Source organism: Pseudomonas sp. Pso3 (assembly GCF_055393275.1).
Map to the genome: position 1 here is coordinate 3,393,204 of NZ_AP043687.1, position 227,410 is coordinate 3,620,613.

Below are 227,410 nucleotides of genomic sequence, written 5' to 3' on the forward strand. Positions count from 1 at the left end.
AACCTCCTGGGCAGCCCCTGGTCTTCGCTGGCCTTGCATCTGCATCCTTCCCTGGCCAGCCGCCGGATCCAGCGTTGCCTGGAACGCCTGGCCGACGCCTTCGTCCCCTTGCCCGCGCCTACCGACAGCCTTTGGTGGGATGAAGGCCATCCGCTGCACCTGCTGCTCGGCCTGCCCCGCGCCGCCCTGTCCGGACCGACCCAGGAGATCAAGGGCCACGCCCATGCCCTGCTCAGTCGGCTGGTGGTCGCCGATACGCTGCAGGCCGCCGCCCTCGACCTGCGTGCCATCGATGGCCTCTGCCAGCGCCTCGGCGACAGCACGCTCGATACGGCGGTACAGCTGGAGGAACTGGCCGCCCTGCCCGCGGCGCGCGAACAGGTGCGGATCATCGGCTATCGGGATTTCCAGGCGGCGCTCTATCGCACCTTGCCGAATCTGTCTGCGGAACAGCCCCTGCGTCTGCGCCAGGCCAGCTGGCGGGGTACCCGACTGTTCCTGGAAAACGATACGGCCACCACCCTCGCCTTCGCCAGCATCATCGCCTACGCCCGCATCCGCGGGATCGCCGTAGAGGTGCCGGCGCAGATCCAGTGCCTGCGCCTGGATCCGGCGGCCATCGACCGCCTGCAGGAGGCTTTCGCAGTCTATGCCCTGCCCAATGCGGTCTGGAACCACCCCGACTTCATCCAGGTGCTGCTGGGCCTGAAGCTCGACTATGCGCGCCTGCCACTGCCCGCCCCGGGCCAGGATCTGGAGTGGTTGCTGCTGCCCAGCGAGGTGGCGAGCACCCGGGTCCTCAGCGAGATTCTCGAACGCCTGGGCGCTGCCGAGGTGATCGGCTACCTGCAGGCGCTCTAGAAACCGCTCAGGGGGCGGCTACCGCCGGCGCATGTCGCTGCCCCGCCGCCAGAAAGACCTCGAAGGCCAGCCGCTGGCCGGCCAGCATCGCCGGATGCAGGCGCGCATCGCTGCCCGCCTCGTCCAGACGCTGCAGAAAGCCTGGCCAGGCGCCCTTGGGCGGCACGTGGCCCAGATAGGCCCGGGCGTCGCGCACCGCCTCGTCGGGACTCTCGCCGGCATGGCGATCCAGCATTCGCGACCCCAGCCGAGACCCTTCGAGGACATAGGCCACCCCCCAGCACTCGCCTTCGTCGAGCAGGCGCTCGAGGACGACGGGTTCGGGCTGCTCGGCGGCCAGGCGCTGCAGATCCTCTGCCAGCACCCCGGTGCGGCGGCGCTCCGCCCAGTCGGGCAGCAGGCGCTGGATGCCGGAGCGCTCCAGCAGGTCTTCCAGACCGATCAGAGCCTGGGCATGGGCCTGCAGAAAGGCGGTGTAATGCAGCCGGGTCTGCAGCGCATAGCGGCCAAAGGTCGCATCGACCTGCTCGTGCAGGGCACCGCCCTCGGCGCGCAACATTTCACGGATGGAGGACACGCAAATACCTCAAGTTGGCGCCGGCCTTCAGAGCGGCGAAGGCTGGGGCTTCTCGCCGCGCAGGGCGGCCTGCAGCCGGGCTGCCAGGTCGGCCTCGCGAAAGGGCTTGGGAACGATGAAGGATTGTTCGGGATCGAGTTCGCCCAGTTCGGCATAGCCGGTGATGAAGACCACCGGCAACTGCGGCAGCCGCTTGCGCACCTGGCGGGCCAGCTCGGCACCGTTCATGCCGGGCATGGCGAAATCCGCCAGCAGCAGATCGATCTGCGGATCGCGCTCCAGCGCACTCAGGGCGGCGAAGCCATTGCTGGCCTCCACCACCTGATAGCCGAGATCGGCCAGCAGCGCGGCGGTCACGTTGCGTACCGCGTGGTCGTCGTCGACCAGCAGGATGCGGCGCTCGGCGGCCTGCTCGTCGCGACCCAGGGCCGGTAGCCCGATCGGATCCTGGGCATCCTCCGCCTCGGTACGCGGCAGATAGACCAGCACCGTGGTGCCCCTGCCCATCTGCGTCTCGATGCGGACCCCGCCACCGGACTGCTTGGCGAAGCCGAACACCTGGGCCAGGCCCAGACCGGAGCCCTTGCCCACCTCCTTGGTGGTGAAGAAGGGTTCGAAGGCCTTGGCCAGCACCTCTTCGCTCATCCCGGTACCGGAATCCTGCACCGCCAACAGCACGTATTCGCCCGGTTCGGGTTCCTCGGGACGCTGCGGCGGCTCGCTGATGGTCTGGTTGGAGGTGCTCAGGCGCAGGGTGCCGCCGACCGCCATGGCATCCCGGGCATTGATCGCCAGGTTGAGGATGATGAGTTCGATCTGGGTCGGATCGACCAGGGCGTGCCAGCAATCGGCGCGCAGGTGGGTCTCGATCCAGACACTGCCGCCCATGGTACTGCGCAGCAGCTCAAGCATGCCCTCGACGGTTTCGTTGAGCTTGACCGGCTTGGGCGCCAGCCGCTGGCGACGGGAAAAGGCCAGCAGCTGGGCGGTGAGCTTGGCGCCCCGCTCGCCCGCTTCGCGGATGTTCTGCACCCGTCCCTGGGTCTTGTCGCTGGCCGCCAGGCGCGTCAGGTCGCGCTCGAGGAAGCTGGCGCTGCTGAGCACCACGGTGAGCAGGTTGTTGAAGTCATGGGCCACGCCCGCCGTGAGCTGACCCACGGCTTCCAGTCGCTGCATCTGCTGCAGGGTCGCCTCGACCCGCTCGCGCTCGTCGATCTGCTCGCGCAGCTGGCGGTTCGCTGCCGCCAGCTCTTCCATCGCCAGGACTTCCGAGGAGATGTCGCGCCCGGAGCAATAGGTCATGCCGGCATCCGGTACCGCCGTCCAGGAAATCCAGCGATAGCTGCCGTCACGATGGCGGATGCGGTTGACGAAGCGCTGGCTGGTCGCGCCGGTGGCCAGCTGCTTGAGTTCGTTGTCGGTGATGAAGCGCTCGTCGGGATGTACCAGCGCCAGCAGCGAGGAATCGAGCAGCTCCACTCGGGACCAGCCCAGATTTTCTTCCCAGGCCGGGTTGAGCGCCACCAGGGTGCCATCGGGCTTGCACACCAGCAGCAGATCGCGGGTGAGGTCCCAGGTCCGATCGCGCTCCCGGGTACGTTCTTCGACGCGCTCGCCGAGACTGACGTTGAGCCGCTCAAGCTTTTCCGCGGCATCGCGCTGCTGGGTGATGTCGAGCATCACGCCCAGAAAGCGGGTGCAGACGCCGGCGTCGAAGAAGGGCTGGCCGCGGGTCTCGACCCAGCGCTGGGCGCCGTTGTCCAGGCGAATGCGGTATTCGCTGCGATAGTCGTCGTCGCGCTCATCGGCGCTCGCCTGGCGGACCGTATGCAGAAAGCGCTCGAGGCCATCGCTGCCGCACAGCCGTTCGAAGACCTCGAGATCGACCACCGCATCGGCCGGCAGCCCGAACATGGCCTTGCAGCGCTCATCCCAGACCAGGGTACGACTGGCCGGCAAATACTCCCACATGCCCAGGCGGGAGGCGTCCATCGCCAGGCGGGACCTGACCTCCAGGCTGTGCAGGGCTTCTTCGGCGCGGCGCCGCTCGCGGCGCTCGTGCACCACCAGCAGCGCCCGCTCGACGGCCTTGGCCAGGAGCTCCATGCTCTGCTTGAGCACATAGTCGTTGGCACCCAGGCGCATCATCTCCACGGCGTGCACCTCACCGAAGATGCCCGAGACGAAGATGAAAGGCGTTTCCGGCGCCAGCGCCCGCGCCACGCGCAGGGCCTCGGCACCGGAGAAGCCCGGCAGGATGATGTCGGAAAGGATGATGTCGTAGGTCTGCTGGCTCAGGGCCAGGGTGAGACCGGTACGCTCGTAGACGATCTTGGATTGCAGCTCGAAGCCGTGCCTTTCCAGCTCGATCAGGATCAGCTCGGCGTCGAGCTTGCTGTCCTCTACCAGGAGGATCTTGATCTGTTTCGAGAGGGGCATAAACGGACGTCGGCCTTGGATCTGTTCGCTCAGGGGAGCCGGGTCGCGCATATCTGCCGGTCGCGGATGACTGGATACGGATGCACTTATCTTCACTCGCTAACGGCCAATGCGCCTGGCGACACGGCGCGATCCTGGCGGCGGCTCGTTGAGTACGGCCCAGAACACGCCGAGGTCACTGATCGCGGCAACGAAATCACGGAATTCGACCGGCTTGACCACGTAGGCGTTCACGCCCAGTTCGTAGGCCTTTTCCAGATCGGGCTCCTCCCGCGACGACGTCAGCATGACCACGGGGATGCTGCACAGCTCCGGGGTACCACGCACCAGGTCTAGCACCTCGAGGCCATCGACCTTGGGCAGCTTGAGATCCAGCAGCATCACGGCGGGATTGCCCGGCTCGCGATCGGCATAGGGCTCGCGGCGCAACAGGTAATCGACCGCTTCGGCGCCGTCACGCAGGACCACGACATCGTTGGCCAACTGGCTGCGCTCCAGAGCCACCAGGGTAAGCTCCAGATCGTGCGGATTGTCTTCGACCAGCACAATGGGTTTGAGCATGAATAGAACTACCTTTTGTGTACCGGCGACGGTCGTTGTTTGGGAAGGGCGAAATAGAAGGTCGCGCCCTCGCCGATGGCACCCTCGGCCCAGACGCGACCGTCATGGCGCTCGATGATGCGTCTGACACTGGCCAGACCGATGCCGACCCCTTCGAACTCATCGGCATGGTGCAGGCGCTGGAAGACGCCGAACAGCTTGCCCACATAATCCATGTTGAAACCGACGCCGTTGTCTCGGACAAAGATGATGTCCTCGGAATCGCTCGGCAAGGTGCCGATCTCGATCACCGCCGGCTCTTCGTAGCGACTGTATTTGATGGCATTGGCCAGCAGATTGCGCAAGGCGAGATGGACGAAGGCGGCATCGGCGATGACGACAGGCAGGGGGCCGATGTGCCACTCCACCTGCCGCTCGGCATAGTCCGGCGCCATCTCTTCGCGGATGGCTTCCACCAGGGCGGTGAGATTGACGTCGGAATAGCGGATCGCGGCCCGCCCCATCTGCGAGAAGCTCAGCAGGTTGTCCACCAGGCTGCCGGCGAAGCGCGCCGACGAACCGATGTTCTCCAGGAAACGCCGCCCCCGGTCCGACAGCTTGCCACCTTCGATATCGCCCAGCAGCTCGGCATAGCCGGCGATGTGGCGCAGCGGCGCCCGCAGGTCGTGGGACACGCTGTAGGAAAAGGCCGCCAGTTCCTTGTTGCTGCGCTGCAGCTCCTCGGCCAGCTCGGCCATCTCCTCGGCCTTGCGCAGGACGATCCCGCGCACCGCGTTGCGCAATTCGATGGCGCTTTCCAGCTCCAGCGGCGACCAGGGTAGCGACAGCCCCCGTACCGTCTCCTGCCAGAGCACGAAGCTCTGTCGGGGCGACAGACGCCCGTCGCTGCCTTCCTGCTTGGTCGGCCGGCCGGCCCAGTTGACCACCTGCACCAGCTCGCTGCGGAACCAGATCAGGTAGTGTGAATGCAATTCGGAAATGGGGACGGCGAGCACCCCGGCCGCATGCTGGGCCAGTTGGGGGAGCTCGGCGATGTCCTTGGCCAGGTTGTCGGTGACGAAGTGGTCCTTGACGTTGACCGACAGCCACTCGACCAGGCTGTCCACCACCTCGCGCGGCGGTACCTGGCCGATCAGCTCGGTCCCGTCGGAGGAGATGATGGCGGCGCCCTGCGCCCGGGCGAAATCCAGGAAGACCTGCGGCAGCTCCAATAGTCCCTGGCAGACGCTGTCGCGGTCGGCCATGGTCGAGAGCATCTGCACCATGGATTGGCGCAGCGCCAGCCGGCGATCGGATTCCGCATGGGTCTCGGCGGCATCGATCTGCAGCGACAGCACCCGGCCGAACAGCTCGCAGGCGGTACGCGTCTGGAAGGACACCCGCTGGGGTTGACGGTCGTGGCAGAGCACCAGGCCCCAGAGGCGATCACCGACCACGATGGAGATGGACATGGACGCTAGGGTGCCCATGTTCCTCATGTACTGCAGGTGCACCGGCGACACGCTGCGCAGCTGCGCGAAGCTGAGATCCAGCGGCTGCCCGGTCAGCGGATTGGTCTGCGGCTGCAACGGCGAGGGCTGGTAGTAGGCGTTGCCGATCACCCGGATGCGGTTGGCCAGGTACAGGCGACGCGCCTGGGCGGGAATGTCCGAAGCGGGAAATCTCAGGCCCAGATAGCTGGGTACCCCGGGATCGCACTCCTCGGCCAGCACCTGCCCATGACCGTCCTCGTCGAAGCGATAGATCATGGTGTGGTCGAAACCGGAAATACGCTTGGCTTCGCGCACCGCGAGCTTGGCGATGGCGTCGACGGTTTCGGCCTGATGCAGCTGTTCGATGAACACCCGCACCATCGGATAGAGGGTATTGAGACCGAGACGGCTGTCCACTGGCGCCTCAAATTCGACGATCAGCACCCCGCCGAAGCGGTGCATGAACAGCGCGAAGGTCTGCTGCCGCGGTCCCAGGGTCACATCGCCCTGATAGATGGGGTTCTGCTCTTCCTGGGTCAGGGCATGAAGCATGGCCGGCAGATCCCGTTCCGGCAGCAATTCGCCGAGGGTGCGACCCAACACCTCCTCCACGGCGACCCCAAGGTACTCGCGGACGTTGGCACTGGCCTGGACGATGCGCAGATCCGGCTCTTCCACGGCGAACAGGAAGCCATGTTCCTGGATACTGCCGGGAATATGGATCGGCTCGTTGGCGCAATCGGCCAGAGCGTCGGGCTGCGTCTTGGAGGGTGACTCGAGCGCCAAACCGGGAACCTCATGTGATCGGAAAGAAGCGCAGGGAAAGCGGTGCGCCGAAACGGAAACAAAGGTCATTCAGACTATCAGACCCTGGGCAGGAGGCGAAGCGAAACGGCGCGCAGCCTGAACAGCGACATGCGCGGCGACACTCTCTCGCCGCGGGTTGGAATCTTCTCCGTCGGCCTTCGGTCGGAGCTGGTTTAGCCCCAGGATTCTGCCCATGTCCTTGCGCCGCGCCCTCCCCCTGGCCGCCCTGCTGCTGAGTCCGCTCAGTCAGGCCGAGCCCCTCTACGGCGAACGTCTCGAAGGCTTCGACTACGACTATCCGGTCAAGACCTTCAGCTTCGACTCCCAGCGCCAACCGTTGGAAATGGCCTATCTCGACGTCGCGCCGAGCGGAAAACCGAACGGCCGGACCCTGGTGCTGTTGCACGGCAAGAACTTCTGCGCCGGCACCTGGGCGCAGAGCATCCAGGTGCTGAGCGCTGCCGGCTATCGGATCGTGGCCCCGGACCAGATCGGTTTCTGCAAATCCAGCAAGCCAGCCCACTATCAGTACAGCTTCCAGCAACTGGCCGCCAATACCCGGGCGCTGCTCGACCACCTGGGCATCGCCCGGGCGACCCTGATCGGCCATTCGACCGGCGGCATGCTCGCGACCCGCTACGCCCTGCTCTATCCCGAGGCCACCGAACAGCTGGTGCTGGTCAACCCCATTGGCCTCGAGGACTGGAAGGCCCTGGGCGTACCCTATCGCAGCGTCGACCAGTGGTACGCCCGGGAACTGAAGACCTCCGCCGACGGCATCCGCGACTACGAGCGCAGCACCTACTACGCCGGCCAGTGGTCCCCGGCCTACGAACGCTGGGTGACGATGCTCGCCGGTCTCAACAATGGCCCCGGCAAGGAAAGGGTCGCCTGGAACTCGGCCCTGATCTACGACATGATCTACAGCCAACCGGTGGTCTACGAATTCGCCCGACTGCGCATGCCCACCCTGCTCATGATCGGCCAGCGAGATACCACCGCCATCGGCAAGGACGCCGCGCCGGCCGCCATCAAGGCGCAGCTGGGTCATTATCCCGAACTGGGCAAGGCGGCAGCGCGGCGCATCCCCCGGGCGACCCTGGTGGAATTCGAGGACCTGGGCCACGCGCCCCAGATGCAGGCACCGGAGCGCTTTCACCAGGCCCTGCTGCAGGGGCTGAGCGCCCTCAAGGCATCCTCGACGCAGCCCCAGCCCTGATCGAATCCGAACGATGAAAAAAAGCGGCGTACCCGAGGGTACGCCGCCTTTTTTCATGCCCTGAGAGACGACGCTGCCCACGAACGCCATTCGTGGGCAGCGCCTGCCTCAGGCGCTGCTGCTGGCCAGATCCGCCAGTTCACGACTGGCGACGCTGTACATCGCATAGTCCTGACCGCTGGCATTGCGCAGATCCACCAGCAGACCCCGCCAGCGCTCCACGGCTGCGCGATGGCGCTCCAGCCACAGCGCGAGCCGCGCTTCCGGATCGCTCGGCGCCTCGCTCAGGTTGAGCATGGCGATGGTGATGGTGCGCTGCTGCACATCCACCTCGTCGCGGAAGGCCTCGCGCGCCAGGGCCTGCCAGGCATTGGCCACCGGCAGCTGGTTGAGCTGTTGCTGGTACCAGGCCAGGTCCAGCACATCACCCGCGGCGAACCAGGTAGCCGCCACTTCCAGCGGATCCTGGGCGGTGACCTCCGCCGCCTGGATCACCGGCAGCAGGGTGTAGATGTGGTTGGTCCCGGCGACGACCCGCGCCAGCAGCTCGGGTACGCCCGCCTCGGTATAGGCGCGGAAGCGCTCTTCCCAGTCCTGACGCGGCTCGCCCTGCAGCAGTTCGTCCAGACGCACCCCCAGGGCGGCGATGCGCGGCCCGAAGAAGGCCGCCACGGCGCCGGCATCCAGGCCGCTGCGATGGCTGCGCAGGAACCAGCGGGTCGCCCGCCGGCCCAGTCGCATCAACTCGCTCATCAGGCGCAGCTGCAACTCCGCCGGCACCTGATGATCCAGGGCCTCCACCTGACGCCACCAGTGCGGCAGGTGCAGGACGTCGCGCATCACCACATAGGCGCGGGCGACATCGGCTGCGCTCATGCCGGTGGATTCGCACAGGCGCTGCACGAAGGTGATGCCCATGTGGTTGATCAGGTCGTTGGCGATCTGGTTGGCGACGATCTCGCGCTTCAGGCGATGGCGCGCCATCGCCTCGGGGAACTGCTCGGTCAGGCGCTGCGGGAAGGCGCCCTGCATGTCCCGGGCGAGGTATTCGTCGTCCGGCACCGAAGAGGCCAGCAGTTGCTCCTTGAGGTCGATCTTGCTGTAGGAGATCAGCACCGACAGCTCGGCCCGGGTCAGTCCCTGTTCCTTGGCCGCGCGCTCGGCGAGCACCTCGTCGCTGGGCAGGAACTCCAGGGTGCGATCCAGCTTGCCACGCCCTTCGAGGTCGACGATCAGCCGCTGGTATTCGGCCAGGTGCGTCCGCGCCCGGTATTCCGCCAGCGACAGGGCACCGGTCTGCATGTAGTTGTTGGCGACCACCAGTTCGCCGACCTCGTCGGTCATCTCGCCCATCAGCGTGTTGCGCTGCTTGACGGTCATGTCGCCGGCGGAGACCACGTCGCCCAAGAGGATCTTGATGTTGACCTCGTGGTCGGAGCAGTCCACGCCGCCCGCGTTGTCGATGAAGTCGGTGTTGCAGGCACCGCCGTGCAGGCCGAACTCCACCCGCGCCAGCTGGCTCATGCCCAGGTTGCCACCCTCGCCAATGACCTTGGCGCGCAGGTCGCAGCCGTCCACGCGCAGCGCGTCGTTGGCCTTGTCGCCGATGTCCGCATGGCTTTCGAAGCTGGCCTTGACGTAGGTGCCGATGCCGCCGTTCCAGATCAGATCCACCGGTGCCTTGAGCAGGGCGTTGATCAGCTCGTTGGGCGTCAGGTGATCGGCCTGCAGATCGAAGCGCGCCTTCATCTCGGGACTGATGGCGATGCGCTTGGCACTGCGCGGGAAGATGCCACCACCCTGGGAGATCAGGCTGGCGTCATAGTCGGTCCAGCTCGACCGCGGCAGGTTGAACAGCCGTTCGCGCTCGACATAGCTGCGCTCGGCGTCCGGATTGGGATCGATGAAGATGTGCAGGTGGTTGAAGGCTGCCACCAGCTCCAGGCTGCGCGAACGCAGCAGGCCGTTGCCGAAGACGTCGCCGGCCATGTCGCCGATGCCCACCACGGTGACCGGATCGGTCTGGACGTCGATGCCGCGCTCACGGAAGTGGCGCTGCACGCTGACCCAGGCGCCCCGCGAGGTGATGCCCATCTTCTTGTGGTCGTAACCCGCCGAACCACCGGAGGCGAAGGCGTCGTCGAGCCAGAAGCCATAGTCCTGAGCGATGCCGTTGGCGATGTCGGAGAAGGTCGCGGTGCCCTTGTCGGCGGCCACCACCAGATAGGGGTCGTCGCCGTCGTAGCGCACCACGGCAGCCGGCGGGACCACTTCACCGTCTTTCAGGTTGTCGGTGATGTCCAGCAGACCGCTGATGAAGATGCGGTAGCAGGCGATGGCCTCGGCCTGGATGTCGTCGCGGGAGCCGCCGGTGGGCAGACGCCGTGGCACGAAGCCACCCTTGGCGCCCACGGGGACGATCACCGAGTTCTTGACCTGCTGCGCCTTGACCAGGCCCAGCACCTCGGTGCGGTAGTCTTCCTCGCGATCCGACCAGCGCAGGCCGCCGCGGGCGACGTTGCCGAATCTCAGGTGCACCCCTTCCACGCGCGGGCTGTAGACGAAGATCTCGTAGCGCGGCACCGGGCGCGGCAGCTCGGGAATGGCCTTGGGATCGAGCTTGAAGCTGAAATAGGCCTTGGGCTTGCCAGCGGCGTCGGTCTGGAAGACGTTGGTTCTCAGGGTCGCCTTGATCAGGTCCAGGTAGCGCCGCAGGATGCGGTCCTCGTTGAGCACCGCGACATCGTCGAGGGCACTGAGGATGGCCTGCTCCAGGCGCTGCTGCTTGTCGTCCAGGTCTTCGCTGGTCATACGCCGCGCCAGGTAGAACTTCATGCGGAACAGCCGCACCAGTTCCCGGGCGATGTCGACGTGGGCGTTGAGGGTGGCGGCGATGTAGCCGATGTCGAAGCCGATGCGGATCTGCTTGAGGTAGCGCGCATAGGCGCGCAGCACCGCGACGTCCCGCCAGGGCAGCCCGGCGGTCAGCACCAGGCGGTTGAAGCTGTCGTTTTCCGCCTGCCCGTCCACCACCTGGACAAAGGCGTCCTGGAAGGTGTCATTGAGTTGCTGCAGATCCAGCTCCAGGCCGGCCACGGTGGTGAAGGCGAAGTCATGGATCCAGTAGCGGCGGCCATTGCGATGGCGCAGCTCGTAGGGAAATTCGCCGAGCACGCGCAGCCCGAGGTTTTCCAGGATCGGCAGGACGTCCGACAGCGCCAGGGGCGTATCGGCGTGATAGAGCTTGCAGTGCAGGATGTTGTCGCCGGTCTGGGTCAGCGGCTGGTAGAAGCCCATGGCCAGGCGGCGCTCGTCGCTGAGCGCCAGCAGGTGGCGCATGTCTACCACGGCCAGGTGCGGCGCGAAGCGCTCGCGATAGCCGGCCGGGAAGCCCAGCGGATAGTCGGCGAGGATGGAGGTGCCCTGGGCTTCGCCGAAGCTGTCCACCATCAGGCTGGCGAAGTCGTCCTTCCAGCTGCGGCAGGCCTGCACCATTTCCTGTTCCAGGCGCGCCGGATCGACATCCTGCGGCTGCAGGGGATCGACGCGCAGGATGAACTGCACCCGCGCCAGCACGGATTCGGAGAAGAAGGTCCAGAATTCGCAGTCGGTGCCATGCAGGCGATCCATGAGGATCTGCTGCATGCGCTGGCGCACCTCGGTGGAATAGATGTCGCGCGGCACATAGGCCAGGCAATAGAAGAACTGGCCATAGGGATCGCGGCGCAGGAAGACGCGCACCTTGCTGCGCTCCTGGATCTGCACGATGGCCATGGCGGTGCTGAACAGGTCGTCCACCGGAGTCTGGAACAGATCGTCCCGCGGCAACCCTTCGAGGACCTGGGCCAGTTCCTTGCCCAGGTGGGCGCTGCTGTCGAAATCGGCGCGGCGACGCACCTCGTCGACCTTGCGGCGGATATAGGGAATCTCGCGCACGCTGTCGTTGTAGACGCTGGAGGTGTAGAGACCCATGAAGCGGTGCTCGCGCACCACCCGGCCACTGGCGTCCACTTCGCGCAGGGAAACGAAATCGGGATAGGCCGGGCGATGCACCCGGCTCGGGTCGGCCGCCTTGGCGAAGGACAGCAGCACCGGTTCGCGCAGATAGCGCAGCGGCTCACCGGACAGGGTGATCTCGGCGGTCTCGGGGCGACCGCGCAGGCGCCGCGACAGGCCGAGCAGGGAGTCGGGCACATAGCGTTGCACCGCGGTCTCGCCGTCGCCCTCGACGGTGAATTCCTCGTAGCCGAGGAAGGTGAATCTGTCGTCGCGCAGCCAGTCGAGGAAGGCCTTGACCTCGGACAGTTCGCCCTCCTCCACGCCGGCCGGACGCCGATCCAGCCAGCTCAGCAGGTCGGCAACCTTGGTCTTCATGGCGGCATAGTCGCCGACGGTCAGGCGCACTTCACCGAGGATCTCCTGCAGCGCCGCCTCCAGGGTGCGCAACTCGCTGGTTGCGGCACAGCGGTCGATCTCGAGGAACATCAGGGCTTCGCGGGTCACCCCTTCGCCCTGCTGGCCCTTGGGCAGCAGCTCGAGCAGACGACCCTGGGCATCCCGGCGCACGCTGAGGACGCTGTTCTGCAGGGTATGGACACTGTAGCCCTGGCGATTGAGCTCCATGCGCACCGAGTCGACCAGGAACGGCGAATCGGCGTGCAGCACCTCCACCACGGTGTGGCTCGATTGCCAGCCGTGTCGTTCGTAGTCCGGATTGAAGACCTGGACCCGCGGCTCGGACGGATCGAAGACATCCAGCAGACGCCAGGCCGACAGTACGCAGCCGACCAGATCGGAGAGCCGACGCTGAGTGAGTTCTTCCAGCGGGACGATGCCGAAGAACTGGGCGGTGAAGCGCTCCAGCTGTTCGAGGGTATTCCCTTCGACATGGGCCGCGAGGGCATTCTTGAGTTGTTGTTGGAAATCCGCTTGGCTGGCAGCGGTGAAAAACGCCATAACCGTACTCCGTCCTGAAGGTGCTGTGGGCTTCGCTCCGCAGAGGACAGGCCTCTCCCGGAGCGAGTTCCACAGGGGACGAGGCCGGACTGCACCAAAAAAGTGCAAAGATGCAGTGCGGCTAGAGTAGCCAACAAAGACAGCTATGCACGTACGTCAGGGCGACAACAAGATTCAGCTGCGGAACGGATCTCAATAGTGCGGTGGCGGCGCCTCGTCCGGCAGACCACCGCCACCCGAACTCTGCAGCTCGGCCTGGCGCTCGGCCAGGACGCGAATCTGGGCCGCGCAGCGATCCAGCGCCCGCTGCTGCTCGACGATGATGTCGTTGAGGGTCTGAATGGTGTCGTCCTGGAAGGCCTGGCGCATTTCCAGGTCGGCGATACGGTCTTCAAGGGTCATGCCTGTGTCTCCTCTTCGAGCAGCACCCGCCAGCGTTCCGCAGCGGCATGGCCGGCTTCCGCGGTATGGGGCTCGCGTGGCGAGTGCCCCCATACCGGGCCGGGCCAGGCCGGATCGCCCTCCTGCCGCAACAGGACGTGCAGGTGCAATTGCCTGACGACGTTGCCCAGAGCACCGATGTTCAATTTTAGATCCGGCTGCGCGTGGCGCAACACCTGGGCAACAAGTGTCACCTCTCGCCACAGTTGTGCCTGATCCTGGGGTGACAGGTCGAGGATCTCGGTAACACTTTCGCGCCGGGGTACCAGCACCAGCCAGTCATAGCGCCTGTCGTTCAGCAGCAATACCTGACACAGCGTCAAGGACGCCACTTCCAGGGTATCGCCGGCCAGCCGTGGGTCTATTTGGAACATCTCATCTCCTGCCAACACCTGTCGGCACTAAAAGTGTGCACAGCTTTGTGCAAGTGAAACCTTTGGTGTCACAAAGGTGCAACCAACCCTTCCGAAACTGCCCATTGCCCGGGGAGCGGAGCAGCGATAGACAGGCGGGCTCAGGGATTGAGCGTTTGTGCACGCTTTTTGCTATCACGATCCGGGTACGACGATCGGACGGGAACTCTTAAAGAGCTTTCTTAAGAGTCACGGTTAATCCGCTCATCACACGCAAAATTTTGATGAAGCCTATCGCCCCTCCGAGAGAGGTGCTATATGTGCCGCCATTAGAACAAACAGCCACGGCTGACACGATGGCTGACTTTCAACCCAAAGGAGCATTTCTGATGCAAGCGATGAAGTGGAGCATTCTCGCCCTGGCCGTAGCCGCAGGGACCACTCAACTGGCTTTCGCCGACCAGCAGTCCGAGTCCAAGGGCTTTGTCGAAGACAGCAAGCTGACCCTGCTGAACCGTAACTACTACTTCAACCGGGATCTCAAGAACGGCGCCAACGATCGTAAAGATTGGAGCCATGGCTTCCTGATGAACTACGCATCGGGCTTCACTCAGGGCACCGTGGGTGTCGGTGTGGACGCCTTCGGCTACCTGGGCCTGAAACTGGACGGCGGCCGCGGCCACGTCGGTTCCGGCAACCTGCAGATCGACAGCGACGGTCGCAACAAGGACGAGTACTCCACTGCTGGCGCCGCCGTCAAACTGCGCGTCTCCAATACCGTCCTGAAGTACGGCAACGTGCAGCCCACCTCCCCGGTCTTCGCCGTGGGTGGCAGCCGTCTGTTCCCGCAGACCGCTACCGGCTTCATGCTGACCAGCGAAGAAATCGCGAACCTGTTCCTGGAAGCCGGCCACATCACCGCTGCACGTGACCGCACCAACACCTACCACGACGGCAACATGGGTTCTGCCTACACCGGCATCACCTCCAGCTCCGCCGATTACCTGGGTGGCAAGTACAAGATCAACGATCAGCTGAATGCGTCGCTGTACTACGGCCGCATGGAAGATCTGTGGAATCAGTACTACGCCAACGTCAACTTCGTGCAGCCGTTGGCAGCCAACCAGGCGCTGACCTTCGACTTCAACTACTACTACACCAAGGACGCTGGCAGCGCCAAGCTGGGTGACTTCACCAACAACGCCTACTCGCTGGCCGCCGCTTACAGCATCGATGCCCACACCTTCACCCTGGCCTACCAGGGCGTGAGCAGCGACTCGCCGTTCGACTACGTCGGCGTCGGTGGCAAAGGTGCTACCACCGGCAACGGTGGCGACAGTATCTTCCTGGCCAACTCCATCCAGTACTCCGACTTCAACGCCTCCGGCGAGAAGTCCTGGCAGGCGCGCTACGACCTGAACATGGCGACCCTGGGCGTACCCGGCCTGAGCTTCATGGCCCGCTACATCTACGGTCACGACATCGACGCGCCCAAGGGCAGCACCGCCTACGCCGGCCTGTATCAGGATGGCGACAAAGAGCGCGAGACCAACGTCGAAGCCAAGTACGTCCTGCAGAGCGGCCCGGCCAAGGACCTGTCCTTCCGCGTCCGTCAAGCCTGGCACCGTGGCGACGCCAGCACCGGCGGCACCGTCAACGAGTTCCGCCTGATCACCGAGTACCCGCTGAACATCCTCTAATAGAGGCCAGCGTCACTCGCACGATCCAGCAGCCCGGCATTCGCCGGGCTGTTCTTTTCCGGCCTCCGGTCGGCGCCACCCGCGTCCCTGTACGCCCTGCCCCACCCCGCCGTACAATGCCGGTCCCGTCTCGATGCCGACAGACCGCCTAGCCATGCGTACCAGCCAGTTCCTGCTGTCCACCCTCAAAGAAACCCCTTCCGATGCCGTGGTGATCAGCCACCAGCTGTTGCTGCGTGCCGGCATGATCCGCAAGCTGGCCTCGGGTCTCTATACCTGGCTGCCGCTGGGCCTGCGCGTGCTGCGCAAGGTGGAAGCCGTGGTGCGTGAGGAAATGAACGCCACCGGCGCCCTGGAGGTGCTGATGCCGGCGATCCAGCCCGCCGAGCTGTGGCAGGAATCCGGTCGCTGGGAACAGTACGGCCCCGAGCTGCTGCGCCTGAAGGACCGTCATCAGCGCGATTTTTGCGTGGGCCCGACCCACGAGGAAGTCATCACCGACCTGATGCGCAACGAGTTGAACAGCTACAAGCAGATGCCGATCAACCTGTACCAGATCCAGACCAAGTTCCGCGACGAGATTCGCCCGCGTTTCGGCCTGATGCGCGGCCGCGAGTTCGTGATGAAGGACGCCTATTCCTTCCACCTGAACCAGGCGTCGCTGCAGGAAACCTACGACGCCATGTACCAGGCGTACTGCAACGTCTTCAGCCGCCTGGGTCTGAATTTCCGTCCGGTGCAGGCCGACAACGGCTCCATCGGCGGCAGCGGTTCCCACGAATTCCATGTGCTGGCCGGCTCCGGTGAAGACGACATCGCCTTCAGCGACAGCTCCGACTACGCCGCCAACATCGAGAAGGCCGAGGCCCTGCCGCGGGAGACCGCGCGGGGTGCCGCCACCGAGGAATTGCGTCTGGTCGACACCCCCGACACCAAGACCATCGCCGATCTGGTGGAGAAATTCGGTCTGGCCATCGAAAAGACCGTGAAGACCCTGGTCGTGCGTGGCGCCGAGGAAGGCACCCTGGTCGCCCTGGTGGTGCGTGGCGATCACGAACTCAACGAGATCAAGGCGGCCAACCTGCCGGAAGTCGCCAGCCCCCTGGTGTTCGCCACCGAGCCGGAGATCCGCGCGGCCATCGGCGCCAGCCCCGGTTCCCTGGGCCCGATGAATCTGTCGATTCCCTGCATCGTCGATCGCTCGGTCGCCCTGATGAGCGATTTCGGCATCGGCGCCAACCAGGAAGACAAGCACTACTTCGGCGTGAACTGGGAGCGTGATCTGCCGCTACCCCAGGTCGCCGATCTGCGCAACGTGGTGGCCGGCGATCCGAGCCCCGATGGCCAGGGCACCCTGGTGATCAAGCGCGGCATCGAAGTGGGCCATATCTTCCAGCTGGGCACCAAGTACAGCGAGGCGATGAAGCTGTCGGTACTGGGCGAGGAAGGCAAACCCACCACCCTGACCATGGGCTGCTACGGCATCGGGGTGTCCCGCGTGGTCGCCGCCGCCATCGAGCAGAACCATGACGAGCGCGGTATCCGCTGGCCGGCTGCCCTGGCGCCCTTCCAGATCGCCCTGGTGCCGATGAAGTACGAGAACGCCGCGGTGAAGGAAGCGACCGATCGCCTCTACGGCGAGCTGAAGGCCGCCGGCTTCGATGTGCTGCTGGACGACCGTGACAAGAAGACCAGCCCTGGCGTGAAGTTCGCCGACATGGAGCTGATCGGCATTCCCCATCGCCTGGTGGTGGGTGAGCGCGGTCTCAACGAAGGCCTGGTCGAATACAAGGGCCGTACCGACAGCGACAGCCAGAACGTCGCCCTGGCCGAGATCGTCGGCTTCCTCAAGGCCCGCTGAGGGCTACCGCTCCAGGTCAGGCGTCCGTGCGCCTGACCTGGAAATCGGTCAGGCCTGCGCAGGCCACCTCTTCCAGCTCCACCCCGGTCACCTCGGCCGCTGCCGGCCCCTGCCAGAGCCAGAGTTCCAGCTGGGCAAGGGCTTCGATCGAACCTTCCAGGTGGCATTCCACCCGGCCATCCGCCAGATTCCGCACCCAGCCGGTGACGCCCAGTCGCTGCGCCTCCTGCCGCGTGCTCTCGCGATAGTAGACGCCCTGGACGCGGCCACTGATCAGGCCATGACGTGCCGATTTTGCCATCATCGTTGGGCTCCTCGTTCTTCCAGCGCCGGCGCAACCTTGAGCCACTGGGCCACGCTCCCGGCGAGCAGTTCATGACGCTGTGCCTGCAGCCGCGCGAAGGCCTCCTGCAACTGCGGATACCAGTCACCGGGAAAGCGCTCGGCAGGCGGCCAGCAATCCGGCGCCGGCGGTGCCCAGGGCGCCCGATCCAGCAGATCCAGCAGCGCATAGCCATGCAGGTCGCGGCAGAGCACCCAGTGGCCGCTGTCGTTCTGGCACACCAGGCGTTCCTGCTGCAGGAACGCCAGCACCGCATGCCATTCATGCTCCGGCAGCTTCCAGCCCGCCTGGTGCAGCCGCCCCAGGTGCAGACTGGAACCGCTCTGCTGCCGTTCCAGGAAAGCGCGCAGCACGGCGAGCAGGATGAAGAAGGCCGGCAGCGGCGCGCGGCGCCAGTGATGGGTGGTGGACAGGCTGCAGACCACCTCCGCGCCGAGCAGCACGATCAGCCAGCAGACGTAGATCCACACCAGGAACAGCGGCACCGTGGCAAAGGCGCCATAGATCAGCTGGTAGCCGGGGAAATAGAAGACATAGAGGCCGAACAGACTCTTGGCCGCCTCGAACAGCACCCCGGTCAGGGCTCCGCCGATCAGCGCGTGGCGCAGCGGTACCCGGGTGTTGGGCACGGCGGCGTACATCAGGGTGAAGGCGGCGATGCTGAACAGCAGCGGCGTGACCTTGAGCAGCGCCTGGGCGCCCGACATGCCGTAGGAACCGAACACCAGGGCCACCGAGGCCAGGTAGGTGCTCATGGCGAAGCCGGCGCCCAGCAGCAGTGGCCCCAGGCTGAGCACCGCCCAGTAGAGCAGGAAGCTGGAGACCCCGCGCCGCGGAATGCGTACCCGCCAGATGTCGTTGAAGGTCTTTTCCACCGTCACCAGCATGAAGAAGGAGGTCACCGCCAAGAGCGCCACGCCCAGCCAGGTCAGGTGCCGCGCCTGCTCGATGAAGTTGCGCAGGTACTCTTCCAGGGTCGCCCCGGTGGAGGGCACGAAATTGCGGAAGATGAAGGCCTGGATCTGCACTTCCGTGCCCTGGAAGGCAGGTATCGCCGAGAGCATGGCGAAGGTGACGGTCATCACCGGGACCACCGCGAACAGGGTGGTATAGGTGAGGGCCGCGGCATTGTTGGGGGCGCGGTCTTCGATGAAGCGGTCGGCGAGGTAGCGAACGAAGGACAGCAGTTCACGCAAGCGGGCCGGCATTGGCGGTTCCTCGAAAGGCACGGTCAAGGGCTGGCGCGGCAGTCCTCGCCAACCCGCTACAATGGGCATCTTACCTTCTATGGATCAGCCCATGAGTGAAATCGTCCTCTATCACAATCCGCGCTGCTCGAAATCGCGGGCGGCCCTGGAGCTGCTGCAAAGCCGCGAGCTAGCCGTGTCCGTGGTGCCCTACCTGGAAACGCCGCCGGATGCCGCCACCCTGCGCGCGCTGCTCGCCAAGCTGGGCCTGAAGGCGCGCCAGTTGCTGCGCACCGGCGAGGACGCCTATCGCGAATTGAACCTCGCCGATCCGGCGCTGGACGACGATGCCCTGATCGCGGCCATGGCCGCCCATCCCAAGCTGATCGAAAGACCCATCGCCGTGCGCGGCGAACGCGCCGTCGTCGGTCGTCCCCCCGAGCGTGTCCTGGAGATCCTGCAATGACCCCCGAAGCCTATGTCCTGGTGCTCTACTACAGCCGCCATGGCGCCACCGCCGAGATGGCCCGCCAGGTCGCCCGCGGGGTGGAGATGGGCGGCGTGGCCGCGCGCCTGCGTACCGTGCCGGCGGTCTCCGCCGAGTGCGCCGCCGTCGCCCCGGCGGTACCCGAGCAGGGCGCGGTCTACGCCACCCTCGACGACCTGCGCGATTGCGCGGCCCTCGCCCTGGGCAGTCCGACGCGCTACGGCAACATGGCCGCCGCCATGAAGTACTTTCTCGACGGCACCAACAGCCTCTGGCTGACCGGCGCCCTGGTGGACAAGCCCGCCGGCGTCTTCACCTCCACCGCCAGTCTGCACGGCGGCCAGGAGAGCACCCTGCTGTCCATGGCCCTGCCGCTGCTGCACCACGGCATGCTCATCACCGGCCTGCCCTACAGCGAGAGCGCCCTGCTGGAAACCAAGGGGGGCGGTACGCCCTATGGGCCGAGTCATTTCGCCGGGGCGGATGGCAAGCGCGCGCTGGACGAGCAGGAGACGGCGCTGTGCCGGGCCCTGGGCAAGCGCCTGGCGACCCTGGCGGGTCGCCTGCAGCAATAGCGGGAGCCGGCGCGGCTACCAGCCCATGATTTCCTTGACGAAGGGAATGGTGAGCTTGCGTCGCGCCTGCAGCGACGCCTGATCCAGGCGTTCGAGCATGTCGAACAGGGCGTCCATGCTGCGGGTGTTGCGCGAGAGGATGAAGCGACCGACCTCGTCGGTCAGGTGCAGCCCGCGGCGAGAGGCCCGCAGTTGCAGGGCGCGCAGCTTGTCTTCGTCGGAAAGCGGGCGCAACTGGAAGACCAGCGCCAGGGTCAGGCGCGATTTGAGATCGGCCAGCTGCACCGGCAATTGCCGCGGCGAGGCGGTGCTGGAGATCAGCAGTCGCTTGCCGGCATCGCGCAGGCGATTGAACAGATGGAAGAGCGCCTCTTCCCAGCGCCGCTGCCCGGCCAGGGCGTCGAGATCGTCGAGGCAGACCAGCTCGCACTGTTCGAGGTTGTCGAACAGCTCGACGCCGTAGTCGGCCAGTTCGCCCATGGGCAGGTAGATGGCGCGCTCGCCCAGTTCTTCCAGGCGGTGACAGGCGGCCTGCATCAGGTGGCTGCGACCGGCACCCGCGCCGCCCCAGAGATAGATCAGGCTTTCCGTCCAGCCGGCGTCGGCATCGCAGAGACGCTCGACATAGCCGAGCGCCGCGGCATTGGCGCCAGGGTAGTAGTTGACGAAGGTGGCGTCGTCACGCAGACGAATGCCCAGGGGCAGCTGTAAAGGCATCATGCCGGCTCGAACGGCTCTTGGCAGTTTCGCGAGGGCGCCAAGTCTAACCAAATCCCGGGCCCCTCGCAGCAGCCGCTTCAGTCTTAGGTGTCAGCCCTCATGGCCAGCGGAAATACAGAGTGGTTCGCGCCGGTTGCGCGGCTGGCGCCGGCTGGGCCGCGGGCGGGGTAGGAGCAGCCGTGGCATCGACGGGTGCAGCCGGGGTCGCCGGTGCCGGAGCGGCCGGCGCCGTAGCGGGCTGCAGACCGGCAAGACCGAGTTGCGCCTGCAACTGGTCCGGATTGGCGGTGAGGTCGTAGGTCAGCTGGGTGCCGTCGACCTTGACCAGCCGGCTCGACAGGGGCTCCAGTACCTTCTGCAGCTGGGCATAGCGTTCGAAGTTGGAATTGTCGGCCACCAGGGTCAGCGGCTGGGTCGTGCCCGGGCGGGAGACGAATTTCTTCGACAGGCGCGCGGCGACATCCTGCAGCACCGCAGCGGCCAGGGCATCCTGATCGGCGGCCTGGCTGCTGCCCTGTTCGGCGGCACCGTTGTTCCACAGGCGCCACTGGGCCTGCCAGCCATTGCCTTGGGGTTTGGCGTGGACGGCCAGCAGGGCATTGGCGCCGTAGCGCTCGGAGGCCTGGCGCAGGGCGGTCGGATCGCTGGCGTCGATGTTGGCGGCGGTGCCGGCGAGTTGTTCGTTGAGGTCGGCCAGCGGCAGACGGATCGGCAGACCGGCGCGCTGGGCGCCGCGCTGGACCCCGGTGCTCGCGGGCTGGCCGTCACCGACCAGGGTCGCCCCGCTGTCGGCGTCGTTGAGCCACCAGATCATCACCACCGGACGATTGGCGCCCCATACCGAGAGACCCGCCTGACCCAGGGCCCGCTCGGTGGCGGCCGGATCGAAGTTGACCACCAGCACCTCCGGCGGACCGGCGTCGTAGCCGTACTGGCTGATCAGGGATTCGGGCGCCGCCAGGGCGCTGGCCAGCGCCGGGGTCTGGCCGGCCTGGGGGTTGCCGGTCAGGCGCCCGGCCAGGACCTGCAGGGCGCGCTTGAGGGCGGCATTGCGCTCGTCCGGCTGTTGCGAGGTCACCGGCTCGCGGACCTGGTAGAGGTTGTCCACCACCTCGGCGCGGGCGAGCGGACTCAGGACCAGCAGCGAAGCGAGCAACGGAAGGACGAGACGGCGCATGGCGATTCCATAGAAGGGGCAAGGGGCATACCTTAAAAGCCGCCTGACCCGCGAGCAAGGGCACTGGGTCGCGGGCCGCGCAGAAGGTTGCGGCAGAGACTGCCCGCCCGGCGAACGGGCAGGCGATCTGGCTCAGACCACGGCAGGCTGGCCGGGTGCCATCGCCGCCCGGACCAGAGGCCGCGGCGGGCCGCGTGCTTTGGCACGGCTTCTGGTAAAATCGCCCGCCTCATTGCCGGCTGGCGCCAGCCGGCTCGTTTCGCCATTAGCCAAAGGCCAGGATTCATGAGCAAACAACCCCAGCTGAGCTACAAGGACGCCGGTGTAGACATCGACGCCGGTGAGGCTCTGGTAGAACGCATCAAGGGCGTCGCCAAGCGCACCGCCCGCCCGGAAGTCATGGGCGGCCTGGGGGGCTTCGGTGCCCTGTGCGAGATCCCGGCAGGCTATCGCCAGCCGGTACTGGTCTCCGGCACCGACGGTGTCGGTACCAAGCTGCGCCTGGCCATGAACCTGGCCAAGCACGACAGCATCGGCATCGACCTGGTCGCCATGTGCGTCAACGACCTGGTGGTCTGCGGCGCCGAGCCGCTGTTCTTCCTCGACTACTACGCCACCGGCAAGCTCAACGTCGACGTCGCCGCCCAGGTGGTGACCGGCATCGGCACCGGCTGCGAACAGGCCGGCTGCTCCCTGGTGGGCGGCGAGACCGCCGAGATGCCCGGCATGTACGAAGGCGAAGACTACGACCTGGCCGGCTTCTGCGTCGGCGTGGTGGAGAAGTCCCAGATCATCGACGGTTCCAAAGTGGCTACCGGCGACGCCCTGATCGCCCTGCCCTCCTCCGGTCCGCACTCCAACGGCTATTCGCTGATCCGCAAGATCATCGAGGTGGCCGGTGCCGACATCGAGAACATCCAGCTCGACGGCCAGCCGCTGACCGAGCTGCTGATGGCGCCCACCCGCATCTACGTCAAGCCGCTGCTCAAGCTGATCAAGGACACCGGCGCGGTCAAGGCCATGGCCCACATCACCGGCGGCGGTCTGCTGGACAACATCCCGCGCGTGCTGCCCGAAGGCGCCCAGGCGGTGCTCGACGTGGCCAGCTGGCAGCGTCCGGCGGTGTTCGACTGGCTGCAGCAGCAGGGCAACGTCGACGAGACCGAGATGCACCGCGTGCTGAACTGCGGCGTGGGCATGGTCATCTGCGTGGCCCAGGAGCAGGTCGAAGCCGCCCTGCAGGTGCTGCGTGCCGAGGGTGAGCAACCCTGGGTCATCGGCCGCATCGAACAGGCCGCCGCAGGCGCCGACCAGGTCGTGCTGAACAATCTGAAACAGCACGGATGAGTCCTGCCGACTGCGCCGTGGTGGTGCTCATCTCCGGCCACGGCAGCAACCTGCAAGCCCTGATCGACGCCGCGACGCCGCCCGTGCGGATCGCGGCGGTGATCGCCAACCGCGCCGAGGCCTATGGTCTGGAGCGGGCCCGGCAGGCCGGGATCGCCACCCAGGTGATCGATCACCGCGAGCATGCCGATCGCGAAGGCTTCGATGCGGCCCTGGCGGCCGCCATCGACGCCCAGGGCGCCGATCTGGTGGTGCTGGCCGGCTTCATGCGCATCCTCACGCCGGGCTTCGTGCGGCGCTACCAGGGTCGCCTGCTCAATATCCATCCTTCGCTGCTGCCCCTCTACAAGGGCTTGCACACCCACCAGCGCGCCCTCGATGCCGGCGATGCCTGGCACGGGTGCAGCGTGCACTTCGTCACCGAAGAGCTGGATGGCGGTCCGGTCGTGCTGCAGTCGCGGGTGCCGGTACGTTCCGAAGATACGGCGGAGAGCCTGGCGACACGGGTACACGCCGCCGAGCACCTCCTTTATCCTGTGGCCGTGCGGTTGTTCGCCGAAGGCCGTCTGCGGCTGGGTACCCTGGGTGCCGAGCTCGACGGCGAGGCGCTGCCGCCTACCGGGGCCGAGTTGCCGTCGCTGACGGCCGTGGCCTCCCCTTCCTGATCCAAGGAGAAACTGATGCGACGTCTGTTGTTCCTATTGGCCACCCTCTGCAGCGCCTCGGCCTTCGCCTTCGACCTGCAGCCGTTCACGGCCAGCTACACCGCCGACTGGAAGCAGATGCCGGTCAGCGGCTCGGCCGAGCGCTCGTTGCAGAAGGAAGCCGATGGCCGCTGGGAGCTGAAGTTCGAAGCCTCCATGCTGGTCGCCGGCCTCAACGAATCCAGCACCTTCCGCCGCGAAGGCGAGGCCTTTCTGCCGGATACCTACCAGTACAAGCGCAGCGGCCTGGGCAAGAGCCGCGAAAGCGAGCTGACCTTCGACTGGGCCGGCAAGAAGGTCACCGGCAAGGACAAGGATGATCCGGTCAGCCTGACCCTGGATCGCGGTCTGCTGGACAAGTCCACCTACCAGCTCAAGCTGCAGCAGGACGTGGCCGACGGCAAGAAGAGCATGAGCTACCAGATCGTCGACGGCGACAGCATCGACACCTATGACTTCCGCGTCATCGGACCGGAGCGCATCCGCACCCCGCTGGGTCTGCTCGACACCATCAAGGTCGAGCGCGTGCGCGACCCCACCAAGAGCAGCCGCAAGACCGAGCTGTGGTTCGCCAAGGACTGGGACTATCTGCTGGTGCGTCTCTACCAGCAGGAGAGCGACGGCAAGGAATACCAGACCAGCCTCAAGGAAGGCACGGTCAATGGGCGCACGGTGAAGGGCGCCAACTGATCTGGTCTGCAGGCAAAAAAACGCCCTCTTCGGAGGGCGTTTTCTTTTTATGCGCCCACGCAGGTGTGATGGCTGCCCCTGGTGACAGGCGAGTGGGTATCCAGCAGCCTTCTTCAGGCAGTGTGCCTCTTCTCCTATCGCGGCCATGGGCCGCTCCTACAAAATCCATAAAGGTGTAGGAGCGGCCCATGGCCGCGATACCAACGCCGCGAGACGACAACCGCAAGCGCGACAGATTGTCGCAGAAGTTGTAACGACTTGTTGCCGAGATATGCCTTGGTCCGGAAGCGAAACGCTCTAGTATGGGTTTTCAAGCCCTGCCGTAGCGCGGGCTCGACCAAGGAGATTCAGCATGACCATTACCGTAACCGAACGTGACGAAGACCATATGTCCCGCGAAGCCCGTGGCCTGGGCATGCATCTGTGGGACGTGAAGCAGGAAGGGGAACTGGTCGGCGTCTACCAGAGCGAAGCCGCTGCCCTGGAATACAAGGAGCAGATCGAACACGAAGGCGCGTCGCACGCCGAGTGAGTCGAAGGATCTTTTTACCGACTGCCTGAAAAAGGCCCGCCTCTTGGAGGCGGGCCTTTTTCGTTTCAGGGAGTAGCGACGGGTTGGGGTAGGTTGGGTTGAGCGGAGTGAAGTCCAACGTCACTGGGGGCAATGGTGTGCCTGGCATCCCTCACCCCAGCCCTCTCCCAGGGGGAGAGGGGGTGGTTCAGCGCGGGGAGCTTTATCGTCGGAGCCCAACATGGCCCCAACCTCGTCCTAGTGCACCAACTCGTCGGCGAATACCTTGTCCAGGGTGATGGGCAGATCGCGGACCCGCTTGCCGGTGGCGTGGAAGATGGCGTTGGCGATGGCCGCGGCCACGCCGACGATACCGATCTCGCCGATGCCCTTGGCGCCGAGCGGATTGACGATCTCGTCCTTCTCCTCGACGAAGATCACCTCCAGCTGCTGGATGTCGGCCTGCACCGGGAAGTGGTACTCGGCGAGACTGTGATTCATCCAGCGACCTTCGGAGGTATCCATCATCCCCTCTTCCTGCAGGCCCATGCCGATGCCCCAGACGATGCCGCCGGACACCTGGTTCTCGCCGGTCTTGAGGTTGAGAATGCGACCCGCGGCCACGGCGGTGACCACGCGACTGACCTGGACGCTGCCGAAGTCTTCGTCGACCTTGACCTCGACGAACACCGCCGAGTGGGTACCGGTGGCGTAGTCGTCGCGCCCCTCCGCCGGTTCGGCGCTGGCCAGGGTTTCCATGGACGGCGAACCCGAGGCCTTGAGGATGGCGGTGAAGTCGACGCGCTGGGCCGGGTCGGTCTTGAGGCTGATGCCGCCATCGGCGAACACCACCTGGTCCAGTTCGGCCTTGGCCAGCGGCGAGTCGTCTATCTCCTTGGCCGTATCCAGCAGTTGCTGGCGCAGCTGGTCGCAGGCCAGTTTCACCGCGGTGCCCACCGAGGAGACGGTGAAGGAACCACCTTCCAGCGGCGCTTTGGGCAGGGTGGAATCGCCCAGCTTGAAGGTGACCTTGTCCAGCGGCAGGCCGAGGTTTTCGGCGGCGATCTGGGTCATCACCGTGTAGGTGCCGGTGCCGATGTCGGAGGTGGCACTGGCCACCACCAGGCTGCCGTCGATGTTCATCACCGCCTTGGCGGTGGCGGGTTGCTGCATGGCTTCCCAGACCCCGGTGGCCATGCCCCAGCCCACCAGCTGGTTGCCGTCGCGCATGGAGCGTGGCGCCATGCTGCGTCGCTCCCAGCCAAACCGCTCGGCGGCCTGGCGATAGCACGCCAGCAGTTCCTTGCTGGAATAGGGCTTGCCCTTGGCCGGATCGGTGTCGGTGAAATTGCGGATGCGCAATTCCAGCGGATCGATGTCGGCAGCATAGGCCAGTTCGTCCAAGGCGCTTTCCAGCGCATAGACACCCAGCACCGCGCCCGGGGCGCGCATGTCCAACGGTGTGTAGACGTCCAGCGCGGCCAGTTGATAGGCCAGCTTGACGTTGGGGCAGGCATAGAGCGACGCCGACCAGACCAGCACCATTTCGGTGAAGTCCTCGAAGCGCGAGGTGATGCCCAGGGCGCTGTGATCGATGGCCTGCAGCTTGCCGTCGCTGTCGCAGGCCAGCTTGAGCTGCTGGTAGGTCTCGGGGCGATAGCCGAAGGTGAACATCTGCTGGCGCGTCAGGGTCACCCGCACCGAGCGCTTGAGCTGCAGCGCGGCCATGGTCGCCAGCACCAGCTGGTACTGGGGACGCAGACCGGAGCCGAAGGCTCCGCCGACGAAGGGCGAGATGACCTTCACGTCGCCCTCGCCCAGGCCGAAGATGTTGCTGACGAACTGGGCGCTGTTCTGCACGCCCTGGGTCTTGTCATGCACCGTCAGCTTGCCGTCCTTGTGGTAGACGACGGTGGAGGCATGCATCTCCATGGGGTTGTGGAATTCCGCCGCGGAATGGTATTCGGCCTCGATCCGCACGGGCGCCGCGGCCCAGGCCGCCGGGGCGTCGCCGCGGTTGTCCGGCAATTCCATGGGCGCTTCGTGGGCCTGGCTGCGGGCCTGGGCCAGGTCGGTGGCGTGGTCTTCCTCGCTGTACTGGGCACGGATCAGCGAGGCGGCGTGGCGCGCGGCCTCGAAGGTCTCGGCCACCACCAGAGCGATGGGCTGGCCGCTGTAGAGGATGCGATCGTTGTACAGCGGCCGGAAGGGCTTGCCGTCGGCCGCGTCCATGTCGGTGTAGCTTTCATCATAGCTGGCCATCTTGGGTCGGTTGAGATGGCTGAGCACCTCGAGCACACCCGGCTGGGCCAGGGCCTCACTGACGTCCAGGCCGAGCAGGCGACCCTTGGTGATGGTGGCGTTGACCACGAAGCCGAAAGCCAGATCAGGAACGCTGAATTCGCCAGCATAGAGCGCCTGACCGGTGACCTTGAGCGGACCGTCGACGCGGGGAACGGCTTTTTGCAGATGGACGACGGTCATTGCAGGGTACCTCCGGCGGCTTCGGTAAGGGCACGCACGATGGCGCGCCGGGCCAGTTCGATCTTGAAGCTGTTGTGGGCGAAGCCCTGGGCGCCCTGCAGCAGGCGATCGGCCAAGTGGCCAAAGGCCGCCTTGTCCGCCACCTGACCGACCAGTGCCTGCTCGGCTTCTGGCAGACGCCAGGGTTTGTGGGCCACGCCGCCCAGGGCGACGCGGACCTGCTTGATGCGCTCGCCGTCCAGTTCCAGCGCGGCTGCCACCGAGACCAGGGCGAAGGCATAGGAGGCGCGGTCGCGGATCTTCAGGTAGGCGCTGTTGGCCGCCAGGCTGTCGGCCGGCAGGGTCACGGCGGTGATGAGTTCATCGGCGGCGAGGTTGGTATCGCGCTCGGGGGTGTCGCCGGGCAGGCGATGGAAGTCGGCGAAGTCGATGACGCGCTCGCCGTTCGGATCGCTCACCTCGACCCGGGCTTCCAGCGCGGCCAGGGCCACGCACATGTCCGAGGGATGGGTGGCGATGCACTGCTCGCTGTGGCCGAGGATGGCGTGGATGCGATTCTGCCCTTCGCGCGCGCCGCAGCCGGAGCCGGGCTCACGCTTGTTGCAGGGCGTGCCCACGTCGTAGAAGTAGTAGCAGCGGGTACGCTGCAGCAGGTTGCCGCCGGTGGAGGCCATGTTGCGCAGTTGCGGCGAGGCGCCGGCGAGGATGGCCTTGGCCAGCAGCGGATAGCGCCGCTGTACCTCGGGGTGATAGGCGACCTCGGCGTTCTTGACCAGGGCACCGATGCGCAGACCGCCTTCGGCGGTGGTCTCGACCTCGCGCAGGGGTAGGCCGTTGACGTCAATCAGCTGCTCGGGGCGCTCGACGTTTTCCTTCATCAGATCCAGCAGGTTGGTGCCACCGGCGATGAAATGGGTCTGGGGGCCATGCTGGCGGATGGCGTCGGGCACGGCGTTGGGCTTGGCATAACCGAAGCGGTTCATTCGCGGCCCTCCCCTTGCTGGCAATCCGGACGCGCCCGCTCGATGGCGGCGCGGATGTTGCGATAGGCGCCGCAGCGGCAGAGGTTGCCGCTCATCTGCTCGGCCACCTCGGCCTCGCTGTGGGCATGGCCCTCCTTGAGCATGCCGATCGCCGAGCAGATCTGCCCCGGAGTGCAATAGCCGCACTGGAAGGCGTCTTCGGCGACGAAGGCGGCCTGCATGGGGTGCAACTGGTCGCCCTGGGCCAGGCCCTCGATGGTGGTGACCTCGGCGCCGTCCTGCATGACCGCCAGGGCCAGGCAGCTGTTGATGCGGGTGCCGTTGACCAGCACGGTGCAGGCGCCGCACTGCCCGTGATCGCAGCCCTTCTTGGTACCGGTCAGATCGAGGTGGTCACGCAAGAGATCAAGCAGCGTGGTCCAGGGCTCCACGGCCAGCTGCAGCTGCTTGCCGTTGAGGGTCAGGGCGATGGTATGGGACTCGGGTTCGGCCAGGGACTGGAGCTGGCGCGCGGGGGTGGCGTTCATGGCGGACCTCACGGTTAAAGCCGCGGGGTGCAGATTGCCCCCGTGGTCGGAATCAGGCGGTGACAGCGAAAGGCCACCTCAGGTAAGGGACTGCGCCCGACCGGAAGCGGTTCAGCACCCCTGCCCAGCGGTATTCAACGTCACGTTGAAGGTTGTTCAGCGAAGCGTTGGAAAGCCCGTTCCAGAGGGCTTCGCCCCGGTCAGGACACATCTGGTATGGCGCTTCGCTACGCCAGCGGCCCAGTGGCCTGAACCCCATAGGTTCTGGGGCAGTCATCAGAACTCCCGTGATGTGCCCCCAACGATGAGAATCCGACCATGGCTTCCGACTCCGATGCACGCTGGCGCCTGTCCCGGCGTCAGTTCCTCGGCACCTCCGCGGTGCTGGTAGCGACCAGCGCCATACCCGGCTATGGCTTCGCCCAGGCCAGCGGTGGCGCGCCCCTGACGCCCCAGGCCATCGCCGCCCGCCTGCCGCAACTGCTGCCGCTGACACTGCAGATCAATGGCGAGGCGCGCCGGCTCCGGGTCGACAGCCGCACCACCCTGCTCGATGCGCTGCGCGAGAACCTGCACCTCACCGGCACCAAGAAAGGCTGCGACCATGGCCAGTGCGGCGCCTGCACGGTGCTGGTGAACGGCCAGCGCATCAACAGCTGCCTGAGCCTGGCGGCCATGCACGAAGGCGACACCATCACCACCATCGAGGGCCTGGGCAACGCCGAGCGCCTGCATCCCATGCAGGCGGCCTTCCTGGCCGAGGACGGTTTCCAGTGCGGCTATTGCACCCCGGGGCAGATCTGCTCGGCGGTGGCCCTGCTGGACGAGGTCAAGGCCGGCATGCCCAGTCACGTCTCGAAGCGCCTCGACGGACCGATGCGGCTGAGCGAGGAAGAGATCCGCGAGCGCATGAGCGGCAATCTCTGCCGCTGCAGTGCCTATCCCAACATCGTCGCGGCCATCCAGATGGCGGGGGGCCAGGCATGAGAGTCTTCGACTATCAGCGCGTGCAGACCGAAGCCGATGCCAGCCGCCAGGGTGCGCGGGCCGGCAGTCGCTTCATCGCCGGCGGTACCAATCTACTGGACCTGATGAAGCTGGAGATCGAGACCCCCAGCCAGGTGCTGGACATCAATCGCCTGCAGCTGGACCAGATCAGCGCCACCGCGGACGGCGGCCTGCGCATCGGTACCCTGGTGCGCAACTCCACCCTGGCCGCCGACGCCCGGGTGCGCGAGCGCTACCCGGTGCTCTCCCGCGCGCTGCTGGCCGGTGCCTCGGCGCAGTTGCGCAACAAGGCCACCACCGGCGGCAATCTCCTGCAGCGCACCCGCTGCTCCTACTTCTACAACACCGCCATGCCCTGCAACAAACGCCAGCCCGGCAGCGGTTGCGCGGCCCTGGGCGGCTTCAATCGCATGAACGCGGTGATCGGCGCCAGCGATCAGTGCATCGCCGTGCACCCCTCCGACATGGCGGTGGCCATGCGGGTGCTGGACGCCACGGTAGAGACCCGCGACGCCAATGGCCGCACCCGGCGCATCCCCCTCGCCGACTTCCATCGCCTGCCCGGGGACACCCCGCAGATCGAGACGGTGCTGCAACCCGGCGAACTCATCACCGCGGTGACCCTGCCGCCGCCACCGCCCGGCATCCAGGTCTATCGCAAGGTGCGCGACCGTGCCTCCTATGCCTTCGCCCTGGTGTCCATGGCCGCCATCGTCGAGCTGGACGGCCCGCGCATCCGCAGCGGTCGGGCGGCCTTCGGCGGCCTGGCGCACAAGCCCTGGCGGGTGGCGGCGGCCGACCAAGCCTTTGCCGGCCAGGCCGTGGACAGTGACCTGGCTGCCGTGGGCGATGCCCTGCTCGCCGGTGCCCGTGGCTATGGCCACAACGACTTCAAGCTCGAGCTGACCCGCCGCATCCTGCGCGCCGGCGTGGCCGACGCTCGCCAACAGGCCTGAGGACAGCAGCATGGAAATGAATGAACCCGCCGGCCGCAACCTGATCGACGAGAATCGCGGCGGCCTGATCGGCAAGCCCATCGACCGCGTCGACGGCCTGCTCAAGGTCACCGGCCAGGCGCCCTACAGCTTCGAATTCCGCAACGATCGCGTCGCCTACGGCTTCATCGTCGGCGCCACCATCGCCAAGGGCCGCATCAGCCGGCTGGATACCTCGGCCGCGGAGGGCGCGCCGGGCGTGCTCAGCGTGCTGACCTATCGCAACGCGCCGCGCCAGGCCGCCCGCGAGCCGGACAACAGCAGTCGCTTCACCCGGCCCAAGCCCTACCTCGACAGCGACCAGGTGCGTTATTTCGGCGAGCCGGTGGCCTTCGTGGTGGCCGAGACCTTCGAGGAGGCGCGCCTGGCGGCGGCTCTGGTAGAGATCGACTACGCGGCCGAACCGGGCGTCTTCGACCTCGCCGCCAACCTCGGCCAGGCGGTCAAGCCGCCGGATGCCGATCAGCCCACCGATACCGCCTCGGGCGATGTCGACGCCGCCTTTGCCCGGGCGCCGATCAAGCTCGACGAGCGCTATACCACGCCATACCACATCCATGCGCAGATGGAGCCCCACGCCAGCCTCGCCCAGTGGGACGGCGACCGGGTGACCATCTATTGCTCCACCCAGTTCGTCGAGCAGGCGCAGAGTTGCGTGGCCAATACCCTGCAGCTGCCCAAGGAAAACGTGCGCATCGTGGCGCGCTATATCGGTGGTGGCTTCGGTGGCAAGTTGCCGATCTATGCCGACGCCCTGATCGGCGCCATGGCCGCTCGCGCCATCGGCCGGCCGGTCAAGGTCACCCTTACCCGCCAGCAGATGTTCCAGATCACCGAACATCGCTCGGCCACCATCCAGCGCATCCGCCTGGGCGCCGACCGCGAGGGCCGTATCCAGGCGATGGCCCATGAAGGCTGGTCCCATTCCGCCCGCGGCCTCACCTACTACGAACCCACCGGCCTGTCTTCGCGCACCCTCTATGCTGGCGACGACCGCCTGGTGGCGCACCGCATGGTCGAGCTGGATCTGCCCGAGTCCGGCTCCTGCCGGGCGCCCGGCGAAGCCGTGGGCATGCTCGCCAGCGAAAGCGCCATGGACGAGCTGGCGGTCATGCTCGGTCTCGATCCCATCGAGCTGCGCATCCGCAACGAGCCCAGCCAGGATCCGGAAAAGCACATCCCCTTCTCTTCCCGCAAACTGGTGGAGTGCATGCAGGACGGCGCCCGCCGCTTTGGCTGGAGCCAGCGCAAGGCCACGCCCGGCCAGGTGCGCGAGGGCGACTGGCTGATCGGCATGGGCATGGCGGCAGCCAGTCGCGCCAACATGCTCAGGCCGTCCCAGGCCGGGGTGCGTCTGGAAGCCGATGGCTCGGCCACGGTCAAGACCTCCATGACCGACATCGGCACCGGGACCTACACCATCCTGGCGCAGATCGCCGGCGAGTCGCTCGGCTTGCCGGTGGAGCGGGTCAAGGTGCTGCTGGGCGACAGCGACGACCCGGCCGGAGCCGGGTCGGGTGGCTCCTTTGGCGCCGCCAGTTCCGGTTCCTCGGTCTATGTCGCCTGCGAGAATCTACGGCTGAAGGCGGCAGAGGCGGCGGGGCTGGATCCGGCCAGTGCCCGCTTCGTCGGCGGCCGGCTGATCGCCGACAACGGCAGTCGCGACCTCGCCGAACTGGCGCACCAGCACGATCTCCAGGCCATCGGCGAGATCAAGCCGGGCCAGACGCTCAAGGACTATTCCCAGCAGGGCTACGGCGCCTTCTTCGCCGAGGTGGGGGTGCACGCCCTCACCGGCGAGATCCGCCTGCGGCGCATGCTCGGGGTGTTCGCCGCGGGCCGCATCCTCAACGAGAAGACCGCCCATTCGCAGATGCTTGGCGGGATGATCTGGGGGGTGGGCAGCGCCTTGCACGAAGACGGGGTGATCGACGTTCGCCACGGGCACTTCGTGAACCATGACCTGGCCGACTACCACTACCCCTGCCACCTGGACATTCCCGCCATCGAAGCCCATTTCCTGCCGGAAGTGGACGACAAGGCCAATCCGCTGAAGATCAAGGGCGTCGGCGAACTGGGGATCTGCGGCGCCGGGGCCGCGCTCACCAACGCCGTCTACAACGCCTGCGGGGTGCGCATCCGCGATTATCCGCTGACGGTGGACAAGGTGCTGGCCGGGCTGAAGACGGCCTGACGGCGGGCGGCGCGGTTCAGCGCGCCGCCTTGCCCCCGGCCCGTGTCGCCAGCAGCACCCCACCGATGGCGATCACCATGGCCACCCAGGCCAGCGGCGGCAGGGTCTCGCCCAGCAGTAGCCAGGCGCTCAGGGCGGCGCCCGGCGGCACGCAAAAGAACAGCGCACTGACCCGCGCCGCCTCGCCGGCACGGATCATCCACACCAGCAGGCTGATGGCCAGCAGCGAGTTGGCCAGCACCAGATAGGCCAGGGCGCCGATGAAGGCCGGTGCCCAGTGCACCGGATTGTGCTCGAACAGCAGCGCCACCGGCGCGCAGCAGACCAGGCCGACGCTGTACTGCACCAGGTTGTTGGTGACCGGATGCTGGGCCACGCCCAGGCGCTTTTCGTAGAGCACGGCGCTGGTCATGCCCAGCAGCGCGCCGACCGCCAGGAAGATGCCCGGGACGGACTCCACGGCCACGCTGGCGCGGGCCAGGATCACCCCGATGGCGCCGAGCAGGCCCAGGGCCAGCCCCAGCCACTGCAGCGGCGTCACCCGCTCGCCCACCAGCAGGGGTGCGCCCAGGGCCACCAGGATCGGCTGCAGCGAGGCCACCATGGCCACCACGTTGGCCGAGGCGCCCAGCACCAGGGCGCCATAGCTCATGCCGAAATAGACGCCCTGGATCAGAAAGCCCACCACGGCGAGATTCGCCCATTCCCGCCGGGTGCGCGGCAGCGGCGGACGCAGGACCAGGAAAGCCACCAGCAGCACGCTGAAGGCCAGCGCATAACGCATCGCCAGCAGGGTGAAGGGCGGCGCATAGGCCAGGCCCACCTTGGACACGGCGAAGCCGGCGGACCACAGGGCCAGGAACACCAGGGGAATGAGGCGCAGCAACCAGGGATTCAGCAAGGTGGACGACATCGAATGCTCAGGGCCAGGCGAGTCAGCGGAACGCGACTCGCGAGCGGGAAGGATAGCTGACGATCAGCAGCCCGCTGAGCACCAGGGCCGCGCCGGCGAGAAATCCCGGTCCCGGGGTCTCGCCCAGCAGCCAGACGCCCATCAGCACACCGAACAGCGGCGTCAGCAGGGTCAGCACGCCCAGGGGCGCCGCGCGATAGCGACTGAGCAGCACGAACCAGCCCAGCAGGCTGATGCCGGCGACGATGAACACCTGAAAGGCCAGGCTCGACCAGGCCAGGGAATCCAGCCCGGCCAGATCCAGCCGCTTGCCGAGCGGCAGGGCCAGCGCCAGCAGCACCACCCCGGTCACCCCGAGTTGATAGAACAGGGTGCGCAGCGGCGGCGCCTCGGCCAGGGCACTGCGGCGGATCAGCACCGTGGTGGCGCCCCAGGCCGCGCCGCCGGCCAGGCCGATCAGATCGCCCTGCCAACTGGTGCCGCCGCTCGGCTTGCCGATCAGGAAGGCGCAGACCACCCCGCTGGCCGCCAGCAGCATGCCCAGCCACTGCCGCGCCGACAGCCGCTCCCCGGGCACCAGCCAGTGCAGACCGCAGGCGGCGAACAGCGGCGCCGTGTAGATGAACACCACCATGTGCGCGGCGCTGGTGTATTTCAGGCCCACCGCCATGCAGAGAAATTCCAGGGCGAACAGCGACCCGGCGAGCAGCCCGGGAAGCAGCGTCTGGTCGCGACCCAGGCAGCGGACGCCGCGCCAGCGCGCCAGGCCATAGAGCAGCCCGGCCGCCAGCAGCGAGCGCCAGCCGATCTGCAGCAGCGGATCCACCTGCTCGGCGATGGCCTTGATCGCCGTCTGCTGCAGGCCCCAGACCAGGCAGAGCACCAGCATGACCAGCACGGCGGGGAGATCCAGCTCCTTGCGCATGAGCGTCGCTCCAGAAAAAAGTGAGCCTGCATGGTGAAGGTGGCTGAACAGGTCGGACAAACGATGTTTAATGGGCGTCAGGCTCAGGAAAACTAAGGCTTGTCTGAGAAGTCGCCGAGCGAAGGTCAGGCAAGGCAAAAATCGGTGAGGAAGCGGAGTTTACGAGTGGTAAATGAGCATTCCGAGCCGGTTTTTAACGCAGCATGACCGAGCGCAGGCACTTTTCAGACAAGCCGAGGCTGCCGTGACCACCGCCCTCCCCCTCAACGCCCTGCGCGCCTTTGCCGCCGCCGCGCGACACCAGCACTTCGCCAAGGCCGCGGACGAGCTGCACGTCACCGCGGGCGCCATCAGCCGGCAGATCCGCCTGCTCGAGGAAGAGCTGGGGCAGCCGCTGTTCGAGCGCCTGGCCCAGGGCGTGCGCCTCACCGTCCAGGGGCGCGCCCTGGCGTCGGAGATCGCGCCGCACCTCGACGGCCTGACCCGCGCTGTCGCCCGGGCGCGGGTCAAGAGCAGCGTTCTGACCGTCAGTGCGCCGCCCACCTTTGGCCAGGAATGGCTGCTGCCGCGCCTGGAAGACTTCCAGCGCCAGCATCCGGATATCGAGGTCTTTCTCGATGCCTCCTCCGCCATCGTACCGCTGGGTACCGAGGGCGGTGCCCAGGCGGCGATCCGCTATGGCCGGGGCGACTGGCAGGACGGCGAGACGCGCCTGCTGCTGCGCGAATGGATCTTTCCGGTGTGCAGCCCGACGCTGATCCCGACGCCACTGACAGAACCCGCCGCCTTGCTGGCCTATCCGCTGCTGCATGCCGAATGGCCCGGCGGCTGGCGTTCGGGCCGGCCCAGCAGCCGTTTCAACGCCTGGCAGGACTGGTTCGCCAGCCAGCAGGTACCCCTGGGCGAAAGTCTGCGCGGTCCGCGCTATTCGCTGAGTGGCATGGCCCTGCAACAGGCCGCGGCCGGCAAGGGCGTGGCCCTCGGCGGCTGCGTGCTGGCCCAGCGCCTGCTGGCCAGCGGCGCCCTGGTCCGCCCGCTGCCGGACCGGTTCAACCAGCTGTCGACCCAGGCCTACTTCCTGGTCTTGCCCAAGGGCCCGGTGGACGCGCCGGTACAGCGCTGGATCGACTGGCTGCTGGTGCAGATCCGCCAATTCCGCGAGACCCAGGGCGAGCCGCAGGAGACCGGCGGCGCCTGGTGAGAGCCGCGCTTTTACGGCAGTCTAGGCGGTCCGCCCCTGCAATAGTCAGCCTGCATGAACACCTGTCGCCTGTCCGCCCTGCTCGCCCTGCTGCTCTCGACCGCCGCCCTGGCCGCCGAGCAGCCCCCGGCCGACTGCGATCGCCAGGGCAGCGAGGCGCAGCTGGCGGCCTGCGCCGCCGGGGATCTGGCCCTGGCCGAAGCCCGGCTGGCCGACGTCTACGGCCGCCGCCTGGCCGCGCTCTCCGCTGCGCAACGACCCGCCTTCGAACACCAGCAGCAGCTCTGGCAAAGCGACCGCGCCCCCCGCTGCGCTGACGCGACGCGCGGATTCCAGGGCGCCATGCAGCAGCTGCAGTATCTGAGTTGTCTGAAGTCGGTGACCCTGCTGCGGCTGGACGATCTGCAACGGCAACTCCCGCGGCGCGACTGACGCTTCGTCGCTACCGCTGCTGTCCGGCGCCGGAACTCACTATCATGGCGCCCCGCTGTTGGAGTTCGAGATGTACGAGCGTTACCTGCCCCTGCTGGTCCCGGCCGGACTGCTGCTTCTGGGGGCTTTGTGGTGGTGGCAGCGCCGGCGCCAGGCCGCCTTTCCCTATCGCCAGGTCGAAGCCCTCTTCACCCCCGCCGAACAGACCTTTCTCGCGGTGCTCGACGAAGCCGTGGGCGACGACTACCGGGTGTTCGGCAAGGTGCGCATCGCCGATGTGGTCCAGACCCTGCCGCTGCGCGATCGCCGCCGCTATCTGATCGCGCAGAATCGCATCAACTGCAAGCACTTCGACTTCGCCATCTGCCGCCGCGACGACCTCGCCGTGCACGCCGTGGTCGAACTCAACGACAGGTCGCACCTGCAGCGCCATCGCCAGCAGCGCGACCGCTTCGTTCGCGCAGTGTGCGAGGCCGCCCAGTTGCGCTTGGTGGAGATCCCTGCGGCGGCGCGCTATTCCGCCACCGCCGTACGCGACGCCGTGTTCGGCGGGCGCCGTCCGCGCCAGCGAACCGCAGCGCCCAGCCAGCCCCTGGCGCCGGAATGCCCGGAATGCCAGGCGCCCATGGTCCGCCGCCGCGCGCGCAGCGGTCGCCACCAGGGCCGGGAATTCTGGGCCTGCTCGAACTATCCGGATTGCCGCGGCCTGCTCGACATCGACGACTGACCAAGGGGCCCTTGCCATGCGCTATCCCACCACCCCGGACGGACGCTACTTCGTGGTCAGGGGCCGACTCTGGCGCTGCACCGACCCCAGCCTGCCCGCCGACCGCCGCGACCTGCTGACCCATGAACTGATGGATGCCCGCCGTCAGGTGGGCGTGGCCAAGCGTCAGGGTGACGAAGCCGCCCTGCGCAGCGCACGCGCCGCGGTGGACGCCGCCAAGCACGCCCTGGGCGAGCGCGGACCGGTCTGGTGGACCGATGGCGCGCCCGACTACAACCGGCGGATGGCCAGGAACACCCCCTATGCCGACTGGTACCGGCAGCTGGATGCCAAGGCTTCCTGACCCGCGCAGCGCGGCGTAAGGTGAACGGCCGACTCCTCTTGCGAGCACCGCTCTTGCGTATCCGTCCCGCCTTCGTCACCGATCTCGCCGCCGTCTGCCGGCTGGCCGAGCAACTCGCCGAGCAGCATCACCGGCAGGCCCCGGCGACCTTCGCCGAACCCTCCGGCGGCTGGCGCGACCAGGACTACTGGGCCGCCCAGCTGGAGCCGGAAGACGGGGTGCTGTTCGTCGCCGAGGCCGGTGACGAACTGGTCGGCTTCGTTACCGCGCGCCTGTCCGACACCCGCTCGATTTCCTTTCTGCAGCCGCTGATCCTCTGCCGGATCGGCACCCTGGTGGTGTCGGCCTGCCACCGACGGCTGGGCGTGGGTGCCCGGCTGCTGGACGCGGTGGAAGCCTGGGCGCGGGACAACGACGTCGACGAATTGCGCCTGGAGGTCATGGAATTCAACGAGGACGCCCAGGCCTTCTATGCCCGCCAGGATTTCCGGGGGCAGTCGCGGATATTGGCCAAGGCGTTGCGGTAAGACCTGCTGCACCGCGATCGCGGTTATGACGGTCCGCGGAGCTGATGGATGCCAAAAGATGGATTATTCGTTGTCGGAGCAAAACCTTATCGCGGCCATGGGCCGCTCCTACAGAAGCGTCAAGCCCGGTAGGAGCGGCCCATGGCCGCGATAAGCAAAGTCATACCGTTCTGGCTGCATCGACGGACCGCCGTGGTCACGATCGACCCAAGCCAAAGCCCTACACACTCTCCCGACTCACCAACTCGAATCCCAGGTCCACGCAGGTCGGTTGGCGGCGGCCGTCCAGCAGCCCCAGCAGGAGGGTCGCGGCCTGGCGCCCTACCGCGGCGCGGGGGGTCTGGATGGAGGTCAGCCGGGGGACCGTGTGCGCCGAGCCGGGCAGGTCGTTGAAGCCCAGCACCGAGATCCGTTCGGGGATGGCGATGCCCAGCCGCTGCGCCTCGAACAGCGCGCCCTGGGCCAGGTCGTCGTTGCAGAAGAACAGGCCGTCGACATCCGGGCGGCGGGCCAGCAGTTCGCGAAACTGTCGGGCGCCTAGCCCCACGGACGACGGCTGCGGATCCAGTACATCCAGACTCGGGTCATAGCAGCCCGCCTCGCGCAGCACCTCGCGAAAGCCCTCCCCTCGGGCCAGTGCCCGCGGGTCGAGCTGGGCGGCCACATAGCCCAGGCGCTTGCGTCCGGCCGCCAGCAGATGCCGCGCCGCGGCGGCCCCGGCGGCGCGCTGGGAAAAGCCGACGCTGGGCACTGCCCCCGCCGGGTCCAGCTCCATCATGTGCACCCGCGGCACCCCGCTGGCCGCCAGCAGCTGGCGCGCGGCGTCGGTGCGGTCGAAGCCGGTCAGCAGCACTCCCCGGGGCTGATAGGCCAGGTAGTTGCGGATCAGCTTTTCCTCTTCCTCGGGATCGTAGTGGTAGTTGCCGATCAGCACCTCCAGGCCACGGGGACGCAGGACCTCGTGGATGGCCTCGAGGGGCTCGATGAACAGGTGGTTGGACAGCGAGGGCACCAGCACCACCACCGAATGCCCCTGGGCCGAGGCCAGGGCACGAGCGGCCGGATTGGTGACATAGCCAAGGCGCGCGGCGGCCTCCTGCACGCGGGTGACCAGCTCCGGTGCCACGCTGGCGACACCGCGCAGGGCACGCGAGGCCGTGATGGGGGAAACACCGGCCTGCAGCGCCACCTCGGTGAGGGTGGGCCGACCGGAACTACGAGAACCCGTTCGATTCATTGTTATGGTTTCAGGCTTGTCAGAGACGGAGAACGCGCCTAAGGTAGCGCTGTCTCAGCAGACACTACAAGCCTGACGTGGCCTTCCGCACCGCGTCGGCATTCGGCCTAACAAGATCGACAAGAACTGGAAGCCGCTGCCTTTTTCGCTTTTCGGGGTAGCGCTGTCTCCAGACCGGAGGTGACGATGAACACTCCTATTCCCGCGCTGGTGGTCATGGGCGTCGCAGGCTGCGGCAAGAGCAGCGTCGGCGCGGCCATCGCCGAGCAGGACGGTGGCCGCCTGATCGAAGGCGACGCCTTCCACCCCGCCGCCAACATCGCCAAGATGAGCGCCGGTATCCCCCTCGACGACGGGGATCGCGCCGGCTGGCTGACCCGCCTCGGTGATGAACTGGCCGCTGCCGTGGCCGCAGGCGAACGCCCGGTACTCACCTGTTCCGCACTCAAGCGCCGCTATCGCGACCAGCTGCGCCAGGCCGTGCCCGGTCTCGGCTTCGTCTTTCTCGAACTGACCCGCGAGACCGCCGCCCAGCGCGTGGCCAATCGCCCGGGGCACTTCATGCCCGCCAGCCTGATCGACAGCCAGTTCGCCACCCTCGAAGCACCCCACGGTGAACCGGCTACGCTGGTAGTGGATGCACGCGACAGCCTGCTCGCCATCGGCACCCAGGTGTCGGCCTGGTGGAACACCTCGATTCGCCTGGCCCAGCCGGCCTGACGAGACAGCGCTACCCAATCCAACCACCCGCAACGCCCACAACAACAATAGGAGAGGCGCCATGTTCGGCATGGACCACAACAGCTTCCTTCTGCTTGACGCCGCGGTCACCATCGTCGGCCTGGTGCTCCTGATCACCAAGTTCAAGGTCCATCCCTTCATCGCCCTGACCATCGCCTCAGGCTTTCTCGGCCTGACCTCCGGCATGCCGGTGGAAAAGGTCATGAAATCCTTCCAGGACGGCTTCGGCGGCGTGCTCGGCTTCGTCGGCATCCTGCTGGGCCTCGGCACCATGCTCGGCAAGCTGATGGCCGATTCCGGCGGCGCCGACCAGATCGCCCAGACGCTGATCCGCGCCTTCGGCATCAAGCGCGTGCACTGGGCGATGATGTTCGCCGCCTTCCTGGTGGGCATCCCGCTGTTCTTCGAGATCGGCTTCGTGCTGCTGGCGCCCCTGGTGTTCATCGTCGCCCGCCGTACCGGCTTGTCGCTGGTCAAGCTGGGCATCCCGCTGCTGGCCGGCCTGTCCGCCGTGCACGGCCTGGTGCCGCCGCACCCGGGTCCGCTGCTGGCGGTCGGGGTGTTCGGTGCCGACATCGGCAAGACCATCTTCTACGGCCTGATCGTCGGCCTGCCCACCGCCATGATCGCCGGTCCCATCTTCGGCGCCTGGATCTCCAAGCGCATCCCCGGCTCGGCCAATCCCGAGCTGGTCGCCCAGATCGCCCAGGAGACCGACAACCGCAACCTGCCGGGCTTCGGCATCACCGTCTTCACCGTGCTGCTGCCGGTGATCCTGATGTTGCTCAAGGCCTTCGCCGATATCTTCTTTGCCGCCGACAACCATTTCCGCATCTGGATGGACTTCATCGGCCACCCCATCACCGCCCTGCTCGCCGCCCTGCTGCTGAGCTTCTACAGCTTCGGCACCGCCTGCGGTTTCTCCCGCGAGAAGATCGTCAAGCTGCTCGACCAGAGCCTGGCGCCGGTGGCGGCCATCGTGCTGATCGTCGGCGCCGGCGGTGGCTTCAAGCAGATGCTGGTGGCCAGCGGCGTGGGTGAGGTGATCGGCAACCTGGCGGTGCAGACGCAGATCTCGCCGATCCTGCTGACCTGGCTGGTGGCAGCGGTGATCCGCGTGGCCACCGGTTCCGCCACCGTGGCGACCATCACCGGCGCCGGCATCGTCGCCCCCGTGGTGGCGCTGATCCCCGGGGTGAACAAGGAGTTGCTGGTGCTGGCCGCCGGCGCCGGTTCGGTGATCCTCTCCCACGTCAACGACGCCGGCTTCTGGCTGGTGAAGCAGTACTTCAACATGACCGTGGCCGAGACCTTCAAGACCTGGTCGATGATGGAAACCATCCTCTCGGTGGTGGCCCTGGCCTTCATCATGCTGCTGTCGCTGTTCGTCTGATCCGCTAGACCGGGACGGCCCCTGGCCGTCCCGCCTCCACCACGAAGCTCGCCCGGGTGCCGCGCCTGGCATCCGGGCGCGTTCGATCACTGATGGTGCGCAGATCCACCTGCAGCCGCTCCCGCGTCAGCTCCAGGACCAGATAGCCACGCTCCCGGCTGTCGAAGAAACGCACCTGGGGATTCTCCGGCAACAGCGCCTGGAAGCGTCGGTAATCCGGTCCGTCCGAGGTGATGGAAGTGCCGACGAACTCGCTCGCCACCACCGGGCTCCGCTCGTCCTCCGGATCGCGGTGCAGATCCGTCACCCAGAAGGAATGGATGTCCCCGCCCAGGGTCACCGGATTGGCGAGGCGACTCGCGGCCATGGCCGCCAGCAGGCGCTCGCGGGTGGCCGGATAGCCGTCCCAGCCATCGGTCCAGCGCGCCGGATCGCCATCCGGCAGGCGCTGCCGCAGGGGTGCCAGCAGCAGGTCCTGGGCAATGAGGTTCCACTGCGTACCGTTATGACGAAAGCCGTCCAGCAGCCAATCCTCCTGCGCCCGCCCCAACATGCTGCGCGTGGTATCACGCAGGCCCGGGCAATCCGGATGGACCAACTGGCCACCGCGGGTCCTGGCCGTCGCGCAGGCCGGTTCGCTGCGGTATTGCCGGCCATCGAGCAGGTGGATCTCCGCCAGATCGCCAAAGCGCCACCGGTCATAGAGGCGCAGCGCGCTGCCCTGGGTGCGCCAGGCGCGCAGCGGGGCGTGTTCGCGAAAGGCCTGGTAGGCCGCCCGCCGTCGCGCGGCGAAGGCGGCCAGACTGACCTGGGGATCCGCCGACCAGGGACCGGAATAGTCGTTCTGCACCTCGTGGTCGTCCCAGGTCAGCAGGCTGGTGACATTGGCATGCAGGTACTGCAGATCGGGATCGGTGCGGTACAGGGCATGGCGCCGCCGATAGCTGGCCAGGTCGCGGGCTTCCGGCAGGCCGTGGCGGCGGATCGCTGGCAGCAGCAGCGGCACATTGGACTCATAGATGTAGTCGCCGAGGAACAGCGCCAGATCCGGCTGCTCGTCGGCCATGTGCCGATAGGCACTGAAGAAGCCCTTCTCATAGTGGGAGCAGGAGGCGGCCACCAGCTTGAGTCGCTGCGGCGCGCTGGCCGGCGGCGGCAGCGTGAGGGCGCGACCGATGCGACTCTGATGCCCCAGGGCGGTGAAGCGGTACCAATAGGGTCGCCCCGGCAGCAGACCTACCAGGGTGATGGACACGCTGAAGGCCGCCCGGGGCTGCGCCTGGACCGTACTGCTCTGCACCACCTGGCGCAGCCCCGGATCCAGGGCGACTTCCCATTGCACCTCGACCGGGGCATGCAGACCGCCCAGGCCATCCTCGGCCAGGGGATCCGGCGCCAGGCGGGTCCAGATGACGAAGCCATCGGCAGCGGGATCGCCACTGGCGACGCCCAGGGTGAAGGGATCCGGTTGCGGTTCACGCGCGCTGCACCCGGCGAACCAGGGCGCGCTCAGACCCAGACCGAGCAGACCCAGCGCTTGACGTCGAGAGGGGTTCATCCAGGCCTCCACGAAAAGAGGCCAGGGTGACTCAGGCAAATGACAGCGCTATGTCGCCCGGCTCAGGCCAGCGGCAATTCTTCCAGGATCATCACCTGGGGCGCCTCGGTGAGCAGGCCGTCGAGATCGCTCAGCAGCTGCTTGAAGTGCGCGGTCTCCTCGTGCTCGGCCAGGGCCTCGCGGCTGGCCCAGCGCTCGATGAAGACATAGCGACCCTCGTGGCTCGGATCGCGGTGCGGAGTATAGAAATGGCAGGCGGCCTCGGCGCGGGAAGGGGCGACGATGGCGCGTAGGGCGTTCTCGACGGCTGCGGCCTGGCCGGGCTTGGCCTGCAGGATGGCGACGACGCGAATTTCACTGGTCATGCAAAAAACTCCGAAAAGGGTGCCTCAGCATGCCGCCTGGACACCCCGAATACCACCGGGTTCGAGAATCGGCCCCGGCCATGGTGGATCACTGCTTGGCTTTGACGATCTTGTCGATCACCGCATTGCTGCGCTTGATCAGCACATAGTCGGAGCCGATCTTGACCCATTGGCTGTCTTCGCCCGGCTGCTCCAGGCCGTGCTTCTTGAAGTCCTTGATCACGTACTCGTCGCGGATGTACTTGCGCGGCGCCCGGCCACCCTCTTCGAGTTCAAAGGTAGGATGATCAGGGTCATGAGTGACGGCATCATCGCTCTGATTGGCATCCTTCTTGTTGACCTTGTTCTGGTACTGCGAGCTGGTGGGCTCCGAAGCCGCCTTGTCGGCAGCGGGCTTGACCGGGGTCATGGCCTCGGGCGCGGCCTGGGCCTGCAGGGCGCCGGTCAGGACGACGGTACCCAGGGCCAGAGAGAGCAGCGATTGCTTGATCATGGGGGTGTTTCTCCTCTGCATTCGAGGTTTTGACCCCGGGGTCAGCGGAAAAGCTCCACGAATACCTACGGCTACGCCTTTGACCTTACTGGCATTCGTCCCGGTCTGCCTTTACCAGGGTCAGCACCGGGGGCAACTGGCGTGAGCGCTGGGTGGAAAAGGCGTCCAGCGAGCAACTCAGACGATAGGACTGCTGGCTGAGGAGTGAGGCCTCCTGACGCAGGGTCAGGAAGTTGAGGAAATAGCGCTGATGCTGGCGCTTGGCCTGGCTACCCCGTTCGAGCAGCCGCCGGGCTTCCGCCATGGCCATGATGTGGCTATCGATCACGTCCTTCATGCAACGGCTTCCTCATGGCGATGACGATTAGCGAACCTGTCTCCTCTGGACTTTAGCAGCCTGTTCGAGAGACGGTGGCAAATCCTTTGACTTTTTATCGGCAAGCCAGGGCTGGCGCGCCTTGCAGCACCTCAGGCAGAGTAGCCCACCCCTTGGCCTGAGGCGCTGACCCATGGAACGCTGGAAGATTCTCGCCGGCCTGGTGAGCTTTACCTTTTTCATGGAAAACCTCGACGCCACCGTGATCGCCACGGCCCTGCCGCAGATGGCGGCGTCTTTCGGCCGTGATCCGGTGGACCTCAACCTGGGCATCAGCGCCTATCTGCTGGCCATTGCCGTAGGCATCCCGGTCAGCGGCTGGATCGCCGAGCGCTTCGGTCCACGACCGGTCTTTACCCTGGCTATTAGCGTCTTCACCCTGGCCTCGCTGCTGTGCGGGATGGCCCTCTCCCTCGAGCAATTCATCGCCGCGCGCATCCTCCAGGGGCTCGGCGGCGCGCTGATGGTCCCGGTCGGGCGGCTGGTGGTGCTGCAGGTCACCGAAAAGCACGAACTGGTGCGCGCCATCGCCCTCATCACCTGGCCGGGCCTGGTGGCCCCCGTGCTGGGCCCGCCCCTGGGCGGCCTGATCACCACCTATGCCGACTGGCGCTGGATCTTCTATCTCAATCTGCCGCTGGGATCGATCGCCCTGCTGCTGGCCTGGCGTCTGGTGCCCGCCGACCTGCCGACCCAGCGCCATCCGCTGGACTGGCGCGGCTTCCTGCTGCTGGGCGGGGCCTGCGTCGCCTTCATGTGGGGCGTCGAACGGCTCGGCCAGAACCACGGCAGCCTGGGCAGCAACCTGGCCTGGATGGGGATAGGGCTGATCCTCGGCACCAAGGCGGTGCGTCACATGACGAAGATCGAACGTCCGCTGATCGATTTTGGCACACTGCGGATTCCCACCTACCGCGCCGCCATCCTCGGTGGCGGCCTGTTCCGCGTCACCATCGCCACCGCACCCTTTCTGCTCCCCCTGATGTTCCAGCTGGCCTTTGGCCTGGACGCCTTCCAGGCCGGCCTGCTGCTCCTCGCGCTGTTCGCTGGCAACCTGGCGGCCAAGCCCTTCACCACCGCCGCCATGCGCCGCTTCGGCCTGCGCGCCATCCTGACCATGAACGGCGTGCTCAGCGCGCTCAGCCTGCTGGCATGTGGCCTGCTCACCCCGGACTGGCCGCTGCCGCTGATCGTGCTGCTGCTGTTCGCCAGCGGCGTGTCCCGCTCGCTGCAATTCACCGCCAGCAATGCCCTGGCCTTCGCCGACATCCCGAAACCCCAGCTGAGCCATGCGTCCACTCTGTTCAGCACCAATTTTCAGCTGGCCATGGGCTTGGGCGTGGCCATCGCCGCCCTGCTGCTGCGCGCCTCGATGGAGTGGAACGGTCACCTCGATCCGCAGTTGTCGGACTTCCGGCTAGCCTTTTGCATAGTGGCCGTGCTCGGCATCCTGAGCACCCTGGATGCCTTCCGCCTGGCCCGCAACGCAGGCGATTCGGTCAGCGGCCACACCGCAAAAAGCTGACCGACCGGACAGTGCTCGACCCGATGCCGATTTGGGGGTAAGTCTTAGTGCCTTACCCGTGTTAACCGACCTGTTATGATGCGCGCCGTTTTTTCCGATCAGACCGGCGCGCACGAGGCATCCCATGCTGGAAAGACTCTTCCAACTCAAGGCCCACAACACCTCTGTCCGCACCGAACTGCTGGCTGGGGTGACCACCTTCCTGGCCATGGCCTACATCCTGTTCGTCAACCCGAGCATCCTCGGCGCGACCGGCATGGACAAGGGCGCGATCTTCGTCGCCACCTGCCTGGCCGCGGCCATCGGCTCGGCGCTCATGGGACTCATCGCCAACTACCCCATCGCCCTCGCCCCCGGCATGGGCCTCAACGCCTTCTTCACCTACACCGTGGTCCTGCACCTGGGCCATACCTGGCAGGTGGCCCTGGGCGCGGTGTTCCTCTCGGCGCTGATGTTCTTCCTGCTGTCGATCTTTCGCATCCGCGAATGGATCATCAACAGCATCCCGCTCCCGCTGCGCTCGGGTATCGCCGCCGGCATCGGCCTGTTCCTGGCGCTGATCGCCCTGCAGACCGCCGGCATCGTGGTGGGTAATCCGGCGACCCTGGTGGGCCTGGGCGACCTGTCCAAACCCGGTCCGCTGCTGGCCATCCTCGGCTTCTTCCTGATCGTCGTGCTCGAGGCGCGCAAGGTCACCGGCGCGGTGCTGATCGGCATCCTGGTGGTCACCGTGATCGCCATCGCCCTGGGCGTCAGCGCCTTCGGCGGCCTGGTCTCCATGCCGCCGTCGCTGGCACCGACCTTCCTGCAGCTGGACATCCGGGGGGCCCTGGACGTCGGCCTGATCAGCGTCATCTTCGCCTTCCTGTTCGTCGACCTGTTCGACAACTCCGGCACCCTGATCGGCGTGGCCAAGCGCGCCGGCCTGATGGGCAAGGACGGCCATCTGCCGAAGATGGGCCGCGCCCTGATCGCCGACAGCTCCGCCGCCATGTTCGGCTCGCTGCTGGGCACCTCCACCACCACCAGCTACATCGAATCGGCCGCGGGCGTTTCCGCGGGGGGTCGTACCGGCCTCACCGCCGTGGTGGTCGCGGTGCTGTTCCTGTTGGCGCTGTTCTTCGCTCCCCTGGCCGGTAGCGTGCCGGCCTTCGCCACCGCCCCGGCGCTGTTCTTCATCGCCGTGCTGATGACCTCGGGCCTGGCCGAGATCGAGTGGGACGACCTGACCACCGCCGCCCCGGTGCTGGTCACCGCCCTGGCCATGCCGCTGACCTATTCCATCGCCAACGGCATCGCCTTCGGCTTCATCACCTGGACGGTCATCAAGCTGCTGTCCGGCCGTACCCGCGAGCTGAATTCGGCGCTGATCGTGCTGTCGATCCTGTTCGTCATCAAGCTGGGCTGGTTCAACGCCTGACCCTCCACCCTCGGGGCCCTGGTCCCGAGGGTTTTCCCCGCCTTATCGTCTCTCCGGATCTACCATGTCCCAGCCTTCCTTCGCCCCCGCCGACTACCAGACCCAACTCGATGCCAAGGCCGGTCGCCTACGCGACCTGCTGGCGCCCTTCCAGGCGCCCGAGCCGGAGGTCTTCGCCTCGCCGCTGCAGCACTACCGGTTGCGCGCCGAATTCCGCCTGTGGCGGGAGAACGAAGAGCGCCACTACGCCATGTTCGCCCCGGGCGACAAGCACACCCCGATCCTCATCGAGGACTTCCCCATCGCCAGCCAGCGCATCAACGACCTGATGCCCCGGCTCAAGGCCGGCTGGCAGGCGGACGTGGCGCTGTCGTTCAAGCTGTTCCAGGTGGAATTCCTCACCACCCTGAGCGGCGATGCGCTGATCACCCTGGCCTACCACCGCCCGCTGGACGCCGCCTGGCAGGCCGCCGCCGAGCGCTTGGCCGCCGACCTCGGTGTCAGTCTGATCGGTCGCTCCCGCGGTCAGCGCCTGGTGATCGGGCGTGACCATGTGCTCGAAGAACTGGAGGTGGCCGGGAAGACCTATAGCTATCTGCAACCCGAGGGCGGCTTCACCCAGCCCAATGGCACCGTCAACCAGAAGATGCTGACCTGGGCCCATACCGCCCTGGGCGAGCGCGAGGACGATCTGCTGGAGCTCTATTGCGGCAACGGTAACTTCACCCTGCCGCTGGCCAGCCGGGTCCGCAAGGTACTGGCCACCGAGGTGAGCAAGACCTCGGTCAACGCCGCCCTGCACAACCTGGCCAGCAATGGCGTGGACAACGTCAGCCTGGTGCGCCTCTCCGCCGAGGAACTGACTCAGGCGCTCAACGAGGTCCGCCCCTTCCGCCGCCTGGCGGGCGTGGATCTCAAGAGCTACGACTTCGGCACCGTGTTCGTCGATCCGCCGCGCGCCGGCATGGATCCGGACACCTGCGAACTGACCCGCCGCTTCGAGCGCATCCTCTACATCTCCTGCAACCCGGAGACCCTGGCCGAGAACATCGCCCAGCTGCAGGACACCCACCGCATCACCCGCTGCGCCCTGTTCGACCAGTTTCCCTGGACGCACCACATGGAGAGTGGGGTGTTGCTGGAGCGGCGTTGAGCATCGAGCCAGCCCGCGTGGAAAAGGCTACGCCGTTTTCCACCCTACGCCGGGGCTGAGCGCCTCTCTCCCTTGTGAAGAGGGTTGGGGTGAGGGAAGCCAACAAGCCAAGCCACCCTTGTTGAGCTTCGCTGCGCTCAACCCAACCTACACGAGCCCGAGGTGGCGCCCCCTCTCCCTCCGGGAGAGGGCTGGGGTGAGGGAGGCCCTACTCGTGAAACTCCGCCACCGTCTCGCGTCGGCCATAGAGGAAGGCGTCGGCCACATGGCGTAGCGGCGCCACGTCCACGTCGGAGCGGTTCTGCGCCACCAGCTCGGCGAAGCGCGCATAGAGACCGGCGTATTCCCTGTCCGGGCCCTGGTGGCTCAGTTGGCCGTCCAGGTACAGCTCGCTGCCGCCCTTGCTCAGGGTCAGGCGACCCGCATCGGTGTCGACGTGGATGTCCCAGGTCTGGGGCCCGGTCTGCAGGAAGTCGAAGTCGGCGGCGATGGGCACCCCGGCGCTGTCGACGAAGGCCAGTTGCGCCGCCACCGGGGTCTGGCAGTTGCCGGGCACCTGCAGCGTCGCCTCCTTGAGAAAGAACGGCCGCGGCAGGATGGCGGTGACAATGGACAGGGCATTGATGCCCGGATCGAAGACGCCCATGCCGCCCGGTTCCCAGATCCAGGCCTGCCCCGGATGCCAGACGCGCACGTCTTCCTTCCACTCGATCCGCACCGCCTGGATGCGCTTGCCTTCCAGCCACGCGCGCGCCGGCTGCACGCCCTGGGCATGGCGGGAATGCCAGGTGGCGAACAGCGAAAGACCGGCCGCCTCGGCCTGGCGCGCCAGGGCGTCCACCTCGCTCAGGGTCGCCCCCGGCGGTTTCTCCAGCATCACGTGCTTGCCCGCCGCCAGGGCCTCGCGGGCCTGTTCGTAGCGCACCGCCGCGGGCGCGCAAAGCGACACGGCGTCGATCGCCGGACCGTCTTCGAGCAGGGCGCTCAGGCTGGGATAGTGGGCGACGCCGTCGAGCTGGGCATTGCGGCTGGCCACGGCGACCAGCTCGTAGTCGGGATTGGCGGCGAGCGCCGGCAGGTGCTGGTCACGGGCGATCTTGCCCAAACCGACGATGGCTATTCTTATCATGATCGTCCTCGGTAGACGGTAGGAAACCGCCGCCTAGGATCGGGCAATCATCACACCAAAGCAACAGCTTCACGGTCGGTCTGCAGGCTCTCGCGCAACTCCAGCCAGCTGCGCAGATTGGCCCCCTCGCGGCCCTTGCGCCACATCAGCCAGGTGGTGGCCCGGGCGAAGCGCGCCTGGATCGGATGCCGCTGCACCCGCTCGCGGCCGGGCAGGCTGTCGAGCATGGATTCCGGCATCAGCGCCACCCCGCCGGTGATCACGCAGGCCAGCATGCTGTGGTAGGACTCGATCTCCATCACCGGTCCGCTGGGCACCCCGGCGGCGGCGTACCAGGTGTCCAGGTAGCGACGATAGGAGCAGCCGGCGCGAAAACCGAACACTGGGCGCCCCGCCACGTCGGCGGGCGAACGCACCGGACCGAGTTCCAGCCCGGTGATCAGCACTAGGCGCTCCTCGAACCAGGGCTGGCCTTCCAGCGCCGCGTCGGGCGCCGGGCCGTCCACCAGGGCGGCGTCCAGGCGACCGGCCAGCAGGCCCTCGACCAGTTCGCCACTGGGGCCGCTGTGCACCTGCAGATTCACCTTGGGATACCGCTGGTGATAACGCGCCAGCAGCCCCGGCAGGTGGATGGCCGCGGTACTGAACATGGAGCCCAGCACGAAGGTACCGGCCGGCTCACCGCCCTGCACCGCGCTGCGCGCCTCGTCGGCCAGGGCGAACAGGCGATGGGCGTAGTCCAGCAGCCGATGGCCGGCGGCGGTCAGGTGCAGCCGCTGGCGTTCGCGCAGGAACAGCTCTACCCCCAGTTTGTCTTCCAGCTGGCGCAGGCGCGTGGAGAGATTGGATGGCACCCGGTTGAGCCGCTCGGCGGCCTTCACCAGGGAACCTTCCTCGGCCACCGCCTGGAAAATGCGTAGCTCTGCGAATTCCATGGATCACCACCTTTCTCTTTAGCTGAACATCTATTTCTCTATTATTCGTTTTTATTGATTAACTTCAAGGCCTAGGCTGTACCCATCCGCTCGCTACTGGAGTCTTGCGATGACCGCCACCACCCGCCTGCTGGCCTGCCTGCTCGCCCTGGCCACCGCCATGGGCATCGGCCGCTTCGCCCTCACCCCCGCCCTGCCCCACCTGATCGCCGAGGGCCAGATCGACCTCACCGGCGCCAGCCTGCTTGCCGCGGCCAACTACCTGGGCTATCTGCTGGGCGCCCTGGATGCGCTCTTCGCCCGCCGCACCCATGCGCGTCTGGTCGGCGGCCTCTGGCTCTGCGCCGGCCTGACCCTGGCGTCGCTGCTGGCCGATGGCTTGGCCGCCCAGGCGCTGCTGCGCTTCGGTACCGGCCTGGCCAGCGCCTGGGTACTGGTGATGGTGACCGGCCTCAGCCAGCCCCTGGCCGCCGAAGCCGGCCGGCCGCGCCTGGGCGCCCTGGTCTTTACCGGTCCCGGGGTGGGCATCCTCATCAGCGGGTTGATGGCCCTGGTCAGCAATCGCCTGGGCGGTGGCTCCAATCAGCTGTGGCTGAGCTACGGCCTGCTCGCCAGCGTGGCGACCCTGGCGCTGCTGCCCCTGCTGCCACGGCGCGGTCCGGCCACCCCGCTACCCACCGCCGCAGCGCCGGCCAAGCGTTCCCCGGCCTTCAACCGCCTGATCCTGGCCTATGGCCTGGTGGGCGTCGGCTACATCCTGCCGGCGACCTTTCTTTCGCAGATGGCCGCCAGCCGCTTCCACGGCCAGTGGCAGGCCGACCTCTTCTGGCCCGGCTACGGCCTGGCCGCGGCCCTGGGCGTGGTGCTGGTCAGCCTGAGACGCCCGGGCACCGACACCCGGCGCTGGCTGATCGCGACCCTTTGGCTACAGGCCGCGGGCGTACTGCTCTGCCTCCTGCCGGGCAGCCTGGCGCTGTTCCTCGGCGTGCTGCTCTGCGGCGGTCCCTTCCTCGCCTGCATGCAGTTGGTGATGCAATACGGTCGCGAGCTGGCACCGGCCACGCCGCAACGCAACGCCGGGGTGCTCACCGCCAGCTTCGCCAGCGGCCAGTTGCTCGGTCCGCTGCTCGGCGCGGCGAGCAGCCATTTCGCCGGCGACCTGCAACCAGCCCTGGTGATCGCCGCGCTGGGCCTGCTGTTCGCCGGTCTGCAACTGCGCCGCGCCCGGGCGTCGCTACAGCGCTGCATCGCCTGAATCGTTTCCGCTGCGGCCATTCGTCACAGAAGTAAAACTGGGTGGTTCCTTGTTTTGAAATGTTTCGCCGTTCCTGAGTACAGTGATCGCCGCGCCTCATAGAGGAGGCGCCTCAGGCGCTCGCCATCCACCCTACAAGGAATACAACACTCATGATGAAGGCCTCCGATCTGGTCGTTCGCTGCTTGGAGAACGAGGGTGTGGAATACATCTTCGGCATTCCCGGCGAAGAGAACCTGGACCTGCTGGAATCCCTGCGTCGCTCCTCGCAGATCAAGCTGATCCTGACTCGCCACGAGCAGTCCGCCGGCTTCATGGCCGCCACCTACGGCCGCTTCACCGGCAAGACCGGTGTCTGCCTTTCCACCCTCGGTCCAGGTGCCACCAACCTGGTCACCGCCGGCGCCTACGCCTACCTGGGCGGCATGCCGATGCTGATGCTGACCGGCCAGAAGCCGATCAAGAAATCCAAGCAGGGGCGTTTCCAGATTCTCGACGTGTGCCGCATGATGGCGCCGCTCACCAAGTACACCCATCAGTTCGCCTCCGCCGACAACATCCCGTCGCGCATCCGCGAGGCCTTCCGCCTCGCCGAGGAAGAAAAGCCCGGCTCCGTGCACCTGGAATTGCCGGAAGACATCGCCGACGAGCACACCGAGAGCCTGCCGGTCCCGCCGAGCCTGAGCCGTCGTCCGGTCGCCGAAGCCAAGGCCATCGCCGCCGCCGTCTCCAAGCTGGAAAACGCCCGCAGCCCGGTGCTGGTGCTGGGCGCCGGCACCAACCGCAAGATGACCGCGCGCGTCCTGCGTCAGCTGATCGAGAAGACCGGCATCCCCTTCGTCACCACCCAGCTCGGCAAGGGCGTGGTCGACGAGCGCCATCCGCGCTTCCTGGGCAACGCCGCCCTCTCCGCCGGTGACTTCGTGCACCGCGCGCTGGAGTCCGCCGACCTCATCGTCAACATCGGCCACGATGTGATCGAGAAGCCGCCGTTCTTCATGACCCGCGGCGGTACCGAGGTCATCCACATCAACTTCCGCTCCGCCGAAGTCGATCCGGTGTACTTCCCCCAGGTCGAGGTGGTCGGCGACATCGCCAACGCCATCTGGGAGATCAAGGAGCGCATCGAGGTCCAGCCCACCTGGGACTTCGACCGCCTCCTGACCATCCGCGAAGCCAACGAGGCCCATGTCGCCGAAGGCGCCACCGACGACCGCTTCCCGGTCTATCCCCAGCGCCTGGTGGCCGATCTGCGCCACGTGCTGCCGTCCGACGGCATCGTCGCCCTGGACAACGGCATCTACAAGATCTGGTTCGCCCGCAACTACAAGGCCTACATGCCCAACACGGTGCTGCTGGACAACGCCCTGGCCACCATGGGCGCCGGTCTGCCGTCGGCCATGGCCGCGCGCCTGGTGCACCCCAACACCCCCATCGTGGCGGTGTGCGGTGACGGCGGCTTCATGATGAATAGCCAGGAGCTGGAAACGGCGGTGCGCCTGAAGATGAACCTGGTGGTCATCATCCTGCGCGACGACGGCTACGGCATGATCCGCTGGAAGCAGGCGCAGATGGGCTTCGAGGACTTCGGCCTGGACTACGGCAACCCGGACTTCGTCCGCTACGCCGAAAGCTACGGCGCCCACGGCCATCGCGTGGAAAGCGCGGCGGCCTTCGCGCCGCTGGTGCAGCACTGCCTGGACACCCCCGGCGTCCACGTCATCGACTGCCCGGTGGACTACTCCGAGAACGACCGCATCCTGCACCAGGACATCAAGGAGCGCAGCGCGGCGGTCTGATCGCTTAGCCCCGGCGATCCCTACGACGCCCCGGCCTCCAGGTCGGGGCGTTTTTCATGGCGCCCGAAGCAGCCAGTTAGTCCTCTCCGCCATCCAAGCTGGCGCCATATCGTCAAACTAATAGGCAGAAAAAGCCTGAAAAAACAAACAAATACGATGTGGGACCACACAAGACCCTGCCGGCTATCCGGGTAATCACACAGCCTATCGTCCGGACTCGAATATCGCGGCGATTCGCGTTCTATTAAGCAACCCTTAAGCACCGCGGTGGATGAGTTCTCGCCGTCCTTGAGCCGTCCTGACGAGCGCCCTGCCCTCGCCGAGGTCGCGGATCGGGACCCGACGGCAGATGGCTCGGTACCCGCAAAGAGTCCTTGGGGTCAATCCGTGGTTACCCGCACAAGCTGCCAAGCGCCCCCTTCGCGCCGCCGGCTTCTGCCGGCCGGCTGACGAATCCACAGAGGCTGCCGTAACCGCGAAGCACGAGGCGCGAGGTCCCCGGACCCGCACCTTCCAACGCTCCGCTATCCAGGTAGTCCACATGCAGCAAGTTGGCTGGAATCCACTAAGCAATATAAGCGTCAGGGCCAAGCTGGGCCTTGGCTTCGCCCTGCTCATCGGCATGATCCTGCTGGTGGCCTACACCGGCTGGTCGGCCACCGATACCCTGCGCGATCGCAGCGAGCGCATGAACGATATCGCCGGCTACAGCACCCTGGCCCGCGATATGCGCATCGAGCGACTGGTGTATTTCACCAAGGCCGATGACGCCCAGGCGGCCAAGTGGCTCGCCGCCCTGGACAAGACAGAAGGCCAGTTGCAGGCCATCGTCCCGCACTTCAACTCCCCGGCGAACAAGGCCCTGCTCGACGAGGCCGGGGCCGCGCTCAAACGCTATCGCGACTTCTACAACCAGACGATCACCGCCACCCGCGAGCGGGAATCCATCCGCAAGATCGCCAGCAATGCGGCAGAGGCGGCCAATGCCCAGCTGCTGGCACTGGCCGAAGAGGCGAATGGCGAGACCGGCCGCCAGGCCGATCGCCAGCAGCTGGCGGCGCTGTTCATCGGTGTACAGCGGATGAGGGTCGATTTCCGCGGCTACGCCAGCTTACCCGGGAAGGACACTGAGCAGACGGCGCGCACCTCCGTCAATGCCACCCTCACCCAGGCCAAGGCGCTCGGCACCACGGCGTTGCCGACTGAGACCGTGCAAAAGCTGGTCGGTGAAATCACCGCCTACGGGCAGCGTCTCGACCAGCTGGTGGCGGCGCAGGCGCAGGTGGACCAGGCGCAGGGTGGCATCACCACCACCATCACCACCCTGCTCGGCATCGCCGACAAGCTCACCGCCATCCAGCAGGAATTCCGCGCGGCCGACGTGGCCGGCGCCCGTCAGCTGCTGTTGATCTGGCTGGCCGTCGCCATCGCCCTGGGCCTGACCTGTGCCTGGCTGATCACCCGCTCCATCGTCAAGCCCTTGCAGGACACCGTGACCCTGGCCAAGCAGGTTGCCAACGGTGACTTCACTCACCAGCAGCAGGTCACTCGCAAGGATGAACTGGGCGCCCTGCAGACCAGCATGCAAGGCATGACCGGCAACCTGCGGCGCCTGATCGGCGAGGTGCGCGACGGGGTGGTTCAGGTGGCCAGTGCCGCCGAGCAGCTGTCGGCGGTCACCGAGCAGACCAGTGCTGGCGTGCAATCGCAAAAGGTCGAGACCGACCAGATCGCCACCGCCATGCAGGAAATGACCGCCACCACCCACGAGGTGGCGCGCAACGCCGGGAATGCTGCCAAGTCCGCACTGGAAGCGAGTCGGCAGGCCCAGCAAGGGGAGCAGTCGGTGAGCAAGGCGGTCGACCAGATCGAGGTGCTGGCCCGGGAAATGGAATCGACCAAGGCCGCCATGGCCACCCTGCGCGGCCATGCCGATAGCATCGGCGGCGTGCTCGACGTGATCAAGGCGGTTTCCGAACAGACCAATCTGCTGGCGCTCAATGCCGCCATCGAAGCCGCTCGGGCCGGCGAGGCGGGCCGCGGCTTCGCCGTGGTCGCCGACGAGGTCCGCGGCCTGGCCCAGCGCACCCGCTCCTCGACGGACGAGATCGCCCAGCTCATCACCGGCCTGCACCAGAGCACCGACCGCATGGCGACGGTGCTCGACCACAACGTGCAGCTGACCGACAGCAGCGTCGGCCTGTCGCGCGAGGCGGGCGAGATGCTCAAGCGCATCACCCAGTCGGTCAAGGACATCGAATCGATGAACGAACAGATCGCCTGCGCCGCCGAGCAGCAGAGTTCGGCCGGCGAGGAGATCAGCCGCAATGTCACCAACGTCCGCGACATCTCCGACCAGACCGCGGCCGCCAGCGAGGAGACGGCTTCCTCGAGCATGGAGCTGGCCCGCATCGGCGTGCGCCTGCAGGAGATGACGGCGCGCTTCAAGGTGTAGGTCTGGCGCCGGGGGCTTCCCTCACCCCGACCCTCTCCCCCAGGGAGAGGGGGCGCCCCCGGTGTGGCCCACGCAGGGTGGAAAACGGCGCAGCCTCTTCCACACGGACGAGCCCGCTGCGATAGCGGCTTCGCTGCAAACCAGCCTGCAGATCCCTCTCCCCCAGGGAGAGGGGGTGTACCCGATATGGCCCGACGTAGGGTGGAAAACGGCGCAGCCTTTTCCACGCGAAAGAGCCCGCTGCGATAGCGGCTTCGCTGCAAACCAGCCTGCAGATCCCTCACCGCGTCCCTCTCCCATGGGGAGAGGAGGCGCACCCGGTGTGGCCCGCGTAGGGTGGAAAACGGCGCAGCCTTTTCCACGCGAAAGAGCCCGCTGCGATAGCGGCTTCGCTGCAAACCAGCCTGCAGATCCCTCACCGCGTCCCTCTCCCATGGGGAGAGGAGGCGCACCCGGTGTGGCCCGCGTAGGGTGGAAAACGGCGCAGCCTTTTCCACGCGAAAGAGCCCGCTGCGATAGCGGCTTCGCTGCAAACCAGCCTGCAGATCCCTTACCGCGCCCCCAGGGAGAGGGAGCGCACCCGCTATGCCCCAGCGCAGGGTGGAAAACGGCGCAGCCTTATCCACCCTCGGGTAGCAACTCCCCTACTCCAGGCTGGCCTCTTCCAGCAACCACCGCTCGAAAAGCGCCAGCGTCGGATCGACGGCCTCCGCGGGACGGGTCACCAGCACATAGCGCTCGCGCAGTTCGGGCATGACCGGCCAGGGCGCCTGGAGGCGGCCGGTGGCCAGGTCTTCCTCGATGTAGCGCTGGGGCACCAGAGCCATGCCGAAACCGGCCTTGGCGGCCTCGATCAGCAGCGAATAGCGATCATAGGTAGGGCCGGTCACCTGGGCACCTAAGGGCAGTCCGGTGAGCGCGGCATAACGACGCCAGCTGTGCGGACTCTCCCGCTTGTGCAACAACGGCAGACTGGCCGGCGGATGATCGGCCAGCCGCGGATGACAGACCGCGACCAGTTGCGCCTCGAACAGCCGTTGCACCCTCAGGCTCTGCCAGGCCGGATGCTCGTAGTTGATCGCGGCATGCAGGCCGCTGTCCTCCAGGGCGAAGGGCTGCGTCCGCTCGCGCAGGTTGACCTGGATCTCCGGATGGCGCTCGTGGAAACGCGCCAGGAGGGGGATCAGCCAGCGACCGGCCAGGGTCGGGATGACGCCGATCTCCAGCGTCGTGGCGCCGCGGGCCTGGGCGATCAGCTGCTGGGTATGGCGCTCGATGTCGGCGAGCGCCGTGCGTATATGGGCGGCATAGCCGGCACCGGCGGCGGAGAGCTCGACGCGATTGCCGATCCGATTGAACAGCCGGACACCCACCGCAGCCTCCAGCTTGGCGATCTGCCGGCTGATGGCGCCCTCACTCAGCGCCAGCTCCTGCGCGGCCCTGGCAAAGCTGAGATGGCGGGCAGCCGCTTCCAGGGCCACCAGCGCCGTGGTGCTGGGCAGGCGTCTAGTCATCGGCGGTCATCCTTGGCGGCGGGGCGGCACAGGATGACGCCTGGGCAAGCTGCCTTGCAAAAAAATCCGTAACGCTCGCCGGCCCGCGCCTCCTAGCATGAGCGGACCGCAAGACCAAGGAAGCGCGAGCCATGATGACGAGGACGTCCACCTTGAACAGGGTCGACCGGGTTCTGCTGGGCATGGGTCTGGTGATTCCTGTCTGGCTGACGATTGGTGTAGGACTGACCGCCCTGGCCTATCCCGGCTATAGCCATGTCGACCACGCCCTGAGTCGGTTGGGCGCCATCGATGCGCCTACCCAGGGCTTTTCCGCCTGGATCAACAACCTGCCGCTCGGCGTGCTCTTCGTGCTGGTGGCCCTGGGCCTGGCCCGGCGCTTTCGCGGTTCGCGCCTGGCCCGCCTGAGTGCGGCCCTGATCCTGCTGCATGGCCTGGCGAGCTTCGCCACCGGCGTCTTTCCCTGCGATCAGGGCTGCGCCCCGGTGCAGCCCTCGCGCTCGCAAACGCTGCACAACCTGGCGGGCCTGGTGATGTTCCTGTCGCTGACCCTGGCCAGCGCACTCTGGGGCTGGCTTGGCAGGCGCCTGCTGGCCTCGCCGGGCTTTGCCTGCTTGTCGATCCTCTGTACCGCGCTGGCGCTGGTCACCGCGGCCCTGATGGCGGGAGCGGTCACCGACGGCCAGGGCTTCGGCCTCTACCAGCGCCTCAACTACGCCACGGGCGTCTGCTGGCTCGCGGTCCTGGCCTGGCTGGCCCGGCACGAACGCGGGTAACCGGCGGCAAGCGGCACGGCGGACGCCTCAGGCCTGTACGGTCAGGGCGACCAGCCGCGCCACCAGCGGTCTGACCAGCAGCACGCAGACGAACGCCGCAGGCATCGCCACCTGGTAGGCGTTCATCACATTCCTGAAGTAATGGGCATCGAACCCGAACTCGGCCAGGGTGATCACCAGGCACATCAGCAAGGCCATGATGGTCGACATATAGAGGGCGAACACATAGGGCGTCACGCCCTTGGGCAGGCGTCGTCTGGCGGGAAGCGCTGGAGTCTGGGAATTCATCGGCTAGTCTCTGGTGGATGGGCGAGGCCAAGCTAACAAGCAGCGGAACCGGCCGGTAGCCGCCTCGTCGTTGGTTCACCTTCAACAGAAATCAACGAATACAGCGACAGGGATCTCGTGGACATCCTGGGTTTGATCAGTACCTACATCAAGGTCGTGGAAGCCGGCAGCATCGCCGGGGCTGCCCGTGGCCTGGGCCTGAGTGCGGCCGCGGTAAGCCAGAGCCTGGCCCGGCTGGAGGCGCATCTGGGTGTGCGCCTGCTGTCGCGGACCACGCGCCGCCTGGCCATGACGGAAAGCGGGGCCCGCTATTTCGACCAGGTCCGACATATCCCGCAGGAGGTCGAGAGTGCCGCCCAGTCGGCGACCCTGGCCAGCGAACCCCAGGGAGCGCTGCGAGTGGCGACCACCGCCGCCTTCGGCCGGCATCTGCTGGCGCCGCTGCTGCCGGCGTTCAAGCGCCGCTATCCGGGCATCGACATCGAACTGATCGGCTCCGACCGGCGCCTGGATCATCGCCTGGAACAGATAGACGTCAGCCTGAGGATCAAGGCGCAGCTCAGCGACCGCCTGGTCGCCCGACGCATCACGTCCCGGGCCTTTCTGTTCTGCGCGGCGCCCGCCTATCTGGCACACGCGGGCACACCGCGCACTCCGGAAGACCTGCAGCAGCACGCCTGCCTGCTGTTTCGCTATCCCACCGACGGGCGCTATCTACCCTGGCGATTCGAACGCGAAGGCAAGGTCTTCGAGGCAGCCACGCGTCCCGGTTTCGTCTGCGACGACATCGACATGCTGGCGCAGATCGCGGTGAACGGCGGCGGCATCGCGCGCCTGGCGGACTTCGTCGCCCTGCCGCTGATCGAGCGCGGGCAGCTGGTACCGCTGTTCGGCGCGGCTAGCCAGGGCGCCACGTCGGCCCAGTCGGAAGCCATGGATATCTATGCCTGCGTCGCCGAACGTTCGGCACTGACCGGCAAGGTGCGCGCCTTCATCGACTTTCTCGAAGAGGCATTGCAGACCCGCGACGGGACGGTGCCCGCTCACTGAACAGGCCTGCGTCGGCAGCGCTGCGGTCAGTGCCCCCCGCCGTCGGTGATGAAGTAGGTAGCCCGGTCCAGGCCGCGTGGCAACTGCTCAGGGGTTCGGTTGATCAGGCCGATGTCCTTGGCGGCATCGTAGCCCAGGCGCCGTCTGTTGCTCTCGGAGGACAGCAGGGTGGTGAGCTCCTCCGGGGCCAGCTTGAGGCAGCCCTTGTAGATCTCGCGGAATTTGAGGTTCTCACGCTCGACATCTTCGAACGCCTGCTTGGCCTGGTCAGGCTTCATGTACCCATTCACGGCGATGGACGTCGCGGCCGGATGCAGGAGAAAGGTGGACAACGGCGCGGCATAGCGATCCTCGGTCGCGCAGTAGATCAGCGTGGCGGAAGAGTCCGTCGCGGCGGCATTGATGGTGTTTAGATGCAGCGGATAGTGACGGATGAATTCGTAGGCCACATAGCCCGCCTCCATGTCGCCACCATGGCTGTTGAGATAGAGATTGACGTTCTTGACGGCGGGGTATTTGAAAGCGATGTCGCTGAGGGCGGCCAGCAGGGAGCTGACCGCTCGATCGCTGATGCCGCTGTTGAAGTACACCGAGGCGGTGTCGACAGGGCCGCACCGCCCTCCCCGCGGATGACGGTCATGTCGGCCGCAGCCTCCGTCAGCCAGCTCGCGACCAGCAGCGCCAGGACGACCCTGGACAGCCGTGGCGCACGCGTCGAACGTCTCATCCCTGCTCGCTCCCTTCTCGGCATCAGGCCTGAAAAGGTAGATAGCGCGGCTTAAGGTCGGCTTAACCCATCGGGGTGCGCAGGTTCGCGCTGGCCTCAGTCCTTTTTCAGCAGCCCGGCCAGTCCGGCGAAGGGATTGTGGGTGGCCTGGGCCACCTTGGGCGAGCTCAGGGAGCTGTCGCTGAAGTACTGCTGATCGGTGTAGCGACTGTGCTCGTTGTCGTGGCAGTACAGGCACAGCAATTCCCAGTTGGAGCCATCCTGGGGATTGTTGTCGTGGTTGTGGTCACGGTGGTGCACGGTCAGCTCGCTCAGGCGCTTGCCGGAGAATTCGCGGGCACAGCGACCGCAGACGTGGGGATACATCTTCAGCGCCTTGTCGCGGTAACCGCGTTCGCGCTCGCGCTGGGTCTCGGCGAGGATTCGATCCAGCTTCGAGGTATCGGTGGCCATGCTGCGTCCTGAGGGGTCGTGTCGGGAGGCTCAGTATAGCCCGCGCCTGGCCCCGCGGGTGATCAGGCACGAGTCCACTCAGGGCTTCGGCTGGGCGCCTCCCTCCTCCCCCTCGAATTCGGCGAAGTACTGCTCCGCCATGGCCCGCAACGAGCGGCCGATGTTGGCGTACTCGTATTCGTTGAGGTTGGCGAGAGAGACCCGGGCAGCCGGTTGCTGGGTGCCGAAGCCCTTGCCGGGGAGGAGCACGATGCCGGTCTCCCTGGCGATGCGGAACAGCAGGTCGCCACTGCTGAATTTGGCCTTCACCCAGGTGGCGAAGGCGTCGCCATGGAGCTTGCGAGCCAGGTCTTCCAGATCCAGCAGGGTGTAATAGTCGACGGCGTTGGGATCGTTCTCCGGGGCGACGCCCAGTTCGCGATAGAGGGCGGCTTCACGGCGCCGCACCAGCTTTTTCAGCTCGGTCTTGTAGCCGTCGCTTTCGTCCATCAGGGCGAACAGCGCGAACAGCACCATCTGCACCTGCTGCGGCGTGGAGAGCCCGGCCGTGTGGTTGAGCGCCACGGTGCGGCTGTCGGCGACGAGCCGATCGAGGAATTTGAGGCCGCGCACGTCCGGCAGCAGGCTGCCGTAGCGGCGGTCCAGGGAGGCCTTGGTCGCCTCGGGCAGTTCGGCCAGGGCCTGGTCGAAGATGCTGTCCTTGTGCGCGCCTATCACCCCCAGGCGCCAGCCGGTGGCACCGAAGTACTTGGAGAAGGAATACACCAGCAGGGTGTTGCGCGGGCAGGTGGCGAACAGCGAACGGAAGTCGTCGGCGAAGGTGCCGTAGACATCGTCGGTGAGGATGAAGAGGTCCGGACGCGCCTCGGCGACGAGGCGGGCGACGGTGGCCAGGCTGCGGTCGTCCATCTTCACCGAGGCCGGATTGCTGGGGTTGATGCAGAAGAAGATCTTGATCGTCGGATCGCGTAGCTTGTCGAGCTCGCTGTCCGGATACTGCCAGTTCGCCTGGGGATCGGCGTGGATGTGCACCTGCTCCAGCCCGAATTCTTCCAGCTCCGGGATCTCGATGTAGGGGGTGAAGGCCGGCATGCCGATGGCCACCTTGTCGCCCCACTTGACCAGGCCGTTCTGCTGCAGCGAATGGAAGATGTAGGTCATGGCGGCCGTGCCGCCCTCCACGGCGAAGAGATCGACCGAGCCGGCGGGCATGTAGCCGCCGATCATCTCCTTGACGATGTAGTGGCTGACCACCTGCTCGGAGATCTTGAGCATGCGCGGCGGCACCGGATAGTTGGCGCCGAGGATGCCCTCCACCATCTCGTGGAGAAAGGCCGAGGCCGACAGGCCCAGCTGGTCGCGCACATAGCTCAGGCTCTTGGCCAGGAACAGCACGCCGGGCTGGTCGCGGTGTTCGGCGGTATAGCGCTCGAAGCGCGCCTCGATGCCATCGATCTGCGGCAGGCCGCCGACCCCGTGAGGCATGTAGGAATAGGACAGTTCCGCCTCGCTGGTGGCGAACAGGCCGAGGCGAAAGAAGGCCCGCCGCGGCAGGGTGGCCAGGAAGTTGGGATTGCCGCGACCGGCGTTGAGCATCAGGCGGTTCTCGCTGCCCGAGGCGAGCTTGATCAGTTCGTCCTTGAGTTCGAACGGACTCAGTTTGGCGTACTGGGCGTAATCGTCTTGAACTTCGCTCATGACTTGTTTCCTTCGATTAGGCGAAGGCCACGACCAGTGGCCCGAGCAGGGTGAGAAACACGTTGGCCAGGGCGTAGGTGACCGCGAAGGGCACCGTGGGGATCGAGTTGCCGGCCTTGTCCAGCACCTCGCCGAAGGCGGGGTTGGCGCTGCGCGCTCCGGCGACGGCCCCGGCGAACAGCGCCAGGTTGCGGTAGCGCAGCACATAGCGACCGACCAGGATGGTGATGACGATGGGCACCACGCAGACCACCACCCCGATGAGGAAGATGGAGAGGCCCTGGGTGGCGATGGTCTCCACCGCCTGGCGCCCGGACTGTAGTCCCACCACCGCCACGAAGCCGGCCAGGCCAAGGTCGCGCAACAGGGTCGAGGCCGGCAACGGCAGGTTGCCGCGGGCCAGGTGGCGACTGCGATACCAGCCAAAGACCAGGCCGGCGATCAGCGCCCCGCCGCCGCTGCCCAGGGTCAGGGGGATGGCGCCCAGGCGGATCACGACCAGGCCGATGAGCAGCCCGACGGCCAGACCGAAGCCATGGAAGACGAAGTCGGTCTTGTCGCTGGGGACGATGATGGAGCCGACCTGCTGGGCGACTCTCTGGATGTCGTCCGGGGTGCCATAGAGGGTGACCAGGTCGCCTGCCTCGATGACGGTATCGGGCTCCAGCGCCAGGGGCCGCCCGGCGCGTTTCACGCCAACCACGTAGACGCCGTGGCGCAGGGCCTGGCTGGCGGCCTGGCGGATCTCGGCCACGCGGCGACCGACGAAGGTCGGGTTGTCGAGGCTGACGTCGCGCTGCACCACCACCACGTCCATGTCGGGCGAGGACTGCAACTCGGCGCCCAGGCGCCCGGCGATGGCCACCACCCCGGCGCGCCGCCCCACCACCAGCACCACGTCGCCGGCTTCCAGCACCGTCGTCGGGGTCACCCCGACCAGGGCGCCGCCGCGCTTGATGCGCTCGATGGTGAGGGCCGCCTGGGGATCGCCCTGGTCGCTGACCTCCAGTTGTGCCACGGTCTGGCCGGCTGCCTGGTCGATGCGATAGAGCCGTCCCACCAGCGACGGGATGGCGGGCAATTCCCCCGGGCCATAGACCTTGGCCCCGGCCAGCAACTCGGCCTCGGCCTGGGTCGCATCGTCGCGGATGCTGCGCCGCATGAACCAGGGCAGCACATTGACGCAGAGGATGATGGCGCCAAAGGAGCCGAAGATGTAGGTCACCGCATAGCCCACGGCGACGTTGCCCTGCAGTGCCTGGATCTGCTCCAGCGGCAAGTCGAGCTTGGCGATGGCGGCGCTGGCGGTGCCGATGATGGCGGACTGGGTCATGGAGCCGGCGGCGATCCCCGCGGCGATGCCCTTGTCGAGGCCGAACAGCCGGGCGCAGGCGATGACGGTCAGCAGGCCGCTGAGCGCCATCACCGCGGCCAGGACGATCTCGCGCAACGATTGCCGACCCAGGGAGCGAAAGAACTGCGGTCCGCTCTCGAAGCCTACGGCGTAGATGAACAGCGCGAAGAGCACCGACTTGATGCCGTTGTCGATGCTGATGCCGATCTGGCTGATGACCACCGCCACCAGCAGCGAGCCGGCAACCCCACCCAGCTGGAACTTGCCGAACGGGATGCTGCCGACCCAGTAACCGATGGCCAGGGACAGGAACAGGGCCAGTTCTGGTGCCTGATTCAAGATCTGCCGCAGGTATTCCATGGGAGCCGCCTTCGACCAGGGATTCGAGAGCGGAACGAAGTGAAGGGGGGCCGGGCTGGCCTTCGAACGGCCCGGCGAGCCACGGCTCCACCTGCTACGCCGCCTTGCCCTGCAGGAAACTCCTGACAGCGAGGGCGCCCCGCTGACTATAGTCTTGTCATATGAAGACCTATGTCTGCGGGACCCAAAGAACCTAAGCACAGCATTCTAGAGCTGTCAAAAGCGCAGCCACCGCGAATCGGCGCCGCGAAGACAGACTTCGCGGGCGTGAAATCCGCTCCTCATGGCGGGGCTCGGCAGGCCACCGGCAGCCCGCCGACACTGGCCTGGCAGGAAGGTCGAGCGCGCCAGCGCCTGGCGTTCTCCGGATGGAACTCACCTGGCACCTGTGCCCGCCACTCATCGGGTACTTCGGCGCGGTTGGTCCGGGTTTCGGCTGATCCTTTCGCCCTCGCCCTCGGCCGCTGCCCTTGGCCGCGTCACCGGCTAGAGCTTCATGCCCACCGCGAGCCGGTTGAAGGCGTTCATCAGCGCCACGGCAAAGGTCAGGTCGGCGATTTCCGCGTCGCTGAACTGCGCCTTGAGCGGTTCGTAAGCCACATCGGGCGCGCCCTTCTCGGCGACGGCGGTCAGGGTCTCGGCCCATTCCAGGGCCGCGCGCTCGCGGGCGTCGAACAGCTCGCTGATGCGCCAGCCGGCCAGGCGATCCAGCTTGGCCTGGCTGACGCCCTGCCCACGCAGGGTCTCGGCGTGCTTGCCCAGGCAGAAGGCGCAGCCGTTGATCTGGGAGATGCGCAGGTAGATCAGCTCCACCAGCTTTAGGCCGAGGGCGCTCTGCGCCAGGGCCTGGCCTGTGGCGATCAGACCCTGATAGGCGGCGGGCGAGAGGGTGGAAAACGGCAGTCGTAGTTGGCTCATGGCTTACTCCAGGGTCGTGGTCACAGGGTGGGCGAGATGGCGGAAGGGCACCTCGCGGGAAAGTTGTTCACGGGCGCTAGCCAGGGTGTCGGCCACCTCAGCCGGGTCGCCGACCAGGCCCTCCAGATAGCTGAAGTGCAGGTCGAACAGCCCGAGCGTGCCCAGCGCATGGCGCACGTAGGAGGTCAGGAAATCCGGCTGCCGTGCGCGTGGCCCGCGGTGATGACCGCCCGAACTGACCAGCAGATAGACCGGCCGGTCGGTCAGCAGGCCGCGCTTGCCATCGGCGGTGGACTCGAAGGTACGGCCGATGCGCAGCACGAAGTCCAGCCACAGCTTGAGCGCCGCCGGCAGGGTGAAGTTGTGCAACGGCGTATTGATCAGCAGCAGGTCACTGGCCTCCAGCTCGCCGATGAGGGTTTCGGACAGGGCGAATACCGGCGCCTCCGGGGGCGTCCGCCGGGTCAGGGCCTCGGCATAGTCGGCGCTCAGCGGTGGCAGCGGCGCGGTAGCCAGATCCCGCTCCAGTACCTGCAGGCGGGGATAGCCCTGGCGCAGGGCAGCCAGGAGTTCGCCGGCCAGCCGATGTCCTTGGGAGGCGGCCGGGCGCGGACTGGCGTTGAGGTAGAGGGCGGTCTTCATGCCGGCACCTCTCCGCTCAGGCGCTCGGCGAAATGCAGGCCACGGGCGAGCAGGCCCTGACGGAAATAGAAGCGCTGGGCCAGGGGCATATGCAGCCCGGTATCCAGGATCAGATGGGAGCAGCCGCGCTCCAGGGCCTCGCTACGGACCGCTGCCAGCAGGCGGGCCCCCAGGCCATCGCGCTGGCGAGCCGGCGCCACCACCAGATCGTCCACATAGAGGAAACGACCGTAGAGCAGATTTTCCAGTTCGCGGTAACCGGCCAGGCCGACCACCTCGCCCTCCTCCAGGGCGGCCAGCAGCCGATAACCCTGAGCCGCCTGGCGCTGAAGTTGCGCCTGGTAGCGCTCGGCGTCGGCGAGATGGGGGCGCAGAACCTGCATCAGCGGCAGACTGGCCTGGCACAGGGGATGATCGGGCAGCAGTGGCTGGAAGGTCAGGGCCATGGTGAGGGTCTCCAGGAAAGATGCCGCCACTCTAGGCCGCCAATGGCCTAGGCTATAGAGCCAAGAAAGCTACAAACGACCAGGCCATGACCCTGAACGGCGCCCTCGACAGCCGCCTTGCCCTGCCGCTCTATCGCCAGCTCTACCAGCGCTTTCGCCAGGCGCTGGACGAGGGCCAGCTGCGGCCCGGTGACCGGGTCCCGGCGGTGCGCGCCCTGGCGGCGGAGTTGAACGTGGCCCGGGGCACGGTGGAAATGGCCTACCAGCAGCTGATCGCCGAAGGCTTTCTACTGCCGCGCGGTCCGGCCGGGACCATCGTCTCGCCGCAGTGGAGTCGCCCGACCGCTCCACCAGCGGCCGTACCCTCCTCGCCGACGGCCTCGGCAACCCATGCCGGCGGCGCGCCGTTGCCGCTGCAGCTGGGTCTGCCGGCGCTGGACGCCTTCCCGCGCAAGCTCTGGACGCGCCTGGCCGCGCGGCAACTGCGCAGCCAGGGACTGGAGGGTCTGGTCTATCCCGATGCCCGGGGTCACGCCGGCTTGCGCGCCGCCCTCGCCACCTACCTCGGCCTGTCCCGCGGGATCGCCTGTCGTCCGGAGCAGGTGTTCGTCTGCGCGGGCTATCGCGCCTGCCTGGATCTGATCGTGCAGACGCTGCTGGCGCCGGGTGCTGCCTGCTGGTTCGAGGAGCCCGGCTATTTCATCGCCCGCCGGGCATTGCAGGACGCCGGCCTGGAACTGGTGCCGGTTCCCGTGGACGCAGCGGGACTGGATGTCGCCGCCGGCCTCGCCCGGGCACCGACCGCCCGTTGCGCCCTGGTCACCCCCAGTCACCAGAGCCCGCTGGGCGTGTCTCTCGCCCTGCCCCGGCGGCTGGCACTGCTGGACTGGGCGGGGCGGCAGAACGCCTGGATCATCGAGGACGACTACGACAGCGAATACCGCTATCAGGGCAAGCCGCTGCCCGCGCTCAAGAGTCTGGATGATGGGGGACGGGTGCTCTACACCGGTACCTTCAGCAAGGTGCTGTTTCCCGGCCTGCGCCTCGCCTACCTGGTGGTGCCGCCCGCCCAGGTCGCCGCCTTCAGTCGCAGCGCCGATCGGTTGCACAACCACGCTCCCCTGCTGCTGCAGGGCACGGTGGCGAGCTTTCTCGAAGAAGGGCATTTCGCCCGCCATCTCAATCGCATGCGCACCCTCTACCGACAGCGCCGCCTGTGGCTGGCCGAGGCGCTGACGAGCGCGCTGGGCGACGCGATGCGGATCGACCTGCAGGCCGGCGGCCTGCACCTGCTGGCACGCCTGACCCAGGGCGACGATCGCCGCTGGGCGGAGGCCGCCCAGGCCGACGGCCTGGCGGTCCAGGCCCTGTCTCGCTGGTATCTGGAGACGCCCAGTGCCCAAGGCCTGCTGCTGGGCTTCACCAATGTCGCCAGCGCGGCGGAAGCCGTAGCCCTGGCCCGGCGGCTGGCTCAGCTGGCGCCCTGACCGCTCGCTGTTCGTCTCGACCCTTCGCCCGTCCCGTCATCAGGGGCTGCCCCGAAGCGCAAAAATGTTTATTGCATCACATAAAACTTTTTCAGGTGCGACCGTTCAAAGACCAGGCTCGGAGGCTCTAGCCTGCCACTCTTGATTGGAAACAAAGCCTTTTTTGGCACCCACTCCGCAGGGAGCGGCGCGAGCGGAGTCACCCGCGATACCTGCACTACCAGGAGCCACGCTTCCCTGCCGTCCACGCAAGACACGGATCAGTCGCGTTTCCCTCCGCTCGTTCGCTGTACTCCCAAAACGTTGCCCTCTGGGCGTGAGTCGACAACCTGGCGCGTGAGGCCTTCCCATGCTGCAACAGCTGACCATCGCGAACAAACTCAGACTCGGCTTCGGTGCCATTCTGGTCATCATCCTGGCGCTGATCCTGGCGGCCCGGCAGGGCTTCAACCAGGTCAATCTGGCGGTTCAGCAGAACATTCATTCCTACCATGTCCTGCAGGATTCGGACGCGGCCCTGCTGGCGCTGGTCAACATGGAAACCGGCATGCGCGGTTTCGCCCTGACCGGCAAGGAAGAGTTTCTCGAACCCCTGAACAGGGGTGAGCAGCGCTTCGCCGAGCAGTTGCAGGAGCTGACTCAGCTCACTCGCGACAACCCCGCCCAGCAGGCCGATCTGGCCCAGCTGGGCCAGGCCAAGCAGCAGTGGAATAGCGAGTCCGTCCAGCAGATCCTGGCGTTGCGCCGGCAGGTCAATGCCGGTACCCAGCCGCTGGATGCCCTGACCGCCCGCATCGCCACCGCCCAGGACAAGGGCAGGATGGATGGCATGCGCGAGTTGCTGGCGCAGATCAAGACCCGTGAGAACGCCTTGCTGGACGGCCGGACCCAGTCGATGGCCGACGCCAAGCAGCAGGCTATGGCGATCCTCATCAGTGGTGGCATCCTCGCCGCCCTGCTGGCGCTGGGCATCGCCTGGTCGCTGACCCGTACCATCGTTGGGCGGCTCAACCAGACCGTCGCCATCGCCCGCACCATCGCCGCCGGCCAGCTGGATTCGCCGATTCCCACTGGCGGACGCGACGAACTGGGCCAGCTGCTGACCGCCTTCGGCCAGATGCAGGACAAGCTGCGCGGCATGATCCAGGGGATCAAGCAGGGCACCGACCAGTTGGTGGCCGCCTCCCACAGCATCTCGGCCAATTCCCAGCAGCTGTCCGCCGCTGCCCAGGAACAGTCCAGCGCCGCCTCCAGCATGGCGGCTACCGTGGAAGAGCTGACCGTGAGCATCAACCACGTTTCCGACAACGCCGGGGAAGCCCACGACCTCTCCAGCCAGTCGGGCCGACTGGCCCAGGACGGTGGCCAGACCATCCAGGCCTCGGTGGACAGCATGAGATCCATCGCCGGCACGGTGCAGTCCTCGGCCGCCCGCATCGGCGAATTGGGCGAGCATTCCGAGCGGGTCTCCTCCATCGTCAGCGTGATCAAGGGCATCGCCGACCAGACCAACCTGCTGGCGTTGAATGCCGCCATCGAGGCGGCGCGGGCCGGCGAACAGGGACGCGGTTTCGCCGTGGTGGCCGACGAGGTGCGCCAGCTGGCGCAACGCACCACCAATTCCACCCAGGAGATCGCCGCCATGATCGAGAAGATCCAGGCGGCGACCCAGGCCGCCATGAGCGACATGGAAGTGGGCGTGCGCCAGGTCAACGGTGGGGTCGACCTGGCCAACCAGGCGGGTGAGGCGGTGGTCAGTATCAACACCGCCTCGGACAAGGTGGTGCGGGTGGTCAACCAGATCTCCCTGGCCCTGCGCGAGCAGACCGCCGCCAGCCACGACGTGGCCCGTACCGTGGAGCGCCTGGCGCAGATGGCCCAGCAGAACAGCGAAGCCATCGGCGAGACGGTGCAGACCGCAGTGTCCCTCGACGCCCTGGCCAACGACCTGAATCGCCAGATCGGGCAGTTCCGCTGCTAGCGCCAGAGGCGGGGCGTTCGCGCGAGAACCTTGAGCAGCCTCCCCCGGCGTCTGGCCGGGAGAGGCCCACCGAAACACCCTGCAACATTTGCCAGGCGCAACGGTCACAAAGGCGTCTCCCTCAAGGCCTGCGCCCTGCATGAAAACCCCACGTCCCGTCGATCGTCTGCCCCGCCTCAACCAGCTGCGCAATCTGAAAATGGCTCGCTCCGCCCACGCCTACGTCCGCGGCAGCACGGTGCAGTTCTACGAGTGGCTGCACAGCCAGCCCGGCCGCAACCTGCCCAATGGGCCGGCGGTATGGATCTGTGGCGACTGCCATGCCGGCAACCTGGGCCCCACCGGCGATCTGCACGGCTCCACCGACGTCAACATCCGCGACCTGGATCAGACCGTGGTCGGCAATCCGGCCCATGACCTGGTGCGCCTGGCGCTGTCGCTGGCCACGGCGGCGCGCGGCTCCGACCTGCCGGGGGTGACCACGGCGCGGATGCTCGAAGAGATGATGCGCGGCTACGAGGTGGCCTTCGAAGACGATCTCGAACGCGAGGTCCCGCGCCCCGCTCAGGTCAAGGCCGGAATGCGCAGCGCGGTGCAGCGTACCTGGAAGCACCTGGCCAAGGAGCGCATGGAAAACACCCGCCCCAAGCTGCCGCTGGGCAAGCACTTCTGGCAGCTGAGCAAGGACGAGCGCAAGGCCATCGCCGAGCTGTGCGAGACGCCGGGCATCCATGCCCTGGTGACCTCGCTCAAGGGCCGCAGCCACGACAGCCGCGTCGAACTGCTCGACAGCGCCTACTGGGTCAAGGGCTGCAGCTCCCTGGGGCTGCGCCGCTACGCCGTGCTGCTGGGCGTGGACGACGGCGATGACCAGGACTACTGCCTGATCGACGTCAAGCAGGCGGTGGCCGCCGCCGCTCCGCGCGTGGCCCATGCCACCATGCCCCGCGACAACGGCAAGCGCGTGGTGGAAGGCGCCCGCCAGCTCTCCCCGGCCCTGGGCAATCGCATGCTGGCGGTGCGCATGCTGGATCACTCCTTCTTCATCCGCGAATTGCTGCCCCAGGATCTCAAGCTGGAGCTGGACGAACTCAGCGCCCGCGAAGCCATGAGCGCCGCTGCCTATCTGGCCCGCGTGGTCGGCCGCGCCCACGCCCGGCAGATGGACCTGGCCACCCGCGTCGAGTGGATGAGCGACCTGCAACGCAACCGCACCCGCACCCTGGATGCCCCCTCCTGGCTATGGAGCAGCGTGGTGCAACTGGTAGGCGCCCACGAAATGGGTTACCTCGCCCACTGCCGCGCCTATGCGCTGGAGCATGCGCAGGACTGATCCCGACGGCGCAGCACGCGCGGGGCACTGGTAAGGTTTGCTCAGGGTCCCATCCCCTATAGTCCAAACGAGTGCCCCTTCTGCCATGCCCTCCTCCCCCCGTCCCGGTTTCGTCTCCGTCCGCGGTGCCCGCGAGCACAATCTGAAGAACGTCGACGTGGACATCCCTCGCGATGCCCTGGTGGTCTTTACCGGGGTATCCGGCTCGGGCAAGTCGTCGCTGGCCTTCGGTACCCTCTACGCCGAGGCCCAGCGCCGCTACTTCGAATCCGTGGCGCCCTATGCGCGGCGACTGATCGACCAGGTCGGGGTACCGCAGGTGGAAGCCATCGAGGGTCTGCCGCCGGCGGTGGCCCTGCAGCAGCAGCGCGGCCAGCCCAGCAGTCGCTCGTCCATGGGCAGCGTGACCGGGCTGTCCAGTCTGGTGCGGATGCTCTACTCCCGCGCCGGGCGCTATCCCGCCGACCAGCCGATGCTCTATGCCGAGGACTTCTCGCCCAACACGCCCCAGGGCGCCTGCCCGGAGTGCCACGGCCTGGGCCGGGTCTACGAGGTGACCGAGGCCTCCATGGTGCCGGACCCCGCGCTGACCATCCGCCAGCGCGCCATCGCCGCCTGGCCCACCGCCTGGGGCGGGCAGAATCTGCGAGACATCCTGGTCACCCTGGGCTATGACGTCGACATCCCCTGGCGCGACCTGCCGCAACAGCAGCGCGACTGGATCCTCTTCACCGAGGAGCAACCCACCGTCCCGGTCTATGCCGGCCTCACCCCCGAGCAGACCCGCGCCGCGCTCAAGCGCAAGGCCGAGCCCAGCTACCAGGGCACCTACACCGGGGCGCGGCGCCATGTGCTGCACACCTTCGCCAATTCCCAGAGCGCCAAGATGAAGCAGCGCGCGGCGCGCTTCATGATCGGCCAGACCTGCCCGCTGTGCCATGGCAAGCGGCTGACCCGGGCGGCGCTCTCGGTGACCTTTGCCGGCCTGGACATCGGCGAGCTGTCGCGGCTGCCGCTGGACGACCTCACCGTACTGCTGCGCCGGGTCGCGGCCGGCGATTTCGACGAGGCCAAGGATGCCCGCGTGCTGGACACCAAGACCGGCCAGCAGGATCGCGCCCGGCGCAAGGCCGCCGGTGGCAGCGACCACGCCGGCGCGCCGGACGTGCGCCGCACCCCCGATCTGTCCCCGGAGAAACGCCTGGCCGCCCAGCGCATGGCCAGCGAATTGCTGGAGCGCTTGCAGACCCTCACCCGCCTGGGCCTCGGCTACCTGGCGCTGGAGCGCAGCACCACCACCCTCTCCTCCGGCGAATTGCAGCGCCTGCGCCTGGCCACCCAGCTGGTGTCCCAGCTGTTCGGCGTGGTCTATGTGCTGGACGAACCCTCCGCCGGTCTGCATCCGGCCGATGGCGAATCCCTCTTGGAAGCCCTCGACGGCCTCAAGGCCCAAGGCAATTCGCTGTTCGTGGTGGAGCACGACCTGGCCACCATGAAGCGCGCCGACTGGCTGGTGGATGTCGGTCCCGCGGCCGGCGAAGGCGGTGGCCGGGTGCTCTACAGCGGTCCGCCCGCCGGCCTGGCCGACATCGAGGAGTCGGTGACGGCGCGCTATCTATTCGCCGCGCCGCAGCGCGAGACCCGGCCGCCCCGCGAACCCCAGGGCTGGCTGCGGCTGGCCGGGGTCACCCGCAACAATCTGCAGAGCCTGGACGCTGCCTTTCCGCTGGGCTGCCTGACCGCGGTGACCGGTGTCTCCGGTTCGGGCAAATCCAGCCTGGTCAGCCAGGCGCTGCTGGAACTGGTGGGCGCCGAGCTGGGCCAGCGCGCCGCCGAGGACAGTGACGAGGCAACGGAGCTGGAGGCCGATGCCCTGCCCGCCACCACCGGCCAGGTGGTCGACGGCCTCGGCGGCATTCGTCGCCTGGTGCCGGTGGACCAGAAACCCATCGGCCGAACCCCACGCTCCAACCTCGCCACCTATACCGGGCTGTTCGACGGAGTGCGCAAGCTGTTCGCCGCCACCCCAGAGGCCCAGGAAAGAGGCTTCGACGCCGGGCGCTTCTCCTTCAATGTCGCCAAGGGCCGCTGCCCGACCTGCGAAGGCGAAGGCTTCGTCAGCGTCGAGCTGCTGTTCATGCCCAGCGTCTATGCCGCCTGCCCCACCTGCCAGGGCGCGCGCTACAACCCCGAAACACTGGAGGTGCGCTGGCAGGGCAAGACCATCGCCGAGGTGCTCGGCCTGACGGTGGACGAGGCCCTGGCCTTCTTCGCCGAGGAAGTCCCGGTGGCGCGGGCGCTGCGGGTGCTGGCCGATATCGGCCTGGGCTACCTGCGCCTGGGCCAGCCGGCCACCGAACTCTCCGGCGGCGAGGCCCAGCGCATCAAGCTGGCCACCGAGCTGCAGCGCACCAGCCGTGGCACCACCCTCTATGTGCTGGACGAACCCACCACCGGCCTGCACCCGGCCGACGTGGAGCGCCTGATGCGCCAGCTGCACGGCCTGGTCGACGAAGGCAATACAGTGGTGCTGGTGGAGCACAATCTGCAGGTGGTGGCCGGCAGCGACTGGCTGATCGACATCGGCCCCGGCGCCGGCACGGCCGGCGGCCGCATCGTCGCCTGCGGCACGCCCCGCGCGGTGGCGGACGATCCCGCCAGCCCCACGGCGCCCTATCTGCGCCCCCTGTTCGACTAGCTGGCCAGCGGTGCCAGGCTGCGGCGGCAGGCCGCCAGCACCAGCAGGGAAGCCACCGCCGCCAGGGCACCGAACTGGAAGGTGGCGGCGGAGCCGAGGAAGTGCCAGAGCGCGCCGGCGATGCTGCTGGCCAGCAACAGGGCGATGCCGCTGACCAGGTTGAACAGGCCGAAGGCGGTGCCGCGCAATTCGGCCGGGGCGGTGCGGGCGACCATGGCGGCGAGCAGCCCCTGGGTCATGCCCATGTGCAGGCCCCAGAGCACGATGCCCAGCGCCAGACCGCTCCAGCCGCTGCTGAAGGCCAGCGCCAGGTCAGCCAGGATCAGCAGCACCAGGCCCCAGGCCAGCAGCGCGCGGTGACTGACCCGGTCGGATAGCGCCCCAAGCGGATAGGCCGACAGCGAGAACACCAGGTGCATGCCCACCATCACCAGCGGCACCAGCGCCAGGGGTACGCCCACCTGCTCGGCCTTGAGCACCAGGAAGGCTTCGCTGAAACGCGCCAGGGTGAAGACGCCGCCGAGCAGCGCCACCTGCCAGAAGGCCGCCGACAGCTTGCGCAGCTGGCTGCGGGTCAGCGGATTGGTGCGCGCCTGGACGATGGCCGCCTTGGGTTCGTCCAGGCCGAAAACCAGCAGGGCCACGGCGATGAAGGCCGGGATCACCGCCACCCAGAACACCGCGCGGAAATCGTTGGCCCAGAGCAGCATCAGCCCCACCGCCAGCAGCGGGCCGAGAAAGGCGCCGAAGGTGTCCAGCGACTGGCGCAGGCCATAGGCGGCGCCACGGATCTCCGGCGGCGTCACATCGGCCACCAGGGCGTCGCGCGGCGCGCCGCGGATGCCCTTGCCGATGCGATCCATGAAGCGCGCGCCGAATACCAGGCCGGCCCCGCTGGCCAGGGCGAACAGTGGCTTGCTCAGGGCGCCCAGGCCATAGCCCAGCACCGCCAGGCCCTTGCGCTTGCCCAGGTAGTCGCTGAGTACGCCGGAAAAGATCTTGGTGATGAGCGCGGTCGCCTCGGCCACCCCTTCGAGAATGCCGATATAGAGCACGCTCAGGCCCAGGCCGGTGGCCAGGAACAGCGGCAGCAGGCTGTGGATCATCTCCGAAGAGATGTCCATGAACATGCTCACTCCACCCAGAATCCAGACCCCTCGGGGTATCCGTCGCCAGCTCGCCGTCATCGTCACGCCCCTGTCCCCCTCGATCCCGTCCATCCCTGCCTGGCGGCAGGCAAACCGGTCGAAACTAGCATGACGATTGCCTGAGTCTCTACGGAAGAGACATCCCCCGTTACACTGGGCGCCGCTCCTTTCCTCGAGGCCACCCCATGAAAACCCTGCTGGTCATCGGCATCGGCGCCGGCGACCCCGACTACCTCACCCTCCAGGCCATCGCCGCCCTCAATCGCGCCAGTACCTTCTTCCTGTTCGACAAGGGCACGGAAAAGGACAGCCTGATCCACCTGCGCGAAACCATCTGCGCCCGCCACATCCGTCAGGCGGACTATCGCTTCGTCACCGCGCCCATCCCCGAGCGTCGCCGCGAAGGCGACTACCGCCAGGCGGTGGACGACCTCAACGCCGCCAAGCAGGCGCTGATGGTGGAGATGATCGAGCAGGAACTGGCGGACGATGAATGCGGCGCCTTTCTGGTCTGGGGCGATCCGGCGCTGTACGACAGCACCCTGCGCATCCTGGCGGCGATCAAGCGCGAAGGCCGGCTGGACTTCGACTACGAGGTGATCCCCGGCATCTCCAGCGTCCAGGCCCTGGCCGCGCGCCACCGGGTGCCGCTCAATCGCATCGGCCAGGCCCTGGAGATCACCCCTGGTCGGCGCCTGGAGCGCTTCCCCGCGCACCTGGACAGCCTGGTGGTGATGCTCGATTCCCACGAAGCCTATCGCCGCCTGGACGAACCCGGCCTGTATATCTACTGGGGTGCCTATGTGGGTACGGCGGACGAGCTCCTCATCGCCGGTCCGCTGCAGGAGGTGGCCGAGGAGATCCACCGGGTGCGCAGCGCCGCGCGTGAAGAGCACGGCTGGATCATGGACACCTATCTGCTCTGTCGGGGGCCGGCGGACGCCTGAGAGTTGTCCAGGCGTCGATCCAGGTGAAGGGTCTGCCAGGGCAAGGCCGTCTCCCGCGCGACGACCTGAAAGCCCTGGTCGAGCCAGAAGGCTTCGGCCCCGGGCAGAAAGGGATGGGTGTGCAGGTAGAGGCGCTCGACCGCGTCGCGCCGCGCCTGGGCCAGCAGCGCCCCGAACAACCGCCGCGCCAGGCCCTGGCGCCGCTGCCGGGGCACCACGAACAGTCGTACCACTTCGACCACCCTTTCACCGGGATAGGCCAGCTGGGGAAAGCGTCGGTCGTAGGGTCGATAGGCGATGCTGCCGATCGGCTCTCCGGCGGCGTCTCGGGCAAGCAGCAGGCAGCCACGATCCGCACCATAGTGGTCGGCGAAGCGCTGTAGATCCTGGGGTACGGCGTTCGCCTCGACCCGGCTACCGAACAACTCGCGATAGCTCGCCAGCAGAAAGCCCAGCGTCTCGTCATCCGCCACGGTGAGCCGTTCGAGGGTGATGGGTGGCGCTTCGCTCATGGTCCTGTTCGTCTCTCCAGCAGCGGCAGGGGCGCGACATTTCGGCGCAGGTTCGCGCCGGCCGGGCTGTGCGTGGCCCGCGACGATGATACAGTCCCCCGCCATGATAACCTTCCGTTCCCCGCGCGCTTCGCTCGCCTGGATGCTGCTCGCCTGCATCCTGCTGAACGGACTCGTCTGCGCCCTGGGCCATGGCCAGATACTGGCGCGACTTACCTTGCCGGTCTCGCCGCCGCTGGCCCAGGGGCACGAGCATCACCACGGCCTGCACGCCCAGACCGCCCAGGACGACATGGCCGGCATGCATGCGGGCCTGCCGGGCGGCAGCGTGACCACCCTTTCCCCCACGGGTGACTGCGTCTTCGCCGCCACCCTGTTCCTCGCCACGCTGGCCGCCGTCGTGCTGCAGTGGCTGCTGCGTCCCGGCGATCCTCATCGTCCTCGCTATCAGAGCGCCCTGCCGCCGCCACCGCGCGCACGGCGTTCCACGCTGCATCCCCAGGCGCCCTGACACCCCGGCGACGAAAGACGGCTGTCCTACTCTCTCGTAATCCTGCGCGTGGTCTCCCTTGCTGGCCGCGCGTCGCTTCGTGGTGAACGCTATGACTTCGCACCCCTCCGCTCCGGCCACCAAGACGCCGGGGCCGCTGCTGCAGCTGTTGGCGCGGCTGCATTTCCTCATCGGCCTGTTCGTCGGTCCCTTCCTGCTGGTGGCCGCCGCCAGCGGCCTGATCTATGCCCTCACGCCGCAACTCGAGGCCCACCTCTATGCCGAGGCGCTGCACACCCCCAGCCGCGGCAAGCCCCTGCCGCTGGCCGAGCAGATCCATATCGCCCAGGCCGCGGTAGGCCCCACCCTGACCCTGGGCGCGGTGCGCCCCGCGCCGGCCGAGGGCGACACCACCCGGGTGATGTTCAACGATCCGGCGCAGGGCGAGTCCACCCACCGGGCGCTGTTCATCGATCCGGTCACCGGCGCCATCCGCGGCGATCTGGCGGTCTATGGCACCAGCGGCATCCTGCCGCTGCGCACCACCATCGACCAGTTCCACCGCAGCCTGCTGCTCGGGGAGCCCGGTCGCCTCTACAGCGAACTGGCCGCCTCCTGGCTGTGGGTCGCGGCCCTCGGCGGTCTGACCCTGTGGCTGGTGCGCCGCCGCCAGCGCCGCCCGGCCCGCGGCCTGCGCGGCCTGCATGCCAGCACCGGGGTCTGGCTGCTGGGTGGCCTGCTGTTCCTCTCCGCCACCGGTCTGACCTGGTCGCGCTTCGCCGGCGACAACATCGGCGTGCTGCGCGCCCACTACGGCTGGTCCACGCCGGGCGTGAAGACCGCCCTAGGCACCGCACCCGCGCCGGCCATGGCCCATGACGAGCACGCCGATCACCATGGCGCCATGCACATGGCCAAGGCACCGGCTCTGGATCCGGCCACCTTCGACGGGGTGCTGGCCAGCGCCCGCGCCGCCGGCATCGACGCCGGCAAGCTGGAGATCCGTCCGGGGCGCAGCGCCGACAAGGCCTGGACGGTGAGCGAGATCGACCGCCGCTGGCCGACCCAGGTGGACGCCGTCGCCGTCGACCCGACCAGCTTCAAGGTGGTCGATCAGGTGCGTTTCGCCCAGTACTCGCTGCCGGCCAAGCTGACCCGCTGGGGCATCGATGCCCACATGGGCGTGCTGTTCGGCCTGGCCAACCAGCTGGTGCTGGCGGTCGTCGCCCTGGGCCTGCTGGTGATGACCGTCTGGGGCTATCTGCTCTGGTGGCGCCGCCGGCCCAGCCGCGATCCGGCACAACCCGGCCTGATCACCCTCTGGCGCCAGCTGCCGCCCCTGCCGCGTCTGCTGGTCCCGGCGACGGCCCTGCTGCTCGGCCTGTGCCTGCCGGTGCTGGGCGGCAGCCTGCTGCTGTTCCTGGTGGTGGACGCCCTGCTGGGCCTGCGCGGCCCGGCGCTGCGCACGGAGGCCGGTTCGGCCTGAGGTGGGGATGGGTGGTTGTTGGGCTTCGCCCTGACCCAGCCGTAGCGTGGAAAACCGCGCAGCGTTTTCCACCTGTGCCCGCCCCGAACGCGTGGACAAGGCTTCGCCGTTGTCCACCCTACCCGCACGTAGCCTCCCGCCCACACCAACCACCCCCCTCTCCCGCCGGGAGAGGGCTGGGGTGAGGGCCCGCCCCAAATCGCAGCCGTAGCGTGGAAAACCGCGCAGCGTTTTCCACCTGTGTCCACTCCGAACGCGTCGACAAGGCTGCGCCGTTGTCCACCCTACCCGCACGCCGCCTCCCGCCCACACCAAACCACCCCCTCTCCCTCCGGAAGAGGGCTGGGGTGAGGGCCCGCCCTACACCCATCGTCACGCCAGGAACCGCCTCCCAGACCATCCATCGGCACACCCTAGCCAACGCTGGCGCACCCCAGCGAGACGCTTATAGTTATCGCAATCCCCATCCTTCGAGGATCTGCCATGCCCCGTCTGTTGCACGTGATAGGTTCGCCCCGCCAGGATCGCTCCGCTTCGCTGGAAGTCGCCACTGCCTTCATCCAGGCCTGGCAGGGCAAACACCCCGATGCCGAGGTCGATACCCTCGACGTCTGGCAGTGCGACCTGCCGGAATTCGACGGTCCCATTCTCGACGCCAAGTACGCCGGCATCGAGGGCGAGTCCCTCAGCAACGAGCAGGAGCATGCCTGGAAGGTGGCCAAGGCACTGGCACAGCGCTTCAAGGCCGCCGATGTACTGGTATTCGGCGTGCCCTGCTGGAATTTCGGCATCCCCTACAAGCTCAAGCAGCTGTTCGACGTGGTCAGCCAGAAGGACCTGCTGTTCACCTTCGACGACCGCGGCCTCAACGGCCTGCTCGGCGGTCGCCAGGCGCTGGTGATCGCGGCCCGCGGTGCGGCCCTAGATCGCCAAGAGCACCAGGAGTCCTATCTGCGCACCTGGTGCGAGATGGTCGGCATCGACCGGATGCACACCGTGGTGGTCGAAAAGACCCTGTTCGGGCCGGAAGTCGACCAGGCGTCGCGCGACCAGGCCAAACAGGACGCCGTGGCCCTGGTGAGCAAGCTCTAATCCCTGACTGCAGGGGCCACCCTCACCCCAACCCTCTCCCCAAGGGAGAGGGGGCAGAGCGGCGCGGGCGAACAGTCGCGTAGGTTGGGTTGAACGCCGCGAAGCCCAACAGCGATGCCGCTCCTCTCACCCCCACCCCTCTCCCCAAGGGAGAGGGGGCAGAGCGACGCGGGCGAACAGTCGCGTAGGTTGGGTTGAGCGCCGCGAAGCCCTACCCCCCTCCCCGCGCCAGGTCCCTCAGCGATGCCGGGTGGTCGAGCTCAGCTTGTACCTGTCGCCCGGATGCAGCAACCGCACATAGCTGACCAGGTGCTCGTCCGACCAGGTGCGGCGGATCATCGACAGGCAGGCCGCGCCCTCGGCGATGTCCAGCCAGCGTGCGGTCTGGGCGTTGGCCAGCACCGCCTCGACGATATGTTCCACATCGCTGATCGGACAGCTGGCCACCAGCACCTCGTTGGGCGTCTGGCGGCTGAAGTCGCTTTCCAGGTAATGCGGCACCCAGCGCGGATTGACGTAGCGATCCTCCAGCTGGATGGGCAGGCCGTTCTCGCGGTGCACCAGGATGCTGTGAAACACCTGGCTGCCGATCCGCAGGCCCAGCCGCAGGGCCACTTCATCGTCGGCGGCAATGGCCTCGCTGCGCAGCACCTCGTTTGAATAGACATGCCCGCGGGCGCGCACCTCGGCGGCGATGTTCATCACCTCGTGCAGCGAGGACTCGGCCTTGCGCTCGATGACGAAGGTCCCGAGTCCTGCCTGGCGCGTCAGGTAGCCCTGCTGCACCAGGCGGGTGATGGCCTTGTTGGCGGTCATGCGGCTGACCGCGAAATCCCGCGCCAGCTGCTCCTCGGTGGGGATCTGGTGATGCACCGGGTAGGCGCCACCCTGGATGCGTTCGAGCAGAAAGTCCTCGATCACCTTGTAGCGCGGGGGTGTCGTGCTGCTCACGCGAACTCCAGGTCGGAAAATGGACAGCCGATGATAACGCGCGGTCCGGCCTTCTGGCTGCCGGACCGCGTCCGCCTCAGAGACTGGGCAGCAGCCGCGGCGTGACCAGCCCGTTCAGGCAACCGCTGGCCAGTAGCGCGCTGGCCGCCTCGATGTCCGGGGCGAAGAAGCGGTCTTCCTGGTAGTAGGGCACCCTCTCGCGCAAGAGGCTGCGCGCCCTTTCCAGGCGTTCCGAACTCTTCAGGCCATGCCGGAAGTCCAGGCCCTGGCAGGCGCCCAGCCACTCGATGGCGAGGATGCCGCGCACGTTCTCGGCCATGGCCCACAGCCGCTTGCCGGCATTCGGCGCCATGGACACATGGTCCTCCTGGTTGGCCGAGGTGGGCAGGCTGTCGACACTGGCTGGATGCGCCAGCGCCTTGTTGTCGCTGGCCAGGGCCGCGGCGGTGACCTGGGCGATCATGAAGCCGGAATTGACCCCGCCGTTCTCCACCAGGAAGGGCGGCAGCTGGGACATGTGCCGATCCATCATCAGCGAGATGCGCCGCTCCGACAGGGCGCCGATCTCGGCCAGGGCCAGGGCCAGGTTGTCGGCGGCCATGGCCACCGGCTCGGCGTGGAAGTTGCCGCCGGAGATGACGTCGCCCTCTTCCGCGAACACCAATGGGTTATCGGACACGGCGTTGGCTTCCACCTCCAGCACCTCGGCGGCCTGACGCAACTGGGTCAGGCAGGCGCCCATCACCTGGGGCTGGCAGCGCAGCGAATAGGGATCCTGGACCTTGTCGCAATTGGCGTGGGAGCGGGACACCTCGCTGCTGTCAGTGAGCAGCTCGCGATAGGCCGCGGCCACGTCGATCTGGCCACGCTGGCCCCGCGCGGCATGGATACGCGCATCGAAGGGCGCCCGAGAACCGAGCATGGCCTCGACGCTCAGGCCGCCGCAGACCGTGGCCGCGGCGAACAGGTCTTCGCCTTCGAACAGCCCGCGCAGGGCATAGGCGGTGGACACCTGGGTACCATTGAGCAGCGCCAGGCCCTCCTTGGCGGCCAGGGTCATGGGTTCGAGACCCGCCATCGCCAGCGCCTCGCGGGCCGGCAGCCACTGGCCCTGGTAGCGCGCCTTGCTCTCGCCGATCAGCACCAGCGACATGTGCGCCAGCGGCGCCAGGTCACCCGAGGCCCCCACAGAGCCCTTGAGCGGGATGTGCGGATAGACCTCGGCATTGATCAGGGCGATCAGCGCCTCGATGACCTGGCGGCGAATGGCGGAGAAACCGCGGGCCAGGCTGTTGACCTTGAGCAGCATGATCAGCCGCACCAGGTCATCATCCAGCGCCTCGCCCACGCCGGCGGCGTGGGACAGCACCAGGGAGCGCTGCAGCTTTTCCAGATCCGCCGGCGCGATCCGCGTCGAGGCCAGCAGGCCGAAGCCGGTGTTGATGCCATAGGCGGTCCGGCCTTCGGCCAGGATGCTTTCCACGCAGGCCACGCTGGCGTCGATGGCGGCATAAGCGGCGGGATCCAGCTCCATGCGTAGCGGCTGCAGATAGGCCTGGCGCAGCTGGGCCAGATCGAGGGTGCCGGGTTTCAGGATAAGGGTGTGCATCGATCAGACTCCTTTGCCGATCATGGGCAGATTCAGGCCCTGCTCGCGGGCGCAGTCGATGGCGATGTCATAGCCGGCGTCGGCGTGGCGCATCACCCCGGTGGCCGGGTCGTTGTGCAGCACCCGGGCGATACGGGCGGCGGCGGCGTCGGTGCCGTCGCAGACGATGACCATCCCGGAATGCTGGGAGAAGCCCATCCCTACCCCGCCGCCGTGGTGCAGCGAGACCCAGGTGGCGCCGCTGGCGGTGTTGAGCAGGGCGTTCAGCAGCGGCCAGTCGGAGACGGCATCGGAGCCGTCCCGCATGGCCTCGGTCTCGCGGTTGGGGCTGGATACCGAGCCGCTGTCCAGGTGATCACGCCCGATGACGATGGGCGCCTTGAGTTCGCCGCTGCGCACCATCTCGTTGAAGGCCAGGCCCAGCTTGGCGCGCAGGCCCAGGCCGACCCAGCAGATGCGCGCCGGCAAGCCCTGGAAGGCGATGCGCTCGCGGGCCATGTCCAGCCAGCGGTGCAGGTGGGCGTCATCGGGGATCAGTTCCTTGACCTTGGCGTCGGTGCGATGGATGTCCTCGGCATCGCCCGACAATGCGGCCCAGCGGAACGGACCGATGCCGCGGCAGAACAGCGGACGGATATAGGCCGGCACGAAGCCCGGGAAGGCGAAGGCATCGGCGACGCCGGCTTCCTGGGCCATCTGGCGGATGTTGTTACCGTAGTCGAAGGTGGGGACGCCCATCTTCTGGAAGTCGAGCATGGCCTGGACGTGCACGGCCATCGACTGTTTGGCCGCGGCGACCACGGCAGCTGGATCGGTCTGGGCGCGATCACGATACTGCTCCCAGCCCCAACCGGCCGGCAGGTAGCCATTGAGCGGATCGTGGGCGCTAGTCTGGTCGGTGACCATATCCGGGCGCACGCCGCGGCGGACCAGTTCCGGCAGGATCTCGGCGGCGTTGCCCAGCAGGGCGACGGACACCGCGGCACCGGCGGCGGTGTGCCGGGCGATGCGTGCCAGGGCGTCGTCCAGGTCGCTGGCCTGTTCGTCCACATAGCGGGTCTTGAGGCGGAAATCGATACGGCTCTGCTGGCACTCGATGTTCAGCGAACAGGCGCCGGCCAGGGTCGCGGCCAAGGGCTGGGCGCCGCCCATGCCACCGAGACCGGCGGTCAGCACCCAGCGGCCGCGCAGGTCACCCTGGTAGTGCTGGCGCCCGGCCTCGACGAAGGTCTCGTAGGTGCCCTGCACGATGCCCTGGCTGCCGATGTAGATCCAGCTGCCGGCGGTCATCTGGCCGTACATGGCCAGGCCCTTGGCATCCAGTTCGTTGAAGTGCTCCCAGCTGGCCCAGTGCGGCACCAGGTTGGAGTTGGCGATCAGCACCCGCGGGGCATCGGCGTGAGTCTTGAACACCCCGACCGGCTTGCCCGATTGCACCAGCAGGGTTTCGTCGTCACCCAGCGCCTTGAGGCTCTCGACGATCCTGTCGTAACACTCCCAGTTGCGCGCCGCGCGGCCGATGCCGCCGTAGACCACCAGCTCCTGGGGGTTTTCCGCGACCGCGGGATCGAGATTGTTCATCAGCATGCGCAGCGGCGCCTCGGTCAGCCAGCTCTTGGCATTGAGCTGGGTGCCGCGGGGGGCGCGAATCTCACCTTCACGAAAACGGGTCATGGGGTCTTCCTCTCTTGTTGTTCGCGGCAGGCCCTAGAGGTCCAGTGCCAGGGTATGGATCAGCCGCGCCGCGACCCGGGCGGTGCGGCCGTCCTGGTCGAGCGCGGGATTGAGTTCGGCCACGTCGGCCAGGCGCAACTTGCCGCTGGCCTTGAGCCGGCGGATCATGGGTTCCAGCAGGGCGAGGCTGACGCCATGGGCGGCAGGCGCGCTGACCCCGGGCGCCTCGCCCGCGGGCAGCACATCCAGGTCGAAGGTGAGATAGAGGGCATCGCAGCCGGCGGCGAAGGCGTCCAGCTCGGCGCCGATGCGCTCCAGGCTGCCCTCGCGAATCTCATGGTCTTCGCGGATCAGCACATCCAGCTCGGCGGCACGCCTGAGCAGGGTGCGGGTATTGGCCGCCAGACTCAGGCCCAGGCAGGCATAGTGGAAGGGCCAGCCGTGGGTGGCGCAGTGCGCGGCGATCTGGGCGAAGGGCGTACCTGAGGTGGGTCCCCGAGTCGGATCGCGCAGGTCCAGGTGGGCATCGAAATTGACGATGCCGATGCGCGGCTTGGGCAGCGTCTTGGCCAGGTGCAGCGCCAGGCCCGACCAGCTGGCCCAGGCCACCTCGTGACCGCCGCCCAGCACCAGCGGCAGATGACCGCCGTCCAGCAGACCGCGCACGGCCCCGGCCAGGCGCGTCTGAGCGCCTTCCAGATCACCGTCGGCGCAGCGGATATCACCGGCATCATAGGCTGGACCCTGACGCTGCCAGGCGACATTGGCCAGGGCCCGCCGCAGGGCGACGGGACCCTCGGCAGCGCCGGTGCGCCCCTGATTGCGCCGCACCCCCTCGTCGCAGGCGAAACCCAGCAGCGCCATACCCGGCGCGCTGTCCACGGCCAGCGGCTGGATGCACTGGTGCCAGCGCAAGGCGTCGGCTTCCGGATCGGTACGACCGGTCCAGCATTCCAGGGTCTGGCGATCAGCGAACATGCTGCACCTCCCCGGCGAAGACGCGCTGCCGCAGGCGCCCCGGACGCACCTCATAGGCCAGCTCGGCCGGCTGACCGACGTCCCACAGGCAGAGATCCGCCGGGGCGCCCACCTGGATGCGGCCCAGTTCCGGGCGACCCAGGGCCTGGGCGGCATGGGCGGTCATGCCGGCCAGGGCCTCGCGGGGGGTCAGGCGAAACAGGGTGCAGCCCAGGTGCGCGATCAGGGTCGGCAGATAGAGTGGCGAGGTGCCGGGGTTGGCGTCACTGGCCAGGGCCATGGGCACCCCGTGCCGCCGCAGCAGTTCGACGGGCGGATGCCGGGTTTCGCCCAGCATCAGGAAGGCGCCGGGCAAGAGCACGGCGACCGTACCGGCGGCGGCCAGGGCACGCACTCCGGCTTCGTCGAGATACTCCACATGATCCGCCGACAGCGCGCCCAGCCGCGCGGCCAGAGCGCTGCCACCTAGGTTGGACAGCTGCTCGGCATGGGCCTTGATCGGCAGACCGTGCTCGCGCGCCGCCAGGAATACCCGCTCACACTGAGCCGGCGAAAAGGCGATGCCCTCGCAGAAGACGTCCACCGCATCGGCCAGGCCCTCGGCCACCGCGGCCGGGATCATCTCCCGACAGACCAGATCGACGTAGCCCTCGGCATCGCCCTGGAATTCCGGCGGTACGGCATGGGCGCCCAGCAGCGTGGTGATCACCCGTACCGGCAGCGCCTCGCCCAGACGCCGAGCGACCCGCAATAGCTTGAGTTCGTCGGCCACGGTCAGGCCATAGCCGGACTTGATCTCCACGGTGGTGACGCCCTCGTCGATCAGCGCCTGCAAGCGCGGTCGGGCAACGGCGAAGAGTTCTGCCTCGCTGGCCGCCCGCGTCGCGCGCACCGTGCCGAGGATGCCACCACCGGCCCGGGCGATCTCGGCATAGCTCGTCCCTTCCAGCCGCTGCTCGAATTCCCCGGCACGATGGCCGGCATGGACCAGGTGGGTATGGCAATCCACCAGCCCGGGCGTCAGCACCCCGCCTTTCCCGGCCAGTTCGGCCCCCTCGCCCTGCGCGGCCAGGAAGTCGGCTTCCGGCCAGAGTCCGACAATGCGGCCAGCCTCCACCCGCACGGCCATGGGCGTGGGCCAGGTCTGGAGGCCATCGAACAGGGTGACATGGCGCCAGAGCAGCGCTTGGGTAGCGACGGACATGGTAACCTCTCCGGTTAATGTATATACATTTAATCCAGAGTCGATCCCTGGTCAAGCACATGGAGTTGCTCCCTACCTGTGGTGCACGCAGAATGCTGATGGCGATGCTACGGAAGCTCAGCACCAGAGAAAGGCGATACTCATTTTGTATAGACAATAATAAATAGCGGAGACGCAAGAGTGGTCGCCCGTTGCCACGACCCAGCGAAGGCCGGCCTAACTAGGGCTCTATCTTGAAAATAACCACGGTCAGCGTCGCCTCTACTTCTACAAGCAGGTGCGACAGCTGATGGCGATCTTGCCCGGACTGATAGAGCTGCCTGCTCGAACACCCCCTCTCCCCGCGGGACAGGGTTGGGGTGAGGGCGAACTTAGCCACACAGTCCCAGTGGAAAAGGCTGCGCCGTTTTCCACGCTACAGCACTGCAGGTAGGCGTTTCGGAGACAGAGCTGAACGCCTGCTCGAACACCCCCTCTCCCCGCGGGAGAGGGCTGGGGTGAGGCAACCCTCGCCACGCAGTCCCGGTGGAAAAGGCTGCGCCGTTTTCCACGCTACTGCACTGTAGGTAGGCGTTTCGGAGACAGAGCTGAACGCCTGCTCGACCCCCCCCTCTTCCTGCGGGAGAGGGGGGGGTGAGGGTGCACCTTGCCACGCAGTCCCGGTGGAAAAGGCTGCGCCGTTTTCCACGCTACCGCGCTGGAGACAGGTGTTTCATAGCTGGAATGCTTGCCAAGCCAAGCCAAGCCAAGCCAAGCACGCTACAGCGGCGTCACCGTCACCTCGACCACCGGATCGTGGTCGCCGCCGCCGAGGATCACCCCGCGTAGCGGCGAGACGTCGGTGAAGTCGCGCCCCCAGGCCAGGGTGATGTGCTCCAGGTCCGGCAGGACATCGTTGGTGGGATCGAAGTCGACCCAGCCCAGCAGCGGGCAATGCACGCTGACCCAGGCGTGGGAGGCGTCGGCACCGATCAGCCGCGGCTTGCCCGGCGGCGGCCGGGTCAGCAGATAGCCACTGACATAGCGCGCCACCAGCCCCAGGGCGCGCAGGCAGGCCAGCATCAGGTGGGCGAAGTCCTGGCAGACGCCATGGCGATGCTCCAGCACCTCGCGCAGCGGCGTCGCCACCTGGGTGGCGGTGGCGTCGAAGCGGAATTCGCGGTGGACTTTTTCCATCAGCGCCCGGCAGCCCAGCAGCAGGGGGCGGCCCGGTGGGAAGCAGTCCTCGGCAAAACGGGCGAAGATGCCGTCCAGGGGCACCGCCGGGGATTCGAAACGGAAGTGATGGACGTCCAGCGGCACCCGGTCCGCGGGATAGCGCAGGCCATCGCGCACCTGTTCCCAGGGGGGCGAATCCGCCAGCCCGAGACCGGCGCGGGAGTCCACTTCCACCTCCAGCTCGGTGCCGACATAGAGTTCGTCGTGGGGCCGCTCGAAGGACAGCCGGGTCAGCGGATTGCCGAAGGCGTCCCAGGCGTCTTGGCGCTGGGTCGGCTGCGGCAGGATCACCAGTTGCCGGGACAGGCAGCGCTGCCAGGCGCAGTCGCGTGGCAACAGGTGCAGCAGCTGCTGCGACAGCGACACCGGCGCCTCGTAGCGATAGTGGGTGTCGTGCTGGATGCGATAGCGAACCTGATTCATCACATGGACACCGTGCGCTGGCTGACGGCGTCGACATGGGCGAAGCAGCGATAGATGACCCGTTCGGACAGCTGGCTGCTGGCCTCGGCGATCTGTCGCAGCAGGCGCGCCAGGCCCTGCTGCACCTCGACCCGGCCGGCGTCGCCGAACAGGGTGCTCTCCAGGGTGCCGAGGTCGAAGCGGCGCAGGCGGTCGTAGGTATCGTGCAATGCCGGATCGCGGGGCAGGCCGTAATAGCGCTCCAGGTGCTCCACGGCGTTGATCAGTGCATGCAGCTGGAAGCGGATCGAATAGGGGTTGTGCTCGTGCAGCATCAGCAGGTCCAGCACCGGGATCAGCTGGGGCGCCGCCTGATAGCGCGAGCGATAGGTGATGATGCTGTTGCCCAGCTCCAGCAGCCATTCCAGGCCCGCCGCATCCCAGGTGGCGCCGCCTTCGAGGAAGTGCGCCAGGCTGCCGGCGAGGAATTGCACCCGTTCGATGCGCCGGCCGATCATCAGAAAGCGCCAGCTCTCGTCGTGGGTCATGTCGTCGAAGGTGAAGCCGGCCACCGCCGCCAGCGCCATCACCAGGCGGTTGAGACTCTGCAGCGCCTCGCCCGGCTCGCTGCCGACCTGGCCCAGGCCATGGGCCTCGCGCTCCACCTCGCGGATGGCGCGCCAGTTCTCCGGCGACAGCCGGCCGCGGACCTGGGCCGCGGCCCAGTGCAGCCGTTGCAGATTGGCGCCCAGGCCGCTTGGAAAGTCGCCCGGCCCCAGGGCGGCGTGCAGCTGCTCCGCCAGCCGGCCGCCCGCGGGCAGCAATTCCAGGGCCGTGGCCAGATCGATGGCCGACTGCACCGCCGGCCCGCCGTCGTCGGCGTCCAGGTAGCGACTCAGGACGATCCGCAGCAGGCGCGCGGCATCCTCGCAGCGCTCGCTGTAGCGACCGTACCAGAACAGATTCTCGGCCGTGCGCGAGGGCAGGAAGGGGTCCTTGCGCACCAGGTCGCGCACCCCCAGCACCCGCGCCCCGGGTACCTCGGCGGCGCCGCGACTGCCGCCCAGCACCCAGGTGTCCTTGCTCGACCCGCCGCGCTGCATGGACACCACCGCGGCGCCTTCATGAGCGACCCGGGTCAGCCCACCGGGCATCACCCAGTAGCCGTCTTCGCTGGCCACCGCATAGACGCGCATGCCGATGGCCCGCGACTGCAGACTGCTGCCCTGCCAGACCGGCGCCTGGGACAGCTGGATGCGTTCCTGGGCCACATAGGCGTGGGGCGTGGCCAGGATGCGCGCGCGCAGTTCGGCCAGCCCCGCGGCATCCAGGGCCTTGCCGAACACCGGCTCGAAGCCCTGGGCCGGATAGGCCGGCTTGATCACCAGCTCCGCCAGCCTCGCCAGGGCCGCTTCGCGCACCGGCGTCTCGCCGCACCACCAGGTGGCGACGGAAGGCAATGCCAGGGTCTCGCCCAGCAGGGCCTGGCAGACACCGGGCAGAAAGCCCAGCAGACCGGGCGACTCCAGCAAGCCGCTGCCCAGGGCATTGGCCATGATGACGTTGCCCTGGCGCACCGCTTCCAGCAGTCCGGGTACGCCCAGCGCCGAGTCGGTGCGCAATTCCAGCGGATCGCAGAAGTCGTCGTCCAGCCGGCGGAACACCGCATGGACGCGCCTCAGCCCGCTCAGGGTCTTGAGATAGAGGCAGGCGTCGCGCACCGTGAGGTCCTGGCCTTCCACCAGCGGGAAGCCCAGTTGCCGCGCCTGGTAGAGGTGCTCGAAGTAGGTCTCGTTGTAGCGCCCCGGCGTCAGCAGCACCGCCAGCGGCGCCTCCTCGCCGGTGTCCAGGCCGGTGCTCAGGGTGCGCTGCAGCGCCTGGAAGTAGCCATTGAGCGGCTGGACCTGCAGATCGCGGTGCAACTCGGGAAAGGCCCGCGCCACGATGTGGCGATTCTCCAGGGCATAGCCGGCGCCGGACGGCGCCTGGGTGCGATCGGCCAGCACCCACCAGCGGCCATCGGGCGCCCGCGCCAGATCCACCGCATAGACGTGCAGCCAGGTATCGCCCGGCGGACGCAACCCCTGGCAAGCCCAGAGAAAGTTGTTGTGCCCGAACACCAGCTCCGGCGGCAGCAGCCGCTCGTGCAACAGGCGCTGTTCGCCATAGAGATCGCCCAGTACCCGATTCAGCAGGCGGGCCCGCTGCGCCACGCCGGCGGCCAGGGGCGCCCACTCCTCCGCCGAGATCAGCTGGGGCAAGAGGTCCAGGGCCCAGGGCCGGTCGCTGCCCTTGGGATCGGCGTAGACATTGTAGGTCACGCCGTTTTCCTGGATCTGCCGCGCGATCAGGGCCTGGCGCTGGTCGAGCTGGGCGGGTCGCAGCCCGGCCAGGTGCCCGTAGAAACGGCGCCAGGGCGGCCGCACGCCGCCCCGCGGACTCCAGAGTTCGTGGTAGCTGCCGGTCATGTCGCTGGCATTGCGGGAAGCGTTCGGGGGCATGGTCAAGGGACGGCTGACAGGGTACGGAAGCGGATTCGGACGGCGCGCAGCGGCGGGGGCGCCGCAACGCCCGCGCCCGTTTCGATGGTCACTAGGGTAGTGGTGTGGCTCGGGATGCGCCACCGCAAACGCGGGCCACCACGGCCAGCGGAGCGTCAGCGGTTGCCGGGACCGATCCCAGAGCCTTCGCCGGTCGTCCCAGGCGACGAACAACCCGGAACTCCAGGGTCTGGCCGCTCTACTAATTCGCTAGCAAGACGCCGGCGCTCCGCCGGCGTCCGACGCGGCCGCTCTCGCCAGGTATCAGCCCCCATGCGCAATTTTCTCGGAAGCTACAGTTCCAATCGTCAGCAACGCAACGCCCTGCGCGCCCTGCCCGTCCAGCGCAAGGTCGCCAACTGCACCTGCGGCCAGGCCATCTTCTTTCCCAACAGCGAATGCCTGGCCTGTGGCAACGCCCTGGGCTACGCCCCGGACCAGGGCACGCCGACGGCGCTGCTGCCGGGCGAAGGCGGTCTCTGGCAGTTGCCCGAGGCCGGCAGCGGCCTCTATCGCCGTTGCGCCAACCTGGACACGCCCGCTGCCTGCAACTGGCTGGTGCCGGCCGATTCCGGCAATGAATTCTGCGTGGCCTGCCAGCTCAACCACACCATTCCGGATCTGTCCTTCGAGGGCAACGGCGAGCGCTGGCGCAAGCTGGAGCTGGCCAAGCGGCAACTGGTCGCCCAGTTGCTGGGGCTGGGGCTGCAGGTGATCCCCCAGACCGTGGATGCCGAGCACGGACTCGCCTTCGACTTCCTCGCCCCCGACGCCACCGGCACCCCCACCACCGGGCATGCCAATGGCCTCATCACCCTGAACATCCTCGAGGCAGACGACGCCCACCGGGAAAAGGTCCGTGCCGACATGCACGAGCCCTATCGCACCCTGCTCGGCCATTTCCGCCACGAGGTCGGGCATTACTACTTCGATCGTCTGGTCGCCGGGACCGACTGGGAAGAGCCCTTCCGCTCCCTCTTCGGCGACGAGCGCGCCGACTATGGCGAAGCCCTGCAGCGCCACTATGAACAGGCCGCACCGGCCGGCTGGGAAAGCCAGTACGTCAGCGCCTACGCCACCATGCACCCCTGGGAGGACTGGGCGGAGACATGGGCGCACTACCTGCACATGATGGATACCCTGGCCACCGCCGCCAGCCTGGGCATGAACGCCGGCAGCCTGCAGCTGGACTTCCAGCCCTTTACCCGCGAGGCGCTATACGAGGCGGAAGACCGCAGCGACGACGAATTCCTCGGCTTCGCCAATGCCTGGATCGAACTGGCGGCCATGCTCAACGAATTGTCCCGCAGCATGGGCCAGCCGGACTTCTATCCCTTCGCCCTGCCCGCCCCGGTGATCGCCAAGCTGCACTTCATCCACAAGGTCATCCATTCGGCCCAGCCCAGCCTGGTGGAAAGGGGCCTCGCCGCGGACGACACGGCAGCCGGCGCCACTTTGGGCGCGACCCTGTGATCCTCGTCCTGCTCAGCCGAGCAGGACGATGCCCCAGACCACGGCGATGATGATCATGGCCACGAACTGCGCGGCACTGCCAAGGTCCTTGGCGTTCTTCGACAGTTCGTGCCAGTCCAGGGAAATCCGATCCACCACCGCCTCGATGGCGGCGTTGAACAATTCGACCACCAGCGACAGCAGGCAGACCGCCACCAGCAGCGCCCGCTCGCCGCGACTCACATCCAGCCAGAAGGCCAGGGGCACCAGCACCACGTTGAGCAGCACCAGCGAACGAAAGGCCGCTTCCTGGCGAAAGGCCGTGCGCAGGCCGGCCAGGGAATAGCCGGTGGCGTTGATGACCCGGCGCAGACCGGTCTTGCCTTTGTAGGGAGAGATCACGAAAAAAGCTCCATCCAGCAGGGGCGAACCGCCGCCGCGCGTGGACGGCAGGTGCGGAAAAGTGGAAAGCGGGCAGTCACGCCCACGCCGGGCGCCGCTGCCAGCGGACATCAGCCGGACGTGCTCTCCAGCTGCTGCAGCAGCAGGGCCGCCTGGGTGCGGGTGCGGACGCCGAGTTTACGAAAGATGGCCGTGGCATGGGCCTTGACCGTGGCTTCGGAGACATTCAACTCGAAGGCGATCTGCTTGTTGAGCAGCCCCTCGCAGAGCATGGTGAGCACCCGGAATTGCTGCGGCGTGAGACTGGCGAGGCCGGCACTGGCGGCCTTGGCCTCCTCGCTCAGGGCCGCGGCGCCTTCCACCTGCGGTGGCCACCAGGTATCGCCATCCAGCACCTGACTGACCGCCTGTTGCAGGGTGCTCAGATCGCTGGACTTGGGAATGAAGCCACTGGCGCCGAATTCCCGGGCGCGCTGCACCACCGCCGGTTCTTCCTGGGCCGAGATCATCACCACCGGCACCTGGGGATACTGGCCGCGCAAGAGGACCAGTCCGGAAAAGCCATAGGCGCCGGGCATGTTGAGATCGAGCAGGACCAGATCCCAGTCGGTGCGCTCGGCCAGGCAGGCCTGGAGTTCGGCGATGTCGGCCACTTCGGTGAGCCGCGCCTGGGCACCCAGCCCCAGGGTCAGGGCCTGCTGCAGCGCGCTGCGAAACAGCGGATGATCGTCGGCGATCAGGATCTGGTAGGCAGCCGCCATGGTGTAGCTTTCCTTGTTGTCGTGAGCGCCCCCATCGACCAGGAAGCTGGCGCACGGGCTGCACGCAAGCATGCCGAACGGCGCGGACGGGAGCAAGGCCGGGTGGCTCGCCGACGGTAGGCAAGGCCCTGCGGTTTGCGGCACAGTTGCCGTTTTGCCCAAGAGATGCCCCATGCCCAGCGCCGCCCTGCGTGCCGATCTGCTCATGCTGCTCACCGCCCTTATCTGGGGCAGCGCCTTCGTCGCCCAGACCGGCGGTATGGAGCACATCGGTCCCTTTCTCTACACCGGCCTGAGATTCGCCCTGGGCGCCCTGACCCTGGTCCCGCTGCTACTGTTCCTGCGCCGCCGCGGCCGTCAGCAGCGCCTGACCCGCGACACCCTCAAGGGCGGCCTGCTGATGGGCCTGGTGCTGACCCTGGGCATCAATCTGCAGCAGGTCGGCCTGCTGTTCACCAGCGTGACCAACTCCGGCTTCATCACCGGTCTCTATGTCATCGTGGTGCCGCTGCTGGGGCTGCTGCTCGGCCAGCGCAGCCATCTGGGCACCTGGATCGGCGCCAGCCTGGCGGTGGTGGGCATGGGCCTGCTGAGCATCGGTGACAACTTCCAGGTGGCCTCGGGCGATCTGCTGCAACTGGCCGGCGCCCTGGCCTGGGGCGTTCATGTGCTGCTGGTGGGTCACTATTCCAGTCGCCACGACGCCACGGTGCTGTCGATTCTGCAATTCGGCGTCTGCGCCGTGCTCAGCCTCGCGCTGGCGCTGGCGTTCGAGCCGATCCAGTCGACGCGGATCGTCCTGGCCCTGCCCGAGCTGCTCTATGGCGGGGTGATCGCCGCCGGCATCGGCTACACCTTGCAGGTCTTCGCCCAACGCGGCGCCATCGCCTCCCATGCGGCGGTGATCTTTTCCCTGGAGGCGGTGTTCGCCGCCTTCTTTGGTGCCTGGCTGCTGGGCGAGGCCCTCAGCGGTCGTGGCTACCTGGGTTGCGTCCTGATGTTCGCCGGCATGCTCGCCGCCCAGCTCTGGCCGCGCCAGGCGCCGGTCGAGGTCAAGCCGGTCAACTAGCGCGCAGGGTCTTCAGTTGCTGGCTGGCCGGGCTGTCCGCCGCCAGCGGCAGGTGATGCTTGGCATCCAGGTAGCGCTCGCTGAAGACATCCAGATAGGCCTCCAGCAGGCGTCCGGCCGGTGCCTCACCGGCCAGTTCCAGGCACAGGGCGGCGACCTCGGCGGTGCACAGGTGCTCGCCGCGGGTGGAGCGCCGCAACCGGTAGCGCGACAGCGCATTGGGCTGAAAGCTCAGCACCGGCAGGTGGTCCAGATAGGGACTCTTGCGAAACATCTTGCGCGCCTCGGTCCAGGTGGCATCCAGCAGCACGAACAGCGGGCGCTGACCGGGGGCCAGCGGCAGGCTCTCGACCACCCGCTCGGGCGCGGCGTATTCGCCGGGAAACACCAGCAGCGGTTGCCACTCGGGCTGCGCGAGCAAATCCGGCAGCGCCGGATCCACCGCCGTGCGACTCCAGCCGAAGGCGTGGGTGTCGGCCACCACGTCGGCGATCAGCCAGCCGGTGTTGCTCGGCTTGAGCGGCTCGACGTCGTGCATCAGCAGGCACATGCCGGCCTGGGTCTGGCGCAGGGGACGCAGGTCGCAGAGGCAGTGGCTGGGCGCCAGGCGGCAATTCGGGCAGCGCGCCATGCGCGAGCCACGAGCGATGAAGGGCTTGATGCTGCGCGCCAGGCGCTCCTGGCGCAAACGGGCCACGGCATGCAGAGGGGTGTCGCTGATCGGGGTCATGCCGGGCTCGCGGGCAAAAGCGCAGTTTACCAGAGCGATCGGGATGCCCGCGGCGGCCAGGCAGGTTACCCTGCGCAGACGCCTTGCGAACCCCCGCCCGCGACCACGGTCGAAACGGGCTCCTCTACGCTGGAGAACACGATGCCTCGTTTTGCTTTACTCGCCCTGACCCTCGCCCTGCCCTTCACCGTCCAGGCGGCCGAGTCGCTCAAGGACCACGAGCTCAACCAGATGCTGCGCAAGGTGGCCACCGAAAGCAGCCAGGGCACGCCCCGCGCCATCAACGAGGACATCCTCGACCGCGGCTACACCGTGCAGGGCAAGCAGCTGATCAACAACCTCAGCGTCCGCCCGGCCCATGCCGCCCGCATGCGCGAGAATCCGGCCACGGTGCGGGTGCAGCTCGCCGAGAGCGTCTGCCAGAACAACGGCTATCGCCAGTTGCTGGCCCGCGGCGCCACCCTGGTCTATGACTTCACCGAATACCAGACCAACAAGCCGGTCATGGTCGAGCGCTTCCAGGCCGCCGACTGCGGCCTGGGCAAGTAAGCGGAGACCGCGGCCATGACCGAGGACAGCGACGACAGCTACCTGGCCCGCCATGTGGAGCCCAGCGCCGCGGACCTCGGTCAGCGCATCGACGAATTGCTGGCGCACGCCCTGCCGGGCGGCAGCCCCAATCTCGGCCTCTACCGCGAGATGCTGGTGACGGTGGTGCGCATGGCGCAGACCAATCCGGCGCGCTGGGACGCCAAGATCATGCTGCAGACGCTCAAGGAGCTGGAGCAGGCCTTCCGCACCCTGGAGCGCTTTCGCCGGCGGCGCAAGGTCACGGTGTTCGGCTCGGCGCGGACCCGCATCGATCACGGCCTCTATACCCTCGCCCGCGAGCTGGGCAGCGCCCTGGCCCGCCGCGACATGATGGTCATCACCGGCGGTGGCGCCGGCATCATGGGCGCCGCCCACGAGGGCGCGGGGCCCGAAGCCAGTCTCGGCTTCAACATCACCCTGCCCTTCGAACAGCGCGCCAATCCGACCATCGAAGGCACGGATCACCTGCTGTCCTTTCATTTCTTCTATGTGCGCAAGCTGTTCTTTTTGAAGGAGGCGGACGCCCTGGTACTCTGCCCCGGCGGCTTCGGCACCCTGGACGAGACCTTCGAGGTGCTCACCCTGATCCAGACCGGCAAGAGCCCCCTGGTGCCGCTGGTCCTGCTGGACACCCCCGACGGCCATTTCTGGGACGACACCCTGGCCTATCTGCAGCGCAATCTGCTGGAAGAAGGCTACATCCTCCCCGCCGATCTCAAGCTGGTGCGCCTGGTGCGTTCGCCGGAAGCCGCGGCGGCCGAGATCGAGCACTTCTACGGCAACTACCACTCCACCCGCCGGCGTGACGGCCTGCTGCATATCCGCCTCAAGCACGCCGTGACCCCCGCCTGCCTGGAGCAGCTGGCCACGGATTTCGCCGACCTCTGCCGCACCCCGGGCTTCACCCAGCTGGCCCCGGGCGAAGGCGAGGCCGACGAAGCGGAATTCGCCCACCTGACGCGCCTCACCTTCGACTTCCACGGCCGTCACTATGGCCGCCTGCGCGAACTGGTGGACGAACTCAATCGACCGGAGCATTGGGCAGCCACCTAGGTTGGGTTGAGCGCAGCGAAGCCCAACGCTCTCCAACACCAGAATCGATGTTGGTCTGCACTCTGCTCAGGGCAAACCTGCGCGACCGAGGTTGATTGCTGACATCGCGGCCATGGGCCGCTCCTACAGACGCTGAGTTGAGGGTAGGAGCGGCCCATGGCCGCGATAGCGCTGAGCTCGATTCGTTTCCAGGTAACAGCACGGGAAAACGACGCCTCCTTTTCCCCCTCGGGCATCACCGCGACGCGCGCCCTCACCCCAACCCTCTCCCTCAGGGAGAGGGGGTTAGCCGTTTTCCGCAATCAGTCGCTCACCGCGGGCGGAGTGGACCTGTAGGCGGCACTGAGCGCAGCAAAGCCCAACACCGCAAGCCAAGCCCCATTACCGCCGGCTCAGCACCCGGTTGATCCCGTCCATGGCATAACCTCGGTAGGCCAGGAAGCGGCCCTGCTTGGCGCGCTCCTTGGCGTCGGCCGGCGGTGTACCGAATTTCCGGCGCCACACCTCTTCCAGCTGCGCCTGCCAGTCCACATCCGCTTCGCGCAGGGCCGTTTCCACCTGCTCTCTTTTCAGGCCACGCTGGCCCAGTTCTTCGCGGATCCGCATGGGGCCGTAACCGGAACGGGCACGGCTGGCGATATAGCTCTCCAGATAGCGGCTTTCGTCGAGCAGGCCATCCTCGGCCAGGCGATCCAGCACCGGACCGAGCAGGCTTTCCTCGGCCCCGCGCCGCCGCAGCTTGCGCGACAGCTCTTCACGGCCATGCTCGCGACGCGCCAGGAGGTCCATAGCGGCGAAACGGATGGCAGCGGTGGTATCCAGTGGATTGCCCAAGGGTGATCCTCCTTATGCGAAAACCCCCGCACGGGGCGGGGGTCGTCTAGAGCACTGGCCGGCGATCAGAAATCGACGTCAGCGTCTTCTTCAGCGGCCACTTCGGCCTTCTGATTGGTCGGCTGGCTCAGCAGCTTCTCGCGGATCGCCTTGTCCACGGCGCCCTTGATCTCGGGATTGTCTTCCAGGAACTTGGCCGCGTTGCCCTTGCCCTGGCCGATCTTGCTGCCCTGGTAGCTGTACCAGGCGCCCGACTTCTCGATCAGACCCAGTTGCACGCCCAGATCGATGATCTCGCCGTTCAGGTAGATACCCTTGCCGTAGAGGATCTGGAACTCGGCCTGACGGAACGGCGGTGCCACCTTGTTCTTGACCACCTTGACGCGGGTTTCGCTACCGATCACCTCGTCGCCTTCCTTCACCGCGCCGATGCGGCGGATGTCGAGACGGACCGAGGAGTAGAACTTCAGGGCGTTACCGCCGGTGGTGGTCTCGGGGTTGCCGAACATCACACCGATCTTCATGCGGATCTGGTTGATGAAGATGACCAGACAGTTGGCGTTCTTGATGTTGCCGGTGATCTTGCGCAGCGCCTGGGACATCAGACGCGCCTGCAGACCCACGTGCATGTCACCCATCTCGCCTTCGATCTCGGCCTTGGGCACCAGGGCGGCCACGGAGTCGACGATGATGACGTCGACCGCGTTGGAGCGCACCAGCATGTCGGTGATTTCCAGGGCCTGTTCGCCGGTATCCGGCTGGGACACCAACAGGTCGTCGACGTTGACGCCCAGCTTGCCGGCATAGTCCGGGTCCAGCGCGTGCTCGGCGTCGACGAAGGCGCAGGTGGCGCCCTGCTTCTGGGCCTGGGCGATGACCGACAGGGTCAGGGTGGTCTTGCCCGAGGACTCGGGACCGTAGATTTCGACGATACGGCCCTTGGGCAGACCGCCGATGCCGAGGGCGATGTCGAGACCCAGGGAGCCGGTGGAAATCGCCGGAATGGCCTGGCGATCGTGATCGCCCATGCGCATAACGGTGCCCTTGCCGAATTGCTTTTCAATCTGTCCCAAGGCCGCGGCCAGGGCACGCTTTTTGTTGTCGTCCATTAGATTCCTCTCGGAGAAAGAAGGGCCAGACGGCCGTGGATACCTGTATAAGTGAACAGTATTAAACCATAGTCGCCCCTTGGTTGCTACACCTGAGGGCCTTTTTCCTCGGTCAGAAACGCCAATAAAACCTCCAGCGCGCGGACCTGGGTCTGCTGGCGGACGGCGGCGCGATCGCCGGCAAAGACCTGCCGTTCAGTGCGCAATTTCTCGCCGTCGCGCCAGGCCAGCCAGACGGTGCCGACCGGCTTGCCCGGCACCGCGCCACCCGGCCCGGCGATCCCGCTCACCGCCACGGCGAAGCGCGCCCCGGCGCGCTGTTGCGCACCCAGCGCCATGGCCGTCACCACCTCTTCGCTGACCGCTCCGACCTGCTCGAACAGGGCCTCGGGCACGTCCAGCTGCAGGGTCTTCTGGCGGTTGGAATAGGTGACGAAGCCGGCCTCGAACCAGGCGGAGCTGCCGGCGATGCGGGTAATGGCTTCAGCGATACCGCCACCGGTGCAGGATTCGGCGGTGGTGACCTGGGCGCCGGCCGCCTGCAGGGCTTCACCGAGGCGTTGGGCCAGGCTGTCGAGGAGGTCCATCGAGAGCTTCCTGTGCAAAGAGACTTAGAAGGTGACCGCGGCAAGCGAGTGGCTGCGGCGACCACTGGTCGGCCTGCACCTTAGACCGGCTTGCCGCCGCGCGTGAGAAAAGATTTACTGAAACCGGTTTCAGGCACCTACAAAATCCTAACAGCGGTATGCCATGAACGATGTCTATCTCCCTGGTCCGCGCGCCACCCGTGCGACCATCGCCGAAGTGGCCGCCGCCGCCGGCGTATCCAAGGCCAGCGTGTCCCGCTACATCAGCGGTGATCGCCGCCTGCTGTCCGACTCCCTTGCCGCGCGCATCGAGCAGGCCGTGGTCGCCCTCGATTTCCAGCCCAACCAGATGGCCCGCGGCCTCAAGCGCGGTCGCAGTCGCCTGATCGGCATGCTGGTGGCCGACCTGCTCAACCCCTACTCCACCGCGGTCATGCATGGCGTCGAAACCGCCTGCCGCCAGCAGGGCTATTCGCTGCTGATCTGCAATACGGATCAGGACGCCCGCCAGGAGCGCCAGCAACTGGCCGCGCTGCAGTCCTACAGCATCGAAGGCCTGATCGTGAACACCTTCGGCCAGCACGCCGCCGACCTGCGCCAGCTGGGCAGCCGCCTGCCGCTGGTGCTGCTGGATCGCGAACTGCCCGGCGTCGAGGCCGATCTGGTCGGACTCGACAACCACCAGGCCATCGCCACCGGGGTCGCCCACCTGCAACGCCAGGGCTATCGCGACCTGCTGCTGGTCAGCGAACCCCTGGACGGCACCAGCTCGCGCCGCCAGCGCCTGACGGCCTTCGACACGGCACTGGCCGAACACCCCGACTGCCGTGGTACCCATTGCGCCCAGGCTGACGATGCCCTGGCGCTGCAGACCGCCCTCGCCACCTTCCTCGCCGCTCCCAGTCCCGGTCCCAAGGCGCTGCTCACCGCCAACGGTGTGGCGACCCTGGCCACCACCCTGGCGCTGCAAGCCCTGGGCGAGCCCCTGTTCGAGCGCTTCGGTCTGTTGGCCCTGGATGATCTGGATTGGTTTCCCCTGGTGGGCGGCGGTATCAGCGCCCTGGCCCAACCGACCCATGCCCTGGGCGTGGCCGCCTTCGAGCGCCTGCAGCGGCGTATCGACGGCGATCGCAGCGCTCCGGTGCAGCAGACCTTCGGCGCGGAGTTGCGTATCCGCCAGTCGACTCGCGCCAGAACCTAGGGGCACCTTTCGTCTTTTTGCCCGTCTTTCTTTGAAACCGGTTTCAGGAGAACAACAATGCCACCGGAGATCGCCATCACCACCTCGGCCTTTGGCGCCGACGGGGTCCGAGCCCAGGGTCAGGCCGCCTGGCTCGATCTGATCGCCGCCGCGGGAGCCTCCCATGTGGAGATCCGCGCCGAACTCTTTACCGAGGCCCCCGACTTCGCGGCCCTGGGCGCCGCCATCCGGGCCGCCGGCCTGGGCTGCGTCTATTCCGTCCCCCTGGAGCTCTGGCCCGAGACCGACGCCGCGCTCTCGCCACGCCTCCCCGCCGCCCTCGCCGAGGCCCGCCTGCTGGGCGCCGACACGCTCAAGGTATCCCTCGGGCACTATCGCGCCGCAGCCGAGCTGGCGGCGCTCACCCCCCTGCTGACCGACGCCGGCCCTCAACTGCTGGTGGAAAACGACCAGACCGCCCAGGGTGGCCGGATCGAACCGCTGCGCGCCTTCATCCAGGCGGCGCGGGCAGCGCAGCTGCCGGTGGGACTGACCTTCGATGTCGGCAACTGGCGCTGGCAGGACGAAGACCCGCTGCAGGCCGCCCGCCTGCTCGGCCCGGACGTCCGTTACCTGCATTGCAAGGCGGTGCGCCGGCGTGCCGGTGGCCTGCATGCGGTGCCGCCGGAAGCCGCGGACCTGCTGGCTTGGCAGGGGCTGATCACGCACTTCCCCAGCGGCCTGCGGCGGGCCATCGAATTTCCCCTGATGGGTGCGGATCTGCTGGCCGAGACCCGTCGCCAGGTGGCGGCGTTGCGCACCCTGGATGCCCAGGTTCAGGAGGCGCGCCGGCATGGCTGACATCGACATCCTCGCCTTTGGCGAAACCATGACCATGTTCGTCGCCGAGACGCCGGGCGAGCTGGCCACGGTCGGCCAGTTCGGCAAGCGCATCGCCGGCGCCGACAACAACGTGGCCATCGGCCTGAGCCGCCTGGGCTTCAAGGTCACCTGGCTGTCGCGGGTCGGCGATGACTCCTTTGGCCGCTTCGTGCGCGCCAGCCTCGAAGCCGAGGGGCTGGACTGCCGCCGCCTCAGGATCGATCCCCGGCACCCCACCGGCTTTCAGCTCAAGTCTCGCGCCACCGATGGCAGCGATCCGGTGGTCGAGTACTTCCGCCGCGGCTCGGCGGCCAGCCACCTCAACATCGAGGAAGACTTCGACCCCAGCCTGCTCCAGGCGCGTCACCTGCATGCCACCGGTATCCCGCCAGCGCTGTCGCCCAGCGCCCGCGCCTTCAGCCGGCACCTGCTGCAGGCCATGCGCGACGCCGGCCGCAGCATCTCCTTCGATCCCAATCTGCGGCCGTCGCTGTGGGACAGCGAAGACCAGATGCGCCGTGAACTCAACGACCTCGCCGCCCTGGCCGACTGGGTGCTGCCCGGCCTGGCCGAGGGCCGCCTGCTGACCGGCTACGACACCCCGGCGGACATCGCCGCCTTCTACCTCGACCGTGGCGCCAAGGCCGTGGCCATCAAGCTCGGCCCCGAGGGCGGCTACTGGCGCACGCCCGACGCCGAGGGCGAGGTCCCCGGTGTGCCCGTGGCCGAAGTGGTCGACACCGTCGGCGCCGGCGATGGCTTCGCCACCGGCTTCGTAAGCGCCCTGCTCGACGGTCTCGACGTCGCTACCGCCGTCGCCCGTGGCAACTGGATCGGCGCCCGCGCCGTGCAGGTGGTCGGCGACATGGAAGGACTGCCCTACCGTCACGAACTACCCTGATCTACACCCCTACAAGAACAATCAAGCAGGTGACCCCATGAACGCCTCTTCTCTCGCTCCACGCCGCTGGTGGTATCTGATGCCGGTGGTCTTCATCACCTACAGCCTGGCCTATCTCGATCGAGCCAACTATGGCTTCGCGGCCGCCTCGGGCATGGCCGACGACCTGGGCATCACTCCGGCGATGTCGTCGCTGCTCGGCGCACTGTTCTTTCTCGGCTACTTCTTCTTCCAGGTGCCTGGCGCCATCTACGCCGAGAAGCGCAGCGTCAAGCGGCTGATCTTCTGGAGCCTGATCGGCTGGGGCGGCCTGGCGACCCTGACCGGCATGGTGCCCAACGTCACCCTGCTGATCGCCATCCGCTTCCTGCTCGGTGTGGTGGAAGCCGCGGTGATGCCGGCGATGCTGGTCTATCTCTGCCACTGGTTCACCAAGCGCGAGCGCTCCCGGGCCAACACCTTTCTGATCCTCGGCAATCCGGTGACCATCCTCTGGATGTCGGTGGTCTCGGGTTATCTGATCCATGCCCTGGATTGGCGCTGGATGTTCATCATCGAAGGCCTGCCGGCGGTGATATGGGCCTTTATCTGGTGGCGGATCGCCGACGAGCGCCCCAAGGATGCCAAGTGGCTCGATCAGGCCGAGAAGGCCCGCCTGGAAGAAGCCCTGAAGGCCGAGCAGCAGGGCATGAAGCCGGTCAAGAACTACGCCGAAGCCTTCCGCTCGCCCAAGGTCATCCTGCTGTCCCTGCAGTATTTCTGCTGGAGCATCGGCGTCTATGGCTTCGTCATCTGGCTGCCCTCGATCCTGCGCAAGGGTGCCCAACTGGACATCGTCCAGGCCGGCTGGCTGTCTTCGCTGCCCTACCTCGCCGCCGTGCTGGCCATGGTCGGCGTGTCCTGGGCGTCGGATCGCCTGCAGAATCGCAAGCTGTTCGTCTGGCCGCCGCTACTGATCGCCGCCCTGGCCTTCCTCGGCTCCTTCGCCCTCGGCACCCAGCACTTCTGGTGGTCCTATGCCCTGCTGGTGGTGGCCGGTGCCTGCATGTACGCCCCCTATGGCCCCTTCTTCGCCATCGTCCCGGAAATTTTGCCCGGCAACGTCGCTGGTGGCGCCATGGCGCTGATCAATAGCATGGGTGCCCTGGGCTCCTTTGCCGGCTCCTACCTGGTGGGCTATCTCAATGGCGTGACCGGCGGTCCCGGGGCGTCCTTCGGCTTCATGGGCGGCGCCCTACTGGTGGCCGTGGTCCTGACCCTGCTGCTGCGCCAGGAGCCGGTCGCCCGCGCCGCGGCGCTCAAGCCCGCCGCCAGTCACTAGAGGAAACGCTGTCCATGAAAAAGAAGGTGATCCACTACAAGGCCCTGTCCCCGGCGCTCACCGCGCGCCTGGAAGAGGCCTTCGACCTGGAATACGTCGACGTCAAGGCGCCGGGCGGCGAAGCCCGGCTGCGCGAGCGTCTGCCCGAGGCCCAGGGCCTGCTCGGCTCCAGCTTCAAGCTGACGCCCGAGTTGCTGGACCTGGCGCCCCGGCTGGAAGCCATCGCCAGCGTCTCGGTCGGCTTCGACAGCTATGACCTGCCCTATCTGCAGCGGCGCGGCATCCTGCTCTGCAACACCCCGGATGTCCTGACCGAAAGCGTGGCCGACGCCGCCTTCGCCCTGCTGCTCGCCACCGCGCGGCGCATCGTCGAGCTGGCCGACTGGGTGCGCGCCGGCCAGTGGCAAGCCAGTCTGGGCGAGGCGCACTTCGGTTGCGACGTCCATGGCAAGACCCTGGGGCTGGTGGGCATGGGCCGCATCGGCCAGGCCATCGCCCGCCGTGCCCACCTGGGTTTCGGCATGCAGGTCAACTACACCGCCCACGCCGCCAAGCCCGAGGTGGACGAGCGCTTCGGCGCGCGCTTCCTGCCGCTGCCCGAGTTGCTAGCGAGCTGCGACTTCCTCTGCGTCACCGTGCCCCTGAGCGAGGAGACCCATCACCTGCTGGGCGCCGCCGAGCTCGCGCGGCTACCGGCCCACGCCATCCTGATCAACGTCTCGCGCGGACAGGTGATCGACGAGGCCGCGTTGATCACGGCCTTGCAGGAAGGCCGCCTGCGCGGCGCCGGCCTGGATGTCTTCGATCAGGAACCCGTGGCAGCGGACTCGCCCCTGCTGCAACTGCCCAACGTGGTGCCTACGCCGCACCTGGGCTCGGCGACCCGGGAGACGCGTGAAGCCATGGCCCGCTGCGCGGTGGACAATCTGCTGGCCGCCCTGGGCGGTCAACGACCGGCGAATCTGGTGAATCCCGAGGTCTGGCAGCGGCGCGAGTGAGCCTTGGCCGTCATTTGTGGTCAGACAAGTATCATCCCCACGGAGAATCCCCCATGACCGCCTTCGACGATCCCCAAGCCTTCGTCAACCGCGTGCGCGAGCAGGCCGCCGATGCCGAGCGCAGCGGCGACATCCCGCGCCTGCTGCAGCTGGTCAACGAACTGGCCACCGCCTTCGAGCGTCAAGCCCGCAGCACGGCGGCGGACAATGCCGAGGTGGCACGTGCCGTCGAGGAATTCGAGCGGCACGAGGGCACCTGATCGGCCTGCCGCTCGTGCAGCCTTTCGCTACCGTGACGGACCCGCGTCCCGAGGTCTAGCGCCAGTGCCCATCGCCCCTTACATCCTGCTCGGCCGGCTGCTCAAGCTGGCCCCGCGGGACGCCCCTGCCCCCTTGCGCTATCTGGGCGCGGCCCTGCTCATCGCCGTCGCGGCCGGCATTCGCCTGAGCCTGGGGATCGACAGCCTGCCCTATCTGCTGTTCATTCCCTTCATCATGGCCGGGGCCTTCTGGTTCGGCCTCGGTCCCGGGATCTTCGCCACCCTGCTGTCGGTACTGCTGGCCGAGACCCTCTTCGTCAAGGCCCCGGCCTATTTCGCGTTGTTCTCCGAACGCTGGGTGTCCCATGCGCTGTTCGTGCTGGTCAACGTCATCATGGCCATGGTCTGCGCGGCCCAGCGCCGCAGCCTGGAGTCCCTCCATCGCTTCGCCGGCAATCTCGGCGAAGAAGTGGCCCTGCGCACCCGGCAGCGGGACCTGATCTGGCAGGCCAGCCCCGACCTGCTCTGCACGGCCACCCTCGAAGGCCAGCTGCTGGACCTCAATCCGGCCTGGACCAGCACCCTGGGCTGGAGCGCAGAGCAACTGCGCCACGAACCCTTCATGGCCTTCGTCCACGTCGAGGATCGCGCCCGCACCGAGGCGGCGCTGGAACGCCTGACGCTTGGCGAACCCGTGTTCGGCTTCGAGAATCGCTATCGGCATCGCGAAGGCGGCTATCGCTGGCTGTCGTGGAATTCGGTCTTGCAGGATGGCCTCATCTATTCCGCGGTACGCGAGGTGACGGCCATCCGCGAGCAGCAGGAAGCCCTGCGCCAGACCGAGGAACAGTTGCGCCAGAGTCAGAAGATGGAGGCCGTGGGCCAGCTGACCGGCGGCATCGCCCATGACTTCAACAACCTGCTGACCGGCGTGATCGGCAGTCTCGACATGCTCAGCCTGAGACTCGCCCAGGGCCGCTACACCGATCTCGAACGCTATGCCACGGGCGCCAAGGGCGCCGCCGAACGCGCCGCGGCCCTGACTCACCGCCTGCTCGCCTTTTCCCGCCGCCAGGCGCTGGACCCCACCGCCACCCAGACCAACGCCCTGGTGCTGGGCATGGAAGAACTGATCCGCCGCTCGGTCGGTCCCCAGGTCGAGATCCACATCGAACTGGCCGAGGCGTTGAATCCCACCCTGTGCGATCCCCACCAGCTGGAGAACGCCCTGCTCAACCTGTGCATCAACGCCCGGGATGCCATGCCCGAGGGTGGGACGCTGCGCATCGTCACCGCCAATCGCCGGCTCAACGACGCCCAGGCTGCCGCCCTGGAATTGCCGCCTGGCGACTATGTGACCCTGGCGGTGCTCGACACCGGTACCGGCATGCCACCCGAGGTCCTGGCACGCGCCTTCGATCCCTTCTTCACCACCAAGCCGGTGGGCATGGGCACCGGCCTCGGTCTGTCGATGATCTATGGCTTCGCCAAACAGTCCGGCGGCGTCGCCCATATCGTCTCGGCACCCGAGCGGGGCACCACCGTCACCCTCTATCTGCCGCGCCTGGTGGACGCCCCGCCGCCGTCGATCGAGACGCTGCGCACCTCACCATTGCGCTATCCCACTGGCATGACGGTACTGGTGGTGGACGACGAACCCCTGGTGCGGACGCTGGTGGACGAGGCCCTGCGCGAACACCGTATCCGCACCCTGGAGGCGACCGATGCCGCCACCGCCCTGCAGGTGCTGGAATCGGATACGCCGCTGGACCTGCTGATCGCCGATGTCGGCCTGCCAGGCGGGCTGAGCGGCTGCCAGCTCGCCGCCCTGGCCCGTGAACGCCGCCCCGGCCTGATGACCCTGCTGATTACCGGCTATGCCGAGGCGGACCTGCCCGGTCAGCCCCTGCCGGTCCCCGGCGTCGAGGTGCTGGCCAAGCCCTTTACCCTGGAAAGGCTCATGACCCAGATCGATCTGCTGCTGGCTGCCCGCGAACAACGGCCGCAGGCCTGATGCCGCTGCCCTGAGCCGAGCGGGGCCGACAAACGCCGCCAGTTGATGGACAATACGCGGCTATCCACAGGCAACCGGATCGAAACACCCGCATGAGCGACCTCTCCGCGCACACGCCCATGATGCAGCAGTACCTCAAGATCAAGCATCAGCATCCCGAACAGCTGCTGTTCTATCGCATGGGCGATTTCTACGAGCTGTTCTATGACGACGCCCGGCGTGCCGCCAAGTTGCTCGACATCACCCTGACCGCCCGTGGCGCCTCGGCCGGCAAGTCCATCCCCATGGCCGGCATTCCCTTCCATTCCGCCGAAGGCTACCTGGCCAAGCTGGTCAAGCTCGGCGAATCCGTGGTGATCTGCGAGCAGATCGGCGACCCGGCCACCAGCAAGGGCCCGGTGGAACGCCAGGTGGTGCGCATCATTACCCCGGGTACGGTCAGCGACGAGGCGCTGCTCGACGAGCGCCGCGACAACCTGCTGACCGCCGTGCTGGGCGACGAACGCCTGTTCGGCCTGGCCGTGCTGGACATCGCCAGTGGTCGCTTCACCGTCCAGGAACTGGCCGGCTGGGAAACCCTGCTGGCGGAGCTGGACCGTCTCAATCCCGCCGAGCTGCTGATCCCCGACGACTGGCCCGCCGGCCTGCCCGCCGAGAAGCGCCGCGGCGTACGTCGCCGGGCGCCCTGGGATTTCGACTGCGATTCGGCGCTCAAGAGCCTCTGCCAGCAATTCGGCACCGGTGACCTCAAGGGCTTCGGTTGCGACAAGCTGGGCCTGGCCCTCGGCGCCGCCGGCTGCCTGCTGGCCTATGCCAAGGAAACCCAGCGCACCGCCCTGCCACACCTGCGCAGCCTCCGCCACGAGCGCCTGGACGACACGGTCATCCTCGACGGCGCCAGCCGCCGCAACCTGGAACTGGACGTCAACCTGGCCGGCGGTCGCGACAACACCCTGCAATCGGTGGTGGACCGCTGCCAGACCGCCATGGGCAGTCGCCTGCTGACCCGCTGGCTGAATCGTCCGCTGCGCAATCGCGCCATCATCGAAGCCCGCCAGGACGCCATCACCTGCCTGCTGGAAGGCTATCGCTTCGAGTCGCTGCAACCGCAGCTCAAGGATATCGGCGACCTGGAGCGCATCCTCGCCCGCATCGGTCTGCGCAACGCCCGCCCGCGGGATCTCGCCCGCCTGCGCGATGCCCTGGCCGCGTTGCCAATGCTGCAGGAGGGGCTGACGCAGATGATCGCCCCGCACCTGCTCGACCTGGCCCGGAGCATCCAGACCTATCCGGAGCTGGCCGCTACCCTGGCCCGCGCCATCATCGACAATCCGCCCGCGGTGATCCGCGATGGCGGCGTCATCAAGCGCGGCTACGACAGCGAGCTGGACGAGTTGCAGACCCTGAGCGAGAACGCCGGCCAGTTCCTCATGGACCTGGAGGCCCGGGAAAAGGCCCGCACCGGCCTGCAGGGCCTCAAGGTCGGCTACAACCGCGTCCACGGCTACTTCATCGAGATCCCCAGCCGCCAGGCCGAATCGGCCCCGGCCGACTACATCCGCCGCCAGACCCTCAAGGGCGCCGAGCGCTTCATCACCCCGGAGCTTAAGGCCTTCGAAGACAAGGCGCTGTCGGCCCAGAGTCGCGCTCTGGCGCGGGAAAAGGCGCTCTACGAAGCCCTGCTCGACGAGCTCATCGGCCACCTGGCGCCGTTGCAGGACAGCGCCGCCGCCCTGGCCGAACTGGACGTCCTGGCCAACTTCGCCGAGCGCGCTCTCAACCTGGACCTGAACAAGCCGCGCTTCGTCGAGGAGCCCTGCCTGAAGATCGGCCAGGGGCGCCACCCGGTGGTGGAACAGGTGCTGGAAACGCCCTTCGTCGCCAACGACGTCACCCTGGACAACGACACCCGCATGCTGGTGATCACCGGTCCGAACATGGGCGGCAAGTCCACCTACATGCGCCAGACCGCGCTGATCGTGCTCCTGGCCCATGTCGGCAGCTTCGTCCCGGCGGCCAGTTGCGAGCTGTCGCTGGTGGATCGCATCTTTACCCGCATCGGTTCCAGCGACGACCTGGCCGGCGGCCGTTCCACCTTCATGGTGGAGATGAGCGAGACCGCCAACATCCTGCACAACGCCAGCGAACACAGCCTGGTGCTGATGGACGAGGTCGGTCGCGGCACCAGCACCTTCGACGGCCTGTCGCTGGCCTGGGCCGCCGCCGAGCAGCTGGCGCGACTGCGCGCCTGGACGCTGTTCGCCACCCACTACTTCGAGCTGACCGTGCTGCCGGACGGCCAGCCGAGCGTGGCCAACGTCCACCTCAACGCCACCGAGCACAATGACCGCATCGTCTTCCTGCACCATGTGCTGCCCGGCCCGGCCAGCCAGAGCTACGGCCTGGCCGTGGCGCAGCTGGCCGGAGTACCGGAAGACGTCATCCTGCGCGCGCGCGAGCATCTCGCCCGCCTGGAAGCGGCCAGTTTCAACGGTGAGGTGGGAACGCCGCTGCCGGTGAGAGCGCCAGCCAAGGATCGTCCGCTACAGGCCGATCTGTTCGCCAGCGCCGCCCATCCTCTCATCGAGGAACTGGAACGCCTGCAGCCGGACGACATCACACCCAGACGGGCCCTGGAGCTTATCTACGAATGGAAAAAGCGTATCTGAGTTAACGGATACGAGGGTTCCGGCAATGCTGCTAGAATCCGCCGCCTTAGCCTGAGGAGAACGAGCAGATGACCTTCGTCGTCACTGACAACTGCATCAAATGCAAATATACCGACTGCGTGGAAGTCTGCCCGGTGGACTGCTTCTACGAAGGCCCCAACTTCCTGGTGATCCACCCGGACGAGTGCATCGACTGCGCCCTGTGCGAACCCGAATGCCCGGCCCAGGCGATCTTCTCGGAAGACGAGGTGCCGGCCGGCCAGGAAGCCTTCATCGAACTCAACAGTGAACTGGCCAACATCTGGCCGAACATCACCGAGAAGAAGGACGCCCTGCCTGACGCCGCCGAGTGGGATGGTAAGCCCAACAAGCTCCCCCAGCTCGAACGCTAGGCCTTGCCTGGAATCTCCAGGCAATAAAAAAGGGGGCGGATCGCTCCGCCCCCTTCGTCCCTGTCCCTGCAATCCTGCCACCGTCCTGGTGAACCTCGTCCTGAGGTGTTCCTGATCCGCATCCTGCCGATCCGTGTCGTCCCAGACACAGCGCCGATAGTACGCTTCTCCCGCAGGCTGGCAATCTGCCATAGTGCGCCTTTCGATCTCGCCTCGCGCTTCGACCGGAAACAGAAAAACGTTATGTAGCAGGCACTTGGCGTCTTCTCGCGCTGATCAAGCGATGCTTTCTGGCAGCTCCAAGCGATACAGGCTTACGCAGGCTGTAAGCCCTGACTTACAAGAACACGCAGAAAAAAGCCCGGAAAAATCCGGGCTCCGTTTGGCTGACATTCAGCTAGGCGCGATCAGAACAGCGAATCACTGGACAGGCCGTTGCGTTCGAAGATTTCCCGCAACCGCTTGAGCGCCTCGACCTGGATCTGCCGGACCCGCTCGCGGGTAAGGCCTATCTCCTGCCCTACCTCTTCCAGGGTGCAGGCTTCGTGACCGCGCAGCCCGAAGCGCCGGATCACCACTTCGCGCTGCTTTTCCGGCAACTCCAGCAGCCACTGGTCGATGCTCTGGTTGAGATCCGAATCCTGCAGCAGTTCGCAGGGATCGGTGGGACGGTCATCGGTCAGGGTATCGAGCAGGGTCTTGTCGGAGTCGGGGCCGAGGACCATGTCCACCGAGCTGATCCGCTCGTTAAGGCCCATCACCCGCTTCACGTCTGCCACCGGCTTTTCCAGCAGAGCGGCAATTTCCTCGGGAGAAGGCTCGTGATCGAGCTTCTGGGTCAGCTCCCGCGCGGCGCGCAGGTGCAGATTGAGCTCCTTGACCACATGGATCGGCAGGCGAATGGTGCGGGTCTGATTCATGATCGCCCGCTCGATGGTCTGCCGGATCCACCAGGTGGCATAGGTGGAAAATCTGAAGCCCCGCTCGGGATCGAATTTCTCCACCGCGCGGATCAGGCCCAAGTTGCCCTCTTCGATCAGATCGAGCAGCGACAGGCCACGGTTGATGTAGCGCCGGGCGATCTTGACCACCAGACGCAGGTTGCTTTCGATCATTCGCTTGCGACCGGCGGGATCGCCGCGCTGCGCGAGACGGGCGAAATGCACCTCTTCTGCCGGTGACAGCAGTGGCGAGAAGCCGATTTCGTTGAGATAAAGCTGAGTGGCGTCGAGTGCACGGCCATAGTCGGCCAGCTTGGCACCGCGCAGGACCTGGTTGCCGCGCCCGGACAGGGCCTTGGTCATGGCGGTATCGGCGGATTCCTCACCGAAGGGATTGGAATCGAGAAGCAGGACATCGTCGCCGAGATCGTACTCGGTTTCTTGTTTGTTCTGGATCATCTTGAGTAACCCTTGCTCGTCTGTGCTTCGAGCCAGGGCGTATCGATACGTTGCCGATGCGCCATGACTCGCCCCCAAAGAGCTGCGGGATCGAGTCGGCGCCTAGCGAATCAGCGATTGGGCAAAAACTGCAAGGGATCCACCGGCTTGCCCTGACGGCGAATCTCGAAATGGAGCTTGACGCGGTCGGTCCCGGTCGAACCCATCTCGGCAATCGTCTGCCCTATCTTGACACGCTCACCTTCCCGAACCAGCAACCTACGATTGTGACCGTAGGCACTGACGTAGGTTTCGCTGTGTTTGACGATAACCAGTTCACCATAACCCCGTAGACCATTTCCCGCATAGACCACGGTGCCATCGGCGGCGGCCATCACGGGCTGACCTTCCTGGCCGGCGATGTCTATTCCCTTGTTTAGGCTGCTGCTGGCCGAGAAGCGACTGATCAACGTACCTTTCGTCGGCCAGGCCCAACCGGCGGCGGATTGGGGGACGTCACGGGTCGGCGTCTGGGCCGGTGTCACCGGCGTCGGCGGCGGTGCGGCGGGCAGATTCGGGGTCACCACCGGGGTGGCGGCGGTGGGATTGGAGGTCACGGGCGGCGGAATGGGTACCGGGGTCGCCACCGGATTGCCGGGTGCCGGCGCGGAAGCGACAGGGGTGGCCGAGCCCGTGGCCGGCCGGCGAATGATGCGACTGGAACCCGTGGCGCTGCCGCCATTGCCGAAGCGGATCACCTGGCCGACATGGATGACATAGGGCGCGGCGAGGCCGTTCTGGGCCGCCAGGGCGCGCCATTCCCAGCCGTTGCGCGAGGCGATGGAAAACAGGGTGTCTCCGCGCTTGACGCGATACTGGCCGGAGGTGACCTGGGGCACGCTGCTGCGGCCATCGCCGCGGTCGACCACCGGCGCTCGCGAGCCGTTGCTCGAACAACCCGTCAGCAGCAGGGCCACGAGCAACGTCGCCAGCCAGCCTGAACGCCCTCGTCCTGGAAATCCTTGCGCTCGGGCCTTCACCCGTTCCTCCCGCAGAGTCTGATCATCTACCGTCCGGCCATCCTGCCGGCCTCAAGCGGCCGCTGCCGTCAGGCAGCCTTGGAGCGCGGTACCGGGGTAACGTTCCCTGTCTCTCACTGCGCCAGAGGTCCGTTGAGCAGGGGCACGAAACGGACGGCGTTGAGTTCGTGGCGGACGAAGCCTTCGGCCTCGCGCACGATCAGCAGGAGCTTCTGCTCCTCGTCGACGCCTACCGGGATCACCAGGCGACCGCCAGGGGCCAGCTGGTCGAGCAGCGCCTGGGGCACTTCCCGCGCGGCGGCGGTGACGATGATGCCGTTGTAGGGTGCCAGTGCCGGCCAGCCTTCCCAGCCATCGCCCCAGCGGAACACCACGTTGCGCAGGTTGAGTTCGAGCAGACGCTCCTTGGCCCGATCCTGCAGCGACTGGATACGCTCCACGGAAAACACCCGCTCCACGGTCTGCGCCAGGATGGCGGTCTGGTAGCCGGAGCCGGTGCCGATCTCCATGACCTTGTCCAGCGGCCCGCCGGCGAGCAGCAGCTCGGTCATGCGCGCCACCATGAACGGCTGGGAGATGGTCTGGTTGTGGCCGATGGGCAACGCCGTGTCTTCGTAGGCGCGATGGGCCAGGGCCTCGTCGACGAACAGGTGGCGCGGCGTACGGCGGATCACCTCCAGCACCTGGGCGTTGGACAGCCCCTCTTCGTAGAGGCGCTGGATGAGCCGCTCCCGGGTGCGCTGGGAGGTCATGCCGATGCCGTGTCTTTGCATATGCTCTTGCCCCTGAGTCATGCCAGCAGCTCCGTCAGCGCCGACAGGCCGGCGAAGCCCTCGCGGAAGGTGCGATCGAACTGCAGCGGCGTCACCGAGACATAGCCTTCCAGCACGGCGTGGAAGTCGGTACCCGGTCCGCCATCCACCGCATCGCCGGAAACCGAGATCCAGTAACCGGCCTTGCCGCGCGGATTGATCTCGCGCACCGGCGGCTTGGCCTGGGCCCGGTGCCCCAGGCGGGTCAGCTGCAGGCCCTTGATCTGCTCGAGCGGCAGATCCGGGATGTTGACGTTGAGCACGGTGCGCGGCGGCAGATCGAAGCGTTCGTGCAGGGCCACGATGCGGGCGGCGATCTCGGCCGCCACCGCCATGTTGTCGGCACTGCGCGACACCAGCGAGAAGGCCAGCGCCGGCCGATCGAGGAACCGTCCTTCCATGGCCGCGGCCACGGTGCCGGAATAGAGGACGTCGTCGCCCAGGTTGGCACCCAGGTTGATGCCGGCCACCACCATGTCCGGCGTCTCTTCCAGCAGGCCATTGAGGCCGAGGTGAACGCAATCGGTGGGCGTGCCGTTGACGCCCAGGTAGCCATTGGGCAGGCGCTGCGGATGCAGGGGGCGGTCCAGCGTCAGGGCACTGCTCACACCGCTCATGTCATAGAGCGGCGCGACTACCTGGCACTCGTAGTCCGCACGGGCGGAGAGCGCGGCATGCAGCGCGGCGATACCGGGGGCCAGCACCCCATCGTCGTTGGCGATCAGAAGTCGCATGGATGTTCCGTCTGCCCTGCCTCGCCAAGCGTTACCAGCTCGCGAACCACTGCGGTGGCGAAACAGCCGGCCGGCAGGACGAATTCGAGTTGCAGAATGTCAGGAGCGGGATAATGCCACGTCAGGCCGCCGATGGGGAGGCGCAGGATGCGCCGTTCATGCGAGAGGCCGGCACCGGCCAGCCAGGCGGGCAGCTCTCCGGCGGCCTCTGCGACCTGCCGCTCCAGGTCTGCGGCCGGCCCCTGCACCGGCGACTCGCCGGCGCCCCACAGGGGGCCGGTGGGGTGCAGATCGAGCGCCGCCAGGCGCGGATCGGTCAGATCGGCGGCGGTGGCCGGAAAGTGGCTGCGGCTGTCGGTGAAGGCCAGCAGATCGCCCTCCTGCGCCCGCTTCCAGGAGCCGTCGGCGATGCGCCCGGCCAGCACCTGATTGAACAGCCAGCTGCGCGCGGCGGACAGGGTGCGCGAGCGCCGATTGCGTTGCTCGGGCAGGCGCTGCTCGCGGGCGCACTGCTGAGCGTCCGCCAGGTTGCCGCCCTGATAGCCGAAGCGCTGCGGACCGAAATAGTTGGGCACGCCGCCGGCGGCGATGGCCTGCAGCCGCGCCTCCAGCGCCACTGGATCGGCCTGGAGCCCGGTCAGCCGCAGGCGGAAGCCGTTGGCGGCATGGGCGCCGCGCTGCAGCTTGCGGCGGTGGCGACCCTGCTGGAGGATTACCAGCGTCTCGTCGCAGGCGGCCGACAGATCCGGATCGGCCTTGCCGGGCAGGTGCAGGCTGAACCACTGGCGGGTCAGGGCCTGGCGATCCTTGAGACCGGCATAGCTGATCGCCCGCTGCGGCACCCCGGCGGCGCGCGCCAGGCGGCGTACCGCTTCCTCGGTGTTGAGGCCGCGCTTCTCGACCCACAGCCAGAGGTGCTCGCCATCACCGCTGAGCGGGATGTCCAGCACCTCGTCCACCTGAAAGTCCTCGGCGCTGGCCTTGAGGATCGCCTGGCCGCAGGGCTCGCCATGGGCGCGCGGCCCGAGCAGCTGGTCTTCGGTCATAGCGGCAGCAGCAGGGCCACGGCGTGTACGGCGATGCCCTCTTCGCGCCCGACGAAACCCAGGCGTTCGGTGGTGGTGGCCTTGACGTTGACCTGACCCAGCTCGACCTGCAGATCCTCGGCAATGGCCTGGCGCATGGCTTCGATGTGCGGCGCCATCTTGGGCGCCTGGGCGGCGATGGTGCCGTCGACGTTACCGACCTGCCAGCCCTGCTCGCGGACCAGGCCAACCACATGACGCAGCAGCACCCGACTGTCGGCGCCCTTGAAGCGCGGATCGGTGTCGGGGAAATGCTTGCCGATGTCGCCCAGGGCGGCCGCGCCCAGCAGGGCATCGGCCAGGGCATGCAGCAGCACATCGCCGTCGGAGTGGGCGACCAGGCCACGGTGATGGGGAATACGAATGCCGCCGAGGGTGATGAAGTCGCCCTCGCCAAAGGCGTGAACGTCGAAACCGTGACCTATGCGCATGAAAAGAGACGCCCTTGAGACTGACAGGGCGTCGATTCTACCGGCTGGGGACAGCTCCCGTCGCCCTCAGGGGGCCGTGAGCGCCGCCGCGTGATGCCGCAGATGGTCGTCGATGAAGCTGGCGACGAAGAAATAGCTGTGGTCATACCCCGGTTGCAGACGCAGTTCCAGCGGATGGCCCACGGCTTCCGCCGCGCGCTGCAGCGCCTGGGGCTTGAGCTGTTCGGCGAGGAAGCTGTCCTGCTCGCCCTGGTCGACCAGCAGCGGCAGGCGCTCCTCGGCCTTGGCCAGCAGCGCACAGGCGTCCCACTCGGCCCAGGTGCTGCGGTCCTCGCCCAGGTAGTTGGAGAACGCCTTGTGCCCCCAGGGACAATCCAGCGGATTGACGATGGGCGAGAAGGCCGACACCGAGCGATAACGACCGGGATGCCGCAAGGCGCAGATTAGGGCGCCATGGCCGCCCATGGAATGACCGCTGACGCCGCGGCGATCCGAGACCGGGAAGTTGGCCTCGATCAGCGCCGGCAATTCTTCCACCACATAGTCGTGCATGCGGTAGTGCCGGGCCCAGGGCTGCTGGGTGGCATTGACGTAGAACCCCGCCCCCAGGCCGAAATCCCAGGCCTTCTCGGGATCGTCCGGTACGCCTTCGCCGCGCGGACTGGTGTCCGGCGCCACCAGCACCAGGCCCAGCTCGGCGGCCAGGCGCTGGGCACCGGCCTTCTGCATGAAGTTCTCGTCGGTGCAGGTCAGCCCCGACAGCCAGTAGAGCACCGGCAGGTCGCTGCGCGCCTCCGCCTGGGGCGGCAGGTAGACGGCAAAGGTCATGTCGCAGTCGAGACTGCGGGCGCGATGGCGATAGCGCTTGTGCCAGCCGCCGAAACTCTTGTTGCTGGAGAGCAGTTCGAGACTCATGGTCATCTCCCGGACAGGGGGCGCCCCTGGGCGCCCGCCTGGCGATCAGTAGTGGACGACGGTGCGGATGCTCTTGCCTTCGTGCATCAGCTCGAAGGCCTCGTTGATCTGCTCCAGGCCCATGGTGTGGGTGATGAAGGTGTCCAGCGGGATCTCGCCGCTCTGCGCCTTGCGCACATAGCCGGGCAGTTCGCTGCGGCCCTTGACGCCGCCGAAGGCGCTGCCGCGCCAGACACGCCCGGTCACCAACTGGAACGGCCGGGTACTGATTTCCTGGCCGGCCCCGGCCACGCCGATGATCACCGACTCACCCCAACCCTTGTGGCAGCACTCCAGCGCTGCACGCATCAGGTTGACGTTGCCGACGCACTCGAAGCTGTAGTCGACGCCGCCATCGGTCAGCTCGACGATGACCTCCTGGATCGGCTTCTGGTGATCCTTGGGATTGATGAAGTCGGTGGCACCCAGTTCACGGGCGATGTCGAACTTGGACGGATTGATGTCGATGGCGATGATGCGGCTGGCCTTGGCCATCTTGGCGCCGATGATGGCGGCCAGGCCGATGCCGCCCAGGCCGAAGACGGCGACGGTGGCGCCCTCTTCCACCTTGGCGGTGTTGAGCACGGCGCCGATGCCGGTGGTCACGCCACAACCCAGCAGGCAGACCTTTTCCAGGGGCGCTTCCTGGGGGATCTTCGCCACCGAGACCTCCGGCAGCACCGTGTACTCGGAAAAGGTGGAGCAACCCATGTAGTGGTAGATCGGCTCGCCGTTGTAGGAGAAACGGGTGGTGCCGTCGGGCATCAGGCCCTTGCCCTGGGTGGCGCGTACCGAGCTGCACAGGTTGGTCTTGCCGGATTTGCAGAATTTGCACTGACCGCATTCGGCGGTGTACAGCGGGATGACGTGATCGCCCACTGCGACCGAGGTCACGCCCTCGCCCACCGCCTCGACGATGCCACCGCCCTCGTGACCGAGGATGCAGGGAAAGACCCCTTCGGAATCCTGACCCGAGAGGGTGTAGGCATCGGTGTGGCAGACACCGGTGGCGACGATGCGGATGAGCACCTCACCGGCCTTGGGCGGCTCGACGTCCACTTCGACGATCTTGAGGGGCTCGTTGGGCGCGAAGGCTACGGCGGCGCGGGACTTGATCATGGTCGACTCCAGAGGGGCGAAAAAACGAGAGGACCAGTTTAGACGCCAGAATTCCTGGAACAATCGGGCATACTGGAATTCATTTTTGCCACAGGGAAACAATCATGGGCTGGGAGGGCATCGACGAATTCGTCGCCGTGGCGAGCACCCTGCACTTCGGCCAGGCCGCCGATCGGCTCGGCACCTCGACCTCTCACGTGAGCCGGCAGGTGGCCCGACTGGAAGAACGGCTGCAGGCGCGCCTGCTCTATCGCAGCACCCGCAGCGTCGCGCTCACCGAAGCCGGCCACACCTTTCTGCAGCACTGCCGCCGGCTGCAGGAGGCACGCGACGAAGCCCTGCGCGAGGTCAGCGATCTCTCCAGCCAGCCCAAAGGGCTGATCCGCATGACCTGCGCCGTGACCTATGGCGAGCGCTTCGTCGTGCCCCTGGTCAACGACTTCCTCGCCCGCCATCCCGAGGTGAGTCTGGAACTGGACCTGACCAATCGCACCGTCGATCTCTTGCACGAAGGCTACGACCTGGCCATCCGCCTGGGCCGCCTGGCCGATTCCCGCCTGGTAGCGACCCGCCTGGCGCCGCGAGAGCTCTATCTGTGTGCTGCGCCCAGCTACCTGGAACGCTTCGGCGCACCCCATACCCTGTCGGAGCTCGGGCGCCATCGCTGCCTGGTGGGCACCAGCGATATCTGGAGCTTTCGCGAAAACGATCGCGAGGTGCTGCACCGGGTCCAGGGTTCCTGGCGCTGCAACAGCGGCCAGGCGGTACTGGACGCCGCCTTGCGTGGCTTCGGTCTGTGCCAGTTGCCGGACTACTACGTGCTGCCGCATCTGGCCCGTGGCGAGCTGCGCGCCCTGCTGGACAATCGCCAGCCGCCCAACAGCGCGGTCTGGGCCCTCTACCCGCAGCGGCGCTTTCTCTCGCCGAAGATCCGCCTGCTGGTGGAACACCTCAAACAGGGCCTGAGCACCCCGCGCCCAGGCGCTCGCCACCCATCCGGAAGCTGAGCGCAGCGGAGGAACCGGGTCTTTCGAGCGGCCTTCGAAAGGGTGTCGGTCGTCCTGACCCCGCCCTGCCGGTGGCGTCACGGCGACTCCTGCAGCCGGAGGTCCCATGAACGACACCCTCGATCATCACGCACTCGCCACCTGGATGAAGGAGGCGACCCCACCATGCCTGTCTCTCTACATGCCCACCGAGCGCGCCTTTCCGCAGCGTGAGCAGAATGTCATCCGCTTCAAGAATCTGTTGCGGCAGCTGGAAGCGGATCTCGTCGAGCGCTTTCCCGAAGCCGATCACGTCGCGCTGCTGGCGCCGCTGCAGACCCTGGTGGACAACACCGATTTCTGGCACTACCCGCGCGGCGGCCTGGCCATCCTGCGCGACCGCGCTCAGCTTCGGGTGCTCAAGGTACTGGACCCCCTGGAAGAGACCGCCCGGGTCAATCACCACTTCCAGTTGCAGCCGCTGCTGCGCCTGGCCCAGGCGCGGGATCGCTATCAGGTGCTGTGCCTGACCCGCAATCAGGCGCACCTGTTCGAAGGCAACCGCGACAACCTGGTGGAGGTGGAGCTGGGCGAAGGGGTGCCGCGCACCCTGGAAGACGCCCTTGGCACCGAGCTGACCGAAGGCAACCAGCGCGGCCTACCCCAGGGCTTCAGCCGGGCCGGCGAGCGTGGCGACTCCATGCAGCACAACGCCGGCGGCATCAGCAAGCATGACGAGCAGGACGCCGACCGCGAGCGCTACTTCCTGGCCCTGGACCGCGCCCTGACCCGGGTGCACAGCAACACCGCTCGCCTACCCCTGGTGCTGGCCGCGCTGCCGGAGCACCAGGCCGCCTTTCGCCGCCTGAGCCAGAACCCCCATCTCTTGCCCGAAGGCATCGCCGGTGATCCCGGTCCCCTGGACAACGACGCCCTGCGTGCCAGGGCCTGGGCGGTGATGGCGCCCCGCATGGAACAGCGACTCGACGACCTGCTGGATACCTACGCCCAGCGTCATGGCCAGGGGCTGGCCTCGGATCGCCTGGAAGACATCGGCGGCGCCCTGCTGGACGCCCGGGTCGACACCCTGCTGGTGGAAGCCGATCGCCATATCCCGGGCTATCTGGACCTGGAGCGGCGCCTGCTGGTCCCGGCCAAGCCGGAGGGCGCCAATGCCGACGACCTGCTGGACGAACTCAGCTTCCAGGCCCTGCAGCAAGGTGGCGAGGTGCTGGTCCTGCCGCGCGAGCGGATGCCGGGCGGCACCGGCGTGGCGGCCATCTATCGCTACTAGCCGCTGCGCTGGACCGGATTGGCGCTTGAACTAGACTTCAGCGCCAATCCGCCCCTGCCAAGGTTGTCACCATGTCTGCCCTAGCCGCCTTTCGCGAGCGCTATCTGCTGCGCTTCTGGGCGCCCCTGCCCACGCTGATCGCCCTCGGCGTCGCCTCGGCCTACTACTTCGCCCTGACCGGAATCTTCTGGGCCGTGACTGGCGAATTCACCCGCTGGGGCGGCCATGTGCTGGCCTGGTTCGGCGTCCCGGTAAGGGACTGGAGCTATTTCCGGCTGATCGGCCTGCAGGGCACGCCCCTGGATCGCATCGATGGCGTCATGATCATCGGCATGCTGCTGGGCGCCCTGGCCTGCGCCCTCTGGGCCGGCAACGTCGGCCTGCGCTGGCCCACCAGTCGCCGCCGGCTGCTCCAGGGCCTGGTCGGCGGCATCATCGCGGGCTTCGGTGCCCGCCTGGCCATGGGTTGCAACCTGGCGGCCTTCTTTACCGGCATCCCCATGTTCTCGCTGCATGCCTGGGCCTTCATGCTGGCCACGGTGGCCGGCGCCTGGCTTGGCGTGAAGCTGACCCTGCTGCCCTGGCTGCGCATTCCGCTGAAGGTCACCGCCCACGCCGCCACCCTGCCCGATGCCGGGCAACTGGCCCGGCGCGCGCGTCGCCAGGCCCGGCTGGGTCTCGCCGTGCTGGTGGTGGCGCTGCTCTTCGCCGCCTGGCGTTTCGAGGTCTCCCTGGTACTGGGTCTGGCCACCCTCTTCGGCCTGGTCTTCGGTGGCCTGATCGAGCGGGCGCAGATCTGCTTTACCAGCGCCGCCCGCGACCTCTGGACCACCGGCCGCACCCAGGCGGCGACCGGCATCCTGCTGGGCATGGCGGTGGCCTGCCTCGGCACCTTTGGCGCCATCCAGCTGGGCATGGCGCCCAAGATCTTCTGGATGGGCCCCAACGCCGTGATCGGTGGCCTGCTGTTTGGCGTCGGCATCGTCCTCGCCGGTGGCTGCGAGACCGGCTGGATGTACCGCGCGGTGGAAGGCCAGCTGCATTTCTGGGTGGTGGGCCTGGGCAACGTCATCGGCGGGACCCTGGTGGCGGTCTACTGGGACCGCCTGGGCAGCGCCCTCGCCCTGCCCTATCCCAGGATAAATCTGCTGCAGCAGGCAGGCCCCGGCAGCGGCCTGCTGCTGACCTTTGCCGGCCTGGCCCTCTGCCTGCTGCTGGTGCAACTCAACGCCCGCCGTTTCACTCGCTCCCGGAAGCCTGTCCATGACGCTCGCCAAGACGCCGACGCTGTCGCTTGATCTGCGGGGCGAACACTGCCCCTACAACGCCATCGCCACCCTGGAGACCTTGCAGACCCTGCAGCCTGGCGATCTCCTGGAGGTGATCACCGATTGCGCCCAGTCGATCCACGGCATTCCGGAAGATACCCGGCGCCAGGGCTACGATTGCCAGGCGGTGGAACAGCATGGCGCGCTGTTCCGCTTTCTCATTGAGGTGCCGCTGCGGGCCTGAGGGCTAGGCCTCGGCGAAGACACTTTGCAGTCGCTGCAGGTCTTCGGGGGTGGTGACCTTGATGTTGTCCGCCCGGCCTTCGACCAGGCGCGGCGCATGCCCCGCCCACTCCATGGCCGAGGCCTCGTCGGTGATGGCGGCGCCCGCGGCCAGACCGGCGCTCAGGGCGTCGCGCAGGGCGCCGAGGCGGAACATCTGCGGCGTATAGGCCAGCCAGACCTGGCTGCGGTCGACTGTCTCGCTCACCCGGCAATCGCGGCCGACGCGCTTGAGGGTATCCCGCGCCGGCACGCCCAGAAGACCACCCACCGGGTCCTGGGCCAGTTCGGCCAGTAGCCGATCCAGATCGGCGCGGCAGAGATTGGGCCGGGCAGCATCGTGCACCAGCACCCAGTCGCCATCGCTGGCGCCCTGCTCGCTCAGCAGCAGCAGGCCACCCAGCACCGAGTCGGCGCGCTCACGCCCACCCGGGGCGCGCAGGATGCGGGCGTCGCGGGCACAGGCCAGCGTCGGCCACCAGGGATCTTCCGCCGCCAGGCTCACCGCCAGCCCGCGCAGGCGCGGATGGTCGAGAAAACAGTCGAGGGTGCGCTCCAGCAGGCTGCGGCCGCACAGGTCGAGGTATTGCTTGGGTCGGTCGGCACGCATCCGCGCACCCACACCCGCGGCGGGAATGACCGCCCAGAAGGAAGGCAGAAGGGACATTATTTGGATTGCAGGAAAAGGGTTTCGCCTTGTTTGACCATGCCGAGTTCGTGGCGGGCACGCTCCTCGACGGTCTCCATGCCTTTCTTGAGCTCGACGACCTCGGCTTCGAGGATCTCGTTGCGCTCCAGCAGGCGCTTGTTCTCACCATTCTGGTCGGCGATCTGCTGCTTGAGTTCGCGCACCTGGGCGAAGCTGCCATCACCGACCCACAGGCGATACTGAAGACCGCCAAGCAGCAGGAGCAGGAAGGGGAACAGCCAGTAGGGACTTCGCATGGGAGATAACGGATTCGCGGACGGCGGATGCCGCAAAGGCGGCGGCAGAGACGAAAACAGGATAGAAGCCCGGCTCTACGCTTGTAAACTGGGCATCTATCCTGTGGTCCGTCGGACGTGGCGGAAGGCGACGACCTCTGTCATCGCCTCCCCGGTCGCGCAACCCTTAGCTGCGGAACTCGGCACGACCGCGGTAAGGCGCCTTGGCACCCAGCTGCTCTTCGATGCGCAGCAGCTGGTTGTACTTGGAGACGCGATCGGAACGGCACAGCGAACCGGTCTTGATCTGACCGGCGGCGGTGCCCACGGCCAGGTCGGCGATGGTGGAGTCTTCGGTCTCGCCGCTGCGGTGGGAGATCACCGCGGTGTAGCCGGCGGCCTTGGCCATCTGGATGGCTTCCAGGGTCTCGGTCAGGGAGCCGATCTGGTTGAACTTGATCAGGATCGAGTTACCGATGCCCTTCTCGATGCCTTCCTTGAGGATCTTGGTGTTGGTGACGAACAGGTCGTCGCCCACCAGCTGCACCTTGCTGCCGATCTTGTCGGTCAGGGCCTTCCAGCCAGCCCAGTCGGACTCGTCCATGCCGTCTTCGATGGAGATGATCGGGAACTGCTCGGTCAGCCCGGCCAGGTAGTCGGCGAAACCGTTGGCGTCGAAGGCCTTGCCCTCGCCGGACAGGTCGTACTGGCCGTCCTTGTAGAACTCGCTGGAGGCGCAGTCCAGGGCCAGGGTCACGTCGGTGCCCAGCTCGTAACCGGCATTCTTAACCGCTTCGGCGATGGCGGCCAGGGCGTCGGCGTTGGAGGCCAGGTTGGGCGCGAAGCCGCCTTCGTCACCCACGGAGGTGCTCAGGCCACGAGCCTTGAGCACGGCTTTGAGGTGATGGAAGATCTCGGCACCCACGCGCAGGGCATCGGCAAAGCTCTTGGCGCCAACCGGCTGGACCATGAATTCCTGGATGTCGACGTTGTTGTCGGCATGCTCGCCGCCGTTGATGATGTTCATCATCGGCACCGGCATGGAGTACTGACCGGGGGTGCCGTTCAGGTTGGCGATGTGGGCGTAGAGCGGCAGGTCCTGGTCTTCGGCAGCGGCCTTGGCGGCCGCCAGGGACACGGCCAGGATGGCGTTGGCGCCCAGCTTGGCCTTGTTGTCGGTACCGTCCAGCTCGATCATGGCGCGGTCCAGGGCCTTCTGGTCGCTCGGATCCTTGCCCAGCAACAGGTCACGGATCGGGCCGTTGATGTTGCCCACGGCCTTCAGGACGCCCTTGCCCAGGTAACGGCTCTTGTCGCCGTCGCGCAGCTCCAGTGCCTCGCGCGAACCGGTGGACGCGCCGGACGGCGCGGTGGCGCGACCGACGATACCATTGTCCAGGATCACGTCCGCTTCAACGGTGGGGTTGCCGCGGGAATCCAGGACCTCACGTCCCTTGATGTCGACGATGTTAGCCATTTTTGTATCGATCTCCATGTTACCGGTCATTGACGGATCAGCCTTCGGCTGCGCCTGGGCCTTTTGGTTCAGCCGCCGCTTAGGCAGTTTCGATCGGCGTGAACGACTTCACCAGCTCGTCCAGCGCCTTGAGCTGGGCCAGGAAGGGCTCCAGCTTGTCCAGGCGCAGGGCACAGGGGCCGTCGCACTTGGCATGTTCGGGATCCGGATGGGCTTCGAGGAACAGACCGGCCAGGCCCTGGCTCATGCCGGCCTTGGCCAGGTCGGTGACCTGGGCGCGGCGGCCGCCGGCGGAATCGGCACGCCCGCCCGGCATCTGCAGGGCATGGGTGACATCGAAGAACACCGGGTAGCCGAAGCTCTTCATGATGCCGAAGCCGAGCATGTCGACCACCAGGTTGTTGTAGCCGAAGGAGGAGCCCCGCTCGCAGAGGATCAGCTGGTCGTTGCCGGCTTCTTCGCACTTGGCGAGGATGTGCTTCATCTCCTGGGGCGCGAGGAATTGCGCCTTCTTGATGTTGATCACGGCGTCGGTCTTGGCCATGGCCACCACCAGATCGGTCTGCCGCGAGAGGAAGGCCGGCAGCTGGATGATGTCGCACACCGCCGCCACTGGCGCCGCTTGGTAGGGCTCGTGGACGTCGGTGATCACCGGCATGCCGAAGGTGGCCTTGAGCTCTTCGAAGATGCGCAGGCCGGCTTCCATGCCCGGACCGCGATAGCTGGTCACGGAGGAGCGGTTGGCCTTGTCGAAGCTGGCCTTGAAGACGTAGGGGATGCCCAGCTTCTCGGTCACCTTGACGTATTGCTCGCACACCTGCATGGCCAGGTCGCGGGATTCCAGCACGTTCATGCCGCCGAACAGCACGAAGGGCTTGTCGTTGGCGATCTCGATGTTGCCGACGCGGACGATCTTCTGAGCGGTCATGATCAATCCTTCTTGGCGTAACGCAGGGCGGCGTTGACGAAGCCGCTGAACAGCGGATGGCCGTCACGCGGGGTGGAGGTGAACTCCGGGTGGAACTGGCAGGCGACGAACCAGGGATGATCCGGGGCTTCCACCACTTCGACCAGGGCGCCGTCGCCCGAGCGACCGGAGATCTTCAGGCCGGCGGCCTCGATCTGCGGTAGGAGGTTGTTGTTGACCTCGTAGCGGTGACGGTGGCGCTCGACGATGACGTCCTGGCCATAGCAGTCGTGCACCTGGGTACCGCCGATCAGCTGGCACTCCTGGGCGCCCAGGCGCATGGTGCCGCCCAGGTCGGAGCCTTCGGTACGGATCTCGGTCGCGCCGGTGGAATCCTGCCATTCGGTGATCAGGCCGACTACCGGGTGGCCACTGGCCTTGTCGAATTCGGTGGAGTTGGCGTCTTTCCAGCCCAGCACGTTACGGGCGAATTCGATGACCGCCACCTGCATGCCCAGGCAGATGCCCAGGTAGGGGATCTTGTTCTCGCGGGCGTACTGCACGGTGGCGATCTTGCCTTCCACGCCGCGCAGGCCGAAGCCGCCCGGCACCAGGATGGCGTCCACGCCCTTGAGCAGATGGGTGCCCTGCTGCTCGATGTGCTCGGAGTCGATATAGCGCAGGTTGACCTTGGTGCGGCTCTGGATACCAGCGTGGGTCATGGCCTCGATCAGCGACTTGTAGGCGTCGAGCAGCTCCATGTACTTGCCGACCATGGCGATGGTGACTTCCTGCTCGGGGTTGAGCTTGGCGTCCACCACGCGATCCCACTCGGACAGATCGGCCGGCTTGCACTCCAGGCCGAAGCGCTCGACGACGAATTCGTCCAGGCCCTGGGCGTGCAGCACGGAGGGAATGCGGTAGATGGTGTCGACGTCTTCCAGGGAGATGACCGCGCGCTCTTCGACGTTGGTGAAGAGGGCGATCTTGCGGCGGGAAGAGCTGTCGACGGTGTGGTCGGAACGGCAGATCAGCACATCGGGCTGCAGGCCGATGGAGCGCAGTTCCTTGACCGAATGCTGGGTCGGCTTGGTCTTGGTCTCGCCGGCGGTGGCGATGTAGGGCACCAGGGTCAGGTGCATCAGCATGGCACGGCGCGCGCCGATCTCCACCCGCAGCTGGCGGATGGCTTCGAGGAAGGGCTGCGACTCGATGTCACCGACGGTGCCGCCGATCTCCACCAGGGCCACGTCGGCATCGCCGGCGCCCTTGATGATGCGTCGCTTGATCTCGTCGGTGATGTGCGGGATCACCTGCACGGTGGCGCCCAGGTAGTCGCCACGACGCTCCTTGCGCAGGACGTCCATGTAGATGCGACCGGTGGTGAAGTTGTTGTTCTGGGTCACGGTGGTGCGGATGAAGCGCTCGTAGTGACCCAGGTCCAGATCGGTCTCGGCGCCGTCATGGGTGACGAACACCTCGCCGTGCTGGAAGGGGCTCATGGTGCCGGGATCCACGTTGATGTAGGGATCCAGCTTGAGCATGGTGACCTTCAGCCCTCTCGCTTCCAGAATGGCGCCCAGGGAGGCCGAGGCGATGCCTTTCCCCAAAGAAGAAACAACACCGCCCGTGACGAAAATAAAGCGCGTCATGAAAATTCCTAGAATCTGCGTTGAGGCGGAGAGCCGCCGATGAAAGCGAGAGCGGTCGGCCTGGCGCCGGACCAATGCACACCGTCCACTCGGGGCGAGCGGAAAATGCGATATAAGACGGGAGCGTAGTCTAGCCTAAAGGTCATCCCAGCTCAAACCCGCCCATGCCGTCTGCGGGCTGCCACTCAAGCCGCCCTCCCCCCGGCAGGCCATCCAGACTGGGCAGGTTGGCCACCGCCAGCAGTTCGTCGCCGCCCCAGAGCAGCGGCAATTGGCCGCGCAGGAACGGCGGCACCCCCTGTTCGTTGAGCAGACGCTTGAGATCGCGGCTGCCGCGACCCGGTACGACCAGCCGCTCGCCACCCTGGCGATAGCCGATTCTCCAGCCGGATGCGACGACCGGTACGCTGAATCGCAGGCGACCATTCCCCTGGAGTTCCAGGGTGGCTTCCTGCCCGTTGACGACCTGGGGCGACGGCGCGACCTGCCAGGCCGCGGGCACCCACCAGATCCGCCCTGCCCCCCGGCGCAGACTGCCACCTTCGAGAGGCCAGACGGGATCGCCGGCCTCGCCCGCCTCGCGCAATGCCTGCCAACCGGCCCAGTGGGCGCTGTCGGGCTGGCGGGTGAAGCTGTCCAGCCAGACCCGCAGGGCATTGCGCTGGCGTGCCTCGCTCAGGGACTGCAAGGGCGCCAGGGCCAGACTGGGCAAGGGGATCCAGGGGAAAGGCTGTTCGGCCCGCCGGGCCTGCTGCAGATCCAGGCTGGCCAGTTCGCCGAGCAATTCGTCGGCTTCGGCCAGATGCCGGGCACTGCGCGCCATGACCTGATCGACGCCCGGCCAGCGGTCGCGTAGCCGCGGCAGCACCTGGTGCCTCAGGTAATTGCGATCCAGCCGGGTATCGGCATTGCTGGGATCCTCGATCCAGTCCAGCCCCTCGGCTTCGGCATAGGCCAGCAGCGCGCGCCGCGGCTCGTCCAGCAGCGGTCGCCAGAGCCGACCGGCGGCCAAGGAACGGGTCTCGGGCATGCCGGCCAGGCCCTTGACCCCCGCGCCGCGCACCAGCCGCTGCAGCAGGGTCTCCAGCTGATCGTCGCGATGCTGGCCCAGCACCAGGCAGCCCTCCCTGGGCAGCACCCGGGCGAAGGCGGCATAGCGCGCCTCGCGGGCAGCCCGTTCGAGACTGGCGGCGCCATCGATGTGGACGTGCAGGATATCGAGAGGAATGGCCAGCGCTTGGCAGACCCGGGTGCAGTGCGAGACCCAGGCATCCGCCGCGGCTTGCAGACCATGGTGCACATGCACCGCCTGCAGATCGGCGAACAGGCCGCGCTCGCGCAGTCGCGCGAAGAGGTGCAGGAGAACGGTGGAATCGAGTCCGCCGGAAAAGCCCACCCGCCAGTGACGGGTGGGCGGCTGCCGCTCCAGGCGGGCGCGCAGCCGATCCAGCAGACTCATAGGGGCGGGATCAGGCGATGCCGTAGCTCATCAGGCGCTCGTAGCGACGTTCCAGCAGCGCCGGCATGTCGTAGCCCTTGAGTTCGTCCAGCTGTTCCAGCAGCGCGGTGCGCAGGCTGTTGGCCATGGCCTGGGGATCGCGGTGCGCACCACCCAGGGGCTCGTCGATCACCTGGTCGACGATGTTCAGGCTCTTCAGTCGCTCGGCGGTGATGCCCATGGCCTCGGCGGCATCGGGCGCCTTCTCGGCGGTCTTCCAGAGAATGGAGGCGCAACCTTCCGGCGAGATCACCGAGTAGGTGGAGTGCTGCAGCATGTTGAGCTGGTCGCAGACGCCGATGGCCAGGGCGCCACCGGAACCACCCTCGCCGATCACGGTGGCGATGATGGGGGTTTTCAGGCGCGCCATGACGCGCAGGTTCCAGGCGATGGCCTCGCTCTGGCCACGCTCTTCGGCGTCGATGCCCGGGTAGGCGCCGGGGGTATCGATGAAGGTCAGGATCGGCATCTTGAAGCGCTCGGCCATTTCCATCAGGCGGCAGGCCTTGCGATAGCCTTCCGGACGCGGCATGCCGAAGTTGCGACGGACCTTCTCGCGGACTTCACGACCCTTCTGGTGGCCGATGACCATCACCGGACGGCCGTCCAGGCGGGCGATGCCACCGACGATGGCCGGATCGTCGGCGAAGTGGCGGTCGCCGTGCAGCTCTTCGAAATCGCTGAACAGGTAGTTGATGTAGTCGAGGGTGTAGGGACGCAGCGGATGACGCGCCAGACGAGCCACCTGCCAGCTGGACAGGTCGCTGAAGATGCTCTTGGTGAGCGCCTGGCTCTTCTCCTGCAACCGGGCGATCTCGTCACTGATGTTCAGCGCATTGTCGTTACCGACCAGTCGAAGTTCTTCGATCTTGGCCTGGAGATCGGCGATGGGCTGTTCGAAATCGAGATAGTTCGGGTTCATGGGCATCCGTTAGTGCAATCTAGAGCCAAGGGCCGGGGCGCCTACCTTAAGGGATCGGACGGGACAGGTCGAGACTCCTGCCACGTCACCGGCACCCGCCGCTGGCGAGGGTTGGGACGAAGCGCACGCGGCGCTCGGACTTAACGATAGTTCAGAAAGACGTTCTCCCTGCCGAACTGGTCACGCAGGGTTTGAATCAGGCCGTCGGCCGGGTCGATCCGGTAGTTCTCGCCGAACTGCAGCAGCGCCCGCGCGGTGGGGCCCTGGTAGTCGATGGTGACCGGACAGGCGCCGCGATGACGACCGCACAACTCGCCCAGCCAGCGCAGCCGGTCGCCGGCCAGCGCCTCGCTGCGCACCGCGATCCTGAGGCTTTCCGCCAGGGCGGTCCGGGCCTCTTCCAGACCCAGCACGCGCTTGGCGCGCAGGCGCAGGCCACCGGAGAAATCGTCCTGGCTGACCTCGCCCTCGACGATCACCAGGGCGTCGGTCTGCAAGAGCGCCTGGGCGGCGTTGAAGGCTTCGGCGAACAGCGAGGCTTCGATGCGCCCGGACCTGTCGTCCAGGGTGACGAAGCCCATCTTGTCGCCGCGCTTGTTCTTCATCACCCGCAGATTGACGATCAGCCCGGCGACGGTCTGGGTCTCGCGCGACGGCTTGAGGTCGACGATGCGCTGGCGCGCCAGCCGGCGCACCTCGCCTTCGTATTCCTCGATGGGGTGACCGGTCAGGTACAGCCCCAGGGTTTCCTTTTCCCCGCGCAGGCGCTCCTTGAGATTGAGCTCGCGGGCGCGCCGGTGGTTGGCATAGACGTCGGCCTCGGGCTCGGCGAAGACGCCACCGAAGAGATCGACATGGCCGCTGTTGTGGCTGCGGGCGGTCTGTTCGGCCGAGGCGATGGCCTCCTCCATGGCGGCCAGCAGCACGGCGCGATTCTGGTCGATGGTCGCCTGATAGGCCTTGAGCTCGTCATGGTAGTGCGGACCCAGGCGATCCAGGGCACCGGAGCGGATCAGGGCTTCCAGGGTGCGCTTGTTGATGCGCTTGAGGTCCACCCGCGCGCAGAAGTCGAAGAGGTCCTTGAAGGGGCCTTCGGCCCGCGCCTCGACGATGGCCTCCACCGGGCCCTCACCGACACCCTTGATCGCCCCCAGGCCGTAGACGATGCGCCCGCCTTCGTTGACGGTGAACTTGAACTCGGAGATGTTCACGTCCGGCGTGTCGATGCGCAGCTTCATGTGGCGGCATTCCTCGATGAGGATCACCACCTTGTCGGTGTTGTGCATGTCCGCCGACAGCACCGCGGCCATGAAGGGCGCCGGATAGTGGGTCTTCAGCCAGGCGGTCTGGTAGGACACCAGGCCATAGGCCGCCGAGTGCGACTTGTTGAAGCCGTAGCCGGCGAATTTTTCCACCAGGTCGAAGATGTTGCCGGCCAGGTCCGCATCGATGCCGTTGTTGGCGCAGCCTTCGATGAAGCCGCCGCGCTGCTTGGCCATCTCCTCGGGCTTCTTCTTGCCCATGGCGCGGCGCAGCATGTCCGCCTGGCCCAGGGTGTAGCCGCCCATGACCTGGGCGATCTGCATCACCTGTTCCTGGTAGAGGATGATGCCGTAGGTGGGCGCCAGCACCGGCTGCAGGCCTTCGTACTGGTAGTCCGGATGCGGATAGGCCAGCTCGGCGCGGCCGTGCTTGCGGTTGATGAAGTCGTCCACCATGCCCGACTGCAACGGACCCGGGCGGAACAGCGCCACCAGGGCGATGAGGTCTTCCAGGCAGTCAGGCTTGAGCTTCTTGATCAGCTCCTTCATGCCGCGGGATTCCAGCTGGAAGACGGCGGTGGTCTCGGCCTTCTGCAGCAGGGCATAGGTCGGCTTGTCGTCCAGCGGGATGAAGTCGATGTTGAGCGGCTCGCGCCCCTCTTCCACTTCCGTGCGGTTGATGGTCTCCAGCGCCCACTTGATGATGGTCAGGGTGCGCAGACCGAGGAAGTCGAACTTGACCAGACCGGCCTGCTCGACGTCGTCCTTGTCGAACTGGGTCACCAGGCCGTTGCCGTCTTCGTCGCAGGCGATGGGCGAGAAATCGGTCAGCTTGGTCGGCGCGATCACCACGCCCCCGGCGTGCTTGCCGGTGCCGCGGGTGATGCCTTCCAATTTCAAGGCCATGTCCCAGATTTCCTTGGCGTCCTCGTCGGTCGCCAGGAAGTCGCGCAGCGGCTCCTCCTGCTCGAAAGCCTTCTGCAGGGTCATGCCCACTTCGAAGGGGATCATCTTCGACAGGCGGTCGGCCAGGCCATAGGACTTGCCCTGCACCCGCGCCACGTCGCGCACCACCGCCTTGGCGGCCATGGTGCCGAAGGTGATGATCTGGCTCACCGCCTCGCGGCCGTACAGGTCGGCCACGTATTCGATCACCCGGTCGCGACCGTCCATGCAGAAGTCGACGTCGAAGTCGGGCATGGAGATCCGCTCGGGGTTGAGGAAGCGCTCGAACAGCAGGTCATAGGCCAGCGGATCGAGGTCGGTGATCTTGAGTACGTAGGCGACCAGGGAGCCGGCACCCGAGCCCCGGCCGGGGCCGACCGGCACGCCGTTGTTCTTCGCCCACTTGATGAAGTCCATCACGATGAGGAAGTAGCCGGGGAAGCCCATCTGGATGATGATGTCGAGCTCGAAGTTGAGTCGGTCGACGTACTCCTGGCGCTTTTCCTCGTAGTTCGGCGTGGTCTCGCGCGGCCAGAGCACGGCCAGGCGCTCTTCCAGGCCCTCGAAGGACACGTGGCGCAGGTAGTCGTTGATGGTCATCCCGTTGGGGATCGGGAAGTTGGGCAGGAAGTACTTGCCCAGCTGGATCTCGATGTTGCAGCGCTTGGCGATCTCGACGGTGTTTTCCAGCGCCTCCGGCAGGTCGCTGAACAGCTCGGCCATCTCGGCCGCCGACTTCAGGTACTGCTGGTCGCTGTACTTGCGCTCGCGCCGGGGATCGTCCAGCGGCCGGCCCTCGCCAATGCAGACGCGGGTCTCGTGGGCCTCGAAGTCCTCGGCCTTGAGAAAGCGCACATCGTTGGTCGCCACCAGGGCGCCCCCGCAGCGATCGGCCAGGGCCACGGCGGCATGCAGGTGCTCTTCGTCACCGACTCGCTCGGTGCGCTGCACCTCCAGATAGAAGCGATCCTGGAAGACCTGCTGCCATTCCTCGAACAGCTGATCGGCCAGCGCCAGGTCACCTTCGAGCAGTGCCAGGCCGATCTCACCCTCCTTGGAACCGGACAGGGCGATCAGGCCTTCGCTGGCGTCCTTTACCCAGTCGCGCTGGATGACGATCTGACCGTCCTGCTGGCCTTCCTGGAATCCACGGGACAGCAACTCGGTGAGGTTGCGATAGCCCTTGGCGTTCATGACCAGCAGGGTCATGCGGCTCAGGGGCGCGTCGCCTTCGCGGCCGGCCAGCCAGATGTCGGCGCCGGCGATGGGCTTGATCCCGGCGCCCATGGCCGCCTTGTAGAACTTGACCAGCGAACAGAGGTTGCCCTGGTCGGTCACCGCCACGGCCGGCATCCCGGCGGCTTCGGCAGCCTTGACCAGCCCCTTCACCCGCACGATCCCGTCGACCAGGGAGTATTCCGTGTGGAGACGCAGGTGGACGAAGGATGCGGACATGGCAGAGACCCCTTGATGCATGAGGCGCGAGATTGTACTGGATTGTCGACCCGGGGTCAGAACGCCGCGACGGCCGTCAGTAGGTGGCGATGATCTGGGTGGAGGCCTGGGTCTCGAGGGCGTGCCAGGCATCGCGCACCGGCGCGAAGGAGCGCCGGTGAATGGGCGTGGGCCCCAGGCGCCGGAGCGCGTCGAGATGTACGGCGGTGGGATAGCCCTTGTGCCCGGCCAGGCCATAGCCCGGATAGAGGGCATCCAGCACCTGCATCTCGCGATCGCGGGTCACCTTGGCCAGGATGGACGCCGCAGCGATCGCCGGGACCTGGCTGTCTCCCTTCACCACCGGCGCACTGGGCACCGCCAGCTTGGGACAGCGATTGCCATCGATCAGGGCCAGCCGCGGCTGCACCTGGAGCCCTTCCACCGCGCGCTGCATGGCCAGCATGGTGGCGTGCAGGATGTTCAGCCGGTCGATCTCGGCGACCTCGGCGCGGGCCACGCACCAGGCCAGGGCCTTTTCCTGGATCTCGTCGAACAGGGCTTCGCGGCGCGCCAGCGACAGCTTCTTAGAATCGTTCAGGCCGAGGATGGGCTTGCCCGGATCGAGGATCACTGCGGCGGTGACCACGGCGCCGCACAGCGGACCGCGACCGACTTCGTCGACGCCGGCGACCAGCGCCTCGACCAGATTGAAATCCAGGCCCAGCTGCATCAGCCACGCTGCCGCAGGAGATCCAGCACGGCAGCCGCCGCCTGGACCGAGGCATCGCGCCTCAGGCTGTGATGAATGGCGGCGAAGCTGTCGGTCTGCTGCTGCGGCTGCTCCAGCAGCGGCAGGAGTTCGGCCACCAGCCGCTCCGGCGTCGCTTCGTGCTGGATCAGCTCGGGCACCAGCTTGCGCCCGGCCAGGAGGTTGGGCAGCGAGATGTAGGGACTCTTCACCAGCTGCTTGAGGATCAGATAGGTCAGGGGCGCCACCCGATAGGCCACCACCATGGGTCTCTTGAACAGCAGCGTCTCCAGGGTCGCGGTGCCCGAGGCGATCAGCACGCCATCACAGGCGGCCAGCACCTCATGGGATCGCCCATCGGTCAGCAGCAGCGGCAGCGGCGGCCGACCTTCCAGCAACTGCTCCACCTGCGCCCGCCGCGCCGCATTGGCACAGGGCAGAACGAAGCGCACACCAGGACGTACGGCCAGCAACTGGGCGGCAGCGTCGAGGAACAGCGCACCGAGACGCCCTACTTCACCGCCGCGACTGCCCGGCAACAGGGCGACGACCTGCCCCTCTTCCGGCAAGCCCAGGGCCTGCCGGGCGGCCAGGCGGTCGCTGTCCAGAGGGATGGTATCGGCCAGTGGATGGCCGACGAAGCGCACCGGCACCTGCTGTTCTTCGTAGAAACGCGCCTCGAAGGGAAACAGGGTCAGCATCAGGTCGCAGCCGTCGCGGATCTTCAGCACCCGCTTCTGTCGCCAGGCCCAGACCGAGGGACTGACATAGTGCACGGCCGGAATGCCGGCGCGATGCAGCTGGGCTTCGATCTCGAGGACGAAATCCGGGGCGTCGATGCCGATGAAGACATCGGGACGGGCGTCGAGCAACTGACTGATCAGCGCCTTGCGCCGACCCAGGAGTTCCCGCAGGCGGCCGAGCACCTCGACCAGCCCCATGACCGCCAGGCGTTCCATGGGAAATTCGGACACCAGCCCTTCGGCTTCCATCCGCGGACCGCCCACGCCCATGAAGGAGATATTCGGATGCTGAGCACGCAGCGCCTGCATCAGACCGGCGCCGAGCAGATCACCCGACGCCTCCCCTGCCACCAGCGCCACACGCAAAGGGCGCTGGGCGAACTCAGCGGGTGATGCCACGCGTCGCACTCAGGATGGAATCGCGGAACACCGCCACTTCGGGAAACTGCTGAGCCACCGGTTCCAGCTCGCGCAGGGCGTCATCGACAGTCAGACCCTGGCGGTAGACCACCTTGTAGGCGCGGCGCAATTCCTTGATGGCTTCGGCCGAGAAACCCCGGCGGCGCATGCCTTCGAAGTTCATGCTGCGGGCTTCGGCCGGATTGCCGAACACCGTCACGTAGGCCGGTACGTCCTTGCCGATGGCCGTGCCCATGCCGGAAAAGCTGTGGGCGCCGATGCGGCAGAACTGATGCACCAGGGTATAGCCGGACAGGATCGCCCAGTCGTCGACATGCACGTGCCCGGCGAGGGCCGTGTTGTTGACCAGGATGCAATGATTGCCGATCACGCTGTCATGGCCGATGTGCACATAGGCCATCAGCAGGTTGTGATCGCCAAGGGTCGTCTCTTCCCGATCCTGCACGGTACCGCGATGGATGGTGACCCCTTCGCGGATGGTGTTGTGATCGCCGATCCGCAGCCGGGTCGGTTCGCCCTGATACTTGAGGTCGGGCGTATCCTCGCCGATCGACGAGAACTGGAAGATACGGTTGTGACGCCCGATCACGGTCGGACCCTTGAGGATGACGTGAGGCCCGATGACGGTCCCCTCGCCAATCTCGACATCCGGTCCGATGATCGACCAGGGGCCGACCTGGACATCGGCGGCGAGCCGTGCCTGGGGGTCGACGATAGCCCTGGGGTCAATCAACGTCATAGCTTGCGTTCCGCACAGATGATTTCAGCCGAGCAGACCGGCTTGTCGTCTACACTGGCGTGGCATTCGAATTTCCAGATGCCGCGCTTGGTGCTGATGAAGCGAGCGTCGAGCATCAGCTGATCGCCCGGCGTTACCGGCTGGCGAAACCGCAGCTTATCCGATCCGACGAAGTAGTACAGGGTGCCATCGGCCGGCGAGGAATTCATCATCTTGAAACCGAGCACGCCGGCAGCCTGGGCCATGGCTTCGACGATCAGCACGCCTGGCATGATCGGATGCTGGGGGAAGTGGCCGGTGAAGAAGGGCTCGTTGATGCTGACGTTCTTGTAGGCACGAATGCGCTTGGCTTCGATATCCAGCTCCAGCACGCGATCCACCAATAGAAAGGGATAGCGATGCGGGAGATATTCACGGATCTCGTTGATGTCCATCATGGTCGGGGAAGGCCTGTTCAGAAAGGGGAAACATCCGATGCAGAATCAAGCATCAGAAGCAGCGTCATCCCGCGAGGTCACGGTAGCAACGATTTTTTCCAGATGTTGCAGACGGCGGGCCATGTCGTCGAGGTGACGAATCCGCGCGGCGCTCTTCTTCCATTCGCCGGCCGGCTGCATGGCCGTACCGGATGAATAGGCGCCGGGCTCGGTAATCGAGCGGGTCACCATGGTCATACCGGTGACGAACACGTGGTCGCACACCTCGATATGACCGACCATGCCCACGCCGCCGGCGATGGTGCAGTGTTTGCCGATCTTGGTGCTGCCAGAGATGCCGACGCAGGCGGCCATGGCGGTGTGCTCACCGACCTGGACGTTGTGCGCGATCATGATCTGGTTGTCGAGTTTGACGCCATTGCTGATGACCGTGTTGGCCAGGGCGCCCCGGTCGATGGTGGTGTTGGCACCGATCTCGACGTCGTCGCCGATCAGTACGCCACCCAGCTGGGCGATCTTCTGCCACTGGCCACGTTCGTTGGCGAAGCCGAAGCCCTCGGCGCCGATCACGGCACCCGATTGCACCACGGCACGCTCGCCAATGGTCACGTCGTGATAGAGCGTGACCCGCGGCGCCAGCCAGCTGTCGGCACCGATGACGCTGCGCGCACCCACCACGCAGTGGGCGCCCAGACTGACACCGGCGCCGATGCGCGCCTGGGCCTCGATCACCACATAGGGACCGATGGCCGCCGTCGGATCGACCTGGGCATCCGCTGCGACCAGCGCGGTGGGATGGATACCGGCTGCGCTGCGCGGCTTGCGATCGAACAGATGGGAAAGGCGCGCATAGGCCAGATAGGGATTCGCCAGGATCAGGGCGTCGCCAGCGTAGCCGTCGGCGTCCTTTTCCGTCAGCAGCACGGCCCCGGCCTGGGTGTCGGCCAGGTAGCGGCGGTACTGCGGATTGGCGAGAAAACTCAACTGCTCAGGACCGGCTTCGGGCAGGGTAGCCAGACCGGTCACCAGGCGCTCGGACGAACCGCGTAACTCCACGGTCAACTGGCGGCTTTCCAGCCACTGCGCCAGTTCGCCCAGCGTAAAGGTGCTATGGCTCATCAACGACCCGCGTTCATGCGCTCGATGACCTGGCGCGTGATGTCGTACTGCGGCTTCACGTCCACCACGGCGCCACGCTCCAGCACCAGATCGTAATCACCCTTCTTCAGCACCTCTTCCACGGCCTTGTCCAGGCGCGGCTTGAGCAGCTTGAGCATGTCGCGATCCGAGGCCGCCTTGGCGTCGTTGAGTTCCTTGGACTGGAACTGGAAGTCACGGGCCTTCTGGCGGAAGTCGTTCTCCAGGCGGGTGCGCTCGGCCTGGGCCATCTTGTCACCGCCCTTGTTGAGCTTGTCCTGGATGTCCTTGGCGGAGCTTTCCAGACCCTTGAGCTTGTTCAGCTGGGGACCGAACTTCTTCTCGGAATCCACCGCGTACTTCTTGGCAGCGTCGGATTCCAGCAGAGCCATCTGGTAGTTCAGGACAGCGATCTTGGTATCGGCGAACACCGGAGCGGCGACGAGAACGGCAGCGAACAGAGCGTAACGGGTGTACTTGTGCACAGTTGACTCCTGCGTAAAGCGCAAAGGTGTAGCCTGGGTCAGAACGTCTGACCCAGCGAGAACTGGAAGACCTGCGGATCGGAGTTACTCGGCTTCTTGACCGGCACGCCCAGGCTGAAGCTCAGCGGACCGAGGGCGGTGACCCAGGTCACGCCAACGCCGACGGAACTGGCCATGTTGGAGAAGCTGACGTCGCCACAGTTTTCTGTCGACTTCAGGTAGCACTTGGTGCTGAACACATTACCCACGTCCCAGAACAGCACGGTCCGCAGGGATTTCTGGTCTTTCACGAAGGGCAGCGGGAAGAGGTACTCCACGCCGCCTGTGATGAGCACGTTGCCGCCAAAGGCCTCGGACTTGTCACGATCGCGATAGCCCTGGCCTTGGGCGCCATACTTGGTACCAAGAGCAGGATCATCATTGATGTATCGCGGAGGCGTTGTACGTGGACCCAGGCTGCTGTCTTCGAAACCCCGTACCGAGTTGAAGCCACCGGCGTAGTAGTTCTCGTAGAACGGCAGGCCGTCGGTGCTGCCATAGCCGTCGCCGTAACCCAGCTCGGTATGGAAGCGCAGCGCGGTAGTATCGGTCAGCGGGGTGAACAGCTGGCCGCGATAGTCGAGCTTGTAGAAGCTCAGGTCGCTGCCCGGGATGGTGATCTGGCCGGTCAGGCTCTGGGAGGCACCACGGGTCGGCAGGACGCCGCGGTTGAGCGTCGAGCTCGACCACCCGATGCTGGCCTTGAAGTTGGTGAAGTTGTCCCCTTCGCGCTGGACGAAATCATAGATCTCGTCGGCACTGTAGGTACCCGGATTGATCTCGTCGTTCTGCACGCTCAGACCATAGGTCAGGCGCGAGGTCTCGCTGATCGGATAGCCGAGGGTGACACCGGTACCCAGGCTGTTGATCGAGTAGTAGGAGACATCACTGTCGTACAGTTTGCTGTAGTCGGTGCTGCGATAGAAGATGTTGTAGCCCAGGCTCACGCCATCCGGCGTGAAGTAGGGATCGGTGAAGCTGAAGTTGTAGCGGCTCTGGTACTGGGAACGGGTCAGACCGATGCTGACTTGGTTGCCGGTACCCAGGAAGTTGTTCTGGCTGATGGAGCCGCCCAGGATCAGACCCGCGCTCTGGGCGAAGCCGATGCTGGCGGTGATGGAGCCCGACGGCTGCTCTTCGACGTTGTAGTTGACGTCGACCATGTCGTCGGTGCCAGGTACCTGTGGCGTCTCGACCTTGACTTCCTTGAAGTAGCCCAGGCGCTCGAGGCGGGTCTTGGACTGGTCGATGAGATAGGTGGAAGCCCAACCGCCTTCCATCTGGCGCATCTCACGACGCAGCACCTCGTCCTCGGTCTTGGTGTTGCCGCGGAAGTTGATGCGATTGACGTAGGCACGCTTGCCCGGATCGACCACATAGGTGAGGGACACACTGTGGTCGTCGTCATGGGGCTCGGGCAGGCCGTTGACGTTGGCGAAGGTATAGCCTTCGTTGCCCAGCCGGCGGGTAATCAGGTCCGAGGTGCTGGTCATGACCTTGCGCGAGAAGACCTGACCCGGCTGGACCAGCATCAGTTTGCGCAGCTCTTCCTCCGGCACCTTGAGGTCGCCGGACAGCTTGACTTCACGAACGGTGTACTTCTGCCCTTCGTTGACATTGACCGTGATGTAGACGTGCTTCTTGTCGGGCGTGATGGACACCTGGGTCGAGGTGATGTCCATGTTGATGTAGCCGCGGTCCAGGTAGTAGGAGCGCAGGCGCTCGAGGTCACCCGCCAACTTTTCCCGGGAGTACTTGTCATCGTTGCGGAAGAACGACAGCCAGTTGCTCGGCTTGAGCTCGAACAGCGAGGTCAGGTCATCCTCGGGGAAGACCGTGTTGCCCACCACGTTGACGTGGGAGATGGTCGCCACCTCGCCTTCGTTGATGGTGATCTTCAGCTGCACTCGGTTACGGGGCTGCGGCACCACCTCGGCGTCGATGCTGGCGGAGTAGCGACCCTGGGCGACGTACTGGCGCAGCAGTTCGTTGCGCACGCCTTCCAGCGTCGCGCGCTGGAAGATCTCGCCTTCGGCGAGACCGGCCTGCTTGAGACCCTTCATCAGGTCGTCGCTGGAGATCGCCTTGTTGCCTTCCAGGGTGATGCTGGAAATGGAGGGACGCTCGACCAGGTTCACGACCAGGACGTTGCCGTCACGACCCAGCTGGATGTCCTGGAAGAATCCGGTACGGAAGAGCGAGCGGGAGGCTTCGGCCAACTTATTGTCGTCGACGGATTCGCCGACGTTGAGCGGCAGGGCACCGAAGACGCTGCCGGACGATACTCGTTGCAGTCCGTTGACGCGGATATCGGAGATGGTGAAGGACTCGGCGTGTACCTCGCCGATCATCAGCGCGGCTATTACCGCAGGTAGCAGCAGGCGTTTCATGAGTCCCTTTTATTCCAACTGGCAAATAAAGAATCTGCCGCACGGGGCGGCAGATTCGGCAATCAGCAGAGTGTCAGAGGCGACCGAGGTCATTGACCAAGGCCAGCAGCATCACACCCACGACGAGGCTAATACCGATCTGCATGCCCCATGTCTGTACACGCTCGGACAAGGGCCGCCCGCGAATCCACTCGACGAAGTAGAAGACCAGATGACCGCCGTCGAGCACAGGGATAGGCAACAGATTCAGAACCCCCAGGCTTATGCTCAGGTACGCCAGAAAATTGAGGAAATCCCCCAGGCCTGACTGAGCTGAAGCGCCCGCCACTTTAGCAATGGTTATCGGCCCGCTCAAGTTTTTTACCGACAGCTCTCCCAAGAGCATCTTCTTCAGGGAAACCAGTGTCAGCACGCTCATCTGCCAGGTTCGGCTGATACCTTCGCCCACGGCCGCCACGGGTCCGTAGCTAATTTCGCGAACCATTTCCGCTGGCCACTTGACCGGCGCCACACCCGCACCGAGGTAACCGGTCTCGGCGCTATCGACGCGCCGCGCGCCCAGGCGCAGGGACAGCTCGCGTCGCTGACCCTCCCGCTCATAGCTCACCTTGACCTGCTGATCCGGGTGCGCCCGCACCCAGTCCACGGCCTGCTGCCAGTCACCGATGGGCGTATCGTTCAGGGCGATGAGGCGATCACCCGCCTGGAGGCCGGCGGCTTTCGCCGGACCGGCCGGATCCAGCTCGGCGAAGATGGCCGGAATCTGCGGCCGCCAGGGCTTGAGACCCAGCGCCTGGATCGGGTCCGGATCTTCCGCGCCGCGCAGCCAGCCGTCGAGCTGGATGACCGCGTTCTGCTCGGCAGTGGTGCCCGGGACCCGGTAGCTCAGGCGTAGCGGACCGCTTTCACCCAGGCGATCGACCAGGCGCAGATTGACCGCTGACCAGCTGTCTACCGCCGCGTCATCGACCGCGGTCAGTTCGGCGCCCGCCGGGATACCCGCGGTGGCAGCCAGGGTATCAGGCGTGACCGATCCCACCACCGGACGCGGCTGCTGGGAGCCGAGCATGGCCAGCACCCAGAAGAACAGGATGGCGAGCAGGAAGTTGGCGATCGGACCGGCGGCGACGATGGCGATGCGCTGGCGTACCGTCTTGCGATTGAAGGCGGCATGCTGTTCTTCAGGCGCCACCGGCGCTTCGCGCTCGTCCAGCATCTTCACGTAGCCGCCCAGCGGGATCGCCGCCACCACGAATTCGGTGCCCTGGCGATCGTGCCAGCGCAGCAGCGGTTTGCCGAAGCCCACGGAGAAGCGCAGGACCTTGACGCCGCAACGGCGCGCCGTCCAGAAATGGCCATACTCGTGGATGGTCACCAGCACGCCCAGGGCGATCAGGGTTCCCAGTATCGTATAAAGGATGGACATTGGCTGCCTCCGCTACCTCAGTGTGCAGATTCTGCGGACTCGCAGGCCAGGTGTCGAGGCGCGGGATCAGCGTCTCGACAGCCACTCCCGAGCCAGCTGCCGAGCGGTGCTGTCGGCCGCGAAGACCGTGGCGAGATCGCTGGCCGGACAGGGCTCGACAGCCTTGAGCACCGCTTCGATCAGCTGCGGGATCTCGGTAAAGCCTAGTCGCCCCTCGAGAAAGGCCTCGACGGCGACCTCGTTGGCCGCGTTTAGCGTGGCCGGCATGCAACCGCCCGCCTGGGCCGCCTCCCGCGCCAGCCGCAGGCAGGGAAAGCGATCTTCGTCGGGCCGTTCGAAGTCGAGCCGGCCGATCTCGAACAGGTCCAGCGCCGCGACGCCGGAGTCGATGCGCTCGGGCCAGGCCAGGGCGTGGGCGATAGGGGTGCGCATGTCGGGATTGCCCAGCTGGGCCAGCACCGAGCCATCCACGTAGTCCACCAGCGAATGAATCACGCTCTGGGGATGGATGACCACCTCGACCTGCTCCGGCGTCGCCTCGAACAGCCAGCAGGCTTCGATCAGCTCCAGCCCCTTGTTCATCAGGGTCGCGGAGTCCACCGAAATCTTGCGCCCCATGGACCACTTGGGATGGGCACAGGCCTGATCCGGCGTCACCCCGGTCAGTTGTTCGGCCGGCGTCTCGCGGAACGGGCCGCCCGAAGCGGTGAGCAGGATGCGTCTTACGCCCTTGCGGGCCAGGCCGGGCGTCGCCGGATCGGCCAGGCACTGGAAGATGGCATTGTGCTCACTGTCGATGGGCAGCAGGGTCGCGCCACTGGCCTGCACGGCCTCGATGAAGAGCGCGCCGCTCATGACCAGGGCTTCCTTGTTGGCCAGCAGTACGCGCTTACCGGCCTTGACCGCCGCCAGGGTGGGCTTCAGACCCGCCGCGCCGACGATGGCCGCCATGACGGTATCCACCCGGGGATGGGCCGCGATGGCCTCCAGGCCACCCTCCCCCACCAGGATCTCGGGGCGGGCTTCAGCCCCTTGCAGCAAAGCGGCCAACTGATCGGCGGACGCCTGATCCGGCACGGCTGCATAGACCGGCTGGAAACGCCGGCAGAGGTCTGCCAGCTCGCTCAGTCGACGATGCCCGCTGAGGGCGAAGATGCGATAGCGATCGGGATACCGGGCCACGACATCCAGGGTGCTGGCGCCGATGGAGCCCGTCGCACCCAGGACACAAAGCTGCTGGAGACTCACTGGACACCCCAGCCGGCCCACCAGAGCAGCAGGGCGAACAGCGGTACGGCGGCCGTGAGGCTGTCGATGCGATCCAGCACGCCACCGTGCCCCGGCAGCAACTGGCTGCTGTCCTTGAGCCCGGCCTGACGCTTGAACATGCTTTCGGTGAGATCACCCACCACCGAGATCAGCACCACGCAGGCGGCGCCGATGAGTGCCTGCAGGAGGTCGCCCAGGCCCCAGCCACGGACCAGACCAAGCACCAGAGTAGCCACCAGCGCGGCGGCCAGGCCGCCATAGAGACCTTCCCAGCTCTTGCCCGGACTCACGGCCGGCGCCAGCTTGCGCTTGCCGAAGGCCCGTCCGGAAAAATAGGCGAAGATGTCGGCCAGCCACACCAGCATCATCACTTCGAGAATCAGCAGATTGCCACCCGGTGCCGCCTTGAGCAGCATCAGCCCCTGCCAGGCCGGAACCAGCACCACCAGACCGATCAGCAGGCGCCGCCAGGAGGCCTGCCAGGCGCGAGCGCTGTCGGGATAGGTGAGCACCAGCACCGTCGCATAGAGCCACCAGGCCAGACTGATGAACAGCAGGCCATGGGCACCGGCGGGGAGCCACCAGCAGAGCAGCAGCGCCAGCGCGACCACGGCGGCATAGGCGCAACGCAGCGACTGGGCTTCCAGACCCGCCAGCCGCGCCCATTCCCAGGCGCCCAGGACCACGACCGCACCGATGAACAGGGCGAAAGCCGCCCCTTCCAGCCAGAAAAATCCGGCCAGGGCGATGGGCAGGAGCACCATCGCCGTGATAACTCGCTGCTTCAGCATTAGGCGCGTAGCTCCGCTTCCACCTGTTCGCAGGTCCGGCCAAACCGCCGCTGGCGGGTGGCAAAGTCCGCCAGGGCAGCGTGCATGGCCTCGTGCTTGAAGTCCGGCCAGAACAGGTCGGAGAAATACAGTTCGGCATAGGCGATCTGCCAGAGCAGGAAGTTGCTGACCCGACGCTCACCACCGGTACGGATGCACAGGTCGGGCAAAGGCAGGTCGGCGGTCGCCAGACAGCCTTGCAGCAACTCGGGCGTGATCTCACCCGGCTGCAGCGAACCCTGCTGGACCCGCGCCGCCAGTTGCTGGGCGGCCTGGGTGATATCCCACTGCCCCCCGTAGTTGGCAGCGATCTGCAGCACGAACCGGGTGTGATGGGCAGTGAGCGCCTCGACTTCCGCCATGGCCGCCTGCAGCTCCGGATGGAACAGCGAGCGATCGCCGATGATGCGCAGCCGGATGCCATTCTGGTGCAGCTTCTTCGCCTCCCGCCGCAGGGCGGACAGGAAGAGCTCCATCAGGGCGCCGACCTCGTCGGCCGGACGCCGCCAGTTCTCGCTGGAAAAGGCGAACAGCGTCAGCACCTCGACGCCCGCATCGCCGCACACCTCGATGACCGCGCGCACGGCGTCCACTCCGGCCTTGTGACCGGCGACGCCCGGCAGCAACCGACGGCGCGCCCAGCGATTGTTCCCATCCATGATGATCGCCACGTGACGCGGCACCACCTTGCCTGGCTTGCTCATGCCCATGTTACGTCCCAACCGTTGTCAAACAGCCATCAAGTCGGCTTCCTTGGCCTCCAGAGCCTTGTCCACCTCGGCGACGAATTTATCAGTCAGCTTCTGGACTTCATCCTGAGCGCGACGATCCTCGTCTTCACTGATTTCCTTTTCCTTGAGCAGATCCTTGAGCTGAGCCAGGGCATCGCGACGGATGTTGCGCACGGAAACCCGCGCCTGCTCGGCCTCGGCACGCGCCTGCTTGGTGAAGCCCTTGCGGGTCTCTTCGGTCAGCGCCGGCATCGGTACGCGAATGGTGGTACCGGCGGTGGCCGGATTGAGGCCCAGGTCGGAGGTCATGATGGCCTTCTCGACCGCCTGGATCATGCTCTTGTCGAACACGCTCAGGGCCAGGGTCCGCGAATCCTCGACGGTGACGTTGGCCACCTGACGCAGCGGGGTGTCGCTGCCGTAGTAGGACACCATGACGCTATCCAGGATGCTCGGATGAGCGCGTCCGGTACGGATCTTGGCAAAGGCGTGGCCCAGGGCTTCCAGGGTCTTGGTCATGCGCGTCTGCGCATCCTTCTTGATCTCGTTGATCATGCTGCTCCCTCCTCGATCAGGGTGCCCTCACCACCGCCCACCACGATATTGAGCAGGGCGCCGGGCTTGTTCATGTTGAAAACCCGCAGGGGCATGCTGTGGTCACGGCAGAGACAGATGGCCGTGAGATCCATGACACCCAGCTTGCGGTCGAGCACCTCGTCGTAGGTCAGGCGCTCGAATTTTTCGGCATTGGGATCCTTGAAGGGATCGGCCGTGTATACACCATCCACCTTGGTGGCCTTGAGCACCAGGTCGGCCTCGACCTCGATCGCGCGCAGGCAGGCGGCGGAATCGGTGGTGAAGAAGGGGTTGCCGGTACCGGCGGAGAAGATGACGACTTCGCCATCCTTCAGCTGACGCAGGGCCTTGCGCCGATCGTACTGATCGGTCACGCCGACCATGGAGATGGCGGACATCACCGTGGCGGGAATGTTGGAACGCTCCAGGGCGTCGCGCATGGCCAGGGCGTTCATCACCGTGGCCAGCATGCCCATGTGGTCACCGGTCACCCGATCCATACCGGCAGCGGACAAGGCCGCGCCGCGGAACAGGTTGCCACCGCCGATCACCAGACCGACCTGGACACCGATACCCACCAGCTGGCCGATCTCCAGCGACATGCGATCCAGCACCTTCGGATCGATCCCGAAGTCTTCACTTCCCATCAGGGCTTCGCCACTGAGCTTCAGCAGAATACGCTTGTAACGGGGTTGGCGACCACTCATCTGCTGTGCCATTCACTCTCTCCTGTGGCGATGAACATGTGCGGGGGATTTTGATCCAGCGATAGGAAAGCGCAACCGCAGTTGCGTTCACTCCAATCGGCAAAAAACTCCTTGGAAGAGCAGAAATCAGACCTGCCTTCCAATTTGACAAAGAGGCCGCGCGCTCGAAGCGGGCGGCCTCCTGGTCAACGGCAGATGCCGGGCTTACTGCTTGCTGGCAGCCAGCTGGGCAGCCACTTCGGCAGCGAAGTCGACTTCGGCCTTCTCGATGCCTTCGCCCACTTCGTAACGCACGAAGGAGACGATTTCGGCGCCGGCTTTCTTGGCCAGTTCACCGACCTTGACTTCCGGATCCTTGATGAAGGGCTGCTCAACCAGGCTGGCTTCGGCCAGGAACTTGTTGATACGACCCTTGACCATGTTCTCCACGATGTTTTCCGGCTTGCCGGCGATCTTGTCGGCGTTCAGCGCCAGGAAGATTTCCTTTTCCTTGGCGACAGCTTCTTCGGAAACCTGGGAGGGATTCAGGAACTGGGGATTGCTCGCCGCGACGTGCATGGCGATTTCCTTGGCCAGCTCGGCGGTGCCACCCTGCAGGGTAACGACCACACCGATGCGGTGACCGTGGAGGTAGGCGCCAACGACATCGCCTTCGACACGGGTCAGACGACGGATGTTGACGTTCTCGCCGCACTTGGCGACCAGGGCCTCACGGGCGGCTTCCTGAGCGGCGATCAGCGGAGCGGCATCGCTCATCTTCTCGGCGAAGGCCTTGTCCAGGCTGGCGGCGACGAAGCCCTTGAAGTCGTCCTGCAGAGCCAGGAAATCGGTCTGGGAGTTTACTTCGATGATGACGGCAGCCTTGTGGTCGTCAGCGACCTTGACCGCGATGGAGCCTTCGGCAGCCACGTTACCGGCTTTCTTGGCGGCCTTGATGGCGCCAGCGGCACGCATGTCGTCGATGGCTTTCTCGATGTCGCCACCGGCAGCGGCCAGGGCCTTCTTGCAATCCATCATGCCTTGGCCGGTGCGCTCGCGCAGTTCTTTGACCAGGGCTGCAGTGATTTCTGCCATGTTTGAAATCCTCTTGAATCGGTTTCGAGGTCACTCCGCACGGAGACGGAGCCAATGAAACGCCAGTAGGCAAAAAGGGGGCTAGGCCCCCTTCTCGCACGTCGAACCGCTCGACCCTAGGGCCGACCTGCTCAGCCCTCGACGGCTTCGGCAGCGGTTTCTTCGACGAATTGCTCGTTGGCACCGCCGTTGTTGCCGCCACGGATCACGGCATCAGCAACGCTGCTCAGGTACAGCTGAACGGCGCGGAAGGCGTCGTCGTTGCCGGGGATGACGTAGTCAACGCCTTCCGGGCTGCTGTTGGTATCGACTACGCCGATGACCGGGATACCCAGCTTGTTGGCTTCGGTGATGGCGATGCGCTCGTGGTCGACGTCGACGACGAACAGGGCATCCGGCAGACCGCCCATGTCCTTGATACCACCCAGGCTGCGCTCGAGCTTCTCGAGGTCACGGGTGCGCATCAGGGCTTCTTTCTTGGTCAGCTTGTCGAAAGTACCGTCCTGGGACTGGACTTCCAGATCGCGCAGACGCTTGATCGAGGCACGGATGGTCTTGTAGTTGGTGAGCATGCCGCCCAACCAGCGATGGTCGACGAAGGGCTGACCGCAACGAGCGGCTTCTTCGCGAACGATCTTGCCGGCGGAACGCTTGGTGCCGACGAACAGGATCTTGTTCTTGCCGGAAGCCAGGCGCTCAACGAAGGTCAGGGCCTCGTTGAACATCGGCAGGGTCTTTTCGAGGTTGATGATGTGGATCTTGTTGCGCGCGCCGAAGATGTACTTGCCCATCTTCGGGTTCCAGTAACGGGTTTGGTGGCCGAAATGCACGCCGGCTTTCAGCATGTCACGCATGGAGACTTGAGACATTTAGATGTTCCTCGTAGTCGGGTTGGGCCTCCACGCATCCCAATGACCAACTTCCCATCGGGAAGCACCCAGGTCATCGTGTCGATGCGTGTGTGGGGTTAGGAGCGCTAAAGGGCGGAGCCCCGAAAAAGCGCGCGACTTTATATCACGCCTTGCCGGATACCACCAGCGGCGATTGCCGGACACCGGAGATCCGGGGCCGCGCCGGTGACCACAGTGCGGGCGCCGGCTCTGATAGAATAGCGGATCGAAAGCTGACACCCGGCGTGATACCTAGAGATTTCCGATGACCGTCATCCTCAAGACCCCTGAAGACATCGCCAAGATGCGCATCGCCGGCCAACTGGCCGCCGAGGTGCTCGAAATGCTGGACGAGCACGTGCGTCCCGGCATCACCACCGAAGAACTGGATCGACTGGCCCACGACTATATCGTCAACGTGCAGCAGGCCATCCCCGCCCCGCTGAACTACAAGGGCTATCCCAAATCCATCTGCACCTCGCTCAACCACGTGGTCTGCCACGGCATTCCCAATGACAAGCCGCTCAAGAGCGGCGACATCATGAACGTGGACATCACCGTGATCAAAGACGGCTACCACGGCGACACCAGCAAGATGTACCTGGTGGGCGACGTGCCCGAGTGGGCCGAGCGCCTCTGCCAGATCACCCAGGAATGCCTCTACAAGGGCATCGACCTGGTCCGCCCCGGGGCGCGCCTGGGCGATATCGGCGAGGTCATCCAGAAGCACGCCGAGAAGAACGGCTTCTCGGTGGTTCGCGAATACTGCGGCCACGGCATCGGCAAGGGCTTCCACGAAGAGCCGCAGGTGGTGCACTACGGTCGCGCCGGCACCGGCCTCGAGCTGCAGGCCGGGATGATCTTCACCATCGAGCCGATGATCAACCAGGGCCGCTACGAGACCCGCCTGCTGGGCGATGGCTGGACCGCCATCACCAAGGACCGCAAGCTGTCCGCGCAGTGGGAGCACACGGTGCTGGTCACCGAACAGGGTCACGAGATCCTGACCCTCAGAAAGGACGAAACCTTTCCCCGCGTTTCTGCGTGAGTGAGCGCCCATGCCCCAGGTCGATTCGGAGTTGTTCGACGCCGGCCAGTTCCAGGCTGAGCTTTCGCTGAAAGCCAGCCCCATCGCGGCCTTCAAGAAATTCATCCGGGCCGCGAACGCCACCCTCGATGCCCGCTTCCTGGCCGGGCGCAGCGTGCGCCGGCTGGTCGAGGATCGCGCCTGGTTCATCGACCAGATGCTGATCGCGGCCTGGAGTCGCTTCAGTTGGCCGGACGATGGCATCGCCCTGCTCGCGGTGGGCGGCTATGGCCGTGGCGAACTGCATCCGCACTCGGACATCGACCTGCTCATCCTGCTCGCCGAAGAAGAGCAGGAGCGCTTCCGCGATTCCATCGAAGGCTTCCTGACCCTGCTGTGGGACGTGGGCCTGGCCGTGGGGCAGAGCGTCAGATCCCTGCGCGAGTGCACTACCGAGGCGCTGGCCGATCTGACGGTGATCACCAACCTGATGGAAAGCCGTACCCTCGCCGGCCCCGAGCACCTGCGCCAGGCGATGCTGGCGGCCACCAGTGTCGAGCACCTCTGGCCGGGACGGGCCTTCTACCTGGCCAAGCGTGCCGAGCAGAGCGCCCGACACGCCAAGTACAACGACACCGAGTACAACCTGGAACCCAACGTCAAGGGTTCCCCGGGCGGCCTGCGCGACATCCAGACGCTGCTGTGGATCGCCCGGCGGCAATTCGGCACCCTCAATCTGCAGGCCCTGGTGGGCCAGGGCTTTCTCACCGAGAGCGAGTGCAGCCTGCTGATCTCCGCCCAGGAATACCTGTGGAAGGTCCGCTATGCCCTGCACATGCTGGCCGGTCGCCCGGAGGATCGCCTGCTGTTCGACCATCAGCGGCGCATCGCCAACCTGCTCGGCTACGAGGACAACGACGCCAAGCTGGCGGTCGAGCGCTTCATGCAGAAGTACTACCGGGTGGTGATGGACGTCTCCCAGCTCAGCGACGTGGTGATGCAGCACTTCGAGGAAGTGAATCTGCGCGACGAGCAGCTGCCCGCCGCGGTGACGCCGCTCAACAACAGATTCCAGATCCGCAACGGCTATCTGGAGGTGGTGCATCCGCAGGTGTTCCTGCGCACCCCCTTCGCCCTGATGGAGCTGTTCGTCCTGCTGGCGCAGAATCCGGCGATCAAGGGGCCCAGCGCCGGCACCATCCGCCTGTTGCGCGACAGCCGCCACCTGATCGACGACGCCTTCCGCCAGGACATTCGCAACACCAGCCTGTTCATCGAACTGCTCAAGAGCGAATCCGGCATCCATCGCAATCTGCGGCGGATGAATCGCTACGGACTGCTGGGGCTCTACCTGCCCGAATTCGGCCAGATCGTCGGCCAGATGCAGCATGACCTCTTCCACATCTATACGGTGGACGCCCACACCCTCAATCTCATCAAGCACCTGCGCAAAATGAGCTACGACGTCCTGGCGGAAAAGTATCCGCTGGCGACGCGGGTGATCCACAAGCTGCCCAAGCCGGAGCTGATCTACATCGCCGGTCTCTACCACGACATCGCCAAGGGCCGTGGCGGCGATCACTCGGAACTGGGGGCGGAAGACGTGGAAGCCTTCGGTCGCCGTCACCAGCTGCCGGAGTGGGACACCCGCCTGGTCAGCTGGCTGGTGCGCAACCACCTGGTGATGTCCACCACCGCCCAGCGCAAGGACCTCTCCGATCCCCAGGTGATCCACGACTTCGCCCTGACGGTGGGCGACCACACCCATCTCGACTACCTGTACGTCCTCACCGTGGCCGACATCACCGCGACCAATCCGTCGCTGTGGAATTCCTGGCGCGCCACCCTGCTGCGGCAGCTGTACACCGAGACCAAGCGCGCCCTGCGTCGTGGCCTGGAGAATCCGGTCAATCGCGAAGAGCAGATCCGCAGCACCCAGCAATCGGCCCTCGATACCCTGATGCGTCGCGGCATCGATGCCGATGACGCCGAGCAGCTGTGGTCGCAGCTGGGTGACACCTACTTCCTGCGGCATACCGCGCTGGATGTCGCCTGGCACACCGAGGCCATCCTCGGCCACGGCGATACCGCCGAGCCCCTGGTGCTGATCCGCGAGACCACCCAGCGTGACTCCGAAGGCGGCACCCAGATCTTCATCTATGCCGCGGACCAGCACGACTTCTTCGCGGTGACCGTGGCGGTGATGGACCAGCTCAACCTGAACATTCAGGACGCGCGCATCATCACCTCCACCAGCCAGTTCACCCTGGACACCTACATCGTGCTGGATACCGACGGAGGCTCCATCGGCAACAACCCCGCGCGCATCGCCCAGATCCGCGGCGGCCTGATCGAGGCGCTCAAGCATCCCGAGGAATACCCGAGCATCATCAACCGGCGCGTGACCCGCCAGCTCAAGCATTTCGCCTTCTCGCCCCAGGTGAACATCTATACCGACACCATGCGCTCGGCGAGCCTGATCGAGCTGACGGCGCCGGATCGCCCCGGTCTGCTGGCACGGGTGGGCCGCATCTTCCTCGACTTCGACCTGTCCGTGCTCAACGCCAAGATCGCCACCCTCGGCGAGCGCGTGGAAGACGTCTTCTACGTCACCGACGCCGATGGCCGTCCGTTGGCGGATCCCGGTCTGTGCAGCGCCCTGCAGCAAGCCCTGATCAAGCAGCTGGGCGAGCCGGACAGCCAGACGCCACTCAGCCGCATCAGCATCTAGCTCCCTGATCTAACGCCTCGAACGAAGGACCACCCGACGATGAATCCCACCCTCGACCTGCTGCAGCCCTACCCGTTCGAGAAGCTGCGCGCCCTCCTCGCTGGCGTGACCCCGCCGGCGGCGCTCAAGCCGATTCCGCTGTCGATCGGCGAGCCCAAGCATCCGTCCCCCGCCTTCGTCGCCGAGGCGCTGACGGCGAATCTGGATCAGCTGGCGGTCTATCCGACCACCCTTGGCATCGCCGAGCTGCGCGAGGCCATCGCCAGCTGGGCTGGCCAGCGCTTTGGCGTACCGGCCGGCTGGCTGGATCCGGCGCGTCATGTGCTGCCGGTGACCGGCACCCGGGAGGCGCTGTTTTCCTTTACCCAGGCGGTGGTGGATCGCAGCCAGGCCGGCCTGGTGCTGAGCCCCAACCCCTTCTACCAGATCTACGAAGGCGCGGCCCTGCTGGCCGGCGCCGAGCCGCACTACCTGCCATGCCTGGCGGACAAGGGTTTCAATCCCGATTTCGACAGCGTGCCGGACGAGGTCTGGCAGCGCTGCCAGCTGCTGTTCCTCTGTTCGCCCGGCAATCCCACCGGCGCCCTGCTGCCGGTGGCCACGCTGAAAAGGCTCATCGCCCTGGCCGATCGCCACGACTTCGTGATCGCCGCCGACGAGTGCTATAGCGAACTCTATTTCGACGAAGCCAGTCCGCCGCCCGGGCTGCTGACCGCCTGCGCCGAACTGGGGCGCAGCGACTTCGCCCGTTGCGTGGTCTTCCACAGCCTGTCCAAGCGCTCCAACCTGCCGGGCATGAGATCCGGCTTCGTCGCCGGCGATGCCGCCATCCTCAAGCGCTTCCTGCTCTATCGCACCTACCACGGTTGCGCCATGCCGGTGCAGGTGCAGAAGGCCAGCGCCGTGGCCTGGCGCGATGAAGCCCATGTCCGCGAGAACCGCGAACTCTATCGGCAGAAGTTCGCCGCCGTGCTGGACATCCTGCAGGGCAGCCTGGAGGTGTCACTGCCGGACGGTGGTTTCTATCTCTGGGCCAGGACGCCGGGCGATGACGAAGCCTTCGCCCGCGATCTGTTCGCCCGCGAACACGTGACCGTGGTGCCGGGTTCCTACCTGTCGCGGGAAGTCGCGGGCGTCAATCCGGGTGCCGGACGGATCCGCATGGCCCTGGTCGCCCCTCTGGCCGAATGCGTGGAAGCGGCGGAGCGCATCCGCCGCTTCTGCCAGGGCTAGCGGTTGCCCTGATCGCGCATCAGCGCGGTCTCCTGGATGTCCAGTTCCCGGAGGAATTCGGTGACCACCAGGTCATCGATCACGCCGGCGATACGCAGCCGATAGAGTTCACGGCGCTGGGCACGGATGGCGAGCAGGCGCAGCTCGCCATCCAGGGTGTCCCGCAGACGCGCCAGGGAACGGGCATCCTCGCTGTCATCGGCGGAACTCAGCTCGTCACGGAATTCGGCGATGATGCCGGCCTTGATCTCCGCCTGCAGCGCCGCCCGCGCCGGCTCGTCGGCATCGCTGGACTCCACGTCTTCCAGCGCCGTGATGGCGGCGCGGGCGGCGTTGATCCGCACCTCGCAGCGTTCCCGCTCCAGCAGGTCGTTGGATTGCTCCGGCAGCCGCGCCAGCAGCAGCGGAATACCGATGCTCGCCACCACCAGTGACAGCAGGATCACCCCGGCGGCGATGAACACCAGGACGTCACGCAGGGGAAAGGGCGTGCCATCCGAAAGTAGCAGCGGCAGCGACAGCACACCGGCCAGGGTCACGGCGCCACGCACCCCGCTGAGGGAGGCGATGGCGGCGATCAGGCGCGGATCGCCCGCGATGGTCATGGGTCCGCTGCCAGGCTGGGTCAGGTGCCAATAGCCGAGGATGACCCCGAAGCGGATGGCCATGATTACCAGATAGGCACCCAGCACATAGAGCGTCAGCCAGCCCGCGGCCGGCCAGAGCGCCTGGGAAGCCGGCAGGGCCGCCGCCAGGATGTCCGGCAGTTGCAGCCCCAGGATCAGGAACACCAGGCCGTTGAATGCGAATTCCACCAGTCCCCAGACGCTGTGGTTGAGCAACCGGGTGGCGGTCTGCCGGGGCAGCATGTCGACCCGGCTCTGCATCATCCCGGCGGCCACGGCGGACAGGATGCCGGAAACGCCCAGTCGCTCCGCCAGCACATAGGCAGCGAAGGGCAGCAACAGCATGAAGACCACATGGGGCGCGGCGTCGCTCCAGCCGCGCTTCACCACCATCCAGGCGCGCGCCCGCCCGACCAGCCAGCTCAGCACGCCACCGACCAGCACGCCGCCCACCGCGACGATGACGAATTCCAGACTGGCCTGGCTCAGCGAAAAGGCGCCGGTCAGGGCCGCCGCCACGGCGAACTTGAAGGTCACCAGACCCGAGGCGTCGTTGAGCAGGGCCTCGCCCTGGATCACGTGCAGCAGGGCGCTGGGCAGCCGGCCACGGACGATGCTGGACACCGCCACGGCGTCGGTGGGCGACAGCACCGCCGCCAGGGCGAAGGCCACCGCCCAGGGCAGGTGCAGCATCCAGTGCAGGAACCAGCCGGCACCCAGCACCGTGAGGAACACCAGGCCGAAGGCCAAGACGAAGATCGGTCGGCGCAGCCGCCAGAATTCGCGCTTGGGCATGCGCCAGCCATCGGAGAACAGCAGCGCCGGGATGAACAGCAGCAGGAAGAGTTCCGGGTCCAGGGCCACGTGTAGCCCCAGGGTGGGCCAGGCGAGCAAGGCGCCGACCACCACCTGGATCAGCGGCAGCGGGATGGGAATCAGATGGGCGCTGAGTCGGGTGGCACCCACCATCAGCAAGAGGATCAGAGCGGTATAGAGAATCTGCACGGTGGTCTCGTGGTCAGGGCACCGGTCGCGGTGCCAGATACAGGAGATGCATCCCGCGGGAGTGGGGACACGTCGACCTCGAGTTGTTGGGACTGATGTCCCCGAATTTGGTTTTACCCAAACTTTACCCGAGGCGATCTAGGCGACTGGCCACCGTTGCGGTCTGATAGACATACCCGGTTTCATTTCCCCGGGTCGCAGGAGAAAGATCATGCTACGTCGCATCACTCAAGTCGTGGTGCTTGCCGGTTGCCTCGCCATCGCCGGTCAGGCGTCCGCCCACGGTCGTGGCCCCGGTCCGGCCTTTCTCGGTGCCGTAGTGGGCGCCGTGGTCGGCGGAGCCATCGTCTCCCATTCCTACGCCCGCGAGCCGGTCTATGTCGAAGGCCCCCCGCCGCCTCCGCCGCCGCGCGTGGTCTACTACGAGCCGGCACCGGTCTACGAATATCGCGTGGTGGAACCCCGCCCGGTGTACTACGGCCCGCCGCCCGGCGCCTACTACTACGGCCCACCACCGCGCTGGTAAGGCCCATGAAAAAACCCGCCTCTCGGCGGGTTTTTTCATGGCTGGACGCCCTAGACCACCTGGCGCCGACGCAGGACGTCGAGGATCTGCTGGACCCCCTCCTCCACCGACAGCTGCTCGGTGTCGATCACCAGATCGGCATCTTCCGGTGCATCGTAGGCGAAGGAGATACCCGGGATGTTGTCGCCACCGGCGGCATAGAGACCCTGGGGATCACGCTCGGCGCAGGCCTTGGGCGACGCCTTGACGTGCACGGTCAGCAGACGCTCGGCACCGATCAGCGCCTGGGCCTGGGCACGGCCCTCGGCATCCGGCGCGACAAAGGCCGCCAGGGCGATCAGACCCGCTTCGTTGAACTGGCGGGCCACCTGGGCGGCACGCAACCAGTTCTCGCGACGCCCGGCGCGATCCTGTGGCAGACCCTTGTTCAGGTCGTGGCGCAGATTCTGACCGTCCAGCACGAAGACCGCACGACCGGCATCGAACAGGCGACGCTCCAGGGCATAGGCCAGGGTGGTCTTGCCGGCGCCGGAAAGGCCGGTGAAGAGCACGGTGCTGGGCTGCTGACCGAAGCGCGCGGCCCGCTCGCTGGTGCCGACGTGCAGCTGGTGCGCGCCCTGGCCATGACCGCCCCTGCCCACCGGGTCGGCGATGATCATGCCGGCACCGACGGTGCCATTGGTCAGGCGATCGATGACGATGAAGGCGCCGGTGGTGCGGTTGACGCCATAGCCATCCAGGGCGATGGACGCATCGAGAGCCACCTTGACCCGGGCGATCTCGTTGAGCTTGAGCTCGCTGGCGGCGCCACGTTCCAGGGTATTGACGTCAACCGTGTGCACGATGCTCGGCAGCGAGCCGGGCACGTAGCTGGTGGCGCGCTTGATGTCGTACTTCTTGCCGGGCCGCATGGGTTCTTCGGCCATCCACACCAGCATGGCCTCGAAGCTGTCGGTGACCTGGGGACGGTTGTCGGCATGCACCAGGACGTCGCCCCGGGAGATGTCGATCTCGTCTTCCATGGTCAGGGTCACCGCCTGGCCAGGTCCGGCCTGCTCCAGCTCGCCTTCGTAGGTGACGATGGACTTGATGCGGCTGCCCTTGCCCGACGGCAGGACCACCACGGCATCGCCCTTGGTGACCACGCCCGAAGCCAGGGTTCCGGCGAAGCCGCGGAAGTTGAGGTTGGGCCGGTTGACGTACTGCACCGGGAAGCGCAGATCGTCGAGATTGCGATCCGCGGCGATCTCCACGGTCTCGAGGATTTCCATCAGCGGCTTGCCGCTGTACCAGGGCGTCTGCTCGCTGCGATTCACCACGTTGTCGCCCTTGAGCGCCGACATGGGGACGAAGTGGATGTCCTTGGCGTTGAGGTCGATACGCTGGGCGAAGGCCAGGTAGTCGTCCTTGATGCGCTCGAACACCGCCTCGTCGAAGCCCAGCAGGTCCATCTTGTTGATGGCGACCACGATGTGCTTGATGCCCAGCAGCGAGGCGATGTAGCTGTGCCGGCGGGTCTGGGTCTGGATGCCGTGACGGGCATCGACCAAGATGATCGCCAGGTCGCAGGTGGAGGCCCCGGTGGCCATGTTGCGGGTGTACTGCTCATGGCCGGGGGTATCGGCGATGATGAACTTGCGCTTGGCGGTGGAGAAGTAGCGGTAGGCCACGTCGATGGTGATGCCCTGCTCGCGCTCGGCCTGCAGGCCGTCCACCAGCAGCGCCAGATCGACCTCTTCGCCGGTGGTGCCGACCTTCTTGGAATCGCGGGTGATGGCTTCCAGGTGATCCTCGTAGATCATCTTGGAATCGTGCAGCAGGCGCCCGATCAGGGTGCTCTTGCCGTCGTCGACGTTGCCGCAGGTGAGGAAGCGCAGCAGTTCCTTGCGTTCGTGCTGTGCGAGGTAGGCCAGGATGTCCTGGCCGATCAGATCGGATTGGTGCGACATCTTAGAAATACCCCTGACGTTTCTTCTCTTCCATGGATCCGGCGCCATCGTGGTCGATGACCCGGCCCTGGCGTTCGGAGGTGCGGGTGAGCAGCATCTCCTGGATGATGTCCGTCAGCGTGGTCGCCTGGGACTCCACCGCGCCGGTCAGGGGGTAGCAGCCAAGGGTACGGAAGCGCACCTGGCGCTTGTGGATGCGGGCCTTCTCCTCGGGCGAGAGGTGCTCGAGGATGCGGTCGTCGTCGATCATGAGCAGGGTGCCGTTCTTCTCGATCACCTCGCGCTCGGCGGCGAAGTACAGCGGCACGATCGGGATGCCTTCGAGGTAGATGTACTGCCAGATGTCCAGCTCGGTCCAATTCGACAGCGGGAAGACGCGGATCGACTCGCCCTTGTTGGTCTTGCCGTTGTAGATGTTCCACAGCTCGGGACGCTGGTTCTTGGGATCCCAGCGGTGCTTGCTGTCCCGGAAGGAGTAGACGCGCTCCTTGGCGCGGGACTTCTCCTCGTCGCGGCGGGCACCGCCGAAGGCGGCGTCGAAGCCGTACTTGTCCAGCGCCTGCTTGAGGCCCTGGGTCTTCATGATGTCGGTGTGCTTGGCACTGCCATGGGTGAAGGGGTTGATGCCCTGGGCGACCCCTTCCGGATTCTTGTGCACCAGCAGATCGAGGCCCATGTCGGCGACCATGCGATCGCGGAATTCGTACATGGCCTGGAATTTCCAGCCGGTGTCCACGTGGAGTACCGGGAACGGCAGCTTGCCGGGAAAGAAGGCCTTGCGGGCCAGGTGCAGCATCACGGCCGAATCCTTGCCGATGGAATACAGCATGACCGGATTGTCGAACTCGGCGGCCACTTCACGGATGATGTGGATGCTTTCCGCCTCAAGCTGTTTGAGGTGCGTCTGTTTGTCGAGCATGGCTACTCACGATTGCAGAAAGGTGGCCTAGGAGATGTCCGTTGCGGCATCCAGTCGACTGGACACACCGGACAGAGCGGGCCGTGGACGAACCTCAACCTTACCATAGGCAACGGTTATGGCCCGCCAGGCTATTTAGAACCAGAAGTTCTATGCTTATGACGCTCAGGCGGGATTGTCGCAGTCGATGAAGAGGTGCTGGATCCCCAACTGCGCGGCCAGATGGTCGCCCAGCGCCTGCACTCCGTAGCGCTCGGTGGCATGGTGGCCGGCGGCGAAGAAACTCACGCCGTTCTCGCGAGCGCTGTGCACCGTCTGCTCGGACACCTCTCCGGTCAGGTAGGCATCCACTCCGGCGGCGATGGCCTGGTCGATATAGCCCTGGGCGCCACCGGTGCACCAGGCCAGGCGTCGGATCGAGCGCCCGCCGTCGACCACCAGCGGCTCGCGCTGCAGCACGTCCGCCACCTGCCGACCGAAGTCCGCGGCGGATTGCGCCTGCGGCAACTCCCCCTGCCAGATCAGCCCCTTGGCATCGCCTGGCAGCGGCCGGATATCCTGCAGCCCCAGGCGGCGTCCCAGCTGGACGTTGTTGCCCACCTCGGGATGGACATCCAGGGGCAGGTGGTAGGCCAGCAGGCTGATGTCATGGCTCAGCAGCGTCTTGATCCGCCGGTGCTTCATGCCGATGAGGCGGGCATCCTCGTTCTTCCAGAAATAGCCATGGTGCACCAGGATGGCATCGGCACCGGCGGCGACGGCGGCGTCCAGCAGCTGCTGGGAAGCCGTGACGCCACTGACCAGCAGGCGCACCTGCTCACGGCCCTGGACCTGCAGGCCGTTGGGGCAATAATCCTGGATCCGGGCCGATTCCAGGTAGCGGTCGGCGGTCTCTACCAGTTGCTCAAGGGACAGGGTCACGTGCGGCTTACCTCCTCGTTGGCGGCGCCAGCGTGTCTTCGGCTGGCGCCGCTCCTTATAATGGCCGCCAGCTTATCCGGCGCACCCCGGGTGGACAAATTCAAGGATGTGATCGATGTACAAGGCTTTGCGTTATCTCGGCTGGCCCGTGCTGTGCGGTCTGCTCGTTGCAGCCCTGATCATGCAGCGCTATCCCCAGTGGCTCGGCCTGCCCGCCCAGCCGCCGCTGTTCGAGGCCGCTCAGGCGCCCACCAATTCGCGCCAGGAGGGACCGGTCTCCTATGCCGACGCGGCCAGTCGCGCCGCGCCCGCGGTGGTGTCGTTGCGCTCGACCAAGGCCGCCAAGCCGGGCAAGGCCGGGGATACGGCCAGCGACCGCAAGGGCGCGACCAAGCCGGTGGAAGAACTCAGCCTGGGTTCCGCCGTGCTGATGAGCCATGACGGCTATCTGCTGACCAACAACCACGTGACCCTGGACGCCGAATCCATCGTGGTGGCCCTCGCCGACGGGCGCCAGACCCTGGCCAAGCTCATCGGCAACGATCCGGCCACGGACCTCGCCGTGCTCAAGATCGACCTGCCCAACCTGCCGGCCATCTCAGTGGGCGATTCAACCGCCATCCGCATCGGCGATGTGGTGCTGGCCATCGGCAACCCGTTCGGCGTCGGCCAGACGGTGACCATGGGCATCATCAGCGCCACCGGTCGCAACCAGCTGGGTCTCAATACCTACGAGGACTTCATCCAGACCGATGCGGCGATCAACCTGGGCAATTCCGGCGGGGCGCTGGTGGATGCCAGCGGCAATCTGATCGGCATCAACACCGCCATCCTCTCCGGCGGCTCCCAGGGCATCGGCTTCGCCATCCCGATCAAGCTGGCCATGGAGGTCATGCGCTCGATCATCCAGCACGGCCAGGTCATCCGTGGCTGGCTGGGTGTGGCGGTGGAGGTGATCACCCCGGAGCTGGTCAAGACCTATGGCCTCAAGGTCGATCAGGGCATCGTGGTGACCGACATCGATCCCGATGGACCGGCGCACAAGGGCGGTCTGCGCACGGGCGACGTGCTGGTCAAGCTGGCTGGCCAGCCGATCAGGGACGGCCGGCTGGCGATGAACCAGATCGCCCGCAAGCAGCCTGGCGACAGCATTCCCATCGAGGTGCTGCGCCAGGACAAGACCGTGCAGGTCAAGGTGACCGTCGGGATGCGCCCCCTGATGGAGAAGGCGCGCTAGCCGCGAACGAGGCTCAGAGGGTGTCGAGGGCCGTGATCAGCGCCTGATTCTGCGCAGGCGTGCCGATGGTGATGCGCAGGAAGTCGGCGATGCGTTCGGGGCGGCTGAAGTGGCGCACGATGACGCCGTGCTCACGCAAGCCCGCGGCCAGCGCCGCCCCACTCTTCTGCACATGACGGGCGAAGATGAAGTTGGCGGCCGAAGGCAGGACCTCGAAGCCGCGCTCCAGCAACTGGCCCACCAGCGCTTCGCGACTCTCGATCACTTGCCGGCAGGTCTCGTCGAAATAGGCGCGATCCTCGAAGGCCGCGGTCGCGCCGGCCAGGGCCAGGCGATCCAGCGGATAGGAGTTGAAGCTGTTCTTGATCCGCTCCAGGGCTTCCATCAGCGGCGCCTGTCCCAGGGCCAGCCCTACCCGCAGACCGGCCAGCGAACGGGACTTGGACAGCGTCTGGGTCACCACCAGGTTGGGATGGCGCTCGATCAGGGCGACCGCCGACTCCGCCCCGAAGTCGACATAGGCCTCGTCCACTACCACCACCGAGGTCGGATTGCCGGCGACGATACGCTCGATGGCGTCCAGCGCCAGGGCGCTGCCGGTCGGCGCATTGGGGTTGGGGAAGATGATCCCGCCATTGGGGCGCAGATAGTCTTCGGGGACGATCTGGAAATCCTCGTCCAGCGCCGGCGTCTCGAAGGCGATGTCGTAGAGGCCGCAATAGACCGGATAGAAGCTGTAGCTGATGTCCGGAAACAGGATCGGGCGGCCATGGCCGAACAGGCCCAGGAAGATGTGCGCCAGCACCTCGTCCGAGCCGTTGCCGACAAACACCTGGTCACTCTGGAGGCCGTAGTAGCGGGCGACGGCGTCCTTGACCGCCTGACCGTTGGGGTCGGGATAGAGGCGCAGGTCGTCGGTGGCCGCGGCGCGAATGGCGTCCAGCGCCCGCGGTGACGGACCGTAGGGATTCTCGTTGGTATTGAGCTTGACCAGGTTGGTCAGCTTGGGCTGCTCACCCGGCACATAGGGCACCAGGTTCTTGACGAAGGGACTCCAGAGTTCGCTCATGCCTGCTCCTCCTGAATACGGTATTCGGCGCTGCGGGCGTGGGCGGTCAGGGACTCGCCACGCGCCAGCACCGAGGCGACCCGGCCCAGCGCGGAAGCGCCCGTGGCCGAGCAGTGGATGATCGAGGAACGCTTCTGGAAGTCGTACACGCCCAGCGGCGAGGAGAAGCGCGCGGTGCCCGAGGTCGGCAGCACATGGTTGGGACCGGCGCAGTAGTCGCCCAGGGCCTCGGCGGTGTAGCGCCCCATGAAGATGGCGCCGGCGTGGCGGATGCTGGGCAGCCACTGCTCGGGTTCGGCGACCGACAATTCCAGGTGTTCGGGGGCGATGCGGTTGGCCACCTCGATGGCCTGGGCCATGTCGGTGACCTGGATCAGGGCGCCGCGGCCTTCCAGGGAGGCGCGGATGATCTCGGCGCGCTCCATCTCCGGCAGCAGACGGGCGATGCTTTCCGCCACGGCGTCGAGGAAGGCGGCGTCGGGACTGACCAGGATCGCCTGGGCGTCTTCGTCGTGCTCGGCCTGGGAGAACAGGTCCATGGCGATCCAGTCGGGATCGGTCTGGCCGTCGCAGACCACCAGGATCTCCGACGGGCCGGCGATCATGTCGATGCCGACCTTGCCGAACACGTGGCGCTTGGCGGTGGCGACATAGATGTTGCCGGGGCCGACAATCTTGTCCACCGGCGGTACGCTTTCGGTGCCATAGGCCAGGGCGGCCACGGCCTGGGCGCCGCCGATGGTGAAGACGCGATCGACACCGGCCAGGGCTGCGGCGGCCAGCACCAGTTCGTTGACCTCGCCGCGGGGCGTGGGCACCACCATGACCACCTCTTTTACGCCGGCCACCTTGGCGGGGATGGCGTTCATCAGCACCGAGGAGGGATAGGAGGCCTTGCCCCCCGGCACATAGAGCCCGGCACGATCCAGCGGGGTGACCTGCTGGCCGAGCACGGTGCCGTCAGCCTCCTGGTACTGCCAGGAATCCTGGCGCTGCTTTTCGTGATAACGACGGACTCGCTCGGCAGCGGCTTCCAGCGCGGTGCGCTGCTCCGGCGTGATGCGGGTCAGGGCTTCTTCCAGACGCGCCCGCGGCAGGATGAGATCGCTCATGGCGGTCGCCTCAACGGCATCGAAGCGCCGGGTGTATTCCAGCAGCGCGGCGTCGCCCTGGTGGCGCACGTCGGCGATGATCGCCAGGACCCGCTGGTTGATGTCGGCATCCGACACCCCTTCCCAGCTCAGCAGATGATCCAGATGCTCGGCGAAATCCGGAGCGGCGGCGGCGAGTCGGCGGATGGCGAGCGGAGCGGTCATGGCGGATCCTCTTCAGGAGAGCGAAAGGGGCGCCCGAGAGTAACAGCCGGTTCCGTGTGGGCGCCCGACAATTTGGCTATGGCACGGATAGGCGAAGCTGGAGGGATGGAAGCAGTCTGAGCCGGCATTCGGCATGCCGGCCAGGACTCAGGCGCCGCGCGCCTCGACGGCGTGTCTCAGGGTCTCGATGAGGGCCTGAATGCGGCCATGCTGCATCTTCATCGAGGCCTTGTTGACGATCAAGCGCGAGCTGATATGGGCGATCAGCTCCTGGGGTTCGAGTCCGTTGGCCTTGAGGGTATTGCCGGTGTCGACCACGTCGATGATCTTGTCGGCCAGGCCTACGAGCGGTGCCAGCTCCATGGAGCCGTACAGCTTGATGATGTCGACCTGACGACCCTGCTCGGCATAGTAGCGCTTGGCGACATTGACGAACTTGGTCGCCACCCGCAGCCGGCCACGCGGCGCCGGAGCGCCCACGGCGCCCGCGGTCATCAGCTTGCAGCGGGCGATGCGCAGGTCCAGCGGCTCATAGAGACCGTCGCCGCCGTATTCCATCAGCACGTCCTTGCCGGCCACGCCCAGGTCCGCGGCGCCATGTTCCACATAGGTGGGCACATCGGTAGCGCGGACGATGAGCAGCCGTACATCGTCCTGGGTAGTCGGGATGATGAGCTTGCGGCTCTTGTCCGGATTCTCGGTCGGGGCGATCCCCGCCGCCGCCAGCAGCGGCAGGGTGTCGTCGAGGATACGGCCCTTGGACAGGGCGATGGTCAGCATCGGAGGTCCTTACTTGGGCGTGCGACGGATCTTGGCGCCGAGCAGCTGGAATTTCTCCTCGATGCATTCGTAGCCGCGGTCGATGTGGTAGATGCGATCGATCAGGGTATCGCCTTCGGCCACCAGGGCGGCGATGACCAGGCTCGCCGAGGCGCGCAGGTCGGTCGCCATGACCGGGGCGGCCTTGAGGCTGGGCACGCCGGTGACGATGGCGGCATTGCCTTCGATGGCGATGTTGGCGCCCATGCGCACCATCTCGTGAACGTGCATGAAGCGGTTCTCGAAGATGGTCTCGACCACGGTACCGGTGCCTTCGGCGACGGCGTTCATGGAGATGAACTGGGCCTGCATGTCGGTGGGGAACGCCGGGTAGGGCGCCGTGCGGATGTTGACCGCGCGGGGGCGATTGCCCTTCATGTCCAGCTCGATCCAGTTGCTACCGGTGGCGATGTGGGCACCGGCCTCTTCCAGCTTGGCCAGCACGGCCTCGAGGATGGTCGGATCGGTGTCCTTGAGCTTGACGCGGCCGCGGGTAGCGGCGGCAGCGACCAGGTAGCTGCCGGTCTCGATGCGGTCCGGCAGCACCGAATAGGTGGCGCCACCCAGGCGCTCGACGCCTTCCACGGTGATGGTGTCGGTACCGGCGCCCTGGATGTTGGCACCCATGGCGATCAGACAGTTGGCCAGGTCGACGACCTCGGGCTCGCGGGCGGCGTTCTGGATGACGCTGCGACCCTTGGCCAGGGTGGCGGCCATCAGCACGTTCTCGGTACCGGTCACGCTGACGGTGTCGAAATAGTAGTGGGCGCCGCGCAGGCCGCCGGCCGGCGCCTTGGCCTTGATGTAGCCGCCTTCGACGGTGATCTTGGCGCCCATGGCTTCCAGGCCGCGCAGGTGCAGATCGACCGGCCGCGAACCGATGGCGCAACCGCCGGGCAGGGCGACTTCCGCTTCGCCGAAGCGGGCGACCATCGGGCCCAGCACCAGGATCGAGGCGCGCATGGTCTTGACCAGCTCATAGGGCGCGACCAGGGTCTTGATGCTGGAGGCATCGACCTCGACATTGAGCTTTTCACCGATCACCGGCTGGACGCCCATGCGGCCGAACAGCTCGATCATGGTGGTGATGTCGTGCAGGTGCGGCAGGTTGGCGATGGTCACCGGGGTGTCGGCGAGCAGGGTCGCGGCCAGGATCGGCAGGGCGGAGTTCTTGGCCCCGGAAATGCGAATTTCACCGTTCAGGCTGTTGCCGCCGGTAATGATCAGTTTGTCCATAGCGAGTTCTCGGCGCTGCGAATCAGGCGCGTTCGGCCCAGGCAGCACGGGTGAAGAATTTCATGGTGACAGCATGAATGCTGCCATCGGCGATCTGCGGCTGGAGATGGGAGTAGACCTGCTGCTGACGCTTGACCGGGCTGAGTGCCTGGAGCTCGTCGCTGATCAGGTAGAGCTGGAAGTTGCAGCCCTCGCCTTCCACTTCGACCTGGGTATCGGCCAGTTTTGCCTCCAGGAGGCTTTTGACTTCTTGGGCCTGCATGGCGGCACCTCGGCAATCTAGTACAGCCGGCGATCATACAAAAAAACCGGCTGTACGGCGACTGCGATGACCGCTACCCGTGCGCGTCTTCCGCCAGGGGCAGCAGGGCGAGGGCATCCGAGACGTCGGCGATCTGCCGCAATTCGGAAGGCAGGCTGGCGATGGTCAGCGGTCGCCCCGCGGCCTGGGCATCGCGCAGCCAGGCCAGCAACAGCGCGAGGCCGGCGCTGTTGGAGCGTTCGACACCGGCGCAATCGAGCACCAGCGGACCACTGCCCTGGCCGATCAGCGCCCTGCCCTGCTCGCGCAGGGTGGGCACATTGGCGTGATCGAGCACGCCCGACAGTTGCAGTCGGGCGCCTTCGCCGATGATGGCGGCGCGACTCACGAACCGACCTTGGCCTTCTGGGCCTCGGGAGAATCCTTGGCCTTGGCCACGGTGCCCGCCCAGTTGTTGATGGTCTTGTCCAGGTCGTTGCCGTTTTCCTGCATCGCCTGGGCGAACTGGTCACGGAACAGCTTGCCGAGGTTCAGGCCATTGATGATGACGTTGCGCACCTTCCACTCGTTGCCCTGCTTGACCATGCTGTACTGCACCGGGTACACGGCGCCGTTGTTGCCCTTGACCTCCATGCCCACACTGGTGCGGTCGGGACCGTCGGACGGCCCTTCGGGCAGCACCCGGATGCCCTGGTTGTTGTACTCCAGCAGCGCATTGCCATAGAACTGCATCAGGCTGCGCTTGAAGTTTTCCTGGAAGCGCGCCATCTGCTCGGGCGAGGCGCTGCGGCTGTAGCGCACGGTCATGATGCTGCGCGAGATGCCTTCGGCATCCACCACCGGGCCGAGGATGTTGTTGAGCGACTCGTAGAAGGCTTCCGGGCTGCTGCGATACTTGTCGCGGTTGGCCTCGAGGTCGCTGAGCAGGGTGGTGGTGGTCTGCTGGATCACGTCGTGGGCCGAGGGCGCCGCCTGGGACACCAGGGGCAGCAGGGCCAGGATCGCGATCACTCCGTGACGAAGTAGCTTGAGCATGGAAAAGCCTCTCATCATTTATTGGCGGAAGAGTCTTTATTGACCGAATTGAGCAGGAATTTGCCGATCAGGTCTTCGAGAACCAGCGAGGATTGTGTATCTCGAATGGTCGAGCCTTCCTTGAGCACCTGCTCGTCACCGCCCACGCTGATGCCGATGTACTTCTCGCCGAGCAGGCCGGCGGTCAGGATCGAGGCGATGGAGTCGGTCGGCAGGTTGTCCACCTGCTTGTCGATCTGCATGGTGACCCGGCCGCGGTAGCTGTTGCGATCGAGATCTATGGCGGTGACCTTGCCGATGGTCACGCCCGACATGGTCACCCGCGATCTCACGGTGAGACCGGCGATGTTGTCGAAATAGGCGTAGACCTTGTAGGTATCATGATGGTCGCTCATCGTCAGACCGCTTACCCGCAGCGCCAGCAGCAGCAGTGCGAGCACGCCGGCCAGCAGGAAGAGTCCGACACCGATTTCCTGGGTGCGGGTTTGCATCAGAGATCTCCAAACATCAGGGCGGTAAGAATGAAGTCGAGGCCGAGCACGGCGAGCGACGCATAGACGACGGTACGGGTGGTGGCGCGGCCGATGCCTTCGGAAGTGGGCTCGCAGTCATACCCCTGGAAGACGGCGACCCAGGTCACCACGAAGGCGAACACCAGGCTCTTGATCACGCCGTTGAGCACGTCGCTGAGCATCACGCTGTTCTGCATGGTGGCCCAGAAGGAACCGTCATAGACGCCGAGCCAGTCGATGGCGACCATGGCCGCGCCCCAGATGCCCACCACGTTGAACATGGCGGCCAGCAGCGGCATGGAAATGAAGCCGGCCCAGAAACGCGGCGCGACGATGTACTTGAGCGGGTCCACGCCGATCATTTCCAGACTGGACAGCTGCTCGGTGGATTTCATGTTGCCGATCTCGGCGGTCAGGGCGGAGCCTGCCCGGCCGGCGAACAGCAGGGCCGTCACCACCGGGCCGAGTTCGCGCAGCAAGGTGAGGGCGACCATCTGCCCCACCGCCTGCTCGGAGCCGTACTTGACCAGGATGTTGTAGCCCTGCAGGGCGATCACCATGCCGATGAAGAAGCCCGACACCACGATGATCGGCAGCGACATCACCCCTACCGAATAGAGTTGCTTGCCCAGCAGCTGCAGACCGCTGCCCACGCCACCGCGACCGAACACCGCCAGCAGCAGGACGATGACCGAGCGGCCGATGGCCGCCACGACATCCAGCCCGGCGCGGCCCAGTCGACGAATCCGCTCCACGGCGGAGACCTTACGCATCAGTGTTTCCCCAGCAAGGCATCGCGCAGATCCGGCGCGGCGAAGTGGAAGGGTACCGGGCCATCGGGGATGCCCTGCATGAACTGGCGAACCCGCGGATCCGGCGATTCGCGCAATTCCTTCGGCGTGCCCTGCCCCAGCACCTTGGTATCGCCCACCACATAGAGGTAGTCGGCGATGCTGGCGGTCTCGGCCAGGTCGTGGGAAACCACAATGCTGGTCAGTCCCAGCGCCTGATTGAGCAGGCGGATGAGGCGCACCAGCACGCCCATGGCGATGGGGTCCTGGCCGACGAAGGGCTCGTCGTACATGAGGATCTGCGGATCCAGGGCGATGGCCCGCGCCAGGGCGACCCGGCGCTTCATGCCACCCGACAGTTCGTCCGGCATCAGTTCGATGGCACCGCGCAGTCCCACCGCCTGCAGCTTGAGCAGGACGATATCGCGGATCATCTCCTCGGGCAGCTTGGTATGCACGCGCAAGGGAAAGGCCACGTTCTCGAAGACATCGAGATCGGTGAACAGCGCGCCGCTCTGGAACAGCACGCCCATCTGCCGGCGCATCTCGAACAGCTCGCCGCGGGACAGCTGCGGCAGGTTGGCGCCATTGACCCAGATCTCGCCACTGCTCGGTCGCAACTGGGCGGCGATGAGGCGCAACAGGGTGGTCTTGCCACTGCCGGACGGTCCCATGATCCCGGTGACCTTGCCCCGCGGGATGCGGATATCGACCCGGTCGTAGATCAGACGCGTGCCGCGCTTGAAGGAAACGCCCTTCAGCTCCACGGCGTACGGGCTATCGACGGTCATCAGGACTCCTAAGGTTCAACTCTGTGCAGGGAGACGCCGCTCCGCCGCTTCAGGGCACGCGACACTCGCGTTCGGCGGCCCCGGCAAAAGGGCGGCACTATAGCATTCGTTGCCGATGAGACTCCTGAGCCACGGGCGGCGTTGCTGAGTGTCGCGGCTTTGCGCATATAATTTCCGATTGTCCCGTCACCTGCCTTCTGACCCATGTCCGACTCAATAGATTTCATCGCCTCCGCCAAGCGCACCATAGATGTAGAGCGAGCGGCAGTGGCCGCCCTGGGCGAACGCATCGACGACAGCTTCGCCGCTGCCTGTCGCCGGCTGCTGGCCTGCCGCGGGCGCATCGTGGTCCTGGGCATGGGCAAATCCGGGCATGTCGGCAACAAGATCGCCGCGACCCTGGCCAGCACCGGCAGCCCGGCCTTCTTCGTGCACCCGGCGGAAGCCAGCCATGGCGACATGGGCATGATCACCCGCGATGACGTCATCATCGCCATCTCCCAATCGGGCACCTCCAGCGAGATCCTGACCCTGCTGCCGCTGATCAAGCGCCTGGGCGTCCCGCTGATCAGCTTTGCCGGCAATCCCGCCTCGCCCCTGGCCAAGGCCGCGGACGTCAATCTGGACACCAGCGTCGCCACCGAGGCCTGCCCGCTCAATCTGGCACCCACCTCCTCCACCACCGTCGCCCTGGTACTGGGCGATGCCCTGGCCATCGCGCTGCTCGAGGCGCGCGGCTTCACCGCCGAGGATTTCGCCTTTTCCCACCCGGGTGGCGCCCTCGGCCGGCGCCTGCTGCTCAAGGTGGAGAACGTCATGCATGCCGGCGCCGACCTGCCGCAGGTCGGCGAGGACACCCTGGTCTCCGACGCCCTGCTGGAGATGTCGCGCAAGGGCCTGGGCATGACCAGCGTGCTGGCCGCCGATGGCCGTCTCGCCGGCATCTTCACCGACGGCGACCTGCGTCGCGCCCTGGATCGCGGCATCGACGTGCGCACCACGGCGATCGCAACCGTGATGACCCGCGGCGGTCGAACCGCCAGGGCGCAGATGCTCGCCGCCGAGGCGCTGAAGATCATGGAGGAGCACAAGATCAACGCCCTGGTGGTGATCGATGACGAGCGCCGCCCGATCGGCGCCCTCAACATGGGTGACCTGCTACGCGCCGGGGTGCTGTAGGCCGGGTTATACTGCTCGACTAAATGCGCCGACATCTCGTGTTCAACCCGCCGCCCCCTGGTGCGGCCCACCACAGGTACCCTCATGTTTCGCAGCTTGCGCCGCCCCGTGCTGTTGGTCCTGATCGCCGCCGCGCTCATCGCGATCGGCTACTGGAACATCCTGCCGCAGCGCTTCGTCGATGCCCCGGCCTCGTCGACCCCGCAAGATAGCGCCATCGACGGTTATGCCCTCAATACCCGGACGATTCAGTATCGCCTGGACGGCAAGATCCAGTACGAACTCAAGGCCGAGCGCAGCGAACACGTCAAGGCGACCGACGTCACCCTGGTGACCCGCCCCGACATGCTGGCCTTTCGCGGTACCGACTATCCCTGGCACATTCGCAGTGCCCGCGCCGAGGTCGCCCCCGGTGGCAGTCAGGCGGAGCTGATCGATGACGTGCGCGTCGAGCGTACCGATGAGAAAGGCCGCCCGGTGGTGTTGACCACCACCCGCATGACCGTCTTTCCTGACAAACAATATGCGCAAACCGAGCAAGCCGTTAGAATCGAGGCCGCCAATGGGGTGACCACGGCCAATGGCATGAAAGCGTATCTAGAAGACGGCAGAATGCTCCTGCTGTCCAACGTAAGAGGCCAGCATGAGGTTCGTTAAAACCCTCCCCTTCCTGTTCACCCTCGGCGCCACCTTTGGCAGTGCCGCGGCTTGGGCCCTGCCGACCGATCGCACCCAGCCGATCCGCGTGCAGGCCGATAGCGCCGAGCTCGATGACAAGCAGGGCGTGGCCGTGTACCGCGGAGACGTGGTCATCACCCAGGGCAGCATGAAGATCACCGGCAACACGGTGACCCTGACCCAGGACAACCAGGGCAACATCAAGGTCGCCACCGCAGTGGGCAAACCGGCCTACTACGAGCAGAAGCCCTCGGCGGACAAGGACATCGTCAAGGCCTATGGTCTGACGATCCAGTATTTCGCCCAGGAAAATCGCATCATCCTGATCGATCAGGCCAAGGTGGTCCAACAGGGCAACACCTTCGAAGGCGAGAAGATCGTCTACGACACCCAGCGCCAGATCGTCAACGCCGGGCGCGCCAACGGCAGCAAGGTCACCACGCCGCGGCCGCGGATCGACATGGTCATCCAGCCCAAGGATCAGCAGCAGTCGGGGCAGGGACAATGACGGTTACGCTCAAAGCCCAGCATCTGGCCAAGAGCTACAAGGGTCGTCAGGTCGTTCGCGACGTCAGCGTCAGCATCGACAGCGGGCAGATCGTCGGCCTGCTCGGTCCGAACGGCGCCGGCAAGACCACCTGCTTCTACATGATCGTCGGCCTGGTCAAGGCCGATCAGGGTCGCGTGCTGATCGACGACCAGGACGTCACCGCCCTGCCCATGCATGGCCGTGCCCGTGCCGGGATCGGCTACCTGCCCCAGGAAGCCTCGATCTTTCGCAAGCTGACCGTGGCCGACAACATCCTCGGCATCCTGGAAACCCGCAAGGACCTGGACAAGGCCGGCCGCCTACGCGAACTGGAGAGCCTGCTGCAGGAATTCCACATCACCCACATCCGCGACAACCGCGGCATGAGCCTGTCGGGTGGCGAGCGGCGCCGTGTCGAGATCGCCCGCGCCCTGGCCACCGCGCCCAAGTTCATCCTGCTGGACGAACCCTTCGCCGGCGTGGACCCCATCTCCGTGGGCGACATCAAGCAGATCATTCGTCACCTCAAGGCCAAGGGCATCGGTGTCCTCATCACCGACCACAATGTCCGGGAAACCCTGACCATCTGCGAGACGGCCTATATCGTCAACGATGGCCAGCTCATCGCCGAGGGTACCGCCGAGGAAGTCCTCGCCAACGAGCTGGTGAAGGAAGTCTATCTGGGCCACGAATTCCGCCTCTAGGCAAACCCGGGGAAACAAGGCATATAATTTGCTAACGCTCGCAGGGTTCGCGAGGTTCGGTGGCGCTGTTCGCGTCGGTAGACAAGGTGTATTTCCGCAGCCATGAAACCATCGCTAGTCCTCAAGATGGGCCAGCAGCTGACGATGACGCCGCAGCTGCAACAAGCCATACGTCTGCTCCAGCTCTCGACGCTCGACCTGCAGCAGGAGATCCAGGAAGCCCTGGAATCCAATCCGATGCTGGAACGCCAGGAAGAAGGTGAAGACTTCGACCAGAGCGACGCCTCGGGCGAAGGCGACGAGCTGGCGAATCCCGGCGGTACCGAAATCAACTTCAAGGAAACCTCGGTCGCCACCAACGAGATGGCCGACGAGTCCGAGTGGAGCGAACGCATCCCCAGCGACAGTGAGCTGCCGGTGGATACCGCCTGGGAAGACATCTACCAGACCAGCGCCAGCAGCCTGCCCAGCAACGACGACGACGAGTGGGACTTCACCACCCGCACCTCGGCCGGCGAAAGCCTGCAGACCCACCTGCTCTGGCAGCTCAACCTGGCGCCCATGTCGGATCTCGACCGCCTGATCGCCCTGGCGATCATCGACGGCATCGACACCGATGGCTATCTGCAGGAAAGCCTGGAAGACATCCATGCCTCTCTCGATCCCGAACTGGAAGTCGATCTCGACGAAGTCGAGGTGGTGCTTCGACGCGTCCAGCAATTCGAGCCGGCCGGCGTCGCCGCGCGCAATCTGCGCGAGTGCCTGCTGATCCAGCTGGCCCAGCTGCCGGCCAGCCTCCCCCTGCTCGGCGAGGCCAAGCGCCTGGTGGGCGACTACCTGGATCTGCTCGGCAGTCGCGACTATGCGCAGTTGATGCGCCGCATGAAGATCAAGGAAGACGAACTCAAGCCCGTCATCGAACTGATCCAGACCCTGCACCCGCGCCCCGGCTCGCAGATCGAGTCCGGCGAGGCCGAATACGTGGTGCCGGACGTCATCGTGCGCAAGCACAACGAGCGCTGGCTGGTGGAGCTCAACCAGGAAGCCGTGCCGCGCCTACGGGTCAATCCCCAGTACGCCGGCTTCGTCAAGCGCGCCGATAGCAGCGCCGACAACACCTACATGCGCAACCAGCTGCAGGAAGCGCGCTGGTTCATCAAGAGCCTGCAGAGTCGCAACGAGACCCTGATGAAGGTGGCGACCCAGATCGTCGAGCACCAGCGGGGCTTTCTCGAATACGGTGAAGAGGCCATGAAGCCGCTGGTCCTGCACGACATCGCCGAGGCGGTGGGCATGCACGAGTCGACCATCTCCCGGGTGACCACCCAGAAGTTCATGCACACCCCGCGTGGCATCTACGAACTCAAGTACTTCTTCTCCAGCCACGTCAGCACCGCCGAGGGGGGCGAATGTTCCTCCACTGCGATCCGCGCGATCATCAAGAAATTGGTGGCGGCGGAAAACGCGAAAAAGCCGTTGAGTGACAGCAAGATCGCTGGTTTACTGGAATCGCAAGGTATACAAGTCGCTCGTCGCACGGTGGCTAAGTATCGGGAATCCCTGGGTATCGCTCCGTCCAGCGAACGCAAGCGTCTCATCTGACGCGTCCTGATGTGACCGTGCCTCGATCGACCCTTGTCATGTCGGCGAGCAGCTTCGCCGATCGTAGCCCGGCAATAAGGAGAAGCGGTATGCAAGTCAACATCAGTGGCCATCAGCTTGAAGTGACAGAAGCCCTGCGTGACTACATCGGCGAGAAACTCGCCCGCCTCGAACGGCACTTCGACCGTATTACCAACGTCCAGGTGATCCTGGAAGTGGACAAGCTCAAGCAGAAAGCCGAAGCCACCCTGCACGTCGCCGGCGCCGCCGTGGTCGCCAATGCCGAGCACGACGACATGTATGCCGCCATCGATCTCCTGGCCGACAAGCTCGACCGCCAACTGATTAAACACAAGGAAAAATCGATCGAACGCCAGCAGGGCGTCGGCGTCCGCTGAGGTTTCGATCGCCGCTTTATGATCAGACTCGAAAATATCCTGACCCCCGGCCGCACCCAGACGGGTGCGCCGGGCGGCAGCAAAGCCGCTGTACTGGAACGCATCGCCGAGCTGGCCGCGCAGGAACTGCCCGGCCACGATGCCGCACACATCCACGAATGCCTGATGGCGCGCGAGCGTCTGGGCTCCACCGGTTTCGGCAATGGCATCGCCATTCCCCACTGCCGCCTGGCGGGTCTGCAGCAACCGCTGTGCGTGCTCTTCCACCTGCAGCAACCAGTGGACTTCGATTCCCTCGACGGCGCGCCGGTAGACCTGGTGTTCGTCCTGCTGGTCCCGGAAGCCGCCACCGAACAGCACCTCACCCTGCTGCGCCAGATCGCCGGCATCCTGGATCGCGCCGACATCCGCGAGCGGCTGCGCAAGGCCAAGGATAGCCAGGCGCTCTATCAGATCGTCGTCGAGGCCCAGAGCGGACACTGACATGCACCTCATCATCGTGAGCGGACGTTCCGGGTCGGGCAAGAGTACGGCGCTCAACGTGCTTGAGGACAATGGCTTCTATTGCATCGACAACCTGCCGGCCAGTCTGCTGCCCGATCTGGCCCAGCATGCCCTGACCGACATGGAGCGGCCCCAGCCCAAGGTCGCCCTGTCCATCGATGCCCGCAATCTGCCCAGCCAGTTGCAACGCTTTCCCGAATTGCTCGAACAGGTGCGCAGCCGCAACATCCGCTGCGACATCCTCTATCTGGACGCCGATGACCAGACGCTGCTCAAGCGCTTTTCCGAGACGCGTCGCCGGCATCCGCTGTCCAACCAGGAAAGATCCCTGGCCGAGGCCATTCACGACGAGCAGGTGCTGCTGTCGCCCATCGCCGACCTCTCCGACCTGAAGATCGACACCACTCACCTGAATCTCTATCAGCTGCGCGACATCCTCAAGTTGCGCCTGCTGAACGCCCCAGAGCCCGGCACCGCCTATCTGGTGGAATCCTTCGGCTTCAAGCGGGGCCTGCCGGTGGACGCGGACATGGTGTTCGACGTGCGCTTTCTGCCCAATCCCTACTGGAAACCGGACCTGCGCGACTTTTCCGGACTGGATGCCCCGGTGCGGGACTATCTCGAGCAACAGCCCGAGGTAGAGACCCTGTACAATGACATCCGCGATTACCTGGTGAAGTGGTTGCCGCGTTTTGCCGCCAACAACAGGTCCTATGTGACCGTGGCCATTGGTTGTACCGGTGGTCATCACCGCTCGGTCTATCTGGCCGATCGCCTGGGTCGCGAACTCAAGAACCTGCTCAAGAACGTCCAGATCCGTCACCGCGATCTCTGACGCCCGTTTTGTTTCGACAAGGACAGACTCAATGCCTGCCCAACAGATCACCATCATCAACAAGCTGGGCCTGCACGCCCGTGCGGCGGCCAAGTTCGTCGGCGTGGCCGGCCGCTATCCCGCCAGCGTCCGCGTCGGCCGCAGTGGCGAATCGCCGGTCGATGGCAAGAGCATCATGGCGGTCATGATGCTGGCCGCCGGCAAGGGCACGGTCCTGCAGCTGGAAACCGAGGGTGAGCAGAGCGACGAGGCTATGCGCGCCCTGGTCGAGCTGATCAACAACTACTTCGACGAAGGCGAGTGACAGGCCCCTGCGCCAGTCGCAGCTCCGATAAAAAAAGCCGCCCGAGGGCGGCTTTTTCATTGGGCGTCGACTCAGGCGTTCAGCGCCGCTTCGTAGCGACGGGACACTTCCGGCCAGTTGATGACGTTGAAGAAGGCACCGATGTACTCGGGACGACGGTTCTGGTAGCGCAGGTAGTAGGCGTGCTCCCAGACGTCCAGGCCGAGGATCGGGGTGTTGCCGGTCATCAGCGGGCTGTCCTGGTTGCCGGTGCTCTCGACCACCAGCTTCTTCTCGGGGGTGACGCTCAGCCAGGCCCAGCCGCTGCCGAAGCGGGTCAGGGCAGCCTTGGTGAAGGCTTCCTTGAAGGCATCGAAGCCGCCCAGCTGGGACTCGATGGCTTCGGCCAGGGCGCCTTCGGGCTTGCCGCCGGCATTGGGGGCCATCACGGTCCAGAACAGGCTGTGGTTGGCATGGCCGCCACCGTTGTTCTGCACGGCGCCGCGCTTGTCCTGGGGCAGCTTGTCCAGCTGGCGAACCACGTCTTCGGCGGACAGGTTGGCGAACTCGGTGCCTTCCAGCGCCGCGTTCAGGTTGTTGATGTAGGTCTGGTGGTGCTTGGTATGGTGGATTTCCATGGTCTGGGCATCGACGTGCGGTTCCAGCGCGTCGTAGGCGTAGGGCAGCTGAGGCAGAGTATGCGGCATGCGGATTGTCTCCATGGTGGCTTTGGTATGGACCCACCGCCCTTGGGCGATGGGGTGTACGGCTGGTGCGCCACGGCGCACCGTCTGAAGCCTTGGCCGTCCGGTCAGCGGATTCGACCGCACGGCTATGTCCTAGTGCATTGCTAGGATACTAACGAGTAACGGGGTGGGCTGTCTCCCGTTCGACAGGATTTTCCTCATCGCGACGGCTTCCACCGCCCTTCTAGCTGCCCGCCAGGGTCATGCCATCGATCAGGACCGAACCGGTGCGCAGACTGCCGCGGCGTTCCACGTCGCTGCCCACCGCCAGGATCTGGCGGAACATGTCGCCCAGCCGCCCGGCGATGGTGACCTCCTGGACCGGAAACTGGATCTCGCCATTCTCGATCCAGAAGCCGCCGGCGCCCCGGGAATAGTCACCGGTGACCAGGTTGGTGCCCTGCCCCATCATTTCCGTGACCAAAAAGCCCGTGCCCATCTGCCGGATCAGCTCGGCCTGGTCGGCCGTGCCATGGCTGACGTGCAGGTTGTGCACGCCGCCGGCATTGGCAGTGCTTTGCAGGCCCAGCTTGCGCGCGGAATAGCTGCCGAGCACATAGGACACCAGTTGGCCGTTTTCGACGAAGGGCTTGGCGTAGGTGGCCAGGCCTTCGCCGTCGAAGGCGGCGCTGCCCAGGGCGCGTGGCAGGTGCGGCCGCTCGTCCAGGGTCAGCCAGTCGGGAAACACCTGCTGGCCCAGGGCGCCTTCGAGGAAGGACGACTTGCGATAGAGGTTGCCGCCGGAAATGGCGGCGAGAAAGGTACCGAACAGGCCGGCGGCCATTTCCGGCGAAAACAGCACCGGGACCTTGGCGGTGGGCACCGGCCTGGCCCCCAGGCGACTCACGGCGCGCTCGGCGGCGCGGCGACCGATCTCCTCGGCGCTCATCAGCTCGTGACCGATCCGATTGACGTCGTAGTAGTAGTCGCGCTGCATGGCCTCGCCGCTGCCGGCGATCATCACGCAGCTCAGGCTGTGCCGGGTGCTGGCATAGCCGCCGACGAAGCCGTGGCTGTTGCCGTACACCCGGCAGCTCTGATGGGTGTTGAGGGTGGTGCCGTCGGCATTGCCGATGCGGCTGTCGGCGGCGTAGGCCGCGGCTTCGCAGGCCAGCGCCTGCTCGATGGCCTGCTCGGGGGTGATGTCCCAGGGATGATAGAGGTCGAGATCGGGCAGTTCGCCACGCGCCATCAGCTCGGCGTCGGCCAGACCCGCGCAGGGATCCTCGGAGGTGTGCTTGGCGATGGCCAGGGCCGCGGCCACGGTTTCGCGGATCGCCTCGGGACCGGTGGCAGAGGTACTGGCCGAGCCCTTGCGCTGCCCGGCATAGAGGGTGATGCCGAAGCCCTGGTCGCGATTGAATTCGACGGTTTCCACCTCGCCCTTGCGGACCGAGGTGGACAGGCCCTGGTCGACCGAGACGGCCACTTCACCGGCACTGGCGCCCTGGCGCCGGGCCTCGGCCAGGATGGCCTCGACCTGTTCGCGCAATTCGGGGAGCGCAGCGGGACCCACGGCGGCGTTGCGATTCATGACGTTCTCCTTACGGACGGCGCCGGCCAGGCCGGACAACCGTGCGGCAACTCGTTATGATGGCGCCCATTCTTAGCTGGACCCCATAGTTCATGGTTGATTCTTACGACGACGACGCGCCGCTGGGCGAAAAGAGCAAGACACAGGTCAAGCGCGAGCTGCATGCGCTGCAGGATCTGGGCGAACGCCTGGCCGGGCTGCCGGCCGAGCAGCTGGACCGCCTGCCGCTGACCGATCCGCTGCGCAAGGCCCTGGCCGAGGCGCCCAAGCACAAGACGCACATCGCGCGCAAAAGGCATGTCCAGTACCTGGGCAAGCTGATGCGCGACCAGGACCTGGAAGCCATTCTGGTGCTGGTCGACCAGATGGACACCTCGACACGGCAGTACAACGAGCGCTTTCACGCCCTGGAGCGCTGGCGCGACCGGCTGATCGCCGAAGGCGACCAGGCGTTGGAGGCCTTCGTGGCGCTTTACCCGGAGACCGACCGCCAGCACCTGCGCGGCCTGGTGCGGCATGCCCAGCACGAAGCGGCGCACAACAAGCCGCCGGCGGCGGCGCGCAAGGTCTTCAAGTACATCCGCACCCTCGACGAAACCCGGCGCGGTCTGCGCTAGGTTTCCGTCCGCGATGGCCACGGCCGGTGCCCGCATCAGGCGCCAGTGCCGCCCACGGTGATGGCATCGATCTTCAGCGTCGGCTGCCCCACACCCACCGGCAGTGACTGGCCGTCCTTGCCACAGGTCCCTACCCCCGCATCCAGCGCCAGGTCGTTGCCGACCATGGACACCCGGTTCATGACCTCGGGGCCGTTGCCGATCAGGGTGGCGCCCTTCACCGGGCGACCGAGCTTGCCGTTCTCGATGAGGTAGGCCTCGTTGGTGGTGAAGACGAACTTGCCGCTGGTGATGTCCACCTGACCGCCGCCCAGGCTGGCGCAATAGATGCCCTTCTCCACCGAGGCGATGATCTCGGCCGGATCGCTCTGGCCGGCCAGCATGTAGGTGTTGGTCATGCGCGGCATCGGCAGATGGGCATAGGATTCGCGCCGGCCATTGCCAGTGGGCGCCACGCCCATCAGCCGGGCGTTGAGCTTGTCCTGCATGTAGCCCTTGAGGATGCCGTTCTCGATCAGCACGTTGTAGCCGCTGGGCGTGCCCTCGTCGTCGATGGACAAGGAGCCGCGGCGATCCGGCAGGGTGCCGTCGTCGACGATGGTGCATAGCGAGGACGCCACCTGGCGGCCGAGCTGGCCGCTGTAGTTGGAGCTGCCCTTGCGGTTGAAGTCGCCTTCCAGGCCATGGCCGACCGCCTCGTGCAGCAGCACGCCGGACCAGCCGGCGCCCAGCACCACCGGCAGGGTGCCGGCCGGGGCCGCGGTGGCTTCGAGATTGACCAGCGCCTGGCGCACCGCTTCGCGGGCGTAGCCCAGGGCACGGTCATCACGCTGGAAATAGCGATAGTCGCAGCGACCGCCGCCGCCGCTGTTGCCGCGCTCGCGGCGGCCGTTCTGCTCGACGATGACGCTGACGCCCAGGCGCACCAGTGGGCGCACATCGGCTGCCAGGGTGCCGTCGACCGCGGCCACCAGGGTGCGCTCCCAGACCCCGGCCAGGCTGATGGTGACCTGCTGGATACGCGGATCCAGGGCGCGGGTCGCCTCGTCCAGCTGCTTCAGGAAGGCGACCTTGGTGGCGCGATCCAGCACGTCCAGCGGATTGTCCTGGCCATAGAGGCGCTGCGCCGGCTCCACCGCGCGAAACGCCTGGACCTGACCCTCGGCGCCGCTGCGGGAAATGGACCGCGCGGCCTGGGCCGCCAGATCCAGGGCCTCGCCGGTGATGGCGTTGCTGTAGGCGAAGCCGGTCTTCTCGCCGGACAGCGCCCGCACGCCAACGCCCTGGTCGAGGTGGAAGCCGCCTTCCTTGACGATGCCGTCTTCCAGCAGCCAGGATTCGGAGACGATGCTCTGGAAATACAGGTCGGCGGCGTCGATGCCGGGACCGGCCAGCCGCTGCAGCACGGGTTGCAGATCGTCCACCGCGAGTCCGCCGGGACCCAGCAGGGCCGAGCCGACGCTATTCAGGTAATCACTCATGGAAACTCCAGACGACGCCACAATGGACGTCGGAACGATGAAAGGGTCGCGACCTGGCCTCTAGCCTACTCGCGGAAGTCTCGGTGCCCTGATGCAAAAGACCAATGGCGGTCATTGCCGTTCGGCCAGGCGCGCCGGCAGGAAGCGGCGGTGCCGGGTCACCGGCATCCGCTGACGCAACGCCGCCTGGCGCTCGGCATCGCGCTCGATGAGCAGCACCGCCTCGCCGCTGGCCTGGACGGCGAGCACCTCGCCCCAGGGATCCACCGCCATGGCGTGCCCCCAGGTGCTGCGGCCATTGGCATGGACCCCGCCCTGGGCGGCGCCCAGCAGATAACTCTGGGTCTCCACCGCCCGGGCGCGCAGCAGCAGCTCCCAGTGGGCCTGGCCGGTGGGCACGGTAAAGGCCGAGGGCGTGCTGATCAGCTCCGCCCCGGCAGCGCGCAGGGCGCCGTAGAGTTCGGGAAAGCGCAGGTCGTAGCAGACGCTCAGGCCCAGCCGGCCGACCGGGGTGTCCACCACCGTGAGGGTCTCGCCGGCGGCATAGTGGTCGGATTCGCGATAGCTGCCCTGGCTGTCGCTGACGTCGGCATCGAAGAGGTGCAGCTTGTCGTAGCGGGCGACACGGCGGCCCTGGTCGTCATACAGCAGCGAACAGGCGCAGGGCTTGCCCTCGGTGGCGCCGTCGGGCAGCAGCGGCAGGGTCCCGGCGAGCAGCCAGAGCCCCAGCTCGCGCGCCCGGCTGGACAGCCAGGGCAGGATCTCGCCCTGACCGAGCGCCTCGGCCCGCGCCAGCTCGGCGGGCGCCGGATGGCCGATGGCGACGAAGTTTTCCGGCAGCACCGCCAGGCGCGCGCCCGCCCCGGCAGCGCGTTCGAGCAGGCGCTCGGCGGCGCGCAGATTGGCCGTCACCACGGGGCCGCTGACCATCTGCAGGATGGCTATGGACATGCAGGCACTCCAGAAGGGAGCGTCCATCCTAAGCAGCGGGGCGGTCGCAGGGCAATGCTCAATCGCGCTTGCCCGTGGTCATGGTCGGATTCTGCCAGGGGCCTTCGATGTGATAGTTGATGCTGGCCATGCGGGTGATGCGATCACCGATCAGCCGATCGACGATAAACAGCGCGCCCCCGATGGCCGGGGCCCCGGCGATCAGCGCGGCCAGCGGCAGGGAGTTGCTGACCGGCAGTCCGACCTTGAGGTTGGCATCGACCCGGTTGCTGGCCATGTCCAGCAGGCCCTGCAGACTCATCTCGGCACCCGGCCCGCTGAGGCTGATGGGCTTGCGGGTGCGGAAGGCGCCCTGCTGGGCATCGAGCACGCCGGTGATGCTGTCGTAGCTCAGGCCCTTGCCGAACAGATCGGAGAAATCCAGTCGCAGGCGGCGGCGGATGGATTCGAAGTTGAGCAGGCCGAAGATGCGCAGCGCCGAGGCCGTGCCCTCCACCTGGCGCAGCTGGCCGTCGTTGAAGCGGGCATCGAGGCTGCCATTGAGGCGGGCCAGGGCGACATAGGCCGGCGAGCCGGGCCAGTCGACCCGGGCATCCAGGCGGAAATCGCGACTGGTGACGCTGGAGGCGAAATTCCAGCCCAGCAGGATATCGGCGATGTTGCCGCCCGCGAGACGCCCCTGGTAGTAGCTGTGGGTCGCCCCCGGCGCCCCTTCCCAGCGCAGGGCGCCCTGCACCTTGAGGCCGCGCAGGTCGAGATCCAGGGCGTTGAAATTGGCGCCTGACGGCGAGGGCCTGAGCTGCAGGCGCTGGGCGCCGACCAGCCTGCCGCCCAGCTCCAGACGGTCGATGGCCAGATTCAGCGCCGGCAGGGCGCGCGGATCGACGTCGGCCAGGGGATCGGGACGCGGCGCAGCGCTTTCCACCGAGGGATCCGCCGGCGTCTGGGGAATGCGCAGGTGCTGCAGGTTGATGTCGATCGGCTGGCCGGTCTGGCGCGGAATGCGTACCTGGCCGGCGATGGTCTGACTGGCCAGGCCGAGTTGCCAGGCATTGCCCTGGGGTTCATAGGTGAGGCGCAGGTTGTCGATCTGCTGACCGAACGCCAGGAAGCGCCCGAAGCCGAGATCGCCCCGCCCGAGGCTGGAGATGTCCAGGGTGTTGCCACCGCCCTGCCCTGCGCCAGCACTGCCACCGCCACTGGCCTTGCCATAGCGCTGATAGACGTCCTGCCAGGCCGCTAGGTCGAATTCCGCCAGTTGGCCGCGCAGGTCGTAGCCGGCGGCCGTGGGCAGATTGGCGGTGCCGCCGCCCAGCACGATCTCGCCGCGGCCCTTGGCGATGGCCTTGGGGTCGAGCATCAGCACGGCGTCGGCGAGGCCCTTGTAGGTCGCCTCCACCCGCCGCTCGCCGTCGTTGAGCGCCAGGCTGAAGAAGCCTTCGCGCGGCTCGTCGGCCTTCTTGCCGAAGGGTGCCGGCAGGTCGACGGTCACTCCGCGCAGATCCGAGGTGACCGCCAGTTCGCTGTGCTCGGCCAGGGTCAGACCGAGGCGATAGCCGAGCAGGCCGCGCGCCGGGATGGGTCGGCCTTCGCTGCCCAGCCAGCGTGCCAGCTGGTCGACGTCGACGCGGCCATCCACCACCAGCCGCGTGCGGGGATCGTCGGGTTTGCCTTCGGCCAGCGCCTGGCCGCGGATGGGCTGGTCGAAGACCCGCGCCTGGATGTCGGGGGCGCTGAGGCCGCTGCGGGTGTCGTAGCGAAAACTGCCGCGCAGGTCGGTGAGGGTCAGCTGGGGATCGGCCAGATCCAGACGCGCCTTGTCCGGTGTCAGCTCGACCACCACCACCGGTGGCTGTCCCTTGGCCAGGGGGATGTCCAGATTCAGGCTGCTGTTGGCGAGCGCACCCTCGCCCTTCCAGCCGGCGAACACCTTGGCGGTCGGCAACGGCGTTTCCTGGAGGATCTTCAAGCCATCGCGCACGCTGCTGTCGAGTCGCGCGCCGAGCCGCAGGTGCGGCGCGCTGCCATCGTGCAGCAGCGGGATGCGCGCCTCGACGTCCCGGACCCGGGTGTCGAGGACGCGTCCTTCGGGAACCTGCACCTTGACCCCGTCGCTTTCGATGAAGACATCGCCGCGGGCCTCGCGCAGGGCAGGCCAGCCGGGCTGATAGGCCAGTTGGGCGTCGTGCACCCGGAAGAACAGGCTCATGGTGCGCGAATGCGCCGGCGAGCCGTGGCGCAGCGAGCCCTGGTACTGGTAGATCCCCTCGTCGATGCGACCACCGACGATGGCAGTGGTCAGCCACTGGGCCAGCTCCGGACTGAAATCCGTGGCCGGCAGCTTGGTCGGCAGGTACTTGCGGGTGTAGCTGGCGTCGCCATCCTTGAGGCCGACGCGCAGGTCCATGTAGCTGTCCACCTCCGGATGCAGGCCAAGCTGGATATGCATGTCGCCACTGGCGGCGCCTTCCGGCCCGGTGACCTGCATCAGGGCACTGCCCAGGGTGAAGCGCTGGTCGTCGAGACTCCAGGTCAGCCGTGCCCTGGCGGTGCGATAGCGCCAGGGTTCGGGAAAGAGATCGCTCAGGTGCAGCATGAAATCGGTAGTGTCCAGGCGCAGCTCGCCGCCGCCCAGGCTGCCGCTCAGGCTGCCGGTAACGCCCTCGGCGGCCGGCGCGCCGTGGTAGGCGGCGAAGCCCACCCGCTCCAGGTTGGCCGCATAGGAAAGGCGCTCGCGCAACGGCTTCTGCGGATAGAAGTCGGCGTTGAGGTTGCGCAGCTGGCCATGGGGCGCCAGGGCCTGGAGCGCCTGGGCGACCGGCGCCGGCAGGGGCGCCAGATCCCGCGCCAGCCGGGCAGCCTGCCTGAGATCCAGCTGGTCGCCGCGCACCTGCAGGTGCTGGGCGGCGCTGTCATAGCCCAGGCCATAGCGCGCCTCCAGCGGCTTGCCATCGAGCTGGGCCTTGAGCGCCAGGGACGCCTGGTACTGGCTGGTGTCGCCGGCCTGCTGGTCGGCGTCCAGGGTCAGGGCCTGCAGGCGCACCGGAAGATGATCGGCATAGGCGAGCGTCAGGTCATCCGCCTTCAGCCGCAGGTGGGAACGCTGCAGCCGCCCTTCGCCCCAGGCGAACCACAGCTCGCCTTCCGCCTGGGCACGCCGCAGTTGCCACTGCCGGGTCAGGGCCGCCGGCACCCAGCGGGACCAGTCGCTGGCGGGCAGGCTGAGATAGCCTTCGAGGGTGCTGGCGCGCCAGTCCTCGGGACGGGGCGTGGCGGTGAAGTGCGCCGCGACCGTGCCGCCATCGGGCAGCCGGAATCGGGTCGCCAGTTCCAGGGCGCCACTGAGCTGCCGGGACAGACTGGCCTCGGCGTACCTCAGGGTCACCGGCGAACCCTGCTGGGGAATCAGGCTGAGCTGGCTGTCCAGCAGACTGGCATGGCCCAGACGCGCCAGGCCATCGAGCAGCGGACCCGGATCGAAGGGCTTGGCCTCCGGTGCCCGGGGCGGCAGGCCGCGCAGTTGCCAGTGTCCCTGAGGGTCTTCCTGCAACACCAGATGGACGCCATCGACCTGCACGGACTTGAGTCGCAGCTGGCGGTGCCAGAGGCTGCCGAAGACATCCGGCACCACCTGGAGATGATCCAGCTGCACCGTGCCTTCGCCGCGACCCAGGGACAGGTCGCGCAGGATCAGCACCGGATTCCAGCGGGCCCAGCGCCCTTCGAGCCGGCCCAGGCGCACCGGTTCGCCGAGCGCCGCCGCGGCGCGCGCCTCGACCTCGTTGCGGTATTCGCCGACCCAGGGCATGAGCAGCCGACCCAGGCCCAGGTAGAGCGTCACCAGAACGAGCGCCAGCAGCGCCAGACCCAGCGCGCCGCGTTTGAGCAAGGCCATCAAGACGCGGACCTAGAGCAGCACGACATCGTACTGCTCCTGGGAATACATGGTCTCCACCTGGAATTTGACGGTGCGGCCGATGAAGGCTTCGAGGTCGGCGACGTTGCCCGACTCCTCGTCCAGCAGTCGATCCACCACTTTCTGGTTGGCCAGCACCAGATAGGAATTGGCCTGGTAGGCCCGCGCCTCGCGCAGGATCTCGCGGAAGATCTCGTAGCAGATGGTTTCCGCGGTGCGCAGGATGCCGCGGCCCTGGCAGTTGGCGCAGGGCTCGCAGAGGACCTGGGACAGGCTCTCGCGGGTGCGCTTGCGGGTCATCTGCAGCAGGCCCAGTTCGGTGATGCCGATGATGTTGGTCTTGGCATGGTCGCGTTCGAGCTGCTTTTCCAGGGTGCGGATCACCTGGCGCTGGTGCTCTTCGTCTTCCATGTCGATGAAATCGATGATGATGATGCCGCCGAGATTGCGCAGCCGCAGTTGACGGGCGATGGCGGTGGCCGCCTCCAGATTGGTCTTGAAGATGGTCTCTTCCAGATTGCGATGGCCGACGAAGGCGCCGGTGTTGACGTCGATGGTGGTCATCGCCTCAGTGGGATCGATCACCAGATAGCCCCCGGACTTGAGCAGCACCTTGCGCTCCAGGGCCTTCTGGATCTCGTCTTCCACGCCATAGAGGTCGAAGATCGGCCGCTCCCCTGGATAGTGCTCCAGCCGCGCCGCCACCTCGGGCATCAGCTCTTCGACGAACTGGCCGATGCGCTGGAAATTCTCGCGACTGTCGACGCGGATCTTTTCCGTGCGCGGCCCGACCAGATCGCGCAGGGCGCGCAGGGCCAGGGTCAGGTCTTCGTAGATGGGTACCGGCGTGGGCCCCTGGAGGTTGCCGGAGATCTGCTGCCAGAGCCGCCGCAGGTAGCGGATGTCGGCGAGGATGTCTTCTTCGCGCGCCGCCTCGGCAGCGGTGCGCAGGATGAAGCCGCCCTCGTGCTCGATGCCCTCGCTCTCCACGCAGCGCGCCATGATCGCCTTGAGCCGCTCGCGCTCGGCTTCGTCCTCGATCTTCAGCGAGATGCCGACGTGGGAGGTGCGCGGCATATAGACCAGGTAGCGCGAGGGGATCGACAGATGGGTGGTGAGGCGGGCGCCCTTGGTGCCTATGGGGTCCTTGGTGACCTGGACCACCAGCGTCTGGCCTTCGCGCACCAGGGCGTTGATGCTTTCCACCGCCGCGCCTTCGCGCTGAGAGATCTCGGCGGCATGGATGAAGGCCGCGCGGGCCAGGCCGATGTCGACGAAGGCCGCCTGCATGCCCGGCAGCACCCGCACCACCCGCCCGCGATAGATGTTGCCGACGATGCCGCGCCTGAGGGTGCGCTCGACGTGCACCTCCTGCAGCACACCGTTTTCCACGACGGCGACACGGGACTCCATGGGAGTGATGTTGATGAGGATCTCTTCGCTCATGGAGGACTCTTGGACGACGTGGAAGGGCGGAAGGGAGGCCGAGGCGCCGGGCGCCTCAGGACTGGGCGGTCGGCCGTCCGACAGACCGCCAACAAGGGATGGCGAAAGCGCTCAGCAGTTCCGCGGTCTCGCACAGCGGCAGCCCTACGACGGCGCTGTAGCTGCCGTGCAGGCTGCGCACAAAGACTGCGCCGGCGCCCTGGATGGCGTAGCTGCCGGCCTTGTCGGCCGGCTCGCCGGTGTCCCAGTAGCGCTCGGCCTCGCCGGGCGCCAGGGGGCGGAATTCCACCTCGGCGGACACCACGCGACTCAGGCAGCGCTCGCCATCGGCAACGGCGACGCCGGTCACCACCCGATGCCGGCGCCCGCTGAGCGCCGCGAGCATGGCCAGGGCGTCGGCGCGATCCCGGGGCTTGCCGAGCAGCCGGTCATCGAGCACCACGCAGGTGTCGGCGCCGAGCACGCAGCCACTGGAGGCACCGGCCAGCACCTGCCAGCCCATCGCCGCCTTGGCCCGCGCCAGGCGCTCGACATAGGCGTCTGCGGCTTCCCCCGGGTGCGGGGTTTCGTCCACGGTTGCGGCGACCTTGTGGAAGCCCACGCCGATCTGTTCGAGCAGTTCGGCGCGGCGGGGCGAAGCGGAGGCAAGGTAGAGCTGGGGCATCGACAACAACCAGACGACAGGGGATGACGGGAGAATGCCAGCCTGTCGCAGGTGAAACCAGCTTAGTTGACGCCGAATCTGAGGCGCAGCCCGCGGAGCAGCAGATAGATCCACGGCCAGAGCAGCGCGCTGACCAGCGAGGGCGTGAGAAACACCAGGGTCGGCGGCCGGCTGCCGGCCAGGGCGTTGAGCCACAGCGCCAGCAGCTGGGCGATGCCATAGACCACCAGCAGCACGAAGCTCTGCTGCCAGATCGGAAAGGCCCGCAGCCGCTGCGCCAGGGAACGCACGAGAAAGACCACCAGGCTCAGCACCAGGGCGGTCTGGCCGAGCAGACTGCCGTAGAGCACGTCTTCGGCGATGCCCATCACCCAGGCGGTGAGCAGGCCGACGCGGTGCGGCAGGGTCAGGGTCCAGAAGGTCAGCAGCATGGCCAGCCACAGCGGCCGGCCGATCTCCATGAACTCGGGCATGGGCACCACGGACAGCAGCAACCCGACCAACAGGGTGAGCCAGATCACCCACCCGTTGTGGCCGATGCGCAGCGCCATCAACGATCACCCTCGTCGGGCAGTTCCGGCGCGGGTTGCTGGAGCCGGCGCTGCGACTGGCTAGCGCCTGGTGCCGGCTGAGCGGGCGTGGCAGTCGCGCCCTGGGCCGCCGGCTTGGCCGGCGTCGCCGGATGCGCCGCACTGCCGTTGGCGGGCGGCTTGGTCGGCGTGGCGGGATGAGCCGAACTGCCGCCCTGCCCCGCCGGTGGCTTGGTCGGGGTCGCGCTGCGACTGCCGCTGCTGGCCGCAGGCGCCGGGGTGGCGTTGGCGGCCGCCGGTTGAGCGGCCGAGGCGCCGGCCGGCGGCGGATTCGCCGGGGCAGCAGGGCGCTGGGCCGCGTGGCGATCGGCGGCTTCCTGGGCCTCGGCGGCGTCATTGGCGCGCTGTTCGGGCGTGCGGGTGTCGCTGAACACCAACAGCATGTAGCGACTGCGATTGAGCTTGGCGGTGGGAATGGCGCGCACCACGGCGAAGGGTTGCCCCGAGTCGTGGATCACCTTGGACACGGTCGCCACCGGGTAGCCGGCCGGGAAGCGCTGCCCCAGGCCGGAACTCACCAGCAGGTCGCCTTCCTTGATGTCGGCAGTGTCGGCCACATAGCGCAATTCCAGGCGCTCGGGATTGCCGGTGCCCACGGCGATGGCGCGCAGGCCGTTGCGATTGACCTGCACCGGAATGCTGTGGGTCACGTCGGTGAGCAGCAGCACCCGCGCCGAATAGGGCATCACCTCCACCACCTGCCCCATCAGGCCGCTGGCGTCGAGCACCGGCTGGCCGACGAAGACGCCGTCCTTCGCGCCCTTGTCGATGATGATGCGATGGGTATAGGGATTGGGGTCGACGCCGATCAGCTCGCCGACCAGCACCTTGTCGTCCACCAGGGCGGCGGAATTGAGCAGCTCGCGCAGGCGCACGTTCTGTTCGGTGAGGGCGGCGAGTTTCTGCAGACGGCGCTGCAGCAGCAGCTGCTCGGCCTTGAGTCGCTCGTTTTCCGCCATCAGCTCGGTGCGGCTGGAAAACTGATCGCTGACGCCTTCCCAGGCGCGCAGGGGAAAGCCCGCCACCTCATAGAGGGGCGAGAGGACCAGCGCCAGTTCGCTGCGTACCGGTTTCAGGTAGTCGAAGCGCGCGTCGGTGACCATGACACCCACCGAAAGGGCGGCCAGGATCAGCAGACGAATGCCCAGCGCCGGGCTTTTGCTGAAAATCGGCTTGATGGTGAGTTCCTCGCAGAACGCGCCCGGCGCTCCGGCCGCTAGGGGCAGCCGGAGCGGGGCCTGTAGCCTGGAACTGCCTTATTCGGTGGACAGCAGGTCCATGGCGTGGCGATCCATCATGTCCAGCGCCTTGCCGCCGCCACGGGCCACGCAGGTCAGCGGGTCTTCGGCGACGATCACCGGCAGCCCGGTTTCCAGCGACAGCAGCTTGTCCAGATCGCGCAGCAGGGCGCCACCACCGGTCAGCACCAGGCCGCGCTCGGCGATGTCGGAGGCCAGCTCCGGCGGCGACTGCTCCAGGCAGCTCTTGACCGCCTGGACGATGGTCGCCAGGGATTCCTGCATGGCTTCGAGCACCTCGTTGGAATTGAGGGTGAAGCTGCGCGGTACGCCTTCGGCCAGATTGCGGCCACGGACGTCGATCTCGCGGACCTCGCCGCCCGGGTAGGCGGTGCCGATTTCCTGCTTGATGCGCTCGGCGGTGGATTCGCCGATCAGGCTGCCGTAGTTGCGGCGCACATAGGTGACGATGGCTTCGTCGAAGCGATCGCCGCCGACGCGGACGGATTCGGCATAGACCACGCCATTCAGCGAGATCAGGGCGATCTCGGTGGTGCCGCCACCGATGTCGACGACCATGGAGCCATGGGCTTCCTCGACCGGCAGACCGGCGCCGATGGCCGCGGCCATCGGCTCCTCGATCAGGAACACCTCACGGGCACCCGCGCCCAGCGCGGATTCGCGAATGGCGCGACGCTCGACCTGGGTCGACTTGCAGGGCACGCAGATCAGCACCCGCGGACTGGGCTGCAGGAAGCTGTTCTCGTGCACCTTGTTGATGAAGTATTGCAACATCTTTTCACAGACGCTGAAGTCGGCGATGACGCCGTCCTTCATCGGGCGAATGGCGGAGATGTTGCCCGGCGTCCGGCCGAGCATGCGCTTGGCGTCGGTACCGACGGCGACGACGCTCTTCTGGTTGCCGTGGGTACGGATGGCGACGACCGACGGCTCGTTGAGCACGATGCCACGCTCGCGGACATAAATAAGGGTGTTGGCGGTTCCCAGGTCGATCGACAGATCGCTGGAGAACATGCCACGCAATTTCTTGAACATGAGGTGACCCTAGGCGGTGACAAGCAGGCACGCGACAGGACAAACGTGCGGGTAAAAAAGTGCGGCAGACTCTATCAATCGCAGGGATTTAGGGCAAGGCGCCGATATGCTAGATTGAGAGCTTTTCCGGGCCGTTAAGCCCCTGTTCAACGCGGCGCCCGACCCGCCCAGCCCGTCTCCAGCATACGCGGCCACCGACCGGGTCACGCCGCCTTCCTGCTTGGAGAAGCCGATGGCGCTCGAACGCACCGACGTCGAAAAGATCGCTCACCTGGCCCGCCTGGGTCTCGATGAAGCGGATCTCGCCGCTACCACCGCCACCCTCAACGACATCCTCGGCCTCGTCGACCAGATGCAGGCCGTGGACACCACGGGTATCGATCCCCTCGCCCACCCGCTGGAAGCCACCCAGCGTCTGCGCCCCGACCAGGCCACCGAAGGCGACCGGCGCGAGGCCTACCAGGCCATCGCCCCGGCCGTGGAAGCCGGCCTGTACCTGGTCCCCAAGGTGATCGAGTGAGACACGACATGCATCAGCTGACCCTGACCGAAATCGCCGCCGCCCTGGCCGCGAAGGATTTTTCCGCCGAGGAACTGACCCGCGGCCTGCTGCAGCGGATCGAGCAGCTCGACCCCCAGCTCAACAGCTTCATCACCGTGACCGCCGACGCGGCCCTGGCCCAGGCGCGGGCCGCCGACGCCCGACGCGCCGCTGGCGAAAATGGCGCCCTGCTCGGTGCGCCCCTCGCCCACAAGGATCTGTTCTGCACCCAGGGGGTGCTCACCAGCTGCGGTTCGAAGATCCTCACCGGTTTCAAGGCACCCTATGACGCCACCGTGGTGGAGCGCCTGGCCGCGGCCGGTACCGTCTCCCTGGGCAAGCTGAACATGGACGAATTCGCCATGGGTTCGGCCAACGAGTCCAGCCACTACGGCCCGGTGAAGAATCCCTGGGACCTCACCCGGGTCCCGGGCGGCTCCTCCGGCGGTTCCGCCGCGGCCGTGGCCGCGCGCCTGCTGCCGGCCGCCACCGGCACCGACACCGGCGGCTCAATCCGCCAGCCGGCGGCCCTGACCAACCTCACCGGCATCAAGCCCACCTACGGCCGCGTCTCGCGCTGGGGCATGATCGCCTACGCTTCCAGCCTCGACCAGGGCGGTCCCCTGGCGCGCACCGCCGAAGACTGCGCCCTGCTGCTGCAGGCCATGGCCGGTTTCGACCCCAAGGACTCCACCAGCGTCGACCAGCCGGTGGACGACTACCAGGCTGCCCTGCAGCAGCCGCTGAGCGGCCTGCGCATCGGCCTGCCGCGGGAATACTTCGGCGCCGGCCTGGACGCCCGCATCGGTGACAAGGTACTGGCCGTGGTCGAGGAGCTGAAGAAGCTCGGCGCCACCGTCAAGGACATCTCGCTGCCCACCCTGCAGCACGCGATTCCGGCCTATTACGTCATCGCCCCGGCCGAAGCCAGCTCCAACCTGTCGCGCTTCGACGGCGTGCGCTTCGGCTATCGCTGCGAGAATCCGGTCAACCTGGAAGATCTCTACAAGAGATCCCGTGGCGAAGGCTTCGGTGCGGAAGTGAAGCGCCGCATCATGGTCGGCACCTATGCCCTGTCGGCCGGCTACTACGACGCCTACTACCTCAAGGCCCAGCGCATCCGCCGGCTGATCAAGAACGACTTCGTCGCGGCCTTCGCCGAGGTCGACGTCATTCTCGGCCCGACCACGCCGAACCTGGCCTGGAAACTCGGCGAGAAGAGCAACGATCCGGTCTCCGCCTATCTCGAAGACCTCTACACCATCGCCGCCAACCTCGCCGGCATCCCCGGCCTGTCGATGCCGGCCGGCTTCGTCGATGGCCTGCCGGTGGGCGTGCAGCTGCTCGGCAACTATTTCCAGGAAGGCCGGCTACTCAACGTCGCCCACCAGTACCAGCAGGTCAGCGACTGGCATCGCCAGGCGCCGAGCGGCTTCTGAGGAAGGATAGAGACATGCAATGGGAAACCGTGATCGGGCTTGAGATTCACGCTCAGCTCAGCACCCAATCGAAGATTTTCTCCGGCAGCGCCACCAGTTTCGGCGCCGAGCCCAATGCCCACGCCAGCCTGGTCGACCTGGGCATGCCCGGCACCCTGCCGGTGCTCAACGCCGAAGCGGTGCGCATGGCCTGCAAGTTCGGTCTGGCCATCGACGCCGAGATTGCCGAACGCAACGTCTTCGCGCGCAAGAACTACTTCTACCCGGACCTGCCCAAAGGCTACCAGACCAGCCAGATGGATCATCCCATCGTCGGCAAGGGCCACCTGGACATCACCCTGGAAGACGGCACCGTCAAGCGCATCGGCATCACCCGCGCGCACCTGGAAGAAGACGCCGGCAAGAGCCTGCACGAAGACTTCCATGGCATGAGCGGCATCGACCTGAACCGCGCCGGCACGCCGCTGCTGGAGATCGTCTCCGAGCCGGACATCCGCAGCGCCAAGGAAGCCGTGGCCTATGTGAAGGCCATCCATGCCCTGGTGCGCTACCTGGGCATCTGCGACGGCAACATGGCCGAGGGTTCGCTGCGTTGCGACTGCAACGTCTCGGTGCGCCCCAAGGGCCAGGAAGCCTTCGGCACCCGCGCCGAGATCAAGAACGTCAACTCCTTCCGCTTCATCGAGAAGGCCATCAACCACGAGGTCCAGCGCCAGATCGAATTGATCGAGGACGGCGGCACCGTGGTGCAGGAAACCCGCCTGTACGATCCCAACAAGGACGAGACCCGCTCCATGCGGAGCAAGGAAGAAGCCAACGACTACCGTTACTTCCCCTGCCCCGACCTCTTGCCGGTAGTGATCGAGCCGGCCTTCCTGGCCGAGGTGCGCAGCCAGCTGCCCGAGCTGCCGACCGAGAAGCGCGATCGCTTCCAGAGCGAGTACGGGCTGTCGGTCTATGACGCCAGCGTGCTGTCCGCCAGCCGCGAACTGGCCGACTACTTCGAGGAAGTCCAGCGGGTGAGCGGCGACGCCAAGCTGGCCGCCAACTGGGTTATGGGCGAATTGTCGAGCCTGCTCAACAAGCAGGACCTGGACATCGCCCAGGCGCCGGTGAGCGCGGCCCAACTGGGCGGCCTGATTCTGCGCATCAAGGACGACACCATCTCCGGCAAGATCGCCAAGATGGTGTTCGAGGCGCTGGCCGCCGGCGAAGGCGCGAGCGCCGACGCCATCATCGAAGCCAAGGGCCTCAAGCAGGTTACCGACAGCGGCGCCATCGAGGCCATGCTGGACGAGGTCCTGGCGGCCAACGCCGCCCAGGTCGAGCAGTACCGCGCCAGCGACGAAGCCAAGCGCGGCAAGATGTTCGGCTTCTTCGTCGGCCAGGCCATGAAGGCCTCCAAGGGCAAGGCCAACCCCGGCCAGGTCAACCAGCTGCTCAAGCAGAAACTGGAAGGCTGACGGCGGTCGCACGGGGTAACGGAGCGGGGCTGACAGTCCCGCTCCGACCCCTTAAGCTGCTGCCGGTCGTTTTGCCAGGAGGCATCGAGATGCATCGGATCCACCGTGCCGGACTGCTGTCGCTGGTCCTGCTGTTCGCCGGTTGCGCCAGTCAGGAAAGCTTCCCGCCCACGCTGTCCTCCAGTGCTGCCCATGACTATCAGGACACCGGCATGGCGTCCTTCTACTCCAAGTGGCACGCCGGGCGCCGCACCGCCAGCGGCGAGAAATACGATCCCGGGGCCCTGACCGCGGCCCATCGCACCCTGCCCTTCGGCACCCGGGTCCAGGTCACCAACCTGGCCAACGGTCGCAGCGTGGTGGTGCGCATCAACGATCGGGGGCCGACGGTCCGCCGCCGGCTGATCGACCTGTCGCGCAGTGCGGCCGATCGTCTCGACATGGTGGCCGACGGGACCTCCCGGGTCAGCATCCGCAGCCTCGACTGATACGGGCGCTAGCCCTGACAGGCCGGGGCAAAGGCCCACAGCAGCCGTGGCGGCGCCGCGGCGAGCTGTCGGGCGATGGAGGCATAGCGCGGATCGAGCAGACTGGCCGACCAGTACAGGTTTCTGGCGTTCTGCGGATCCCAGCGCCCCGCATAGCCGGGCAGACCGGCCTCGGCGCGTTGCACATCGAAATGTACTGTCGTCTTGCGGAATTCCTCATGACTGCGCTGGCCTTGCGCATAGGGCAGCAGCCAGTCGAGCGCCCTGGCCAGGGTCTGACCGTCTCGACCCGGCAAGTGCAACCAGTCCTCGCCGCGCCCCCGGGCCACCGCCGCCGCCAGCACCAGGGGTTCGAGGTCGTAGACGACATAGTGCAGGGCATCGCGCTCGCCGAAGTCCAGCACCTCGCCATCGGGCTTGAGATTGACCGACAGCTGCGCCACGAAGGCCGCCCGCGCCCGGGCGAACAGCGCCGGGTCATCCAAGGCACCCGCCGCCAGGGTCGCCAGCTTGATCCTGTGACTCTGCCAGTTGTTGCTCCAGACGCCACGGGCATCCCCACGATGCGCCTCCATCTGCTGCAGATAGCCCTCGGCCAGGGTCTCGATGAACGCGCGGGTGCGCTGGGCCGTGGCCAGAGGCAGGTCCGCCGCGGTCAGCCAATAAGCGAGGATGAGACCGCCCAGGTTGGTTTCGTCGATGGGCTGGAAGCTGGGCCGATATCCTGGCAGCCAGGCATCGAGATAGCGGGCCAGACGTGCCAGGGCCGCGGCATCGCGACTGTCCCGCCAGGCCAGCGCCAGATCGAGCATGTAGCCGAAGTCGCGCACCGCCGCGGCGGATTGATCGTGGATGCCGGTGTGCGGCAGGGTCCCCGCGGTATGGATCACCGGCAGCGCCTGGGGCTCCGGCGCCGGAGGCCGGCTGACCGCCAGTGCCAGCGCCGCGGCCGAGGGTGGCGTCGCGGCCAGGCAGGTCGAATGCCCGGGTGCTGCGGCCAGGGCGAGATACAGCAAGGCAGCGCTCATGGCGGGAATCCCTGGCTATCGGTAGCACGACTGGGCTGGTATCCCCCCAGCCTGGCATCCGCGCCTTAGCAACGCCTTAAGTCAGCCGCCCAGGGTAGCCCTCTGACGCTGGCGTCCTGCCAGCCGCCAGGAAAACCAGCCAAAAAAAAGCCCGCGACCAAGCGACTGGCCGCGGGTTGTGCAACGGGGGGAGAGGCGCCGGAGCCCCTCTCGAAAAGCGGATCTTACTGGGGACCGAGCTTGTCCATCAGGGCGGCGAGCTTTTCGTACTCGTCCTGCTTGAGATCCGTCAGCGGGGTGCGCACGGGGCCGGCGTCGTAGCCGGCGATGCGGGCGCCCGCCTTGACGATGCTGACGGCGTAGCCGGCGCAACGGTTGCGGATTTCCAGGTACGGCAGGAAGAAGTCGTCGATCAGCTTGCCGACCGCCTGGTGATCGTCACGGGCGATGGCTTCGTAGAACTGCACGGCGGTCTTGGGGATGAAGTTGAACACGGCCGAGGAATAGACCGGCACGCCCAGCGCCTTGTAGGCGGCGGCATAGACTTCCGCGGTGGGCAGGCCACCCAGGTAGCTGAAGCGATCGCCCAGGCGGCGGCGAATGGCGACCATGAGTTCGATGTCACCCAGGCCATCCTTGTAGCCGATCAGGTTCGGGCAGCGCTCGGCCAGTTGCTCCAGGTGATGGGGCTGCAGGCGGCAGACGTTGCGGTTGTAGACCACCACGCCGATCTTGACCGACTTGCAGACGGCTTCGACATGGGCGGCCACGCCGTCCTGGCTGGCTTCGGTCAGGTAGTGCGGCAGCAGCAGCAGACCCTTGGCGCCCAGCCGCTCGGCCTCTTGGGCATAGGCGATGGCCTGGCGGGTGGAGCCACCGACACCGGCGAGAATCGGCACACTGCCCTGGCAGGTGTCCACCGCGGTCTTGATGATGCCGCTGTATTCACTGGCTTCCAGCGAGAAGAATTCACCGGTGCCGCCAGCGGCGAACAGTGCGGTCGCACCGTAGGGGGCCAGCCACTCCAGGCGCTTGGCATAGGTGTCGGGGCGGAAGTCGCCGTTGGCATCGAAGTCGGTCAGCGGAAAGGACAGCAGACCGGAAGAGAGGACGTGTTTGAGTTCTTGTGGAGTCATCTTGAGTGCCTCGGCATAGGTTGGACTGGGGTGCGGCAGGTCCGCTACCCGTTGTAAGTCATCGTACAACCTCCTTTGTGGAAGGGGCAAGCCCCAACCAGAAAAATGCCTATCGCGGCGTCAAAGCCCTGCTTCAGACCTCTTCCGCCTGGCGTTCCATTTCTTCATGGGCGCGTCTGAGCCGCTCGCGACTGTTGCTCAGGTGCAGGCGCATGGCCGAGCGAGCCGCCTCGAGGTTGCCGTCTTCGATGGCCTGGACGATGGCTTCGTGCTCGGCATCCAGCCGTTTCTGATAGAGCTGCTGGTCGTCATGGGCGAGATAGGCGGAATTGAGCCGGGTGCGCGGAATCAGCACCGTGCCCAGGTAGCTCATGATGTCGCTGAAATAGCGATTGCCGGTGGAACTGGCGATCAGCAGGTGCAATTCCAGATCCGCGCTCACCGCGCGATCGGGCTGCTCGACGCCGGTGCGCATGGCTTCCAGCAGCGCCCACATGGCCTGCAGTTGCTCGGCCGAGCGGCGCTGGGCGGCCAGGCCGGCGGCCTCGACTTCCAGGCTGATGCGCAATTCGAGCATCGCCAGGACGTCCTTGAGGGTGGTGATGGTGGCCGGATCGATCGGCAATGGCGACTCGGGGCGCCGCTCCAGCACGAAGGTGCCGATGCCGTGGCGCGTTTCCACGTAACCCCCGGCCTGCAGCCGGGAAATGGCCTCGCGCACCACGGTGCGACTCACGCCCTGGGCCTGCATGATGGCCGACTCGGTGGGGAGCTTGTCGCCAGGCTGGAATTGGCCGTCGCCGATCTGCTGAATAAGCACTCCGACGACCTCTTCTGCCAGGCTGCGGGGTCTTTTTCGGGGGCGGGATACGGTAGCTGCTGACATGGATTCTCGTACCGATTGAAGGGACTCTGGAATCATAGCACCCCCCTTCCCGAAAACGCCCGATTTAGACCGCTTAGTCCATATCAGCGACCCTCGCCAACCGCTCTAGGACGCAGTTCTTGGCCCTCCAGCAGCAGGTGGCGGCGATGGTAGGCGCGCAGGCTCGGACGATGGCCGACACTGACCAGGGTGAGACCCGGATTTTCCGCCAGCAGACGCTCATAGAGCGCACGCTCGTCCGCTTCGCTGAGCGCCGAGCTGGCTTCGTCGAGAAACAGCCAGTCGGGGGCGTAGAGCAGCGCCCGCGCCAGGGCTACCCGCTGCTGCTCGCCGGGCGACAGGGTGCGTTCCCAGTGGCGGGCTTCATCCAGGTGCTCGCGCAGGTGATAGAGACGGCACTGCTGCAGCACCTCGGCCAGCCGCTCGTCGGAATAGGCATCCGCCGGCTGCGGATAGGCCAGGGCTTCGCGCAGGGTGCCGATGGGCAGATAGGGTTGTTGCGGCAGGAACAGCTGACGCCCCGGCGGGACGCCGATCCCGCCCTGCCCTTGCCGCCAGAGTCCGGCCAGGGCCCGCAGCAGGGTGCTCTTGCCACTGCCCGAGGCGCCTTCGATCAGCAGGTGTTCGCCACGGGCGATACGCAGATCGGTGGGATGCAGCAGCAACCGGCCGGCGGCACCCAGGGAAAGACCTTCCAGGACCAGGTCGCTGCTACTGGCATGGGGCACCAGGATGTCAGTCTCCTGGCTGAATTCGGCCATGGTCTCGCGAAAGGTCAGCAGACGATCGGAAACGGCGCGCCAGCCGGCCAGGCTGACGTAGGCGTCGACGAACCAGCTGAGACTTTCCTGGACATTGCCGAAGGCCGAGTTGATCTGCATCAGATCGCCCAGCTGGATCTTGCCGGAGAAATAGCGCGGCGCCGCCAGGACGAAGCCGGCGATGATGGCGATCTGGCTGTAGCCAGCGGTGAAGAAGGTCAGCCGCTTGGTGTAGTTCATCACCAGGTGGTAGTTGCCCCAGACATAGCCGAAGCGATCCAGCAGACGGCGGTGCTCGTTGGCCTCACCGCGGAACAGCGCCACGCTCTCGGCCTTCTCGCGGACGCGGATCAGGCCGAAGCGCAGGTCGGCTTCATAGCGTTGCTGCTGGTTGTAGAGACCGATCAGCCGACGGCCGATCAGATGGGTCAGCCAGGTGCCGACGGTGGCGTAGATCAGGGCCGCCCAGAACATGTAGGCCGGGATGGTGATGCCGAACAGGGTGATGTCGCCGGAGATGCCGAACAGGATGACGCTGAAGGACACCAGGCTGACCACGGTGCGGATGAACCCCAGCCCGAGGCTCAGGGTGGTTTCGGCGAAGTCGCGGATGTCTTCGGTGAGGCGCTGGTCGGGGTTGTCGGCGCCGCCTTCGCGTTCCAGCTGGTAGTAGTTGCGGTCGGACAGCCAGAGGCCGAAGTGCTTTTCGGTCAGCCAGCGCCGCCAGTTGATGGTCAGCGCCTGAGTGAGGTAAAGCCGGTACACGGCCAGCAGGATGGCGGTGGCGGCCAGCCCGCAGAAGTACAGCATCAGCCGGATGAAGGCGGCCAGATCGCGATTCTGCAGGGCGTCGTAGAAGTAGCGATACCAGGTATTCAGGGCCACCGACAGGCCGACCCCGGCCAGCGACAGGGCGATGACCACGGACAGCAGGAGCCAGGCCTTGCCTTTCTCTTCACTGCGCCAGTAGGGGGTGATCAAAGCCCAGACGCGGGCCAGGAAATGCCCACGGGAAGCCCCGTAGACGGAGGGCACGGGTACGGCGGATTCGGACATGCTCGGACTCTCAAGGACTGCTCAACGAGACGCCTGCACAGCCTATGCCGGAAAGCCTGAACGAATTCTGACTGAAACAATGTAACAGTTTGTCGCCCACGGCGATCGTGGGCGATGCCAGCCTCAGCGACGCACCGGACGCTTCTGCAGCTTGCGCTGCAGGGTACGGCGGTGCATGCCCAGCGCCCGCGCGGTCGCCGAGATGTTGCCTTCGTGCTCGGACAGTACCCGCTGGATGTGCTCCCACTGCAGGCGATCCACCGACATGGGATTGTCCGGCACCAGGGTGTCGAGATCGGCGTGCTGGGCGAGCAGGCCGGCCAGGACGTCATCGGCATCCGCCGGCTTGCACAGGTAGTTGGTGGCGCCGCGCTTGATGGCCTCCACCGCGGTGGCGATGCTGGAATAGCCGGTGAGGATCACCACGCGCATCTCCGGGTGCAGCTCCAGCAGCTGGGGCAGCAGCACCAGCCCCGAGTCCCCTTCCATCTTGAGGTCGAGCACGGCGTAGTCCGGCAGGTCTTCCTTGGCCAGTTGCAGGCCTTCCTCGGCGCTGTCGGCGATGGACACGCGCAAGCCGCGGCGATCCATGGCGCGGGCCATCACCCGGGTAAAGGTGGGATCGTCGTCGACCAGCAGGATGTGGGGCTGGTCGTCGAAACCGCTGTTGAGGTCGTCAGTCATAGAATTCTCCAGGCATTCACGCCAGGGCGTAGTGCCGCGGCAGGCGCAATTCGGTCAGGGTGCCGCCTTCTTCGTGATTGTAGAGCTTCACCGTGCCGCCGGCGCGGGTGACGCTGGCCTGGCTGAGAAACAGGCCCAGCCCGAAGCCCTTGCCCTTGGTGGTGAAGAAGGGCTTGCCGAGCTGTTCGGCGATGGCCAGGGGTACGCCGGCACCGTGATCGCGGATCGACAGGCACAGCTCGCGCGCATCCCAGTGCAGACGGATGGCCAGGTTTTCCGGGCAGGCATCGGCGGCATTGTTGAGTAGATTCAGCAGTGCCTGGGTAAGTTCGACCGGCGGGGTCAGGCGCGGTGGCGTGCCCAGACTGACCACCTCGAAGCTGTAGGTGGCTTCCGGTCGCATCAGGTGCCAGCGATCCATGGTCGCCTCCAGCCACTCCACGGCGGTCTGCTCCTGCACCGTCTGGCGGCGGTCCGCTTCGGCCGCACGCACCAGTTGCTGCAGGGTCTGCTTGCACTGGCCGACCTGGGCCTGCAACAGCGCCAGGTCCTCGCTCAGGGTCGGCTGACCGGCGTACTCCTGCTGCAGCTCCTTGAGCAACACGCTCATGGTGGACAGCGGCGTGCTCAGCTCGTGGGCCGCGCCGGCGGCCTGGGTGGCCACGGCCAGCAGCTGCTGATCGCGCATGGCCTGTTCGCGGCGCTGGGCCTGCAGGCTCTCCTGCTCGCGCAGGGCGGTGGCCATGCGCGCGACGAACAGGGTGATGACCGCGGCGGAAAGGGCGAAGCTCAGCCACATGCCGTAGCTGAGCACCGCGCCGTCGTTGGCCACCAGCAGGTGCAACGGCTCGTAGGACAGCAGCATCAGCGAGAAGACCGCCAGGGTCAGGGCCGCCAGGACCAGGGTATAGAGCCAGGGCAGCGTGGCCGCGGCGATGGTCAGGGGCACCAGGTAATAGGAGGCGAAGGGGTTGGTCGGACCGCCGGCGAAATACAGCAGGGCACTGTGGATGGCCAGGTCGCAGCCCAGGTGGGCGGCGTATTCCTGCTCGGTGACCGGCCAGGGGCGGGTCAGCCGCAGGGCGGCGAACAGGCAGAGTACGGCCGAGACGCCCAGGGTGATGGCCAGGGCCGTCCAGGGCAGCTGGACGATGCCCGACAGCCGGGCGATGCCCACCGAGCCGGCCTGCGCGGCCAGCACCAGCACGCGGATGATGACCAGGCGCCCGAGATTCTGGCGATTGGCGGACAACCATTGAACAGGCAAGGAGAACATGCGAGGTTCCAGGCGCAAGAAACGATCGAGACGACAGCCCCGCGGGGCTGCCGGTCAGAGCAGACTTGGCATTATAGCGATGGGTATCCGCCCGCAGCCGCCGACGCGGCAAAGCGACGCACCATCCGCCAGGTCCGCGGTCACACCGCTTTCGGACTGCCAATCAGGAGAACACCATGACCTTTCCCCTACGCCCGCTCGTGCTGGGCGCCGCGCTGTTCAGCACCCTGCTCGCCACCGGCGTCCAGGCCGATGAGCCACGCTACAACCAGATCAGCCTGAGGGCCGAGGTCAGCCGCGAGGTCCCGCGCGACCGCATGCAGGTCATGCTCTACACCGAAAGCCAGGGCCAGGATCCGGCGGCCCTGGCCAGCGACACCACCAAGACCCTCAACGCCGCCCTGGAGCAGGCGCGCAAGGTCAAGGGGGTGGACGTTTCCCTGGGCAATCGCAACACCTATCCGGTCTATGAAGACCAGGGCCGCGCCATCAACGCCTGGCGCGAGCGCGGTGAACTGCGCCTGGAAAGCGCCGACTTCGCCGCCCTGTCCAAGCTGACCGGCGAACTGCTGGGCAGCCTGAAGATGGGCAACCTGCAATTCACCATCGCCGATGGCACCCGCAAGCAGCAGGAGGATGCCCTGTTCAAGGACGCCGTGGCCGCCTTCAAGGCGCGCGCCCAGCTGGCCACCGAAGCCCTGGGTGGCTCGGGCTATCGCATCGTCAGCCTGGACCTGGGTACCAGCGGCGTACCCCAGCCGCTGCCGATGCTGCGCATGTCGGCGATGAAGGCCGCCAGCGATGCCGTGACCCCGGATGTCGCCCCCGGCACCACCACCGTCGAAGTGACCGCGGGCGGTACCATCGAAGTACAGATGCCCTGATCTAGTGCAGAAAAGTAACAACGCTGTTCCGGTGCGCACTTTTGGTGCGCACCGGGTTCCTGCCGCGACACCTTGTCTTACATCTTTGCGACATCTGTTTTGTGTTTGGGTCGCCTGGGGTCAATAGCTCGCCTGAGCTATGGACATGGGCACAGGCTGTGCATGTGGGCTCATCTGTCCACAAGACATCGGCATTCTGTTTCGCAACGCCACATCGTGTTGCGCCGTCCCCGACATGAGGTCTCCATGCACAAGAACGTACTCGCTGCCCTCTTCGCTTCCGGTCTGCTGGCCGGCGCACCCCTGGCCCAGGCGACCAACCTGGTGTTCTGCTCCGAAGGCAGCCCGGCCGGCTTCGATCCGGCGCAATACACCACCGGCACCGACTTCGATGCGTCGGCGGAAACCATCTTCAACAAGCTGACCCAGTTCGAGCGCGGCGGTACCCAGGTCAAGCCGGGACTGGCAGAAAGCTGGGACATCAGCGAAGACGGCAAGGTCTACACCTTCCACCTGCGCAAGGGCGTGAAATTCCACACCACGGACTACTTCAAGCCGACTCGCGAATTCAATGCCGATGACGTCCTGTTCACCTTCCAGCGCATGCTGGACAAGAACAATCCGTTCCGTAAGGCCTACCCCACCGAATTCCCCTACTTCACAGACATGGGCCTCGACCAGAACATCGCCAAGGTGGAAAAGGTCGACGACTACACGGTGCGCATGACCCTCAACGAAGTGGACGCCGCCTTCCTGCAGAATCTGGCGATGCCCTTCCCGTCGATCCAGTCGGCCGAATACGCCGACAAGCTGCTCAAGGCCGGCAAGGCGGCCGAGATCAACCAGAAGCCGATCGGCACCGGTCCCTTCGTCTTCAGCCGCTACCAGAAGGATGCTGTGATCCGTTACAAGGCCAACCCGGACTACTGGGACAAGGTCGATGGACCCAAGGTGGACAACCTGATCTTCTCCATCAACACCGATCCTTCGGTGCGGATGCAGAAGCTCAAGGCCGGCGAGTGCCAGATCACCGTCTATCCGCGTCCGGCCGACCTCGACGGGCTGAAGAAGGACCCGAATCTCAAGCTGCCGTCGCAGCCGGGCTTCAACCTGGGCTACATCTCCTACAACGTCGAGCACGGCGAGCTGGCCAAGCTCAAGGTACGCCAGGCGATGGACATGGCGGTCAACAAGGAAGCCATCATCAACGCCGTCTACCAGGGCGCCGGCCAGGTAGCCGTCAACAGCATGCCGCCGACCCAGTGGTCCTATGACAAGTCCATCAAGGACGCGCCCTACGATCCGGAAAAGGCCAAGGCCCTGCTCAAGGAAGCCGGCTTCAAGGAAGGCACCGAGCTCACCCTCTGGGCCATGCCGGTGCAGCGTCCCTACAACCCCAATGCGCGCCTGATGGCGGAGATGCTGCAGCAGGACTGGGCCAAGATCGGCGTCAAGACCAAGATCGTCAGCTACGAATGGGGCGAGTACATCAAGCGTTCCAAGAGTGGCGAGCAGGACATCATGCTGATCGGCTGGAGCGGCGACAACGGCGACCCGGACAACTGGCTGGCGACCCTCTTCGGCTGCAAGGCCATCGGTGGCAACAACTTCTCCCGCTGGTGCTACCAGCCGTTCGAGGACCTGGTGGTCAAGGCCAAGCGCGTGACCGACCAGGGCGAGCGCACCAAGCTCTACGAACAGGCCCAGCAGGTGCTCAAGCAGCAGGTACCCATGACGCCCATCGCGCACTCCACGGTCTACATGCCGATGCGCAAGGAAGTCCAGGACTACAAGATCAGCCCCTTCGGGTTGAACGAGTTCTACGGCGTCAGCGTCAGCAAGTGAAGCCTCTTGGCCAGGGTCGGGAGCTAGACTCCCGACCCTGGCCGTTCATTTGACTGATGGAGTGAGACCCATGCGCCTTCCCTACGCCTACTCGTTGCTGGCGGCGAGCCTGCTCGCCTGTGCTCCGCTCGCCCAGGCGGCGAGCAACCTCGTCTATTGCTCGGAAGCCAGCCCGGCCGGTTTCGATCCGGCGCAATACACCTCGGGCACCGAATTCGATGCCTCGGCCGAAACGGTCTTCAACCGCCTGGTGCAGTTCCAGCGTGGCGGCACCACCCTCGAGCCGGGCCTGGCGACCCAATGGGACGTGAGCGCGGATGGCAAGACCTATACCTTCCACCTGCGCCAGGGCGTGAAATTCCATACCACCGACTACTTCAAGCCCACGCGCGACTTCACTGCCGACGACGTGGTCTTCACCTTCCAGCGCATGCTCGACAAGGAGCAGCCGTTCCGTAAGGCCTATCCCACGGAATTCCCCTACTTCACCGACATGGGGCTGGACCAGAACATCGCCAAGGTGGCCAAGGTCGACGACCACACCGTGGTCTTCACCCTGAACAAGGTCGACGCCGCCTTTGCCGCCGACCTGGCCATGAGCTTCGCCTCCATCCAGTCGGCGGAGTACGCCACGCAGTTGCTCAAGGCGGGCAAGCCCGAGCTGCTCAACCAGCAGCCCATCGGCACCGGCCCCTTCGTCTTCAGCCGCTACCAGAAGGATGCGGTGATCCGCTTCAAGGGCAATCCGGACTACTGGAAGCCCGAGGACGTCAAGCTCGACAACCTGATCTTCGCCATCACCCCCGATGCCGCCACCCGCCTGCAGAAGCTCAAGGCCAACGAATGCCAGGTGAGCGGCTATGCGCGTCCGGCGGACCTGGTGGAGATGAAGCAGGATCCGCAGCTCAAGGTGCTGCAGCAGCCGGGCTTCAACGTCGGCTTCCTCGCCTACAACGTCCAGCATCCACCGCTGGACAAGCCCGAGGTGCGGCGTGCCCTGGACATGGCCATCAACAAGCAGGCCATCGTCGACACCGTGTTCCAGGGCGCCGGCCAGGTCGCGCAGAACGTGATCCCGCCGAATCAGTGGTCCTACGACAAGAACATCAAGGGCGCGCCCTACGATCCGGAAAAGGCCAAGGCTCTGCTCAAACAGGCGGGGATCAAGGACGGTACCGAGATCGCGCTCTGGGCCATGACGGTGCAGCGCGCCTCCAACCCCAACGCCCGCCAGTCGGCGCAGATGATCCAGCAGGATTGGGCCAAGGTCGGCATCAAGGCCAAGATCGTCAGCTACGAATGGGGTGAGTACATCAAGAGAGCCAAGGCCGGCGAACACGATGTGCTGACCTATGGCTGGACCGGCGACAACGGCGATCCCGACAACTGGCTGGGCGTGCTCTATGGCTGCAGCGCCATCGGCGGCAGCAACTATGCGCGCTGGTGCGACAAGAGCTACGACGCCCTCATCCAGAAGGCCAAGACCAGCAACGATCGCGCCGAACGCACCCGTCTCTACGAGCAGGCGCAACAGATCATTCGCCAGCAGATGCCGGTGAGCCCCATGGCCCACTCGGTGGTGTCCCAGCCCATGCGCAAAGAAGTGCAGGGCTTCAAGATCAACCCCTTCGGCGTCACCGGTTTCTATGGCGTAAGCCTCGACCGCTGACCCTGTCCGGCCCGCCTCGCGGGCCTTCACGAGGAGCCTTCCGTGTCCAAACCGCTATTCTCGCTGTCTCTCGCCGCCCTCCTCTGCCTGACGGCCAATGCCGCCCTGGCACGCCCCCTGGTGGTCTGCACCGAGGCCAATCCGGAAGGCTTCGATCCGGGTCGCTACACCTCCGGCTATACCTTCAACGCCTCGGCCACCCCGCTGTACAACCGCCTGGTGGAATTCAAGCAGGGTACCGCCGAGCTGGAGCCGGGCCTGGCCGAAAGCTGGGAGGTCTCCCCGGATGGCCTGCAGTACACCTTCACCCTGCGCCAGGGGGTGAAATTCCACACCACCGACTACTTCAAGCCCACTCGCGATTTCAACGCCGACGACGTGGTGTTCAGCTTCGAGCGCATGCTCGACAAGAACAATCCCTGGTACAACCTCTCCCCGAGCGGCTATCCCTATGCCGCCGCCATGGAGATGGGCACCCTGATCAAGTCCATCGACAAGGTGGACGACAGCCACGTGCGCTTCACCCTCAACCAGCCCGAGGCGCCCTTCCTCGCCGACCTGGCCATGGCCTTCGGCTCGATCCTGTCCAAGGAATACGCCGACAGCCTGCTGGCCAGCAAGAAGACCGACGACATCAACCAGAAGCCCATCGGCACCGGTCCCTTCGTCTTCCAGCGTTATGCCAAGGATTCCAACACCCGCTACAAGGTCAATCCGGACTACTTCGGCAAGAAGCCGCAGATGGACGGCCTGGTGCTGGCGGTGACCCTGGATCCCAATGTGCGCATCCAGCGGGTGCGCAACAACGAGTGCCAGATCGGCCTGACGGTCAAGCCGCAGGACGTGCCGATGCTCAAGCAGGACAAGAGCCTCAAGCTGGCCCAGGTGGAAAGCCAGACCACCTCCTACCTGGCGCTGAACACCAAGCACAAGGCGCTGAGTGACGTGCGGGTGCGCCAGGCCATCGCCATGGCCTTCGATCAGCAGAACTACCTGAAGACGGTGTTCGGCGAAGGCGGCGCCAAGGCGGCGATCAATCCCTATCCCTCTTCGCTGCTGGGCTACGCCAAGGACATCAAGCCCTGGCCCCATGACGTGGAAAAGGCCAAGGCGCTGCTCAAGGAAGCCGGCTATCCCGATGGCTTCACCCTCAAGTACTACATCAGCACCGGTACCGGCCCGGGCGGCAGTCCGGCGCTGGTGGCCCAGCTGATCCAGGGCGACCTCGCCAAGATCGGCATCAAGGCCGAGATCACCCAGTTCGAGTGGGGCGAATTCGTCAAGCGCACCAAGGCCGGCGAGCACGACCTGATGATGATGAGCTGGACCGGCGACAACGGGGACCCGGACAACTTCCTCACCAACAACCTGAGCTGCGCCGCGGTGCAGGGCGGCGAGAACCGCGCCTTCTGGTGCGACCAGGCCTTCAACGACGCCATTGAAAAGGCCAAGCGCATCAACGACCCGGCTCAGCGTACCGCCCTCTACGAACAGGCCCAGCAGATCTTCCACCAGCAGATGCCCTGGATTCCGCTGGCGCATCCGCTGTTCACCGACGTCCTGCAACCCAAGGTGCAGGGCTATGTGCAGAGTCCGCTGGGGGTCTACGACTTCTCCACGGTGACCCTCGACTGATCGGCACCTGATGCCGTAAGCGACCGGGCCCGGGCGGCCCGCCCCTCGACCTATCCCGCCTCGCGCCGTGTTTCGGCGCGACGGGTTCGGTCGTGCCGGAAACGCCCAAAAAAACAGAAAAACGACCGCTTTGGAGCACAGCCGATGACCAACGTCCACCGTGGAGGCCTCGCCCTCTCGCTACTCACCCTGGCCCTGACCGCCCACGCCCAGTCCCCGGCGCCGGAAGATCCCAGCTACGCCAACGAGGTCCAGACCCTGCCCAACGTGCAGAAGCCGGTGAAGGGCCAGGAAGGCGCCAAGGGCTTCTTCGCCGACGACAGCCTGACCCTGGCCACGCGCAACTTCTTCGCCCGCGAGACCAGCTCCGATCCGATCTTCAGCTACACCAAGAACGGTACCCGGGTGCGCACTCACTCGCGCAATACCTGGGTCCAGGCCACGGCGCTCAAGTACAGCTCCGGCTACACCCAGGGCCCGGTGGGTTTCGGCATCGACGTGGCGGGCTATCAGGCCACCAACCTGGAGCGGGGCAAGGGTCAGATCGGTGGCGGCGGCAACCGCACCCTGGCCAACGCCGAGGGCGAGGGCCATGCCGAGTGGTCCAAGCTGGGCATCGCCGACGCGCGCTTCCGCGTCTCCAACACCGAACTCAAGATCGGTCGTTTCATGCTCGACACCCCGGTGATCAGCTACAACGACAACCGGCCCTTCCCCTCCGGCTTCGACGGCTTCGCCCTGACCAGCGATGAATGGGACAACCTCTCGCTGCAGGGTGGCAGCTTCACCCGGGTCAGTCCGCGGACCGGTGCCGGCGACGAGAAGTGGACCACCGAGTACGGCACCCGCGAGGTCACCGCCGACCGCCTGAGCTTTCTCGGTGGCAACTACAAGCTGCCCCAGGGCTGGGAAGTCAGCGTCTACGGCGCCAACTTCGAAGACGTCTGGAACCAGTACTTCCTGAGCGTGACCCAGGCCGGCGGCTCGCTCGACACCTTTGCCTGGAAGGCGGTGGCCAACGCCTATCGCACCGTCGACGCCGGCAGCGCCAAGGCCGGCGACATCGACAACACCGCCTGGAGCCTGGCGTTCACCGGCAGCCACCAGGCCCACAGCCTGACCCTGGCCTACCAGCAGATCGACGGCAACGAGTACTTCGATTACGCCCACGAAACCGCGGCCATCTACCTGGCCAACTCCCTGGTCTCGGACTACAACGGCCCCAACGAGAAGTCGCTGCAGATCCGCTACGAAACCGACTGGAGCTACTTCGGCGTGCCCGGCCTGAGCACCGGCGTCTGGTACGCCAAGGGTTGGGACATCGACGGCACCCACTACGACGCCGGCGCCGGCAAGTACGCCAACTATGCCGAGGTCCTGCAGCAGGATGGCGAGAAGCACCACGAGATCGGCCTGGTCACCACCTACAAGGTGCAGCAGGGCACGCTCAAGGACAGTCGCTTCCGCCTGCTGCTGACCGATCACCGCGCCAGCCAGAACCAGGTCGACGGCAACGTCAAGGAGCTGCGTCTGGTCTCCACCCTGCCGTTCAACCTGCTGTGATGACGAAACCCGGCGGATTTCGTTCAGCGCCCGGCATCTCGCCGGGATCGCGTCGCGAACACCGGCGAAGCCCTGGCCATGTCGAGGATATCGACGGCCGTGGCAACGTGGTAGTCTGCCGGGTTTGGAGCGCTGGCCCAGAGCGCTCTTCGAACCTATTCGTAGGACCGAACGAGCCTGCCGCTGGCAGGCCGCGTTCGTCGCGGACCAGGACGGTCCGCGCAGGGATGAATCCGGACCCACAAGGTCTGAGAGTCAGATCAAAAGCCCGCGGGCTTTTGAGCGGGCTTTCACTTAAAAACGCGGCCGGGCACGTACTCGCGCCGTCTTGATCAGCCTCAAGAGGAGATACCCCCTCCGATGCTCGCCTTCATCGCCCGTCGCTTCGGGCTGCTGATACCGACGTTCTTTGGCGTCACCCTGCTGACCTTCGCCCTGATCCGCCTCATCCCCGGCGATCCGGTGGAAGTCATGATGGGCGAACGCCGCGTCGATCCGCAGATGCACGCCGAAGCCATGCACCGCCTGGGCCTCGACAAGCCCCTGTACCAGCAGTATTTCGACTACATCGGCAATCTCGCCCAGGGCAACCTCGGCGAATCCCTGCGCAGCCGCGTCGGGGTCTGGGACGAATTCCTGACCCTGTTCCCGGCCACCCTGGAACTCTCGGTGGCGGCCATGCTGTTCGCCACGGTGTTCGGCGTGCTGGCCGGCATCATCGCCGCCCTCAGGCGCGGCTCCACGGTGGACCACGGGGTGATGGGCGTGGCCCTGACCGGCTACTCCATGCCGATCTTCTGGTGGGGCCTGCTGCTGATCATGCTGTTCTCGGTGCAGCTCGGCTGGACCCCGGTCTCCGGTCGTCTGGACCTGCTCTACGACATCCCGCCGCGCACCGGCTTCATGCTCATCGACACCCTGCTCTCCGACGAGCCCGGCGCCTTCGTCGATGCCCTCAAGCACCTGATCCTGCCGGCCATCGTGGTGGGCACCATTCCCCTGGCGGTGATCGCGCGCATGACCCGCTCGGCCATGCTCGAGGTGCTGCGCGAGGACTATGTGCGCACCGCTCGCGCCAAGGGCCTGTCGCCCAAGCGGGTGGTCTTCGTCCACGCCCTGCGCAACGCCCTGATCCCGGTGCTGACCGTGCTCGGCCTGCAGGTCGGTAGCCTGCTCTCCGGCGCGGTGCTCACCGAGACCATCTTTTCCTGGCCCGGCATCGGCAAGTGGCTGATCGAGGCCATCGGCGCCCGGGACTACCCGGTGGTGCAGAACGGCATCCTGCTGATCGCCACCCTGGTCATCCTGGTCAATTTCGTCGTGGACATCCTCTACGGCCTGGTCAATCCGCGCATCCGCCACCAGCGTTGATGCGCCCAAACGGACAGAGCCTATGACAACGGTAAATACCCCGGCCGCTCAAGACCCGAGCGCCCTCTACCCCTCCCCCTTCAAGGAGTTCTGGCACGCCTTCGCCCGCAACAAGGGCGCCCTCGGCGGGCTGATCTTCATGGTCATCGTGGTGTTCTGCGCGCTCTTCGCGCCCTGGGTCGCGCCCCATGCGCCCAGCGAGCAATTCCGCGACTTCATGCTCACCCCGCCACTGTGGCTGGAGGGCGGCAACAGCCAGTTCCCGCTGGGTACCGACGAGCTGGGGCGTGACCTGCTCAGCCGGCTGATCCACGGCGCCCGGCTGTCGCTGCTGATCGGCCTGGCCTCGGTGGTCTTCTCGCTGATCCCCGGCATCCTGCTCGGCCTGGTCGCCGGCTTCTCGCCCAATCGCGCCGGTCCGGTGATCATGCGCCTGATGGACATCATGCTGGCGCTGCCGTCGCTGCTGCTGGCCGTGGCCATCGTCGCCATCCTCGGCCCAGGCCTGATCAACACCGTGGTGGCCATCGCCATCGTCTCGCTGCCGTCCTATGTGCGCCTGACCCGCGCCGCGGTGATGGGCGAACTGCACCGCGACTACGTCACCGCCTCGCGGCTGGCCGGCGCCGGCACCCTGCGGCTGATGTTCGTCAGCGTGCTGCCCAACTGCATGGCGCCGCTGATCGTCCAGGCCACCCTGAGCTTTTCCTCGGCGATCCTCGATGCCGCCGCCCTGGGCTTCCTCGGCCTCGGCGTGCAGCCGCCCACTCCCGAGTGGGGCACCATGCTGGCCTCGGCCCGTGACTACATCGAGCGCGCCTGGTGGGTGGTGACCCTGCCGGGTCTCGCCATCCTCTTCACCGTGCTGGCCATCAACCTGATGGGCGACGGCCTGCGCGATGCCCTCGATCCGCGTCTGAAGGTGCAGTCATGAGCCTCCTCGAAATCCAGAACCTCTCGGTGCGCTTCGGCGGCGCCGACGCCCCGCCGGTGGTGGAAGGCCTCGATCTCACGGTGGATCAGGGCGAGATCGTCGCCATCGTCGGTGAGTCCGGCTCCGGCAAGTCGGTGACCATGATGGCCGTGATGGGCCTGATCGATCACCCCGGCCGCATCACCGCCGACCGCCTGGCCTTCGACGGCCAGGACCTGCTCAGCCTCAAGGGTCGCCGCCGGCGCCACCTGATCGGCAAGGAGCTGTCGATGGTCTTCCAGGACCCGATGACGGCACTCAACCCCAGCTACACCGTGGGCTTCCAGCTGGAAGAGGTGATCCGCCAGCATCTGGGCCTCAAGGGTCGCGCCGCTCGCCAGCGCGCTCTGGAATTGCTGGAAAAGGTCGAGATCCCGGCCGCGGCCAGTCGCCTCGGCGCCTATCCGCACCAGCTGTCCGGGGGCATGAGCCAGCGCGTCGCCATCGCCATGGCCATCGCCGCCGAGCCACGTCTGCTGATCGCCGACGAACCCACCACCGCCCTGGACGTGACCATCCAGGCGCAGATCATGGAGCTCTTGGTCAATCTGCAGCGCGACGAGGGCATGGGCCTGATCCTCATCACCCACGACCTCGCCGTGGTGGCCGAGACCGCCCAGCGCGTGGTGGTGATGTACGCCGGCCAGGCGGTGGAGAAAGGCGTGGTGCCGACGCTGTTCGACGCCCCCGCCCACCCCTATACCGAAGCCCTGCTGGCGGCCATTCCCGAGCACAGCCAGACGGATCGCCTGCACACCCTGCCCGGTATCGTGCCCGGTCGCTATGACCGGCCGGCCGGCTGCCTGCTCAGTCCGCGCTGCCCCTATGTGCAGCCACGCTGCCAGGAGCGTCCGGCGCTGGAGCCCTATGACCGCGGCGCGGTGCGCTGCTTCTTCCCGCGCAACGTCGCCCCGGGCGAAGCCCCCGAGGTGCTGCCCGAACATCAACGTCCCAGCCAGTTGCCGGAGGATCGCCATGGCGCCGTCTGAAGCCACCGTCCTCGCCCGCTCCACCACCCCGGAGCAGGCGCCCGAGCACCTCGTGCTCGAAGCCAAGGGCCTGACCCAGCACTATCAAATCTCCCGCGGGCTGTTCAAGGACAGCGCCACGGTCAAGGCGCTCAACGGCGTCTCCTTCGACCTCCAGGCCGGGCGCACCCTGGCCGTGGTGGGGGAGTCGGGCTGTGGCAAGTCCACCCTGGCCCGTGCCCTGACCCTGATCGAGCAGCCCACCGCCGGCAGCCTGGTCATCGGCGGCCAGGACGTGGCCCAGGCCGACGCCGCCCGCCGCAAGGAGCTGCGCCGCGAGGTGCAGATGGTGTTCCAGAATCCCTACGCCTCGCTCAATCCGCGGCGCAAGATCGGCGACCAGCTGGCCGAGCCGCTGCAGATCAACACCAGCCTGTCGCGCACCGAAAGGCGCGAGAAGGTGCAGGCGATGATGCAGCAGGTGGGCTTGCGGCCCGAGCACTACCAGCGCTATCCGCACATGTTCTCCGGCGGCCAGCGCCAGCGCATCGCCGTGGCCCGCGCCATGATGCTGCAGCCCAAGGTGCTGGTGGCGGACGAGCCGACCTCGGCGCTGGACGTGTCCATCCAGGCGCAGGTGCTCAACCTGTTCATGGATCTGCAGCAGCAGTACCGCACGGCCTATGTGTTCATCTCCCACAATCTCTCGGTGGTGCGCCACATCGCCGACGAGGTGATGGTGATGTACCTGGGCTGCATCGTCGAAAAGACCAGTCGCGACCTGCTGTTCGAGCGGCCCCTGCATCCCTATACCCAGATGCTGCTGTCGGCCACCCCGAGTCTGCACCCGGATCCGAGCAAGCCGCGCATCCGCATCCAGGGCGAACTGCCCAATCCGCTGGATCCGCCACCCGGTTGCGTCTTCCACCGTCGCTGCCCCTATGCGACGGAAAAGTGCAAGACCGAGGTCCCGGCGCTGCGCAACGTGGAAGCCCGCCAGGTGGCCTGCCACTATGCGGAGAACTTTCTGTAGGCCAACGGCGCCGTTGGGCTTCGCTGGCGATCAATCCAACCTACTCACTGACGCTGGTACGTAGCAGCAACTCTCGCATCGCGGCCATGGGCCGCTCCTACATGGTGATCAGAACCCGTAGGAGCGGCCCATGGCCGCGATAGAGCCGTTAAAGCCAGCAGCATCCTCGAACGCACCTGTTATCTTTGGGCTTCATCCCGCTGCCGGACTTCCCATGCACATCCGCCCCTTCCAGCCCGCCGACACCGAAGCCGTGGTCAGCCTCTGGCAGGCTTGCGGTCTGACCCGTCCCTGGAACGATCCCTACCGCGACATCCAGCGCAAGCTCGCCGAGCAACCCGAGTTGTTTTTGGTGGGCGAAGCGGACGGCGTGCTCATGGCCAGCGCCATGGTCGGCACCGATGGCCATCGCGGCTGGCTCTACTACCTGGCGGTGGCTCCCGCCCACCAGCGGCGCGGTCATGCCCGGCGACTGGTGGCGACCGCCGAACAGCTGCTCACCGAGCGCGGCTGCCCCAAACTGCAGCTGATGGTGCGCCGGGACAACGCGGCGATCCTCGGCTTCTATGCGGCCTTGGGTTATGTGGAGGCCGAGGTCGTCACCCTGGGCAAGCGGCTGATCGCCGACGACTAGAGTGGAAGAAGGCGAAGCCCTGTCCGCTGCCGATACTCAATGCCCAGTGGAAAACGCTTCGCGGCTTTCCACGCTATGGACTGACAGCTGACTGCAGGGTGGGTAACGGCGCAGCCTTACCCACGCGCAGCCGAACCTGTTGTGGAAACCCTGGACGGTTTCCACCAGGTATAGCCGGTGTAGAGTGGACGGATCCTCTGAGGAGACGGGCTTCCGAATCCCCCTGCCGGCGAGGCCGTCAGGTCCCTGTCGTCTCCCTGTCAGGCTGCTGTCGGGTTGCCGTCGTGTCGGACAGAGGGGTCTGCGGCTAGGCTTTCCCTCGTCCCTCATCGCTGGAGAAATCGAGATGCAACTGCCCAACAGGATCAAGGAACACCGCCTGGCGCGAGCCTGGTCGCAAGAGCAGCTGGCCGAACTCGCGGGCATCAGCACCCGTACGGTGCAACGCCTCGAAAATGGCGAGCAGGCCAGTCTGGAGACGCTGAGCGCCCTGGCCGCCGTCCTGGAGATCAGGGTGAGCGATCTGACCGAGCAAACCTCCCAGGAAGCAGGATCCGCCGCAGACGAGCGGATCGCCAATGCTCGTGAACAGGTAGCCGCCGAGATCGGCTTCTATTGGCAGGTGCTGCGAGGCCTGGTCATCTGCATCTTTCTCTATGTGCTCAATCGCGAGACCTCGCCCGACAGCCACTGGTCCTGGTGGGTCGCCGCCATCTGGGGAGTTCTGCTGCTGGGCCGCGGCATCCAGACCTTCTTCCTGCGCGACCGAATCGCCCTCTGGCAGCACGCCCGGCTGCAAAAGCTGCTACGCAAGTAGCAAAGGCCGGCGATCGGCACCCACCTCCCGGCGGCCTCGGGCCATAGCGCGGCCATCCGGCCATCGGACTGCCGAGCCAGGTGGCGATCCTGGACTTCAACAGGCTCAGCGCCAACCCACGAGCGTGCGACCCGCTGCCGTAGGTTGGGCTGAGACGGCTTCATCGTCGAAGCCCAACATCCCAGACCTTTTCCTTGCTGTCGGGCTTCGCTGGGCTCAACCCAACCTGCGTTTAGCGTGGCAGCAGCCCCACCAACGGCCCCGGATGCTTGCGGACCTCGGCGTAGGGCACCAGGGTACCGCCGGGTTCGTCGCAGTTGCGGGCGGCGCGGAAGAAGGTCGGACCGAGGTAGAGACCCTTGGGCGTCAGGTACCAGGGCGCGAATTGCCAGACGTCGGCGCTGCGATAATCGCAGCCGTCGCCATCGGCCGGCGCCTGCATCAGCTCTGGATACAGGCGGGTGAACAGCCCGATCACCCAGGGCGCCAGGGTCTGTTCCCGATAGTCCGCCAGGGCCTGGGAATAGCGATCCTCCGGCTGCGGGCGGATCGGCTGGCCGTGACCCAGCCAGAGAACGTCTTCCAGCGCCAGCTCCTGGCCGGTCTGGAGATCCAGGGTCAGGGGCGCGCTGCCGAAATCCGGGTGGGCCGCGCCGCTGCAGCTGTACTGGCTGAACAGATTGACGCTGAGCACCCGCTCGGTGAGCAACTGCGGGGTCACCTGCAGGCTGTGCTCGCCGTCAGGACCGATGCAGCTCAGATGGGCGTCCACCTCCGCCCAGAGGCGGTCGCGCAGCACGGCATTGGCCGCCTCGCTGGCGCCCTCCACGGTAAACAGCTGCATGCCCGAGACCGGCTCGCGCCACCCGCGCAGCTCACGCCCCATGAAGGTCTGGCGCTCGCCCGGTTCCAGCTGGAGTCCCTGCAGACGGCGGTATTCGTAGGGATCGTCCCGGCGCAGTTGCTGCCGATAGCGATCGTCCGCGGCGGGCTGCGCCAGGTGCAGCGGCGCCAGGGCGAGGGGCAGGGTCTTTCCGGCCCCGCTCCAGCTGCCGGTCCAGCGACCGTCGGTGCCGCGCGTCAGCGACCAGCTGGCCTTGGCGCCCTCCTGCCAGGGCGCGCCCTCCTCCAGCTCCAGCCGGTCGCCCGGCTGGGCCGGACCGCTCAGGCGCAGGTCGCGGCGATAGCGGTCGTAGAAATAGCGCCCATAGGCTTCGTCATTGGCGGTGGGATCGAGCTCCACCACCACCCGGGCCTGGCCCAGGGTGCCTTCCAGCAGCAGCTTTTCGGCATGGGCGACGCCGGTGGTCAGCAGCAGGGCCAACCCCAGTCCGGACAGACAAGCTTTCATCAGGGCTCCCGCAGCCAGCGTATCAATGTTGCGCTCAGGGTAGAGCAGCGGCGCCAGGCTGTCTTGCGGGTCGGCGGACGAGCCACTGCCGCCCGCGCGTTCAGCCATGGGAGAATGGCGTTTTTTCAACCCTCGGACGCCCATGGACCTCCCCGCCCTGCTCACCCGCCTGCACGCGATCCGCGATGCCAACGCCTGGCGGCGCTATCACAACCCCAAGAATCTGGCGATGGCCGCCAGCGTCGAGATGGCCGAGCTGGTGGAGATCTTCCAGTGGAAGAGCGATGTCGAAGCCCGCGCCCTGAGCGCCGCCGAGCGCGAACACGCCGGCCAGGAAATCGCCGACGTGCTGCTCTATCTGCTGCAACTGGGCAGCGAACTGGAACTGGACGTGGAACAGGCGGTGCTGGCCAAGCTGGCCGATAACGAGAGGCGCTTCCTGCCGTGAGCGATACCTTCTTCGACGACCGCGCCACCCGCTTCGCCGCCAACATCTATGGCGGCACCAAGGGCGCCATCCGCCTGGCCGTATTGCAGGTGGATCTGACCGAGGTGCTGCCGCAACGCCCGCTGCGGGTGCTGGACATCGGCGCCGGGCTCGGCCACATGAGTCTCTGGCTGGCGCAACAGGGCCATGCGGTGACCCTGGCCGAACCCTCGGCGCCCATGCTGGCGGGGGCCCAGGAGGCCTTCGCCGCCGCCGGCCTCGACGCCGCCTGGCTGGCGCTGCCCTGGCAGGAGCTGCCCTTCTTCGCCGAACCCTTCGATCTGGTGCTCTGCCACGCGGTGCTGGAATGGCTGGAGACGCCCACGGCGATCCTGCCGACCCTGCAACGCTGCCTGGCGCCGGACGGCTGGCTGTCGCTGGCCTTCTACAACCGCGACGCCCTGATCTATCGCAATCTGCTCAAGGGGCACTTTCGCAAACTCCGGCAGGGTGAATACGCCGGCGCGGGCCAACGCGGCCTCACCCCGCAACAACCGCTGGACCCGCGCGAGGTCGAGGCCTGGCTGGCGCCGGACTGGCGGATCCAGGCGCGCAGTGGCGTACGGGTCTTCCATGACTACATGCCGCCGGAATTCCAGGCGCGCGCTGCGGGCGAGGAGCTGGTGGCCATGGAACTGGCCCATCGACGGCACCCGGCCTTCGCCGGTCTCGGCCGCTATCTGCATTGGCTCTGCCAAGCTAAGGCAGGATGACCCCGGGCGCGGTATGCTCTGGCCAGCATTCCTTCGAGGAACCGGTCATGCGTCGCCCCCTGTTCTGCCTGTCGCTCGCGCTGCTCGCCCTGGCCGGTTGCCAGACGCCCAATCCCTATGTCGCCAGCAGCCTGCCCGAAGCCTCGGTGCCGGTGCTGCCGCAGCAGGATCCAGCGGCCTATCCGCCGGCACCGCGTGACTGGAGTCGCTATCGCACCTGGAGCTGGGCCCCCGGCGCCGCCGTGGTCAGCGGCGGCCTGGATGGCCAGACCGTGCAGCAGGCGGTGGCCGACGGTCTTGACCAGCGTGGGCTGCGACCGGCCCTTGGCGGTGCCCGCGCCGATCTGCAGGTGCGGGCCCGCCTTACCCAGCAGCAGCGCAGCGAGCAGTACACCGACTACTACGACACGGGCTATGGCTACGGCGGCTACGGGCCCTATGGCTACGGCCCGGGCTATGGCGCCAGCGTCGGCCAGGCGCGGACCCGCACCCGGACCTTTCTGGTCGACGTGCTGGAGGTGGAATTGCTCGATCCCGCCACCGGCCGCGTGCTCTGGCATTCGGCCGCCGAGCAGGCCAGCGGCGGCAATAGCGGCGAACGCGCGCGTACCCTGAGGGACACCACCCGCCGCCTGCTGGCCAACTATCCGCCCAGCTGACGCGATAAGTCGCCCTTAAGCCAGTCCAAGCAGACTAGTCTCCTGACCCAGAGGATCGCCCATGAAACGTTGCCTCCTGCTGCTTGCGGTCCTCTTGCTGGCGGCCTGCGCCGAGCGCGGCCCGCGCAACCTAGACTATGACGCCAGCCGCGACTTCGCCGCCTATCGCAGCTGGGGTTGGGCCGATCCCGCCATCGAGTACCGCCCCAACGATCCGCGGGTACGTAGCGATCTCACCGAACAGCGCCTGCGCGATTCGGTCAGCAGCGGGCTCGACCAGCGCGGGCTGCGTCCCGCACCGACCGGCGCGCGCCCGGATCTGAAGATCAAGCTCTATGTGATCCTCGATCAGCGCCAGCAGAGCTTCAGCTATGCCGATCCCTACTGGGGCCCGGGCTGGGGTGGCCCCTGGGGCTCCGCCTGGGGTCCCGGTCCCTGGGGGCCGAGCTATGTGCGCACCCAGACCGTCACCTACCCGGTGATGACGGTGCAACTCGACATGCTCGATGGCCGTGACGGCAAGCTGGTCTGGCGCGCCAGCGAAGAGCGCCTGCTGGACGACCAGAACGCCACCCCGGCCCAGCGCAGCGCCGCCTTCAGCCGGCTGATCGGCGACCTGCTCGTCAGCTATCCGCCGCGGCCTTGAGCGGTTGACCGTCCGGGCGGCTCTTGGCTGCCCCCGGTCCGACGCTGAGCAGACGGCCGCTGGGCGGTAACGGATAATGGCCTCTGGCCAGGTACCCCGCGCGTCGTCTGTGGCCCGCTTGCGGGAAACTGACTGTCTCCAGCGCCGCCCAGGTTGATCATGACGTCCACGCCCATCGCCACCCGCCGCAGCCACAATCTGCTGCTGCGCCTCTTTCCGGTCATCTGCGCCCTGCCGATCCTGCTCGGCCTCGGCTGCTACCTGCTGATCAGGACCGCCACCAGCCAGGACGCCGACGTCCAGCAACGCGCCCGCACCTATATCGAGCGCACCCTGGTGCAGGTGGAAAACGAAATCGGCCACAACATCATCAACTACGCCAAGTGGGGCGAGGCCTATAAGCACCTGCACCTGACGGTCGATCTGTTCTGGGCCAACGACGAGCGCAACGTCGGCGACATCCCCTATGAGCTCTACGGCTACAACGGGGTCTTCGTACTGGATCCGCAGGACCGGACCGTCTACGCGGTGATCGATGGTCGGCCGACCGAGCGCGCGGCGGCGCAATGGCTCGAAGGCGATCTGGCCGGTCTGCTGGCGGAGACCCGCCAGCGCCCCGGCGAGACCGAAAGCCTGGTCCGGGTGCTGAGCGTGGGCGGCGTCCCGGCGCTGGTCGCCGCGGCCACCATCACGCCGGGCGCGAGCTACAGCGTGGCCCCTGGCCCCGGCGCGCCCTCGGTGATGCTGTTCGTCAACGTGCTCGATCCGGACACCCTGGCCCATCTCAGCGACACCTATGGCCTGCCGCGACTCGAGGCGTCGCGGGCACCCCTCGCCGATCACCAATACCTGCAGTTTCTGGATTCGCCGCTGCTGCTCAACTGGCAACCGCCGCAACCCGGTGCCCAGCTCCTGCGCCGCACCCTGCCGATCTTTCTGGCCGGGGTGCTGCTGCTCGGGCTGGTGCTGGCCCTACTGATCCGTCATGCGCTGAATTCGGCCCGCCAGCTCGACCGGCAATTCGATGCCTTGGTCGCCAGCCAGGCCGAACTGAGCCGCAGCGAAAGCCGCTTTCGCGAACTCGCCGAGGCCGCCTCCGACTGGCTCTGGGAAAGCGACGCCGCAGGCCGTATCACCTATCTCTCCGAACGCTTCGCCCGCATCACCGGCCATGCGCCCGGCAGCTGGCTCGGCCGGCCGCTCACGGAGCTGTTCAGCAGCGAGACCACCCGCCTGGCCAACTGGCTCCAGGACAACGTTCACCAGCGCGACGAGCGTCAGGTGCTGCGCTGCCACTACCGCGACCGCCAGGGTCACGCCCGGGTCTGCGAGATCACCGCCCGGCCGCTGCCCGAGGGCGCCGGCTTTCGCGGTACCGCCAGCGACATCACCGCCGCGGTCAATGCCCAGGCGGAAATCGAACACCTGTCGCAGCACGACAGCCTGACCGGCCTGGCCAATCGGCTGCAATTGCAGCACTACCTGGCACGCAAACTGGCGCAATCCAGAACGCCGCTGACGCTGCTCAGCCTGGACCTGGATCGCTTCAAGCCGGTCAACGACAGCCTCGGCCATGCCGCCGGCGATCGGGTGCTGCAGGAAATCGCCCGGCGCCTGCAGGCCAGTCTGAGGCCCGGCGGCCTGGTGGCGCGCCTGGGTGGCGACGAATTCATCGTGGTGTTGCTCGGTCACCTGGACGTGGCGACGGTCGACCAGATCTGTGCCCGCCTGGTAAACGCCATCGGCCGGCCGATTCTGCTGGAGGAGCAGTCGGTCAGCGTCGGCACCAGCATTGGCATCGCCCAGGCCCCGGACCAGGCCACCCAGGTCGAGGACCTGCTGCGTCTGGCGGATATCGCGCTCTACCAGGCCAAGGCCGCGGGTCGCAACGGCTGGTGCTTTCATGCGCCGGCGATGGACGCCCAGCTCAGCCAGCGGCGGGATCTGGAGCAGGAGTTGCGCCAGGCGCTGGCGCTCGACCAGCTGCGCCTGGGCTACCTGCCGCGCAGAGGCGTCGCCACGGGTGACCTGAGCGGCGTCGAGGTCCAGCTGCACTGGGCCCATCCGCTGCGCGGTCTGCTGCCGCCCGCCGCCTTCCTGCCGCTGGCCGAAGAGACCGGACTCAGCGTTGCCCTGGGGCCGTGGCTGCTGGACGGCGCCTGTCGCGCCGCCGCGGCCTGGCCCGTGCCGCTGCGGCTGGTCATCAGTCTGTCGGCGCGCCAGTGCGCCGATGCCGAGGCCCTGGTGGAGGCGGTCGCCAGCGCCCTGCAGACGAGTGGTCTGGCAGCGGGACGCCTGGAGCTGCAAGTGCCCGAGGCCTTGTTGCAGGCGGAAGACGTGTCTCTCACTCAGCTGCAGGCGCTCAAGGCCCTGGGCGTGCGCCTGAGCCTGGCCGACTTCGGCAGCGGCTCCGGCGGCCTCGAGGCGCTGCGCCAGTCCGTGCTGGATGGCATCAGTCTGGATAGCCGTCTCGTCGCTCGTCTGGAAGACCAGCCTGCCGATGCCGCCATCGCCCAGGCCCTGATCGGCCTCGGACGGACCCTGGGCCTGCGGGTGGCGGCGACGGGCGTGGAGACGCAGGACCAGTTGGACTGGCTGCGGGCGCACCTCTGCGACGAGGTCCAGGGCCCGCTGTTCGGCCCGGTCCTGGCGGGCAACGACCTGGCGTTGCTGCTGGCTAGCGAACAGCGGCTGGGATGACGACCTAGAGGCGCTCCAGCCACCCCAGATCGCCCCCGCGGGCCGGTACCGGATAGCAGCCATAGGGCGCATAGCCATGGGTACAGACCGGATCGGCGCGCAGCGTGGGTTCGCCCACCGGTTGCGCGCGCCAGCCCTCCAGCAGGGCGATGGCGGCCAGGGCCAGAAGCAAGGCGATGAACAGCGCGGAGCGAATTGTTCTTGTCAGGCGCATGACGACCTCCCGCGAGGCGATTGCCAAGATCGGCAGACAGCGTCCCCGCTCCTTGAGTATCGACCCTTGGAAGTCATTTCGCCGCCCCGCGCAGCTCCCGATTGCGCAAAGCTGCACTGCGGTGGGTGCAACAGTGGGCTAGGGCGAAGGGTGGAGATCCCGGACAAGGCCGCGCCGTTGTCCAGGCTACGCATGAAGCCCCGCCCCACTCCGGACTGCCCCCTCTCCCGCCGGGAGAGGGTTGGGGTGAGGGTCGAGCCGCGTCAGGCGATCTCCACCTGCTCGCCGTTCAGCCGCACCGCCCAGGTGGGCAGGGCCTGCTCGGGGTACTCCAGGCAGCCGCCGTCCGCCAGGCGGAAGTGCTGCTTGTACAGCGGCGAGGCGATCACCAGATCCGGGCCCAGCTGGCCGACGATGCCGCGGCCGATGACGTTGGCGCCGGACTTGGGGTCGCGGTTGCCCACGGCGAAGACCTTCTGCTCGGTGTCGGGCAGGTAGAACAGCGCCACCTGCTCGCCCTCGTGCAGGGCCACCACGCCGGACTGGGGCACCAGGTCGGCCAGGCTGCACAGGGGTTGCCAGCGGGGTTCCAGGGCACGCGCGGTAGTGGTCTGGGTCATGGTCAGGCCTCCTCGGTCAGGTTGATCAGGTGCAGTTCGCCGTGGCGCGCCGGCCGACGCTGGCCACGCTCCTTGACGAAATGGATGTCCGGGTCGCTGCCGCGCTGGTTGACGAAGGTACGGAAGCGCTTGAGCTTGTCCGGGTCGTTCAGGGCGTTGGCCCATTCGCATTCGTAGCGATCCACCACCAGCTGCATCTGGGCTTCCAGCTCGGCGCCCAGGCCCAGGCTGTCCTCGATGATCACCTGCTTGAGGTAATCCAGCCCACCCTCCAGCGACTCGCGCCACACCGAGGTGCGCTGCAGGCGGTCGGCGGTGCGGATGTAGAACATCAGCAGGCGGTCGATGTAGCGGATCAGCGTCTCGTCGTCGAGGTCGGTGGCGAACAGCTCGGCGTGGCGCGGGCGCATGCCGCCATTGCCGCAGACATAGAGGTTCCAGCCGTTCTCGGTGGCGATCACGCCGATGTCCTTGCTCTGGGCCTCGGCGCACTCGCGGGTGCAGCCGCTGACCGCGAACTTGAGCTTGTGCGGGGCGCGCAGGCCCTTGTAGCGGTGCTCGATGTCCAGTGCCATCTTGACGCTGTCCTGCACCCCGTAGCGGCACCAGGTACTGCCGACGCAGCTCTTCACCGTGCGGGTCGACTTGCCGTAGGCATGACCGGTCTCGAAGCCGGCGGCGATCAGCTCGCCCCAGATGTCCGGCAGCTCGTGCAGCTGGGCGCCGAACAGGTCGATGCGCTGGCCGCCGGTGATCTTGGTGTAGAGGTCGTATTTCTTCGCCACCTGGCCGATGGCGATCAGGCCTTCCGGGCTGATCTCGCCGCCCGGAATGCGCGGCACCACCGAGTAGGTGCCGTTCTTCTGCATGTTGGCCATGAAGGTGTCGTTGGTGTCCTGCAGCGGCACCAGGTGCGGATCGGTGATGGAACCGTTCCAGCAGGACGCCAGGATGGAGCCCACCGCCGGCTTGCAGATGTCGCAACCATGGTGGCCGCGGCCGTGGCGCGCTAGGAGCTCGTCGAAACTCTGGATGCCTTCCACCCGCACCAGGTGATAGAGCTCCTGGCGGGTATGGGCGAAGTGTTCGCAGAGACTCTTGTCGACCTCGACGCCCCGGGCGATCAGCTCGTGCTCGAACACCTGCTTGACCAGCGCCGCGCAGCCGCCGCAACCGGTGGCGGCCTTGGTGCAGCTCTTGATGCCGGCAAGGTCCGTGCAACCGGCGTCGATGGCGGCGCAGACCGCGCCCTTGGTGACGTTGTGGCAGGAACAGAGGGTGGCGGTGGCCGGCAAGGCATCGGCGCCCAGGGTCGGGGCGCCCTCGCCCACCGGCATGATCAGGCTGGCCGGATCCTGGGGCAGCGGGATGCCGTTCTGGGCGTATTGCAGCAGGGTGTCGTAGTAGCTGTTGTCGCCCACCAGCACGGCGCCGAGGACGTGCTTGCCATCGGCGGACACCACCAGGCGGCGGTAGCTGGCGCTGGCTTCGTCGATGTAGCGATAGCTGCGCGCGCCGGGCGTGGCGCCGTGGGCATCACCGATGGAGCCCACGTCCACGCCCAGCAGCTTGAGCTTGGTGGACATGTCGGCGCCGGTGAAGGGCGTGGCCTGACCGTGGCAGAGGGTGGCGGCCACCAGGCGCGCCATCTGGTAGCCCGGGGCGACCAGGCCGAAGATGCTGCCGTTCCAGGCGGCGCACTCGCCGATGGCATGGATGAAGGGGTCGCTGGTCAGGCAGCCGTTGTCCACGGCCACCCCGCCGCGGGCGCCGAGTTCCAGGCCGCAGCCGCGGGCCAGGGCGTCCTGGGGGCGGATGCCGGCGGAAAACAGGATCAGGTCGGTCTCGAGGAAATCCTCGCCGGCGAAGTTCATGCGGTAGCGGTACTCGCTGCCGGCGGTGATGTTCTGGGTGGCCTTGGACAGGTGCACGCCCACGCCCAGGTCCTCGATGCGCTGGCGCAGGGCGGCGCCGCCGAGGTCGTCCAGCTGTACCGGCATCAGCCGCGGGGCGAATTCCACCACATGGGCTTCCAGGCCCAGGGATTTCAGCGCATTGGCCGCTTCCAGGCCGAGCAGGCCACCACCCACGACCACGCCGCGGCGTGCCCGGGCGGCGGCCAGGCGGATGGTGTCCAGGTCGTCCAGGGTGCGATAGACCAGGCGCGAATCGCCCTCGGCGCCCTCGATGGGCGGCACGAAGGGATAGGAACCGGTGGCCAGCACCAGGCGGTCGTAGCCAAAGGCGCCCTCGGGGGTCAGCACCTCGCGCTGCTCGCGGTCGATGGCGGTCACCGCGCAGCCCAGGTGCAGCACCAGGCCGGGCACGGCATAGAGGCCGGCTTCGCTCATGGCCAGGGATTCGGCATCGCGACCGGCGAAGTACTCGGAGAGATGGACCCGGTCATAGGCGCGCTGGCGCTCTTCGCCGAAGACATGGATCTCGTAGTGGTCCAGGGCGCCGGCCGCCAGCAGCTGCTCGACGAGGTGATGGCCGACCATGCCGTTGCCGACGACGATCAGGCGTTCTTTGCGGGTCACGATGCTGTTCATGGAGGCTATCCCCCGGCCGAGGCCAATCAGGTTGATTCGCGGCAAATAAAAAGGCGCCTGAAACCTTGCGGTCTCAGGCGCCTTTGCCTGTTCTAGTAGGGAGGAGCCCTTGGCTCTGCTCCGTGCCCGTCGCCTGCAGTGGCTGTCGATCGCCGTTGATCGACCGGGCGACCCGAATGGGCGGGTCTGCCAGAGCTTCTGCATCGGTTGTGCCAGTTTCATCGGCTCGCCCGCAGATCGGCCACTGGCGCGGGCTGCAGCCCGCCAAGCGGCTTGCCGGCGCCGGTCCGGACGGCTGCCGACTGGAACCACAACGGTGCAAGGCAGGGTCGGACTGCCCTGTCCCGGCGCATCTCGACCGCCAGGGCAGCGACCCCGCCAGGCGCCACCGCCACCCCGCCAGGCCAACAGCCATGCGCTCCCCGCGCGCACCGGACCAAGCTGGCGCGAGCCTTGCTAAATCCCTGGCATGGAGCGGTCAACGTCGATCGCCCCCTTCACGACAAAGGCGCCGTGTTCGCCTCCCTCCGGGGAGCGCGACCGGCGCCTTTTCGCTTTCTGGTTTTCGAAGGATCCTTGCCATGACCACTACCCACTTCAAGAGCGTCTGCCCCTACTGCGGCGTCGGCTGCGGGATCGTCATGCAGGTGGAAGACGGTCGGGTCACCAAGGTCAGCGGCGATCGCGACCACCCCGCCAACCGCGGCCGCCTCTGCACCAAGGGCAGCACCAGCCACCAGGCGCTGGCGGACAGCGGACGCATGGAGCAGGCCTATGTCCGCCACGACCGCTCCCACGAACCGGTGCAGACCGGACTGGAGCAGGCCGTCGCCGTCACCGCCGAGCGCCTGCGCGCCATTCTCGACCGCGACGGACCCGACGCCATCGCCTTCTATGTCTCCGGGCAGATGTCGCTGGAGGCCCAGTACCTGGCGAGCAAGCTGGCACGGGGCTTCATCGGCACCAACCAGCTCGAATCCAATTCCCGCCTGTGCATGGCCAGTGCCGGCACCGGCTACAAGCTGTCCCTCGGCGCCGACGGTCCGCCCGGTTCCTATGACGACCTCGACCGCGCCGACCTCTTCCTGGTCAGCGGCGCCAACATGGCCGACTGTCATCCCATCCTCTTCCTGCGGCTGCTGGACCGGATCAAGCGCGGCGCCCGGCTGATCGTCGTCGATCCCCGGCGCACCGCCACCGCCGAGAAGGCCGATCTCTTCCTGCAACTGCGTCCGGGCACCGATCTGCTGCTGCTCAATGGCCTCCTGCATCTGCTGCACGCCGAGGGCTATCTGGACGAAGCCTTCATCGCCGCCCATACCGAGGGCTGGGCGGCCATGCCGGCCTTTCTCGCCGACTACAGCCCGGCGCGCGTGGCCGCCGGGACCGGGCTGGCCGAGGCGGACATCCGCACCGCGGCGCGCTGGATCGGCGAGGCCGGTGAATGGACCAGTCTCTGGACCATGGGCCTGAACCAGAGCACCCACGGCACCTGGAGCACCAACGCCCTGTGCAACCTGCACCTGGCCACCGGCAAGATCTGCCGCCCCGGCAGCGGCCCCTTCTCCCTGACCGGCCAGCCCAATGCCATGGGCGGACGCGAGATGGGCTACATGGGGCCCGGCCTGCCCGGCCAGCGCAGCCTGCTGTCCGCCGCCGACCGCGCCTTCGTCGAGCGTGCCTGGAAGATTCCGGAAGGCACCCTGCACACCCGCCTGGGCCAGGGCACCGTCGCCCTGTTCGAGGACCTGGCCGCCGGCACCGTGAAGGCCTGCTGGATCATCTGCACCAATCCGGTGGCCAGCGTGGCCAATCGCGACACGGTCATCCGCGGGCTGCAGGCCGCCGAACTGGTGATCACCCAGGACGCCTTTCTCGACACCGAGACCAACCGCTACGCCGACATCCTCCTGCCCGGCGCGCTCTGGGCCGAGGCCGACGGAGTGATGATCAACTCCGAGCGCAACCTGACCCTGGCCCCCCAGGCCGTCACCCCGCCCGGCGCGGCCCGCGCCGACTGGCAAATCATCGCCGACGTGGCCTGCGCCCTGGGCTATGGCGAACACTTCACCTACGCCTCGGCCGCCGATGTGTTCGACGAGATCAGGCAGTTCCACAACCCCCAGACCGGCTACGACATCCGTGGCGCCAGCCATGCCCGGTTGCGCGAGACGCCGCTGCAATGGCCCTGCCCCAGCGCAGCGAGCGATCCGCGCCAGCCGATCCGCTATCGCAACGACGGCCGCAGCCAGACCCTGCGCCTGGATGAGACCGGCGAACCCACCGCGCTCAACTTCGCCACCCCCAGCGGCAAGGCGCAATTCTTCGCTCGCCCGCACCTAGACCCGGCGGAGCTGCCCGATGCCGACTACCCCTTCGTGCTCAACACCGGGCGTCTGCAGCACCAGTGGCATACGCTCACCAAGACCGGCAAGATCGCCGCGCTGAATCGCCTCAATCCGGCGCCCTTCGTCGAGGTACATCCCCAGGACGCCCAGGCGCTGGGGCTCAGTACGGGCGATCGCCTGGAAATCACCTCGCGGCGCGGTCGCGCGGTGCTGCCGGTGACGATCAGCGACCGGGTCCAGCCCGGCAACTGCTTCGCCCCCTTCCACTGGGCCGACGTCCAGGGCAGCGACCTGGCCATCAATGCCGTCACCAGCGACGCCGTCGATCCGCTCTCGCTGCAACCGGAACTCAAGGTCTGCGCGGTGCGCCTGACCCGGGTCGCCACCATCCCCCACCGCCAGCTGCCGGCCGACGAGCCGGTCACCGAGAGCGTCCAGCAACCCGCCCTGGCGCGGCTGGCCGATCTCACCGGGGTCGCCACCGCGGTACGGCCCCAGCTCAGCGCGGCCGAGCGCACCTACCTGGCCGGCTTTATGGACGGCCTGCGCGACGGTGGCGCCCAGGGCGTGCCCTGCCTGCCGGCCCAGGCGCCGCTGGCCGCCGACACCCGGCTCTGGCTCGATGGCCTGCTCGCCGGGCTGTTCAGCCGCCTGCCGCAAAGCCAGAGCGCCAGCCTGCCCCAGGCCGCTACCGCGCCGGCCGATCTGGTGGTGCTCTGGGCGTCCCAGACCGGCAACGCCGAAGCCCTGGCCGAGCGCTGCGTCGCCCGCCTGTGCCAGGCCGGTCTCACCGTCGAATTGCACGACATGGCCGCCTATGCCGTGGAACGCCTGCGCGGTGCCCGCCGCGTCCTGCTGGTGAGCAGCACCTTTGGCGACGGCGAGGCCCCGGACAATGGCCAGGCCTTCTGGCAGGGCCTCGGTCGCCTCGATGCCTCCCTCGCCGAGCTGGACTACGCCGTGCTGGCCCTGGGCGATTCCACCTACGAGCAATTCTGCGGCCACGGCCAGCGCCTCGACGCCCGCCTGGCCGAACTCGGCGCCCGCCGCCTCTGCGCACGGCTCGACTGCGATGCCGACGGTCACGACCGCGCCGACACCTGGCTGGCCGGGCTTCAAAAGCTGCTATCGCCTGCCGCGAGCAGCATCGTCGCCAGTACCGCCACGGCGAATCGCCCAGCCCCGACGCCGGCGCGGCTGGTCGTCAATCAAAGACTCAACGGCGCCGGCTCCAATAAGGAGGTCCGGCTGTTCGGCTTCGAAAGCGAGCAGCCACTGGATTACCAGGCCGGCGACGCCCTCAGCGTCCGGGCGCGCAACTGTCCAGAGCTGGTCGAGGAAATCCTCACCCTGGCCGGACTCGACGGTGAACAGCCGGTCACGGTGCCCAAGGTCGGCGAGCTGTCTCTGCGCCAGGCACTGGCCGAGCACTACGAGATCGCCCGCCCCAGCCACGAAATCCTGGCCCTGGTGGCCGAACGCAGCGGCCATGCCGACTGCCGCGCCCTGCTGGCGGCCCGCGACGAACTAAAAAGCTGGCTGTGGGGCCGACAACTGGCCGACGTCCTGGCTAGCTTCCCCGCTCGTCTCGCCGCCGAGGAATTGCTCGCCAGTCTCAAGCGCCTGCAGCCACGCCTCTATTCCATCGCCTCCAGCCCCCTGGCCCACTCCGGCCAGGTGCACCTCACCGTCTCGGCGGTGCGCTATGGCACCCGCAAGGGGGTGGCCTCCACCTTCCTCGCCGATCGCCTGCAAGACGCCACCACCGAGGTGCTTATCCAGCCCGCGCGCCACTTCCGCCTGCCGGAGCAAGGCGACGTGCCCCTGATCATGATCGGCCCCGGCACCGGCATCGCGCCCTTCCGCGGCTTTCTCCACGAGCGCCGTGCCCGTGGCGATAGCGGCCGCAACTGGCTGTTCTTTGGCGAACAGCACGCCGCCCAGGACTTCTACTACCGCGACGAACTGGCCGCCTTCCAGCACGACGGCACCCTGAGCGAACTGAGCCTGGCCTTCTCCCGCGACCAGGCCGAGAAGATCTATGTGCAGGATCGCCTGAGAGAACGCGGCGCCGAGGTCTGGCGCTGGCTGCAGGACGGCGCCCGCGTCTATGTCTGCGGCGATGCCAGCCGCATGGCCAAGGACGTCGACCAGGCGCTGCGCCAGGTGGTGGCCAACCACGGCGGCCTCAGCGACGAGGCCGCGGCCGACTATGTGCGCGGGATGAGCGAGCAGAAGCGCTATCTGAAGGATGTCTACTAGCGCCAGTCGCTACAGCACCGCGCGCACCAGGCGGGTAAAGGCCTCGATGGCCTCGCGCTCGCCCAGCGCCCCGCGCACCACGGCCGCGGCTAGGGCCTCGCCGGCGCCGACCAGGCCGATGCAGGACACCTGCAACTCCGCGGCGGACCTCGTGCTGTGCGGCGTGAGCACCGCCGCCACCATCCGGGTGCCGTGCTCCAGCAACTCCTGATACACCGCGGTCTTTTCCTCGCTCCCTGCCAGGGCCGCCGCCAGCACGCCGACCTCGCCCTGCATGTCGGTCACGCAACGGATGTAGCCCTCGGCCAGCGCCGCGGTGGCCTCTTCGGCGCTCTGCTGCCGGGCCGTCATGGCCTGGCGAAAGGCATCCATCTGCGCCAGATCGAGCCAGCGATAGAGTTCGATGAGCAGTCCCGAGCGGGTACCGAAATGCTCGTAGACGACCGGCTTGGAGACGCCTGCCTGTACGGCCAGATAGCCCAGGGTCAGGCGATCCGCGCCCTCTTCCCGGACGATGAGCCGCGCTGTTTCCAGCAATTTCTGACGCCGCGCCGCCTTAGAAAGACGCCGCCCGGCACCATCGGAGATCGGTTTTTCAGGGGTGGATCGCTCTGCCATTGGTCACGTCTTCTTGCAAACCTACTAAAGGTAGGTTAATCCTGATTTAGAACCTACTCTTGGTAGGTTAACGCGGGGAGCAGCTGCTGGCCAGCTGGCGGTGCGGTCTCCGCGATCTCAGCACTGCAGCCACGAGGACAGCATCATGCCACTGCAACCCATACTCTTTGCCGGCGGTTCGGGCACGGTAGGCCGCCAGGCCGTCCACTGGTTCCGCCAGCGCCAGCCTGACTGGCCGCTGCTGGTGGGGGGCCGCAACCTCGCCACGGCCGAGGACGTCGCCCAGGCCGCCGGCCAGGCCCGAGCGGTGGGCCTGGATCTCGACCAGCCGGGGCTGGGACTGGATCCCGCCCTCACCCCGGCAGCCATCATCATGCTGGCACCGGATCAGGCCCTGCACGGCCTGCGTCTCGCCCAGCGCCTGGGCATCCCCTATCTCAATGCCAACACCGGCGTCACCGAATTGGGGCCGGAAGTCGCCCAGTTCATGCACCACCCCGGCGCCCATGCCCTGGTGCTGTCCAGTCACTGGGCTTCGGGCGCCACCCTGGCGCTGGCGCTCGATCTCGCCCGCCGCTTCACCCGGGTCGCGGCCATCGGGGTGGAGGTCTTGCTGGATGAGGAAGATCCGGCCGGTCCCCTGGCCTGGGAAGACATGGAACGGGTGCACAGCTCGGCGCCCGCGGCCTTGGCGTTTCGGCATGGGCGCCGCCACTGGCTGAGCGGTGCCGACCTGCAGGGCAGCGTCACGGCGCTGGACGGTCGCACGCTGGCCGCCACGGCCTTTGGCTCCATTGATCTGTTGAGCCTCTGGGCCACCACC

At 66.7% G+C, this 227,410-nt stretch carries 203 protein-coding genes and 1 pseudogene (2 of these 204 only partly in view); 91 read left to right on the forward strand and 113 right to left on the reverse strand.

Annotated elements, in window-relative coordinates; genetic code table 11:
* Positions 1-861, forward strand: partial view of a hypothetical protein gene (locus ACZ5R1_RS16080; RefSeq protein ID WP_115945973.1) — the 3' portion only. It extends 15 nt beyond the left edge of the window; 861 of the gene's 876 nt are visible here — the last part of the coding sequence; the start codon falls outside the window, past its left edge; its stop codon occupies positions 859-861.
* 7 nt (positions 862-868) lie between these two features.
* Here the strand turns inward: ACZ5R1_RS16080 and ACZ5R1_RS16085 are convergent, their stop codons facing one another.
* The 4 genes from ACZ5R1_RS16085 to ACZ5R1_RS16100 form a co-directional block, all read right to left on the reverse strand.
* Positions 869-1,438, reverse strand: a complete 570-nt coding sequence (locus tag ACZ5R1_RS16085) for a biliverdin-producing heme oxygenase (protein WP_169854106.1) — start codon at positions 1,436-1,438, stop codon at positions 869-871.
* A 27-nt stretch (positions 1,439-1,465) separates the two neighbouring features.
* Positions 1,466-3,877: a hybrid sensor histidine kinase/response regulator gene (locus ACZ5R1_RS16090; RefSeq protein WP_464712541.1), complete on the reverse strand. Its 2,412-nt coding sequence runs from the start codon at positions 3,875-3,877 to the stop codon at positions 1,466-1,468.
* A 99-nt stretch (positions 3,878-3,976) separates the two neighbouring features.
* The gene (locus ACZ5R1_RS16095; RefSeq protein WP_007159296.1) at positions 3,977-4,438 is read right to left on the reverse strand and encodes a response regulator; all 462 of its coding nucleotides are present in this window, start codon (positions 4,436-4,438) and stop codon (positions 3,977-3,979) included.
* An 8-nt stretch (positions 4,439-4,446) separates the two neighbouring features.
* On the reverse strand, positions 4,447-6,696 hold the full coding sequence (locus tag ACZ5R1_RS16100) for an ATP-binding protein (RefSeq protein WP_115945972.1): 2,250 nt from the start codon (positions 6,694-6,696) through the stop codon (positions 4,447-4,449).
* 214 nt (positions 6,697-6,910) lie between these two features.
* Here ACZ5R1_RS16100 and ACZ5R1_RS16105 point away from each other — a divergent pair, with 214 nt between their 5' ends.
* The gene (locus tag ACZ5R1_RS16105) at positions 6,911-7,936 is read left to right on the forward strand and encodes an alpha/beta fold hydrolase (protein WP_027596983.1); all 1,026 of its coding nucleotides are present in this window, start codon (positions 6,911-6,913) and stop codon (positions 7,934-7,936) included.
* A gap of 108 nt (positions 7,937-8,044) precedes the next feature.
* Here ACZ5R1_RS16105 and ACZ5R1_RS16110 read toward each other — a convergent pair whose 3' ends face one another.
* From ACZ5R1_RS16110 to ACZ5R1_RS16120, 3 genes are all read right to left on the reverse strand, one after another.
* Positions 8,045-12,892 (reverse strand): NAD-glutamate dehydrogenase, encoded by a 4,848-nt coding sequence (locus ACZ5R1_RS16110; protein WP_464712542.1) that lies wholly within the window; start codon positions 12,890-12,892, stop codon positions 8,045-8,047.
* A gap of 192 nt (positions 12,893-13,084) precedes the next feature.
* Positions 13,085-13,294 (reverse strand): SlyX family protein, encoded by a 210-nt coding sequence (locus ACZ5R1_RS16115; RefSeq protein WP_007159300.1) that lies wholly within the window; start codon positions 13,292-13,294, stop codon positions 13,085-13,087.
* On the reverse strand, positions 13,291-13,707 hold the full coding sequence (locus ACZ5R1_RS16120) for an HIT domain-containing protein (protein ID WP_027602655.1): 417 nt from the start codon (positions 13,705-13,707) through the stop codon (positions 13,291-13,293). The genes ACZ5R1_RS16115 and ACZ5R1_RS16120 overlap by 4 nt, the downstream gene beginning before the upstream one ends.
* Positions 13,708-14,075: 368 nt before the next feature.
* Between ACZ5R1_RS16120 and ACZ5R1_RS16125 the strand changes: the two genes are divergently transcribed.
* Positions 14,076-15,386, forward strand: coding sequence for an OprD family porin (locus tag ACZ5R1_RS16125; RefSeq protein WP_027602654.1), 1,311 nt, complete (start codon positions 14,076-14,078; stop codon positions 15,384-15,386).
* Between the two features lie 154 nt (positions 15,387-15,540).
* Positions 15,541-17,247, forward strand: a complete 1,707-nt coding sequence (locus tag ACZ5R1_RS16130; protein ID WP_464712543.1) for a proline--tRNA ligase — start codon at positions 15,541-15,543, stop codon at positions 17,245-17,247.
* Positions 17,248-17,263: 16 nt separating this feature from the next.
* Here the strand turns inward: ACZ5R1_RS16130 and ACZ5R1_RS16135 are convergent, their stop codons facing one another.
* Complete coding sequence (locus ACZ5R1_RS16135; RefSeq protein ID WP_464713292.1) at positions 17,264-17,548, reverse strand: acylphosphatase; 285 nt, start codon at positions 17,546-17,548, stop codon at positions 17,264-17,266.
* Complete coding sequence (locus ACZ5R1_RS16140) at positions 17,548-18,798, reverse strand: YihY family inner membrane protein (RefSeq protein ID WP_077172148.1); 1,251 nt, start codon at positions 18,796-18,798, stop codon at positions 17,548-17,550. Before ACZ5R1_RS16140 ends, ACZ5R1_RS16135 begins: the two co-directional genes overlap by 1 nt.
* 91 nt (positions 18,799-18,889) lie before the next feature.
* Here ACZ5R1_RS16140 and arsC point away from each other — a divergent pair, with 91 nt between their 5' ends.
* Positions 18,890-19,243, forward strand: coding sequence for an arsenate reductase (glutaredoxin) (arsC, locus tag ACZ5R1_RS16145; protein ID WP_058792381.1), 354 nt, complete (start codon positions 18,890-18,892; stop codon positions 19,241-19,243).
* Positions 19,240-19,839: an NAD(P)H:quinone oxidoreductase gene (wrbA, locus tag ACZ5R1_RS16150; RefSeq protein WP_288448834.1), complete on the forward strand. Its 600-nt coding sequence runs from the start codon at positions 19,240-19,242 to the stop codon at positions 19,837-19,839. The genes arsC and wrbA overlap by 4 nt, the downstream gene beginning before the upstream one ends.
* Positions 19,840-19,854: 15 nt before the next feature.
* Here the strand turns inward: wrbA and hda are convergent, their stop codons facing one another.
* Both hda and ACZ5R1_RS16160 read right to left on the reverse strand, forming a co-directional pair.
* The gene (hda, locus tag ACZ5R1_RS16155) at positions 19,855-20,559 is read right to left on the reverse strand and encodes a DnaA regulatory inactivator Hda (RefSeq protein WP_017638945.1); all 705 of its coding nucleotides are present in this window, start codon (positions 20,557-20,559) and stop codon (positions 19,855-19,857) included.
* Positions 20,560-20,656: 97 nt separating this feature from the next.
* Positions 20,657-21,736 (reverse strand): DUF2066 domain-containing protein, encoded by a 1,080-nt coding sequence (locus ACZ5R1_RS16160; RefSeq protein WP_027602648.1) that lies wholly within the window; start codon positions 21,734-21,736, stop codon positions 20,657-20,659.
* A gap of 285 nt (positions 21,737-22,021) precedes the next feature.
* Here ACZ5R1_RS16160 and purM point away from each other — a divergent pair, with 285 nt between their 5' ends.
* The 4 genes from purM to ACZ5R1_RS16180 all read left to right on the forward strand — a co-directional run bounded on the left by purM (position 22,022) and on the right by ACZ5R1_RS16180 (position 25,009).
* Positions 22,022-23,083 (forward strand): phosphoribosylformylglycinamidine cyclo-ligase, encoded by a 1,062-nt coding sequence (gene purM, locus ACZ5R1_RS16165; RefSeq protein WP_027602647.1) that lies wholly within the window; start codon positions 22,022-22,024, stop codon positions 23,081-23,083.
* Entirely contained in the window at positions 23,080-23,748 is a 669-nt protein-coding gene (gene purN / locus ACZ5R1_RS16170) for a phosphoribosylglycinamide formyltransferase (protein WP_464712544.1), read from the forward strand. The genes purM and purN overlap by 4 nt, the downstream gene beginning before the upstream one ends.
* Before the next feature lie 15 nt (positions 23,749-23,763).
* The gene (locus ACZ5R1_RS16175; RefSeq protein ID WP_027596994.1) at positions 23,764-24,477 is read left to right on the forward strand and encodes a DUF3108 domain-containing protein; all 714 of its coding nucleotides are present in this window, start codon (positions 23,764-23,766) and stop codon (positions 24,475-24,477) included.
* Positions 24,478-24,829: 352 nt separating this feature from the next.
* Positions 24,830-25,009: a hypothetical protein gene (locus tag ACZ5R1_RS16180; RefSeq protein ID WP_007159313.1), complete on the forward strand. Its 180-nt coding sequence runs from the start codon at positions 24,830-24,832 to the stop codon at positions 25,007-25,009.
* A 237-nt stretch (positions 25,010-25,246) separates the two neighbouring features.
* Here ACZ5R1_RS16180 and ACZ5R1_RS16185 read toward each other — a convergent pair whose 3' ends face one another.
* From ACZ5R1_RS16185 to ACZ5R1_RS16195, 3 genes are read right to left on the reverse strand one after another with little or no spacing between them, the layout of a single operon-like run.
* Positions 25,247-27,472, reverse strand: coding sequence for a xanthine dehydrogenase family protein molybdopterin-binding subunit (locus tag ACZ5R1_RS16185; RefSeq protein ID WP_464712545.1), 2,226 nt, complete (start codon positions 27,470-27,472; stop codon positions 25,247-25,249).
* Positions 27,469-28,455, reverse strand: coding sequence for an FAD binding domain-containing protein (locus ACZ5R1_RS16190; protein ID WP_464712546.1), 987 nt, complete (start codon positions 28,453-28,455; stop codon positions 27,469-27,471). Before ACZ5R1_RS16190 ends, ACZ5R1_RS16185 begins: the two co-directional genes overlap by 4 nt.
* Complete coding sequence (locus ACZ5R1_RS16195; RefSeq protein WP_464712547.1) at positions 28,452-28,982, reverse strand: (2Fe-2S)-binding protein; 531 nt, start codon at positions 28,980-28,982, stop codon at positions 28,452-28,454. The genes ACZ5R1_RS16190 and ACZ5R1_RS16195 overlap by 4 nt, the downstream gene beginning before the upstream one ends.
* 318 nt (positions 28,983-29,300) lie before the next feature.
* On the opposite strand from ACZ5R1_RS16195, the gene paoA reads away from it, so the two are divergent.
* Genes paoA through ACZ5R1_RS16210 form a run of 3 tightly spaced genes read left to right on the forward strand, consistent with a single transcriptional unit; the run spans position 29,301 to position 33,179 of the window.
* Positions 29,301-29,969, forward strand: coding sequence for an aldehyde dehydrogenase iron-sulfur subunit PaoA (gene paoA, locus ACZ5R1_RS16200; protein ID WP_464712548.1), 669 nt, complete (start codon positions 29,301-29,303; stop codon positions 29,967-29,969).
* Entirely contained in the window at positions 29,966-30,946 is a 981-nt protein-coding gene (locus tag ACZ5R1_RS16205; RefSeq protein WP_144955482.1) for an FAD binding domain-containing protein, read from the forward strand. Before paoA ends, ACZ5R1_RS16205 begins: the two co-directional genes overlap by 4 nt.
* Positions 30,947-30,956: 10 nt before the next feature.
* Positions 30,957-33,179, forward strand: coding sequence for a xanthine dehydrogenase family protein molybdopterin-binding subunit (locus ACZ5R1_RS16210; protein ID WP_464712549.1), 2,223 nt, complete (start codon positions 30,957-30,959; stop codon positions 33,177-33,179).
* A 16-nt stretch (positions 33,180-33,195) separates the two neighbouring features.
* Here the strand turns inward: ACZ5R1_RS16210 and ACZ5R1_RS16215 are convergent, their stop codons facing one another.
* Positions 33,196-34,092, reverse strand: coding sequence for a DMT family transporter (locus tag ACZ5R1_RS16215; protein WP_464712550.1), 897 nt, complete (start codon positions 34,090-34,092; stop codon positions 33,196-33,198).
* A 22-nt stretch (positions 34,093-34,114) separates the two neighbouring features.
* Positions 34,115-35,017 carry a DMT family transporter gene (locus ACZ5R1_RS16220; protein ID WP_464712551.1) on the reverse strand — a complete coding sequence of 301 codons (903 nt, stop codon included), beginning with the start codon at positions 35,015-35,017 and terminating at the stop codon, positions 34,115-34,117.
* Between the two features lie 244 nt (positions 35,018-35,261).
* On the opposite strand from ACZ5R1_RS16220, the gene ACZ5R1_RS16225 reads away from it, so the two are divergent.
* The 5 genes from ACZ5R1_RS16225 to ACZ5R1_RS16245 all read left to right on the forward strand — a co-directional run bounded on the left by ACZ5R1_RS16225 (position 35,262) and on the right by ACZ5R1_RS16245 (position 38,247).
* Positions 35,262-36,218 (forward strand): LysR substrate-binding domain-containing protein, encoded by a 957-nt coding sequence (locus tag ACZ5R1_RS16225; RefSeq protein WP_284671061.1) that lies wholly within the window; start codon positions 35,262-35,264, stop codon positions 36,216-36,218.
* A gap of 54 nt (positions 36,219-36,272) precedes the next feature.
* The gene (locus ACZ5R1_RS16230; protein WP_340246180.1) at positions 36,273-36,650 is read left to right on the forward strand and encodes a lysozyme inhibitor LprI family protein; all 378 of its coding nucleotides are present in this window, start codon (positions 36,273-36,275) and stop codon (positions 36,648-36,650) included.
* A 70-nt stretch (positions 36,651-36,720) separates the two neighbouring features.
* Positions 36,721-37,377: a DUF2726 domain-containing protein gene (locus tag ACZ5R1_RS16235; protein WP_464712552.1), complete on the forward strand. Its 657-nt coding sequence runs from the start codon at positions 36,721-36,723 to the stop codon at positions 37,375-37,377.
* A 16-nt stretch (positions 37,378-37,393) separates the two neighbouring features.
* Positions 37,394-37,720, forward strand: a complete 327-nt coding sequence (locus ACZ5R1_RS16240) for a hypothetical protein (protein WP_108581324.1) — start codon at positions 37,394-37,396, stop codon at positions 37,718-37,720.
* A 53-nt stretch (positions 37,721-37,773) separates the two neighbouring features.
* The gene (locus ACZ5R1_RS16245) at positions 37,774-38,247 is read left to right on the forward strand and encodes a GNAT family N-acetyltransferase (RefSeq protein WP_027597006.1); all 474 of its coding nucleotides are present in this window, start codon (positions 37,774-37,776) and stop codon (positions 38,245-38,247) included.
* 220 nt (positions 38,248-38,467) lie between these two features.
* On the opposite strand, the gene gntR is transcribed toward ACZ5R1_RS16245, so the two are convergent.
* Entirely contained in the window at positions 38,468-39,484 is a 1,017-nt protein-coding gene (gene gntR, locus ACZ5R1_RS16250) for an HTH-type transcriptional regulator GntR (protein WP_288504883.1), read from the reverse strand.
* Between the two features lie 186 nt (positions 39,485-39,670).
* On the opposite strand from gntR, the gene ACZ5R1_RS16255 reads away from it, so the two are divergent.
* Both ACZ5R1_RS16255 and ACZ5R1_RS16260 read left to right on the forward strand, forming a co-directional pair.
* On the forward strand, positions 39,671-40,204 hold the full coding sequence (locus tag ACZ5R1_RS16255) for a gluconokinase (RefSeq protein ID WP_288504885.1): 534 nt from the start codon (positions 39,671-39,673) through the stop codon (positions 40,202-40,204).
* 61 nt (positions 40,205-40,265) lie between these two features.
* Positions 40,266-41,618: a GntP family permease gene (locus tag ACZ5R1_RS16260; RefSeq protein WP_007159329.1), complete on the forward strand. Its 1,353-nt coding sequence runs from the start codon at positions 40,266-40,268 to the stop codon at positions 41,616-41,618.
* Positions 41,619-41,622: 4 nt separating this feature from the next.
* Here the strand turns inward: ACZ5R1_RS16260 and ACZ5R1_RS16265 are convergent, their stop codons facing one another.
* The 4 genes from ACZ5R1_RS16265 to ACZ5R1_RS16280 all read right to left on the reverse strand — a co-directional run bounded on the left by ACZ5R1_RS16265 (position 41,623) and on the right by ACZ5R1_RS16280 (position 44,371).
* Entirely contained in the window at positions 41,623-43,176 is a 1,554-nt protein-coding gene (locus ACZ5R1_RS16265) for an alkaline phosphatase D family protein (RefSeq protein WP_464712553.1), read from the reverse strand.
* Between the two features lie 62 nt (positions 43,177-43,238).
* Positions 43,239-43,541 (reverse strand): putative quinol monooxygenase, encoded by a 303-nt coding sequence (locus tag ACZ5R1_RS16270; RefSeq protein WP_027602631.1) that lies wholly within the window; start codon positions 43,539-43,541, stop codon positions 43,239-43,241.
* 88 nt (positions 43,542-43,629) lie between these two features.
* Positions 43,630-44,034 carry an RcnB family protein gene (locus ACZ5R1_RS16275; RefSeq protein WP_027597011.1) on the reverse strand — a complete coding sequence of 135 codons (405 nt, stop codon included), beginning with the start codon at positions 44,032-44,034 and terminating at the stop codon, positions 43,630-43,632.
* An 85-nt stretch (positions 44,035-44,119) separates the two neighbouring features.
* Positions 44,120-44,371: a hypothetical protein gene (locus tag ACZ5R1_RS16280; protein WP_027597012.1), complete on the reverse strand. Its 252-nt coding sequence runs from the start codon at positions 44,369-44,371 to the stop codon at positions 44,120-44,122.
* Between the two features lie 172 nt (positions 44,372-44,543).
* Between ACZ5R1_RS16280 and ACZ5R1_RS16285 the strand changes: the two genes are divergently transcribed.
* The 3 genes from ACZ5R1_RS16285 (at position 44,544) to trmA (ending at position 48,508) form a co-directional block, all read left to right on the forward strand.
* Positions 44,544-45,935, forward strand: coding sequence for an MFS transporter (locus ACZ5R1_RS16285; RefSeq protein WP_464712554.1), 1,392 nt, complete (start codon positions 44,544-44,546; stop codon positions 45,933-45,935).
* Positions 45,936-46,059: 124 nt separating this feature from the next.
* The gene (locus ACZ5R1_RS16290) at positions 46,060-47,355 is read left to right on the forward strand and encodes an NCS2 family permease (RefSeq protein ID WP_027602630.1); all 1,296 of its coding nucleotides are present in this window, start codon (positions 46,060-46,062) and stop codon (positions 47,353-47,355) included.
* Between the two features lie 64 nt (positions 47,356-47,419).
* Complete coding sequence (gene trmA / locus ACZ5R1_RS16295) at positions 47,420-48,508, forward strand: tRNA (uridine(54)-C5)-methyltransferase TrmA (RefSeq protein WP_027602629.1); 1,089 nt, start codon at positions 47,420-47,422, stop codon at positions 48,506-48,508.
* A 208-nt stretch (positions 48,509-48,716) separates the two neighbouring features.
* Here trmA and ACZ5R1_RS16300 read toward each other — a convergent pair whose 3' ends face one another.
* Both ACZ5R1_RS16300 and ptrR read right to left on the reverse strand, forming a co-directional pair.
* Complete coding sequence (locus ACZ5R1_RS16300) at positions 48,717-49,637, reverse strand: Gfo/Idh/MocA family protein (protein WP_284671055.1); 921 nt, start codon at positions 49,635-49,637, stop codon at positions 48,717-48,719.
* Positions 49,638-49,687: 50 nt separating this feature from the next.
* On the reverse strand, positions 49,688-50,572 hold the full coding sequence (gene ptrR, locus ACZ5R1_RS16305) for a putrescine utilization regulator PtrR (protein WP_144946786.1): 885 nt from the start codon (positions 50,570-50,572) through the stop codon (positions 49,688-49,690).
* A gap of 109 nt (positions 50,573-50,681) precedes the next feature.
* Between ptrR and ACZ5R1_RS16310 the strand changes: the two genes are divergently transcribed.
* The 4 genes and pseudogenes from ACZ5R1_RS16310 (at position 50,682) to ACZ5R1_RS16325 (ending at position 56,081) form a co-directional block, all read left to right on the forward strand.
* Entirely contained in the window at positions 50,682-51,827 is a 1,146-nt protein-coding gene (locus ACZ5R1_RS16310) for a YbfB/YjiJ family MFS transporter (RefSeq protein WP_144960179.1), read from the forward strand.
* Between the two features lie 152 nt (positions 51,828-51,979).
* Positions 51,980-53,626: an acetolactate synthase large subunit gene (locus ACZ5R1_RS16315; protein ID WP_027597019.1), complete on the forward strand. Its 1,647-nt coding sequence runs from the start codon at positions 51,980-51,982 to the stop codon at positions 53,624-53,626.
* Between the two features lie 688 nt (positions 53,627-54,314).
* Positions 54,315-55,175 (forward strand): annotated as a pseudogene (locus ACZ5R1_RS16320) (methyl-accepting chemotaxis protein); the annotation flags it as partial.
* A gap of 201 nt (positions 55,176-55,376) precedes the next feature.
* Complete coding sequence (locus ACZ5R1_RS16325) at positions 55,377-56,081, forward strand: methyl-accepting chemotaxis protein (RefSeq protein WP_426945175.1); 705 nt, start codon at positions 55,377-55,379, stop codon at positions 56,079-56,081.
* A 644-nt stretch (positions 56,082-56,725) separates the two neighbouring features.
* On the opposite strand, the gene ACZ5R1_RS16330 is transcribed toward ACZ5R1_RS16325, so the two are convergent.
* Positions 56,726-57,595: a LysR substrate-binding domain-containing protein gene (locus ACZ5R1_RS16330; RefSeq protein ID WP_044341531.1), complete on the reverse strand. Its 870-nt coding sequence runs from the start codon at positions 57,593-57,595 to the stop codon at positions 56,726-56,728.
* Positions 57,596-57,747: 152 nt separating this feature from the next.
* On the opposite strand from ACZ5R1_RS16330, the gene ACZ5R1_RS16335 reads away from it, so the two are divergent.
* On the forward strand, positions 57,748-58,371 hold the full coding sequence (locus tag ACZ5R1_RS16335) for a DUF998 domain-containing protein (protein ID WP_156045020.1): 624 nt from the start codon (positions 57,748-57,750) through the stop codon (positions 58,369-58,371).
* A 27-nt stretch (positions 58,372-58,398) separates the two neighbouring features.
* Here the strand turns inward: ACZ5R1_RS16335 and ACZ5R1_RS16340 are convergent, their stop codons facing one another.
* Entirely contained in the window at positions 58,399-58,659 is a 261-nt protein-coding gene (locus tag ACZ5R1_RS16340; RefSeq protein ID WP_042135969.1) for a DUF2798 domain-containing protein, read from the reverse strand.
* 117 nt (positions 58,660-58,776) lie between these two features.
* Between ACZ5R1_RS16340 and ACZ5R1_RS16345 the strand changes: the two genes are divergently transcribed.
* Complete coding sequence (locus ACZ5R1_RS16345) at positions 58,777-59,709, forward strand: LysR family transcriptional regulator (RefSeq protein ID WP_464712555.1); 933 nt, start codon at positions 58,777-58,779, stop codon at positions 59,707-59,709.
* 26 nt (positions 59,710-59,735) lie between these two features.
* Here the strand turns inward: ACZ5R1_RS16345 and ACZ5R1_RS16350 are convergent, their stop codons facing one another.
* From ACZ5R1_RS16350 to ACZ5R1_RS16380, 7 genes are all read right to left on the reverse strand, one after another.
* The gene (locus tag ACZ5R1_RS16350; protein WP_464712556.1) at positions 59,736-60,299 is read right to left on the reverse strand and encodes an ATP-dependent Clp protease proteolytic subunit; all 564 of its coding nucleotides are present in this window, start codon (positions 60,297-60,299) and stop codon (positions 59,736-59,738) included.
* Between the two features lie 233 nt (positions 60,300-60,532).
* A complete protein-coding gene (locus ACZ5R1_RS16355) occupies positions 60,533-60,889 on the reverse strand; it encodes a YajD family HNH nuclease (RefSeq protein WP_007159345.1) in 357 nt (118 codons plus the stop codon).
* A gap of 78 nt (positions 60,890-60,967) precedes the next feature.
* Positions 60,968-62,587, reverse strand: coding sequence for a bifunctional aspartate transaminase/aspartate 4-decarboxylase (locus ACZ5R1_RS16360; RefSeq protein WP_464712557.1), 1,620 nt, complete (start codon positions 62,585-62,587; stop codon positions 60,968-60,970).
* A gap of 16 nt (positions 62,588-62,603) precedes the next feature.
* Complete coding sequence (gene aspT, locus ACZ5R1_RS16365; RefSeq protein ID WP_464712558.1) at positions 62,604-64,301, reverse strand: aspartate-alanine antiporter; 1,698 nt, start codon at positions 64,299-64,301, stop codon at positions 62,604-62,606.
* A 486-nt stretch (positions 64,302-64,787) separates the two neighbouring features.
* Positions 64,788-65,219 carry a carboxymuconolactone decarboxylase family protein gene (locus tag ACZ5R1_RS16370; RefSeq protein ID WP_108581313.1) on the reverse strand — a complete coding sequence of 144 codons (432 nt, stop codon included), beginning with the start codon at positions 65,217-65,219 and terminating at the stop codon, positions 64,788-64,790.
* Between the two features lie 3 nt (positions 65,220-65,222).
* Positions 65,223-65,861 (reverse strand): FMN-dependent NADH-azoreductase, encoded by a 639-nt coding sequence (locus tag ACZ5R1_RS16375; RefSeq protein ID WP_150338303.1) that lies wholly within the window; start codon positions 65,859-65,861, stop codon positions 65,223-65,225.
* Positions 65,858-66,307, reverse strand: a complete 450-nt coding sequence (locus ACZ5R1_RS16380; RefSeq protein WP_074584473.1) for a GNAT family N-acetyltransferase — start codon at positions 66,305-66,307, stop codon at positions 65,858-65,860. Before ACZ5R1_RS16380 ends, ACZ5R1_RS16375 begins: the two co-directional genes overlap by 4 nt.
* Before the next feature lie 86 nt (positions 66,308-66,393).
* Between ACZ5R1_RS16380 and pdxR the strand changes: the two genes are divergently transcribed.
* The 4 genes from pdxR (at position 66,394) to ACZ5R1_RS16400 (ending at position 73,806) form a co-directional block, all read left to right on the forward strand.
* On the forward strand, positions 66,394-67,794 hold the full coding sequence (gene pdxR / locus ACZ5R1_RS16385) for a MocR-like pyridoxine biosynthesis transcription factor PdxR (protein WP_464712559.1): 1,401 nt from the start codon (positions 66,394-66,396) through the stop codon (positions 67,792-67,794).
* Between the two features lie 349 nt (positions 67,795-68,143).
* Positions 68,144-69,775 (forward strand): methyl-accepting chemotaxis protein, encoded by a 1,632-nt coding sequence (locus tag ACZ5R1_RS16390; protein WP_027602616.1) that lies wholly within the window; start codon positions 68,144-68,146, stop codon positions 69,773-69,775.
* Positions 69,776-69,914: 139 nt separating this feature from the next.
* Complete coding sequence (locus ACZ5R1_RS16395) at positions 69,915-71,108, forward strand: DUF2252 domain-containing protein (protein ID WP_007159354.1); 1,194 nt, start codon at positions 69,915-69,917, stop codon at positions 71,106-71,108.
* An 85-nt stretch (positions 71,109-71,193) separates the two neighbouring features.
* Positions 71,194-73,806 (forward strand): excinuclease ABC subunit UvrA, encoded by a 2,613-nt coding sequence (locus tag ACZ5R1_RS16400; protein ID WP_464712560.1) that lies wholly within the window; start codon positions 71,194-71,196, stop codon positions 73,804-73,806.
* Here the strand turns inward: ACZ5R1_RS16400 and ACZ5R1_RS16405 are convergent.
* On the reverse strand, positions 73,803-74,936 hold the full coding sequence (locus tag ACZ5R1_RS16405; protein WP_464712561.1) for an MFS transporter: 1,134 nt from the start codon (positions 74,934-74,936) through the stop codon (positions 73,803-73,805). The two genes, ACZ5R1_RS16400 and ACZ5R1_RS16405, sit on opposite strands and share 4 nt — an antisense overlap.
* Before the next feature lie 203 nt (positions 74,937-75,139).
* Between ACZ5R1_RS16405 and cobF the strand changes: the two genes are divergently transcribed.
* Positions 75,140-75,901 (forward strand): precorrin-6A synthase (deacetylating), encoded by a 762-nt coding sequence (gene cobF, locus ACZ5R1_RS16410; RefSeq protein WP_044341518.1) that lies wholly within the window; start codon positions 75,140-75,142, stop codon positions 75,899-75,901.
* Here cobF and ACZ5R1_RS16415 read toward each other — a convergent pair.
* Positions 75,868-76,413, reverse strand: coding sequence for a GNAT family N-acetyltransferase (locus ACZ5R1_RS16415; protein ID WP_464712562.1), 546 nt, complete (start codon positions 76,411-76,413; stop codon positions 75,868-75,870). The two genes, cobF and ACZ5R1_RS16415, sit on opposite strands and share 34 nt — an antisense overlap.
* Before the next feature lie 103 nt (positions 76,414-76,516).
* On the opposite strand from ACZ5R1_RS16415, the gene ACZ5R1_RS16420 reads away from it, so the two are divergent.
* The 3 genes from ACZ5R1_RS16420 to ACZ5R1_RS16430 all read left to right on the forward strand — a co-directional run bounded on the left by ACZ5R1_RS16420 (position 76,517) and on the right by ACZ5R1_RS16430 (position 79,481).
* Positions 76,517-76,924, forward strand: coding sequence for a hypothetical protein (locus ACZ5R1_RS16420; RefSeq protein ID WP_464712563.1), 408 nt, complete (start codon positions 76,517-76,519; stop codon positions 76,922-76,924).
* Positions 76,925-77,015: 91 nt separating this feature from the next.
* Positions 77,016-78,389, forward strand: coding sequence for a PepSY-associated TM helix domain-containing protein (locus ACZ5R1_RS16425; RefSeq protein ID WP_464712564.1), 1,374 nt, complete (start codon positions 77,016-77,018; stop codon positions 78,387-78,389).
* Positions 78,390-78,872: 483 nt separating this feature from the next.
* Positions 78,873-79,481: an FMN-dependent NADH-azoreductase gene (locus tag ACZ5R1_RS16430; RefSeq protein ID WP_464712565.1), complete on the forward strand. Its 609-nt coding sequence runs from the start codon at positions 78,873-78,875 to the stop codon at positions 79,479-79,481.
* A gap of 237 nt (positions 79,482-79,718) precedes the next feature.
* Here ACZ5R1_RS16430 and hutC read toward each other — a convergent pair whose 3' ends face one another.
* The 7 genes from hutC to ACZ5R1_RS16465 form a co-directional block, all read right to left on the reverse strand.
* On the reverse strand, positions 79,719-80,432 hold the full coding sequence (gene hutC, locus ACZ5R1_RS16435) for a histidine utilization repressor (protein WP_278897399.1): 714 nt from the start codon (positions 80,430-80,432) through the stop codon (positions 79,719-79,721).
* A gap of 76 nt (positions 80,433-80,508) precedes the next feature.
* Positions 80,509-82,041: a histidine ammonia-lyase gene (hutH, locus tag ACZ5R1_RS16440; protein ID WP_464712566.1), complete on the reverse strand. Its 1,533-nt coding sequence runs from the start codon at positions 82,039-82,041 to the stop codon at positions 80,509-80,511.
* A 3-nt stretch (positions 82,042-82,044) separates the two neighbouring features.
* Entirely contained in the window at positions 82,045-83,715 is a 1,671-nt protein-coding gene (hutU, locus tag ACZ5R1_RS16445; RefSeq protein WP_464712567.1) for a urocanate hydratase, read from the reverse strand.
* A 33-nt stretch (positions 83,716-83,748) separates the two neighbouring features.
* On the reverse strand, positions 83,749-84,693 hold the full coding sequence (gene hutG, locus ACZ5R1_RS16450; protein WP_464712568.1) for a formimidoylglutamase: 945 nt from the start codon (positions 84,691-84,693) through the stop codon (positions 83,749-83,751).
* Positions 84,683-85,897: an imidazolonepropionase gene (hutI, locus tag ACZ5R1_RS16455; protein WP_464712569.1), complete on the reverse strand. Its 1,215-nt coding sequence runs from the start codon at positions 85,895-85,897 to the stop codon at positions 84,683-84,685. The genes hutG and hutI overlap by 11 nt, the downstream gene beginning before the upstream one ends.
* Positions 85,898-86,656: 759 nt before the next feature.
* Positions 86,657-87,538 (reverse strand): transglutaminase family protein, encoded by an 882-nt coding sequence (locus tag ACZ5R1_RS16460; protein WP_042136017.1) that lies wholly within the window; start codon positions 87,536-87,538, stop codon positions 86,657-86,659.
* A complete protein-coding gene (locus ACZ5R1_RS16465; RefSeq protein WP_156930112.1) occupies positions 87,538-90,018 on the reverse strand; it encodes a circularly permuted type 2 ATP-grasp protein in 2,481 nt (826 codons plus the stop codon). The genes ACZ5R1_RS16460 and ACZ5R1_RS16465 overlap by 1 nt, the downstream gene beginning before the upstream one ends.
* A gap of 312 nt (positions 90,019-90,330) precedes the next feature.
* Here ACZ5R1_RS16465 and ACZ5R1_RS16470 point away from each other — a divergent pair, with 312 nt between their 5' ends.
* Complete coding sequence (locus ACZ5R1_RS16470; protein WP_464712570.1) at positions 90,331-91,530, forward strand: zinc-binding metallopeptidase family protein; 1,200 nt, start codon at positions 90,331-90,333, stop codon at positions 91,528-91,530.
* 12 nt (positions 91,531-91,542) lie between these two features.
* Here the strand turns inward: ACZ5R1_RS16470 and ACZ5R1_RS16475 are convergent, their stop codons facing one another.
* Entirely contained in the window at positions 91,543-91,911 is a 369-nt protein-coding gene (locus tag ACZ5R1_RS16475; protein ID WP_007159374.1) for a diacylglycerol kinase, read from the reverse strand.
* 110 nt (positions 91,912-92,021) lie between these two features.
* Entirely contained in the window at positions 92,022-92,672 is a 651-nt protein-coding gene (gene erdR, locus ACZ5R1_RS16480; RefSeq protein WP_007159375.1) for a response regulator transcription factor ErdR, read from the reverse strand.
* A 172-nt stretch (positions 92,673-92,844) separates the two neighbouring features.
* On the opposite strand from erdR, the gene ACZ5R1_RS16485 reads away from it, so the two are divergent.
* Positions 92,845-93,741, forward strand: a complete 897-nt coding sequence (locus ACZ5R1_RS16485) for a DMT family transporter (protein ID WP_007159376.1) — start codon at positions 92,845-92,847, stop codon at positions 93,739-93,741.
* On the opposite strand, the gene ACZ5R1_RS16490 is transcribed toward ACZ5R1_RS16485, so the two are convergent.
* Positions 93,734-94,471, reverse strand: coding sequence for a tRNA-uridine aminocarboxypropyltransferase (locus ACZ5R1_RS16490; RefSeq protein WP_027602597.1), 738 nt, complete (start codon positions 94,469-94,471; stop codon positions 93,734-93,736). The genes ACZ5R1_RS16485 and ACZ5R1_RS16490 overlap by 8 nt on opposite strands.
* Before the next feature lie 141 nt (positions 94,472-94,612).
* On the opposite strand from ACZ5R1_RS16490, the gene ACZ5R1_RS16495 reads away from it, so the two are divergent.
* On the forward strand, positions 94,613-95,020 hold the full coding sequence (locus ACZ5R1_RS16495; RefSeq protein WP_027597050.1) for a quorum-sensing-regulated virulence factor family protein: 408 nt from the start codon (positions 94,613-94,615) through the stop codon (positions 95,018-95,020).
* A gap of 15 nt (positions 95,021-95,035) precedes the next feature.
* A complete protein-coding gene (locus ACZ5R1_RS16500; protein WP_108581299.1) occupies positions 95,036-96,115 on the forward strand; it encodes an LOG family protein in 1,080 nt (359 codons plus the stop codon).
* A gap of 381 nt (positions 96,116-96,496) precedes the next feature.
* On the opposite strand, the gene recX is transcribed toward ACZ5R1_RS16500, so the two are convergent.
* The 3 genes from recX to ACZ5R1_RS16515 all read right to left on the reverse strand — a co-directional run bounded on the left by recX (position 96,497) and on the right by ACZ5R1_RS16515 (position 98,645).
* Positions 96,497-96,904, reverse strand: a complete 408-nt coding sequence (recX, locus tag ACZ5R1_RS16505; RefSeq protein WP_042136188.1) for a recombination regulator RecX — start codon at positions 96,902-96,904, stop codon at positions 96,497-96,499.
* 110 nt (positions 96,905-97,014) lie between these two features.
* A complete protein-coding gene (recA, locus tag ACZ5R1_RS16510) occupies positions 97,015-98,058 on the reverse strand; it encodes a recombinase RecA (RefSeq protein WP_007159381.1) in 1,044 nt (347 codons plus the stop codon).
* A gap of 86 nt (positions 98,059-98,144) precedes the next feature.
* Positions 98,145-98,645, reverse strand: a complete 501-nt coding sequence (locus tag ACZ5R1_RS16515) for a CinA family protein (protein ID WP_027597052.1) — start codon at positions 98,643-98,645, stop codon at positions 98,145-98,147.
* 163 nt (positions 98,646-98,808) lie between these two features.
* On the opposite strand from ACZ5R1_RS16515, the gene ACZ5R1_RS16520 reads away from it, so the two are divergent.
* The 9 genes from ACZ5R1_RS16520 (at position 98,809) to fdxA (ending at position 109,262) form a co-directional block, all read left to right on the forward strand.
* A complete protein-coding gene (locus tag ACZ5R1_RS16520) occupies positions 98,809-99,846 on the forward strand; it encodes a LacI family DNA-binding transcriptional regulator (RefSeq protein ID WP_288493001.1) in 1,038 nt (345 codons plus the stop codon).
* A gap of 57 nt (positions 99,847-99,903) precedes the next feature.
* Positions 99,904-100,686, forward strand: a complete 783-nt coding sequence (locus ACZ5R1_RS16525; RefSeq protein ID WP_288493003.1) for a sugar phosphate isomerase/epimerase family protein — start codon at positions 99,904-99,906, stop codon at positions 100,684-100,686.
* Entirely contained in the window at positions 100,679-101,608 is a 930-nt protein-coding gene (locus tag ACZ5R1_RS16530) for a sugar kinase (RefSeq protein ID WP_027597055.1), read from the forward strand. Before ACZ5R1_RS16525 ends, ACZ5R1_RS16530 begins: the two co-directional genes overlap by 8 nt.
* A 37-nt stretch (positions 101,609-101,645) precedes the next feature.
* Entirely contained in the window at positions 101,646-102,929 is a 1,284-nt protein-coding gene (locus tag ACZ5R1_RS16535) for an MFS transporter (RefSeq protein WP_042136037.1), read from the forward strand.
* Positions 102,930-102,943: 14 nt separating this feature from the next.
* Entirely contained in the window at positions 102,944-103,927 is a 984-nt protein-coding gene (locus ACZ5R1_RS16540; RefSeq protein WP_464712571.1) for a 2-hydroxyacid dehydrogenase, read from the forward strand.
* A 53-nt stretch (positions 103,928-103,980) separates the two neighbouring features.
* Complete coding sequence (locus tag ACZ5R1_RS16545) at positions 103,981-104,187, forward strand: hypothetical protein (protein WP_007159388.1); 207 nt, start codon at positions 103,981-103,983, stop codon at positions 104,185-104,187.
* 64 nt (positions 104,188-104,251) lie between these two features.
* Positions 104,252-106,201, forward strand: coding sequence for an ATP-binding protein (locus tag ACZ5R1_RS16550; RefSeq protein WP_464712572.1), 1,950 nt, complete (start codon positions 104,252-104,254; stop codon positions 106,199-106,201).
* Between the two features lie 92 nt (positions 106,202-106,293).
* Positions 106,294-108,870, forward strand: a complete 2,577-nt coding sequence (gene mutS, locus ACZ5R1_RS16555; protein ID WP_077171874.1) for a DNA mismatch repair protein MutS — start codon at positions 106,294-106,296, stop codon at positions 108,868-108,870.
* A 68-nt stretch (positions 108,871-108,938) separates the two neighbouring features.
* Positions 108,939-109,262, forward strand: a complete 324-nt coding sequence (gene fdxA / locus ACZ5R1_RS16560) for a ferredoxin FdxA (protein WP_007159459.1) — start codon at positions 108,939-108,941, stop codon at positions 109,260-109,262.
* A 407-nt stretch (positions 109,263-109,669) separates the two neighbouring features.
* Here the strand turns inward: fdxA and rpoS are convergent, their stop codons facing one another.
* The 8 genes from rpoS to ACZ5R1_RS16600 form a co-directional block, all read right to left on the reverse strand.
* Positions 109,670-110,662, reverse strand: coding sequence for an RNA polymerase sigma factor RpoS (rpoS, locus tag ACZ5R1_RS16565; RefSeq protein ID WP_007159460.1), 993 nt, complete (start codon positions 110,660-110,662; stop codon positions 109,670-109,672).
* 110 nt (positions 110,663-110,772) lie between these two features.
* A complete protein-coding gene (locus ACZ5R1_RS16570) occupies positions 110,773-111,618 on the reverse strand; it encodes a peptidoglycan DD-metalloendopeptidase family protein (RefSeq protein ID WP_007159461.1) in 846 nt (281 codons plus the stop codon).
* A gap of 176 nt (positions 111,619-111,794) precedes the next feature.
* Positions 111,795-112,433 (reverse strand): protein-L-isoaspartate(D-aspartate) O-methyltransferase, encoded by a 639-nt coding sequence (locus ACZ5R1_RS16575; RefSeq protein WP_007159462.1) that lies wholly within the window; start codon positions 112,431-112,433, stop codon positions 111,795-111,797.
* Positions 112,434-112,471: 38 nt separating this feature from the next.
* Positions 112,472-113,227 carry a 5'/3'-nucleotidase SurE gene (gene surE / locus ACZ5R1_RS16580; protein ID WP_027597061.1) on the reverse strand — a complete coding sequence of 252 codons (756 nt, stop codon included), beginning with the start codon at positions 113,225-113,227 and terminating at the stop codon, positions 112,472-112,474.
* Complete coding sequence (gene truD / locus ACZ5R1_RS16585; RefSeq protein ID WP_027597062.1) at positions 113,215-114,273, reverse strand: tRNA pseudouridine(13) synthase TruD; 1,059 nt, start codon at positions 114,271-114,273, stop codon at positions 113,215-113,217. The genes surE and truD overlap by 13 nt, the downstream gene beginning before the upstream one ends.
* Complete coding sequence (ispF, locus tag ACZ5R1_RS16590; protein WP_027597063.1) at positions 114,270-114,743, reverse strand: 2-C-methyl-D-erythritol 2,4-cyclodiphosphate synthase; 474 nt, start codon at positions 114,741-114,743, stop codon at positions 114,270-114,272. The genes truD and ispF overlap by 4 nt, the downstream gene beginning before the upstream one ends.
* A gap of 66 nt (positions 114,744-114,809) precedes the next feature.
* Positions 114,810-115,664: an S-formylglutathione hydrolase gene (fghA, locus tag ACZ5R1_RS16595; RefSeq protein ID WP_161796598.1), complete on the reverse strand. Its 855-nt coding sequence runs from the start codon at positions 115,662-115,664 to the stop codon at positions 114,810-114,812.
* 39 nt (positions 115,665-115,703) lie between these two features.
* Entirely contained in the window at positions 115,704-116,816 is a 1,113-nt protein-coding gene (locus tag ACZ5R1_RS16600) for an S-(hydroxymethyl)glutathione dehydrogenase/class III alcohol dehydrogenase (protein WP_027597065.1), read from the reverse strand.
* 104 nt (positions 116,817-116,920) lie between these two features.
* On the opposite strand from ACZ5R1_RS16600, the gene ACZ5R1_RS16605 reads away from it, so the two are divergent.
* From ACZ5R1_RS16605 to yedF, 4 genes are all read left to right on the forward strand, one after another.
* Positions 116,921-117,823 carry a LysR substrate-binding domain-containing protein gene (locus ACZ5R1_RS16605; protein ID WP_464712573.1) on the forward strand — a complete coding sequence of 301 codons (903 nt, stop codon included), beginning with the start codon at positions 116,921-116,923 and terminating at the stop codon, positions 117,821-117,823.
* 106 nt (positions 117,824-117,929) lie between these two features.
* Positions 117,930-119,096, forward strand: coding sequence for a baeRF3 domain-containing protein (locus ACZ5R1_RS16610; protein ID WP_144946874.1), 1,167 nt, complete (start codon positions 117,930-117,932; stop codon positions 119,094-119,096).
* A gap of 71 nt (positions 119,097-119,167) precedes the next feature.
* On the forward strand, positions 119,168-120,394 hold the full coding sequence (gene yedE / locus ACZ5R1_RS16615) for a selenium metabolism membrane protein YedE/FdhT (RefSeq protein ID WP_464712574.1): 1,227 nt from the start codon (positions 119,168-119,170) through the stop codon (positions 120,392-120,394).
* The gene (gene yedF, locus ACZ5R1_RS16620; protein WP_007159471.1) at positions 120,360-120,608 is read left to right on the forward strand and encodes a sulfurtransferase-like selenium metabolism protein YedF; all 249 of its coding nucleotides are present in this window, start codon (positions 120,360-120,362) and stop codon (positions 120,606-120,608) included. Before yedE ends, yedF begins: the two co-directional genes overlap by 35 nt.
* A gap of 3 nt (positions 120,609-120,611) precedes the next feature.
* Here the strand turns inward: yedF and ispD are convergent, their stop codons facing one another.
* The 23 genes from ispD to rpsB form a co-directional block, all read right to left on the reverse strand.
* Positions 120,612-121,313 (reverse strand): 2-C-methyl-D-erythritol 4-phosphate cytidylyltransferase, encoded by a 702-nt coding sequence (gene ispD / locus ACZ5R1_RS16625; protein ID WP_464712575.1) that lies wholly within the window; start codon positions 121,311-121,313, stop codon positions 120,612-120,614.
* Positions 121,313-121,591, reverse strand: a complete 279-nt coding sequence (locus tag ACZ5R1_RS16630) for a septum formation initiator family protein (RefSeq protein ID WP_007159473.1) — start codon at positions 121,589-121,591, stop codon at positions 121,313-121,315. Before ACZ5R1_RS16630 ends, ispD begins: the two co-directional genes overlap by 1 nt.
* 166 nt (positions 121,592-121,757) lie before the next feature.
* The gene (gene eno, locus ACZ5R1_RS16635; protein ID WP_007159474.1) at positions 121,758-123,047 is read right to left on the reverse strand and encodes a phosphopyruvate hydratase; all 1,290 of its coding nucleotides are present in this window, start codon (positions 123,045-123,047) and stop codon (positions 121,758-121,760) included.
* Positions 123,048-123,126: 79 nt separating this feature from the next.
* Entirely contained in the window at positions 123,127-123,975 is an 849-nt protein-coding gene (gene kdsA, locus ACZ5R1_RS16640; RefSeq protein ID WP_017639039.1) for a 3-deoxy-8-phosphooctulonate synthase, read from the reverse strand.
* A 2-nt stretch (positions 123,976-123,977) separates the two neighbouring features.
* The gene (locus ACZ5R1_RS16645) at positions 123,978-125,606 is read right to left on the reverse strand and encodes a CTP synthase (protein ID WP_007159476.1); all 1,629 of its coding nucleotides are present in this window, start codon (positions 125,604-125,606) and stop codon (positions 123,978-123,980) included.
* Between the two features lie 142 nt (positions 125,607-125,748).
* Positions 125,749-127,065: a tRNA lysidine(34) synthetase TilS gene (gene tilS, locus ACZ5R1_RS16650; protein WP_464712576.1), complete on the reverse strand. Its 1,317-nt coding sequence runs from the start codon at positions 127,063-127,065 to the stop codon at positions 125,749-125,751.
* 10 nt (positions 127,066-127,075) lie between these two features.
* The gene (locus tag ACZ5R1_RS16655; RefSeq protein WP_007159478.1) at positions 127,076-128,026 is read right to left on the reverse strand and encodes an acetyl-CoA carboxylase carboxyltransferase subunit alpha; all 951 of its coding nucleotides are present in this window, start codon (positions 128,024-128,026) and stop codon (positions 127,076-127,078) included.
* Between the two features lie 140 nt (positions 128,027-128,166).
* Positions 128,167-131,688 carry a DNA polymerase III subunit alpha gene (gene dnaE / locus ACZ5R1_RS16660; protein WP_464712577.1) on the reverse strand — a complete coding sequence of 1,174 codons (3,522 nt, stop codon included), beginning with the start codon at positions 131,686-131,688 and terminating at the stop codon, positions 128,167-128,169.
* 76 nt (positions 131,689-131,764) lie between these two features.
* Positions 131,765-132,400 (reverse strand): ribonuclease HII, encoded by a 636-nt coding sequence (rnhB, locus tag ACZ5R1_RS16665; protein WP_464712578.1) that lies wholly within the window; start codon positions 132,398-132,400, stop codon positions 131,765-131,767.
* A complete protein-coding gene (gene lpxB / locus ACZ5R1_RS16670) occupies positions 132,400-133,527 on the reverse strand; it encodes a lipid-A-disaccharide synthase (protein ID WP_161796599.1) in 1,128 nt (375 codons plus the stop codon). Before lpxB ends, rnhB begins: the two co-directional genes overlap by 1 nt.
* 16 nt (positions 133,528-133,543) lie before the next feature.
* Positions 133,544-134,320, reverse strand: a complete 777-nt coding sequence (gene lpxA, locus ACZ5R1_RS16675; protein ID WP_144955616.1) for an acyl-ACP--UDP-N-acetylglucosamine O-acyltransferase — start codon at positions 134,318-134,320, stop codon at positions 133,544-133,546.
* A complete protein-coding gene (gene fabZ, locus ACZ5R1_RS16680; RefSeq protein ID WP_007159483.1) occupies positions 134,317-134,757 on the reverse strand; it encodes a 3-hydroxyacyl-ACP dehydratase FabZ in 441 nt (146 codons plus the stop codon). The genes lpxA and fabZ overlap by 4 nt, the downstream gene beginning before the upstream one ends.
* 45 nt (positions 134,758-134,802) lie before the next feature.
* Complete coding sequence (gene lpxD, locus ACZ5R1_RS16685) at positions 134,803-135,876, reverse strand: UDP-3-O-(3-hydroxymyristoyl)glucosamine N-acyltransferase (RefSeq protein ID WP_042136064.1); 1,074 nt, start codon at positions 135,874-135,876, stop codon at positions 134,803-134,805.
* Positions 135,876-136,379 carry an OmpH/Skp family outer membrane protein gene (locus ACZ5R1_RS16690; protein WP_007159485.1) on the reverse strand — a complete coding sequence of 168 codons (504 nt, stop codon included), beginning with the start codon at positions 136,377-136,379 and terminating at the stop codon, positions 135,876-135,878. The genes lpxD and ACZ5R1_RS16690 overlap by 1 nt, the downstream gene beginning before the upstream one ends.
* Before the next feature lie 38 nt (positions 136,380-136,417).
* Positions 136,418-138,808, reverse strand: a complete 2,391-nt coding sequence (gene bamA / locus ACZ5R1_RS16695) for an outer membrane protein assembly factor BamA (protein WP_197850867.1) — start codon at positions 138,806-138,808, stop codon at positions 136,418-136,420.
* Positions 138,809-138,881: 73 nt separating this feature from the next.
* Entirely contained in the window at positions 138,882-140,234 is a 1,353-nt protein-coding gene (gene rseP / locus ACZ5R1_RS16700; protein WP_044341488.1) for a sigma E protease regulator RseP, read from the reverse strand.
* Between the two features lie 66 nt (positions 140,235-140,300).
* Entirely contained in the window at positions 140,301-141,482 is a 1,182-nt protein-coding gene (ispC, locus tag ACZ5R1_RS16705) for a 1-deoxy-D-xylulose-5-phosphate reductoisomerase (protein WP_464712579.1), read from the reverse strand.
* A complete protein-coding gene (locus tag ACZ5R1_RS16710; RefSeq protein ID WP_144955628.1) occupies positions 141,479-142,294 on the reverse strand; it encodes a phosphatidate cytidylyltransferase in 816 nt (271 codons plus the stop codon). Before ACZ5R1_RS16710 ends, ispC begins: the two co-directional genes overlap by 4 nt.
* Complete coding sequence (uppS, locus tag ACZ5R1_RS16715; protein ID WP_027602572.1) at positions 142,294-143,043, reverse strand: polyprenyl diphosphate synthase; 750 nt, start codon at positions 143,041-143,043, stop codon at positions 142,294-142,296. Before uppS ends, ACZ5R1_RS16710 begins: the two co-directional genes overlap by 1 nt.
* Before the next feature lie 18 nt (positions 143,044-143,061).
* Positions 143,062-143,619: a ribosome recycling factor gene (frr, locus tag ACZ5R1_RS16720; protein ID WP_007159491.1), complete on the reverse strand. Its 558-nt coding sequence runs from the start codon at positions 143,617-143,619 to the stop codon at positions 143,062-143,064.
* Positions 143,616-144,359: a UMP kinase gene (gene pyrH, locus ACZ5R1_RS16725; protein WP_007159492.1), complete on the reverse strand. Its 744-nt coding sequence runs from the start codon at positions 144,357-144,359 to the stop codon at positions 143,616-143,618. Before pyrH ends, frr begins: the two co-directional genes overlap by 4 nt.
* 192 nt (positions 144,360-144,551) lie before the next feature.
* The gene (tsf, locus tag ACZ5R1_RS16730) at positions 144,552-145,421 is read right to left on the reverse strand and encodes a translation elongation factor Ts (protein WP_007159493.1); all 870 of its coding nucleotides are present in this window, start codon (positions 145,419-145,421) and stop codon (positions 144,552-144,554) included.
* Between the two features lie 131 nt (positions 145,422-145,552).
* A complete protein-coding gene (rpsB, locus tag ACZ5R1_RS16735) occupies positions 145,553-146,290 on the reverse strand; it encodes a 30S ribosomal protein S2 (RefSeq protein ID WP_007159494.1) in 738 nt (245 codons plus the stop codon).
* Positions 146,291-146,576: 286 nt separating this feature from the next.
* On the opposite strand from rpsB, the gene map reads away from it, so the two are divergent.
* From map to dapC, 3 genes are read left to right on the forward strand one after another with little or no spacing between them, the layout of a single operon-like run.
* A complete protein-coding gene (gene map, locus ACZ5R1_RS16740) occupies positions 146,577-147,359 on the forward strand; it encodes a type I methionyl aminopeptidase (RefSeq protein ID WP_464712580.1) in 783 nt (260 codons plus the stop codon).
* 10 nt (positions 147,360-147,369) lie between these two features.
* Positions 147,370-150,069, forward strand: coding sequence for a [protein-PII] uridylyltransferase (locus ACZ5R1_RS16745; RefSeq protein WP_027602571.1), 2,700 nt, complete (start codon positions 147,370-147,372; stop codon positions 150,067-150,069).
* A gap of 39 nt (positions 150,070-150,108) precedes the next feature.
* Entirely contained in the window at positions 150,109-151,302 is a 1,194-nt protein-coding gene (dapC, locus tag ACZ5R1_RS16750) for a succinyldiaminopimelate transaminase (RefSeq protein ID WP_042136070.1), read from the forward strand.
* On the opposite strand, the gene ACZ5R1_RS16755 is transcribed toward dapC, so the two are convergent.
* Entirely contained in the window at positions 151,299-152,933 is a 1,635-nt protein-coding gene (locus ACZ5R1_RS16755; RefSeq protein ID WP_007159498.1) for a Na+/H+ antiporter, read from the reverse strand. The two genes, dapC and ACZ5R1_RS16755, sit on opposite strands and share 4 nt — an antisense overlap.
* A gap of 211 nt (positions 152,934-153,144) precedes the next feature.
* Between ACZ5R1_RS16755 and ACZ5R1_RS16760 the strand changes: the two genes are divergently transcribed.
* Entirely contained in the window at positions 153,145-153,459 is a 315-nt protein-coding gene (locus ACZ5R1_RS16760; RefSeq protein ID WP_007159499.1) for a hypothetical protein, read from the forward strand.
* A 50-nt stretch (positions 153,460-153,509) separates the two neighbouring features.
* Here ACZ5R1_RS16760 and cysN read toward each other — a convergent pair whose 3' ends face one another.
* The 3 genes from cysN to ACZ5R1_RS16775 form a co-directional block, all read right to left on the reverse strand.
* Entirely contained in the window at positions 153,510-155,408 is a 1,899-nt protein-coding gene (gene cysN / locus ACZ5R1_RS16765) for a sulfate adenylyltransferase subunit CysN (RefSeq protein WP_027597084.1), read from the reverse strand.
* 1 nt (position 155,409) lies between these two features.
* A complete protein-coding gene (gene cysD / locus ACZ5R1_RS16770) occupies positions 155,410-156,327 on the reverse strand; it encodes a sulfate adenylyltransferase subunit CysD (RefSeq protein WP_007159501.1) in 918 nt (305 codons plus the stop codon).
* A gap of 165 nt (positions 156,328-156,492) precedes the next feature.
* On the reverse strand, positions 156,493-157,248 hold the full coding sequence (locus ACZ5R1_RS16775; protein WP_007159502.1) for a Nif3-like dinuclear metal center hexameric protein: 756 nt from the start codon (positions 157,246-157,248) through the stop codon (positions 156,493-156,495).
* A 115-nt stretch (positions 157,249-157,363) separates the two neighbouring features.
* On the opposite strand from ACZ5R1_RS16775, the gene ACZ5R1_RS16780 reads away from it, so the two are divergent.
* Positions 157,364-158,485, forward strand: coding sequence for a S1C family serine protease (locus tag ACZ5R1_RS16780; protein WP_288434971.1), 1,122 nt, complete (start codon positions 157,364-157,366; stop codon positions 158,483-158,485).
* A 13-nt stretch (positions 158,486-158,498) separates the two neighbouring features.
* Here the strand turns inward: ACZ5R1_RS16780 and hisC are convergent, their stop codons facing one another.
* The 10 genes from hisC to ACZ5R1_RS16830 form a co-directional block, all read right to left on the reverse strand.
* Entirely contained in the window at positions 158,499-159,554 is a 1,056-nt protein-coding gene (gene hisC / locus ACZ5R1_RS16785) for a histidinol-phosphate transaminase (RefSeq protein ID WP_464712581.1), read from the reverse strand.
* Positions 159,551-160,870 carry a histidinol dehydrogenase gene (gene hisD, locus ACZ5R1_RS16790; RefSeq protein ID WP_042136077.1) on the reverse strand — a complete coding sequence of 440 codons (1,320 nt, stop codon included), beginning with the start codon at positions 160,868-160,870 and terminating at the stop codon, positions 159,551-159,553. The genes hisC and hisD overlap by 4 nt, the downstream gene beginning before the upstream one ends.
* 147 nt (positions 160,871-161,017) lie before the next feature.
* Positions 161,018-161,650 carry an ATP phosphoribosyltransferase gene (gene hisG / locus ACZ5R1_RS16795; protein WP_007159506.1) on the reverse strand — a complete coding sequence of 211 codons (633 nt, stop codon included), beginning with the start codon at positions 161,648-161,650 and terminating at the stop codon, positions 161,018-161,020.
* 9 nt (positions 161,651-161,659) lie between these two features.
* Positions 161,660-162,925 (reverse strand): UDP-N-acetylglucosamine 1-carboxyvinyltransferase, encoded by a 1,266-nt coding sequence (murA, locus tag ACZ5R1_RS16800; protein WP_007159507.1) that lies wholly within the window; start codon positions 162,923-162,925, stop codon positions 161,660-161,662.
* Between the two features lie 22 nt (positions 162,926-162,947).
* Positions 162,948-163,187: a BolA family protein gene (locus tag ACZ5R1_RS16805; protein ID WP_007159508.1), complete on the reverse strand. Its 240-nt coding sequence runs from the start codon at positions 163,185-163,187 to the stop codon at positions 162,948-162,950.
* Between the two features lie 73 nt (positions 163,188-163,260).
* Positions 163,261-163,575, reverse strand: a complete 315-nt coding sequence (locus tag ACZ5R1_RS16810; RefSeq protein WP_042136079.1) for an STAS domain-containing protein — start codon at positions 163,573-163,575, stop codon at positions 163,261-163,263.
* Positions 163,572-164,222, reverse strand: a complete 651-nt coding sequence (locus tag ACZ5R1_RS16815) for an MlaC/ttg2D family ABC transporter substrate-binding protein (protein WP_007159510.1) — start codon at positions 164,220-164,222, stop codon at positions 163,572-163,574. The genes ACZ5R1_RS16810 and ACZ5R1_RS16815 overlap by 4 nt, the downstream gene beginning before the upstream one ends.
* 14 nt (positions 164,223-164,236) lie before the next feature.
* Entirely contained in the window at positions 164,237-164,713 is a 477-nt protein-coding gene (gene mlaD / locus ACZ5R1_RS16820; protein WP_007159511.1) for an outer membrane lipid asymmetry maintenance protein MlaD, read from the reverse strand.
* Positions 164,713-165,507 (reverse strand): lipid asymmetry maintenance ABC transporter permease subunit MlaE, encoded by a 795-nt coding sequence (gene mlaE, locus ACZ5R1_RS16825; RefSeq protein ID WP_007159512.1) that lies wholly within the window; start codon positions 165,505-165,507, stop codon positions 164,713-164,715. The genes mlaD and mlaE overlap by 1 nt, the downstream gene beginning before the upstream one ends.
* The gene (locus tag ACZ5R1_RS16830; protein WP_027597091.1) at positions 165,507-166,316 is read right to left on the reverse strand and encodes an ATP-binding cassette domain-containing protein; all 810 of its coding nucleotides are present in this window, start codon (positions 166,314-166,316) and stop codon (positions 165,507-165,509) included. The genes mlaE and ACZ5R1_RS16830 overlap by 1 nt, the downstream gene beginning before the upstream one ends.
* 204 nt (positions 166,317-166,520) lie before the next feature.
* Here ACZ5R1_RS16830 and ACZ5R1_RS16835 point away from each other — a divergent pair, with 204 nt between their 5' ends.
* From ACZ5R1_RS16835 to ACZ5R1_RS16875, 9 genes are all read left to right on the forward strand, one after another.
* Complete coding sequence (locus ACZ5R1_RS16835; RefSeq protein WP_007159514.1) at positions 166,521-167,495, forward strand: KpsF/GutQ family sugar-phosphate isomerase; 975 nt, start codon at positions 166,521-166,523, stop codon at positions 167,493-167,495.
* An 84-nt stretch (positions 167,496-167,579) separates the two neighbouring features.
* Positions 167,580-168,152, forward strand: a complete 573-nt coding sequence (gene lptC / locus ACZ5R1_RS16840) for an LPS export ABC transporter periplasmic protein LptC (protein ID WP_007159515.1) — start codon at positions 167,580-167,582, stop codon at positions 168,150-168,152.
* Entirely contained in the window at positions 168,139-168,681 is a 543-nt protein-coding gene (gene lptA, locus ACZ5R1_RS16845) for a lipopolysaccharide transport periplasmic protein LptA (RefSeq protein ID WP_007159516.1), read from the forward strand. Before lptC ends, lptA begins: the two co-directional genes overlap by 14 nt.
* Positions 168,678-169,406, forward strand: a complete 729-nt coding sequence (gene lptB, locus ACZ5R1_RS16850) for an LPS export ABC transporter ATP-binding protein (RefSeq protein ID WP_027597094.1) — start codon at positions 168,678-168,680, stop codon at positions 169,404-169,406. Before lptA ends, lptB begins: the two co-directional genes overlap by 4 nt.
* Before the next feature lie 102 nt (positions 169,407-169,508).
* Positions 169,509-171,008 (forward strand): RNA polymerase factor sigma-54, encoded by a 1,500-nt coding sequence (locus tag ACZ5R1_RS16855; RefSeq protein ID WP_027602565.1) that lies wholly within the window; start codon positions 169,509-169,511, stop codon positions 171,006-171,008.
* A gap of 89 nt (positions 171,009-171,097) precedes the next feature.
* Positions 171,098-171,406, forward strand: coding sequence for a ribosome hibernation-promoting factor, HPF/YfiA family (gene hpf, locus ACZ5R1_RS16860; RefSeq protein WP_007159519.1), 309 nt, complete (start codon positions 171,098-171,100; stop codon positions 171,404-171,406).
* Positions 171,407-171,424: 18 nt separating this feature from the next.
* Positions 171,425-171,889, forward strand: coding sequence for a PTS IIA-like nitrogen regulatory protein PtsN (gene ptsN, locus ACZ5R1_RS16865; protein ID WP_007159520.1), 465 nt, complete (start codon positions 171,425-171,427; stop codon positions 171,887-171,889).
* A gap of 1 nt (position 171,890) precedes the next feature.
* On the forward strand, positions 171,891-172,745 hold the full coding sequence (rapZ, locus tag ACZ5R1_RS16870) for an RNase adapter RapZ (protein WP_007159521.1): 855 nt from the start codon (positions 171,891-171,893) through the stop codon (positions 172,743-172,745).
* Positions 172,746-172,776: 31 nt separating this feature from the next.
* Entirely contained in the window at positions 172,777-173,049 is a 273-nt protein-coding gene (locus ACZ5R1_RS16875) for an HPr family phosphocarrier protein (protein ID WP_007159522.1), read from the forward strand.
* Between the two features lie 71 nt (positions 173,050-173,120).
* Here the strand turns inward: ACZ5R1_RS16875 and ACZ5R1_RS16880 are convergent, their stop codons facing one another.
* A complete protein-coding gene (locus tag ACZ5R1_RS16880) occupies positions 173,121-173,735 on the reverse strand; it encodes a superoxide dismutase (RefSeq protein WP_007159523.1) in 615 nt (204 codons plus the stop codon).
* A gap of 223 nt (positions 173,736-173,958) precedes the next feature.
* Positions 173,959-175,308, reverse strand: a complete 1,350-nt coding sequence (pmbA, locus tag ACZ5R1_RS16885; protein WP_027597095.1) for a metalloprotease PmbA — start codon at positions 175,306-175,308, stop codon at positions 173,959-173,961.
* Between the two features lie 92 nt (positions 175,309-175,400).
* Here pmbA and yjgA point away from each other — a divergent pair, with 92 nt between their 5' ends.
* Positions 175,401-175,925 carry a ribosome biogenesis factor YjgA gene (gene yjgA / locus ACZ5R1_RS16890; RefSeq protein ID WP_464712582.1) on the forward strand — a complete coding sequence of 175 codons (525 nt, stop codon included), beginning with the start codon at positions 175,401-175,403 and terminating at the stop codon, positions 175,923-175,925.
* 35 nt (positions 175,926-175,960) lie between these two features.
* Here yjgA and tldD read toward each other — a convergent pair whose 3' ends face one another.
* The 8 genes from tldD to mreB all read right to left on the reverse strand — a co-directional run bounded on the left by tldD (position 175,961) and on the right by mreB (position 187,267).
* Entirely contained in the window at positions 175,961-177,406 is a 1,446-nt protein-coding gene (tldD, locus tag ACZ5R1_RS16895; RefSeq protein WP_007159526.1) for a metalloprotease TldD, read from the reverse strand.
* A gap of 111 nt (positions 177,407-177,517) precedes the next feature.
* Complete coding sequence (locus ACZ5R1_RS16900) at positions 177,518-178,357, reverse strand: carbon-nitrogen hydrolase family protein (protein ID WP_464712583.1); 840 nt, start codon at positions 178,355-178,357, stop codon at positions 177,518-177,520.
* 58 nt (positions 178,358-178,415) lie between these two features.
* Positions 178,416-182,252: a YhdP family protein gene (locus ACZ5R1_RS16905; RefSeq protein ID WP_464712584.1), complete on the reverse strand. Its 3,837-nt coding sequence runs from the start codon at positions 182,250-182,252 to the stop codon at positions 178,416-178,418.
* Positions 182,253-182,264: 12 nt separating this feature from the next.
* The gene (gene rng, locus ACZ5R1_RS16910) at positions 182,265-183,719 is read right to left on the reverse strand and encodes a ribonuclease G (protein ID WP_007159529.1); all 1,455 of its coding nucleotides are present in this window, start codon (positions 183,717-183,719) and stop codon (positions 182,265-182,267) included.
* A 55-nt stretch (positions 183,720-183,774) separates the two neighbouring features.
* Complete coding sequence (locus ACZ5R1_RS16915; protein ID WP_042136086.1) at positions 183,775-184,383, reverse strand: Maf family protein; 609 nt, start codon at positions 184,381-184,383, stop codon at positions 183,775-183,777.
* A 62-nt stretch (positions 184,384-184,445) separates the two neighbouring features.
* A complete protein-coding gene (mreD, locus tag ACZ5R1_RS16920; protein WP_007159531.1) occupies positions 184,446-184,934 on the reverse strand; it encodes a rod shape-determining protein MreD in 489 nt (162 codons plus the stop codon).
* On the reverse strand, positions 184,934-186,103 hold the full coding sequence (gene mreC, locus ACZ5R1_RS16925; protein ID WP_464713293.1) for a rod shape-determining protein MreC: 1,170 nt from the start codon (positions 186,101-186,103) through the stop codon (positions 184,934-184,936). The genes mreD and mreC overlap by 1 nt, the downstream gene beginning before the upstream one ends.
* Before the next feature lie 126 nt (positions 186,104-186,229).
* Positions 186,230-187,267, reverse strand: a complete 1,038-nt coding sequence (gene mreB / locus ACZ5R1_RS16930; protein WP_007159533.1) for a rod shape-determining protein MreB — start codon at positions 187,265-187,267, stop codon at positions 186,230-186,232.
* 232 nt (positions 187,268-187,499) lie between these two features.
* On the opposite strand from mreB, the gene gatC reads away from it, so the two are divergent.
* The 4 genes from gatC to ACZ5R1_RS16950 all read left to right on the forward strand — a co-directional run bounded on the left by gatC (position 187,500) and on the right by ACZ5R1_RS16950 (position 191,198).
* Entirely contained in the window at positions 187,500-187,787 is a 288-nt protein-coding gene (gatC, locus tag ACZ5R1_RS16935) for an Asp-tRNA(Asn)/Glu-tRNA(Gln) amidotransferase subunit GatC (protein WP_027597101.1), read from the forward strand.
* An 8-nt stretch (positions 187,788-187,795) separates the two neighbouring features.
* The gene (gene gatA / locus ACZ5R1_RS16940) at positions 187,796-189,247 is read left to right on the forward strand and encodes an Asp-tRNA(Asn)/Glu-tRNA(Gln) amidotransferase subunit GatA (protein ID WP_027602559.1); all 1,452 of its coding nucleotides are present in this window, start codon (positions 187,796-187,798) and stop codon (positions 189,245-189,247) included.
* 14 nt (positions 189,248-189,261) lie between these two features.
* Complete coding sequence (gene gatB, locus ACZ5R1_RS16945) at positions 189,262-190,710, forward strand: Asp-tRNA(Asn)/Glu-tRNA(Gln) amidotransferase subunit GatB (RefSeq protein WP_042136092.1); 1,449 nt, start codon at positions 189,262-189,264, stop codon at positions 190,708-190,710.
* Between the two features lie 89 nt (positions 190,711-190,799).
* Positions 190,800-191,198 carry a septal ring lytic transglycosylase RlpA family protein gene (locus ACZ5R1_RS16950; protein WP_007159537.1) on the forward strand — a complete coding sequence of 133 codons (399 nt, stop codon included), beginning with the start codon at positions 190,800-190,802 and terminating at the stop codon, positions 191,196-191,198.
* An 8-nt stretch (positions 191,199-191,206) separates the two neighbouring features.
* Here ACZ5R1_RS16950 and ACZ5R1_RS16955 read toward each other — a convergent pair whose 3' ends face one another.
* The 6 genes from ACZ5R1_RS16955 to ACZ5R1_RS16980 all read right to left on the reverse strand — a co-directional run bounded on the left by ACZ5R1_RS16955 (position 191,207) and on the right by ACZ5R1_RS16980 (position 198,025).
* Positions 191,207-192,226 carry an alginate lyase family protein gene (locus tag ACZ5R1_RS16955; protein ID WP_464712585.1) on the reverse strand — a complete coding sequence of 340 codons (1,020 nt, stop codon included), beginning with the start codon at positions 192,224-192,226 and terminating at the stop codon, positions 191,207-191,209.
* 224 nt (positions 192,227-192,450) lie between these two features.
* On the reverse strand, positions 192,451-193,362 hold the full coding sequence (gene kdgD, locus ACZ5R1_RS16960) for a 5-dehydro-4-deoxyglucarate dehydratase (RefSeq protein ID WP_007159539.1): 912 nt from the start codon (positions 193,360-193,362) through the stop codon (positions 192,451-192,453).
* A 133-nt stretch (positions 193,363-193,495) separates the two neighbouring features.
* Positions 193,496-194,248 (reverse strand): FadR/GntR family transcriptional regulator, encoded by a 753-nt coding sequence (locus ACZ5R1_RS16965; protein ID WP_027597104.1) that lies wholly within the window; start codon positions 194,246-194,248, stop codon positions 193,496-193,498.
* A gap of 83 nt (positions 194,249-194,331) precedes the next feature.
* Entirely contained in the window at positions 194,332-196,065 is a 1,734-nt protein-coding gene (locus ACZ5R1_RS16970; RefSeq protein ID WP_464712586.1) for an ABC transporter ATP-binding protein/permease, read from the reverse strand.
* A 123-nt stretch (positions 196,066-196,188) separates the two neighbouring features.
* A complete protein-coding gene (locus ACZ5R1_RS16975) occupies positions 196,189-196,749 on the reverse strand; it encodes a response regulator transcription factor (RefSeq protein WP_007159542.1) in 561 nt (186 codons plus the stop codon).
* 16 nt (positions 196,750-196,765) lie between these two features.
* The gene (locus ACZ5R1_RS16980) at positions 196,766-198,025 is read right to left on the reverse strand and encodes an ATP-binding protein (RefSeq protein WP_007159543.1); all 1,260 of its coding nucleotides are present in this window, start codon (positions 198,023-198,025) and stop codon (positions 196,766-196,768) included.
* Positions 198,026-198,201: 176 nt separating this feature from the next.
* Between ACZ5R1_RS16980 and ACZ5R1_RS16985 the strand changes: the two genes are divergently transcribed.
* The 11 genes from ACZ5R1_RS16985 (at position 198,202) to ACZ5R1_RS17035 (ending at position 211,417) form a co-directional block, all read left to right on the forward strand.
* Complete coding sequence (locus tag ACZ5R1_RS16985) at positions 198,202-198,909, forward strand: SIMPL domain-containing protein (RefSeq protein WP_007159544.1); 708 nt, start codon at positions 198,202-198,204, stop codon at positions 198,907-198,909.
* A gap of 246 nt (positions 198,910-199,155) precedes the next feature.
* Positions 199,156-200,754, forward strand: coding sequence for an ABC transporter substrate-binding protein (locus ACZ5R1_RS16990; RefSeq protein ID WP_007159545.1), 1,599 nt, complete (start codon positions 199,156-199,158; stop codon positions 200,752-200,754).
* Between the two features lie 70 nt (positions 200,755-200,824).
* Positions 200,825-202,423 carry an ABC transporter substrate-binding protein gene (locus tag ACZ5R1_RS16995; RefSeq protein ID WP_464712587.1) on the forward strand — a complete coding sequence of 533 codons (1,599 nt, stop codon included), beginning with the start codon at positions 200,825-200,827 and terminating at the stop codon, positions 202,421-202,423.
* A gap of 42 nt (positions 202,424-202,465) precedes the next feature.
* The gene (locus ACZ5R1_RS17000; protein ID WP_464712588.1) at positions 202,466-204,058 is read left to right on the forward strand and encodes an ABC transporter substrate-binding protein; all 1,593 of its coding nucleotides are present in this window, start codon (positions 202,466-202,468) and stop codon (positions 204,056-204,058) included.
* A 144-nt stretch (positions 204,059-204,202) separates the two neighbouring features.
* Positions 204,203-205,621, forward strand: coding sequence for an OprD family outer membrane porin (locus ACZ5R1_RS17005; protein ID WP_027602554.1), 1,419 nt, complete (start codon positions 204,203-204,205; stop codon positions 205,619-205,621).
* A gap of 360 nt (positions 205,622-205,981) precedes the next feature.
* Positions 205,982-206,992, forward strand: coding sequence for an ABC transporter permease subunit (locus ACZ5R1_RS17010; RefSeq protein WP_007159549.1), 1,011 nt, complete (start codon positions 205,982-205,984; stop codon positions 206,990-206,992).
* Positions 206,993-207,014: 22 nt separating this feature from the next.
* Positions 207,015-207,926: an ABC transporter permease subunit gene (locus ACZ5R1_RS17015; protein WP_027597109.1), complete on the forward strand. Its 912-nt coding sequence runs from the start codon at positions 207,015-207,017 to the stop codon at positions 207,924-207,926.
* The gene (locus tag ACZ5R1_RS17020) at positions 207,923-208,954 is read left to right on the forward strand and encodes an ABC transporter ATP-binding protein (RefSeq protein ID WP_007159551.1); all 1,032 of its coding nucleotides are present in this window, start codon (positions 207,923-207,925) and stop codon (positions 208,952-208,954) included. The genes ACZ5R1_RS17015 and ACZ5R1_RS17020 overlap by 4 nt, the downstream gene beginning before the upstream one ends.
* Complete coding sequence (locus ACZ5R1_RS17025) at positions 208,941-209,966, forward strand: peptide ABC transporter ATP-binding protein (protein ID WP_037007201.1); 1,026 nt, start codon at positions 208,941-208,943, stop codon at positions 209,964-209,966. Before ACZ5R1_RS17020 ends, ACZ5R1_RS17025 begins: the two co-directional genes overlap by 14 nt.
* Positions 209,967-210,180: 214 nt before the next feature.
* On the forward strand, positions 210,181-210,600 hold the full coding sequence (locus tag ACZ5R1_RS17030) for a GNAT family acetyltransferase (RefSeq protein WP_108581271.1): 420 nt from the start codon (positions 210,181-210,183) through the stop codon (positions 210,598-210,600).
* A 346-nt stretch (positions 210,601-210,946) separates the two neighbouring features.
* Positions 210,947-211,417, forward strand: a complete 471-nt coding sequence (locus tag ACZ5R1_RS17035; protein WP_027597112.1) for a helix-turn-helix domain-containing protein — start codon at positions 210,947-210,949, stop codon at positions 211,415-211,417.
* A gap of 232 nt (positions 211,418-211,649) precedes the next feature.
* On the opposite strand, the gene ACZ5R1_RS17040 is transcribed toward ACZ5R1_RS17035, so the two are convergent.
* Entirely contained in the window at positions 211,650-212,768 is a 1,119-nt protein-coding gene (locus tag ACZ5R1_RS17040) for a hypothetical protein (RefSeq protein WP_042136104.1), read from the reverse strand.
* A 142-nt stretch (positions 212,769-212,910) separates the two neighbouring features.
* Here ACZ5R1_RS17040 and ACZ5R1_RS17045 point away from each other — a divergent pair, with 142 nt between their 5' ends.
* The 5 genes from ACZ5R1_RS17045 (at position 212,911) to ACZ5R1_RS17065 (ending at position 217,973) form a co-directional block, all read left to right on the forward strand.
* The gene (locus tag ACZ5R1_RS17045) at positions 212,911-213,216 is read left to right on the forward strand and encodes a nucleotide pyrophosphohydrolase (RefSeq protein WP_007159555.1); all 306 of its coding nucleotides are present in this window, start codon (positions 212,911-212,913) and stop codon (positions 213,214-213,216) included.
* Positions 213,213-213,968: a methyltransferase domain-containing protein gene (locus ACZ5R1_RS17050; protein ID WP_316857068.1), complete on the forward strand. Its 756-nt coding sequence runs from the start codon at positions 213,213-213,215 to the stop codon at positions 213,966-213,968. The genes ACZ5R1_RS17045 and ACZ5R1_RS17050 overlap by 4 nt, the downstream gene beginning before the upstream one ends.
* A 47-nt stretch (positions 213,969-214,015) precedes the next feature.
* Positions 214,016-214,627, forward strand: coding sequence for a DUF4136 domain-containing protein (locus ACZ5R1_RS17055; RefSeq protein WP_115945899.1), 612 nt, complete (start codon positions 214,016-214,018; stop codon positions 214,625-214,627).
* Positions 214,628-214,688: 61 nt separating this feature from the next.
* Positions 214,689-215,273, forward strand: coding sequence for a DUF4136 domain-containing protein (locus tag ACZ5R1_RS17060; protein WP_007159558.1), 585 nt, complete (start codon positions 214,689-214,691; stop codon positions 215,271-215,273).
* Between the two features lie 159 nt (positions 215,274-215,432).
* Positions 215,433-217,973, forward strand: coding sequence for a bifunctional diguanylate cyclase/phosphodiesterase (locus ACZ5R1_RS17065; RefSeq protein ID WP_464712589.1), 2,541 nt, complete (start codon positions 215,433-215,435; stop codon positions 217,971-217,973).
* A gap of 4 nt (positions 217,974-217,977) precedes the next feature.
* On the opposite strand, the gene ACZ5R1_RS17070 is transcribed toward ACZ5R1_RS17065, so the two are convergent.
* The 3 genes from ACZ5R1_RS17070 to nirB form a co-directional block, all read right to left on the reverse strand.
* Positions 217,978-218,187, reverse strand: coding sequence for a hypothetical protein (locus tag ACZ5R1_RS17070; protein WP_007159560.1), 210 nt, complete (start codon positions 218,185-218,187; stop codon positions 217,978-217,980).
* A gap of 263 nt (positions 218,188-218,450) precedes the next feature.
* Positions 218,451-218,807, reverse strand: coding sequence for a nitrite reductase small subunit NirD (nirD, locus tag ACZ5R1_RS17075; RefSeq protein WP_027597116.1), 357 nt, complete (start codon positions 218,805-218,807; stop codon positions 218,451-218,453).
* Positions 218,808-218,809: 2 nt separating this feature from the next.
* Positions 218,810-221,359: a nitrite reductase large subunit NirB gene (gene nirB, locus ACZ5R1_RS17080; protein ID WP_181084143.1), complete on the reverse strand. Its 2,550-nt coding sequence runs from the start codon at positions 221,357-221,359 to the stop codon at positions 218,810-218,812.
* A gap of 581 nt (positions 221,360-221,940) precedes the next feature.
* Between nirB and ACZ5R1_RS17085 the strand changes: the two genes are divergently transcribed.
* A complete protein-coding gene (locus ACZ5R1_RS17085) occupies positions 221,941-225,969 on the forward strand; it encodes a molybdopterin-dependent oxidoreductase (protein WP_464712590.1) in 4,029 nt (1,342 codons plus the stop codon).
* A 9-nt stretch (positions 225,970-225,978) separates the two neighbouring features.
* Here ACZ5R1_RS17085 and ACZ5R1_RS17090 read toward each other — a convergent pair whose 3' ends face one another.
* Positions 225,979-226,587, reverse strand: a complete 609-nt coding sequence (locus ACZ5R1_RS17090; RefSeq protein ID WP_464712591.1) for a TetR/AcrR family transcriptional regulator — start codon at positions 226,585-226,587, stop codon at positions 225,979-225,981.
* A 145-nt stretch (positions 226,588-226,732) separates the two neighbouring features.
* On the opposite strand from ACZ5R1_RS17090, the gene ACZ5R1_RS17095 reads away from it, so the two are divergent.
* On the forward strand, positions 226,733-227,410 hold the 5' portion of the coding sequence (locus ACZ5R1_RS17095; protein ID WP_464712592.1) for a hypothetical protein. It continues 333 nt past the right edge of the window; the window shows 678 of its 1,011 coding nt (coding positions 1-678); the start codon lies at positions 226,733-226,735; its stop codon lies beyond the right edge, outside the window.

Bases quoted from the DNA above. Each gene is read 5' to 3' on its own strand.
- ACZ5R1_RS16090 (WP_464712541.1), bottom strand. From the start codon at position 3,877: ATGCCCCTCTCGAAACAGATCAAGATCCTCCTGGTAGAGGACAGCAAG.
- ACZ5R1_RS16095 (WP_007159296.1), bottom strand. From the start codon at position 4,438: ATGCTCAAACCCATTGTGCTGGTCGAAGACAATCCGCACGATCTGGAG.
- ACZ5R1_RS16105 (WP_027596983.1), top strand. From the start codon at position 6,911: ATGTCCTTGCGCCGCGCCCTCCCCCTGGCCGCCCTGCTGCTGAGTCCG.
- ACZ5R1_RS16110 (WP_464712542.1), bottom strand. From the start codon at position 12,892: ATGGCGTTTTTCACCGCTGCCAGCCAAGCGGATTTCCAACAACAACTC.
- ACZ5R1_RS16115 (WP_007159300.1), bottom strand. From the start codon at position 13,294: ATGACCCTTGAAGACCGTATCGCCGACCTGGAAATGCGCCAGGCCTTC.
- ACZ5R1_RS16120 (WP_027602655.1), bottom strand. From the start codon at position 13,707: ATGTTCCAAATAGACCCACGGCTGGCCGGCGATACCCTGGAAGTGGCG.
- ACZ5R1_RS16125 (WP_027602654.1), top strand. From the start codon at position 14,076: ATGCAAGCGATGAAGTGGAGCATTCTCGCCCTGGCCGTAGCCGCAGGG.
- ACZ5R1_RS16130 (WP_464712543.1), top strand. From the start codon at position 15,541: ATGCGTACCAGCCAGTTCCTGCTGTCCACCCTCAAAGAAACCCCTTCC.
- ACZ5R1_RS16135 (WP_464713292.1), bottom strand. From the start codon at position 17,548: ATGGCAAAATCGGCACGTCATGGCCTGATCAGTGGCCGCGTCCAGGGC.
- ACZ5R1_RS16140 (WP_077172148.1), bottom strand. From the start codon at position 18,798: ATGCCGGCCCGCTTGCGTGAACTGCTGTCCTTCGTTCGCTACCTCGCC.
- arsC (WP_058792381.1), top strand. From the start codon at position 18,890: ATGAGTGAAATCGTCCTCTATCACAATCCGCGCTGCTCGAAATCGCGG.
- wrbA (WP_288448834.1), top strand. From the start codon at position 19,240: ATGACCCCCGAAGCCTATGTCCTGGTGCTCTACTACAGCCGCCATGGC.
- hda (WP_017638945.1), bottom strand. From the start codon at position 20,559: ATGATGCCTTTACAGCTGCCCCTGGGCATTCGTCTGCGTGACGACGCC.
- ACZ5R1_RS16160 (WP_027602648.1), bottom strand. From the start codon at position 21,736: ATGCGCCGTCTCGTCCTTCCGTTGCTCGCTTCGCTGCTGGTCCTGAGT.
- purM (WP_027602647.1), top strand. From the start codon at position 22,022: ATGAGCAAACAACCCCAGCTGAGCTACAAGGACGCCGGTGTAGACATC.
- purN (WP_464712544.1), top strand. From the start codon at position 23,080: ATGAGTCCTGCCGACTGCGCCGTGGTGGTGCTCATCTCCGGCCACGGC.
- ACZ5R1_RS16175 (WP_027596994.1), top strand. From the start codon at position 23,764: ATGCGACGTCTGTTGTTCCTATTGGCCACCCTCTGCAGCGCCTCGGCC.
- ACZ5R1_RS16180 (WP_007159313.1), top strand. From the start codon at position 24,830: ATGACCATTACCGTAACCGAACGTGACGAAGACCATATGTCCCGCGAA.
- ACZ5R1_RS16185 (WP_464712545.1), bottom strand. From the start codon at position 27,472: ATGACCGTCGTCCATCTGCAAAAAGCCGTTCCCCGCGTCGACGGTCCG.
- ACZ5R1_RS16190 (WP_464712546.1), bottom strand. From the start codon at position 28,455: ATGAACCGCTTCGGTTATGCCAAGCCCAACGCCGTGCCCGACGCCATC.
- ACZ5R1_RS16195 (WP_464712547.1), bottom strand. From the start codon at position 28,982: ATGAACGCCACCCCCGCGCGCCAGCTCCAGTCCCTGGCCGAACCCGAG.
- paoA (WP_464712548.1), top strand. From the start codon at position 29,301: ATGGCTTCCGACTCCGATGCACGCTGGCGCCTGTCCCGGCGTCAGTTC.
- ACZ5R1_RS16205 (WP_144955482.1), top strand. From the start codon at position 29,966: ATGAGAGTCTTCGACTATCAGCGCGTGCAGACCGAAGCCGATGCCAGC.
- ACZ5R1_RS16210 (WP_464712549.1), top strand. From the start codon at position 30,957: ATGGAAATGAATGAACCCGCCGGCCGCAACCTGATCGACGAGAATCGC.
- ACZ5R1_RS16215 (WP_464712550.1), bottom strand. From the start codon at position 34,092: ATGTCGTCCACCTTGCTGAATCCCTGGTTGCTGCGCCTCATTCCCCTG.
- ACZ5R1_RS16220 (WP_464712551.1), bottom strand. From the start codon at position 35,017: ATGCGCAAGGAGCTGGATCTCCCCGCCGTGCTGGTCATGCTGGTGCTC.
- ACZ5R1_RS16230 (WP_340246180.1), top strand. From the start codon at position 36,273: ATGAACACCTGTCGCCTGTCCGCCCTGCTCGCCCTGCTGCTCTCGACC.
- ACZ5R1_RS16235 (WP_464712552.1), top strand. From the start codon at position 36,721: ATGTACGAGCGTTACCTGCCCCTGCTGGTCCCGGCCGGACTGCTGCTT.
- ACZ5R1_RS16240 (WP_108581324.1), top strand. From the start codon at position 37,394: ATGCGCTATCCCACCACCCCGGACGGACGCTACTTCGTGGTCAGGGGC.
- gntR (WP_288504883.1), bottom strand. From the start codon at position 39,484: ATGAATCGAACGGGTTCTCGTAGTTCCGGTCGGCCCACCCTCACCGAG.
- ACZ5R1_RS16255 (WP_288504885.1), top strand. From the start codon at position 39,671: ATGAACACTCCTATTCCCGCGCTGGTGGTCATGGGCGTCGCAGGCTGC.
- ACZ5R1_RS16260 (WP_007159329.1), top strand. From the start codon at position 40,266: ATGTTCGGCATGGACCACAACAGCTTCCTTCTGCTTGACGCCGCGGTC.
- ACZ5R1_RS16265 (WP_464712553.1), bottom strand. From the start codon at position 43,176: ATGAACCCCTCTCGACGTCAAGCGCTGGGTCTGCTCGGTCTGGGTCTG.
- ACZ5R1_RS16270 (WP_027602631.1), bottom strand. From the start codon at position 43,541: ATGACCAGTGAAATTCGCGTCGTCGCCATCCTGCAGGCCAAGCCCGGC.
- ACZ5R1_RS16275 (WP_027597011.1), bottom strand. From the start codon at position 44,034: ATGATCAAGCAATCGCTGCTCTCTCTGGCCCTGGGTACCGTCGTCCTG.
- ACZ5R1_RS16280 (WP_027597012.1), bottom strand. From the start codon at position 44,371: ATGAAGGACGTGATCGATAGCCACATCATGGCCATGGCGGAAGCCCGG.
- ACZ5R1_RS16285 (WP_464712554.1), top strand. From the start codon at position 44,544: ATGGAACGCTGGAAGATTCTCGCCGGCCTGGTGAGCTTTACCTTTTTC.
- ACZ5R1_RS16290 (WP_027602630.1), top strand. From the start codon at position 46,060: ATGCTGGAAAGACTCTTCCAACTCAAGGCCCACAACACCTCTGTCCGC.
- trmA (WP_027602629.1), top strand. From the start codon at position 47,420: ATGTCCCAGCCTTCCTTCGCCCCCGCCGACTACCAGACCCAACTCGAT.
- ACZ5R1_RS16300 (WP_284671055.1), bottom strand. From the start codon at position 49,637: ATGATAAGAATAGCCATCGTCGGTTTGGGCAAGATCGCCCGTGACCAG.
- ptrR (WP_144946786.1), bottom strand. From the start codon at position 50,572: ATGGAATTCGCAGAGCTACGCATTTTCCAGGCGGTGGCCGAGGAAGGT.
- ACZ5R1_RS16310 (WP_144960179.1), top strand. From the start codon at position 50,682: ATGACCGCCACCACCCGCCTGCTGGCCTGCCTGCTCGCCCTGGCCACC.
- ACZ5R1_RS16315 (WP_027597019.1), top strand. From the start codon at position 51,980: ATGATGAAGGCCTCCGATCTGGTCGTTCGCTGCTTGGAGAACGAGGGT.
- ACZ5R1_RS16325 (WP_426945175.1), top strand. From the start codon at position 55,377: ATGACCGCCACCACCCACGAGGTGGCGCGCAACGCCGGGAATGCTGCC.
- ACZ5R1_RS16330 (WP_044341531.1), bottom strand. From the start codon at position 57,595: ATGACTAGACGCCTGCCCAGCACCACGGCGCTGGTGGCCCTGGAAGCG.
- ACZ5R1_RS16340 (WP_042135969.1), bottom strand. From the start codon at position 58,659: ATGAATTCCCAGACTCCAGCGCTTCCCGCCAGACGACGCCTGCCCAAG.
- ACZ5R1_RS16355 (WP_007159345.1), bottom strand. From the start codon at position 60,889: ATGGCCACCGATACCTCGAAGCTGGATCGAATCCTCGCCGAGACCCAG.
- ACZ5R1_RS16360 (WP_464712557.1), bottom strand. From the start codon at position 62,587: ATGAGCGAAGTTCAAGACGATTACGCCCAGTACGCCAAACTGAGTCCG.
- aspT (WP_464712558.1), bottom strand. From the start codon at position 64,301: ATGGAATACCTGCGGCAGATCTTGAATCAGGCACCAGAACTGGCCCTG.
- ACZ5R1_RS16370 (WP_108581313.1), bottom strand. From the start codon at position 65,219: ATGAGCCAACTACGACTGCCGTTTTCCACCCTCTCGCCCGCCGCCTAT.
- ACZ5R1_RS16375 (WP_150338303.1), bottom strand. From the start codon at position 65,861: ATGAAGACCGCCCTCTACCTCAACGCCAGTCCGCGCCCGGCCGCCTCC.
- ACZ5R1_RS16380 (WP_074584473.1), bottom strand. From the start codon at position 66,307: ATGGCCCTGACCTTCCAGCCACTGCTGCCCGATCATCCCCTGTGCCAG.
- pdxR (WP_464712559.1), top strand. From the start codon at position 66,394: ATGACCCTGAACGGCGCCCTCGACAGCCGCCTTGCCCTGCCGCTCTAT.
- ACZ5R1_RS16390 (WP_027602616.1), top strand. From the start codon at position 68,144: ATGCTGCAACAGCTGACCATCGCGAACAAACTCAGACTCGGCTTCGGT.
- ACZ5R1_RS16395 (WP_007159354.1), top strand. From the start codon at position 69,915: ATGAAAACCCCACGTCCCGTCGATCGTCTGCCCCGCCTCAACCAGCTG.
- ACZ5R1_RS16400 (WP_464712560.1), top strand. From the start codon at position 71,194: ATGCCCTCCTCCCCCCGTCCCGGTTTCGTCTCCGTCCGCGGTGCCCGC.
- ACZ5R1_RS16405 (WP_464712561.1), bottom strand. From the start codon at position 74,936: ATGTTCATGGACATCTCTTCGGAGATGATCCACAGCCTGCTGCCGCTG.
- cobF (WP_044341518.1), top strand. From the start codon at position 75,140: ATGAAAACCCTGCTGGTCATCGGCATCGGCGCCGGCGACCCCGACTAC.
- ACZ5R1_RS16415 (WP_464712562.1), bottom strand. From the start codon at position 76,413: ATGAGCGAAGCGCCACCCATCACCCTCGAACGGCTCACCGTGGCGGAT.
- ACZ5R1_RS16420 (WP_464712563.1), top strand. From the start codon at position 76,517: ATGATAACCTTCCGTTCCCCGCGCGCTTCGCTCGCCTGGATGCTGCTC.
- ACZ5R1_RS16425 (WP_464712564.1), top strand. From the start codon at position 77,016: ATGACTTCGCACCCCTCCGCTCCGGCCACCAAGACGCCGGGGCCGCTG.
- ACZ5R1_RS16430 (WP_464712565.1), top strand. From the start codon at position 78,873: ATGCCCCGTCTGTTGCACGTGATAGGTTCGCCCCGCCAGGATCGCTCC.
- hutH (WP_464712566.1), bottom strand. From the start codon at position 82,041: ATGCACACCCTTATCCTGAAACCCGGCACCCTCGATCTGGCCCAGCTG.
- hutU (WP_464712567.1), bottom strand. From the start codon at position 83,715: ATGACCCGTTTTCGTGAAGGTGAGATTCGCGCCCCCCGCGGCACCCAG.
- hutG (WP_464712568.1), bottom strand. From the start codon at position 84,693: ATGTTCGCTGATCGCCAGACCCTGGAATGCTGGACCGGTCGTACCGAT.
- hutI (WP_464712569.1), bottom strand. From the start codon at position 85,897: ATGTCCGTCGCTACCCAAGCGCTGCTCTGGCGCCATGTCACCCTGTTC.
- ACZ5R1_RS16460 (WP_042136017.1), bottom strand. From the start codon at position 87,538: ATGAATCAGGTTCGCTATCGCATCCAGCACGACACCCACTATCGCTAC.
- ACZ5R1_RS16465 (WP_156930112.1), bottom strand. From the start codon at position 90,018: ATGCCCCCGAACGCTTCCCGCAATGCCAGCGACATGACCGGCAGCTAC.
- ACZ5R1_RS16470 (WP_464712570.1), top strand. From the start codon at position 90,331: ATGCGCAATTTTCTCGGAAGCTACAGTTCCAATCGTCAGCAACGCAAC.
- erdR (WP_007159375.1), bottom strand. From the start codon at position 92,672: ATGGCGGCTGCCTACCAGATCCTGATCGCCGACGATCATCCGCTGTTT.
- ACZ5R1_RS16485 (WP_007159376.1), top strand. From the start codon at position 92,845: ATGCCCAGCGCCGCCCTGCGTGCCGATCTGCTCATGCTGCTCACCGCC.
- ACZ5R1_RS16490 (WP_027602597.1), bottom strand. From the start codon at position 94,471: ATGACCCCGATCAGCGACACCCCTCTGCATGCCGTGGCCCGTTTGCGC.
- ACZ5R1_RS16495 (WP_027597050.1), top strand. From the start codon at position 94,613: ATGCCTCGTTTTGCTTTACTCGCCCTGACCCTCGCCCTGCCCTTCACC.
- ACZ5R1_RS16500 (WP_108581299.1), top strand. From the start codon at position 95,036: ATGACCGAGGACAGCGACGACAGCTACCTGGCCCGCCATGTGGAGCCC.
- recX (WP_042136188.1), bottom strand. From the start codon at position 96,904: ATGGACCTCCTGGCGCGTCGCGAGCATGGCCGTGAAGAGCTGTCGCGC.
- recA (WP_007159381.1), bottom strand. From the start codon at position 98,058: ATGGACGACAACAAAAAGCGTGCCCTGGCCGCGGCCTTGGGACAGATT.
- ACZ5R1_RS16515 (WP_027597052.1), bottom strand. From the start codon at position 98,645: ATGGACCTCCTCGACAGCCTGGCCCAACGCCTCGGTGAAGCCCTGCAG.
- ACZ5R1_RS16520 (WP_288493001.1), top strand. From the start codon at position 98,809: ATGAACGATGTCTATCTCCCTGGTCCGCGCGCCACCCGTGCGACCATC.
- ACZ5R1_RS16525 (WP_288493003.1), top strand. From the start codon at position 99,904: ATGCCACCGGAGATCGCCATCACCACCTCGGCCTTTGGCGCCGACGGG.
- ACZ5R1_RS16530 (WP_027597055.1), top strand. From the start codon at position 100,679: ATGGCTGACATCGACATCCTCGCCTTTGGCGAAACCATGACCATGTTC.
- ACZ5R1_RS16535 (WP_042136037.1), top strand. From the start codon at position 101,646: ATGAACGCCTCTTCTCTCGCTCCACGCCGCTGGTGGTATCTGATGCCG.
- ACZ5R1_RS16540 (WP_464712571.1), top strand. From the start codon at position 102,944: ATGAAAAAGAAGGTGATCCACTACAAGGCCCTGTCCCCGGCGCTCACC.
- ACZ5R1_RS16545 (WP_007159388.1), top strand. From the start codon at position 103,981: ATGACCGCCTTCGACGATCCCCAAGCCTTCGTCAACCGCGTGCGCGAG.
- mutS (WP_077171874.1), top strand. From the start codon at position 106,294: ATGAGCGACCTCTCCGCGCACACGCCCATGATGCAGCAGTACCTCAAG.
- fdxA (WP_007159459.1), top strand. From the start codon at position 108,939: ATGACCTTCGTCGTCACTGACAACTGCATCAAATGCAAATATACCGAC.
- rpoS (WP_007159460.1), bottom strand. From the start codon at position 110,662: ATGATCCAGAACAAACAAGAAACCGAGTACGATCTCGGCGACGATGTC.
- ACZ5R1_RS16575 (WP_007159462.1), bottom strand. From the start codon at position 112,433: ATGACCTCCCAGCGCACCCGGGAGCGGCTCATCCAGCGCCTCTACGAA.
- surE (WP_027597061.1), bottom strand. From the start codon at position 113,227: ATGCGACTTCTGATCGCCAACGACGATGGGGTGCTGGCCCCCGGTATC.
- truD (WP_027597062.1), bottom strand. From the start codon at position 114,273: ATGACCGAAGACCAGCTGCTCGGGCCGCGCGCCCATGGCGAGCCCTGC.
- ispF (WP_027597063.1), bottom strand. From the start codon at position 114,743: ATGCGCATAGGTCACGGTTTCGACGTTCACGCCTTTGGCGAGGGCGAC.
- fghA (WP_161796598.1), bottom strand. From the start codon at position 115,664: ATGACCATGAGTCTCGAACTGCTCTCCAGCAACAAGAGTTTCGGCGGC.
- ACZ5R1_RS16600 (WP_027597065.1), bottom strand. From the start codon at position 116,816: ATGATCAAGTCCCGCGCCGCCGTAGCCTTCGCGCCCAACGAGCCCCTC.
- ACZ5R1_RS16605 (WP_464712573.1), top strand. From the start codon at position 116,921: ATGGGCTGGGAGGGCATCGACGAATTCGTCGCCGTGGCGAGCACCCTG.
- ACZ5R1_RS16610 (WP_144946874.1), top strand. From the start codon at position 117,930: ATGAACGACACCCTCGATCATCACGCACTCGCCACCTGGATGAAGGAG.
- yedE (WP_464712574.1), top strand. From the start codon at position 119,168: ATGTCTGCCCTAGCCGCCTTTCGCGAGCGCTATCTGCTGCGCTTCTGG.
- yedF (WP_007159471.1), top strand. From the start codon at position 120,360: ATGACGCTCGCCAAGACGCCGACGCTGTCGCTTGATCTGCGGGGCGAA.
- ispD (WP_464712575.1), bottom strand. From the start codon at position 121,313: ATGTCCCTTCTGCCTTCCTTCTGGGCGGTCATTCCCGCCGCGGGTGTG.
- ACZ5R1_RS16630 (WP_007159473.1), bottom strand. From the start codon at position 121,591: ATGCGAAGTCCCTACTGGCTGTTCCCCTTCCTGCTCCTGCTGCTTGGC.
- eno (WP_007159474.1), bottom strand. From the start codon at position 123,047: ATGGCTAACATCGTCGACATCAAGGGACGTGAGGTCCTGGATTCCCGC.
- kdsA (WP_017639039.1), bottom strand. From the start codon at position 123,975: ATGACCGCTCAGAAGATCGTCCGCGTCGGCAACATCGAGATCGCCAAC.
- ACZ5R1_RS16645 (WP_007159476.1), bottom strand. From the start codon at position 125,606: ATGACGCGCTTTATTTTCGTCACGGGCGGTGTTGTTTCTTCTTTGGGG.
- tilS (WP_464712576.1), bottom strand. From the start codon at position 127,065: ATGAGTCTGCTGGATCGGCTGCGCGCCCGCCTGGAGCGGCAGCCGCCC.
- ACZ5R1_RS16655 (WP_007159478.1), bottom strand. From the start codon at position 128,026: ATGAACCCGAACTATCTCGATTTCGAACAGCCCATCGCCGATCTCCAG.
- dnaE (WP_464712577.1), bottom strand. From the start codon at position 131,688: ATGTCCGCATCCTTCGTCCACCTGCGTCTCCACACGGAATACTCCCTG.
- rnhB (WP_464712578.1), bottom strand. From the start codon at position 132,400: ATGCAGCTGGGCCTGGATTTCAATCTGGTCGAGGCGCTGGTCGCCGGC.
- lpxA (WP_144955616.1), bottom strand. From the start codon at position 134,320: ATGACGTTGATTGACCCCAGGGCTATCGTCGACCCCCAGGCACGGCTC.
- fabZ (WP_007159483.1), bottom strand. From the start codon at position 134,757: ATGATGGACATCAACGAGATCCGTGAATATCTCCCGCATCGCTATCCC.
- lpxD (WP_042136064.1), bottom strand. From the start codon at position 135,876: ATGAGCCATAGCACCTTTACGCTGGGCGAACTGGCGCAGTGGCTGGAA.
- bamA (WP_197850867.1), bottom strand. From the start codon at position 138,808: ATGAAACGCCTGCTGCTACCTGCGGTAATAGCCGCGCTGATGATCGGC.
- rseP (WP_044341488.1), bottom strand. From the start codon at position 140,234: ATGTCCATCCTTTATACGATACTGGGAACCCTGATCGCCCTGGGCGTG.
- ACZ5R1_RS16710 (WP_144955628.1), bottom strand. From the start codon at position 142,294: ATGCTGAAGCAGCGAGTTATCACGGCGATGGTGCTCCTGCCCATCGCC.
- uppS (WP_027602572.1), bottom strand. From the start codon at position 143,043: ATGGGCATGAGCAAGCCAGGCAAGGTGGTGCCGCGTCACGTGGCGATC.
- frr (WP_007159491.1), bottom strand. From the start codon at position 143,619: ATGATCAACGAGATCAAGAAGGATGCGCAGACGCGCATGACCAAGACC.
- pyrH (WP_007159492.1), bottom strand. From the start codon at position 144,359: ATGGCACAGCAGATGAGTGGTCGCCAACCCCGTTACAAGCGTATTCTG.
- tsf (WP_007159493.1), bottom strand. From the start codon at position 145,421: ATGGCAGAAATCACTGCAGCCCTGGTCAAAGAACTGCGCGAGCGCACC.
- rpsB (WP_007159494.1), bottom strand. From the start codon at position 146,290: ATGTCTCAAGTCTCCATGCGTGACATGCTGAAAGCCGGCGTGCATTTC.
- map (WP_464712580.1), top strand. From the start codon at position 146,577: ATGACCGTCATCCTCAAGACCCCTGAAGACATCGCCAAGATGCGCATC.
- ACZ5R1_RS16745 (WP_027602571.1), top strand. From the start codon at position 147,370: ATGCCCCAGGTCGATTCGGAGTTGTTCGACGCCGGCCAGTTCCAGGCT.
- dapC (WP_042136070.1), top strand. From the start codon at position 150,109: ATGAATCCCACCCTCGACCTGCTGCAGCCCTACCCGTTCGAGAAGCTG.
- ACZ5R1_RS16760 (WP_007159499.1), top strand. From the start codon at position 153,145: ATGCTACGTCGCATCACTCAAGTCGTGGTGCTTGCCGGTTGCCTCGCC.
- cysN (WP_027597084.1), bottom strand. From the start codon at position 155,408: ATGTCGCACCAATCCGATCTGATCGGCCAGGACATCCTGGCCTACCTC.
- cysD (WP_007159501.1), bottom strand. From the start codon at position 156,327: ATGCTCGACAAACAGACGCACCTCAAACAGCTTGAGGCGGAAAGCATC.
- ACZ5R1_RS16780 (WP_288434971.1), top strand. From the start codon at position 157,364: ATGTACAAGGCTTTGCGTTATCTCGGCTGGCCCGTGCTGTGCGGTCTG.
- hisC (WP_464712581.1), bottom strand. From the start codon at position 159,554: ATGAGCGAACTCTGGAGTCCCTTCGTCAAGAACCTGGTGCCCTATGTG.
- hisD (WP_042136077.1), bottom strand. From the start codon at position 160,870: ATGACCGCTCCGCTCGCCATCCGCCGACTCGCCGCCGCCGCTCCGGAT.
- hisG (WP_007159506.1), bottom strand. From the start codon at position 161,650: ATGCTGACCATCGCCCTGTCCAAGGGCCGTATCCTCGACGACACCCTG.
- murA (WP_007159507.1), bottom strand. From the start codon at position 162,925: ATGGACAAACTGATCATTACCGGCGGCAACAGCCTGAACGGTGAAATT.
- ACZ5R1_RS16805 (WP_007159508.1), bottom strand. From the start codon at position 163,187: ATGCAGGCCCAAGAAGTCAAAAGCCTCCTGGAGGCAAAACTGGCCGAT.
- ACZ5R1_RS16815 (WP_007159510.1), bottom strand. From the start codon at position 164,222: ATGCTCAAGCTACTTCGTCACGGAGTGATCGCGATCCTGGCCCTGCTG.
- mlaD (WP_007159511.1), bottom strand. From the start codon at position 164,713: ATGCAAACCCGCACCCAGGAAATCGGTGTCGGACTCTTCCTGCTGGCC.
- mlaE (WP_007159512.1), bottom strand. From the start codon at position 165,507: ATGCGTAAGGTCTCCGCCGTGGAGCGGATTCGTCGACTGGGCCGCGCC.
- ACZ5R1_RS16830 (WP_027597091.1), bottom strand. From the start codon at position 166,316: ATGACCGTCGATAGCCCGTACGCCGTGGAGCTGAAGGGCGTTTCCTTC.
- ACZ5R1_RS16835 (WP_007159514.1), top strand. From the start codon at position 166,521: ATGTCCGACTCAATAGATTTCATCGCCTCCGCCAAGCGCACCATAGAT.
- lptC (WP_007159515.1), top strand. From the start codon at position 167,580: ATGTTTCGCAGCTTGCGCCGCCCCGTGCTGTTGGTCCTGATCGCCGCC.
- lptA (WP_007159516.1), top strand. From the start codon at position 168,139: ATGAGGTTCGTTAAAACCCTCCCCTTCCTGTTCACCCTCGGCGCCACC.
- lptB (WP_027597094.1), top strand. From the start codon at position 168,678: ATGACGGTTACGCTCAAAGCCCAGCATCTGGCCAAGAGCTACAAGGGT.
- ACZ5R1_RS16855 (WP_027602565.1), top strand. From the start codon at position 169,509: ATGAAACCATCGCTAGTCCTCAAGATGGGCCAGCAGCTGACGATGACG.
- hpf (WP_007159519.1), top strand. From the start codon at position 171,098: ATGCAAGTCAACATCAGTGGCCATCAGCTTGAAGTGACAGAAGCCCTG.
- ptsN (WP_007159520.1), top strand. From the start codon at position 171,425: ATGATCAGACTCGAAAATATCCTGACCCCCGGCCGCACCCAGACGGGT.
- rapZ (WP_007159521.1), top strand. From the start codon at position 171,891: ATGCACCTCATCATCGTGAGCGGACGTTCCGGGTCGGGCAAGAGTACG.
- ACZ5R1_RS16875 (WP_007159522.1), top strand. From the start codon at position 172,777: ATGCCTGCCCAACAGATCACCATCATCAACAAGCTGGGCCTGCACGCC.
- ACZ5R1_RS16880 (WP_007159523.1), bottom strand. From the start codon at position 173,735: ATGCCGCATACTCTGCCTCAGCTGCCCTACGCCTACGACGCGCTGGAA.
- pmbA (WP_027597095.1), bottom strand. From the start codon at position 175,308: ATGAATCGCAACGCCGCCGTGGGTCCCGCTGCGCTCCCCGAATTGCGC.
- yjgA (WP_464712582.1), top strand. From the start codon at position 175,401: ATGGTTGATTCTTACGACGACGACGCGCCGCTGGGCGAAAAGAGCAAG.
- tldD (WP_007159526.1), bottom strand. From the start codon at position 177,406: ATGAGTGATTACCTGAATAGCGTCGGCTCGGCCCTGCTGGGTCCCGGC.
- ACZ5R1_RS16900 (WP_464712583.1), bottom strand. From the start codon at position 178,357: ATGTCCATAGCCATCCTGCAGATGGTCAGCGGCCCCGTGGTGACGGCC.
- ACZ5R1_RS16905 (WP_464712584.1), bottom strand. From the start codon at position 182,252: ATGGCCTTGCTCAAACGCGGCGCGCTGGGTCTGGCGCTGCTGGCGCTC.
- rng (WP_007159529.1), bottom strand. From the start codon at position 183,719: ATGAGCGAAGAGATCCTCATCAACATCACTCCCATGGAGTCCCGTGTC.
- ACZ5R1_RS16915 (WP_042136086.1), bottom strand. From the start codon at position 184,383: ATGCCCCAGCTCTACCTTGCCTCCGCTTCGCCCCGCCGCGCCGAACTG.
- mreD (WP_007159531.1), bottom strand. From the start codon at position 184,934: ATGGCGCTGCGCATCGGCCACAACGGGTGGGTGATCTGGCTCACCCTG.
- mreB (WP_007159533.1), bottom strand. From the start codon at position 187,267: ATGTTCAAGAAATTGCGTGGCATGTTCTCCAGCGATCTGTCGATCGAC.
- gatC (WP_027597101.1), top strand. From the start codon at position 187,500: ATGGCGCTCGAACGCACCGACGTCGAAAAGATCGCTCACCTGGCCCGC.
- gatA (WP_027602559.1), top strand. From the start codon at position 187,796: ATGCATCAGCTGACCCTGACCGAAATCGCCGCCGCCCTGGCCGCGAAG.
- gatB (WP_042136092.1), top strand. From the start codon at position 189,262: ATGCAATGGGAAACCGTGATCGGGCTTGAGATTCACGCTCAGCTCAGC.
- ACZ5R1_RS16950 (WP_007159537.1), top strand. From the start codon at position 190,800: ATGCATCGGATCCACCGTGCCGGACTGCTGTCGCTGGTCCTGCTGTTC.
- ACZ5R1_RS16955 (WP_464712585.1), bottom strand. From the start codon at position 192,226: ATGAGCGCTGCCTTGCTGTATCTCGCCCTGGCCGCAGCACCCGGGCAT.
- kdgD (WP_007159539.1), bottom strand. From the start codon at position 193,362: ATGACTCCACAAGAACTCAAACACGTCCTCTCTTCCGGTCTGCTGTCC.
- ACZ5R1_RS16965 (WP_027597104.1), bottom strand. From the start codon at position 194,248: ATGTCAGCAGCTACCGTATCCCGCCCCCGAAAAAGACCCCGCAGCCTG.
- ACZ5R1_RS16970 (WP_464712586.1), bottom strand. From the start codon at position 196,065: ATGTCCGAATCCGCCGTACCCGTGCCCTCCGTCTACGGGGCTTCCCGT.
- ACZ5R1_RS16975 (WP_007159542.1), bottom strand. From the start codon at position 196,749: ATGACTGACGACCTCAACAGCGGTTTCGACGACCAGCCCCACATCCTG.
- ACZ5R1_RS16980 (WP_007159543.1), bottom strand. From the start codon at position 198,025: ATGTTCTCCTTGCCTGTTCAATGGTTGTCCGCCAATCGCCAGAATCTC.
- ACZ5R1_RS16985 (WP_007159544.1), top strand. From the start codon at position 198,202: ATGACCTTTCCCCTACGCCCGCTCGTGCTGGGCGCCGCGCTGTTCAGC.
- ACZ5R1_RS16990 (WP_007159545.1), top strand. From the start codon at position 199,156: ATGCACAAGAACGTACTCGCTGCCCTCTTCGCTTCCGGTCTGCTGGCC.
- ACZ5R1_RS16995 (WP_464712587.1), top strand. From the start codon at position 200,825: ATGCGCCTTCCCTACGCCTACTCGTTGCTGGCGGCGAGCCTGCTCGCC.
- ACZ5R1_RS17005 (WP_027602554.1), top strand. From the start codon at position 204,203: ATGACCAACGTCCACCGTGGAGGCCTCGCCCTCTCGCTACTCACCCTG.
- ACZ5R1_RS17010 (WP_007159549.1), top strand. From the start codon at position 205,982: ATGCTCGCCTTCATCGCCCGTCGCTTCGGGCTGCTGATACCGACGTTC.
- ACZ5R1_RS17015 (WP_027597109.1), top strand. From the start codon at position 207,015: ATGACAACGGTAAATACCCCGGCCGCTCAAGACCCGAGCGCCCTCTAC.
- ACZ5R1_RS17020 (WP_007159551.1), top strand. From the start codon at position 207,923: ATGAGCCTCCTCGAAATCCAGAACCTCTCGGTGCGCTTCGGCGGCGCC.
- ACZ5R1_RS17025 (WP_037007201.1), top strand. From the start codon at position 208,941: ATGGCGCCGTCTGAAGCCACCGTCCTCGCCCGCTCCACCACCCCGGAG.
- ACZ5R1_RS17030 (WP_108581271.1), top strand. From the start codon at position 210,181: ATGCACATCCGCCCCTTCCAGCCCGCCGACACCGAAGCCGTGGTCAGC.
- ACZ5R1_RS17035 (WP_027597112.1), top strand. From the start codon at position 210,947: ATGCAACTGCCCAACAGGATCAAGGAACACCGCCTGGCGCGAGCCTGG.
- ACZ5R1_RS17040 (WP_042136104.1), bottom strand. From the start codon at position 212,768: ATGAAAGCTTGTCTGTCCGGACTGGGGTTGGCCCTGCTGCTGACCACC.
- ACZ5R1_RS17045 (WP_007159555.1), top strand. From the start codon at position 212,911: ATGGACCTCCCCGCCCTGCTCACCCGCCTGCACGCGATCCGCGATGCC.
- ACZ5R1_RS17055 (WP_115945899.1), top strand. From the start codon at position 214,016: ATGCGTCGCCCCCTGTTCTGCCTGTCGCTCGCGCTGCTCGCCCTGGCC.
- ACZ5R1_RS17060 (WP_007159558.1), top strand. From the start codon at position 214,689: ATGAAACGTTGCCTCCTGCTGCTTGCGGTCCTCTTGCTGGCGGCCTGC.
- ACZ5R1_RS17065 (WP_464712589.1), top strand. From the start codon at position 215,433: ATGACGTCCACGCCCATCGCCACCCGCCGCAGCCACAATCTGCTGCTG.
- ACZ5R1_RS17070 (WP_007159560.1), bottom strand. From the start codon at position 218,187: ATGCGCCTGACAAGAACAATTCGCTCCGCGCTGTTCATCGCCTTGCTT.
- nirD (WP_027597116.1), bottom strand. From the start codon at position 218,807: ATGACCCAGACCACTACCGCGCGTGCCCTGGAACCCCGCTGGCAACCC.
- nirB (WP_181084143.1), bottom strand. From the start codon at position 221,359: ATGAACAGCATCGTGACCCGCAAAGAACGCCTGATCGTCGTCGGCAAC.
- ACZ5R1_RS17085 (WP_464712590.1), top strand. From the start codon at position 221,941: ATGACCACTACCCACTTCAAGAGCGTCTGCCCCTACTGCGGCGTCGGC.
- ACZ5R1_RS17090 (WP_464712591.1), bottom strand. From the start codon at position 226,587: ATGGCAGAGCGATCCACCCCTGAAAAACCGATCTCCGATGGTGCCGGG.